This is a genomic window from Litchfieldia sinesaloumensis, assembly GCF_900156865.1.
GTDB lineage: Bacteria > Bacillota > Bacilli > Bacillales > Bacillaceae_L > Ferdinandcohnia > Ferdinandcohnia sinesaloumensis.
In genome coordinates, this window is sequence record NZ_LT732529.1 from 1444532 (window position 1) to 1675217 (window position 230686).

General features: G+C 37.0%; 242 protein-coding genes, 4 pseudogenes and 6 riboswitches. Of the genes and pseudogenes, 39 read left to right on the forward strand and 207 right to left on the reverse strand.

From position 1 onward, the window contains the following. The 8 genes and pseudogenes from CZ490_RS07120 to CZ490_RS07160 form a co-directional block, all read right to left on the reverse strand. Positions 1-259, reverse strand: a pseudogene (locus tag CZ490_RS07120) (hypothetical protein); the annotation flags it as partial. Between the two features lie 61 nt (positions 260-320). Beyond that, positions 321-689 carry a hypothetical protein gene (locus CZ490_RS07125; RefSeq protein WP_077618247.1) on the reverse strand — a complete coding sequence of 123 codons (369 nt, stop codon included), beginning with the start codon at positions 687-689 and terminating at the stop codon, positions 321-323. A 682-nt stretch (positions 690-1371) separates the two neighbouring features. Beyond that, the gene (locus CZ490_RS07135) at positions 1372-1725 is read right to left on the reverse strand and encodes a glyoxalase superfamily protein (protein WP_077618249.1); all 354 of its coding nucleotides are present in this window, start codon (positions 1723-1725) and stop codon (positions 1372-1374) included. Between the two features lie 176 nt (positions 1726-1901). Beyond that, entirely contained in the window at positions 1902-2105 is a 204-nt protein-coding gene (locus tag CZ490_RS07140) for a hypothetical protein (protein WP_077618250.1), read from the reverse strand. A 137-nt stretch (positions 2106-2242) separates the two neighbouring features. Next, positions 2243-2641, reverse strand: coding sequence for a DUF4304 domain-containing protein (locus CZ490_RS07145; protein WP_077618251.1), 399 nt, complete (start codon positions 2639-2641; stop codon positions 2243-2245). Between the two features lie 150 nt (positions 2642-2791). After that, a complete protein-coding gene (locus CZ490_RS07150; protein ID WP_077618252.1) occupies positions 2792-3079 on the reverse strand; it encodes a hypothetical protein in 288 nt (95 codons plus the stop codon). Between the two features lie 56 nt (positions 3080-3135). After that, positions 3136-3663, reverse strand: a complete 528-nt coding sequence (locus CZ490_RS07155) for a hypothetical protein (protein WP_077618253.1) — start codon at positions 3661-3663, stop codon at positions 3136-3138. Positions 3664-3676: 13 nt separating this feature from the next. After that, complete coding sequence (locus tag CZ490_RS07160; protein ID WP_077618254.1) at positions 3677-4129, reverse strand: LytTR family DNA-binding domain-containing protein; 453 nt, start codon at positions 4127-4129, stop codon at positions 3677-3679. A gap of 438 nt (positions 4130-4567) precedes the next feature. Here CZ490_RS07160 and CZ490_RS07165 point away from each other — a divergent pair, with 438 nt between their 5' ends. Next, entirely contained in the window at positions 4568-5131 is a 564-nt protein-coding gene (locus tag CZ490_RS07165; protein WP_077618255.1) for a cysteine hydrolase family protein, read from the forward strand. Positions 5132-5296: 165 nt separating this feature from the next. Here CZ490_RS07165 and CZ490_RS07170 read toward each other — a convergent pair whose 3' ends face one another. The 6 genes from CZ490_RS07170 to CZ490_RS07195 all read right to left on the reverse strand — a co-directional run bounded on the left by CZ490_RS07170 (position 5297) and on the right by CZ490_RS07195 (position 12144). Further along, a complete protein-coding gene (locus CZ490_RS07170) occupies positions 5297-6769 on the reverse strand; it encodes a glycoside hydrolase family 1 protein (protein WP_077618256.1) in 1473 nt (490 codons plus the stop codon). A 24-nt stretch (positions 6770-6793) separates the two neighbouring features. After that, positions 6794-7711 carry an ROK family protein gene (locus CZ490_RS07175; RefSeq protein ID WP_077618257.1) on the reverse strand — a complete coding sequence of 306 codons (918 nt, stop codon included), beginning with the start codon at positions 7709-7711 and terminating at the stop codon, positions 6794-6796. Positions 7712-7786: 75 nt separating this feature from the next. Continuing rightward, entirely contained in the window at positions 7787-8812 is a 1026-nt protein-coding gene (locus CZ490_RS07180; RefSeq protein WP_077618258.1) for a LacI family DNA-binding transcriptional regulator, read from the reverse strand. 92 nt (positions 8813-8904) lie between these two features. After that, positions 8905-9753, reverse strand: coding sequence for a carbohydrate ABC transporter permease (locus CZ490_RS07185; protein ID WP_077618259.1), 849 nt, complete (start codon positions 9751-9753; stop codon positions 8905-8907). After that, positions 9750-10703 (reverse strand): carbohydrate ABC transporter permease, encoded by a 954-nt coding sequence (locus CZ490_RS07190; RefSeq protein WP_077618260.1) that lies wholly within the window; start codon positions 10701-10703, stop codon positions 9750-9752. The genes CZ490_RS07185 and CZ490_RS07190 overlap by 4 nt, the downstream gene beginning before the upstream one ends. 148 nt (positions 10704-10851) lie before the next feature. After that, complete coding sequence (locus CZ490_RS07195) at positions 10852-12144, reverse strand: ABC transporter substrate-binding protein (RefSeq protein WP_077620972.1); 1293 nt, start codon at positions 12142-12144, stop codon at positions 10852-10854. Between the two features lie 486 nt (positions 12145-12630). On the opposite strand from CZ490_RS07195, the gene CZ490_RS07200 reads away from it, so the two are divergent. Continuing rightward, positions 12631-13068: a PH domain-containing protein gene (locus CZ490_RS07200; RefSeq protein ID WP_077618261.1), complete on the forward strand. Its 438-nt coding sequence runs from the start codon at positions 12631-12633 to the stop codon at positions 13066-13068. A gap of 54 nt (positions 13069-13122) precedes the next feature. On the opposite strand, the gene CZ490_RS07205 is transcribed toward CZ490_RS07200, so the two are convergent. The 6 genes from CZ490_RS07205 to CZ490_RS07230 all read right to left on the reverse strand — a co-directional run bounded on the left by CZ490_RS07205 (position 13123) and on the right by CZ490_RS07230 (position 20195). Then, positions 13123-13443 (reverse strand): AtuA-related protein, encoded by a 321-nt coding sequence (locus tag CZ490_RS07205; protein ID WP_077618262.1) that lies wholly within the window; start codon positions 13441-13443, stop codon positions 13123-13125. Between the two features lie 7 nt (positions 13444-13450). Next, on the reverse strand, positions 13451-14755 hold the full coding sequence (locus tag CZ490_RS07210) for an acyclic terpene utilization AtuA family protein (RefSeq protein WP_327078404.1): 1305 nt from the start codon (positions 14753-14755) through the stop codon (positions 13451-13453). A gap of 19 nt (positions 14756-14774) precedes the next feature. Further along, positions 14775-16070, reverse strand: a complete 1296-nt coding sequence (locus CZ490_RS07215) for a CitMHS family transporter (protein ID WP_077618264.1) — start codon at positions 16068-16070, stop codon at positions 14775-14777. Between the two features lie 238 nt (positions 16071-16308). Then, positions 16309-17421, reverse strand: coding sequence for a chitobiase/beta-hexosaminidase C-terminal domain-containing protein (locus CZ490_RS07220; RefSeq protein ID WP_077618265.1), 1113 nt, complete (start codon positions 17419-17421; stop codon positions 16309-16311). Between the two features lie 413 nt (positions 17422-17834). Beyond that, entirely contained in the window at positions 17835-19205 is a 1371-nt protein-coding gene (locus CZ490_RS07225) for a sigma-54 interaction domain-containing protein (protein WP_077618266.1), read from the reverse strand. 234 nt (positions 19206-19439) lie between these two features. Further along, a complete protein-coding gene (locus CZ490_RS07230) occupies positions 19440-20195 on the reverse strand; it encodes an SDR family oxidoreductase (RefSeq protein ID WP_077618267.1) in 756 nt (251 codons plus the stop codon). 361 nt (positions 20196-20556) lie between these two features. On the opposite strand from CZ490_RS07230, the gene CZ490_RS07235 reads away from it, so the two are divergent. Together CZ490_RS07235 and CZ490_RS22810 are read left to right on the forward strand one after the other, a co-directional pair. Then, positions 20557-21213: a hypothetical protein gene (locus CZ490_RS07235; RefSeq protein WP_234987183.1), complete on the forward strand. Its 657-nt coding sequence runs from the start codon at positions 20557-20559 to the stop codon at positions 21211-21213. Positions 21214-21234: 21 nt separating this feature from the next. Further along, the gene (locus tag CZ490_RS22810) at positions 21235-21363 is read left to right on the forward strand and encodes a hypothetical protein (RefSeq protein WP_268762048.1); all 129 of its coding nucleotides are present in this window, start codon (positions 21235-21237) and stop codon (positions 21361-21363) included. A gap of 1 nt (position 21364) precedes the next feature. Here CZ490_RS22810 and CZ490_RS07240 read toward each other — a convergent pair whose 3' ends face one another. From CZ490_RS07240 to CZ490_RS07295, 13 genes are all read right to left on the reverse strand, one after another. Beyond that, positions 21365-21850 (reverse strand): hypothetical protein, encoded by a 486-nt coding sequence (locus CZ490_RS07240; RefSeq protein WP_077618268.1) that lies wholly within the window; start codon positions 21848-21850, stop codon positions 21365-21367. A gap of 57 nt (positions 21851-21907) precedes the next feature. Next, complete coding sequence (locus CZ490_RS07245) at positions 21908-22378, reverse strand: SRPBCC family protein (protein WP_077618269.1); 471 nt, start codon at positions 22376-22378, stop codon at positions 21908-21910. A 211-nt stretch (positions 22379-22589) separates the two neighbouring features. Continuing rightward, positions 22590-22934 carry an HIT family protein gene (locus CZ490_RS07250; RefSeq protein WP_077618270.1) on the reverse strand — a complete coding sequence of 115 codons (345 nt, stop codon included), beginning with the start codon at positions 22932-22934 and terminating at the stop codon, positions 22590-22592. A 513-nt stretch (positions 22935-23447) separates the two neighbouring features. Continuing rightward, the gene (locus CZ490_RS22615) at positions 23448-23723 is read right to left on the reverse strand and encodes a hypothetical protein (protein WP_234987184.1); all 276 of its coding nucleotides are present in this window, start codon (positions 23721-23723) and stop codon (positions 23448-23450) included. Positions 23724-23759: 36 nt separating this feature from the next. After that, a complete protein-coding gene (locus tag CZ490_RS22620; RefSeq protein ID WP_234987185.1) occupies positions 23760-23903 on the reverse strand; it encodes a hypothetical protein in 144 nt (47 codons plus the stop codon). A gap of 391 nt (positions 23904-24294) precedes the next feature. Continuing rightward, positions 24295-24624, reverse strand: a complete 330-nt coding sequence (locus CZ490_RS07260; protein ID WP_077618271.1) for a hypothetical protein — start codon at positions 24622-24624, stop codon at positions 24295-24297. 14 nt (positions 24625-24638) lie between these two features. Next, complete coding sequence (locus CZ490_RS07265; RefSeq protein ID WP_077618272.1) at positions 24639-25946, reverse strand: pre-toxin TG domain-containing protein; 1308 nt, start codon at positions 25944-25946, stop codon at positions 24639-24641. After that, the gene (locus CZ490_RS07270; protein WP_077618273.1) at positions 25943-26254 is read right to left on the reverse strand and encodes a hypothetical protein; all 312 of its coding nucleotides are present in this window, start codon (positions 26252-26254) and stop codon (positions 25943-25945) included. The genes CZ490_RS07265 and CZ490_RS07270 overlap by 4 nt, the downstream gene beginning before the upstream one ends. Positions 26255-26440: 186 nt before the next feature. Then, complete coding sequence (locus CZ490_RS07275) at positions 26441-27397, reverse strand: DnaD domain-containing protein (protein ID WP_077618274.1); 957 nt, start codon at positions 27395-27397, stop codon at positions 26441-26443. A 39-nt stretch (positions 27398-27436) separates the two neighbouring features. Beyond that, positions 27437-27940, reverse strand: a complete 504-nt coding sequence (locus tag CZ490_RS07280) for a competence protein ComK (protein ID WP_077618275.1) — start codon at positions 27938-27940, stop codon at positions 27437-27439. A 412-nt stretch (positions 27941-28352) separates the two neighbouring features. Then, entirely contained in the window at positions 28353-28988 is a 636-nt protein-coding gene (locus tag CZ490_RS07285; protein WP_077620974.1) for a YesK family protein, read from the reverse strand. 30 nt (positions 28989-29018) lie between these two features. Continuing rightward, on the reverse strand, positions 29019-29504 hold the full coding sequence (locus tag CZ490_RS07290) for a hypothetical protein (protein ID WP_077618276.1): 486 nt from the start codon (positions 29502-29504) through the stop codon (positions 29019-29021). 5 nt (positions 29505-29509) lie between these two features. Beyond that, positions 29510-30001, reverse strand: coding sequence for an RNA polymerase sigma factor (locus CZ490_RS07295; RefSeq protein WP_077618277.1), 492 nt, complete (start codon positions 29999-30001; stop codon positions 29510-29512). 684 nt (positions 30002-30685) lie between these two features. Here CZ490_RS07295 and CZ490_RS07305 point away from each other — a divergent pair. The 3 genes from CZ490_RS07305 (at position 30686) to CZ490_RS07315 (ending at position 31402) form a co-directional block, all read left to right on the forward strand. Beyond that, on the forward strand, positions 30686-30913 hold the full coding sequence (locus tag CZ490_RS07305; RefSeq protein ID WP_077618279.1) for a DUF1659 domain-containing protein: 228 nt from the start codon (positions 30686-30688) through the stop codon (positions 30911-30913). Between the two features lie 37 nt (positions 30914-30950). Beyond that, positions 30951-31166 carry a DUF2922 domain-containing protein gene (locus CZ490_RS07310; protein WP_077618280.1) on the forward strand — a complete coding sequence of 72 codons (216 nt, stop codon included), beginning with the start codon at positions 30951-30953 and terminating at the stop codon, positions 31164-31166. A gap of 62 nt (positions 31167-31228) precedes the next feature. Continuing rightward, complete coding sequence (locus tag CZ490_RS07315; RefSeq protein WP_077618281.1) at positions 31229-31402, forward strand: YvrJ family protein; 174 nt, start codon at positions 31229-31231, stop codon at positions 31400-31402. A gap of 71 nt (positions 31403-31473) precedes the next feature. Here the strand turns inward: CZ490_RS07315 and CZ490_RS07320 are convergent, their stop codons facing one another. From CZ490_RS07320 to CZ490_RS07400, 17 genes are all read right to left on the reverse strand, one after another. After that, positions 31474-31992, reverse strand: coding sequence for a nucleotidyltransferase family protein (locus CZ490_RS07320; RefSeq protein WP_077620975.1), 519 nt, complete (start codon positions 31990-31992; stop codon positions 31474-31476). 421 nt (positions 31993-32413) lie between these two features. Beyond that, positions 32414-33172, reverse strand: coding sequence for a 2-dehydro-3-deoxy-D-gluconate 5-dehydrogenase KduD (gene kduD, locus CZ490_RS07325; protein ID WP_077618282.1), 759 nt, complete (start codon positions 33170-33172; stop codon positions 32414-32416). A 19-nt stretch (positions 33173-33191) separates the two neighbouring features. Further along, complete coding sequence (locus CZ490_RS07330; RefSeq protein WP_077620976.1) at positions 33192-34202, reverse strand: zinc-dependent alcohol dehydrogenase; 1011 nt, start codon at positions 34200-34202, stop codon at positions 33192-33194. Between the two features lie 69 nt (positions 34203-34271). Then, the gene (locus CZ490_RS07335; protein ID WP_077618283.1) at positions 34272-35249 is read right to left on the reverse strand and encodes a 2-hydroxyacid dehydrogenase; all 978 of its coding nucleotides are present in this window, start codon (positions 35247-35249) and stop codon (positions 34272-34274) included. Then, positions 35242-35940, reverse strand: coding sequence for a GntR family transcriptional regulator (locus CZ490_RS07340; protein WP_077618284.1), 699 nt, complete (start codon positions 35938-35940; stop codon positions 35242-35244). Before CZ490_RS07340 ends, CZ490_RS07335 begins: the two co-directional genes overlap by 8 nt. A gap of 81 nt (positions 35941-36021) precedes the next feature. Beyond that, on the reverse strand, positions 36022-36723 hold the full coding sequence (gene alsE / locus CZ490_RS07345) for a D-allulose 6-phosphate 3-epimerase (protein ID WP_077618285.1): 702 nt from the start codon (positions 36721-36723) through the stop codon (positions 36022-36024). Between the two features lie 188 nt (positions 36724-36911). Further along, positions 36912-37994, reverse strand: coding sequence for a zinc-binding dehydrogenase (locus CZ490_RS07350; RefSeq protein ID WP_077618286.1), 1083 nt, complete (start codon positions 37992-37994; stop codon positions 36912-36914). Positions 37995-38057: 63 nt separating this feature from the next. Beyond that, complete coding sequence (locus CZ490_RS07355; RefSeq protein ID WP_077618287.1) at positions 38058-38270, reverse strand: acetyl-CoA carboxylase biotin carboxyl carrier protein subunit; 213 nt, start codon at positions 38268-38270, stop codon at positions 38058-38060. 2 nt (positions 38271-38272) lie between these two features. Then, a complete protein-coding gene (locus CZ490_RS07360) occupies positions 38273-39634 on the reverse strand; it encodes an acetyl-CoA carboxylase biotin carboxylase subunit (RefSeq protein WP_077618288.1) in 1362 nt (453 codons plus the stop codon). A 35-nt stretch (positions 39635-39669) separates the two neighbouring features. Further along, positions 39670-40584: a 5-oxoprolinase subunit C family protein gene (locus tag CZ490_RS07365; protein ID WP_077618289.1), complete on the reverse strand. Its 915-nt coding sequence runs from the start codon at positions 40582-40584 to the stop codon at positions 39670-39672. Then, positions 40577-41272, reverse strand: a complete 696-nt coding sequence (locus tag CZ490_RS07370) for a 5-oxoprolinase subunit B family protein (protein WP_077618290.1) — start codon at positions 41270-41272, stop codon at positions 40577-40579. Before CZ490_RS07370 ends, CZ490_RS07365 begins: the two co-directional genes overlap by 8 nt. A gap of 20 nt (positions 41273-41292) precedes the next feature. Continuing rightward, positions 41293-42078 (reverse strand): LamB/YcsF family protein, encoded by a 786-nt coding sequence (locus CZ490_RS07375; protein WP_077618291.1) that lies wholly within the window; start codon positions 42076-42078, stop codon positions 41293-41295. Between the two features lie 53 nt (positions 42079-42131). Beyond that, on the reverse strand, positions 42132-43640 hold the full coding sequence (locus tag CZ490_RS07380) for a tripartite tricarboxylate transporter permease (protein ID WP_159439920.1): 1509 nt from the start codon (positions 43638-43640) through the stop codon (positions 42132-42134). Between the two features lie 141 nt (positions 43641-43781). Further along, positions 43782-44249 (reverse strand): tripartite tricarboxylate transporter TctB family protein, encoded by a 468-nt coding sequence (locus CZ490_RS07385; protein ID WP_077618293.1) that lies wholly within the window; start codon positions 44247-44249, stop codon positions 43782-43784. Between the two features lie 9 nt (positions 44250-44258). Further along, complete coding sequence (locus tag CZ490_RS07390; RefSeq protein WP_159439921.1) at positions 44259-45239, reverse strand: Bug family tripartite tricarboxylate transporter substrate binding protein; 981 nt, start codon at positions 45237-45239, stop codon at positions 44259-44261. 56 nt (positions 45240-45295) lie between these two features. Next, complete coding sequence (locus tag CZ490_RS07395; RefSeq protein WP_077618295.1) at positions 45296-46465, reverse strand: pyridoxal phosphate-dependent aminotransferase; 1170 nt, start codon at positions 46463-46465, stop codon at positions 45296-45298. A 118-nt stretch (positions 46466-46583) separates the two neighbouring features. Then, positions 46584-47258: an RraA family protein gene (locus tag CZ490_RS07400; protein ID WP_077618296.1), complete on the reverse strand. Its 675-nt coding sequence runs from the start codon at positions 47256-47258 to the stop codon at positions 46584-46586. Positions 47259-47588: 330 nt separating this feature from the next. Between CZ490_RS07400 and CZ490_RS07405 the strand changes: the two genes are divergently transcribed. Together CZ490_RS07405 and CZ490_RS07410 are read left to right on the forward strand one after the other, a co-directional pair. Further along, entirely contained in the window at positions 47589-47651 is a 63-nt protein-coding gene (locus CZ490_RS07405) for a hypothetical protein (RefSeq protein ID WP_407639807.1), read from the forward strand. A gap of 230 nt (positions 47652-47881) precedes the next feature. Next, positions 47882-48226 (forward strand): helix-turn-helix domain-containing protein, encoded by a 345-nt coding sequence (locus tag CZ490_RS07410; protein ID WP_077618297.1) that lies wholly within the window; start codon positions 47882-47884, stop codon positions 48224-48226. A gap of 142 nt (positions 48227-48368) precedes the next feature. Here the strand turns inward: CZ490_RS07410 and CZ490_RS07415 are convergent, their stop codons facing one another. The 4 genes and pseudogenes from CZ490_RS07415 to istA all read right to left on the reverse strand — a co-directional run. Beyond that, a complete protein-coding gene (locus CZ490_RS07415; protein WP_077618298.1) occupies positions 48369-48746 on the reverse strand; it encodes an iron chaperone in 378 nt (125 codons plus the stop codon). Positions 48747-49497: 751 nt separating this feature from the next. Further along, complete coding sequence (locus CZ490_RS07420; RefSeq protein WP_077618299.1) at positions 49498-50127, reverse strand: hypothetical protein; 630 nt, start codon at positions 50125-50127, stop codon at positions 49498-49500. Further along, positions 50051-51112, reverse strand: a complete 1062-nt coding sequence (locus CZ490_RS07425; protein ID WP_077618300.1) for a hypothetical protein — start codon at positions 51110-51112, stop codon at positions 50051-50053. The genes CZ490_RS07420 and CZ490_RS07425 overlap by 77 nt, the downstream gene beginning before the upstream one ends. 194 nt (positions 51113-51306) lie before the next feature. Continuing rightward, positions 51307-52403: pseudogene (gene istA / locus CZ490_RS22625) on the reverse strand (IS21 family transposase); the annotation flags it as partial. Positions 52404-52537: 134 nt separating this feature from the next. Here istA and CZ490_RS07440 point away from each other — a divergent pair. Beyond that, a complete protein-coding gene (locus CZ490_RS07440) occupies positions 52538-52807 on the forward strand; it encodes a helix-turn-helix domain-containing protein (protein ID WP_142255347.1) in 270 nt (89 codons plus the stop codon). A gap of 151 nt (positions 52808-52958) precedes the next feature. On the opposite strand, the gene CZ490_RS07445 is transcribed toward CZ490_RS07440, so the two are convergent. The 4 genes from CZ490_RS07445 to CZ490_RS07460 form a co-directional block, all read right to left on the reverse strand. Beyond that, positions 52959-53336 carry an iron chaperone gene (locus tag CZ490_RS07445; protein ID WP_077618304.1) on the reverse strand — a complete coding sequence of 126 codons (378 nt, stop codon included), beginning with the start codon at positions 53334-53336 and terminating at the stop codon, positions 52959-52961. 65 nt (positions 53337-53401) lie between these two features. Then, positions 53402-55333, reverse strand: coding sequence for a DUF2075 domain-containing protein (locus tag CZ490_RS07450; RefSeq protein WP_077618305.1), 1932 nt, complete (start codon positions 55331-55333; stop codon positions 53402-53404). 281 nt (positions 55334-55614) lie between these two features. Beyond that, a complete protein-coding gene (locus tag CZ490_RS07455) occupies positions 55615-60369 on the reverse strand; it encodes a DEAD/DEAH box helicase (RefSeq protein ID WP_077618306.1) in 4755 nt (1584 codons plus the stop codon). A 135-nt stretch (positions 60370-60504) separates the two neighbouring features. Next, positions 60505-60891: a hypothetical protein gene (locus CZ490_RS07460; RefSeq protein ID WP_077618307.1), complete on the reverse strand. Its 387-nt coding sequence runs from the start codon at positions 60889-60891 to the stop codon at positions 60505-60507. Between the two features lie 439 nt (positions 60892-61330). Between CZ490_RS07460 and CZ490_RS07465 the strand changes: the two genes are divergently transcribed. Further along, a complete protein-coding gene (locus CZ490_RS07465; RefSeq protein WP_077618308.1) occupies positions 61331-61564 on the forward strand; it encodes a hypothetical protein in 234 nt (77 codons plus the stop codon). Positions 61565-61821: 257 nt separating this feature from the next. Here CZ490_RS07465 and CZ490_RS07470 read toward each other — a convergent pair whose 3' ends face one another. The 7 genes from CZ490_RS07470 to CZ490_RS07500 all read right to left on the reverse strand — a co-directional run bounded on the left by CZ490_RS07470 (position 61822) and on the right by CZ490_RS07500 (position 72909). Then, positions 61822-62409: a DEAD/DEAH box helicase gene (locus tag CZ490_RS07470; protein ID WP_077618309.1), complete on the reverse strand. Its 588-nt coding sequence runs from the start codon at positions 62407-62409 to the stop codon at positions 61822-61824. 190 nt (positions 62410-62599) lie between these two features. Further along, positions 62600-65614: a hypothetical protein gene (locus tag CZ490_RS07475; protein ID WP_077618310.1), complete on the reverse strand. Its 3015-nt coding sequence runs from the start codon at positions 65612-65614 to the stop codon at positions 62600-62602. Continuing rightward, on the reverse strand, positions 65611-68757 hold the full coding sequence (locus CZ490_RS07480; protein WP_159439922.1) for a UvrD-helicase domain-containing protein: 3147 nt from the start codon (positions 68755-68757) through the stop codon (positions 65611-65613). The genes CZ490_RS07475 and CZ490_RS07480 overlap by 4 nt, the downstream gene beginning before the upstream one ends. Positions 68758-69162: 405 nt before the next feature. Then, positions 69163-69936, reverse strand: coding sequence for a DUF6339 family protein (locus CZ490_RS07485; protein WP_077618312.1), 774 nt, complete (start codon positions 69934-69936; stop codon positions 69163-69165). 20 nt (positions 69937-69956) lie between these two features. Next, positions 69957-70823, reverse strand: a complete 867-nt coding sequence (locus tag CZ490_RS07490) for a hypothetical protein (protein WP_077618313.1) — start codon at positions 70821-70823, stop codon at positions 69957-69959. Further along, entirely contained in the window at positions 70820-72655 is a 1836-nt protein-coding gene (locus CZ490_RS07495; protein WP_077618314.1) for a hypothetical protein, read from the reverse strand. The genes CZ490_RS07490 and CZ490_RS07495 overlap by 4 nt, the downstream gene beginning before the upstream one ends. 20 nt (positions 72656-72675) lie before the next feature. Then, positions 72676-72909 carry a hypothetical protein gene (locus CZ490_RS07500; RefSeq protein ID WP_077618315.1) on the reverse strand — a complete coding sequence of 78 codons (234 nt, stop codon included), beginning with the start codon at positions 72907-72909 and terminating at the stop codon, positions 72676-72678. 352 nt (positions 72910-73261) lie between these two features. Here CZ490_RS07500 and CZ490_RS07505 point away from each other — a divergent pair, with 352 nt between their 5' ends. Together CZ490_RS07505 and dcm (CZ490_RS07510) are read left to right on the forward strand one after the other, a co-directional pair. Beyond that, positions 73262-73474: a hypothetical protein gene (locus CZ490_RS07505; RefSeq protein ID WP_077618316.1), complete on the forward strand. Its 213-nt coding sequence runs from the start codon at positions 73262-73264 to the stop codon at positions 73472-73474. A 48-nt stretch (positions 73475-73522) separates the two neighbouring features. Continuing rightward, entirely contained in the window at positions 73523-74719 is a 1197-nt protein-coding gene (gene dcm, locus CZ490_RS07510; RefSeq protein ID WP_234987187.1) for a DNA (cytosine-5-)-methyltransferase, read from the forward strand. Positions 74720-74752: 33 nt separating this feature from the next. On the opposite strand, the gene CZ490_RS07515 is transcribed toward dcm (CZ490_RS07510), so the two are convergent. From CZ490_RS07515 to CZ490_RS07550, 8 genes are all read right to left on the reverse strand, one after another. Continuing rightward, complete coding sequence (locus tag CZ490_RS07515) at positions 74753-75895, reverse strand: phospholipase D-like domain-containing protein (protein ID WP_077618318.1); 1143 nt, start codon at positions 75893-75895, stop codon at positions 74753-74755. A gap of 303 nt (positions 75896-76198) precedes the next feature. Then, positions 76199-77185 (reverse strand): HNH endonuclease, encoded by a 987-nt coding sequence (locus tag CZ490_RS07520; protein WP_077618319.1) that lies wholly within the window; start codon positions 77183-77185, stop codon positions 76199-76201. A 27-nt stretch (positions 77186-77212) separates the two neighbouring features. Continuing rightward, complete coding sequence (locus CZ490_RS07525; protein ID WP_077618320.1) at positions 77213-77539, reverse strand: nucleoside triphosphate pyrophosphohydrolase; 327 nt, start codon at positions 77537-77539, stop codon at positions 77213-77215. A 298-nt stretch (positions 77540-77837) separates the two neighbouring features. Further along, entirely contained in the window at positions 77838-79124 is a 1287-nt protein-coding gene (locus tag CZ490_RS07530) for an McrC family protein (protein WP_077618321.1), read from the reverse strand. Positions 79125-79126: 2 nt separating this feature from the next. Continuing rightward, the gene (locus tag CZ490_RS07535) at positions 79127-81373 is read right to left on the reverse strand and encodes an McrB family protein (RefSeq protein WP_077618322.1); all 2247 of its coding nucleotides are present in this window, start codon (positions 81371-81373) and stop codon (positions 79127-79129) included. Between the two features lie 336 nt (positions 81374-81709). Further along, complete coding sequence (locus CZ490_RS07540; RefSeq protein WP_077618323.1) at positions 81710-82948, reverse strand: GTPase family protein; 1239 nt, start codon at positions 82946-82948, stop codon at positions 81710-81712. Between the two features lie 258 nt (positions 82949-83206). Next, complete coding sequence (locus CZ490_RS22310) at positions 83207-83380, reverse strand: hypothetical protein (protein WP_159439924.1); 174 nt, start codon at positions 83378-83380, stop codon at positions 83207-83209. Positions 83381-83728: 348 nt separating this feature from the next. After that, positions 83729-83977, reverse strand: a complete 249-nt coding sequence (locus CZ490_RS07550; protein WP_077618325.1) for an ATP-binding protein — start codon at positions 83975-83977, stop codon at positions 83729-83731. Between the two features lie 261 nt (positions 83978-84238). Here CZ490_RS07550 and CZ490_RS07555 point away from each other — a divergent pair, with 261 nt between their 5' ends. Continuing rightward, positions 84239-84814 carry a GNAT family N-acetyltransferase gene (locus CZ490_RS07555; protein WP_077618326.1) on the forward strand — a complete coding sequence of 192 codons (576 nt, stop codon included), beginning with the start codon at positions 84239-84241 and terminating at the stop codon, positions 84812-84814. Between the two features lie 679 nt (positions 84815-85493). Here the strand turns inward: CZ490_RS07555 and CZ490_RS07565 are convergent. The 5 genes from CZ490_RS07565 to CZ490_RS07585 form a co-directional block, all read right to left on the reverse strand. After that, on the reverse strand, positions 85494-85868 hold the full coding sequence (locus CZ490_RS07565) for a type II toxin-antitoxin system VapC family toxin (RefSeq protein ID WP_327078417.1): 375 nt from the start codon (positions 85866-85868) through the stop codon (positions 85494-85496). A gap of 80 nt (positions 85869-85948) precedes the next feature. Next, entirely contained in the window at positions 85949-86242 is a 294-nt protein-coding gene (locus CZ490_RS22630) for a hypothetical protein (protein ID WP_234987188.1), read from the reverse strand. 367 nt (positions 86243-86609) lie between these two features. After that, complete coding sequence (locus CZ490_RS07575; RefSeq protein ID WP_077618328.1) at positions 86610-87944, reverse strand: hypothetical protein; 1335 nt, start codon at positions 87942-87944, stop codon at positions 86610-86612. 11 nt (positions 87945-87955) lie between these two features. Further along, entirely contained in the window at positions 87956-90793 is a 2838-nt protein-coding gene (locus CZ490_RS07580; RefSeq protein WP_077618329.1) for an AAA family ATPase, read from the reverse strand. A gap of 104 nt (positions 90794-90897) precedes the next feature. Further along, on the reverse strand, positions 90898-91815 hold the full coding sequence (locus tag CZ490_RS07585) for a restriction endonuclease (protein WP_077618330.1): 918 nt from the start codon (positions 91813-91815) through the stop codon (positions 90898-90900). A gap of 297 nt (positions 91816-92112) precedes the next feature. Here CZ490_RS07585 and CZ490_RS07590 point away from each other — a divergent pair, with 297 nt between their 5' ends. Continuing rightward, positions 92113-92373 carry a hypothetical protein gene (locus CZ490_RS07590; RefSeq protein ID WP_077618331.1) on the forward strand — a complete coding sequence of 87 codons (261 nt, stop codon included), beginning with the start codon at positions 92113-92115 and terminating at the stop codon, positions 92371-92373. Between the two features lie 135 nt (positions 92374-92508). On the opposite strand, the gene CZ490_RS07595 is transcribed toward CZ490_RS07590, so the two are convergent. From CZ490_RS07595 to CZ490_RS07605, 3 genes are read right to left on the reverse strand one after another with little or no spacing between them, the layout of a single operon-like run. Continuing rightward, positions 92509-92928: a hypothetical protein gene (locus CZ490_RS07595; RefSeq protein WP_077618332.1), complete on the reverse strand. Its 420-nt coding sequence runs from the start codon at positions 92926-92928 to the stop codon at positions 92509-92511. A gap of 39 nt (positions 92929-92967) precedes the next feature. Then, complete coding sequence (locus tag CZ490_RS07600; RefSeq protein ID WP_077618333.1) at positions 92968-94200, reverse strand: DnaB-like helicase C-terminal domain-containing protein; 1233 nt, start codon at positions 94198-94200, stop codon at positions 92968-92970. Beyond that, on the reverse strand, positions 94197-95111 hold the full coding sequence (locus tag CZ490_RS07605) for a DnaD domain-containing protein (RefSeq protein ID WP_234987189.1): 915 nt from the start codon (positions 95109-95111) through the stop codon (positions 94197-94199). Before CZ490_RS07605 ends, CZ490_RS07600 begins: the two co-directional genes overlap by 4 nt. A 327-nt stretch (positions 95112-95438) precedes the next feature. Here CZ490_RS07605 and CZ490_RS22315 point away from each other — a divergent pair, with 327 nt between their 5' ends. After that, positions 95439-95627 carry a hypothetical protein gene (locus CZ490_RS22315; protein ID WP_234987190.1) on the forward strand — a complete coding sequence of 63 codons (189 nt, stop codon included), beginning with the start codon at positions 95439-95441 and terminating at the stop codon, positions 95625-95627. A 194-nt stretch (positions 95628-95821) separates the two neighbouring features. On the opposite strand, the gene CZ490_RS07610 is transcribed toward CZ490_RS22315, so the two are convergent. Genes CZ490_RS07610 through nirB form a run of 7 tightly spaced genes read right to left on the reverse strand, consistent with a single transcriptional unit; the run spans position 95822 to position 102515 of the window. Further along, the gene (locus tag CZ490_RS07610) at positions 95822-96649 is read right to left on the reverse strand and encodes a uroporphyrinogen-III synthase (RefSeq protein WP_077618334.1); all 828 of its coding nucleotides are present in this window, start codon (positions 96647-96649) and stop codon (positions 95822-95824) included. After that, positions 96630-97274, reverse strand: coding sequence for an NAD(P)-binding protein (locus CZ490_RS07615; RefSeq protein WP_077618335.1), 645 nt, complete (start codon positions 97272-97274; stop codon positions 96630-96632). Before CZ490_RS07615 ends, CZ490_RS07610 begins: the two co-directional genes overlap by 20 nt. A gap of 35 nt (positions 97275-97309) precedes the next feature. Further along, complete coding sequence (locus CZ490_RS07620) at positions 97310-98044, reverse strand: sirohydrochlorin chelatase (protein ID WP_077618336.1); 735 nt, start codon at positions 98042-98044, stop codon at positions 97310-97312. 16 nt (positions 98045-98060) lie between these two features. Further along, positions 98061-98888: a uroporphyrinogen-III C-methyltransferase gene (cobA, locus tag CZ490_RS07625; protein ID WP_077618337.1), complete on the reverse strand. Its 828-nt coding sequence runs from the start codon at positions 98886-98888 to the stop codon at positions 98061-98063. Positions 98889-98906: 18 nt separating this feature from the next. Then, the gene (locus tag CZ490_RS07630; RefSeq protein ID WP_077618338.1) at positions 98907-99746 is read right to left on the reverse strand and encodes a formate/nitrite transporter family protein; all 840 of its coding nucleotides are present in this window, start codon (positions 99744-99746) and stop codon (positions 98907-98909) included. A gap of 21 nt (positions 99747-99767) precedes the next feature. After that, positions 99768-100088, reverse strand: a complete 321-nt coding sequence (nirD, locus tag CZ490_RS07635; protein WP_077618339.1) for a nitrite reductase small subunit NirD — start codon at positions 100086-100088, stop codon at positions 99768-99770. A 15-nt stretch (positions 100089-100103) separates the two neighbouring features. Beyond that, positions 100104-102515, reverse strand: a complete 2412-nt coding sequence (gene nirB, locus CZ490_RS07640; RefSeq protein WP_077618340.1) for a nitrite reductase large subunit NirB — start codon at positions 102513-102515, stop codon at positions 100104-100106. Between the two features lie 371 nt (positions 102516-102886). On the opposite strand from nirB, the gene CZ490_RS07645 reads away from it, so the two are divergent. Continuing rightward, complete coding sequence (locus CZ490_RS07645) at positions 102887-103192, forward strand: MerR family transcriptional regulator (RefSeq protein WP_077618341.1); 306 nt, start codon at positions 102887-102889, stop codon at positions 103190-103192. An 87-nt stretch (positions 103193-103279) separates the two neighbouring features. Here CZ490_RS07645 and CZ490_RS07650 read toward each other — a convergent pair whose 3' ends face one another. The 18 genes and pseudogenes from CZ490_RS07650 to CZ490_RS23095 form a co-directional block, all read right to left on the reverse strand. Next, positions 103280-104191 (reverse strand): DnaD domain-containing protein, encoded by a 912-nt coding sequence (locus tag CZ490_RS07650; RefSeq protein ID WP_234987191.1) that lies wholly within the window; start codon positions 104189-104191, stop codon positions 103280-103282. Between the two features lie 265 nt (positions 104192-104456). Next, positions 104457-104921, reverse strand: coding sequence for a YaiI/YqxD family protein (locus CZ490_RS07655; RefSeq protein ID WP_077618342.1), 465 nt, complete (start codon positions 104919-104921; stop codon positions 104457-104459). Positions 104922-105223: 302 nt separating this feature from the next. After that, complete coding sequence (gene dcm, locus CZ490_RS07660) at positions 105224-106471, reverse strand: DNA (cytosine-5-)-methyltransferase (RefSeq protein WP_077618343.1); 1248 nt, start codon at positions 106469-106471, stop codon at positions 105224-105226. Between the two features lie 274 nt (positions 106472-106745). Then, positions 106746-108194 carry a Sau3AI family type II restriction endonuclease gene (locus CZ490_RS07665; protein WP_077618344.1) on the reverse strand — a complete coding sequence of 483 codons (1449 nt, stop codon included), beginning with the start codon at positions 108192-108194 and terminating at the stop codon, positions 106746-106748. A gap of 401 nt (positions 108195-108595) precedes the next feature. Next, positions 108596-108913 (reverse strand): Panacea domain-containing protein, encoded by a 318-nt coding sequence (locus CZ490_RS07670; protein WP_159439926.1) that lies wholly within the window; start codon positions 108911-108913, stop codon positions 108596-108598. 233 nt (positions 108914-109146) lie between these two features. Next, positions 109147-109842 (reverse strand): ECF transporter S component, encoded by a 696-nt coding sequence (locus CZ490_RS07675; RefSeq protein ID WP_077618346.1) that lies wholly within the window; start codon positions 109840-109842, stop codon positions 109147-109149. Next, on the reverse strand, positions 109827-111479 hold the full coding sequence (locus tag CZ490_RS07680; protein ID WP_234987192.1) for an ABC transporter ATP-binding protein: 1653 nt from the start codon (positions 111477-111479) through the stop codon (positions 109827-109829). The genes CZ490_RS07675 and CZ490_RS07680 overlap by 16 nt, the downstream gene beginning before the upstream one ends. Positions 111480-111484: 5 nt before the next feature. Continuing rightward, positions 111485-112357 (reverse strand): energy-coupling factor transporter transmembrane component T, encoded by an 873-nt coding sequence (locus CZ490_RS07685; RefSeq protein WP_159439927.1) that lies wholly within the window; start codon positions 112355-112357, stop codon positions 111485-111487. A 231-nt stretch (positions 112358-112588) separates the two neighbouring features. Then, the gene (locus CZ490_RS07690) at positions 112589-113455 is read right to left on the reverse strand and encodes a DUF4430 domain-containing protein (protein WP_077618349.1); all 867 of its coding nucleotides are present in this window, start codon (positions 113453-113455) and stop codon (positions 112589-112591) included. A 40-nt stretch (positions 113456-113495) separates the two neighbouring features. Further along, positions 113496-115493, reverse strand: a complete 1998-nt coding sequence (locus tag CZ490_RS07695; RefSeq protein ID WP_159439928.1) for an LPXTG cell wall anchor domain-containing protein — start codon at positions 115491-115493, stop codon at positions 113496-113498. Between the two features lie 152 nt (positions 115494-115645). Beyond that, a riboswitch (cobalamin riboswitch) is annotated at positions 115646-115836 on the reverse strand. A gap of 282 nt (positions 115837-116118) precedes the next feature. After that, a pseudogene (locus tag CZ490_RS07700) lies at positions 116119-116322 on the reverse strand (PadR family transcriptional regulator); the annotation flags it as partial. A 444-nt stretch (positions 116323-116766) separates the two neighbouring features. Further along, positions 116767-117756: a biotin synthase BioB gene (gene bioB, locus CZ490_RS07705; protein ID WP_077618352.1), complete on the reverse strand. Its 990-nt coding sequence runs from the start codon at positions 117754-117756 to the stop codon at positions 116767-116769. Between the two features lie 48 nt (positions 117757-117804). Then, positions 117805-118401 (reverse strand): biotin transporter BioY, encoded by a 597-nt coding sequence (locus tag CZ490_RS07710; RefSeq protein WP_077618353.1) that lies wholly within the window; start codon positions 118399-118401, stop codon positions 117805-117807. A 257-nt stretch (positions 118402-118658) separates the two neighbouring features. Continuing rightward, positions 118659-119375: a sulfite exporter TauE/SafE family protein gene (locus tag CZ490_RS07715; RefSeq protein ID WP_077618354.1), complete on the reverse strand. Its 717-nt coding sequence runs from the start codon at positions 119373-119375 to the stop codon at positions 118659-118661. A 157-nt stretch (positions 119376-119532) separates the two neighbouring features. Continuing rightward, entirely contained in the window at positions 119533-119733 is a 201-nt protein-coding gene (locus tag CZ490_RS07720; protein WP_077618355.1) for a hypothetical protein, read from the reverse strand. A 569-nt stretch (positions 119734-120302) separates the two neighbouring features. Then, positions 120303-121874, reverse strand: coding sequence for a plasmid pRiA4b ORF-3 family protein (locus CZ490_RS07725; RefSeq protein ID WP_077618356.1), 1572 nt, complete (start codon positions 121872-121874; stop codon positions 120303-120305). Positions 121875-122067: 193 nt separating this feature from the next. Next, a complete protein-coding gene (locus tag CZ490_RS23090) occupies positions 122068-122205 on the reverse strand; it encodes a DnaB-like helicase C-terminal domain-containing protein (protein ID WP_407639781.1) in 138 nt (45 codons plus the stop codon). A gap of 43 nt (positions 122206-122248) precedes the next feature. After that, positions 122249-122332 carry a hypothetical protein gene (locus CZ490_RS23095; protein ID WP_407639808.1) on the reverse strand — a complete coding sequence of 28 codons (84 nt, stop codon included), beginning with the start codon at positions 122330-122332 and terminating at the stop codon, positions 122249-122251. Between the two features lie 282 nt (positions 122333-122614). Here CZ490_RS23095 and CZ490_RS07735 point away from each other — a divergent pair, with 282 nt between their 5' ends. After that, positions 122615-123478, forward strand: coding sequence for a hypothetical protein (locus CZ490_RS07735; protein ID WP_077618357.1), 864 nt, complete (start codon positions 122615-122617; stop codon positions 123476-123478). Between the two features lie 92 nt (positions 123479-123570). On the opposite strand, the gene CZ490_RS07740 is transcribed toward CZ490_RS07735, so the two are convergent. From CZ490_RS07740 to CZ490_RS07780, 9 genes are all read right to left on the reverse strand, one after another. Further along, positions 123571-124071, reverse strand: coding sequence for an SRPBCC family protein (locus CZ490_RS07740; protein WP_077618358.1), 501 nt, complete (start codon positions 124069-124071; stop codon positions 123571-123573). Between the two features lie 242 nt (positions 124072-124313). Then, complete coding sequence (locus CZ490_RS07745; RefSeq protein WP_077618359.1) at positions 124314-124796, reverse strand: hypothetical protein; 483 nt, start codon at positions 124794-124796, stop codon at positions 124314-124316. Between the two features lie 537 nt (positions 124797-125333). Continuing rightward, positions 125334-125615: an NUMOD4 domain-containing protein gene (locus CZ490_RS07750; RefSeq protein ID WP_077618360.1), complete on the reverse strand. Its 282-nt coding sequence runs from the start codon at positions 125613-125615 to the stop codon at positions 125334-125336. Positions 125616-125725: 110 nt separating this feature from the next. Further along, positions 125726-126565, reverse strand: a complete 840-nt coding sequence (locus CZ490_RS07755) for a hypothetical protein (RefSeq protein ID WP_234987193.1) — start codon at positions 126563-126565, stop codon at positions 125726-125728. A gap of 144 nt (positions 126566-126709) precedes the next feature. Then, positions 126710-127330, reverse strand: a complete 621-nt coding sequence (locus tag CZ490_RS07760; protein ID WP_077618361.1) for a hypothetical protein — start codon at positions 127328-127330, stop codon at positions 126710-126712. An 82-nt stretch (positions 127331-127412) separates the two neighbouring features. Further along, positions 127413-127802 (reverse strand): hypothetical protein, encoded by a 390-nt coding sequence (locus tag CZ490_RS07765; RefSeq protein ID WP_077618362.1) that lies wholly within the window; start codon positions 127800-127802, stop codon positions 127413-127415. A 15-nt stretch (positions 127803-127817) separates the two neighbouring features. Next, complete coding sequence (locus tag CZ490_RS07770; protein ID WP_077618363.1) at positions 127818-128144, reverse strand: hypothetical protein; 327 nt, start codon at positions 128142-128144, stop codon at positions 127818-127820. 111 nt (positions 128145-128255) lie between these two features. Then, the gene (locus tag CZ490_RS07775) at positions 128256-128714 is read right to left on the reverse strand and encodes a hypothetical protein (protein WP_077618364.1); all 459 of its coding nucleotides are present in this window, start codon (positions 128712-128714) and stop codon (positions 128256-128258) included. Positions 128715-129529: 815 nt separating this feature from the next. Further along, positions 129530-130690 carry an acyl-CoA dehydrogenase family protein gene (locus CZ490_RS07780; protein ID WP_142255348.1) on the reverse strand — a complete coding sequence of 387 codons (1161 nt, stop codon included), beginning with the start codon at positions 130688-130690 and terminating at the stop codon, positions 129530-129532. A 78-nt stretch (positions 130691-130768) separates the two neighbouring features. After that, positions 130769-130878, reverse strand: a riboswitch (SAM riboswitch). A 159-nt stretch (positions 130879-131037) separates the two neighbouring features. Beyond that, a riboswitch (SAM riboswitch) is annotated at positions 131038-131139 on the forward strand. 91 nt (positions 131140-131230) lie between these two features. On the opposite strand from CZ490_RS07780, the gene CZ490_RS07785 reads away from it, so the two are divergent. The 4 genes from CZ490_RS07785 to CZ490_RS07800 are packed head-to-tail and all read left to right on the forward strand — an operon-like array spanning position 131231 to position 135172. Continuing rightward, on the forward strand, positions 131231-132625 hold the full coding sequence (locus CZ490_RS07785; RefSeq protein WP_268762053.1) for an LLM class flavin-dependent oxidoreductase: 1395 nt from the start codon (positions 131231-131233) through the stop codon (positions 132623-132625). 38 nt (positions 132626-132663) lie between these two features. Further along, positions 132664-133674, forward strand: a complete 1011-nt coding sequence (locus CZ490_RS07790) for a methionine ABC transporter ATP-binding protein (protein WP_077620984.1) — start codon at positions 132664-132666, stop codon at positions 133672-133674. Further along, positions 133667-134326 (forward strand): methionine ABC transporter permease, encoded by a 660-nt coding sequence (locus tag CZ490_RS07795; protein ID WP_407639782.1) that lies wholly within the window; start codon positions 133667-133669, stop codon positions 134324-134326. Before CZ490_RS07790 ends, CZ490_RS07795 begins: the two co-directional genes overlap by 8 nt. Positions 134327-134353: 27 nt before the next feature. After that, positions 134354-135172, forward strand: coding sequence for a MetQ/NlpA family ABC transporter substrate-binding protein (locus CZ490_RS07800; RefSeq protein WP_077618366.1), 819 nt, complete (start codon positions 134354-134356; stop codon positions 135170-135172). 50 nt (positions 135173-135222) lie between these two features. Here the strand turns inward: CZ490_RS07800 and CZ490_RS07805 are convergent, their stop codons facing one another. Both CZ490_RS07805 and CZ490_RS07810 read right to left on the reverse strand, forming a co-directional pair. Beyond that, entirely contained in the window at positions 135223-135663 is a 441-nt protein-coding gene (locus CZ490_RS07805) for a GNAT family N-acetyltransferase (protein WP_234987194.1), read from the reverse strand. A 167-nt stretch (positions 135664-135830) separates the two neighbouring features. Beyond that, positions 135831-136076, reverse strand: coding sequence for a hypothetical protein (locus CZ490_RS07810; RefSeq protein ID WP_077618367.1), 246 nt, complete (start codon positions 136074-136076; stop codon positions 135831-135833). 413 nt (positions 136077-136489) lie between these two features. Here CZ490_RS07810 and CZ490_RS22320 point away from each other — a divergent pair, with 413 nt between their 5' ends. After that, complete coding sequence (locus CZ490_RS22320) at positions 136490-136627, forward strand: hypothetical protein (protein WP_159439929.1); 138 nt, start codon at positions 136490-136492, stop codon at positions 136625-136627. Between the two features lie 222 nt (positions 136628-136849). Here the strand turns inward: CZ490_RS22320 and CZ490_RS22635 are convergent, their stop codons facing one another. The 3 genes from CZ490_RS22635 to CZ490_RS07825 form a co-directional block, all read right to left on the reverse strand. Next, positions 136850-137233: a hypothetical protein gene (locus tag CZ490_RS22635; protein ID WP_234987195.1), complete on the reverse strand. Its 384-nt coding sequence runs from the start codon at positions 137231-137233 to the stop codon at positions 136850-136852. A gap of 646 nt (positions 137234-137879) precedes the next feature. Further along, positions 137880-138611, reverse strand: coding sequence for an alpha/beta fold hydrolase (locus CZ490_RS07820; RefSeq protein WP_077618368.1), 732 nt, complete (start codon positions 138609-138611; stop codon positions 137880-137882). Between the two features lie 99 nt (positions 138612-138710). Beyond that, the gene (locus CZ490_RS07825; protein ID WP_077618369.1) at positions 138711-139331 is read right to left on the reverse strand and encodes a MerR family transcriptional regulator; all 621 of its coding nucleotides are present in this window, start codon (positions 139329-139331) and stop codon (positions 138711-138713) included. A gap of 384 nt (positions 139332-139715) precedes the next feature. Here CZ490_RS07825 and CZ490_RS07830 point away from each other — a divergent pair, with 384 nt between their 5' ends. Further along, the gene (locus CZ490_RS07830; RefSeq protein WP_142255349.1) at positions 139716-140450 is read left to right on the forward strand and encodes a hypothetical protein; all 735 of its coding nucleotides are present in this window, start codon (positions 139716-139718) and stop codon (positions 140448-140450) included. Between the two features lie 83 nt (positions 140451-140533). Here CZ490_RS07830 and folE read toward each other — a convergent pair whose 3' ends face one another. The 28 genes from folE to CZ490_RS07975 all read right to left on the reverse strand — a co-directional run bounded on the left by folE (position 140534) and on the right by CZ490_RS07975 (position 159524). Continuing rightward, positions 140534-141103, reverse strand: coding sequence for a GTP cyclohydrolase I FolE (gene folE / locus CZ490_RS07835; RefSeq protein ID WP_077618371.1), 570 nt, complete (start codon positions 141101-141103; stop codon positions 140534-140536). A 43-nt stretch (positions 141104-141146) separates the two neighbouring features. Then, positions 141147-141875 (reverse strand): 7-carboxy-7-deazaguanine synthase QueE, encoded by a 729-nt coding sequence (gene queE, locus CZ490_RS07840; RefSeq protein WP_077618372.1) that lies wholly within the window; start codon positions 141873-141875, stop codon positions 141147-141149. Continuing rightward, positions 141868-142362 carry a 6-carboxytetrahydropterin synthase QueD gene (gene queD / locus CZ490_RS07845; RefSeq protein WP_077618373.1) on the reverse strand — a complete coding sequence of 165 codons (495 nt, stop codon included), beginning with the start codon at positions 142360-142362 and terminating at the stop codon, positions 141868-141870. The genes queE and queD overlap by 8 nt, the downstream gene beginning before the upstream one ends. Continuing rightward, positions 142362-143027, reverse strand: a complete 666-nt coding sequence (gene queC, locus CZ490_RS07850) for a 7-cyano-7-deazaguanine synthase QueC (protein ID WP_077620986.1) — start codon at positions 143025-143027, stop codon at positions 142362-142364. The genes queD and queC overlap by 1 nt, the downstream gene beginning before the upstream one ends. 460 nt (positions 143028-143487) lie before the next feature. Further along, positions 143488-144738 (reverse strand): acyl-CoA dehydrogenase family protein, encoded by a 1251-nt coding sequence (locus CZ490_RS07855; RefSeq protein ID WP_077618374.1) that lies wholly within the window; start codon positions 144736-144738, stop codon positions 143488-143490. Positions 144739-144773: 35 nt separating this feature from the next. Then, entirely contained in the window at positions 144774-145142 is a 369-nt protein-coding gene (locus CZ490_RS07860) for a hypothetical protein (RefSeq protein ID WP_077618375.1), read from the reverse strand. A gap of 59 nt (positions 145143-145201) precedes the next feature. Next, positions 145202-145966: a cysteine hydrolase family protein gene (locus CZ490_RS07865; RefSeq protein ID WP_200801559.1), complete on the reverse strand. Its 765-nt coding sequence runs from the start codon at positions 145964-145966 to the stop codon at positions 145202-145204. 193 nt (positions 145967-146159) lie between these two features. Further along, positions 146160-146263: riboswitch (SAM riboswitch) on the reverse strand. A gap of 268 nt (positions 146264-146531) precedes the next feature. Beyond that, positions 146532-147467, reverse strand: a complete 936-nt coding sequence (locus CZ490_RS07870) for an NADP-dependent oxidoreductase (protein ID WP_077618377.1) — start codon at positions 147465-147467, stop codon at positions 146532-146534. A 310-nt stretch (positions 147468-147777) separates the two neighbouring features. After that, complete coding sequence (locus CZ490_RS07880; protein ID WP_077618379.1) at positions 147778-148074, reverse strand: hypothetical protein; 297 nt, start codon at positions 148072-148074, stop codon at positions 147778-147780. Between the two features lie 102 nt (positions 148075-148176). Continuing rightward, entirely contained in the window at positions 148177-148359 is a 183-nt protein-coding gene (locus CZ490_RS22145) for a hypothetical protein (RefSeq protein ID WP_142255350.1), read from the reverse strand. Between the two features lie 1078 nt (positions 148360-149437). Beyond that, positions 149438-149992: a hypothetical protein gene (locus tag CZ490_RS07895; protein WP_077618382.1), complete on the reverse strand. Its 555-nt coding sequence runs from the start codon at positions 149990-149992 to the stop codon at positions 149438-149440. A 184-nt stretch (positions 149993-150176) separates the two neighbouring features. Further along, positions 150177-150470 carry a hypothetical protein gene (locus CZ490_RS07900; protein ID WP_077618383.1) on the reverse strand — a complete coding sequence of 98 codons (294 nt, stop codon included), beginning with the start codon at positions 150468-150470 and terminating at the stop codon, positions 150177-150179. 54 nt (positions 150471-150524) lie between these two features. Beyond that, complete coding sequence (locus CZ490_RS07905; RefSeq protein WP_077618384.1) at positions 150525-151193, reverse strand: DNA alkylation repair protein; 669 nt, start codon at positions 151191-151193, stop codon at positions 150525-150527. A gap of 279 nt (positions 151194-151472) precedes the next feature. After that, positions 151473-151925, reverse strand: coding sequence for a hypothetical protein (locus CZ490_RS07910; RefSeq protein WP_077618385.1), 453 nt, complete (start codon positions 151923-151925; stop codon positions 151473-151475). A gap of 90 nt (positions 151926-152015) precedes the next feature. Continuing rightward, positions 152016-152249: a hypothetical protein gene (locus tag CZ490_RS22150; protein WP_234987196.1), complete on the reverse strand. Its 234-nt coding sequence runs from the start codon at positions 152247-152249 to the stop codon at positions 152016-152018. A 22-nt stretch (positions 152250-152271) separates the two neighbouring features. Next, positions 152272-152667: a nucleoside 2-deoxyribosyltransferase gene (locus tag CZ490_RS07915; RefSeq protein ID WP_077618386.1), complete on the reverse strand. Its 396-nt coding sequence runs from the start codon at positions 152665-152667 to the stop codon at positions 152272-152274. Between the two features lie 104 nt (positions 152668-152771). Continuing rightward, positions 152772-153542: a hypothetical protein gene (locus tag CZ490_RS07920; protein WP_077618387.1), complete on the reverse strand. Its 771-nt coding sequence runs from the start codon at positions 153540-153542 to the stop codon at positions 152772-152774. A gap of 250 nt (positions 153543-153792) precedes the next feature. Beyond that, complete coding sequence (locus tag CZ490_RS07925) at positions 153793-154323, reverse strand: chloramphenicol phosphotransferase CPT family protein (protein WP_077618388.1); 531 nt, start codon at positions 154321-154323, stop codon at positions 153793-153795. Between the two features lie 149 nt (positions 154324-154472). Next, positions 154473-154658: a hypothetical protein gene (locus CZ490_RS07930; RefSeq protein WP_077618389.1), complete on the reverse strand. Its 186-nt coding sequence runs from the start codon at positions 154656-154658 to the stop codon at positions 154473-154475. A gap of 201 nt (positions 154659-154859) precedes the next feature. Further along, on the reverse strand, positions 154860-155111 hold the full coding sequence (locus CZ490_RS07935; protein WP_142255353.1) for a hypothetical protein: 252 nt from the start codon (positions 155109-155111) through the stop codon (positions 154860-154862). 105 nt (positions 155112-155216) lie between these two features. Further along, the gene (locus CZ490_RS07940; RefSeq protein ID WP_077618391.1) at positions 155217-156197 is read right to left on the reverse strand and encodes an NAD(P)-dependent alcohol dehydrogenase; all 981 of its coding nucleotides are present in this window, start codon (positions 156195-156197) and stop codon (positions 155217-155219) included. 185 nt (positions 156198-156382) lie between these two features. After that, on the reverse strand, positions 156383-156580 hold the full coding sequence (locus CZ490_RS07945) for a hypothetical protein (protein WP_077618392.1): 198 nt from the start codon (positions 156578-156580) through the stop codon (positions 156383-156385). Positions 156581-156755: 175 nt separating this feature from the next. Next, a complete protein-coding gene (locus tag CZ490_RS07950; protein WP_077618393.1) occupies positions 156756-157001 on the reverse strand; it encodes a hypothetical protein in 246 nt (81 codons plus the stop codon). A 186-nt stretch (positions 157002-157187) separates the two neighbouring features. Beyond that, a complete protein-coding gene (locus CZ490_RS07955) occupies positions 157188-157586 on the reverse strand; it encodes a VOC family protein (protein ID WP_077618394.1) in 399 nt (132 codons plus the stop codon). Between the two features lie 174 nt (positions 157587-157760). After that, positions 157761-158213: a hypothetical protein gene (locus tag CZ490_RS07960; RefSeq protein ID WP_077618395.1), complete on the reverse strand. Its 453-nt coding sequence runs from the start codon at positions 158211-158213 to the stop codon at positions 157761-157763. Positions 158214-158349: 136 nt separating this feature from the next. Then, positions 158350-158739, reverse strand: coding sequence for a DUF2178 domain-containing protein (locus tag CZ490_RS07965; protein WP_234987197.1), 390 nt, complete (start codon positions 158737-158739; stop codon positions 158350-158352). Beyond that, on the reverse strand, positions 158736-158945 hold the full coding sequence (locus CZ490_RS07970; RefSeq protein WP_077618397.1) for a helix-turn-helix transcriptional regulator: 210 nt from the start codon (positions 158943-158945) through the stop codon (positions 158736-158738). Before CZ490_RS07970 ends, CZ490_RS07965 begins: the two co-directional genes overlap by 4 nt. A gap of 135 nt (positions 158946-159080) precedes the next feature. Beyond that, positions 159081-159524, reverse strand: a complete 444-nt coding sequence (locus CZ490_RS07975) for a YrvL family regulatory protein (protein WP_077620987.1) — start codon at positions 159522-159524, stop codon at positions 159081-159083. A gap of 342 nt (positions 159525-159866) precedes the next feature. On the opposite strand from CZ490_RS07975, the gene CZ490_RS22485 reads away from it, so the two are divergent. From CZ490_RS22485 to CZ490_RS07990, 3 genes are all read left to right on the forward strand, one after another. Continuing rightward, on the forward strand, positions 159867-160265 hold the full coding sequence (locus CZ490_RS22485) for a hypothetical protein (RefSeq protein WP_200801560.1): 399 nt from the start codon (positions 159867-159869) through the stop codon (positions 160263-160265). Between the two features lie 149 nt (positions 160266-160414). Next, on the forward strand, positions 160415-160687 hold the full coding sequence (locus CZ490_RS07985) for a hypothetical protein (RefSeq protein WP_077618398.1): 273 nt from the start codon (positions 160415-160417) through the stop codon (positions 160685-160687). 153 nt (positions 160688-160840) lie between these two features. Next, positions 160841-161134, forward strand: coding sequence for a hypothetical protein (locus CZ490_RS07990; RefSeq protein WP_077618399.1), 294 nt, complete (start codon positions 160841-160843; stop codon positions 161132-161134). A gap of 140 nt (positions 161135-161274) precedes the next feature. Here CZ490_RS07990 and nadR read toward each other — a convergent pair whose 3' ends face one another. The 6 genes from nadR to CZ490_RS08020 form a co-directional block, all read right to left on the reverse strand. Further along, on the reverse strand, positions 161275-162300 hold the full coding sequence (nadR, locus tag CZ490_RS07995) for a multifunctional transcriptional regulator/nicotinamide-nucleotide adenylyltransferase/ribosylnicotinamide kinase NadR (RefSeq protein WP_077618400.1): 1026 nt from the start codon (positions 162298-162300) through the stop codon (positions 161275-161277). After that, positions 162297-162995 carry a nicotinamide riboside transporter PnuC gene (gene pnuC, locus CZ490_RS08000; protein ID WP_077618401.1) on the reverse strand — a complete coding sequence of 233 codons (699 nt, stop codon included), beginning with the start codon at positions 162993-162995 and terminating at the stop codon, positions 162297-162299. The genes nadR and pnuC overlap by 4 nt, the downstream gene beginning before the upstream one ends. Before the next feature lie 59 nt (positions 162996-163054). Then, on the reverse strand, positions 163055-163837 hold the full coding sequence (locus tag CZ490_RS08005; RefSeq protein WP_200801561.1) for an NUDIX domain-containing protein: 783 nt from the start codon (positions 163835-163837) through the stop codon (positions 163055-163057). 194 nt (positions 163838-164031) lie between these two features. After that, complete coding sequence (locus CZ490_RS08010) at positions 164032-165513, reverse strand: amidase family protein (RefSeq protein ID WP_327078405.1); 1482 nt, start codon at positions 165511-165513, stop codon at positions 164032-164034. Between the two features lie 178 nt (positions 165514-165691). Next, positions 165692-166954 carry an McrC family protein gene (locus CZ490_RS08015; RefSeq protein WP_159439931.1) on the reverse strand — a complete coding sequence of 421 codons (1263 nt, stop codon included), beginning with the start codon at positions 166952-166954 and terminating at the stop codon, positions 165692-165694. Between the two features lies 1 nt (position 166955). Further along, positions 166956-169220: an AAA family ATPase gene (locus tag CZ490_RS08020; protein ID WP_200801562.1), complete on the reverse strand. Its 2265-nt coding sequence runs from the start codon at positions 169218-169220 to the stop codon at positions 166956-166958. A 180-nt stretch (positions 169221-169400) separates the two neighbouring features. Between CZ490_RS08020 and CZ490_RS08025 the strand changes: the two genes are divergently transcribed. Next, on the forward strand, positions 169401-170549 hold the full coding sequence (locus CZ490_RS08025; protein ID WP_077618403.1) for an ArgE/DapE family deacylase: 1149 nt from the start codon (positions 169401-169403) through the stop codon (positions 170547-170549). A 240-nt stretch (positions 170550-170789) separates the two neighbouring features. Here CZ490_RS08025 and CZ490_RS08030 read toward each other — a convergent pair whose 3' ends face one another. The 11 genes from CZ490_RS08030 to CZ490_RS08075 all read right to left on the reverse strand — a co-directional run bounded on the left by CZ490_RS08030 (position 170790) and on the right by CZ490_RS08075 (position 185209). Next, positions 170790-175250 carry a coiled-coil domain-containing protein gene (locus CZ490_RS08030; RefSeq protein ID WP_077618404.1) on the reverse strand — a complete coding sequence of 1487 codons (4461 nt, stop codon included), beginning with the start codon at positions 175248-175250 and terminating at the stop codon, positions 170790-170792. Continuing rightward, the gene (locus tag CZ490_RS08035; protein ID WP_077618405.1) at positions 175228-175974 is read right to left on the reverse strand and encodes a DUF6063 family protein; all 747 of its coding nucleotides are present in this window, start codon (positions 175972-175974) and stop codon (positions 175228-175230) included. The genes CZ490_RS08030 and CZ490_RS08035 overlap by 23 nt, the downstream gene beginning before the upstream one ends. Further along, complete coding sequence (locus tag CZ490_RS08040) at positions 175971-177485, reverse strand: hypothetical protein (protein WP_234987299.1); 1515 nt, start codon at positions 177483-177485, stop codon at positions 175971-175973. Before CZ490_RS08040 ends, CZ490_RS08035 begins: the two co-directional genes overlap by 4 nt. Beyond that, complete coding sequence (locus CZ490_RS08045) at positions 177476-178519, reverse strand: Wadjet anti-phage system protein JetD domain-containing protein (protein WP_234987198.1); 1044 nt, start codon at positions 178517-178519, stop codon at positions 177476-177478. Before CZ490_RS08045 ends, CZ490_RS08040 begins: the two co-directional genes overlap by 10 nt. A gap of 213 nt (positions 178520-178732) precedes the next feature. Continuing rightward, on the reverse strand, positions 178733-179488 hold the full coding sequence (locus CZ490_RS08050; RefSeq protein WP_077618408.1) for an HAAS domain-containing protein: 756 nt from the start codon (positions 179486-179488) through the stop codon (positions 178733-178735). 13 nt (positions 179489-179501) lie between these two features. Next, a complete protein-coding gene (locus tag CZ490_RS08055) occupies positions 179502-180176 on the reverse strand; it encodes a DUF1129 family protein (RefSeq protein WP_077618409.1) in 675 nt (224 codons plus the stop codon). After that, entirely contained in the window at positions 180173-180505 is a 333-nt protein-coding gene (locus tag CZ490_RS08060) for a PadR family transcriptional regulator (RefSeq protein ID WP_077618410.1), read from the reverse strand. The genes CZ490_RS08055 and CZ490_RS08060 overlap by 4 nt, the downstream gene beginning before the upstream one ends. Positions 180506-180947: 442 nt before the next feature. Beyond that, positions 180948-182333 carry a PAS domain-containing sensor histidine kinase gene (locus CZ490_RS08065; RefSeq protein WP_077618411.1) on the reverse strand — a complete coding sequence of 462 codons (1386 nt, stop codon included), beginning with the start codon at positions 182331-182333 and terminating at the stop codon, positions 180948-180950. A gap of 314 nt (positions 182334-182647) precedes the next feature. After that, the gene (locus CZ490_RS22815; protein ID WP_268762055.1) at positions 182648-182770 is read right to left on the reverse strand and encodes a hypothetical protein; all 123 of its coding nucleotides are present in this window, start codon (positions 182768-182770) and stop codon (positions 182648-182650) included. A 153-nt stretch (positions 182771-182923) separates the two neighbouring features. Then, complete coding sequence (locus tag CZ490_RS08070) at positions 182924-183886, reverse strand: alpha/beta hydrolase (RefSeq protein ID WP_077618412.1); 963 nt, start codon at positions 183884-183886, stop codon at positions 182924-182926. Between the two features lie 156 nt (positions 183887-184042). Then, positions 184043-185209, reverse strand: a complete 1167-nt coding sequence (locus tag CZ490_RS08075) for an MFS transporter (RefSeq protein ID WP_234987199.1) — start codon at positions 185207-185209, stop codon at positions 184043-184045. Between the two features lie 252 nt (positions 185210-185461). Between CZ490_RS08075 and CZ490_RS08080 the strand changes: the two genes are divergently transcribed. From CZ490_RS08080 to CZ490_RS08095, 4 genes are all read left to right on the forward strand, one after another. Then, positions 185462-186538 carry a C40 family peptidase gene (locus tag CZ490_RS08080; protein WP_142255355.1) on the forward strand — a complete coding sequence of 359 codons (1077 nt, stop codon included), beginning with the start codon at positions 185462-185464 and terminating at the stop codon, positions 186536-186538. A 191-nt stretch (positions 186539-186729) separates the two neighbouring features. Next, positions 186730-187068 (forward strand): PadR family transcriptional regulator, encoded by a 339-nt coding sequence (locus CZ490_RS08085; RefSeq protein ID WP_077618414.1) that lies wholly within the window; start codon positions 186730-186732, stop codon positions 187066-187068. Then, positions 187068-187580 (forward strand): hypothetical protein, encoded by a 513-nt coding sequence (locus CZ490_RS08090; RefSeq protein WP_077618415.1) that lies wholly within the window; start codon positions 187068-187070, stop codon positions 187578-187580. The genes CZ490_RS08085 and CZ490_RS08090 overlap by 1 nt, the downstream gene beginning before the upstream one ends. 14 nt (positions 187581-187594) lie before the next feature. Then, positions 187595-189055 (forward strand): serine hydrolase domain-containing protein, encoded by a 1461-nt coding sequence (locus CZ490_RS08095; RefSeq protein ID WP_077620992.1) that lies wholly within the window; start codon positions 187595-187597, stop codon positions 189053-189055. Positions 189056-189081: 26 nt separating this feature from the next. Here the strand turns inward: CZ490_RS08095 and CZ490_RS08100 are convergent, their stop codons facing one another. The 8 genes from CZ490_RS08100 to CZ490_RS08135 all read right to left on the reverse strand — a co-directional run bounded on the left by CZ490_RS08100 (position 189082) and on the right by CZ490_RS08135 (position 199804). After that, positions 189082-190254: a macrolide family glycosyltransferase gene (locus CZ490_RS08100; RefSeq protein WP_077618416.1), complete on the reverse strand. Its 1173-nt coding sequence runs from the start codon at positions 190252-190254 to the stop codon at positions 189082-189084. Further along, the gene (locus tag CZ490_RS08105) at positions 190251-190688 is read right to left on the reverse strand and encodes a helix-turn-helix transcriptional regulator (protein ID WP_077618417.1); all 438 of its coding nucleotides are present in this window, start codon (positions 190686-190688) and stop codon (positions 190251-190253) included. Before CZ490_RS08105 ends, CZ490_RS08100 begins: the two co-directional genes overlap by 4 nt. A gap of 285 nt (positions 190689-190973) precedes the next feature. Beyond that, a complete protein-coding gene (locus CZ490_RS22490; protein WP_077618418.1) occupies positions 190974-191675 on the reverse strand; it encodes a hypothetical protein in 702 nt (233 codons plus the stop codon). Between the two features lie 2 nt (positions 191676-191677). Next, entirely contained in the window at positions 191678-192115 is a 438-nt protein-coding gene (locus CZ490_RS08115) for a hypothetical protein (RefSeq protein ID WP_077618419.1), read from the reverse strand. A gap of 4 nt (positions 192116-192119) precedes the next feature. Beyond that, positions 192120-195734, reverse strand: a complete 3615-nt coding sequence (locus tag CZ490_RS08120; RefSeq protein WP_077618420.1) for an AAA family ATPase — start codon at positions 195732-195734, stop codon at positions 192120-192122. Positions 195735-195747: 13 nt separating this feature from the next. After that, on the reverse strand, positions 195748-196803 hold the full coding sequence (locus tag CZ490_RS08125) for a DUF4236 domain-containing protein (RefSeq protein WP_077618421.1): 1056 nt from the start codon (positions 196801-196803) through the stop codon (positions 195748-195750). 486 nt (positions 196804-197289) lie between these two features. Further along, positions 197290-199338 (reverse strand): catalase, encoded by a 2049-nt coding sequence (locus tag CZ490_RS08130; RefSeq protein WP_077618422.1) that lies wholly within the window; start codon positions 199336-199338, stop codon positions 197290-197292. Between the two features lie 127 nt (positions 199339-199465). After that, positions 199466-199804 carry a DUF4363 family protein gene (locus CZ490_RS08135; protein WP_077618423.1) on the reverse strand — a complete coding sequence of 113 codons (339 nt, stop codon included), beginning with the start codon at positions 199802-199804 and terminating at the stop codon, positions 199466-199468. Positions 199805-199898: 94 nt separating this feature from the next. On the opposite strand from CZ490_RS08135, the gene CZ490_RS08140 reads away from it, so the two are divergent. Next, positions 199899-200759: a DUF421 domain-containing protein gene (locus CZ490_RS08140; RefSeq protein ID WP_077618424.1), complete on the forward strand. Its 861-nt coding sequence runs from the start codon at positions 199899-199901 to the stop codon at positions 200757-200759. Positions 200760-201014: 255 nt separating this feature from the next. On the opposite strand, the pseudogene CZ490_RS08145 reads toward CZ490_RS08140, so the two are convergent. From CZ490_RS08145 to CZ490_RS08210, 14 genes and pseudogenes are all read right to left on the reverse strand, one after another. After that, a pseudogene (locus CZ490_RS08145) lies at positions 201015-202421 on the reverse strand (ATP-binding cassette domain-containing protein); the annotation flags it as partial. Positions 202422-202443: 22 nt separating this feature from the next. Next, positions 202444-202767: an ArsR/SmtB family transcription factor gene (locus CZ490_RS08150; RefSeq protein WP_077618425.1), complete on the reverse strand. Its 324-nt coding sequence runs from the start codon at positions 202765-202767 to the stop codon at positions 202444-202446. A 99-nt stretch (positions 202768-202866) separates the two neighbouring features. Further along, on the reverse strand, positions 202867-203451 hold the full coding sequence (locus CZ490_RS08155) for a C40 family peptidase (RefSeq protein ID WP_234987201.1): 585 nt from the start codon (positions 203449-203451) through the stop codon (positions 202867-202869). A 332-nt stretch (positions 203452-203783) separates the two neighbouring features. After that, a complete protein-coding gene (locus tag CZ490_RS08160) occupies positions 203784-205865 on the reverse strand; it encodes a HAMP domain-containing sensor histidine kinase (RefSeq protein ID WP_077618426.1) in 2082 nt (693 codons plus the stop codon). After that, entirely contained in the window at positions 205840-206526 is a 687-nt protein-coding gene (locus tag CZ490_RS08165; RefSeq protein ID WP_077618427.1) for a response regulator transcription factor, read from the reverse strand. Before CZ490_RS08165 ends, CZ490_RS08160 begins: the two co-directional genes overlap by 26 nt. Before the next feature lie 213 nt (positions 206527-206739). Beyond that, complete coding sequence (gene ehuA / locus CZ490_RS08170) at positions 206740-207510, reverse strand: ectoine/hydroxyectoine ABC transporter ATP-binding protein EhuA (RefSeq protein ID WP_077618428.1); 771 nt, start codon at positions 207508-207510, stop codon at positions 206740-206742. Next, positions 207503-208207, reverse strand: a complete 705-nt coding sequence (ehuD, locus tag CZ490_RS08175; RefSeq protein WP_234987202.1) for an ectoine/hydroxyectoine ABC transporter permease subunit EhuD — start codon at positions 208205-208207, stop codon at positions 207503-207505. Before ehuD ends, ehuA begins: the two co-directional genes overlap by 8 nt. A 14-nt stretch (positions 208208-208221) precedes the next feature. Then, complete coding sequence (locus tag CZ490_RS08180) at positions 208222-208884, reverse strand: amino acid ABC transporter permease (protein WP_077620994.1); 663 nt, start codon at positions 208882-208884, stop codon at positions 208222-208224. Positions 208885-208954: 70 nt separating this feature from the next. Further along, positions 208955-209872 carry an ectoine/hydroxyectoine ABC transporter substrate-binding protein EhuB gene (ehuB, locus tag CZ490_RS08185; protein ID WP_077618430.1) on the reverse strand — a complete coding sequence of 306 codons (918 nt, stop codon included), beginning with the start codon at positions 209870-209872 and terminating at the stop codon, positions 208955-208957. A gap of 361 nt (positions 209873-210233) precedes the next feature. Continuing rightward, complete coding sequence (locus CZ490_RS08190) at positions 210234-211499, reverse strand: erythromycin esterase family protein (RefSeq protein WP_077618431.1); 1266 nt, start codon at positions 211497-211499, stop codon at positions 210234-210236. Positions 211500-211510: 11 nt separating this feature from the next. Further along, positions 211511-211888, reverse strand: a complete 378-nt coding sequence (locus CZ490_RS08195) for a hypothetical protein (RefSeq protein WP_077618432.1) — start codon at positions 211886-211888, stop codon at positions 211511-211513. A gap of 7 nt (positions 211889-211895) precedes the next feature. Further along, complete coding sequence (locus CZ490_RS08200; RefSeq protein WP_077618433.1) at positions 211896-212156, reverse strand: DUF1292 domain-containing protein; 261 nt, start codon at positions 212154-212156, stop codon at positions 211896-211898. A gap of 109 nt (positions 212157-212265) precedes the next feature. Further along, complete coding sequence (locus CZ490_RS08205; protein ID WP_077618434.1) at positions 212266-212934, reverse strand: carboxymuconolactone decarboxylase family protein; 669 nt, start codon at positions 212932-212934, stop codon at positions 212266-212268. 102 nt (positions 212935-213036) lie between these two features. Continuing rightward, positions 213037-213142: riboswitch (SAM riboswitch) on the reverse strand. Positions 213143-213240: 98 nt separating this feature from the next. Continuing rightward, on the reverse strand, positions 213241-214827 hold the full coding sequence (locus CZ490_RS08210) for a M3 family metallopeptidase (RefSeq protein ID WP_077618435.1): 1587 nt from the start codon (positions 214825-214827) through the stop codon (positions 213241-213243). Between the two features lie 223 nt (positions 214828-215050). Here CZ490_RS08210 and CZ490_RS08215 point away from each other — a divergent pair, with 223 nt between their 5' ends. From CZ490_RS08215 to CZ490_RS08225, 3 genes are read left to right on the forward strand one after another with little or no spacing between them, the layout of a single operon-like run. After that, the gene (locus CZ490_RS08215; protein WP_077618436.1) at positions 215051-216151 is read left to right on the forward strand and encodes an endospore germination permease; all 1101 of its coding nucleotides are present in this window, start codon (positions 215051-215053) and stop codon (positions 216149-216151) included. Beyond that, positions 216123-217586: a spore germination protein gene (locus CZ490_RS08220; RefSeq protein WP_077618437.1), complete on the forward strand. Its 1464-nt coding sequence runs from the start codon at positions 216123-216125 to the stop codon at positions 217584-217586. The genes CZ490_RS08215 and CZ490_RS08220 overlap by 29 nt, the downstream gene beginning before the upstream one ends. A 3-nt stretch (positions 217587-217589) precedes the next feature. Then, positions 217590-218705, forward strand: a complete 1116-nt coding sequence (locus CZ490_RS08225; RefSeq protein WP_077618438.1) for a Ger(x)C family spore germination protein — start codon at positions 217590-217592, stop codon at positions 218703-218705. A 368-nt stretch (positions 218706-219073) separates the two neighbouring features. Here CZ490_RS08225 and CZ490_RS08230 read toward each other — a convergent pair whose 3' ends face one another. The 4 genes from CZ490_RS08230 to CZ490_RS08245 all read right to left on the reverse strand — a co-directional run bounded on the left by CZ490_RS08230 (position 219074) and on the right by CZ490_RS08245 (position 221890). Next, positions 219074-219664, reverse strand: a complete 591-nt coding sequence (locus CZ490_RS08230; RefSeq protein ID WP_142255356.1) for a hypothetical protein — start codon at positions 219662-219664, stop codon at positions 219074-219076. Positions 219665-219824: 160 nt separating this feature from the next. Then, positions 219825-220511, reverse strand: a complete 687-nt coding sequence (gene tenA / locus CZ490_RS08235) for a thiaminase II (RefSeq protein ID WP_077618440.1) — start codon at positions 220509-220511, stop codon at positions 219825-219827. Positions 220512-220605: 94 nt separating this feature from the next. Further along, positions 220606-220706: riboswitch (TPP riboswitch) on the reverse strand. A 90-nt stretch (positions 220707-220796) separates the two neighbouring features. Further along, positions 220797-221258, reverse strand: coding sequence for a glycine zipper domain-containing protein (locus CZ490_RS22640; RefSeq protein WP_234987203.1), 462 nt, complete (start codon positions 221256-221258; stop codon positions 220797-220799). A 155-nt stretch (positions 221259-221413) separates the two neighbouring features. Further along, entirely contained in the window at positions 221414-221890 is a 477-nt protein-coding gene (locus tag CZ490_RS08245; RefSeq protein ID WP_077618441.1) for a CBO0543 family protein, read from the reverse strand. A gap of 509 nt (positions 221891-222399) precedes the next feature. Here CZ490_RS08245 and CZ490_RS08250 point away from each other — a divergent pair. Continuing rightward, complete coding sequence (locus CZ490_RS08250) at positions 222400-223542, forward strand: NADH-dependent flavin oxidoreductase (protein ID WP_077618442.1); 1143 nt, start codon at positions 222400-222402, stop codon at positions 223540-223542. A gap of 258 nt (positions 223543-223800) precedes the next feature. Here the strand turns inward: CZ490_RS08250 and CZ490_RS08255 are convergent, their stop codons facing one another. From CZ490_RS08255 to CZ490_RS08265, 3 genes are read right to left on the reverse strand one after another with little or no spacing between them, the layout of a single operon-like run. After that, on the reverse strand, positions 223801-224130 hold the full coding sequence (locus tag CZ490_RS08255) for a hypothetical protein (protein ID WP_077618443.1): 330 nt from the start codon (positions 224128-224130) through the stop codon (positions 223801-223803). Then, the gene (locus CZ490_RS08260; protein WP_077618444.1) at positions 224123-224650 is read right to left on the reverse strand and encodes a hypothetical protein; all 528 of its coding nucleotides are present in this window, start codon (positions 224648-224650) and stop codon (positions 224123-224125) included. Before CZ490_RS08260 ends, CZ490_RS08255 begins: the two co-directional genes overlap by 8 nt. A 4-nt stretch (positions 224651-224654) precedes the next feature. Next, a complete protein-coding gene (locus CZ490_RS08265) occupies positions 224655-224855 on the reverse strand; it encodes a helix-turn-helix transcriptional regulator (protein ID WP_077618445.1) in 201 nt (66 codons plus the stop codon). A 186-nt stretch (positions 224856-225041) separates the two neighbouring features. Here CZ490_RS08265 and CZ490_RS08270 point away from each other — a divergent pair, with 186 nt between their 5' ends. Both CZ490_RS08270 and CZ490_RS08280 read left to right on the forward strand, forming a co-directional pair. Beyond that, positions 225042-225779, forward strand: coding sequence for an AAC(3) family N-acetyltransferase (locus CZ490_RS08270; protein ID WP_077618446.1), 738 nt, complete (start codon positions 225042-225044; stop codon positions 225777-225779). Positions 225780-226418: 639 nt separating this feature from the next. Continuing rightward, complete coding sequence (locus tag CZ490_RS08280; RefSeq protein WP_077618448.1) at positions 226419-226871, forward strand: WapI family immunity protein; 453 nt, start codon at positions 226419-226421, stop codon at positions 226869-226871. Between the two features lie 88 nt (positions 226872-226959). On the opposite strand, the gene CZ490_RS22820 is transcribed toward CZ490_RS08280, so the two are convergent. From CZ490_RS22820 to CZ490_RS22880, 13 genes are all read right to left on the reverse strand, one after another. Further along, positions 226960-227091 (reverse strand): hypothetical protein, encoded by a 132-nt coding sequence (locus CZ490_RS22820; RefSeq protein ID WP_268762057.1) that lies wholly within the window; start codon positions 227089-227091, stop codon positions 226960-226962. Between the two features lie 162 nt (positions 227092-227253). Continuing rightward, the gene (locus CZ490_RS22825; protein WP_268762058.1) at positions 227254-227385 is read right to left on the reverse strand and encodes a hypothetical protein; all 132 of its coding nucleotides are present in this window, start codon (positions 227383-227385) and stop codon (positions 227254-227256) included. A gap of 162 nt (positions 227386-227547) precedes the next feature. Further along, positions 227548-227679, reverse strand: coding sequence for a hypothetical protein (locus CZ490_RS22830; RefSeq protein WP_268762058.1), 132 nt, complete (start codon positions 227677-227679; stop codon positions 227548-227550). Between the two features lie 162 nt (positions 227680-227841). Continuing rightward, positions 227842-227973, reverse strand: a complete 132-nt coding sequence (locus tag CZ490_RS22835) for a hypothetical protein (RefSeq protein WP_268762058.1) — start codon at positions 227971-227973, stop codon at positions 227842-227844. A 162-nt stretch (positions 227974-228135) separates the two neighbouring features. Beyond that, positions 228136-228267: a hypothetical protein gene (locus CZ490_RS22840; RefSeq protein WP_268762058.1), complete on the reverse strand. Its 132-nt coding sequence runs from the start codon at positions 228265-228267 to the stop codon at positions 228136-228138. A gap of 162 nt (positions 228268-228429) precedes the next feature. Then, complete coding sequence (locus CZ490_RS22845; RefSeq protein WP_268762058.1) at positions 228430-228561, reverse strand: hypothetical protein; 132 nt, start codon at positions 228559-228561, stop codon at positions 228430-228432. A 162-nt stretch (positions 228562-228723) separates the two neighbouring features. After that, positions 228724-228855 carry a hypothetical protein gene (locus CZ490_RS22850; protein WP_268762058.1) on the reverse strand — a complete coding sequence of 44 codons (132 nt, stop codon included), beginning with the start codon at positions 228853-228855 and terminating at the stop codon, positions 228724-228726. 162 nt (positions 228856-229017) lie between these two features. After that, positions 229018-229149, reverse strand: coding sequence for a hypothetical protein (locus CZ490_RS22855; protein ID WP_268762058.1), 132 nt, complete (start codon positions 229147-229149; stop codon positions 229018-229020). A 162-nt stretch (positions 229150-229311) separates the two neighbouring features. Continuing rightward, positions 229312-229443 (reverse strand): hypothetical protein, encoded by a 132-nt coding sequence (locus CZ490_RS22860; protein WP_268762058.1) that lies wholly within the window; start codon positions 229441-229443, stop codon positions 229312-229314. Positions 229444-229605: 162 nt separating this feature from the next. Beyond that, positions 229606-229737 (reverse strand): hypothetical protein, encoded by a 132-nt coding sequence (locus tag CZ490_RS22865; RefSeq protein ID WP_268762058.1) that lies wholly within the window; start codon positions 229735-229737, stop codon positions 229606-229608. Between the two features lie 162 nt (positions 229738-229899). Further along, positions 229900-230031 carry a hypothetical protein gene (locus CZ490_RS22870; protein ID WP_268762058.1) on the reverse strand — a complete coding sequence of 44 codons (132 nt, stop codon included), beginning with the start codon at positions 230029-230031 and terminating at the stop codon, positions 229900-229902. Positions 230032-230193: 162 nt separating this feature from the next. After that, on the reverse strand, positions 230194-230325 hold the full coding sequence (locus tag CZ490_RS22875) for a hypothetical protein (RefSeq protein WP_268762058.1): 132 nt from the start codon (positions 230323-230325) through the stop codon (positions 230194-230196). A gap of 162 nt (positions 230326-230487) precedes the next feature. Beyond that, on the reverse strand, positions 230488-230619 hold the full coding sequence (locus CZ490_RS22880; RefSeq protein WP_268762058.1) for a hypothetical protein: 132 nt from the start codon (positions 230617-230619) through the stop codon (positions 230488-230490). Positions 230620-230686: the final 67 nt, after the last annotated feature.

A 230686-nucleotide genomic window follows, 5' to 3' on the forward strand; every position in this document is an offset into this window, starting at 1 on the left:
TTCGTAAATAATTGCCTTCCTTATCATAAAAGTCCTCAATGGCTTTGATATCCGTTTCCACATGATTTTTACTTGCTTCTGTACTGGTAATTGCATTTACTTTCTTGAAACCAGTTGTTTCGAAAAAACCTTCATCGTTTTTTTCTGATGTTTCTGTAACAAATACCTCAATATGTTGAACTTTTTCCACATTGCCGCACGCACTTAAAAGGGATATACTTACAAAAAATAAACATATTGTTAGAAAATTCCCCTTCAAATCTACTCCCCCTTGTTAAGTAATTTCAAATCGGATAAGCGAATAGAGGAATTTTAACCTATTAATTTAAGATCCATTCGTCCAACGCCTCTTCAATAATGTTATCGGTAGTGGTAAATGGGAGCGTGTGATATTCCCAATCAAGGAAACCGTTTTTAAATGCTTTAGTAAAAAAAATCATCTCAAGTCTGTCTTCTACATAAACTTGTGTTAGATAAATATGGTTTCCTGCATATTTCGTATCAGTGGTAATGTCCGTTTTTTCTAACAGACTTTGACCGTTTCTTTCTCTTTCAGCATTGACTTCAAAGATATAGTAATCTGAATGATTCCTATTATTTTCTTGTAACTTCAAGTAAACTGAATCTGAGTTCACCAATATGATAACAACTGAGATTATAAGGACACAAGGTATAATAATTTTCTTCATAGACTACCCTCTTCATTCATTTTTGAATTCTTGTACTCTAGTGCTTCGTTACCATGATAATAGTAGAACGTTTACATAAAACTGAAATCAATATCATGACAAGTTTAACTTTTGATTTCATACATCGATCACCCTTTAGATTAATAGCAACTACAAAACCCAAGTTAGAAGAACTGAAATTATAAAACTTTGAATGAAAACATTGTATATCCTTTTTTCTTATCTGCTTTTCCTTTTGATAAGTATCTATTTACTATAAAGCTGATTATAGAGACTACAAGGAATGTGAATATAAAGGTTAGTACAAATTCGTAACCCATTTACCATTCTCCATTTATTTCATTTAACAGTATTCATTTACATTTACCTTAAATGAGTTATCGAACTAACCTGAACCGAAGTTTAATAGATTCGAACGTTAAAATTTCTAGAATCAGGTTTTTCATTTATTCCTTCTATGGTCAAATAGTTCCAGCAAAGCAGTACATTAGTGCAAAGATAAAAATAAATGTTAAGACTGCTCCTAATATATTTTGGTTATGAGTGCTTTTTCCATTCTTTAAGTTCTTCAAAAAAGTAGTAAGATTTAAAAACCATAAAACTCCTAATATCGGTACGACAAGTAAAAGTATTATTAACATATATTAGTCCTCTCCTTCCTCCCTATAAAAGATTGCCTATTTTACTCAATTTCTTCATAAAATGTAATTCTGTTTGAAAAAGGATCAACAACTGTTAATTCAATAGTATCCCAAGGTGTTTTTTCTATAGCTGGATTAGAGTAGGGATACTCTTTTTTTGATAAAGAAGAATGAAAATTTACCAAATCCTTTATTTTAATTCGAATAGCACTACCTGGAGAAGAGTCGCCATGATGTTCGGATAGATGTAAAACAGCATCATTTAAAGAAACCTGAAAATACAAAGGCATATTTTTTTCAAATTGATGTTTCCAATCAATTTTAAAGCCTAAGTATTTAATGTAAAACGAAAGTGTTTTCTCCATATCAAAAATTCGAAAGATGGGTGTAATCATTTAAACAGCACTCCTGTACACATTTGGATTAGAGGATCCCATTATTAACTACCCTTATGTCAACAAATCCTTTTGTTCTATTTGTATATTTGATATCTAATTAGCAAATTACAAAAAATATAAGACGTTTCGATATCATCCAAGATAATATTGTAAATAAAGATTATTGTCTCACCTCAATTATTTTCTTGTAGTGTCTTTATCAGTTCTTCAAAATTCTCATTAAATCTGTTTAATTCATATTCATAAGTTCCGTTACCTGAATTGTTTCTTGTTGAATCCCTTATAGCACTTGATATAATAAACGCAGAAAATAGTATGCATATACTTAAAATAACCATTGCACCTGTCAAAGATAACCTTGGTTTCATCTCATTCAACACTTTCCCCCCTAATAAATAGACTAATTTACTATTAGTGCACTTTAAGTGTAGCACTCAAACCCTTTTATTTGGGATTTATTTTCCATTTCTTATTCAACTAACCTGCACCTTTAATTGAATAGGGACAAATTTATTTACCCATTATTTTTCCAATATTCTTCAGCCTCATAAAGATGGTTCAATACCTCTTTTGCAATCTCTTTATATATATTTTCAGATTCAACTTCTGCATCGTACCTAAACCATTGACCATCATTTTCTTTCAACCTCAACCTATTATTTAAGTCGTGTACTGTCACTTTGTTAGGTGGTACTTTCTCACCCCAAGAGTGAGTAACCCCATCGGGTGGACATACCCCAACTTCAACAACAAATCCTCCACCATACCTGTCGTATTGAAAAGTCATCAAGTCTATTTTGTCTACACTCATTCTTCGAAAATGGGGGAAAGATCCTTTAAATCCTCTATTCCTGAGTTCAGGAACAACTATCTTCTTTAATTCTGAAATCATTTTGCCTCTCTCGGATGACATCTTACCACCTCTTATAGTTTTTCACCATGTAATTTCTCAATATTGTTGAACGAACTGCTCTGTTCGTTTAATAACTCGTTAATATTTTTCGCTGAGCTTTTTGAAAGAGTAAAGATCGTATGAGTATCATTTACATATAATGATAATAATTTAGGATTTCTTACTTCTACGTTCTAAAAGGATAGGTGAGATATTTAGTAAAATCGAAACAATCGTCAAAAACCATAATGCCTTTTCCATAGTAGGTACTACATCCATTAGAGCTGCCCAATCTTCAACTTCGACCCAATCAGAAACCATACTGTATTCTGCACAAAGTGTTAATGCTGTGAATGATAATCCTAACGCCATAGCAAGCCTATAATCCTTCCCTGCGTTATACATATAAAGATTTATGAACGTTATTATGATTGCAATAACCCCTAATATTACCCACATAACGATACCCCCGTTTTTTTATTTATCTGAATCAATGCACCATCCCAATCACAAGGTTACTTCTTGTCTGCTAACAGCTGAATTTTGAAGATATTTGTAATGCCTGTGCGGTCGGTGACTAGTGTGATTGAAACCACATTACCTTCTGACAAATCAGATAGCTGGATAAGAGTATCCTGCTGATAAATACTCACTTCTCCCCATACATCATATTGAAACTCACCTCGATAATTCTCATCATTGAGGGAAATCCCTTCAACTACTAAAGAGTGATCGCCAACTTCTTTTACTTCTGCATAAAATGTCTGAATATCAGAATGTGACATTTCCCAGGCATCTTCTTCATAATTTTTATAAGCATTCGCATATCCTACAAAATAGCTAATCAATATGCCAATGAGTAAAACGATGATGGTCATTACAATAGCGACTCTATATGGAGGAACCATTGAATTTCGTTTGCCATCCGTTGCTTCTAATGCCCTATTGATATGCCGTTTATAGACTTGAAAATAGACAATTACGGTAGCAACTAAAATAACTAAAATGAAAATCAGTGCGAGAAAATAAATAGGAAAAACCATGTAATCGCCTCCTCTATATTCCGAAATATTCTTTGAAGATGTAGTAATAGCTTCTTGTTACATCAACACGTTTACCATTCGTCATTGTAAGGATAAACTTCGACGAAAGAGTAGGTGTAATTCGTTTAACCTTATTTCTTGAAATGACAACAGAGTTACTTATACGCAAAAATTTCGTTGGGTCAAGCAAACTGACAATGCGATATAATCGGTCGGTAGCTAGATATTCCGCTTCTTGCGTTTGTACCTCAATTGCATGACCGAACGATTCAATACAAACAATATCCTCTACCGATAAAAGGATTCGCTCATTTGTTCCTTTTTCTCTCACGGTCAGATTATCAATGTAGCTGTTGGTTTCACTTAGTACCAAGTCGGCAGCATCATCTATTTCAATTCCTCGTTCTTCGAGTGCAGATTTGATTTCATCATAACGGTCATGACTAATGTCAAGTTTGATTTTCAAAATGCAACCTCCTTTCGTTCATCGTGATACAGAGCCTTGTTTCGAAAGTAGTTTAACAATCGGGATATCGTAATTCAATATAAATGGAATACTTTACAAATATAGCCACATAGATTGCACAACAAGGCTGTAAAATAAAAAAACTGAACCTCCAAATATGGAAGTTCAAGTTTCATATCATACTCTTCCAAATTACTTGCTCCGATAGCTTAATACCTTCAACAAAGAATACAATAATCCTCCTTGGATCGATGGTCCTTCAGTTAAGGTATCGAGGTTAACTAAACCATTTGTAACAGCTAAAATATGCTATTGTTAGTATTATCTAATAATTATCTTTAATATATTATTAGAGTTGGATGGTTTAATTATAGAATTTGGGTTTACGAATATCTCTCATACTTTTTAGACGTCCCCACATTCGAAAGGAGCATGTATTTGAATCAAACATTGGTTGTCATTGATGCACAACAAGAATTAATGGATGGAAATCAAGAAAGAGGTCCCATTTTCAATAAAAGTCAACTCATCGGTACTATCAATAAAGTAATTAACAAAGCAAGTGAATTAGGTGTTCCAGTTGTGTTTGTAAGGGATCTTGATGTTGCTGAAGGTATAGGTAAAGGATTTCAAATTCACAATAAAATTAACGTACCCACTGAAGCAAAGATTTTCGACAAATCCGCAACAAATTCTTTCTATGGGACAGGACTGTTAGAATATTTAAAATCACAACAGACTAACCATATTGTGATTATGGGCTGTGAAACACAGCACTGTATAGATAGTGCAGTCAGAACAGCAACGATAAGTGGTTTCGATGTCACATTAGTTGGTGATGGTCATTCAACGTTGGGCAATGATGTTTTAAATCCTGAACAAATCATTAAGCATCACAATGCGACACTTCACGGTCATTATAATGTTGATCACTTTTCTATTGTCAGAAATTCTGATGAGGAATTATTTCGACCAACACATGATTCATATCGAGAAAGCTAAAAAATAGTACCCACTCAAGCAGGGAGAAATCCCTGTTTTTTTATTTTCATGTTCACCGTTAGTAGAAAAGCTATGAACACTCATAAGACGTCAACAAAAAGAAGCAGTCGAAATCCAATACGTTTTCGACTGCGATTGAACTTGAAAGCAGATGTGTTTCCCATTCTAATGGGATTCTCTCTCACCCGACATTTCTGCAGATTCTAGTATACTACCATTTGTCTCAATGACTTCTTTGTACCAGTAATAGCTTTTCTTTTTGATACGGCGAAGGTCATGTGTTCCTTCTTCGTGTTGATTGACATAGACAAATCCGTAGCGCTTCTGGAAGCCGTTGAGCCAGCTAAGAAGGTCGGTAAACGACCAGGTGCAGTACCCTAACATGTCCACACCATCGCTAATCGCTTCTTGTATGGTTTGTAGATGTGCTTCTAGATATTGGATGCGGTATTCATCATTTACGATATCGCCTTCTTCGAGAACATCATATTCACCCAAGCCATTTTCACTGATTAAGATTGGTAACTGGTAGCGATTCGTGATGCGACGAAGAGCAATTCGCAGTCCAGTTGGATCAATATTCCAATCCCAATTGGTGCGTTCGAGATTTTCATTTTTGATTGTTTTATAGAGACCAGGTACGCCTGTATCTTGTGAACTTCCTTTTTTTCCGGATGTATTCATTTTTCCTGAAGAGACACCATCTAATGTGTTCTTTTCAAAGGTTGTCGTTTGGTAATAGTTCAATCCCATAAAATCAGGGGTACCTTCTTTTAATAAGTCAAGGTCACCACTCTCGAGTCTTGGAGCCACACCTTTTCGTTCTAAGTAATCCCATGCAGCCTTAGGGTATGTTCCCCAGGCATAGATATCCATCCACCAATGCGCATTAAACTCTTCTGCATTTTCAGCAGCTAGTATGTCGTTAGGGTGAGAGGTCGCAGGATAAGCTGGTGAGTATGCGAAACTCGGGCCGATCTTCCCATCTGGTACATAATGACGAAATTCTTTAATCGTACTTGCATTTGCAAGGTTTGCGTGATGATTCACTTGATAAAAGAGTTTCTCATCCTTTACACCTGGAGGGTGAAGCGCTGTTCGATATCCAAAACTTGTAAAAATATTTTGTTCATTTAAACTCACCCAATACTTCACACGGTCACCGAAATGCTTAAATAAGGTAACGGAATAGTTGGTGAAATCTTCGACAATCTGACGAGATTCCCATCCACCGTACTCATCTTGAAGCGCCTGTGGTAAATCCCAGTGATAGATGGTTAGAATCGGTTCGATGTTATGAGCAAGTAGTTCATCAATTAAATCACTATAGAACTGGATGCCTTTTTCATTGACTTCTCCTTTTCCGTTTGGAAAAATACGGGTCCATGCAACAGAGAATCGGTAGGCTTTCAAGCCCATTTCCGCCATCAGACGTACATCTTCTTTATAACGATGGTAATGGTCAACTGCAACATCACCGTTCGTACCTTTAAACGTTTTACCTGGAATTCGGACAAACTGGTCCCAGTTAGATGGTCCTTTTCCATCTTCATCCCATGCCCCTTCTACTTGATATGCTGCAGAGGCAGATCCCCATAAAAATGTACTAGGAAATGGCTTTAATTTCTCATGTATCAATGTATTCCCTCCTCATCATGTGAACTAGAAACTAGTTATGGAGCGTGCTGATTCTCTTTGTAAAAAATGACAAAGCGCGCCAATTAAATTTGAGTCATTCCCAAATTGGCATGGATAGATTTGAATGTCGATACATTCCTCATTTGGCTTCATCGCCTTAAGCTTTTCATTAATACGATCAATGAACCCTTCACGTTTACTAATGGCACCACCAATTAGTATTTTTTCAGGATCAATGATGTATTGTAGATTATAAATTCCTACTGCCAAGCGTTTGATAAATTTATCAATTTCATCTTGTACCTCTAGGTCGCCCTCATCCGCCATTTCAAACACTTTTAATCCGTCAAGTGTATATGGGTCTAGGTTTTTACGTTTTGCGACCTGCATAACCAAGCCCCACGTAGCGGCAAGTCCGCTCCAGGTTTCCCCGATTGGCTGATTCAAATAGTCTTCGAGAATCATATACCCAAATTCTCCGCCGAAAAGATTGCTACCACGGCGAACCTTTTTATCAAGAACAAGCGCTCCTCCAATGCCAGTACCAATCACAATACAAATGTAATCATTGACACCTTTCGCAGCACCAGTCCACCCTTCGGCTAACCCTGCACAATTGGCATCGTTCTCAAGCTCAACCGGAAGTTTCGTTCGTTCTTGGATTAATTCCTTTATATTTGGACCATGTATATATGGTAGTGCCGTGAATCCTTTAATATATCCAGACTCCACATCGACAGCCCCTGGCATACTTAGACTGACGCCACGTAGTACATAACTTTTTTGAAATTCCTTCACCACTGAATCAATCGCATCTAAAAAAGAATCAATGCCATCTTTCGGTGTTGGAAGAAACGACTTTTTCAAAAAAACACTGCTTTCATCCATAAGGGAATATTTGATTGTGGAACCACCAACATCAAATACTGCATAATAGTTCACCGTAACCCCCCTAACACCTCATCATTCTTGTTGTTCTTCTTTTTCTGAGAAATTCAAAGGCGTAATCATCTGAATTTACCAGAAGGTTTTCTTTGTGCCACACGAATCCCTGACGATGACTTCAGAATCTGTAAACACAGGTTTTAATTTTGATTTTCCCTCTATTAAATCATTTAACATATATGCAGAAAGCTTTCCGATTTTCTCCTTCTCCTGTTTCACTGTAGTCAAAGCAGGATCACTGTATCGGCACGCCGCAATGTCGTCACATCCAACAACTCGTATATCGCGTGGAACTTGTAATCCAGCTTCTTTAATTGCCCTAATTGCACCGAGTGCCATTAAGTCGGATGCAGCGAAAATCGCTTCAGGATACTCCTTCAACTTAAGTATTTCCTTCATGCACCGATAACCACTTTCCTCATTATAGTCACCGTACCGGATCCACTCTTCTCTTTTATCAAGTCCAAACTGCGTCATTGCATTGTTAAATCCTTTTAACCGGTAATTCGAAATGACAGAATCACGCATACCACCGATGTATCCAATTTTTCGAACTGAATTCAGATAGAAATGCTCGACTACTTTACGTGATAGATTCTCGTTGTCGGTTGTTACAAAGCTCGCGCTAGGCCCTGATAATTCAATATCAATTCCAATACAAGGGAAACCGCTTTCCGCAAGTTCATAGGTCGCATCCTCTACTTTTTCACCTGCAATTATCAAACAGCCGTCCACGTTAAAATGCTTACATCGGGCTAAGTAACTGCCTTGATCCTGTAGAAAATGTTCGTTCGAAAACAATAAGATATCATACCCTAGCAAACCAATATTTTTCTTAAAGGTTGAAATAACCTCATTGAAATACGGGTGCGTCATATCAACATTGATTTTACCAGCATAGATTAGGCCGATAAGATTCGATTTTTTCGTTGCGAGAGAGCGAGCAGAAAAATTAGGTGCGTATCCCATATCATTAATAACTGACAGGACTTTATTTTTTGTTTTCTCGCTTATTCCACCATAATTATTAATAACCTTCGAAACGGTCGCTTGTGAAACTCCTGCCATTTGTGCAATGTCTTTTATCGTTAAACTCATCGTATTATCCCTTCTACTTTCGTCTAAATATCTTCCTACTGCTAGATTACTAAGAGTTACAGAGTGAAACAATAGCTAGGCAGGAAAATTCATTATTTTACGGACCCTTCCGTAATACTTGAAATAAACAAGCGGTTAAATAATAAGAAAATGATTAATAATGGAACAGTCGCCCAGAATACACCTGATAAAATCATTCCGAAATCAATATTATGGGTATTGCTCAATTGTGCCAATGCAACTTGAATCGTGTACATTTCTGGATCACGTAATACCGTAAACTGCCATAGGAATTCTCCCCAAACAGCTGTAAAAACAATGATTCCAAGTGTCGCAAATGCCGGTAAAATAATCGGTAAGACGATTCCCCGATAAATTCGGAAGTTTGAACATCCATCTAATTTCGCCGCTTCTATTAATTCATCCGGAACGGCTTCCGTAATATACTGTCGCATTAGAAAAATCCCTAATGGATTTAAAAAGAACAAAATCATAACCCCTGGTAAGGTATCAAGTAATCCTGCTTTTGAAATTAAAAAATATTGAGGAATCAACCCTAACTGTGGCGGTATGATCATCGTTACTAAAATCGCGACAAAGAAAATGTTTTTGCCTGGAAACTTAAACTTCGCAAACGCAAAGCCTGCTAATGAACTTATAAAGAGAACCACAATTGTAACGACTGCACACAGCACAAACGAATTCCACATGCCACCAAAGAAGTCTATTTGACTGGTTACCTTTTTAAAGTTTTCAACGAGCATCGTTCCTGGTGTAAGAGTTGGAGGAATACTGTTATACGCAGCACTCGGTCGCGTCGCCATGACAAACATCCAATAAAAAGGAAACAAAGAAAGGAGTGCTGCAATGAGTAAAAACAAGTATACGAGTGTTCTGCTGAGTGAAAACTTTTTTCGATTTTTCTTTGCTTGATTACTCATCCATTGACACCTCTCTTCTTCTTTCCAAAGCCTTGCGTTAATTTAATATTCAGGACAGCAAATACAGATATGATGACTAACAGAATAATCGCTGTTGCTGAAGCTGTTCCAAATGACTGCAATCGGAATGCATCTCGGTACAAGTACATCACGATCGTCATCGCCTCGTCCCTTGTAAAAGCATCTGCCCCTAAGAAGACAGTCGGCTCAGAGAATAATTGCATTGCTCCAACCGTTGATGTGAAGACAGTCAGGATGATAAATGGCTTCATCATTGGGATGGTAATATACAAAAGCTGGTGAAACTTATTGGCACCATCGACAGTGGCAGCCTCATATAAATCATTCGGTATACTCTGTATCCCTGCCAAATAAATGATGGTATTGTACCCTACCCATCGCCAGAACACCATGATTGAAATGGCAATTTTCGTTCCCCATTCAGATGCGGCCCAAGCGACTGGATCCAGTCCAAAGAAATGAGTTAACACATAATTAGCAAGTGAGGATTCATGATTACTAAATAACACACTAAAGATAAGAGCTACCGCAACCATTGACGTTAAATACGGCATAAAGATTGTGACTCGGAAAAATCCTTTAAACTTTAGAAATGCCATATTGAGTAAGTAGGCTAGAATAAGGCCGACAACTAATTGTGGTGCAGTACCCATTATCCCGATTACGATTGTGTTATACACCGACTTCCAGAACAATGGGTCGGTTAACACGAGTTCGAAATTAGCTAATCCGTTAAACGTCATTGGGCTTAACCCATTCCATTTTTGGAAGGCTAGGTAAAAACTAAACAGGGCTGGATAGAGGCCAATAACGGCAAATATGATAAAGAAAGGCGCTATGTATAAATATCCTGAGATCATGTCTTTCTTTTCTTCAGACCTGAATTTCCTTTTTCGAACGATTGGTTCTTTCTTACTGATTGAATTCACTTCATTACGCCTCTTTTCTGTTTCAGGTAGAATAGGGCTTCAACTCCTTTCGTCTTGACCATTCACACGTTGTTATGTGAGGATGGTCGGCCTACTTTCGTAAGCCGACCAGATCAATATACTTGTTCTTATTTGCGAGTTTATTAGATTAGCGCTTCATTAAATCTTCTGCACGCTTTACAGCAGCTTCCCATTCTTTTTCTGGGTCTGCACCTTTGTTTTGAATATTTTTAAGGGCATTCAAGATTTCACTATGAATTTGGTTGTACTTTTCCCCTTTATAGCCTATACCAGTGATGTCTTGAGCAGCTTCGGCGAATACTGGAGCTGACGCTTGCCCACCGAAGAACTCATCTTGATTGGACTTGAATTCTTCCATGTCATAGACAGCATGTGCAGAAGGGAATAACCCATGGCTTTGGAATGATTTCAATTGATTTTCTGGTGATACGAGCCATTCAACAAAGTCGTACGCTTCTTGTGCATGCTTTGTTTCGTTTGGCACTGCGATGTATGAACCACCCCAGTTTGAAGCAAAGTCTGTTGGCAATGTTGCTACTTTCCATTTACCTACAGCATCCGGAGCATTTCCTTCCATCCAGCCTTTTAACCAACCTGCACCTAACTCAGCAGCAAACTCGCCCTTGTTAACTGCGTTCGCCCACTCTGGACTCCACATTTCATATTTACCAACGATTCCAATCTCATTTAGGTGGACCGCATAGTCATACGCTTTTTTCACTTCACTATCTGACCCAAGATTTAATTCATTATCAGGAGTCAAATACGCCGTTTTTGCAGCATCTAAGTACGCACGGTAGGCCATTTCGATACTATCTACAAAAGGCATTCCTGTTTCTTCTTTTATTTTTAATCCAGTTTCTTCAAATGCCTTCGGTGAATTAACAAGAGCTGCCACCTCATCTGGATCTGATGGAAGACCTGCTTGCTCAAATAAATCGGTACGGTAGTACAACGCTTTAGGACCGATATCTGTTGGTAGACCAAATAAGAAATCGCCATCCGCATTTTCCCCAACTTCCCATTTCCAATCTAAGTACTGCTCCTTCACATCATTTGCACCAAGATCATACAGGTTCGCAAATCGATCTTGAGCTACTTTGAAACGGTCGAATTGATCAATTTCAAGCATCGCGATATCAGGTGCACCACTTCCAGCAGATAAAGAAGTAAAGAGTGCATCATGGTGATCAGCTGTTTCCGATGCTTTCACTTTAATTTTAATGTTTGGATTTTGTTTTTCGTATTCCTTCGTTAAATCTTCATACCCAGTTGCACCAAACGTCCAGAAGTCTAACGTAATTTGTTCCTTTTTCCCACCATCATTTGTGTTACTAGACTTTTCAGCATTATCTCCACTACAAGCCGCTAAAGAAAGTGCAAGCATCGATGATAAACCAAGAGCAGCAAATTTTTTCATACGTTTCACGTTCATGCCCCCTAAAATAATTAGTATTTAACTAGATTTTCAATAACCGTTAGATGTAGCTCTAGAAGTGAACACCTCCTTCTCGTATTAAGACAAGTTTAGGAAACCGGTTTCGTAATTAAGTAAAAAAATAATATGTATCCGTTTTCAATTTCATATTAATCTCTCAAAAAGGAAAAATCAAGACATTTTTTTAGAATTTTTTAAATTTATTTACTAAAATATGGATTGAAATTATGTGTTTTCTTGAAGAATCATAGGTTTATCAAGAGTTTTCATAGGATTGATAGAAACCGATTTCTATAATAAAAACAAGATTACCTCATAAAATGTTCATGTTGATCTTGAATCTATTGATTAAGATGGAATTACTCTGGGAAGTTTTTTTCTCCATGTAAAATGCTGTAAAAAATTGGTTTTACATGAATCCTTTCAACAATTCAATCGTATAGACCTATTAAGGGAGGTTTGATTCCGATGGTTTTTCGCTCAAAAGTTGATTGGTTTTTTCTGAGGTTTATTTTGATAGTGTTACTCGTAGTTGCGTTAGTTTGTTTTTTACCACTGTTTCTAGACGATGTCCCCTTCTTAGCGGTCATCATCCTTACGTCAATCTTCGTTATTATGACTAGTTTTATGTTGGTGTCGGTTTTTTCAATAAGGTATATTTTCCATGAAGAATATCTATTGATTAAAGGGTGGCCAATTAGAAGTCGAATTCCATATGAGCATATCACGAAGGTTTCACCTACAACTAAAATTTTTACGGGGCATAATATGTTGTCATCACGGGATGCGCTTGAAATCTTTAATAGAAAAACTTATTCAGGTAGTGTTAAAGTTTCACCAGAAAATAAAACAGAATTTCTTGCTGAGCTAAAAAAACGATGTCCTAACCTTGAGGTACATGACTAAACAAGGGATAGACACATCACTACCCTTCCGTAATGATGTATCTATCCCTTAAAGTTATCTGTTCCTCTCAATCTCCATTTCTAATAATGCTGAGCTTATACTCTTGCCATGTGTATCAATTGCGAGCGACGTGGTTACCCCACCCATTAAACTATCTTCACATACGAAATTGAATGCTTTTATATTAGGTAGTTCATACCTCGTTACCTTTCCTTTTACGATGTGGTTAAGGTGATTTTTCACTTTGTCCGCTGTGACAGTTGACGAAAGCCATTCGTAATCTTCCTCATGATATGGAATTAATGAGATATTCAGTGTGTTCCCTTTGTCGCCTGAACGGCTATGGGCGATATCGATTAATTTTACTGTATTCATTTTTGCTTCACTCCAAGACCTGTGTTTTAACGGTGATTTCTTCTCGTTTGATAAAGGTGGAAACAATCCCAATCACTTCTTCTACCCTTTTTCGAGCGCCCCCTCCACCTGCGGGACCGTTCGTATACAAGGATTCTACCTCATGCCCAATCCTGCTAGCTTCATCTTCCGTCTCACATAGTGCAGCGACTCGAACTCGAACCTCATACGGTTGAAATCCCGCAAACTGGCCATGGTGCAACGAACTAACCCCAATCAAGTCTGACTTTAACTCTGGATAATTTGGGAGAAGTCGCTTTTCTAGAATCTGTTGGGCTAATTCCCCTCGTTGGAAGGCAGATGAACCTGCGTATGAAATTTCTCCTTCGCCTAAAAACCCGGCGTGATAACCAACTGAGACCTTTAACGAATCTGGTTTTCTTTTACCTGTTGCCCCGTAAACGAGAACTTTGTCCTTTCCGATTTCTTTAAGTTGGGCTGTAGAAAAATCAGCAATGCAATCTGGTGTGAAATAGTGTGTCGGGTCATGAATTTCATAGAGCAATTGTTCTTTTACCGTTTGTAAATTCACAACGCCACCTGTATTGGCTAATTTTGTGATAGTCGCAGTGCCATTCGGTTCAATAATCGCATATGGAAATCCAAGGTGATCAAGTCCCTCGACATCTTTGCGACCAGGATCAGCAAAATAGCCACCGGTAATTTGACCAGCACATTCTAATAGATGACCGATCAATGTACCTTGGCCCATCAAGTCGTAATGTTCAAGATCCCATTTATAATGATGAACGATGGGAGCAAGAACTAATGAAGGGTCAGCGACACGACCTGTCACAATAATATTCGCATCTGTTTCTAAAGCTGGGAGCAACGCCTCAATGCCCAGATAAGCATTCGCAGAAATAATAGGTTCGTATTCTTTGAGACGTTTACCTGTTTCCCACACTTCATATTCTCCATTTACCTTGTCTACTACATCGTCACCGGTTACTGCCGCAACTTTACACGGTAGCCCCATTTCCTTTGCGATTTCCATTATTTTATTCGCAGCACTAACAGGATTTGCTGCTCCCATATTCGTAATCAAACGAACGTTCTTTTTTAGTAAAACTGGTAAGAGAACTCGGATACGTTCTTCAAGATAGATATTGTATCCATGTGTCTGATTTGTTTTTTTATGTTTTTGAGCTAGAGCAATGGTTCGCTCTGCTAATCCTTCTAAAATAAGATAATCTAGATTTCCTTGTTCGACTAGTGCTATTGCCGGTTCAATACGGTCCCCTGCAAAGCCTGCTCCAGATCCAATTCGCAACAAAATGAACACTCCTCAATTAAAGAATCGAAATTGCGCCAGTTAGTAATGCGACAATCGTCATAACAATCGTTGTACCAAACGCCCATTTAAAAATGAAGCGCTGATGATCTCCAAGCTCTACACCGGCCAATCCAATTAATAGGAATGTTGAGGCTGTAAGTGGGCTTAATGGAAACCCAGTTGTCATTTGCCCTAAAATTGCAGCGCGTCCAATCTCAGCTGGAGCAACTCCAAAGGCACTAGCTGTTTCACTTAAAATCGGTAGTACTCCAAAATAATAAGCATCTGGTGTAAACACCAAGCTAAGCGGCATACCGGTAACCGCAACAATTAATGCCATAAAAGAACCTGTACTATCAGGGATTACACTTACCATTGCATTTGCCATTGCTTCAATCATGCCTGTTCCAGATAGGACACCTGTGAAAATACCAGCAGCAAAAATAATGGTTACAACGGTCACCATACCTGTGGCTTGTTCAGTAATTCGGTCCTGCTGATCCTTCGGTTTTGGATAGTTCACAATAAGTGCAAGTGCAAACGCAACCATAAACACGATTGGCAATGGTAACCAAACTTCTACAAGTGCAACAATTGTTAAAATGGTTAACAAAAGATTAAACCAATATAATTTTGGTCGTTTTAAGCTTAGTTCCTTTTCAGTTAATTCCTGGTTAAAATCGTACTGCAATTCTTTCACACCTAAGCGTGCTCTCTCTTTTTTTCCTAATAGATAGCTAACAAACAAGACCCAAATAAGTCCTGCAATCATAGCGGGAACAACCGGTGTAAATAACGCATTCGCATCGAGCCCGAGTGCACTTGCAGCACGAGCTGTTGGACCGCCCCATGGAACGAGATTCATTGTTCCAGCACTTAGTGCAACAACCCCAGCAAGCACAAGGCGACTCATCCCCAACCGGTCATAGAGCGGAAGCAAGGCAGGAATGGTAATTAAAAATGTGGATGCTCCGGAACCATCGAGATGGGTTACCATTCCAATGACCGCAGTCCCTACTACAATTTTTAAGGGATCGCCTTTAACCATTTTTAAGACTTTGGAAATGATCGGGTCAAAGAGGCCAACACTGTTCATTAATCCAAAGAACAAAATCGCAAATGCTAACATAATCCCTGTCGGAGCAACTCCAGAAACCCCGTCTAAAATCATCGTACCTAGATTTGCTCGTTCACTCGTAAATAAACCAAACAAAATCGGCACCAAAATCAAAGCAACAATGACAGAAACTCGTTTCGATAGAATAAGATACAAAAAGATTGCAATCGTTAAGAAACCAAGTAACGCTAACATAAAATCCCCCTCTCATATTTAAAACGCTTACAAAACATAGTTGCAAGTTACGTGCCAACTTTGAAACCCGCTCATAGAGGACTTTTCTAGTGGTTTCGGTAGTAAATATTTCTAACAAATTAGAAAGGATTGTACAAAAAAACGGTGTAGACCTCTACATAAAAGCGTTTCTAAAACTTTAGAAGTCTTTCTATCTATTTCTAAAGTTTTAGAAACTTGTACAGATTATAATGAATGATTAGTTCGGATTGACTTGGTTAAAGACCCATTCAACCATTTCGTTCGTATCATATGCTGGCACCCATGAAGCATGATTGTAGCCTAATGCTGTAGGATATTCTGTATAAATAGGTTTTCCACCAGCTTCTCTGATTGCTGCAATGATATCTCTTGTGTGCTTAACTGGTATAACACCATCGTCTTCAGCATGAAACGCCCAAATCGGTTTGTCGACTAGCTTATGCGCTTCACTAGGATCTCCACCTCCTGCTATTGGAACCATAGCAGCAAATAAATCCGGGTATTTAATATTTAAATTAAATGTACCATATCCACCCTGTGATAAACCGGTTGAATAGAGGCGACTCTCATCAATATTATATTCGTTCAATACGTGTTGAAGAATTTCATAGGCTTTCCCCAGATCCGTAGAAAACTCGAAAACCTTGCTTAAATCTACGATATTATCAGAATTACGAGTTACCGTGAACCCACCGTCATGGACATTCCGAGCTTGAGGCGCCAATACGAACGCTGGGTTTTTCGCTTGATTTTCTGGAGCAGCCCAAATGATAGCACCATCATTTGCTAGAAGTTGTTTTTGATTATCAGTTCCTCGCTCTCCCCCACCATGCAAGAACAATACGAGCGGATAAGACTTAGAAGAGTCATAGTTAGCAGGGACATACAGACGGTAAGGCATTCCGTCATAGGTAAAGCTTAAGAATTGTTCAGCAATCGATTCTCTTGTTTCAAATTCGTAAGAAAATACAGCAACTTCACTATGGGTATTTCCTTTGCCCTTTTCCAAAGCTCTTCCATTAACGTTTCCACGAACGGCTACTGCTTTAATCTCCGTGTCTTCATCAACAAGGATTGGTTCGGTATAAACCTGACCATGCTTTATTGGGCTACTGCCATCTGTTGTATAAAGAATCTTGACATTGGGTGTTGGTGAAGTTAATTCAACGAATTGTGCTTTGTAATATGATCCTGGCGCGACTGAAGATTCAGGAGCAGCAACCTTGCCATGATTTCCTTTAGCAAACGTATGTAAGTTAAACATAGGCAATAAAAGTAGTGTGAATAAGACTGTTACAATCACCTTTTTCAACATGCTTTTCTTCAACATTACAATACCTCCCATTTTAATAGATTCTACCTTAAAATTTTGTTAACCTTTGTTGTCGATTTACGCTTCAGGCGGACGTGTTCAGTGGGTATGGTCTCCTCAACAAGCAAGCTTGTCTGCGGGGTCTTCACCTCATCACTAGATACACCGCCTTACGCTAAAACCATCATTTTAATTTTAATATTGTACGTTAACATTAAGCCTCCTTTCTTTTTCAATGCCCTCACATACAAGTGTTGCAAGTTTTGTGCCAAAAAAAAGAAGCCCTATGTAAAAGGCTCTAACGGTAAGGTTGCTTGTTATTTTTCTTATAAGTTAGAAAACCAAATGCTAGAATATGTGTTGTATCCGCTTACTTATAAGGCTTTCTAAAAAGCTAGAAGGATTCCACAGTTATTCCAAGAAACTAGAAATCACAAATCAATCTGGAGTTTTGACATTTTATTATAGAGGGACGCTAATGAAATGCCCAACTTTTTGGCCGCCGCTTTTTTACCTTTAACTGTAACCCCTGTTTCTTGAAGCACGGCTACTATGGCCTTCTTCTCCGTTTCTCGTATCAGTTCCTCAAGAGAGTGGTGATGATGTGGCGTTCTTTTATGATGTTGAAAGGCGAGTTTAATGGTTTCTGGAAGATTATCAAACGTGATTACATCATGGTCAGCCATATTCATCGCATAATGAATCGTGTTTTTTAATTCGCGAATATTACCGGGCCACTCATATTGAATGAGCGTATTCATAACATCCTCTTCCACTTGAAATTGTGTGGAATTACCTTGGTTGTCCATAAAGGAAGAAACAAATTTCGGTATATCATCCTTCCTTGCACGAAGAGGCGGAATGGCAAGGTGGACGGTGTTAATCCTGTAATACAGATCCTCACGAAACCGTTCTTTTTTTACCATATTTACTAAATCCTTATTCGTTGCCGCAATGATTCGAACATCGATATGTTGCTCTTTCAATCCACCTATTTTTCGAAACGTCCCCTCTTGTAGGACACGAAGTAGCTTCGCCTGAAGGTCCATCGGCATGTCCCCTATTTCGTCAAGAAAAAGAGTCCCTTTGTTTGCTAGCTCAAACAGACCAACCTTGCCGTCCTTTTTCGAATTCGTGAACGCACCTTCTTCATAACCAAATAATTCACTCTCAAGTAGAGCACTCGGAATCGCTGCACAATTCACAGGGACGAACGGATACGCCTTTCGGGGACTGGCATGATGAATGGCCTGCGAGAAAAGCTCTTTTCCAGTACCGGATTCGCCAGTAATTAAAACATTTAAGTCCGTTGGCGCAATTTTCTTTGCTTGGTGAATCACTTTTTTGAAACGTTGATTAGTACCAATCATATTAGAAAACGTATATTTTACTTGATGAATACGTCCGATTGCGTTCACCAGCTGATTGACCCGTTGTTTGTTTTTCTTTAATTCTACCGATAATTGATACACCTCGGGGATGCTTTTACAAACAGAGACTCCTCCAATGATTTCGTTATTATCATAGATTGGAGCCATATCGACGACATATTCCAGACCCTTTTCTTTTCGGAACACTCCTTCTTGGGGGCGCCCTGTTCGAACTACTGTAGGAAGTTGAGCACCAGGACGAACATCTGTCAGTGGTTTTCCAATGATTTGTTCCTTATCGACACCCGTAATATTCGTATATTCCTCATTCACTAGCTGAACGATCCCATCTCTGTCAATCACAAGTATCCCGTCATGAACTGCCTCGATAATCCCCTCAAGCCATCCGATCCTATCACTTACTTTCAGCATTTGAACAGCTCCTTTATATCCATTAAGCCCTTATAAATTAAAATTGAACGAATTATCAAAATTATATGCTAAGTAGTTGTGATTTAATAGGGGAAATTGGGAATTGTAGGATTAAATTCTGAATAAGGACTTAATGTCTTGCTAAATAGTCTCTTACATTTCAATAACTTATTTGCTAAAACTGAAGCTGTACAAGTTCTACATTACTATTTTCGTTGCTTCGCACTGGTTATTCTAGCCTCGAATAAACCCACCTTCTGAATTTATAATTTGACCAGTTATCCATTTTGCTTCATCACTAGTAAGAAAAGCAATCAGATGTGCGACATCTTCCGGTAACCCAATACGGCCCATCGGAAATTTAGGCAAGAGTTCCTCTCTTATTTTGTCATTCATCCAAGTTGAATCTGTTGGCCCTGGGTTTATAGCATTAACCGTAATTCCTAATGGTGCAAGTTCTTGAGATAAGGATCTAGTAAAAGCTGAAATAGCACCCTTCGTTGCTGCATAAGCTAACTCCCCTGGCATCGGCCCTAAATCCTGTCCTGATGTCATATTAATGATTCTACCTGCATCTATAGGAAAGTTTTCAAAACGGCGAGCAAATTCTACACAGAGTAAAAAAGTAGATCTCATATTAACTGCATAATGTTCATCAAGCGATTTAGCATCCAACACAGTATACCCATCACGCTTCGAATGAGCTGCGTTATTAATCAATATTGATGGAAAACCTAGTTTACCTTCCACTGTATCGAGTATTTTGAAAGCTGCATTAGCGTCTGATAAATCGATTTCCAAGCTATCGCAAAGGACATCCATAGTTGTAATCTCTTGTTTGAATTTTTCTATCCAATCATTTTCCGAATTCCAATGGGTAAAGAAAATATGTATCCCCCGTGAAGCTAATTTGCGACAAATTGCCGTACCTATATCGTTTTGACTACTTGCTCCTGTGATAATTGCGATTTTATTTTTGATGTAACCCATCCATACTCCCCCCAACAAAAAAACATTTTTCTGAGAATCTTACAAATTGATTCGATTTTTTTATTACACTGCCTCTTAACTCAGGTACATTTTTTAACAAGTTCATGTCATCCCAACACTAATATCCATTTGGGTTTAGAATTCATATCCACTCCTCATTTATATAATTCTATTAGGTTAATATAACTTCCTTTTCTTGCGCATAACTTCCTTACAGAAGTAGAAAATAAGATGAGGTGAATAAAGTATGTTGAAAATAAAAAGTGGTTATATTATTTGCTTTTCCATAATTTTAAACTTAATTTTTTACAGTAAACCCACAGATGCAATATCATCTATAATGAAGTTTTCACCTTCCCAGTTGAGTATTGTAAAAGGTGAACATAAACAAATTCAGGAATTGGAGCAACGTTTAGGAAACCTCGAACCACCTGAACCTACCACAATCCTTGATTCACCCTTTCCTTTTGAGACTGGTACAGAAGTTCATTTTCCTACCGATGTTATCCCTATTCCAGAAGTGATAACACAAGGAACAAAAATTCCTTTCACAATAATAAAAAGCGAACCTAACTATGTTAGACCCATATACGAAGAACACTGGCATAGCACATATTGGGGTGGGAGATGGAGCTATGTACCATCTCGAATACACTATGCTCTCCACCGTATCTTCCCTTTCTATGCAATTGGGATTGCAGCTGAATTAAATTTTCAAGGGGATATGGGTATTAGTTTTCCTACCACAACAAATGAAACAGACCTTGACTTATATATAGTTGTGTTTCAAACAAGCATCACAGAGGTTTATACGAAAGGAAATCAAGTTGTTGTTGTCGGAACTCCTAAACGAACTGGAGTAGAAGTTTTAAGTATTAAAACAGCTGATATACATCCTAGTAACAAGGATAAGTTTTTATTAGTTCAGTTAGCAACGAATGGTGCTGAACTCGATTATGCTCTAATCAGTTATCAACCACCAGATTTTTGGCTAAAGGCAAAAACAAAAAACCAATGAACATGAATTGTGTAAAAAAGAATGAACCTATATAAAAAAGCCAACAGCTTCTATAACAAGTTGATACAGGCTTTATTTATATTGGCAATCTTCTTCAACTCAGATGCGACTGTACTTATTGAGCAATCGCTACCCTTTGTTGATCAATAACTTACTCTATATAGTGGATTAACTTTGCTGGAACTTGTTCAAAAATATAAAGCTCAGGGTTTTTATAAGGTTTGTTTTTCATGTACTCATCAAGAGTATTCATGCTTTCCCAATACTGTTTCATTAAATCTTCCTTTGATGGTAATCCTTCAACAAAATGCCCTCTACCACCATCATACATATCTTCAATATAAGCGAATAAATCACTTGATATATCAAAGTTAAAAACCAACATCTTATCACTAAATACAGGGAAACGATAGTAAGGTTTTTCAAACGGTTCCAGATCTGCACCAAAAGCAACTTTAAAATCAATCCATTTTGGTAAATTTACCGGTCTCAAACGTTCTGTTAGTTCTGGAAAAAAATTAGCACCCCTTGAATACCATCTTGTTGCTGTTCTACGATTTAACCCTTCTTTTAAAACCCTCTGCGGACTTATATTTTCCTCAAGCTCATTTTGAATGACCTTATGATATATAAACAAACGAGTACCTTCCTTCCTTAGATAAATCAGTATAAAAATCCTTTAAACTAACGTGCCCTAGAGGTGAATATGTTCTTTTCTATTCTCTGCAAATTTTTTTAGTTCTTTAGCACGCGTAATAATAAAGCCTGTCATATACTTTTCCAAAAATAATTTATCTGCAATGATTCCAAGTGGACCAAAAGGTGATTTATACTCAAATGTATCAATCATAAGAGTCCCACCGTTTTCTTCTGTGAATTGATGAGTATGTGTAAAAGAACTAAAAACGCCTTTCACCATACTATCAACGAACACATAGGGCTTTTCCATATGAGTTATTTTTGCTGTTAGCCTTTGTTTAATACCAAAGTGAGTAGCTTCCCAAGTAACCGTATCGCCAATTTCTAAAAGCCCTTGGGTAACCCCATCAACAGCTTTTTCCTTTGTCTTAGCAGTAGTTTCGATATGTATATCTACGCTTCTTGCAAGATCAAAACATACCTCCACAGGTGCTTGAATAAATTGCTTATGCGTAATAATGGGCATTTGCTTTCTCCTTCGAGGGGAAAATATTTTAATACTTATTCAACTTGCGTCTCTAGTCAATTTAGAAAAATGAGACACCACTTCTTTGAAGCATTGCTAACCATCAGTTAAAGGGCAATCATTCACAAAGTATCAAAAAAGGAGTGTCATTGAGCAAATCTTTAGTTCAAGCATCAGATAGCAAATAAATAATGATGAAATTATTTTATTTTTAATCCCTAATTCGGTTGCCAAAGTGTACGTGCCAGTGCATATGTTTAGTGCTTTGATATTCACCAACGTTTGTAGAAACTGTGCAAGCACCAAACATTTCGTTCATTTCGGTAGCAACTTCTTTAATAACACTAAAAATTTCCTTCAATATATCCATTTCATCTTGTTTAACTGAAATAATTGATAGGATATGTTTTTTTGGTATTACTACAATATGTTTGTCATAAAAAGGTCGAGTGTGATAAAAAGCAAGAACATTATCGGTTTCTATAACTTTTTTAACAGGTGTTCGTCCACTTAGTACTTCATAACAATAAAAGTCTTCATATTCATTTGCCGCCATTCTAATCCCCCCAAAAAATTTACTCAATAATTCATTCTATAATAACTAAGATAATCCCTTTTTCTAAGCCAAACCTAATGCCCCTCTTTCTTTGTTCTAACTTTAAAATAGTCTGTTTCGTAAACTTCGTTGTTTTTCACACAGTTGATTTGGCAGTAGCTTTCCGCGGGCGTGGATTGAGCCTCCTCTTTGAAAGGTGGAAGCGGCTTTCTCAGAAACGAGATAATTAGATATTCCGACAAAAGAGGCGTTTTTTGCCTCTGAAGGAGGAGTAGAAATTTCTCGAGTTTCTTAGCCGCTGCAACTAGACAAGTCGCTGTCGCTCATGTGGGGTCTCAAGTCTCACGCTTTTCCCGCAGGACTTTGAGTAACTTCCTTGAGTATTCCCACGCACGCAGAAAATACTTGCATTTTCAAGGAGTCACCACCTTCCGCTACAATCTACTTGGGTTAACTGCTTTACCAGGTGCATTTTTACTATAACTTCCACCATGCCAACCTCTAAGATGTTCCCTACTTAGTTACAGGATAAATTAACTCTCCTCTGTTACTTATATGTGGGTAATTCATAGCATTGTAAGTATGATGACCAATTATTGATTGCTCATTATATTTAGGTTTTTTTCCTTTTAGAATCTCTTGAATCTGCTCACTAGTCCAATTCCTTGTTGTAGGCTCTTCATTTAGAATCCTTTTCTTTTCTTGTTTCCAAAATTCATTAACCCCTGTTGCCCTTCTTTTTGTAAATCTTTTATCCCACTGATATCTTTTATATTCTTCTTTTGTCACTGATCGTTTTTCAAACTTTTCCTTTATTTTTTTCTGCTAATCCCTACTTAAGGATTTATAAGGTGTATACTTAGCTGTTAAATCAAGTTCTGCTTTTTGTACTCTTTGGGCAATTATTTCTTCTCCGACTGTTACTTTTTTATTACCTAGTTTCGTACCCTTAACATCCACTTCATCCACTTTCGAACTCTTGATTCGTTGGATAAAGTCCTTCGCATCGCCAAAGGCATCCCTAACGGTTTTGTTGACAACCCCTACTCCTGCTAGCGCCTCTTGTCTGAGTTTTGGAATGGGAATGTCTTCATTGGGTAAAGAAATTAAGAGTTTTTTACTTGGGATGAGAGTTAAAAAAGACCACCTTAAAAGGCGTGAACCGATTAAGGTGGCTATACTACATCATTGTTAGTACTTTATCGACAAAATTACCAAATAAATTTGGATCATGATTTTTTATATCATTTAATAAATATATAAAGGTATAGATCCCTTTTCAATATTGAGTAGTTCTCTGTTAGATACAAGCTTTATACTTTTTCTATATTGTTTTAAAAGTTGAAAAATAAAAGGTTTTTTAATCATCACTTAAAATTCTATCATGTAGCTTCTCTCTGTCTTCAGCAATTTGTTCATATGAACTAATAAGGTTACTAATATAATCAATCTGAACCTTTCTATCATCTTGAAACAAATGTACTGTTGCTCCCTTACTTATTAGTGCTTCCATTGTTTTCTTAAAATCTTTTAATTCATCTGTATCAAAATAATCACTTTCGAGTACTACTTTATTATCCTCTATATTTCTTTTTATATCTTGAATGCTAGCACCATTATTTTGCCTAATAATAGATACATACTTTAATTTATTGGAATCATTATCAATTTTCAATTTCATCTTCACCATAGAATTTTACCTCCCTAAAAGTCTTTAATTGGTATTATAGGTTCGCCTGGAATACTATTCCTCCAATTCCCACCATGCCATCCTTTTAAATGTTCATTAAAAGTTACTGGATAAATTATTTCTCCTCTATCAGCAAGATGTGGATATTTCGAAGCACTATAACTATGATGCCCTGCAATTGGTTTACCGTCATATTTAGGAGTTTTACCAGAAAGAATATCTTTTATCTGTTCTTGAGACCAATTTCGAGTGAGTGATTCATTATTTAATAAACGTTGTTGTTCTTGATACCAATATTCTTTAACTCCTTTATCCCTTCTTTTAGCAAATTTTTTGTTCCAAATATAGTCTGCATACTCTTGTTTTGTAATAGTTCTATTGTCAATTTTATCCTTTAACTCTTTCATTTTATTAGAACTCATTTGTTTTGTTGTAGTTGGATGCTCTTTTAGATCTAGTCCTTCTGTTCTCTCAGCTATTAAATCTTTTGCTTCTTTTACATGTGGGGAATCAGAAATTTTCTTACTAACTTCCCCTGTACCCTTAACATCCACTTTATCCACTTTCGAACTGTTGATTCGTTGGATAAAGTCCTTCGCATCGCCAAAAGCATCCCTAACGGTTTTGTTGACGACTCCGACTCCTGCTACTGCCTCTTGTCTGAGTTGTGGAATGGGAATGTCTCCAATGCCTTTCTTGATTTTATCAAACCAGGCCTTAGTAGCGGCAATTGGGCCTTTTACCACTTCATTATACACGGAGCGAAATGCTTGTTGCACTCTTTTTGGGTCTAGCACATTTCGTATTTTCATGAAAACTTCTGGTGATTTTGCCAGGGAAGGAAGACCGGCATCGACTCCTTTGATTACTGCTTTTCCTCCAACACCCGCAGCTTTGGCTGGTGGTACAAACGTGAGTGCAAGAAATCCTACAGCGAGTACTCGATCTCCTGCTGAAAGCTTCTCACCAGTCACAGGGTCGTACTCGCTAAATACACGCTGAATGTCATACCAGCCGACAAGCTCAAGCAAAAACTCGCCAACTTTCCCAGACATTTTTTGCTCATCATTTTTCATATTGGCAGCAGTGAGCTTCACAATTCGTTGGGCATCGTCAAGCTTGCTTTTGTATTTCTTGATTGAATATTTTAAATCAGCCTCTAAGTTATGGATCGAACCTGGAACCACTCCTGGGAAATTGGCCAGCAAGGACGAGAAGTGCCAATTAATCGCATCCAAGGCATCATTACATTCCCGCTCCGCCTTACCAATTTGATCCGCAAACTCCTCCAACTCATCCGCTTTGATCTTAATATCACTCATCTCAAGCCTTCCGCTTTGGCTAGCAATCTGCGAATCTCTTTATTGATTTCACTTATTAATTGCTCACCCTGAACGTTTACTTTGTTCCCGGTATGATGTAACTCAGCTCCAATTTCATCATAGGCGTCTCTTGTTTGCCCTTTCCAGTTGTACGCATATCTACTATGTGCAGATTGATAAATTTGCTTACTATTCCCCATTCTGCTTAATGCCTGGTTAATGTTTGAGCGATATCCTTCTAAAAGGTCGACCATTAGTAAATATTTTCGACGTTGTACTTTCCTTTCTATCTCATCTATTAACTCCATATTCGTCTCCTCTTAGGTAAATGTTTATATTGTAAATTTTACCAGTTAGGAACAACCTTTTTATGAATCAAAAGACACAAATACACTTTTAAAACGGAGGTCAAAAGGGCTATTTTTATTCTCTGCTTCGTTATTGGTCAAAAGAATAATGGCTCATACTTTAGTTTACTAACATGAAGATTGTCGTTAACAATATGCCTTTTTTCTCTCTTCCCATAGCCTTTTCTTTGCTTCAAAATCCAAATTAGATACGGGTTTCTCCTCGTAATCCTCATGTTTCACCCAATCCGGTAAAAGTTCTGTTCGGACTGGTTTTCTACTGCCATTTTGCTGTTTTCGGTCGTTGTAACTACGGCGTGCCTCCAGCATTTCGTCCACGGTTTGGATACCTTTGTTACTCCAATCTTTTAGCACAGCCTCTACATAATTCCAGCGGGTTGAACCGTTTTCTAGCGCGAGTTTCATAGCTTCAATCACTAGTTCATTAGATAATTCCGTACACCACGTCTTTATCTTCCTGGCATAATAGTTTCCGATTTTTCCAAAGCCATTTTGTTCAAAAAATGGATAGGGATCATTCTCTTGTTTTGAAGAAGATGAAGTCTCTGAAGTATTCTTTGTAGTATTCTCTGAAGTACTCTCTGGTATTGCTGTGTTCAAACTGATCGCATCCTCTGTCCAACTTGAACAACTGGACTGTTCATTTTGAACACATGGGCTGCTCACTTTGGACAACTCGTCTGTTGAATCTGAACAAATCGGTTCTAGCACTGGCTCAAGCGCGTCAACATCATTTTGGAGGTTATCCTCTTCATGCTTCAACTCTTCCACATGCTCGTAATGGATCGTATACCATTTCGTTTGGTCCATTTTCATTTTGTTGAAATTTTTTGTGCTCACAAAGCCATGTTTCACTAAATTCGAAATCGCTCTTCGAATCGTACTGATCGAGAAGAACGGGAATTGCTGCCCTAGTTCATCATAGGTAAAATAGACCCATTTACGGTCTTCACGAATATTTTTGCTGCGTAACATCCAATAGTGAAACTGCTGGAGGACAATACTTTCATTCAGTCCTATCATTGCTGCAAGTGTGGGGCTAATCAGTAAAGGTCTGTCGTTTAGTATAAGATTTCCGGTCATAGTAGAAGCCATCCTTTGTAGGTTATTTTTGCGAGGTTTTTATACTTCGATTAATGAAGGCGTTTGCAATTGTTCTGTTGTTGAAAATTGTAAGATGCACATGGCCGTACGCTGGTATTGTTTTTGCAAGACATAGCATGATTCATTCATGGAAAGCGTTTGGTTATTTTTAAAATGAATGATGGATTGGACGTAAGGATTTGAAGATTTGGAAATGGATATTGATTTAATATGATGGTAGAAAATCCAGTTGCACTCAAACGTGGTTGGTGATTGAGTCGGAAAAGCGAAGATCTTTCTACAAGGATTAATCGGGATTGGTACTTTCTGCATGGCGCCCGTTAAATGAGTGACAGCCTTTCGTCTCCCTTCATAGGAAGCACCGCCTTCTAAACAAGCTGCTTTAATGATTTGTAAGGGCGTCTGCCTGACAAGAATCGTTCGATCCTCTTCAAGAACAATCGCGGAATAATCAATTTCTGCTACGGCTAAAATGGCCCTTGTTTGTGGGGTAATTTCATAGAAATCAAGAATCTGAGTCATAAGGTACTCTCCTTTGGCGGTGGTATGGGGGATTTTAAGTTTTATGTAGGTAAAATAGTAGGTTGATGTAGTATGTGTAAAATAAAAAAGTGAGGAAAAGCATGTCCTAGCTATTTGGTAACCGTATAGGTTCTAGGTCAAATGGCTCAACGTAAAATCACCTATTATTAGTAAATACTAAAAACAGCGAACCGTAAACAAAACTATAGTTGGTATTTATGTATGAATGTCAACTGGTGGTTGGTATTTTGTGAACAAAATATGAATTATTGTGTTTTTATTGATTTCTACTCATTAAATGTCACAGTTTCAGATTAGAAGTTGCCATGTTATTTGTGGTCCCTGCCCATTAATTTTAAATTTAAAAAACCTAATCCCTCTATGCAGTTACGAGGAATTAGGAATATGAACGTTAATATGAATCTATGATTTCTCCATCAGTTGTTTTTACGACTAACGGATCGACTATTTTATCTAAGCCAATTGTGATAAATGGAAGTTCGTTTGCTTTTCCTTTATCGACAGCCTTCACTGTGATTTCAGTGTTTCCAATGGTCTTTACATGTTTTACTTCCACTTGCTTTCCTTTATATTCCTCGCCAAATTGGATTGTAATTTGTTTCGCACCTTCTGAAATGGTAGTCACCTCGTAGTAGGAGGAAGTGTTTTTACCAGCCGCGATATAACCTTCTCCATTGATCCAATAGCCTTCATCTGAAATAATACTCCACCCAATAAAAGCAAATAGAAGGATTGGGAGGATAACTAAGATTGATTTATCCACTTTGTTAAACTCAGATTTTTTTATCCTTTTCATAAAAGGAAGGAACAACGTCCCGACGACGGCTGCTGCCAAAATACCTGCCCCCAGGATTCCATAGGCCATCCCTTCAAAGCCCCCCACCTTAAACAATCCGTATAGAACGATAAACATAGCCATTAGAAAAGTCACAATCGGGGCCAAATAGAACTTCCCCGTTTTTTTCGAAGCAATAAGAGTAAATAAGAAAATACCAGCTCCGATTAATAAACCAACTACACCCAACATTTCCAAGTTGTTCACCTCATTATCAATAGATTAAATAAAAATCGATATAATCGTATCTAAAAATAATACAATTCCCAAATCAAATAGAATCGAGAATACCATCCATCTTTTTGTAAAAAAGGTCATGGTAAAGACTAATAGAAAAATAGCTGCTGGAAAATAGAACATGAACGTACTACCACCGATATATTCAATGGCTGCATCAGCAGAAAGATCCATGTCGTAAAATTGGAAAGCAGAAAAGGTAATATAAAACAAAATCAAAGCTCGAATCGAAACAAACAGCCATTTCAGGCCACGGTTAAACTGGACTAATTTCTTTAACGGCTTTATGCCTACTTCCTCACTTTGTTCGACCACCGGATAATTCTCCTCAGTTACCTCATTCAATAAGTGCTGACATTCACTACACGTTTGAGTATGACTTAGGACCACATCCTTTGTTTCCTGTTCGAGTTCATCAAAAACCGGGATTAATTCCTTCACAAGAATATGAATCTTTTGGGATTCTTCCATCTTCTTCACCTCTTTTTTGCCATCTGTTTTCTCATCCGAAAGATCTTGGACTTTAATGTAGGGATAGGGATATCCAAAAGTGTACTTATTTCTTGATAATCATAGCCATAATGAAACTTAGCTAAAAATATGGCCTTGTCACTCGTCGATAAAGAACCCAAGGACGTTTTTATTTGGGAGTTGATGATCGCCTTTGATTCAGGTGTTTGATTATCAATTAATAGGGTTTCGATTACACTTTCATCATGAAACAGGGCTGGTTTCTTTTTTTTATAATGATCAAGGAGTGTATTTTTGGCTGCTGTTACTAACCAGCTTTTCATATGAGTAACCTGTTGAACTCTAGATGGATCTGTTAAGATTTTTGCAAATAACTCTTGAATGATGTCATCCGCAAGGTCGTTGCTTTTGGTTAATCCAATTAAAAAGTTCCGCAAATAGGAGTAATGTTCCTCATATATCTCCTTAATCACCTCAAATGGGTTTGGATTTATCATTTTTTTCCTCCGTAAAATGTCACGCACTAATGAGACGATTGGTAATGAAAAAGGTTTTGTTTTATTTTTAAAAAATGGTAAATTTTTAGTTTTAGTGAAGTCGTATCTAAAAAAGCCATTAGATTTACAAATAAAAAAAGGCCAACATATGCAAGTTCTGCTTGAAAACTCACATATTTTAGCCCTTAGATTTCATGTTTACAGATTCTATTTGATGGCCTTTTTTTCTTTCTGATTTTTATATTTCTTTCGATTTGACTCTGTTCTTTGAGCGAAAGGGATTACCTTGGAGTTACTCCTTTTGTATTCAACATGATGGTCTTGGTCGTGAGTGTACCTGTCGGTCGATGTCCTCTCGTAGGCATCAACGTATAGATTATAATTGGCCTTGATGTTGGCCTTTATTTCCTCAAATAATCGTTTCATGAAGAACCCCTCTCTCTATAAATTTAGTAAGCTATATACACTATGTAGTATTTATATACCGTTGATGTACGCTGCAGGCGGAAGCTTTCCTCGTTAGTCTATTCTTCCTAGAACCATATTATTATATTCTTCTACATCCGAAGTATTAATTCCTATCACTCTCACAATTTTTTGTTCCCACCTAAAAACATTTCAATGTTAGATGCCCCTTTTCCCCCTTCTCCCCTCTATAACAGTAGTGAAAAGGAGGTGATAGACATGGCAGCCATTCAAGACATCCAACGTTCACAGTTACGTTTAGTGTTTGATGCCGGTGTTAACGAGAAGGGTAAACCAATCTTCAAGAACAAAAACTACAACAATATTAACCCTGCTGCAACAGCTGATCAGCTTTATTCAGTAGCCGTTGCAATTGTTGGCCTACAAGACCAACAGCTTTACAACATCGAGCGAAATGATAGCTTTATGTTATCTGAAGAGATTTAATCGTTTGATGAAAATCTAGAGAAAGGAGGAATACCAAATGGCGAAGACACTCGAAATGCTATTTACAAATGAAGATGGTAAGACAGCTACCGTTTCAATTGAAAATCCGAAGGAACCTGTTGATTCAGTAGCACTTTCAGCGGCAATGGACGCAATCGTTGCATCCAATGCATTTTTAACACCAAGCGGAGCAATCGTCGCGAAAAAAGGCGCACGTGTTGTGGAACGCAATGTTGAAGACGTTGAATTATAAGTCGATTAGGGCCGACTCTCTACTAGGGAGTTGGCTTTACTTTTAGAAAGGAGGAAATCTAGGTGGAACATCTAATGCCTTTTATCCAGGAGGTTGGCTTTCCTATCGTTGTGACATTGTATCTACTGCAGCGTATTGAAACGAAGCTAGATAGTGTCATAGACTCGATTCAAATGCTGCCACATAGCATGAAGGCCACTCCGCCGCAGTATGAAACAAAGAAAGGTATATCGTAGGGAATGAACATCTAACGTGTTTGGCGTTAGGTGTTTTTTATTTTCAAGAATGAAACGGCGTAGGCTCCTATTCACTCGATATGGTGAACCTTAATTCTAGGCCAAATAGACTTCCAATTCTTTTCTATAATCCGTTTCTCGTAAACTGCAGCAAGTTCTTTTGTTTCAGTAAAAAAAGGAGTTGGCTTTACCTCTAAATTGATAGCGTCATCTACTCCCCAAGGAGCTGTAAGTATTAAATTATTGTCCTTGTCGAGCTTCACTCCCAGAGCTGTCGCAGTTTCCGGGAACTTTGAAATAGCATCTTCTGAAGAAGTATAGGGCGAAAGATTGTTAATGATGTGCATCCTTGCTTCATTTTTAACGGACCAAGGTATATTTGGCATACTATTTTTCAACTTGATTTCTAGTTCCTTCTCAACATTCTCATCGCAATTTTGTTCATCAAAGAAAATGACATCGACATCTGGAGTCTCAGTTCTTTTAGTAAAACCATGTAAAGTGTCCCAAATTTTAGATCGCACAAATCCCGCACATATCCACCAGTCAGGCAGATTTAGTGTGCTTGCAGTCTTTATGATCTCCATCATGTTTTCATCACTTTGGATTAATTTTATCACATCTTCACCGTTTTTTAACACCTTATCTTACACCTCCAAAAGAACATATATTCCCATCTTAACAGATTTGGGGTTACAAAGGACATAAAAATTATCTAACAACTATTTAAAATCATTTTTCATACCGTTTTGAAAAAATGCTCACAAAAGAGCACTTGTGCATGAAGTCCTGCCAAGTGCTTTTTAAGTATTAATTTAAATTTACTATACATATTAATTTAAGATTATCTTACTCATAATAATTAAGTAGCATTGTCACCCTCGCAATTATAAATGAATAAGTTTAGTATTTTTGGTTATTAAAAGGAAATAGGACCGACCAATCCAATAATAGACACTAAAAAACTCCCAGCTCATTGCGGGGATGTTTTTTTAGAATAATAATTAAAATTTATCTTCCCATCCAGCCACCATCAACAGCTAATAAATGACCATGCACATAATTTGACGCTCCTGAAGCTAAATATACTACAGTGCCTTTGAAATCTTCAGGTTTTCCCCAACGTCCTGCAGGGATTCGCTCTAAAATTTGCCTACTTCTTGTTTCATCTTGAATAAGTGCTTCATTCATATCTGTTGCAATATAGCCAGGGACAATTGCATTTACATTGACATGGTGCTGAGCCCATTCATTCGCGAGTGCCTTAGTTAACTGAGCCACCCCACCTTTTGCGGATGCATAGGCAGGAATATTGATTCCACCTTGGAATGAATTTAAAGATGCTACATTGATAATTTTTCCACTCTTCTGTTGAACCATGTACTTTCCCGCCTGTTGTGCTAAAAGCCAAACCGACTTTAAGTTTACATTCATAACATCGTCCCAATCAGATTCTGAAAAATCGACAGCAGGAGAACGGCGCTGAATACCAGCATTATTCACAAGGATATCGATTTTACCGAAATGATCCACTACAGACGGGATTGCCTGTTTAACCTGTTCATGATTATCTAGGTCACATGCTATAATAACGCATCTTCTTCCTAAGTTCTCTATTTGCTTTTTCGTCTCTTCTTGCTCCATATTTCGTTGCAGGAGGGCTATATCAGCTCCTGCTTCAGCTAGTGCCAATGCCATTTCTTGTCCGATACCTCTTGTTGCACCAGTAACTACCGCTACATTTCCTTCTAAAGAAAAAGATTTCAACATAAATTGAGTTACCTCCTGTTTATGGTTCTATCAATATTTTTAAGGATTTATCCGGCTCACCCATAAGCGAAAAACCTTTTTCAATCTCTTCAATTTTAAGTTGATGTGAGATTACTGAGGTTATATCTATTTTTCCATCAGCCATAATATCAATTGCTGTTTTAAAATCCTCTCTACTGTAACAACGAGTAGTTGTTAAAGATATTTCATTAAAGTGCATTGAGGCCAAATCAATCATTGGTTTATTCTTGTATACACTAACAACTACAATTTCCCCTTGTGTTTTTATGAGTTTTACCGTTTGTTCTAAAGTTGTTTGGTTGCCCGCAACCTCAAAAACTGTATCTATCAATTTACCATTAGTATAGGATAAAATTTCGTCGACAACATTTTTTTCCGCTGCATTTATTGGATGTAACCCTAATTCTTTTGCCTTTTCTAAACGGTAAGAACTGATATCCGAAATAAAAACATGTTTTGCCCCGCTTAATTTAGCAACCATTCCTATCAATAATCCAATTGGACCAGCCCCTAAAATTGCAACGTTTTCCCCAATCTTAAGACTTGATCTTCGAACGGTATGAACTGCTACTGCAAGTGGCTCGGCTAATGCAGCGGTAGATAAGGAAATCTCATTCGGTACTTTATGCAAACGATTAATTGGTACGGTAACATACTCTGCAAAGCCACCATCCATATCGATCCCTATTAACTTCAATTCTTGGCATACATGCGTTTGTCCTATCTCGCATGCCGGACATTTTCCACAACTAATAGTTGGTTCAATAACTACACGATCCCCAACAGAAAACTCAGAAGTTCCATTGATTGACTCAATTATCCCGCTAAACTCATGCCCCATTGTTAATGGCGCTTTCGCTCTTGGGTGTTTGCCGAGATAAATCATCATATCAGTTCCACAAATCCCTGCTGAAGCTACTTTAATCAAAGCTTCATTTTGTTTTGGTATAGGTTTTTGTACTTGTTTTATCCTTACATCTTTTCCGGAGAAAAATTGTCCAGCTTTCATATTTGTCAAAATAAATCCTCCCTATATTTCTTACGACAATTATAGTTATATTAAACTATTACATTAATATCATGATTTATAATTAACATCGTTGTTAACACAACTTAATAGACTTTTTCTATTTAAGCCGGCTAATAAATTATCGATTGTCAATTCCGCCATTCTCATTCTTGTTTCATGAGTTGCGCTACCGATATGAGGTGTAATTAATACATTCTTAAGACTCATTATTGGATGGTCCTTGTTTATAGGTTCAGGGTCAGTAACATCTAATGCAGCATAAGCAATTTCTTTATTTACTAAGGCTTCATAAAGTGCTTCCGTGTCAACAACTGCCCCTCTTGATGCATTGACAAAATAACTGGTTGACTTCATCCGAGAAAATTCTTCCTTACCAAATAAGTGAAGGCTATGCTCAGAGAGAGGAACAAGTACAATTACAAAGTCTGACTCCTCAAGTAAACCTTCAAAGGAAGCATATTTTGCACCGATTTTTTCGTTTTCTTCCCGTGGACTGCGATTGTGATAAATAATATTCATCCCACTTGCCTGTGCTCTTTTCGCAACAGACAATCCAATATTACCCATCCCTACAATTCCTAATGTTTTCCCGTACAAATCAACACCTAACGGAATATTAAATGGACTGTCCCAATTTCCAGCTTTAACATATTCCCAGCCCTCATGAATTCTCCTTGCAGATGAAAGCATTAATCCAAATGTCAAATCGGCGGTTGCTTCAACTAGAACTCCCGGAGTATTTCCAAATGGAATAGATCGTTTCGTACAGGCAGCAATATTGACATTATCAAATCCAACCGATGATTGAGCAATTACACGTAAAGCTGGTGCGTTGGATAATAAATCATCATCTATCTTAATATCTCCTCTGCTAATCAGGCCTTCTGCATCCTTAAGCCAATCCAATAATAACTCCTGCGGAATGCGGCTTGGTTTATCCCATATATTTAAATCACATTGCTCCTGAAGTTTATCTACAAGAGCATTATCCATTTTTCCAATAACAATTGCTTTGAATTTACTCATAGGTTACTCCTTTTTTTTCATTAAAATATGCTTCTCCAACTGTTCTTTTCGTATCAACTAAATGCTCATTTATAAGGTTGTATAAGCGTTCATTATCCTGAGAGTGAAGTACGTCAATTAACTGCTCGTGGTTTTGTATTAATTTATAGATTTGATCTTTCTCTTCTGCAAACCTTTTTTTAGTGGCAACGATTAATAAACAAAGTAAAAGATGTTTAATATTATTCCAAGTGTATAGGATTCTTTTATGATTTGTTTCTAGAATAATGCTTTCATGAAAGAGTAAATCATAATATGAGAATTCCAGATAATCATCAAGTTCTGCGGAAAGTTCCATCATCTTTACTATTTTTGTGAATTTCCTAACTTTTACTTCATCAAAATCCTTCATTACTCGTTGGCAAGCAAAGTTCTCAAGAAGGAATCTCACATCATAAAGCTCATTAACGTCATTTTCGGTTAAACCCAAAACTTTTGCACCCATACGGCCAAGATCTATTAGACCTTCATTTGCTAAGACCTTAAGTGCTTCTCTTACTGGAGAACGGCTAGTTTGGAAGTTATCTGATATTTGTTTTTCAGTCAAAATCGTTCCCATTGGTATTTCCCCGCTGATAATATTTAATCGTAAATTATTTGTTATTTTTTCTCCAAGCATATCGTTCTTAAGCCATTTTTCTGGATAATTCATGTTATATAGCCCCTTGAAAATAATGATTTAAATATCCTTATTCACTCCTCTAATATTCAGGCATATTTTAATATCCTTACATTAGTGTATTGAATTTATGGATACTTCAAAGTGGTTTTTCATAATATTCCATGCCTCATTAATGCTCGTATCTTTATCAAACAATGCTGGTCCTCCAAGTACGATGATGTCAGTGCCAGCTTCATATAAATGCTTGTAAACTCTTTCGTCAATGGAACCATCAGCCTCAATTAAAAAATCCAAACCACTTTCCTTACGGATTTTAACCAATTCCTTAACTTTATCTATCATATGCATAATAAATGGTTGGCCAGCGTAACCAGGATCGACTGTCATTACTGTAACCTTGTCTATCAAGTGGAGGTAATGTCTAATTTCATTTAATGAAGCTGAAGGATTTATCGCAACGCCAACTTTACAACCAAGAGATTTTATCTTATTTATAGTACGGAATGCTTCTTTGGCAACAGTATCAGAATGAAAGGTTATATAATCAGCACCTGACCTAGCTATTTCCTCTAAATGTTCCCAAGGGTTTGTAACCATTAGATGTGCATCAATCGGAACCGTAGTTATTGATCTTATCTGTTCGATAAACATAGGTGTTGTTCCAAAACTTTTAACATAATTACCATCTTTAATATCTATATGAAAAAAATCCGAATGTTCATTTAAGAATTCTAGCTGTTGTTTTGCCTTAAAAATATCAATTAACATGACTGAGGGTGCAAAATATATTCCTTGTGTTTTTTGTTTAATCATAATTAAACCTCACCCCATTATTTATTTTCAATTAAGGTGTCATAATACCAATAATTAAAAAGCGATAATAAAACTGCTTTATGAAAAGATTCTAGATGGCGGCCACTGAAAATTGTGTTTTTCAGTAGCCTCTTAGTATCTTCGTCTAATAGAAAATAAAAATTAAATTATAGTAGACATCCGGGTTTTCAATTCTCGTCGTATGTTAAAATTACTTTTACTGCTTGCCTACTTAACATAAGTTCAAATCCTGTCTGCCACTCTGATAGTGGTAAGCGATGCGTGATCAGCGATTTTGCATCCAGCATGCCTTTTTCGAGTAACTTTAGTACGTTCTTTAATGAAGTTGTATCGTAAGCCATGTGACCTGTTAGTGTAATAGCATTCATCGATAGGTCATTAATCGAAAAATTAACTGGTTCAAAACTCATACCTACTCTTACAAATTGACCGTTAGTCCTAAGAATCTTTAAAGATTGTTTAAGTACTTCAGGTGGACCTGCACAATCGACAATCACTCCTACCTCATTTTCACCTGTAATTTCTTTTACCCTGCTCACTACATCTTCTTGATCGTTTACTATAAAGTGTGTGACTCCTAGTTTCTCTGCAATCTTAAAGCGTACAGCTTCATTCCTCTTTGATGCAACGAGTATAATATTAGCTGCGCCCATCAATTTTGCAATTTGTACAGAACATAAAGCTAATGGTCCAGCACCAAATATAACAACATTCTCACCTGGTAATAGTTTTGAACGCTGAGCTAAAGCCATGTACGCATTGCCCATAGGATCTAGTAATGCAGCTTCCTCAAAGGAAATATTATCAGGAATCTTAAAAATCGCATTCTTATAAATTTCCAATATTTTCCCAGGAATTCTAACATATTTAGTAAATCCACCGTCCATACCTACTGTAAGTCCTAACGATTTTTTATGCGGACATACCAGAAAATTACCTACAGAGCATGCATGGCATTTACCACAGGCACCTCCAGTATTTTCGGAAACAACTCGATCCCCGACCTTCCAATCAGTCACATTTTCTCCAACCTCAACAATTACACCAGAAAATTCATGGCCTGCTATTCTCCTGTTTTCGACAATTTCTTCTGCATCATTATCTACGTTATAATGTTTTAAATCAGCACCACATATTCCTGCTGCTTTAACTTCTATAAGTAGATCATCCTTACCAACTTCTGGGATCGGCAATCCGGTCTCAAATTTAAAATGTCCTATCTCCGTTCCATATCTAACTAATCCATGCATTGATTTTTCCCCTCCAAAGTAATTTCAATTTATTTCCCTTCTTATTACATGTGTAGTTGTTTATTAATCTAAAAGTATTAAAGTATCTCCCTCGTTAACAAAGTCTCCTTCATTAACCTTAACTTCTTTTACTTTACCTTCTACACTTGATAAAATAGGTAGTTCCATCTTCATAGATTCAAGAACAATAACCGTTTGATCTTTTATTAATCTATCGTTTTCTGATACATTTATTTTCCAAACCGTTCCTGCTATATTCGCATTTATCGTATTCATTTTTACCTCCCGCTACTTTTCATAGGTGAATTGAACTCTGTTTTCATGAAATTTGTTGTTATTTCTCCCTGTTCGAACTTAGGGTGACTACTAATTTCCATTAATGTAGGAATATTGGTTTTGATACCCTCAATACCATATTCTTCTAATGCTTCCTTTAATAGTGATATCGCTTCTGGCCTATCGGCTCCTTTAACAATCATTTTCCCTATCATCGGGTCATAAAAAGGTGTAATGATTGAGCCATTCTGTATAGCCAACTCATGCCTTATGTTCTCACCTTCTGGTAGTGTAATGTTAGAAATAGTACCTGGTGATGGGAAAAAAGTAACCGGATCTTCAGCATATATACGGACTTCAATCGCATGCCCTTTACATTGAATATCTTCTTGACGATACCTTAATTTTTGTCCCTTTGCTATTCTTATTTGTTCTTCTACTAAGTCAATTCCAGTTATCTCTTCTGTAATTGGGTGTTCTACCTGAAGTCTAGTATTCATTTCTAAGAAGTAAATTTCTTGGTTTTCACTGACTAAAAATTCAATAGTTCCAGCGTTGGTATACTCTAATGACTTAGCTGCTTTTATAGCTGTGTTAACTAACATATTTCTTGTTTCACTACTTAGAAAGGTAGCCGGGGCTTCTTCTATCACTTTTTGATGATGTCTTTGAGTGGAACAATCCCGTTCCCAAAGGTGTATTGTATTCCCATATTTATCAGCTAGGATTTGTACTTCAATATGACGTGGATTCTGAATATATTTTTCTAAATACATTTCTCCATTAGCGAAGTAGTTTTCTGACCGTCTTTGATTGCTAGCAAATTTTTGTTTGAGTTCGTCCTCGTTGTTGATAATTTCAATTCCGATACCACCACCACCAGCACTTGCTTTTAACATGATTGGATAACCCATTTTCTTTGCTACTTCCACGGCTTCGTCCGTATTTTTTATAGGACTCTTTGTACCTGGCACAATTGGTACGCCTGATTCGACCATTAATTTTCTTGCCTCAATTTTATTACCCATTTTTTGAATAACTTCAGGAGACGGACCAATAAATGTGATACCTGCTCTATTACACGCCTTTGCAAAATCAGCGTTTTCCGACAATAATCCATATCCAGGATGAATTGCGTCCGCATCTGCTTTTTTTGCAACTTCAATTATCCGTTCAATATTTAGGTAACTCTCACTTACCCTAGAACCGCCTATATAATAAGCTTCATCAGCTAACGTGACATGTAATGTCTCTTTGTCTGCCTCAGAATAGACTCCTATTGTTTTAATGCCTAATTCCCGACACGTTTTAATAATTCGAACTGCTATTTCTCCACGGTTTGCTATAAGAATTTTCCTGAACAAAAGAATCACCTCTCCTACAGTGCCAAAGATAGTAACTAAATTAAAAATCCTAATTGCTTTTTATACATACGCTCAGCTTCTTCTACGGAAATATATGTGAAGTTTATCTCATCTCCGGGCCTCGCTTGCCCTACTAGACCAAGGTCGGTCGAAGCAACAGTACCTACAACTGGATACCCAGCTGTCAAAGTTCTACCCCTATGAAGAATTATCGGCTGTCCACTAGGCACTACTTGAACAGCTCCAATTGCTACACCACGAGACAACACTTCCTTAAATGTCGGATGAGCAATAGGTGGACCATCAAGACGTACTCCAATATGATTCGACTGTGGAGAAACTCGATATTTTGATGTGAAAAATGTATTTAATTCATTTTCAAAAATATGTGTATCTGGTCCATCACTCACATGTATATTCCATGGAGCCCCATACTTAGGGATTTCAAAATTTTTAAGATCTGCATTTGTTTCATTTAAAGAAACGCTAGCTTTCTTAAGTTTTATTTTTTGATTATTATGTAATGGCTTACCAAACTTTGTAACTGTATCTAGTGAAACACTTTCAAGAATCTTTGGTGCATCTAGCCCTCCTGCAAACGCTATATAATTTTTCAACCCTTTTTTCATATTCTTGATACTTAGCGTACTTCCAGCGGGTAATTTCTGAACTTCCCATTGATTGACTAAACTACCATCAATAATTACATCTGCTGGACAACCCGTTACACAAAAGAGTACATCCACTTCACTCGTGATTGAAAAATCAAAAATCATCACTTCTATCGAGGGTTCATACAAATCATTGCCTAGGAGCTTGTTCCCCACCATGTATGCATACATATCTGTAGCACCATTAATGGTCACACCAAATTTTTCATAACCAAAACGACCAGCATCCTGTACAGTAGCTATTTTCACATCCTCGATAATTAAATGAGCGTTATTCATAATCTACATCCATTCTTTCGATTTGTTTTGATTTGTAAAAGTCAAATTCATCCTCTTCAATTGCAAAAAACTGCAAATAGTCACCTGGGTTTAATATGCCTGGTGGATCGGCTTTGTGATTGAATAGAGTCGTAGGTGATTGGCCTAACATTTTCCATCCACTTGGCGCATCCATTGATGATATAGATATCTGACCAAATGCAATACCTAACGTTCCGGCAGGTACAGAAGGACGAGGTGAACTAAGCCTTTTCACACTTTCTTTTATCGGGCTTTCCATCATAGGGCCCCTAGAAAAACACAGTATACGGCTTGGTTTAGAAGTTATTGCTTGAATTAGTTCTACTTTACTTTTGCTGACTTCTTCCGCGATTAAATCCAAGTCCGGTCCTCCAAATACTAGCGGAATTTTGTAATGTCTACTTTTTAATACGATATCTTTGTCATTTATTTCTTCTAGTATTCTATTAATCCGTTTTAATAAGTCAACTCTGTCAATTAGTAGTAAATCAAAATGGATAAATAATGAAGTTAGTGTAGGTATAATACTGAGTATTCCTTGAATATTATCTTTTCTTATTTCGTTCGTAAGAAAATGTGTCTTCTTCCAGTCATCTATACTAAACTGCTCTGAAAATTTTATTAATAAGCCTGAATCTCCATAATTGATTAAATCTGGTTTTATCATTTATCCATCACCTCTTGCCCTTACGTATGTGTTTTTGTAGAAAGTTGTTTATCTATCCCTTGAATCTCCACTCCAGCATCGATAAGACTAGTCTTTATTTTTTCAGCAAGTTCCAAGGAACCCTTATTGTCACCATGTATGAGTAATGAATTACCTTGGACTTCTATTTCTTTCCCAGTAATTGTAGTCACTTTCTGATTAATGACCATATCTAGACAACGTTGTACAATGACTTCAGGGTCATGTAAAACCGCATTCGGTTCTGAACGAGACACAATCTTTCCCTCATCATTATAAGCACGATCGGCAAATATGATAGCTGCCGTTTTAAGTCCTCGTTCTTTGGCTGCAAAGAACAACTCATCGGGTTGAGATAAGATGATAAGATTAGGATCAAATAACTCTACAGCATCCAACACTGCATTGGCGTAATTACTATCGATTGCAACTAGATTCCCAAGTGCACCGTGTGGTGTAACGTGTTGTATCTGCCCCCCATGGGCTTTTGTAAAAGCACTTAATGCGCCTAACTGATAAAGTACATCAGTAGTAACTTCCCAAGTCGAGGCATCCAATTTCCTTCTTCCAAATCCTACAAGGTCAGGGAAGGATGGGTGTGCCCCTATTCCTACTCCTTTTTCAATAGCCTGTTTAACGGTTTGACTCATAATTTGAGGGTCTCCCGCATGGAAACCACAAGCAATATTTGCGGAACTTACTAAATCTAACAGTTTCGTATCATCAGCTATTGAATATTTCCCAAATCCTTCACCCATGTCCGCTACTATGTCTATAACTGGTCTCATCAGAACCACCTCCGAAATGATTTTAAATCGAATAATGCATTAGCTTTATCGTTTTATTCGACAAGCTTTGAACGGCGTTTAAAACGAATGATAAGAAAAGTCATGCCAATTAAAACAAGAAGTAATATTACGAAAAGTGGTCTTTGAAATAAGAAAAGCACACTTCCCTCAGATTTTATTAACACGGCAGTCCGTCGAACTTGAGTTTCAAGCATTGGTCCAAGTATAAAAGCAATCATTAATGGAATTACAGAAATGTCCAGCTTCATCAGAATATAACCAATTAGACCAAAAGCCATCATTATTCCAACATCAAAGAAACTTCCACGAAATGCATATGTACCAGCGGCAGCTATCACAAATACACTCGGAAACAGAAATCCTTTTGGAACAGTTAATACCTTCGTGATTACTGGAATCATAATATGTCCAACCAACAAGTTTAATAGACTTGCAATCAGTAAACCTATAAATATCGCATATAAGACACCCGGAGATTCTTCAAACATCATTGGTCCAACAGTAATGCCGTGTACCAAAAATGCACCTGCAATCACTGCAATTGAAGTGTCACCTGGGATTCCAAGAGACAAATATGGGATTAAGTTAGAAGCACCCGCTGCACTGTTTGCACTCTCAGTAGCTGCTACTCCCTTTATTTCACCCTTTCCGTATTTTTCAGGGTTTTTAGAACTTAGTACTTCTTGATTGTAACTAACTATCCCAGCTACTTCTGCGCCCAACCCAGGGATTGACCCTATCATCATGCCGATTGTTGACGATCTAAACAAATTTTTAATCCCTTTGTCTTTTTTTATTTCCTTCCAATAAAGTTTATTATCCTCTTTATTATTAGAAGTTCTAATAGCACTTTCCCGCTTACTGGCTTCAGTACCTTCCATCTGTTTAATTATCTCGGGGATTGTAAGCAACCCTATTAGTAACGGTACAAGTTCAATTCCCGAGTAGAGTTGAGGATTATTAAAACTTAATCTACTCAGTCCTACTACTGGGTCAACTCCTACTGTTCCAAGTAATAAACCAATACCTGCGGATAACATCCCTGTTGCAAAAGATCTGCCCTGAAGGGTACCTAATATTAATAATGCACATAATATAACGATAGCGTATTCCGGTGCTCCAAACATAATTGCCACAGAGGCGATAATTCCCGAAAGAAATATTAAACAAATAGTTCCAAACGTATCCCCAATTGTAGAAGCAACCAACGCCATTTTAATTGCCTTTTTTCCTTTACCTTGTTGAGCCATTGGATACCCATCAAAAGTAGTTGCCAAAGCTGCTGGTGTTCCTGGAGTTTTAAGCATTACTGCAGAAACTGACCCACCAAATAATGCCCCTTTGAGTATACCAAGCAACATGGGAACTCCAACCCATATAGGCATCGCAAAGGTTAATGGCATTAATAAAGCCATTACCATTGTGCCTGTCATCCCAGGAATACCGCCTACAATTTGACCAACCGCTACACCTAGTAAAACCAATATAATTGTTTCTGGTTGTAAGACCTGGAGTGCGGAATCTATAATCTGATCTATCACATCAACCCTCCTCACTTCCTCATTAAGCCCAAGTTAAAAACTTAAGGGCCTAATTGATTCTCTTTAGGAAAAGGTGTATTTTCACACCCTTTCCTAACCTTGATACAACAAGTAAATAAAGATCCCATTACTAACTATATGCTAGAAAAAAATACTACTCGGGAAGTTTACTCCCAACTGCATGTTAAACAATAGATGGATGACACCTATAACCCCTACACTTATTAGTAGTGACAACCACCACCGCTTTTCCCCTAAATACCTTATTACACCAACTAGAAGTAGCAGACTCGCTAAGTAAAATCCAAGCAAATTTATAGCAATAAAAACATAAATAACAAATATTGCTATAATAATCGCTGCTTGTTTCGCTTTCCCTTTTTCCCAGAACTTTCTTTTCTCCGTCTTATCCTTTTTCTTCATTATCGAAAATGCCTCTGCAAGCGAACTAATAATAATGATGAATAATGCTAAAAACGGAAAAAATCCTGGTGTAATTAAAGCCTTACCTTGCACATCCGGTATATAGGAAGGGAAAATAAATATTCCGCAGATTATGCCTAGTAATCCAATTGATAGAAAAAATACAGCCTCTCGATTTCTTGTCATAAAATTCCCCTATTCATTACTATCAAGATATTTCGGTACGACTTCTCCTAATCTTTTATCTTCTTCAATCATGAGATTCTTATATTCTTCTGGAGTTCTATAAAAAGGTTGTACTCCTAATTTCTCCATTGCATTCTTATATTCATCAGAATTAATGACTTTCTCCATAGCTGAATTTAGTACTTCTACTATTTCATCAGGTATATCTTTGGGACCTACAATGCCATAAACTGTAGGTGGTCCCTCACCAGTTAAACCAAGTTCATGCAATGTTTTAACATCCGGGTAGCTTGGGTTTGCTTCAAGAGAACTTTCAGCCAATAACTTAATAGCACCTGATTCGAGAGATGATTTAAAATCTGCAATGATTCCGACGTCAATATCTCCTCCTAGTAAAGCGGATAAAACTTCAGCCCCTCCATTATATGGAACTTGCTCTGTCTCAACGCCGCTTGTAGCAAATAGTTCTCTTGCTGCCAGTACCACTGGATTAACAATGCCACCTGAGCCCCATTTAAGTGAACCAGGATTTTCTTCTGCATATTTAAGTAAGTCATCTATACTATCCCACTCACTATCAGATCGCACAATTACAGGATGATGAGCGTACGCCATTGACGAAACAAACGTAAAGTCATCAATGCCATAGTCGACATTTTCAAAATGCATATGAGATATATCTGTAGCTGCGGAAAGTGTATAACCATCCGGTTTCTGTTTAGAAATCTCTGTCATAGCTACAATACCTCCCCCCCCACTTCGATCTGATACATTGACGTTGACTCCTAATTCGTCTTCAAGTTGATCAGCCAATTGCCTAGTGATTATATCTACGTACCCCCCAGGAGAATATGGAGAATATATATTTATTGTATTATTTGGAAAATCCTCTTGAGCCTCCGAATTCGCTGCTGAACAAGCTGCCAACATAAATATAGTAAAGAGTGAGCCAAAACCTAATAATAGTAACCGACCGTAGTTTTTTTTCATTTGATCTCTCCTCATAAATTATTATTTTATAATTGAGAATGTTAAAAACTAGTAAACTACCTAATTAAAAGTTCCTTTAGACTTTCTACACCAGCCTCTAGCTCTTCCATAGAAGCCGCGAACGATAATCGAATACATCCATTATCATTATAGGCGGCTCCTGGAGTTACAAGAACTCCAGCATTTTCAAAAATATATTGACTAAATTCTTCAGAGTTCATTCCCTTGTAATTGACCTTCGCAAATACATAAAAAGTGCCTTCTGGATATCTACACTCGAAACCAGGCAATGAATTTAATTCAGAAACTAGATAATCTCTTCTTTTTTTATAATCTATCACCATTTGGTTCACTTCTTCCTCACAAGCAAACGCTTCCACAGCGGCGTACTGAGAAAAAGAGGTTGCACAGCTTACCAAATGCTGCTGCACTTTTGCCATTTCTTTCACTAAAAACTTGTTTGCAGCAATATATCCTAATCTCCATCCAGTCATCGCATAGCTTTTTGAAAATCCATTAATCGTAATAATATTTTCTTTTACTGAAGGGTCACTAGCTAAACTAATATTTTTGAGATTATCAAACACAATATGTTCGTAAATCTCATCTGATATGGCTAAAATATTATAATCTAAAATAAATTGATTAATTACTTTAACTTCCTCTTTAGTAAGCACCCTCCCTGTAGGATTGTTAGGAGAATTGATGATTATCATCTTGGTTTTGCTTGTTACATTCTTCTCAAGTTTTTCACGTGTTATTTTAAAATTATCATCAAAATATAGTGGAACTGAAACTGGTTTTGCTCCTGTTAATTGAACTAATGGCCCATAAGATACCCAAGATGGATCTAGTATTAAGACTTCATCGCCTTCTTCTAAAAACGTAGTGAGTGCTAAGTAAATAGCAAATTTAGCTCCTGGAGTGACAATTATTTCATCAGCAGGATTAACTTCTATATTATTTTCACTTTTTAACTTTTCTGCTATACTTTCTCTTAAAACACTAACTCCTAAAGCTGGGACATAGTGAGTAAATCCGGACTCAATACTTCTATATGCAGCTTCTTTTATGCGTTTAGGGGTATCAAAATTTGGTTCACCAATTGTCAAGTTAACTATTTTTTTCCCTGCTGCTCTCAGTTCATTTGCTATATCATTTAAGGAACTAGAAGCCGAGGGAGGAATACTTTGCACCTTGGAATTAACAAATTCATTCACTATCATCTTACCTGCCTCCTGTATTATGTTTAACAAAATTGAAGCGAGATACCTAACATAGTAAATCACAATTAATTAAAATTAGATTATGTTTAACAACAAACCTCTAAAGTCTTAGAAACTATTATTCTTCACTAAGATGAAGATCCGCAAACACTTTTTGGAAATTACTATCAAATGGGATGATTCCTTCCTCCCTAAACTTTTTGAGAGTAACCTCTTCTTGCGCTTCACGATTGTATGCCCTTTCATAAACTTCAGCCACTTGCTCCTTCGGTACAATTACAACAGCATCATCATCACCAAAAACAAGATCACCTGGATTAACGGTTACATTGCAAATATTGATTGAATTATTTATCTTCCCCCCTAAACTTTTAGTAGTACTTTTAATATTAATGCCCCCAGAATATACAGGGAACCTAATATCTTTAATAGCTTTTGTATCTCTAACTGAACCATCTGTGACAAGTCCCAAACATCCTTTTTCTTTGGCAATTGTGCTCAAGACTCCGCCAAACATCCCCCCGGCTTCAAGATATCCACCATACGATATTACAAGTACATCTCCTGGTTTAATAAGCTGTAGTGCTTTATGTATGATAAGGTTATCACCAGGAGTCGCTTGTACAGTAAATGCTGATCCACACAATCTTGATTCAGGTAAAATTGGCCTTATATTGTGACTAAGTGCACCATTTTTAGGTAAGCACTCATTAATTGATGCGCTTTCATTAATGTTCGAAAACTTATTAATCCACTCAGGCTCTAGTCTCGCAAATGATTTTACAATATCCATTTTTACAATCCTCCTAAAATTCAAACTATTTATATAAAATATTCTAGTCGACCGGTATACTGATGTCAACCATAAACTTATAATAAATTATTAAAATACACATAATTCCATTTACTGCGAAGATTCTGTTATATTTTTTATTGTAAGAATATTTTAAAATTCTGTTTGAATATTAGAAGTTGTCAGCATAAAAAAATAAAGAGTAGGCCTTACTAGAGAAGGATTTGAAACGGTTTTGCATATATTTATAGATTGTTAGAATTCATAGGAAAAACGAGCTTATGATTCATTTATAAATCTTTGGACTAACATTTTTGCTTTCCTATCGTCGTGACATTGTATCTACTGCAGCGTATCGAAACGAAGCTAGATAGTGTTATAGACTCGATTTAAATGCTGCCACATAGCATGAAGGCCCCCGCCATATAAAACAAAGAAAGGAATATCGTAGGAAATGGACATCTAACGTGGTTTGGGAAATCAGAAAATGTGTCACCTTCAATAGGTAAATATGAATAAAGTTTTCAAAATACCGACTATAGTTGGTATTTCTAAAAAAGTACCAACTATAGCGTGTTCAATTTTATGAACCTCTAGGATTTACTTATTTTAGGGGTGATTTTATGTCAGCTGCACTTGGTCAAAGAATTCGAACTCTACGAAAAAAGCGAAAGTGGACACAGCATGAGTTGGCAGAAAAAGTGGGCATTTCCTACACGTATATGGGTGAAATTGAAAGAGCAGAAACAAATGCAACTCACCATGTATTAGAAAAGATTGCACATGTCTTTGAAATTCCGGTAGCAGACCTTGTCCAATATACCGAAATACTTAACAAAATTGAGAATACGCAAATACTTGTTGAAATAATTGAAATGCTGTCTTCGAGATCATTAGAAGTTCAGAATGACGCAAAAAAATTTATTGAGATTTATTTAAACGGACTTGATCGTAATGCGAAACTGTAATAGGATTATAGTTTCATTAGTAAAATTCGGAACTATCAAATGTAAATAGCTAATTGCTGATACATAAAATAACACCCTTCTTTAAGAAAGGTGTTATTTTTTAGTGCATGACACATTCTATTGCTAAGTTGCAAAAACCAAATTAACAAGCAGTATCTTCACCTGCACGCCACATATCAATGGTTTTATGGATAAATTGTTCCAATCCCGTTTCTTCAATCTTTATTGATTTTTTGACACGAATACAGCCTTTTCCGTAATTATAACCCGCTAATAGAGTCTCTGCATTTTCTACCTTATCGATTGTACCAACATAGAGGCTGACATAATGCTTTTGTGCGTTTAGCGCAAAGACATAGATATCATCTTTCCCATAATTCAACATCTTATAGCGAATCACCTCTTCGAATTCAGGTGCATAAGTTAGAATCATTTGTCGTATTGTAAGTAGTTTTTCTTTGCGCCAGTCGTCTTCAAGTAGGTTTAAGTATTCTTCGGCGTTCTCTGCATCGTATTGCATGGTTAGGTGTCACTCCTGTATTTTACGATTTTATTGTTAGTTTACAGGAAATTTGCTGTTTATGCAGCTTCAGCGTCTATCAAAACAATTTTTAAAATTACTTACCCCCTTCACTTTATTCATATGCTTTTCTTTTCGATATTTAGATATAAGTATTTACCGGAACACATAGACGAGAACAACTTCTCCACACTTGTTGGATGTGTTCTCGGAATCCAGTTGCCCGGAATTCTGCCCTTATTGACGTTATTTAGGATACATTTGATAAGTGAGTATAATTAACCATTCGCAAGTATGCATGACCTGAAGTACTATCTAGTTTTGAGTAGTAGCGATATTCTACTTTCCTTGTTGTGGTTAAATTCCTAGCAAGCAAAATCTGAGAAAAGTGTAGGTGTGTGGCTTTACGACTTTTAGCGTAATATGAACGGACCCATCATTAAAGGGTGGAAGTATAGCCTAAGCGAGGATAGGGATAGGAAGCTTGGTGGGAAGGGTGCCAAAGAATTAACAATTACAGGTGTTCCCCGGTTAAGCATATACGCTAAAAACATAGAGCAAGTCCTAAAGTAAATAGAAAAAAAAGCATCACATAACAAGAGCTTTGAGTTATTCCAAGCTCTTGAGTATTTTTATTCGTTTTTTTAAAAAATACCATTCTTAGAATGTTTTTCCAATACAACATTAAAAAAAACGTTAAAACCCCTCTTTAAAAAACAGTTGAGAGTGTCAAACTTCTTAATCACATAATTCAATTTTTAAAGCTCACTAAGATAAATTTATAAACGAGTACAACGTTTCTTATTGATACCATGAAGCTATGAAAAATAATCCATATCCATATGGGGTAAAGACTAAAAACAATAGTGTTTTTTAATATTGTACTTAGTTTCTGAAGATACTCAAGCTTGTACAGGTCTTCTATGTTAATGTTATAAAAGAATCCAACAACAATAATTCCTGTTTGAATAAAAACACAATAAATGAATGAGGCAAGTAATTGTTTTAATACTTTTTCTTTTTTATTGATATCTTTAACTTTAGCGAACATGGATCTTAACTTATCTTTATTAAACGCACCTATCAATGCTAAAGATGTGATATTAAATCCTATTTGAATCGCAATAATTGTAAAAAACTCGGAGTTAGTTTCTTTAACCTTTGTTAAAATTTCCGTAACAGAAGTAAATGATAAAAAAGTAATTAGCCAACTTAATAAAGCTATAAGCCCTGGAACTACTAACTCAAGAAGTATTCTTTTTCTGTTAAAACCCTCTGAGTACGATTCCCAAATAAAAACAGAATCAGATTGTTTCTTCTTGTTGACCGGCCGTATCTTGGTTCCTGCTTCTGATTTTCCTGTTAATAGCCGCTTCCACATCCGTATCTTCACCTACCGGAATAATATTTGGTGTACCCGATTTGCCTTGTAGAGGGTTTTCATTATTAATAATAGCTGTCATTCTATTGAATATGTCTTCCATTGAAGCTTCACCATTAGCGTTGTATCTTACCTCAGCATAGAAGTCCCTTGTTATAGTATCTGGTGTGATTCTTTTAGTTTTGCCATTCTCTAATACACCTTCAATAGCATAGGAATCGTACTTCTGCTGTTCTATAATTGACTCGAAATACCTCTCGAATATTCTTATCATCGAACGTCCAGTTTTATTTTTAATTTTTATTTCCAAATCATAATCCTCTATATTATTTTCTTCTAACTCGGAATCAAGTACTTGGCTAACATCTATTTTATCCTTTTCGGTATTACTATCTAACGTAAGTATTGCACTTTTAACTTTTGTAAACTCTCTTAACTTGTCCATAAATTCAATAGGAGGAAGTGTTTGTAACCTATAGCAGGACCTCTTGTGTATTACAAAAGGGTGTTCGTTATTCTTTTCATTGAACCTTTCAACATATGGATAAATGATATCTTTATGCGTATGTAAAAATGATAACAGCAGTTTTCTTGAAAATACTTTATTATAATCATCTTGTACTAAAAGTAAACCTGTTCTACGATCAATCATAAAATAAACATTGTACTCAACACCATGATAGCTTTCTATAGTACCTACTTCTTCTTGAGTTTCAATATCAATTTGAGAACGCCTGACGCCATGGCGTGCTGTAATAAAATGACCTTCAACAATATTAGCATCATTAGACTGCCTAAAATCACCCAGATTTATCGAAACTGTATCATTTTTGAATTTCCTTTTTGCTTTATCAAGCCTTAAAATAGATGATAACAATAAATCTAATACTTCATTATCATAAGTATGCTCATATTGTCGATCTCCCGCAAATTTGGGCGTTGTAATTTCATAAGCTTTAATTGTAGTAGTTTTAACAGTCGTCAAAATATATCCCCCTGATCTTTTAGTTATCTTTCGACTATATACTACAAAAAGGGGCTTTTTTCCTGCTTTTTTAACAATATTTTTTATAATTTCAAAACCTCCTGTTACTTTTATCCCTGATTACCTTTATTATAATTCTACATTTTAAAATTCATCAAAGGACAAACGAAAATGGTATTTGTATATCCAAAGCAGTGCATGGCTATTTTTTCACCAGTAATCTCATTAAATATGGTCAATTCTTGATCACATATTTGTAATTGAACTTGTTCACATTGCGAATATATTCCGATTGGAACTGAATAACGATTAGACTCAAAACGGACTGTGTTGTCCTTATTCACATTCCTTGTTATAATTTTCTTATGGTAGCTTTCTGAAGTTGAAAGCGAAGAGGAGACTTTTCTTAGGTGTTGCTTTTCCAGGAGAAACACTTTGAAAGGTCTTTTTTTAGTTGTGTTATGAACTTTATAATTTCCTGTACGTTCTAACCATTGCCACGCTCGTTCATTCTAATCTTAGATTGTTGAAAAAATGCGGTACTTCGCAAAGTTTTGCTTAATGTACTTAACTACATTCTCAATTTTCCCCTTAGATTCTGGATCTGCTTTCCTACATAAGAAGACACTGAATTTCCTTTGTTTCACGTAACTTTGAAACTCTGTTGTTAGGATTATATCTCCTGCATTCTCACTTACGGCAATCAAATTATCCTGGTCATAGACAATTTCCTCAGCCATTCCACCGTAATATTGAAATGCAGCTTCATGGCAGCGAATAGTATCTGCAGTTGTAAAAGGACGATTTTGCCAAACCATGTATTTTGTCTCGAATGTGCTAGAACATAAGCGATGAAGTATAACTTAACATCCTTCTTCTGTTTAGTTTTTTGAACTGTTTGTCCCCAGTCTACCTGCATCTGTTTTCCTGGGGGTAGTTCATCTACGGCCCCATACTCTCTTGGTTCATCCATCTTTTCGATATTGTAGACATCTCTCATTTTTTTTACATAACGACGCACTGTACTTTCCCCAACATCTAAATCTGGGTATCTTTCTAGTAACCAATCATAAACTTGTGCTCCACTTAAACTAGGAAACTCTTGAAGCCAATTAACAATCAAGTCCCGGTAGGGATCTAACTTTTTCTTCCGATTTACTTCTCCAAATTCCTCTACGGCTTCCTCAAAAATCATATTCAAATATTTATATACAGTATTTCTTGCAATCTTCAGCTGCCTCGCAATTTGTGTTATATGTAGTTTTTTTGCATGCAACTGATGGATTTCTATGTAACATCAGCTTTTCCTCCATTACTACAGCCCCCTATAAACTGAATAATCTCAGTTTACTAAAAAAGGGCTTATTGGTGAAAAAGTGTTCATTCGAAATGAGCAAAATCTGTTTATTATATTTTAGCGTTTACATGGGCATTTCCGACACGTATATGGGTGAAATTGAAAGAGCAGAAACAAATGCAACTCACCATGTATTAGAAAAGATTGCGGATGTCTTTGAAATTCCGGTAGGAGACCTTCTCCAATATACCGACATACTTAACAAAATTAAGAATCCGGAAATACTTGTTGAAATAATTGAAATACTGTCTTCAAGATCATTAGAAGTTCAGAATGACGCAAAAAAGATGATTGAGATTCTTTTAAACGGGCTTGATCGTGAAGCGAAACTGAAATAGGATTGTAATTGCATTAGTAAAATACGGACCTATTAAATGTTAATAGTTAGTTGCTGATACATAAAATAACACCCTTCATTATGAAAGGTGTTATTTTTTATGGTAATTTTCAGTGCGTAACACATTCTATTGCTAACTAGCAAAAACCAAATCAACAAGCAGTATCTTCGCCGGCGCGCCACATATCAATGGTTTTATGGATAAACTGTTCCAGTCCCGTTTCTTCAAGCTTTATCGTTTTTTTGACGCGGATGCAGCCTTTTCCATAATTATAGCCCGCCAATAGAGTCTCTGCATTTTCTACCTTATCGATTGTACCGACATAGAGGCTGACATAATGCTTTTGTGCATTTAACGCAAAAACATAAATATCATCTTTACCATAATTCAACATCTTATAGCGAATCACCTCTTCCAATTCAGGTGCATACGCAAGGATCATTTGTCGTATTGTAAGTAGTTTTTCTTTGCGCCAATCGTTTTCAAGTAGATTTAAATATTCTTTGGCGGTCTTTGCATCGTATTGCATGGTTATCTCTCCCCCCAAATTCATATATTGTATGTAAAAGTGATACACTTTTGATGATTAATTAGTTAGTAGCTTTCCTTTTCCTCAGCTACCTTCATATTTCCAAAAGCTTGTTCTCTATACTTGCTTTCCCGCTTTAAGCGTGACCGTAGGTACTTTTCCAAATTTTTATCCGTACAGAAAACATAACATCCCTTTTGTCCTCTGGTCATCAATGTTCGATACGTATTCCTTATAATTTTGTCTGCAACTTCTTGAGCTTCTTCAGGTTTTTCTTTTAGCATTTTCTTTATCCCTTTAAGAGACTGATCCGTTTTAGCACGTTTTGTATAATCAGTTATAACTTGTCCATCGTCATAACGTAGATCATCGCCAATAATAACTCCTACAAAATCGAACTCTAAGCCCTGACAAGTATGAATACAACCTGCTTCATGTACTGAGTTTTCATCAATTGCCCATGTTGTCGAACTATCAAGGTTCCAGCTGATACCAAAATCATGTTCTTCAATTTTTATATCATGAAATTTTGAATTCGTGCGGTTATTCTTAGGCCATTCCCAACAATAACCGGAAACCATTCTAGATTTATTATTAATTTTATTTTTCTTTTCAATCTCTCTTTTCATTTCATTTGGATCAGAAAAAACCTTGAAATCATAGTCCATACCCATGTCATTTGCATTAGCTGTTTCTCGAATTTGTAAAACATCATCGAGCCAAGCAATATACCCATCAGAACCATCACATCTAAATTGTGAAGTTAGAACTCCCGACGTGACTTCTGCCCCATATTCTCTTGCATATTTTCTAATCATCTCAACACTACCGATGTCCTTCAAAGTCACCCGTTGATTTTCATCAATAAAGAATATCGCAGTCTTTGCAGTATGAATAATTTCTTTAACTTGATTTTCTCCTAAGTTTTGAAACATACCTGACTTTTCATTTAAGCGGTGCGCCTCATCAACAATTAACACATCTAGTTCATCACGTTCTGATTCGGTATAACTACCAGATCCTTTAAATAGGTTATCGATTCTAGTTTTCCTAAAATCACCTTTTAACTTAGTAGAATATACATTTCTTGGAGCAGAGTTTTTCGTTACGTATTGACATGTCATCGATTTATTTGTTAACGCCACTAGTAAATTGATTGCCAAGACCGATTTCCCAGTACCAGGTCCTCCTTCTATAATCATGACCTGTTTTGTATCTGTTTTGATGGCCCTCTTTGCTAACTGAATGGCAGTTTCATAAAAGACCTTTTGTTCATCGATCATGACAAACTCTTGGTTGCCCTTTAACATGTTTGATAATGAGTCTTGAAGTGATTTAGAAGGTCTAATTCTACCTCGCTCAATTTGATATAATATTTCCTTTTGATCACCGTATTTTATGTATTTCTTTATAAAGTCTCGAAGCTTCTCCACCTCACCTTTTGCATAAACCGGTGCAAGGTTCAGGTAATAGTCATAATGTTCATCAGTTAATGGATCATTTGGTCGAATTCGATAATTATGTAAATACGCACAAGGCTTTAGCTGTATAAATTGCTCTTGTACATTTTCATTATAGTCTTCAATTAACGCAGCATAAGACCACGCTTGATACGAAGGATGGGTGACTTCGTGCAACCCTCGGTTAAGTGCAGTCTTAACAATTGCCTCTTTTCCTTCAACTTTTTGTACTTCAGACCATTGTTTAAGTTCGACAATCACTACAGAATCCTTTTCACCATCATGTCCCGAAAGAAGAAAATCCACTCGCTTTGATGTATATGGAATTTTATATTCAATTGCTATACCTGCATCATCCGGGATTGATTGGTCATTTAATACACGATACATATGCAACATCGAATTATCCCAGGATCGAATTTCCGACTCACTTGTTCGACCTAGCTTTAATTCGAATTGGGTTAAAATATGAGAAACGAGAACATCTTTGTCAACATGATCAAGAAATTCTTGTTTGTTTGCTTCGTAAACAATCATTTGGGACCTCCTTCATTACCTATTTATAAGCATATTTTACCATATTTCTTATAGAGAAAAATTAAAATACCTCGCTGAGTGTTATTATTGACACTCTGCGAGGTTGTTTTTGTTTGATACCGGTGGTCGGGGTTGAGATAGGTTTATAGATATTGAGATTGTATGGTTTATTGCTGACGATGTGTAAAATTTGTGTAAAATGATTTGTATGTGTAAATTGCTAAAAGAGATTATCAGTGTAGAAGAGCCCCCCCCACATTTCTAGTTGTTTATATCCATAACTAATCATGTATCTGAACATCAACAGCATTGTCTTCGCTTCTAACTTCATATCGTTTTTCAGGCTTTCCATATACGTTTACCAATTGATGGCTTGTTGAAAACGAATTATCCTCTAGATAGGTGCTGCTACCGAACATTACTTCTTCGATATAATGGGATTCCTGCTCAATCCAGTTCGGCTGTTCCTTGCATAGACCTTCTACTCTCTTTATCATTGCAAGGTTTTCTACATTCTCCGTATCATCATTTGGCATAAGTATAAACAAATAATCCCTAGCTCTACTAATAGATACATTTACAATATTAAGTTTATTAAGAAACATATGCTTTGATGCCGATATAGACGGTGGCGGATTAAATAGGGCAATTATGATGTCACATTCATCACCTTGGAATCCATGGATTGTCCCTACTTGAACATCAATATTCTTAGGGAATATGAATGATGCCATTAACTTATCAATCAAGTCAGACTGAGCACGATATGGTGCAATTAAACCTATTCGAAATAACTCATCTCCATTAGCCTGTTCAATGAGTGTAGACATGTACTTTACGAACTCGAATGCAAAAAGTGCGGAATACACCTGATAATTACTTTTACTTTGTAGCCGTTTCGGTCGAAATACGCTCTCATACTTACTCACCGGAAATTTAATAATATTGATAGGTTTTATATCAATTGAATCTTCAATACCTAATGGTCGCCTGCTATCTTCGGTACGATTATGCTGCAATACACCTCCGTATGCAAACTGACTAAACACTTCTCCAATTTCAGGAGTACTTCTATATTGTGTGGTTAGAAGCTTGACAGGATACGGGTGAGGTATTGTTGTTGGTTTAGTAAATGAATCAAGCTCTACCAGAGTGTAAATGTTTTCATTTTTCCAAATATCGACAGTTGTAATTGGTTCAATCTGGAATGGATCACCCGCTATTATAAACTTCTCAGGTGTCTTTTTATACAGTGGATAAATGATGTTTACCAAAGGTATCATGGATGCTTCATCAATAATTATATAGTCCCACTTAAGCGCACTCAAATGAAGTCTCGTATCTCCTTCCGGAAGAAAATAATCATAAGGAAAACGAGCGATTGTCGTGACAGTTACATGTCTTGGAAAGGACCGAATATCGATAGTCTTATCACGAAAAACTCCGCTCTGCTCGATTTCACTGTCATTCGTCGCGCCAAATCGGACAAGCCAGTCCACGTAACTTTGATCTTTATCCATCTCCATTAGTCGACGCACAAGAACATCAGCCGCTTTATTTGTCGGAGTCAAAACAAGAATTTTCAAGTCTTTCTCTTTTTGCATAAGAGGAAGAATAACCTCTCCCGCTAAGTGCGTTGTTTTCCCTGTTCCAGGTGGCCCAAATACAAATTCTATATTTTCACAGAGATTGTTCTGCATATCATAGGAGTCATCGAAATCAAGTTTATTAAAGGATTTCCGTAGTTCCTCTAATAGAAACACAGGATTCTTTGCCTCGATTCTTGCCTCAGTGACTAATGATAAATCTATTCCGTCAATCTGTGCATTTGTCCTTAATTTTACCCTTAACGTGTATGATTTTACATTTACAACTTCAATTGCTACTTTGATTATCGATTGATCTGCAAAATGTAGTTCCAGAGGAATATCCGCAAGGTCTTCCATAGATTGTGGTAAATAGCGACTTGGGTGATTTAAAATTAGGGTTCGTGAAGTACCTTGCTCCCGTTCAACCTTTGAGAAAGTTATAGAAATTTCTCTACTATTGGTCTTGTTTTCTCCACTATTGAGCGATTCCAATTCAAGTAAAGCTTTAAACCATCCGAATGAGTATTTATCTGCCTTTAATGCTTTTTGAGTCAATTCATCAAGATAAGCAATTTCTGCTATTTCACTTGCACTACGTTGTTTTGCTTGCTCTATTTTCTGACTAAAATTGATAGACGGCTTCGTAAAGTCGTCCTCATCAGATTCAGTAGCTTCAGCTAAATCTGGAGTTGATGGAGCTCTATCTTTTGAGTCAGAAACAGCTCGTTTGCTAATCTCTTTTACAATACGAGAAACAGCTGAATCTTCTTGAATGTCATCTGTATCTTCATCTTCAACTATAGTTGAGGTGTCTTTTTTTGCACGATATTGTTCCGCAAACAACTTAAGTTCTTCGAGTGGAATATCGGATAGGGTTTCAGCCAGTTCAATTTTCGTACGCTGTTCATCAGTTAAACCATCATTGACATACTCACTATCTTTAATACGATCTACAATCTTCAAATAATTAATAAGCTCCACTGCCTCGTCTATTGACGTATTATATTGCTGAGATAGTGTTTGTACCGTTAGTTCCCCTGCTGCCACAAAATGCCCATCTCTATTAAGCAGCCATGGCGCTGTACGAAGTCGGATAGCTTCACTCGAATCAAACACCATTGACCTTGGGTTACGGTAAAAATACTTATATGCGCCATTAAATATACTTCTTATACCGTTATAAGAATAGCCATATTCAACATACTTTATTAACTGATTCCAAATCATGATAGATAATTCAACATTTTGCTCTTGAATTAGATATTCTATTATTTCTTTACTTCCATCTATATACTTTTCTTCCCATTTCCTATATCTAGTGTAATCAGGCCAATAATCACGAATTTGTTTAGCTTCTTCATAACTCAATTCACGTAATAAAACCCGCGGCTCATCCTTCACACCTAGGTCAGTAAAAAAACGGATTAACTCCTCTTTATTGCTTTCACCAACTAATTGTAAGTACTCACCAAATTCTATGAATTTTGTATCTAATTTAGCCTGAAACCATATCCTAAGATCATCGGTTGGTAAATAAAGATTACTTGCCTTGCCACGATAAATAGTATCATTATTGGCAGACCGGTATTTAATAAACGCACATTCTTTTATGAGTCTAATAAAATCATCGATTTCTGTTTTCGGACATTCTTTATAAAAGTCAAAGAATTTCAAAAAATGTTGAGTGGTGTTAATTCCCTCATGGTTATCTTTATAAAGAGGAAGAATATGATTATAGATTTCATCTCGCGATGATGGTAGATCAACGCCTAGTTGCTTAAGAAACTGGGCAGTGTCTTCATTTTCCAACAATTCAGGTAATACAGTATTAAATCCTTCCGTATCGGTTGGTAAAAATAACACAACTTGGTCATTTTCATCAAGAGCAGCTACTGCATTTCTTTCATGATTAAGAAAAATCGGTTTCCGTTTTATCAAATTAGTTCTTCCCCTTGTTTCAGAAACCCATCCATAGAACTTATGTAACCAAGAAACTTGCTGCGCCTCAATAAAATCACTATTAATACCACCAATAATGTCGTTATAACCATCAATAATATCATTTTCATCAATCCACACAGATGTAATTGACTCAATATAATCAGTAAGTGCCTTATTTTTCCGCAGCGTTTCCTGCCGGCCAAACGATGTGAAAACCCATTTGGCCTTCTGATTTCCCGTCAATGAAGCCAAATGAGTATCTTTAAATAATTCTGCAATATGAGGAATGTTTGCCCAAAAAGCATTTTCCATTGAAACGTAGCCATCCCAAGTTGGTAATAACTCATTATTACTCATTTTTTCTTGAATAGCAGTGTAAAATGGCTTGAATGAAATCTTCCTTTTGTCGTTTATATCACTAAATCTGCTTTCCTCATAAGGAATAATATCAAATATCTCATCAGTAATGAGGGGATGACCTTTTACTAGTCCAATATCCCTAAGATAAATTAGACTGTCTGCTGCCAAATCTGCTAACAATTCTATCAACTCTTGGTTATGTTGAACTCCTGCGCGGATTCCCTCGCGGCTATCAGTAAGCAAGAAAGGTGCATGAAGTATAAAGTTTAGACCAGTTACTTCTTTTGTAGGAAAGAAACAAAATGCGGTATGTTGTTTTGGACTCAGATTTTCTTCTTCATCGAGAAAAAAACCGACCGAATAATTATGTTCGTTCTTGTCTTTTCGTGTAAACAGCCACAGTTTATCTTCATAAACCTCTTCACCGTAATTTTGAGTTAGACAAATAAGCTCTGCGACCGTTTTACCGAATTGTAGCTTTTCCAATATAGATTTCTTATACGACCCTAAAACTCCAGCGATTTCAAGCGAAATAGATTCAAGACATGAAAGAAACAAAAGAGGGTAATCTAAAGTACAAAGTTTCTCTGAAATATCATCATACGCCTCGGCCGCACTTCTGTCTGGGTGATCAAACGGAAATAAAAATAGTGTTTCGTCTGTTTTCCTGCCAAAAAAATCTTCTCTAATCCTTATCGGAACAATAAAACGATCTATTTTAAAATAGATATCCGGGTCATAAATATGCGGTGTTGAGGTGTATTGAAACACTGACTTAAACCCCACACCAAATTTCCCTATGGAGGCCTCGTTTTTATTAGAGTTAGCAATGGAAGTAATTGCGTTAATATCACCTAACTTACCACTATCAGAATCTTCTTTTTCATTAGCTGGATCTGAAATAGTAAATCGCCTTGATCCGTTATGTGCAAAGATTAATTTATCCTTATGCAGCACAAAACGAGCAGATGTTGCTTTAGCATCATTTGCGTTTTGGAGTAACTCATAAATAAAGTGTGCTTGGTCAGAATACTTCTCGACAACACTTGTCTTCACGCCGCGCAAAGCAGGGACTTCAAGAATGTCAGCAATATGCTCTCTGTCCTTTGTTAATTGGTCAAAATATATATTCTCGTGAATAATCATTAATACTTCCCACCCTAAAATAATAATGAAAACTGTGCTTGCCCCCGAATGCCTTTATGCCCCACAGACAACTTTATTTTATCTGCAATTATTAATTAAGTATAAAAATCACCAAATATCTGGAAATAGGTAAAGCTAATTCTTAATCAACCAGAACTTTCTCTCCACACCAAAGGCTCCTTTTTCATTTGGAACAATACCTAAATCAATACAGTATTTTTTATAAGATTCTTCAAGTTTATTATTTGATTCAGGTTTAAATCCTAATATTTCATTTATTACTTCATTTGTAATTCTTCCATCTTTCCTGCTATTATTCTCATGCTTTTCCATTGTATTATTTTGATAACCAACAAACCTACTTGGGGCAAAAATCATATTCTTATCATTATCAAGTACTATGAAACAAGTCCCTCTTTTTATTAACCTTGTAAGATATTCTTTATATCTAGTAGAATTTTTATACTCTTCTAAGGTATTAATATTCGTTAATAGTTCTTGGTAGTTCGTAATTAAATTCATTGATAGATTGTCCTCCTTAAAACTAATTTTCACTTATCAAATATAATATAGTAATATTTTACCATATATATATTTAATTCTATTGAATATTCGAAAATATATTCATACTAATTAACTGTTATGGATAGTTCGAATAGCATTCTTCAAGTTATCCCCCACATTTAAATTAGTAATAAGAGGTTCTCATGGTAGTAAGGACTTTTTTAACACTTCAAGATTATATGTACAAAGCGCTCTCACAGTTGAGCGAATAATTTTGGAAACTTTTAATTCTTCCTTGAATATAAATTTTGTCAATTCGATATTTTCCTCTCAACTATCCTTTGATGAATAATTGAATAAGACTGTATAAGAAATTACTCGATAAAAATATAACAAAGGGTCGGCCTGTGGTTAATTAACAGTAACGCTAGCAAACCCTTGTAAAAAGGGGAATAAGATGCAATTAGATAATGATGTATTTAGTAGTTGTGGAAATTGTAATAATAAAATGAAAATAGCTAATGATAATTTTGAATGTGAAACTGATTCTTATGAAAGAAATATGGGATCTGAGATTAGTTATTCATTTTATTCAACCATCGAATGTCCAGAATGCTTTAATGAGATTGATTTAAAAATTAATGACGAACCCCTACCACTGGTATCTATAGGTGAAAATAAGTTAAATTAAGAAACGATAAAAAACCCACACGCAAGTTGATTTATCAATGTTTGTGGGTTTTTTTGAATTTGGAGAAAACGGGTGAATAAGCTGAGTTTGAAATTTAGCAAAATAAGCATATTGTTTTATATTACAAAGCTTCCTTGTAAAGAGTTCCTCACACATGAGAAATTTTCTTTCAAAGTACGGGCTGGGCACGTAATATAAATAAACTGTAGGTACTAACTCCATAAACACCCGTTCCATATAAAGTGATTAATGTATATTCATATATTCATCGTCTCCAGCAACATCTTTTCAATATTCAACTCCTGACTAGGTACGATTATGTTTGTAGACAATTGTTGTTTTTCTTCTAAAAGTTTATCAACAATCTCCTCAACCGTTCTGCCAAGTGATTGTTTTTCATCCGTAACAATTGGAAAATAGACTGTTACATTCTTCTCTTGGCCAATGCGATATACACGGTCTGTTGCCTGGTTTTCGACTGCGGGATTCCACCATCTTGTGTAATGAATAACATGATTTGCACTGGTTATCGTTAAACCTGTTCCAGCTGCTTTGTGTGATAGAATCATAACGTCAAAACCTGGTTTTGTATTAAATTCATCGACCACTTGTTGTCTTCGATCCGTCATTCCGTTGATTATAGGAGGTACAATCCCAAATTTATCAATGATTTGTCCTTTTAGTATATTTTGCATTTCTCGATACTCAGTGAAGATGAGGACTTTTTCATTTTTCCCTTTAATATTCGCTACTAGATCAGGTGTCTTTTGTATACTTTTACTTGGTAAATTACGCAAAGTTGGATCAAGTAAACCAGGATGAGATGAAAGCATTTTAAGTTTCATAACACCCTCAATTGGTTTAATCTCTTTTTCTTTGATTTGATTGATAATTACCTGATAATAGTTTTTGTTGTTCTTTAACTATTTCACAAATAATAGGTTTTAAAATACTTATCAGGTAACTGCCCCTTTAACTCTTTAGCTTACGTTCCTATTTTTATATATAAAAGCAGAACTGACTCTAGATATTGTTTCAATTTTGCTTTTTATCAACCAAAAACCACGACTCTCTCCTTTTCGTTGCTTTTCCACCATTTGGTGCAAACTGGAAATAGAAGTTTTTGGTTTCTAATTCTTTAAAAAACGGTGTAAGTTCTTTTCCTCCAATTACCCATAAACGGCCATTTTTAGGTCGTTTATCAATGAATTTAAGATTATTGGTAGTTAGATAGGTTTCAAGCGAAAAATCAGACTCTTTTTTACTAGGTTTTGAGAGTTTTGTTTTTTGTTGTTTTTTAGTTTTTTTTTTCTGAGCTGTATTTTGGTTTTTCGGTCTTGCTTTCGTTCCATTTTCTGTTTTCACCTTCGGTTCATCCTCAAAATCGTTTGCGTAGATTCCTTCATTGCAAATCGATAGAAACGGACAGTAGCGACAATGTCTACCAGGAATCGCCTTGTGTAAAACGACATTTTCATTTGCTACTTCATCTTTATTTCTATGGGCATAGCTTGTTGGAAGTAAATGCAAATAACTAATTGCCTGACTGTACTTTTGGTCATCCAACTCAATCTTCTTCAATGAAGCATATCGATTTGGAATTCTAGACTCATACAAAAAATTCCGATTCATATCACTCCATTGCGGAAACCAAGAATCAACTACATTACGTAGTTCTTTCTGTGCTATTACGTTACTATTCACAAGCATAGGGAGAGTTGCAATCAGGTTTTGATACAAAAAACGGTGATGAAAATCAGATTGAAAGCTGGTGTGCTCATTTAAAATAAAGCTAAACGAAGCTCTTTTCCCACATACTTTCGCTTCTCTTTCCATCGAAAGGGTCCAACCAGCATCTTTCACATCGATTTGCTCGTTGATTTCTTTTTTACCTGCTTCTACTTCTTTTGTGACTCTTTCCATTTGAATCGATTCACAGTTTAATAGTTTTAGATACAAAGCAAGCTCTAATCTCGATTCTTTTCCAACATGCTTCGCATAGGAGAACCGCACGTCATCAGATGAATGAAACAGCACATACAGCAAATACCGAGTAATCGAACTGCTTTGTTTCTTTCGTTCTTCAAACAAGTGTAGTTCAGGAGTGTTTTCTTGAAGCTGGACCAAGGTGTCACGAGAAATCGGCCATAGGGAGTAGCCTTGAGATATCGGCAATGCCTTATGATCAGCAAAAGCTAAATGAAACTTTCGGTTGATACGAAACGGTGCTCCATCTGCCTGATCAAAAGCAAATACTTTGTCAGAAACTGACTCCGTCTCACCTGTTTCGCTAAGCGAACCATCTAAGAAAAACAATAAGCCCTTTGAGATGTCCTTAAGGGAGAACAATAGTTCTTCGTCTTTTACATCTGCTATTTCTTCCACCAAATTCGTGATGATTTCCTTTTCATCGTCCTCAAAAAAGTCTTCTACATTTTTCAAAACCATTTCTTCTAACGTCTTGAAATGGGAGGTAATACTTCTTTTCGTATCCCACTCACCAAAAAGAGCATCATTCATCCCTTTTAATAGCTTAATCCCATCGATAAGTTTTTCCAGATTACTTGTTGACACTGAAAAATAGGAAAGCTGCCTTATTGGCATTGAATGAAAGAGATGAGCTCTATTAGACAACGCATGTTTGTTGGTTTGTTCTGTCTTTTTCTCCAATGACTTCTTTTCTTTAATTAAGTTCTCTATCATTTCAATCCACGAATTAAAGTTTGTAGCTTTATTACAGTAAGGAATGACTTTTTCCAATGATTTGACATACTTTCTCAAATCTTCACCGTTAAGGATAAGACATCCAGAAGAGAAGCTGTCCATAAGAGCTTCAGCAGTAACTAGCTCTTCAAAGGTTTCCGATCCATCTTCTAAACCTGTTTTGCGGTTTTTCATTTGATGGAGCCGATATAAAAATCGTCCAATTGGATAATCTGTTAACTTTTTCTTGGATGGCTCTACAAACTCATTGGCAATCAAATGTTTCTCGATATCACTGGCCCTTGGTGTAAGGATATGAAATGTCTCCTCCATCTCATTTCCATTACCAGCAGTCGAAACGTACCGCTCTTTCTCGGATTCGACGAAATGGGCTATATCATTGTAGACCTCTACCTTTTGGTCCACTTTTATCTGAGATCCACCCTCTAGGCTTTCAATCAGTCTTGCTGCAAGTGGATGTATTGCGACATAATCATCAACCACTCTATACGTTTCATTTATCCCGATTCCAAGGAAGGTTTTTACCGTCTCAAATGTATTTGGAAAACGGCTATCATAGGAATTCAGAAAGACTAACTCAAAATCATCTTCTAGTCGCTGTAATACCTTCTCCTGAATTGGTGTAATGAAGTAAAAACCATGCAAAATGAGTTTCTTTTTGGCGAGTGACTTCTGAATGGACAGTCTCCAATTATCCTCAAGGAGATTGCTTAGCCTTCTTTTATGAAGGAGCATTGTCCGTACTGGACCATTCTTTTTCTCAGTAAATAACTCTTTACCCCAGTTATTTAAAGCTACTGTCATCGTATTTGTGACATGCTTCGTCCCTTCTAGAAAATACCGTAAATCCTTCGAGTTGTTTTGCAACATGCTTTGCATTCTGTTCCATATTTCCAAAAAGATAGTCTCAGGTTCCGTTAATTGGCTCTTTCTCTTTAAAAGATTAGTTGGTGTTAGTCCTAGTTCGGTTACCATTCGTAACGATTTTAGGACTTGGAGCTGATTCCGCTCCATCGCTTGAACAACGAGTCGGTTTCCTCCTGGATTTTCTAACCAAAGCTCCGATTGAATATCCGAGAGGGTAAGAAATTGTTTCAACTGCGCTTTCGAGCTTGACCAGCTGACTCCGGCAAGCTCTGTATAAAGCTCAGAAAAGGTGATGATAGGAGCTTCTATCCACCGTCCCATTTTAATTGATTCGCCTAAGCCCGTCTTCAAGCTATTGGTTGCGACGATATGAAGACAATCAGCATACTCACGATAAAAAAGTGAATCAGAACGATAAAGCTGTGCCGGAGCCTGATACGTTAGTACTTTTCTTGTCATCGTTTCTCCTCTTCCTTTAATCGAATTAATTCTGACCAATTATACAAGTTGTTTTTATCATACTTAGGTTTCACACACTTAACCACTAATCGATGTTTTGCACGAGTTAAAGCAACATACAATAAACGGGCTTCTTCACGAATGCTTTCGTTATCCTCGACTGTCTTTAAATCATCGTAATTAGTTGACTTTATTTCGTTAATTTCTGTTCCTACGTTCGACTTCCAGCCAGCTTTGATTTCTTCATTTTCTCTTACAACAATCATGTTCTGAGCTGATTTTTTGACCAAAGCTTGATTCGTATATGGAAGGAAGACAGTATCAAATTCTAGCCCTTTTGCTTTATGAACAGTCATGACACGTATGAGCTTCTCTACATTGTATATTTCTACTTCCATCTCATCTTCATCACGATTCGTTGCGACCTGTATTTTGAGCCAATCACGTAGTTGAAGAATCCCAAGCATGGAAGGTTCCAATGTTTCACCAGCAATTTCAAGGATTCTGTATAAATTCAAACGGTATCTTTGTATCTCATGGTCTTGCATATTCATTGCCTTTAAAACTTCCTGATATGGGTTATTCATAAGAATTCGATAAATCGCATGTAGTGTTGGCTTTATTCGTAAATCTTTTAACGCTTCGGAGTACCCCTTTACCTCATCATGTGATAGCTGATTCATAACTTCATCACGATTGCCTTCATAAGAAATGAACTCTGCTGGGTTAAATGACTTAGTAGAAAAAGCGGTTTGACGAAGTGCATAAAAGCTTTCAGGTTCGTCCATATAGCAAAGGGCATTAATTAAAATAAGCAAGTCTTTTGCAGCTTTAGATTTAAACAGACTTCCACCTGTTGTTACTTCAAACACAATCTCTGGATGATTCTTACGAAGATTTTCTAGCAACTTTCGCATTTCCTGTGCTTGATAATTGGTTCGCACTAAGATTGCCAATTCAACCGGTTTGTCTTGCTTTTCATCGTCTTTTTCCCTTATTAGTTCACGATACAGGTCAAGCGTAGCCTTAAAAATATCAGTTGTTTCAGTATCAACCTTATAAGGTTCCGCGTATTTCGTTTCTGACAATGTCGGCACAAGACGCCTTCCTTCTGTGTCATCAGACTTAGGTAATACTTGGAGCAAATGGTTGCGCCACACATCAAAGATGTCCTCAAGCGGATTAAGAATCGCTGCATCAGTTCGGTAGTTTTTTTTCAATTTATATTCCTGATTGATTGTATGCTCCCCTAGTTTTTTGGTAAGTAAAGCAAACGCTGTATAGTTTGCCCCTCTAAATCGATAGATTGATTGTTTAATATCCCCGACAACAAAAAGTTGTGCTTCCGTTATTGTCGTGAGCATATAAACCAAATCAATTTGAACATCATCTGTATCTTGAAATTCATCAACAAATAAGAAACGAAACGGCTTACTCATTTGTTGTTTATTTAAGTGTGGTTTAAATTCACTAATTTTTTGAGTCAAGTCATTTACCGTAAGCACGTCTTTATTCAATTTTTCCTGTTTAAACTTCATTTCACATTTTCTAATCACATCTTTTAATAAGTGGTAATAGGTTTTCTCTAGTTCGTTAGATGGAACTGTACCCCACTGGATTTCATGATGATCCTCAAAAATAATTCCTTTTTGTTCAAGCTGATTCCAGAAGTGATCAATCAAATCGATAATTTCATAGTCTTTCAACTTTCCTAAATCATGATAGGTCAAGCTGTGTTCTGAAACATACTCATCAAGAACCCCAGCAATCAATTCCTCTCGTTCCCTTTTTAGAGTATGCACAGAAAAATTCCTACCCATACCTAGCTCCGAGCTGAAATCTTGAATCAAAGTTTTTGAATATGAAGGAATCGTCAAAATACTCATTGCAGTAACTTCTTCACTCCAATTGATATATTGAATTTTTTTCGTGATTTCAAAAAGCTTTAATAGTCGTTTTGCAAGTTTTGACTTCATATTATCAGCTGCTTCGTTCGTAAAGGTAATCATTACAACCTCTGATAAGCTATCGACTTTATCTGTGTGAAGTAAATAGATAATTCTGGAAATCATTGTTTCCGTTTTTCCACTTCCTGCACCTGCTTCAACCATTAAGTGTTTATCAAGTGATGCATGTTCGACCGCATATTGTTCAAAGTTAAATGTAGATGAATCTCCGATTTGCTGAAGGAGCTTTTTTTGTTCTTTATTAAACATACCGTCCTGGATGTAAAAATTATAGTTCTCCGCAATGGTCGATTCGTGAATACGTAGGTTGTCTTTTCCTTTACCCTTATAGGGTGAAATCCATTCAACCCTTACACCATTGCTCAAGAGCTTATCAATTTCTACGTTATAGTCCTTAGGATTATTATTTCCTACATAGATAAGTGAATGCTTTGGTTGTTTTGATGGCTCGTTCACATTCGTTTGTGAACCCGCAGAAGGAAGAACATATTTCTCAAGTTCGTCAATTGAATTGGAAGTATCCGATTGAATGGTCAGCTCTTTATAAATCAACTCAACATCATTGTCACTGTAGGCATAGAAAGGATGTTGCTCGGTTCCAATATTTTGTGGATTTGTCTTCGAACCATGTAGTGGAAGAAAGTAATCTCTATATCCTGGGTTAATCCGTCGTCTCGCCGTTTGCATCTTTTTATTTGGGATATGAGTATCATTTCCTTTAAATAGTTGTAATCCTAGCTTTTTTTCACCTATGGTGACGACCAAATCCTGTTTAGCTTCAATATCGTAAACATAGTTCAATTGCACATCATCAAACTTATAGTTTTTACTTTCTGTGAGCTTAAAATAAAAATGCAAGTCACGCACCAAAGAGTCATACGCTTGATCAATCCGGTACAGATAAGCAAAATAAATTAACTCATCTTCTCTGATATGTGAATAGTAATCATTCATATACAAATCACGAAACTCTTTATTCGAAGGCAATTTTTTCAAATCTATTATCTTATCATATAAGAATGATACAAATATAGGCATTTGTTCGTTTCTAACATTCGGATGTCGCTCGATTTGTTCGTGGAATTTTTGATAAGAGCGCTTAATTGTTTGTTCAATATAGGTTGAGGACTGAAGAATTCTAATTACTTGTTTCTCAGGTCTTAGTTTTAATTTCATAATTGACCACCCTTTCCACATAGGTGAGGCTTGTGAGTTAGTTTTTAAATTTGCACATAGGACTATTATACCAAGAAAACATAGTACTGTAGGAAACATATTTTAACAATTAGTAAAATAATTGGAAAATATGTGCTGTTTACAATATAAAAAACTGATCCTTGATTTTTATGATTCGAATGATTTGTAACCATATACATGCAATTCTCTAGTTGGAAGGATTATTGTATCATGATAGCAATACAAAAGTTATTTTTGGACAGAAAAGAACATCAGCCCATACTGGTATGAGCTCTTGTCACTCTAGCTCTAGTTCATTGTTTTCGAAATTAAGAAAAGCTGGGGTATCACTACCCCAGCCTAAATATTATAATAAAATGGATTTAGTCAATCTATAAGTTGTAGCTAATAAGACATAGTTAAGAGTGAATCATATGCCCCAATTTTTTTCAAGTATAAATGTACCCATTGTGTAAGCTTATCAAAAGCCTCAGTTGGTGATAATATATCCCACATTTCAACAGCTCCCGATAGATTAAAGTATTTAGCTATATCTCGAACGAGATTACGTCGCTGCTTACCAGTTAATATATGAATAGTCCCCTCTTCTTGTAGTTTTTCTACGTATTCAAGCATTTCAAATAGTGCTCTCATAGCCACTTTATTCCTGGACAGAAATTTATTTTCTATTGTTTGCCCAGCTAAATCTTGATCTTCCAATAGTAGTTTAGTATATTTATAGGGGTCATCTAGTTCTTTATCATATGTTAATTCTACATACCACCACAACCGAGATAAACCATTCCGATACATTCCTTTTTGTCCGAAGAAATAACGAGTTTTGATGAATTCTACAGGGTCTCCCTGTGCTTCTTCAATAGGCCATCGCTCTCTCATGAACTGCCAATACTCTGTATGAGTTAACAAAGTCCAATAGTTTTGATCTGAAGCCAAAGTATATGGCAAATCTTTGTAAGCTGAGTATAGTCGTATTGCATTGTCTAAATCATCTGCGCTTCTATTTTTAGTATTCGTAACTTTTAACTGTAGCAAATTAGACGCTGTGATATTTAATTCCTTTCCCAACCAAGATTCTTTAGATGTATACAGTTCTAAATTTTCTTGAATGGTTCCCTTCAACTCTAGTAATTTTGTATTTTCTAAATATAATTTTTTCAATTCTATCCTCCATCTACTATTTATTCCATAACGAGATAATCGCTTAGTGAATTAAGGGCCTCTTTTACAACATCTTTCAAAATAATATGAGCTATTACTGATGCTCCTATTTCATTGATTTTTTTAGGGTCAATTTGAAGTTGATCTAATTGAAATAATATAGATTTATACCATTCATTATCTTGCGCTGGATCTGTATTATTCCCTTCTTCAACTTCCCAAATATAGGTTAAAGCATCTATTAATGCTGGTAAGTAATACATTGTTATTAATAATGGATTAATATGCTCGTAACGCTGAATATTTGAGATTTGTTCATACACTTTTGGTGGTAATTTTATATCAATTACATCTTCGTTTCCAAAATAAACATCATACGGTTCTGGATTCTCTTCGTCAGATTCACGTAAATTAAAAATTGACTTTGCTGGTACAAATGGGTCTTTTTCTATAGGTAATGTTACACCAGGTGCCACGGCCAAGTACTTCCCTTTATCGAAAGTTAGTACCTGACCATCATAATCTTCATGTAACAACTCATTCTCGTAATCAACGATTGTAGTATTTGCAATTACTACAAAACTAACTTCTACTTGCTTCGTTAGTTTCTTTTGATTGATAAGGAAAGTCAATTCTCTATTTGTTGTTGTGAAAACTTCGCGGTACATACTTGATGAACAATCTATAAGTGTAGCGAATACAGCTTCATGATTATTTACCAATTCCTCTAGTCGAGAATTTTCAAGTTCAAACTTAACACTAAACTGACAAAACCCATCATTCATTGGGGTTACTTCAATGAGTTCGGCATTAAACTTACTTTTTTTATAATCGTCATTAAATTCTGCTAACACAGGGTGCGGAAAAGCTGTTCTTTGTATCTTCATACTGTTTGAACCTCCAGTGAAAAAGGTGTCAATTCGTTTACTGTTACATATAATTCACAACGTTCATCTTTTGCAAGTTCTATTGGACCAATCACATTTTCCGCCAAGGTAACCGTTTGCATGTTGTTATCTTTTTTTACTTTTACATCTTTCACTGATATATCTACTAATCTCCCATTTTCACCCTTCGCTTGAATTTGTAACCTCACATTACCAGAAACCTTTGGTGTAATTACTATCTTATAATTATCATTTATTCCATCATAGATTGAACGAATCCGAGAAATACTCCCTTTTTGCTCTCTAGGTTTAGGATTTGGGCTTGGTGGAGTTGGATTTGGTTTTGGATTTGGATTTTTCTTTCTCTTTCTTTTTTTATTTTTTAATTGTTCACGTTGAGAAAATGAATGAGGTATAATTTTAATAGACTTAATGTTCTCTCTTAAAGCATCCTCACTAATCTCAGCTAATGGTTCTGATTTGTCGCTTTTTTTAGGTAAAATTTGTTCTAAGCCTATTAGATCAATTGACTCCTTTTTGATTTTTGGTGCAAGACCATGAACACTATTAGAAATCCATTTATCAATTTTTGCTATGACTTTTTTAATTTCCTTGGCTTTTTGAACTTCTTCATCTTCCAAGTATTCATTCACATTCACATGCCAACCTTTATGTGTAGCTGTTTCAGTCTCTGATAACCTTTCATTTAATTCTTCTCCTTTTATTGTTAAGAAACCAGCAAAGCGAACAGGAGGTTTTCTAAAGTTGTCTTTGTTAAATATTTTCATACCCGATAATCTATTCATTGAAATCGTATTACTAAAACCTTCATTTTTTGCTAAATGCAAAAGTACAGGTTGTAACTCAACAACATCATTAAGCTTTATATCAAGACTAATTACCTGCCCCTCAGTTAAAGCAGTGTAAAATTCTTTTATGATGTGGTGACCAGAGGATTCTGATTGACAAATTTCTTCAATAATACCAGGCAAAGTTTCTTTTGAAATTACCTTACCATCTACATTGACAATTAGCTTTTCTTCATAAAGTGCTAGAAGGAAATTTTCTGTAATTACCTTAACAAAGTGATTTTTCCAATTTTCATCAAATTTGAAACCAAAAATAAACTTATCCGTACCAACTTCATTCCGTTTGAATTGTTCAGGTAATAAAGATAAATCAGTAATTGGTCTATAACCATTCTTTACGCCATAATAAATATTCTCTCGATACTTTCTGCCACCCATTTTATAAGTAGCAAGCTTTGCTACACCTTGAAATCCCGATTCCATTTGCTTGTTTAAGGTTCCATACAAAACCATACTATATTTAGAGGCTAAAAATGGAGCGTGCTTTCCTAATCCTCGTGAACCATTAGATCCAGCTTTTTTATCAGAATGTCCACTACTTTTGACTAATGAAATCCACTTACCTTCTTCGTCACTCGTAACATCACTTAAACCAATTGTTTTATAATCGCGAGCTGCTAAAATGACAATTTTCTCTTCATTTTTAATCGTATTATACATTTTATCGAAATATCTATAAGTTTTAGGATCGTTTATCCAAGAGTCCCGAACTGCTTGAACTATTCCAATAAATTCATCTATATCAAACAAGGTCTTATCTTTTTTTAATGAAAATTTTTTAAACTCTAATATAACTGGACCATCTACTTCATGATCTTTTGCATCAAGTGCATCCTGAGTCAATTCTCGTGGAACATGATATATTGGGTCGTCTTTAAAATTTTCAATGCCTGCATGATTTAAACCGCTTCTTGAATTGTCTGTATTCTCTGCTGAATTCCAACCTACTAGATTTTCTACCATTTTATATCACTCACCTCTACTCATTTTCGAAATTTAAATGTTGCTACCTTTTCTTTTTCTCCATCATTGAATTTAGCTTTTAGTAAACGAAACTCTTCTTCTAATTTCGAAAGAATTTGTTTAACATGTTCATCAGTATAATCATAGTTGTTACGATTTGCTAGATTCCCAATTAATCGTATTTTTTTTATAGTTTCAGTTACTCGCTTTTCAGCTAACTCTTCAAACTTATCTCGCTTTTTATTCTCAACCACATTACACCACCCCTATTAAATATAATTAAAATACAGAATATAAAATTTATATATTATTAGTATAATATCATTTTTATAATAATTCAATAATATAAGAATAAAATACTAGATAATAAAAATGTAGTTCATATTTTTCGTATGTAGTTTACCTCTTCTGTAACAAAGTTAATGTACGAAGCATGTAATAACCTAACATTTATTTATACAAACTAACCAAGATTTTAAATCCTACAAATTTTGTATTTTACACCACTTATCTTTCCCTATTTCCTATTTCTTTCTAGCTAGCACTTTCTTATCTTTTATGAAAAATGGTATAATAGATTGTTATTAAGACTGAAGGGTGATTTACATGCATAGCAATTGGGGAGGCGCAAGAGCTGGTTCTGGAAGAAAAGAAATCCCTGATGAATTGAAGAAAAAAGGGTATACTTTTCAATTGGTAGAAGAAGACATACAATTTATTGAATCATTCAATGGCAAAAATAGAAGTGAAGCGTTACGAAATCTAATTGATGAATATAAAAACTTGAAAAAACAAATTGTTTTTCCAAGTTCTGATTGATAGAATAATTATATAATATACTAAGGAGCAAAACATATGACATATACTGTGGGAAGTTTATTTGCTGGTGTAGGTGGGATTGATTTAGGGCTCCAACTCGCAGAGTACAACAATGACACATTCGAAATCTTATGGGCAAATGAAATTGATGAATATGCAGTTGCAACTTATTGCCACAATTTTAAACACCACCCTGTTATTCCTGGTGATATAGAACAAATACTAAACCCTTCTCCGGAATTGGACGAGAAAAAAAAAGCAGAATACATTCAAAAGAGAGAAGAAATCCTTCAACATGAAATAGATGTTTTAGTCGGTGGCTTCCCTTGCCAAGCATTTAGTATTGCTGGCTATAGAAAAGGGTTTGAAGATGAAAGAGGAAATTTATTTTGGAGTATTGTTAATTTAATCAAATTATTAAATGAAAGACATGCTAAAAAGCCTAGTGTGCTTCTCTTAGAAAATGTAAAAAACCTAAAAAACCATGATAATGGAAATACGTATATGGTTATCAAAAATGAATTACAAAAACTGGGATATACCGTTAAAGAACAAGTAATAAATACGAAGGATGTTACTCATTTACCTCAAAATCGTGAAAGAATTTATATCGTGGCTTTTCTTGACAGTAAAGTTGCTGATCAATTTACGATGTTTGACAATGATAATATAAGTAATTACAAAATAGAAAAGACAGAAGCAGAAAGAATTGAAAATATTAAAAATGTATTAGAGTTACATTTAACAAAGTCTGATAGTGAAAAGTATTATTATACTAAGGAAAAATATCCTTCATATTTCATTACGGAAGAGGAGTATTTTTCAATAAACCAAGAAGATAGAAAAGAACATAGAGTTAATATTGATGAAGAAATTACTGAAGAATATGAATTCTTTCAAGTTAGGCGCGGAATGTATGTAAGGAAAAATCAAAATGGAGTTTGTCCTACACTAACAGCTAATATGGGTACTGGGGGCCACAACGTCCCTTTAATTAAGGTACATGACGGTGTTCGAAAACTAACTCCTAATGAAACATTTAAATTACAAGGCTTTCCTATAGGAAAAGAATATGAATTACCAACTGAATATAAAGGGAGACCTTTTTCTGATGGAAGGCTATATAAACAAGCTGGCAATGCAGTATCTGTTGATGTTATTACATTAATTGGAGTTGAAATACTGAAAGCATTAGCAAGCACCAATAAAGTTGAGGAAGATAAATTGGTAGTACAAACTCCTTAGTAGAATGCCGGATGACAAAACAACGAGGAAGAATTATTTTTTATATTCTTCCTCGAAATCTGCATATGAGCCTGTACTCGCAAAATTTATTTTAAATTTGTATTCATCCAATTTCGTGACCAGTACAGAATCTATACCTACTCGATCTAAATCCTCATATGTAACTAACTGTCCTACTGGCACCTGTAAAACAGTTCTTAATATCCAGTGCCCTAATAAACGATTAGGATTACTCATGAACCCTTTTCCTCCTGACTGGCAAACTTTTGCATTAATTTCTTTACCATCCGGAAGAACTAAAGTAAATGATTCTTTTTCATCGGTTATTACATCATAAGGGAAAAAGCCTTCAAACTGTTTGTGAATCCAACTAGGAATGGGGATATACACTTCATCCTGATCTCTAACCCTTCCACCAGCATTCCACTGATTTAAACCACTCTTTTCTTCCACTTTACCAGATCTAGCTGAATAGAGAGGAAGAAAAACTGAATCAAACTGCTCTTCTCGTTCGTTAATAATATAGTTTGCCCCTTCGCTTCGCAGAAGAAAATTATAAGGGTCATCTAAAATTTCCACATTAAAAACAGCAATTGGATTATTACATATAAACTGTTTATATAAGGTACTTTTTGCAATATAGAATTTGTAACTTCCATATTTGTCTTTAAAGAAAATATTTTTATCTGTCGTTTTCTTCTTATCGAGTTTAAGGGTTTCTATATCCATGTAATGCATTTCCTCTTCATGGATTTCAAATATACCATCCTTCCTTGTCACAAGATGGTATATCATTTTATTTGTACCGTGCGCACGCTCCGTTGCTGCTATACGGTTATTCCTTAGTTCAGCAATTTTCAACATAGTACCTTCTTCGTCTAAGTATCTAAACTTTTCAATGTCTTTATTGAATTCTGCAATTTTTTCGTATTTCTTTCCGTTTCCGTGTGTAAACGTTTTCAACCCTATACCCGTATCTCCCTTGAAGGCATCAAATGAGATATCGCCCCTAGAAAGATTATGTGCACGAAGAGCCTTACAAAAAATATTTTCCGCAGCACGATAATATAAATAAGGTGTTTTACTTTCACTAAATAATTTAGAAAGTGAGCCTACCACTTTTAATAATAGAACATAATCCTCTTTTTCTTTTATCGTTTGCTGATCAAAAAACACAATCCTACCTCCTAGCTTGATATTACCAAATACGTACTTTTTTAATGCATGCAGAAAAACCCAATATCCACCGTTTAAATCATTCTCTAGATCTTTTAGCTGATACCTTTTTGTGGCTTCAATTATAGAATACGAGAAACAAATCCATTGTTTCCAATCAATTTTTTAGATAATCTCGCAGTCGACTCTTATTTGTTGGGCTCTCTTAAATAAATAAGAATATTTCTTTCTAAACTTCTAATAACGATAAACACCTGCGTTAATAGGAAACAATTATCTCGCTTCTTAATACAAAAGCAAATACTAAGGACACCAGATTCTATCATATCCATTCTTAATTGAATAATCATAAAGCATAATAATTTTCTTTTCTCTATAATTCATCATTAGGTTATTGATATCTGCCGATTCTTTTCTTTCGTGTAATTCCTCGTTACGATCAATTAAGCTTTCTAGGAAGTACTTTTCAGGTAGCTTATCACTTTTTGAACTGTTACATCTATTACATGATAATACAAGGTTCCATAAATGATCTGCTTGTACGAATGACCAAGGTATAAAATGGTCAACGTGGGTTTCTCTCTTTTTTCCGGAAAGTGGCCTATTACAATAAAAACAAGTGGCTTCAAAATGATTAAGTAAAATCTTTTCAAAGGGTCGGAGCGACGATCGTTTTGCGATGCTTTCGACCTTTCCAAGTAGATAATTGATGCTTGGCACCTCATTAAGTTCTTCAATCATAGCTGCCATATGATAGTTTGTTAGGTACACAATAAGCCTTTGATAATTCAACATAAAACTATGAACTACTGGATTAAGTTTTAAAATTTCTGTTTTATGTTCGAAGGCATAAAATGATCCTCTCGTATCACCATACAACGCACCGTATACATTCTCCTTCATAGTTGTCTTTACTTTTTTAACAATACCCACTTGTATGGGATTTGGGACTTTATCAAAAATCATTTCAGAGGGGATTGCATGTTTTTTCTGTTCATCCTTAATGATAGTAACTACTCTCGCCGTTTTCCCTCTGTTTTGGTTGATCAAATTATGGTGAACAATTAAATTCCAGTAAATCTTTGTAAAGGAATAAGCCAGTTGATCATACGTTAATTCAAATTCATCATTAACCTGATATAAGTTCTCAATAAGCGATTTGATTAGTGCATACTTATAGGTAGAGGATTTAACCGATTTGCTCGATAACACAATGGTAAAGATCCTCCAGATATCTTCATCGGTTATATAGGCTTCCCTCAGCTCCCCGACCTTTAGATCATGACTCATGAGTCACCTCCCTGATTTTTAAAACAATTACTCATCACTAACATCAATTAAAAATACCTTCTCCCTGAAGCCTCCCCGTTCTACATACTTCATTTCACGAATCCTTTCTATTTCATCTATGCTCGACCCGTGGAATTCGGCAAGGCTTTTAATCACTTCCATTACATCTGCTAACTCTTCTAATGCTTGTTCATCTGTTCCTGCTTCTTCATATTCAGCTATCTCTTCTAATAATTTCCTTCGTAACTCAATTATGTATTCTTGTTCGCTTAATTTTCTTGTACGGAATCTCTTTCCTGTGGTTTTTATGATTCCAGGTATTTTATCACGAACGAGTTTGTTATAGGTTGGCATACAGAATCTCCCTTTTATGTATATATATTCAGTTTAGCATATGGTGACCTGTTCTTCGCAAGGTATCCTTCACCTTTATTACCAGTTATTTTTTATAGATAAAGGGAGATTGACCTGTGTAAGTAATAGTCTTATTGCTGAGAACAAAGACAACAAAGGAATTTGCCTACTTATAGACAAAGACAAACAGCTCGTAGATTTCACTATCGAAACAAAAAACACCCACAAACATTATCTATCAACATTTATGAGTGTTCTATCGTCTTTATCCAAAGAAACTTAGGATGTAGGGGTTTAACTAAATCTTTAACTGGCCTTTAGAAAATATGACTTTTCCAAGATCAGCAACAGTATTCTCAACCTGATCTAACCGAATCAATGTAAGTTCAATGTATTTTTCGGGAATTACCTCAGGTACTTTCCATTTTGGTAATTGAGACCTTTCTAATACGTTTGGATATAAGATTATACAACGCTTTGCTGTTTGATACGCTGTAATATATGCATACATTTGATAGATATCTGCTTGATTATAATTTATATTGGTGCCACTAAAAATACTTTTCCATTTTGTATCCAAAATTAATATCGGAATAGCTTCGTTATCTTCTATTTTGGATACGACAAAATCAGGCTTTAATGCTATGTTCTCTCTTCCAGAGCGAATATTAATTAATAATCTTTTTTCCTTATGTTGTAAGTCTAATTTGTATGAAGTAGTAGGTGCTAACAACATGCTTAAACATTCTCCTACATATGCCTCATATAAATCATTCATTTTAAACAAGAAGGAAAAAGCAATTTGATTATTATTTTCAGTGTTCATTGATTTTGATTTAAGAATAGCCTCTGCAAGAGCTAAGACATTTTTAAAGTGCTGATTTTGCCTGTTGATAGCTATATTACGCAACATGTTAGTATCGACATATACATCATCAACCTCTTCATATAGTTCAAAAATCATCATTGATTGAATCCTAAGATTACTATTTTGAATAAATGGAAATATAACCCTTAAAGCTGCTTTCAATACTTGGTTCAAGTGAACATTAACTGATAACTCGTCATACTCACAAAAAGCATGAATGGATTGATTGGCATTTTTCTGAATATGTTGTGTTACCAACAATCTACCCTTTAAATGTTTCAAATTCTCCCTTTTTTGTTTATAGTCACGATATATACCTCGTTTAATTGCTTTATACAATTCAGTTACAAATAAATAGGCGAGTAAATGTGACAAATCGATTTTCTCGTACTGACTTATTGTTTGATTATTTAATTGAACCGGTAGCTGTTTTGTTATACTCAGCATATTTAATAACGCCCGACGATCTACCACTGATTCTTCATGACTTAAGTTAATTTTAGGTAGAATTTCAATACGTACCGTATTTAGCTGTATGACACCCACAAGATTAATAAAACGGAGTCTTCTATTCCCAACTTCTACGACGTTTTCCCCATTATACTTTTCTTCCAAGAAATATAAGAGGTTATCCCACTCCATATACGTTAGTCCGATGGGAGATTGCTCGTCCACATAGAGCCAGTCGTAAGCTTCCCTAACTGTTAGAGTTTTCATGTTTATTCATAAATTCCTTTGATATCTTCAATTGTAATGTTTTCCTTTACCCGATATTTTGTTGGAAGGTCCCGTGTTGTGAAATTTGTTGCTCGTTTAAATAATGCATGTACATCAATTTGTTCCTGGTAAACAATATAGGAATCTTGTTCATTCCTACCAATTCCTCCAAGTACAAGTCCAATCTTTTCCCAGTCATCGTAAAAATACTCTTTTAACAATGGAATAATCTTATTTTGTATTGTTGATATTAATTCATCTTCTGTTCCGATATTCATAAAATATGCATGGCCAATCATGTGATCACGGCTATAAAGAACTTCAATCCGTTGATTCATACGGTGTAACAAAGCTGGTAAATCAATATCATTAATGGGTGATAGTAAAGAAGGCTGCGGTTCAACTTCTTCAAACATAAACCTTCTTCTTAAGGCAGTATCAAGTAATGCAATTGACCGATCCGCTGTATTCATCGTGCCAATTACATACAAATTCGGTGGTAGTACAAACGTATCACCAGAATAAGGAAGATTCACGCGTATTTCATTGTCTGTATTTAATCGCTTATCTTCTTCAAGCAATGTAATTAATTCACCAAACACTTTAGAGATATTAGCACGATTAATTTCATCAATGATTAGGACGAAGCGATCAGCATAACGGAATTGGAAACGCTCATTTTGATTGATTGCTTTCATCACTCTTTCTTTTCTTCCCTCGTAATCTAATTGACTAGGAGGTTCCGGTAGCCCTTGATAAAGGGCATCAATAGTCATTTTTTTAAGAATTCCATCTTTCGGAACAAATGCACTTCCATTCGATCTCAGACCTTCGATAAAATCTTCATAAGCATAAGATTGATGAAACGTGACAAAACGGATTTGTCCATTCTGCTGAAACTGATTATATTTTTCTTTTATATTCGTTCCTTTCAATTCTTCAGCGCTCTTATTATATAAAATTTCAAGCGACCTTGTTGCCACTTGATATGTTTTCCCGGTTCCTGGTGGTCCAAATAAAATAGTATTTAGATTAAGAAATAATTCATCATTTTGAAAAGTAGGTCCTATCTCTTCTGTTATCAATTCAGATTGGCTATTCTCTCGGTTGACAATATCCTGGTCAGTGAACACTAAATGAACACCTTGTTGAGTCAATTTTGATGTTTTTGTTTCATGTACTGGCTTAACTTGATCGAGCATACGCCGTTGTGATAGTTTTATTAATTTGGTTATTTTGAGCCAAACTAGCTCTCCTTTGGATTCTACATCTTGAAGATTTAGAATCTCCGAATGGGAGGGCACATCCTCTTCCCTTAAGTATATTTGTTCAACATAAGCGAGCCACTCAATCTCCTTTTTCGAACGATCACAGATATATAAGTTCGCTTTATTCATGTAGGTTAATGTTTTAAAATTGATAGGTGCCGTCGTAATCCGACCTAGTACAAAAGAATCTTGATTAAGTTTATTTTCTATTGTAGTAATAGATGCAGATGTTTGAAACGTTAATAATGAACAATCAAGTTTCAATGATTCACTTCTAATCCCAAATTGAAAGATCAACTTATTTAAATACTTTAATTCCTTATGTTTGATAGCAGGGGTTAATTTATTCACATCGTCAACAATTAACCGTAAGATTACACCTGTATATACATAAAAGTGTAAATCATCATTTTCTCCAGTCTTATCAAAACTTTGATAAGTCTCGAGTAAATCAAGATAATCATCATCAGACCTCTGTCCAAATATCAATTGATTAATGCTTCTCTCAAATTTATATGCCACCACATACATACTCGGTTTCTCTATATTTTTTACTATAGAAAAAAGGTGAACGAAATGTCCCCTAAGATTTTCTGGCATATTAAAATGATCACGGATTACACGAAAATCCGCCTCCTGTTTCATCTCATTAAATAATGATACTATGTCTAATCTATTCGACTTGAAGTTATTTATCATATTATTCGTCTTAACAATCGTGTCAATTGCTCCAGTGAACGTGTCCAGATCCGAAACATCCTCTTCAGTGAACATAACATCACCACGAATCCGATCAATGACTCTCAAAAAGGTATTTTTTCGATCCTCATCCCAATTAGCATCAGCCACCCGCTGCTCAAACGCCCTATGCCACCTACTTGTTTTCTCAAGTTGTTGGCTGTAAATATCATTATACTTGCTTATTACCTGTTCTAGGGTTATCCCTTTATATCTGTTGATAATCTCTTGGATACGTTCCATATGTAAGTCCCTCTTTCAAATATATTTCTGTATACATTGGTCAAGACATAACCTATACTCTAATATGTATTACATACCATCAAATTTCTTTTGATGTACATATTTCCCCTTTTTATCTAAATATCTTCACTTTTTTTCATTATGCTCATCTCTACGATTATCTTCTTGAAAAAGTTTCAGTTGCCGTATCATATAGAAAATGGAATTTTTTTATAGTTCTATTAACTATATAGACATAAACCAATTCTTTTTAAGAATAGCTAGATAATACACCGAAAAAATCACTAGCTGTTCATTTACAGCTAGTGATTTCATTTAATTCTTCTATTTATAGATCTACTTTTCAATATTTTCAGGTTTAACCATTTTATTATAGAAAAAATATGTCTCCGCAGATTTTCCAATTGCGTATGTTCCAAAAGCTGCAACACCTGCTGATACCCCAAGACCAACTCCAGGAATTAACTTAGTTAATTGTCGAGCACCTTCTCTTAACCCATATCCTACTCCAACATTAACACCAGCAGCTGCTAAAAATTCCATTATTGTGTCCTTTGAAACCTCTCTTCCAGATAAAGCTGCAATAATTCCTACCATTAACATTTGGAGAGGGGTAAGAATAAAAACATCAGCTGGAACAGGAGAAGCTCCAATCCCACCGGCAATAGTTGAAAACCTTTTTATTATTGCAGAAGATATCTTTCTTAGTTGTTCTTTATTTCTTGTTGCTTGTAAAAAATCTAATTTTGCTTCCTCTGCTAGGTTATCAGCAACAAAGTTAGATAACGTATTAATATTCCATGGTTCTTCTTCTAAACCACTAACTGGGATTATACCAATATAAGTATTGTTATTATGAATTCTATAACCTAAATAAGGAAAGTTACTATTAATACTACTCTTCTCACCCTTAAAAACTTCTTCCACCATATAATCAAGTACTTCCGTTAGTTGTCCTGCTTTTCTAGGATAGTCCATAGGGGGCCATTCTCTAGGGTTTTTAAAGGTATCAGCCTTAGTTAGCACAATTAGTGTCTTCAATTCAGTTCCATTTATACTTTTTATCTCTTCACTGAGTTTCTTATATAAGTCTAAATCGTTTGATAAATTTCGAGTTTCTGGAGTACTAATTACATGTAAAATAACATCAGGGCTATTTTTAATAATGCTTGTCTTTAAAACTTCTACAGCGTCGTCTTCTACGCTTCCTTCAGGTTTAGTCGTTTCGAATATGCCTCTCGTATCAACGACTTTCCAGGTTGCTTTTTCCTCACCAAAAGTTATAACATATGGTTCAGATTGTGGGGTTTGTGGGCGAAAATCATTTACCTCAGCAACATTTTTGTTAGCTAATACATTTATTAGTGAAGACTTACCATGTCCACTTCTTCCCATAAATAAAATAACTGGCGGCCTACTTTCATAAACTAGTTTTTCTACTTCCGCAATAGCAGGGCCAAGTACCAACTTTTTTAATATATCTTTATGTTCTTTTTTCATGTCAAAAGTAATCGCATCAAACAGTTCATCAATGTTTTCTAATAATTTTTTAACTTTCTCCCTATCAAATGTCATTTTTAACCTCTTCTTTTAATTTTTTTATTAAACTTTTCTAGATAATATAGGTTTTAGATATTAAATTGTAACGGCCTTTTACGAATATAATTATATAGGAAAATAATTCCGTTTCACACTATCTTTCTCTTTATTTGAAAAATATTCACCATTTTTAAAAGATTAAATGTAAGGCTACTTTTTATGGATTCCCTTATTTTTTCCTTTTCTTGAACAGTTATTGCACAGTAATTTTCAAATACTAAAAGTAATCAGTACTTAAAATGAATAACCAACAATCCGCACCTTTTCATTGTTCCAAATCTGCCCTAACCTTAAATCCTCTACCTTCCTACCATCCCCAACATCCACTTCAGTAAACAACATCCCCTGTACCTCAATATGACTCTCTTCCTCTAAATAATTCTCTTCTTCATCCTTCACAAATTTCATATAATCAATTAGCTCCCGCAATCCCGTAATCGCATATTCCACTCTCGATGTATGTTTTACCTCTCCAATAACAACCTTTTTGAGTTCCTTTGAGCTACTATTATAGACCTCAACAATAATATCTGGCCTTCCACTCCAAAAGGTAGTCCTGTCGATTCCTTGCCCAAAGATCTCTCGTGCAAGTGTGTCTACTTCAGTAGCGGAGGCAAGTTTTTTAACGATATAGGGGTGCTGAGTTCGCGCAACCTCTTCTGTTGTGATTTGAAACTTGATTTTCTCGGAACCTGATGAGTGTAACCGTCAACCCAAAATGAACATTTTTTGCTCATTTACATTGAACACTTCTTGCTACTCAAAAATCTTTTGTTGATGTTTTAACCTGTAACTTTCGTTATCCATATGAATGATTTCTACACGGTGTAACAGTCTATCTAATATCGCTGTCATCATCCCCTGATTTCCTACTAATTCTGTCCATTCCTCGGGACTTCTTTTTGAAGTTAGAATGATCAAACTTTGTTCATATAGCTGATGGATTAATTGAAAGATGGTTTTATTAGGGTGTTTTTCTTTATATTCATAAATGCGTAATAACAGTCTTTTCTACTCTGATGGATAGTAAATTTGAAACAAAATCCTAAAGTTGTTCCACGTATGGAGGATATTCTTCTCATATTCATCATTGACTTGAGATTTGTATCTATCAAGGTCTTCAACATGTAGTTATTCTTCCTCGATATATTGATTGAAAGCGGATTTTATTGACCTTTTCAAAATTACGATAAAACTCCCGACGCTCTACTAACTTTTCTTTTAGTTCAATGAGGGACAGGCCCTCTGACCGTGGAGGTGTAGACAATGAAAATCATATCTGAAAACAAGGGAATACCAAGGATTGATACTGAAAAATATATTTTAAGAGGCATGACGGTCCAAGATGCTCCAGCGTTATTTACGTTTATGAGCGATTCTGTGACAATGAGATATATTACTCCCCATCCTGTTCAATCCCTAGAAGAAATGGAAGAGAAAATAACCGGGTATCTTGAAAACTTTCAAAAAGCAAAAGAAATTCCGTGGGTTATTGTCGAAAGGAAAAGTGGGAACGTGATAGGCATGTTTCGATTCCACAAACTACATATGTGGCACAGGAAAGCAGAATTGGGAGCTGCTATACACACTGAATATCAACAAACCGGGGTCATGACTGAAGTTTTAAAGAGGATGTTAATGTTTGGATTTCAGGACCTTGGATTAAATCGAATTGTTGGAGATCTTTTTGCAGAAAACAAGGGTTCTAAGAAGTTAATGGAAAAATTCGGTTTCCATAAAGACGGAAAACTACGGCAAACAGATTTTGACGGTATAAGATACCACGACACAATCGTATATTCCATGTTAAAAGAAGAATTCGACCAGCTAAATCAGAGCTAACCAGAAAGGTGCCTGACACCGCTGCGGTAATACTTTACAGCACTGGGGGTCCGCATTGAGGGTCAGGCACCAAAATTCACCAAATTAAAGTAATCACCATTACCGACTTCACGAAAAGCTAGTTTGTTATGCCAGACAACATCGTATTCATCTTCAGGGTTTGGAAAAACATTTTCAATCAACCCTTACGCTCTACTTCAAATTGAAAAAGTAGTTCTAAGCTTCATTGTGGTGTTCCGCAGAAGATTTCTCTAAATTCATGCGGCTATTCCATATTATCAGGTAGAAACCAACGTAATCTGAAAGTTTCTGAAGACTCTATAAAAGCTCTCTTGAATTTCTGGTATCATAACCCCAAGTTGTTCTTCTGTTTGGATTATTTATACAGGAGTAGCTGGTTCATCAATAATAACTTCTTGAACCTCTCCATCTAAATCTCTAATCCTAGAATAATATATAAAAACTTGTATGTTTTTGGCTTTAAGTAGACCTTGATTATGGAAGGATCGCTCACGTTATTTGAATAGGCTGCTTATTATTTTTATAACTCATGCTATGAGTGAACACCTTTTAGAAGAAGTTTCATTAAAGACCAAACCGACTTACCACCACTTAGAAGGAAAGTAATGTAAAAAAGCGAGTGCATTTAGCTCCCGCTTTTTTCATATTTTCATAGAATTTATTTTAAACCTTTGCTTTTCTTATATGTCTCTTGAAACACTTTATAAACAACATTATCCTTAATAGGATTAGTTAATTTGAATCCGAATTGACTACTCGCCCAAACAAAATCTCCATCATTGTTACTCACTAATTCAAGGTTATGTATAATAGCAGTTGCAGCAATTAATGCATCTGGACCTTTTGGAACCTTTCGACCTGCTAACTTAGCTTTTCTTCGAATTTCGCCAGCTTTCATTGCAATTCTTTCATCAATTTGGATGATTTCATCTGTCATTAAATTTATGTATTCTTCTCTGCCTTCTTTGATTTCAGGGTCAGTATCAATTTCAAAGTGAGACATAAGTTCCATTTGGACAACTGTATTAATGATTAATGTATCTTCATTTTAAACAGCATCTGGGTAGTTCATTTCATGAGCTGCCCAGATATTGTTATCAATCAACTTTCGACTCACGCTTCTTCCTCCTGATCATATTCTCTATTTGCGATACGAATAGTTTCTTCAACACCTTCAAGAGAAAAGCGATCAGCACTTCCGGCTAACTTTTTAGATAAAGCTAATTTTTCTTCTTTAGATAATCGTTTCTTTTCTGGCTTAATCACTATTTCATTCTCCTCTTCAACAAGAACCCTAATTGCTGGTTCAACTTCAAAGACCATACCGGGTCGTCTTCGCGAACGTGCAAACTCTTTTAAGTCATTAAAATCACTTTTAGTAATTTTAAATTCATCTTTAAGCGGCATAGTATTTCCCTCGTTTCAAAGTGGTTTATTCATTATTATAACATTACATACTATTCCCTTCATCTGGAAAATGTAATCTAATATTGCCTTTTTATAAAAGTCACTTTCTAATTTGTATTTAATGGTGGATGTATACCATCTCTTACCGGATTTATTGGTACCTTTTCATCGTTTAATATTCTGCCAATCTTAATAAGGGTTGTAGGGCAGGCGCCTGCCACACACCCCCCCCCCGCCAGTTAATTTTACTATTTGTTAACTCAATTTTGTCCATAAAAAACACCAACAAACATTGATGCATCAACATTCGTTGGTGTTATACTAAAAGTTGCTCGGTTATTACAGAATGTATGGAGAACCAACTTTCTTATCCCTCCCCTAGCACACTATCCCTATAATTAACAACCCACACCCTATCTTCGTTCCAAATCTCCCCTAATCTTAAATCATCCCCTACCTTCCTTCCATCTCCAACGTCCACTTCAGTAAACAATATCCCCTGAACCTCAACATGACTCTGTTCCTCTAAATAATTCCCATCTTCATCCTTCACAAATTTCATATAATCAATTAGCTCCCGCAATCCCGTAATCGCATATTCTATTCGCGATGTATGCTTTACCTCTCCAATAAAAACTTTTTTGAGCTGCTCTGAACGTTTATCATAGATCTCAACAATAATATCTGGCCTTCCGCTCCAAAAGGTAGACTTGTCAATTCCTTGTCCGAAAATCTCTCGCGCTAGTGCGTCTACTTCAGCGGTGGATGCAAGTTTCCTAGCGATGTACGGATGATAAATTTGCTCGACCTCATCCGTTGTGATTTGAAACTTGATTTTCTCGGAACCTGATGAGTCATGATAAATCTTGAATGCATATTGCTCATTTTTCCACTCTGCGACAAGATTGTGTTTGTTTCGCCCGTCCATTATTTGAAGCTGTGCATGTTCTGTGTTTGCCTGGATGATTTTAATCACCCAATAGAGTTCAAATAACACATCTTCCTTTTCTGGCATGATAAAGGTTTCCTTTAACAGCTCCACTATATCCTCTTTATCAAGATTACCTTCCATAATGGAATGGTACTTGTATAAGATCTGACCCGCTTGTTTATATAATGGATTGCGATGTTTCATCGTATCGACAATCATCCGTGATGTTACTTTTTCCTCGTGCATTTGGATTCGTGATAAATAGACATTTTTGTTTATCATATGACCAATAATGTCCTTTAACGTCATCCATTCATCAAACCAGGCGTACTTTTTATAATGCTCCGTATCAATTTTTACAAATAAGATTGCATGTAGTACGTTAAGGACCTCTAGTAGAACAAGATTCTCTTTTATCGCGTATTCACGGCTTCGTTCACCTACAGAGTATATCGTTCTATCTGTAGCATTGATTCGAAGGCGTTCCTTCATTGTATTATGCCAGTTGATTTGCCCTCTAACATTCCCATAAGCGGTATCCTGCTGCACCTTCGTAGATGTTTTCAGTCTCCTAATGAGCATTGGCAGCTCTCTGACAAATTGTTTGACCTCTTCTTTTAATAGAAAATGCAGGTCCAATAGCTGTTCCACTTGCTCAATTTGCAAATCCGTCTTTTTTATAAATGAATTTAAGCCCACCTTGCCTGATTTTAAATAAATGACAAGGAAGTCGCTAATTTCTTCGATTAGTTGTTCTGCCTTTCGTTTCATGATTCACACACCTATAAATGGAAAAAGTCTTCAGCAAAATGTAGTAGATGTTCTGTGTTAATTTCTTGAATTGGCGTAAGCATTTCGATAAATCCACGTATTTCAGTCTCCATTAAGCCCTCAAATTGAGGTAAAACATAAAGTATAATCGCTGAGGTAAAATCCCCATCTTCAGTGGTGTATTTTGCGATATCTTCTATAATTGCTGGACCTATTTTTCGATAGTGATTGATTTGTTTCCATATGAAAGTAAGTGTTTCCGAGAAATCGTAGTCGACAATGCTCCACTTTTCTAAGTAATCATTCACAAGTTTCACACTGATATCCCTAGGTACTCCGATTGGAATAAAAGCAAACCGCCTCATAAAGGCATAACTCATTTCGTAAAGTGACGCTTTATCCATCGTATTCATTGTCCCAATTAAGCGCCAATCGTTTGGAAGGATGTATTCATAATCATTTGGAACAGCTGTCTCATCTTCCCCTTGTGGACGGAGCAACACAGAATTGCCACTTGCTGCTTGAAAGTTGAGTGTTACTGGATCACCAGTTAGCGCAGAGAATAAGGCTCCAAATGCTTTATCGATATCCGCTCTATTCATTTCATCAATGATTAACCATTTATTAAGGGGTGCTTTGGTTTCCTCTTCTTTAAAACAATCAAGGAAAATTCCCGGGTGAAAAGTCAGCGTTCCATCGCTGTTTGGTCGATATCCCCCGATTGTTTCGTACGTTGACCATTCTGAAGTCGCGGTTGTCAGTTTATAAGGCACTTCTAGTGACTTACAAATTTCTTTTGCTAGTTTTGATTTCCCGGTTCCAGGTGGTCCGGTAAAAACAATATGTTTGCCATTTTTTAGTGCGGTTTGGACTTGTTTTAAGATTAACTGTTTATCTTCAAAATGTAGATGTTGAACCTCGATTTCTCGTTCGAATTCGACTGTTGGTATATCTACATATTCTTGATTATCGGTCGGTATTGTTAGAGTATGGTGAACTCCATTTGTAAGGACTTCACTACGGGCACCTTTATCAAATAACGCCTTCTCCAAGGAGGAAATATTGTATTTCCGATATGGGGAGCGCACATGAGTTGCAAATCTTTCTTTCATATAATTTGCTGTTCGACTATAAACAGCTTGAAAATGCTCACTTTTAATAAACTCGTCAAACGGGATATATGTTAGTGCTATTTGTGTTTCATGTTCTTTTTGAGTAAATAATTGTTTCTTGTAGGGTGTATCGATTACATCCTCTTCAATCAGAGTTACCACCATGATGAGATTTCTATCACTATCCCGATAAAAGCCTAGCAATAGCCAATTGCAAAAATCGATATGCAATTTTCGTTTTGATGGTAAAGTGACCGCAACCCTTTCATCACCAGCTTTGTATATGCCCAATTTTCCGACAAGTTTATGAGCCACTTCAAATACTTGCTCTGCCTGCTGTACAGAATCAAAGATTTGGGTAAACGAAGGATGAAGTTCATTTTGACCTTGATTGGTGTTTCCTATTGTAAGTCGATTCTCTTCAATAAATTCACCGGCTACTTCAACGAATTTTTCTATCATTTTCTCATAGGTGAATTGTTCCTCGATGTTAGAGGCTGCTTCAAGATTTTCCTGTCCTCGTTTTGGGTGTGAGGAGCCAAAATGGAGTCCATACTCTACCCCATTTTCGTCGATTTCTAAAAACAATTGAGCTGCCGCCTTGTGATTTTCCATACTCTTAGGATAGATTGCCATCCAACAACCTGTACCACCTAAATTCCGGCTACCGTTAAAATCAAAAATAACCTTATCTTCCATACATTCGATGTCTTTTAACGCATCAATGTTCCGAATCGCTCGATGAATGGTCAGTAGTTGGTACGTCACAGTATCCTTAATGGTTGGATAGTATATTTGGAACATTATGCTAAAGTTGTTCCACGTATGGAGGATATTCTTCTCATATTCATCATTGACTTGAGATTTGTATCTCTCAAGGTCTTCAACATGAAGATGTTCTTCCTCGATATATTGATTAAGTAACAGAAAGCGGATCTTATTGACCTTTTCAAAATTACGATAAAACTCACGGCGCTCTACTAACTTTTCTTTTGGTAGAGCTTTAATCTGTTCCAAGAAGAGCTCGTCGTCTTCTGAGAAAGCGTGTAGTTTCTTTGCGATTGAATGAAGATAAGAAATTCCACTCTCTACCTTAAGCTTGTTGTACTTCGTCAGGCAGAAGAAAAAATCTTGTACGTCTAGCATATGTAGCTGTGGGTCCGAGTTCGCTAAAACTTGTCTAGTAGTTGAACAAATATCAAAGTAGAACGAGTAATTGTCGCTTATTGAACCCAACTTCTTATTAATTCCAAATATCTGTTTGATTTCTTTAAAGATTTCTTCCTTATATAAAGGATATTTTCTATAATCATAAGCAGCTAAAAGATACCCAAACAGTGGAGCACCCAACTTAAGCTGCGGATTATACATTTTTCCTTTTTCATAGAATGTTTTAATTCTATCAGTAAGTGGTGCGTCCTCATTCACGTACAATTGGTTTAATAGATCAGCGACCTCTTTCGGAAGATTCGTTGCATAATCAACTAAATCCGCCGTATTGTTCCAATGAACAAAGCTCCCTGATGTTGGATTACTCGATTGAAGCTTTTTCGTGATCTCAACAACCGTATCTTCAGTAATTGATATTTCTCCGAAATACGAGTTTAATTCAGATAATACTTTAATTTTATAGCTTTCATCATAGTTATCTGAGCGCTTAAATCGCTGAAACCGGTTATAAGCGATGGCTATGTATTCAGCGTTCTCAAGTACCTGTCTCACTTCGTGGAATTGCATAGTTATCCTCCCTGGGACATAGGGACAGGTCCCGTGTCCCAAAGAAGGTCACAGAACCTGTCGCCTTGTCGTATTTATCTCTTTCTATTTACCAATCGTTTTCCTCATATTTCTTCGTCATTAAAATAATCCGTATCAATACGTTTCACGATAAACTTCTCATATTCTGAAACACCAATGTCATAATCAATCATAAGTTGAGTAAGCCGCTCGCCATCAATGAGCACAATCTTTTTTTCAATCACTTTTACGTACTCTTTTGCTTCATTTGAAAATCTGGACGTTGTAATAAACACGCCTTTCTTAGCTCTTTGACCTTCTAAGCTACCTGCAAAGGCTTGTACATCTGGCCTACCAACTGTGTTATTCCACCTTTTTGCTTGGATATAAATGACATCTAGTCCCAATTTATCTTCCTTTATAATGCCGTCAATTCCCTCATCTCCACTTTTCCCAATCGCTTGACCAGCATCACTTTTTGAACCACCATATCCCATCGCAACTAATAAATCGACGACTAGTTTTTCAAAAAATGATGGTGAACATTGCTTCACCGTATTTAATATTTCAGTCGACAACTCATCCCGCAAGCGTTTGTAACTCTTTTCTAAAATTTCTTCTGGTGTATCATTATCGTGAACTTCAGTCGAAGCTTGAACTTCTGTATCTTCAGCGCTTGAAAGGGAACGAAATTCCATAAATTCTTCAAATTGGGTTAAATATTTGATATTGATGTACTGGGGATTGCTTGCTAGCACCTCTAATCCACGTGATGTGATCACAAACCTCCCCCGTGAAACTGTTCGAAGTAATCCTGCTTTTTGTAAATAAGTCTTCGCCCAGCCCACACGATTATGAAACGTTTTTTGCGATCCACTTGGTAATACTTCATTTAAATCCTCTTCCGTTAATTGAAATTCCGCAGCAAGTTGCTTGTAAATATCCTTTAACAAATGTTCATTTCCGTCTTGTAGTGCCTTTAGTAATGGCAACATAATCGTTTGATAATCGGGAACAGCCATAAATCATACCTCCAAAAGCTAATATATCTTGTATTGTAACCAGAACATTGATTTTCAAATGGATTGATTTGTTTTGATTTGAAAAGCTGCATATTAACAGTTGAATTCGCACATATTTTAGTAAATTGTGTAGCTAAGTATTCAAGTTGTTTAAAAAGTATAATTTACTTTACAATTTTCTCATTATTGCCTTTTGTTGTTGGGAATTTCTGCTAAAATTAAGAAAGATGCTCTACAACTAACGAAGCAAAACAGTAAAAAAAGAGATAAAATAAAGTTTAATTAGGGAGTGGGAAATTGATCAGGAAAATACTAACAGTTACTTGGAATTTGGTTTCAGGAGTTTTTGTTTTGTTTTTCTCACTGTGGATGAGCGGACCAGGCATAGCAGAAGATGACACACCAACTTACAGATGGTATTTTATGTTGTTATTTGTTCTGTGGGGAATTGGTGTTATATTGCAGTTTAAAAAACGAACCAGGGTTATTGGAATTATAATAACATTCATTCCCACATTGTTTTTCTTGATACTACTAGTGATGGCAGCCAGTCATTAATATTTGTTACCACTTAAGGGTGGTTTCGTTAAGTGAAAATCACCCAAGATACACCTTACTTATCGAAGGCATAGGTTATTAGACTTTGAAATAAATAAGCTATGTGACTCCGTTATGTCACATAGCCCCCGTCCTTCATTTCACAAAATACCCCGCTATCGCCGGAAACACTAAATGCTCCTTCCGCATCTCCCAGAAAGTCGTCAGTTTATGTTCTCGTAGGAGCTGTGTATTAAGAGAATACGGGTGACAATTGAGTGGTGTTTGGTGATAGGTTTTGACAAACAATTCAATGGCCTCTTGTTCGTAGTGTGCAAAGATAAAAACGAATTCTCGTTTATTCTTCTTTAGTGAATACACCCCGACTTTATGGAATCCTAATACATTGTTTTCAATCATTTCCCTTACTTTCTCATGATCAGCCAGATTAAGATCCAAGTGAGAGGCATCGTCTTCTAATGAAGCTTTGCCCTCTTGGAGTAAATGATGAATATAATGTGCTAGACTGACTTCTTCATAGCAAATCGCGTCTATGTATAAATCTCTTACCTTCATGTCGTTCTCCCCTTTTGGTACGAGGGCCCTCCCCCGCCACTATTCTAACAGCCCTGTATATTCGTTGTATTTGACTTGAATGGTTCCGACTGGACCGTTTCGATTTTTTGAGACGATGATTTCTAAGAAAGGATTGTCTGTTTCTTTGTCATAATACTTTTCGCGGTAAAGGAATAGGATCATATCGGCATCTTGTTCAACGCTTCCTGATTCTCGGATATCAGACATCATTGGTCGTTTTTCTGCTCTAGTTTCCACCGAACGATTTAACTGTGCCAAACAAATCACAGGACAATTAAAATCCTTTGCCATTGTTTTTAGATTCCGGGATATTTCGCTTACCTGTAGATGAGCATTGCCACCGTAAACATCCGTTGAGCGGATTAGGGTTAGGTAATCGATAAATATAATCGGTTTTAATATTGGATATTGATGCATCATTTTTCGTGTCTTTGCTCGCATTTCAGAAACGGTTTGACCTGCACCATCGAAAATTTGAATATTGGTTTCATTGAGATAGCCAATGATATCTGCCCAGCGGTCCTTTTGACTTTGGCTTAGCATTTTCTTAGGGTCCCGCATTTTTAACCGATTGTAGCCGCCTGTTGAGGCGATTAATCGTGTGGTGATGAGTTTTTCAGGCATTTCTAGTGAAAAGACAATCGGCAAATAACCTGCCCATCCCACTTGCTTGGCAAAATGCAGCATCACATCGGTTTTTCCCATCGATGGCCTTGCTGCTAGAATCGTAACCTCACCATCCTGGAACCCACCTGTCATCTCATCGAGCTGGTGAATACCGGTAGTGGCCGTTTTTGTAACAGCCTTTTCCTCCCAAGGTGCTTCATACATGTGGACCAATGCCTGGTTCAAAGATGTATGATCACTCATCCGCACCTCATTGATATTATCCAATTCGCTAATGACTCTTGTAATCTCCCAATTTCCCATGGTAGCGAGTGCCAAGATATTCTTCTTTTCCCGCTCTTTCCAAAGTTCAAGAATAAGAGCCTCAAACTCTTCAAATTTCTCAACATCTGCATGTGCAAGTAGACTCGACATATAGGACATGCCACCAAAGTTCTCGAGGTCTGACATCGTGGTTAAGGAAATCAGATCAATGCTTTTCCCAGCATTGCTAAAGTCAACCATCCTCCGCATGAGTTCTTGATGTGTGGTTCCCTCTAGCTGCTCAGGCTTAATAACCGTATCTTTGATTAAATAATTGGCCTTAATCAGGCATCCTAAATAGGCAGTCTCTGCAAAATTCATTGATCCTCACCTGCCGTTGGGTCAAATTGATAATTACGAGGAATCGCTCTACCTGTCTGTGTAGTTTTAGCAACTGGTTGCTTGTTTTCCTGATACAAATCAATCTCTTCTACTGTCAGCAATGATTGATTTTCCCAGTTGTTTAGAATACCAACCACATAGTTTAGCCTCCGCTTATTATTGGCACAGGCAATGTCCATCGCTTTTAGAATGACATCTTTCGGATTCAAAAAGCTCGAATCATCTAACCACGATAACAATTGCTCCTTCGCATTCAAATTGTTTAAACCAAACCCATTTTGATCCCAACATGCCACAACCTCTTGAATCGCCTCTGTCTTAGACTCATTATCTATATCTGGGTAAAGAACTTTTTGTTGTTGTTTTTCTTTTTGTTTTTCTTTTTCTTTTTGCCCACGAGTCGTCCACGTATCGTCTGAACATGCGTTCTGGGACAAAGGGACAGGTTCCTTGTCCCAGTCCGATTTAGTTTCAAAGAAAGATTCATAGAGGTTATAAATTTCATGTCGATCAATGTTTTCAGCTACATATTCAATCAGCGAAGCATCCTCCACTTCCTCTAGTTCTGACAACACACAATCCATAACCGGCTTTCCGCCTTTATGTAGATTGTATTTACCCCAGTTTTTGATTGCGATTTCCCTCGTTTTCGGATTGTAACGGATAATCTGATGGTGGTTGATGAAGCGATCCATTAACGCATGAAGAGTCTCAATGGAGTAACCCATATCAAAAGCCATTTCTTTTTTCGTGATGCGATAGATTCCGATTTGGGTTGTATGGGGATTGGTCAGGAGATACAAGAAGAAATATTTATCCTCTGGTGTCATTTCCTCTGAAACGACGGGGTTTTTCCAAAAATCAGTTCGTACAATTCGATACTTTGCCATTCTATTCACTATCCTTCCTTTGGGGCGGAGACTCCTCGCACCAGTCCAGGCGTCATTCAGTGGGATAGCATGCCTGGAGCTATATCGTATATTTGAACTACCCCTCAATTCAGTTATAGTAAGGGGTGTACGAAAAAGGGGCATCTGGAAATGTGAAAGGTTTGTGACGAGGAAATTTTGGAAGGATTAACCCTACCATCAGTTATTCTGTTATTGGTGAAGAAATCGATATTGAAAAAGAAGTAGAATCTGATTATCTCATTGCAAAAGAAGTAAATGAAATCGTAAAAAAACATTATGATATGGGTTTAAACATGATTACAAGCTATGGTCATTTACATAAACCGCACTGTGTATGGTGTGAAAAATGTGTCAGCTCCAAAAAGAGTGTTTGAATTTGGAGTTAGTACTTTTGAAGAAGCGAATTATCGCTTGCAATCAGATAGTCTTGAACCATTTAAAATAGAAGCAAAGAGAAATTATAACGAGCAGTATAAAAAGACCGATACAAAATAAAGTGTATCGGTCTATATTATCGTTGATATAATTAGGCAAAGTCCTCAGAACTTGTACTTTTGAGTCATTTGGGACACATGTTGCTTCTAGTCTATCAAACTGCTATGCATCTCACCCTCCGTAAATCATGGGACCGTGACGCCATTTCAAGCCGAAACGCGGAATCATGCACGTACACTGTGAATCCCCTTAATTTAATGTAATGGCTCACGTAACCTAACCCTCTGTTCCAGAAAGTATTCCCTAAGTTCAACGATCATTACACCCATTTTCTGAATGGATGGTTGAAATACATACGTAATCCCTTGTTTTTCAAGTTCGTTTGCGGTTACTTTTCCAACTGCAACTGCCAGGACTTCCTTGTTAAATGCATTAACCACTGCATCGGTACTTGTAGAATCAACAAAGAGATTTTGAACTTGTGTTTTACTTGTAAAGATGACGGCATCCAGTGTTTGATTGAGAATTTCTTGTTTGAGGTTCCTTATCGTAGAAAGGGAAGGCTCAATAAAATGATAGGGTTTGGAAAGATATACATCATATCCTTGCTTTTGTAGCTCTAGCTGAAGGATTTCGTCGTCTTGGTTATAGGCTTGTAAGAAAATTCGTTTCCCGTATTTTTCCTCCTTGTTATCCATACTCAGTAGCAGATTATCCATTGTTCCGTCTTCAGAAACGAATTCTACCGGCAAGGAATGTTTTTTTGTCCAACTATGTGTCTTGCGGCCACGGACTGCTAAGCTAGTATTCTTTACTTTATGAATAAATTCGGTGTGGAGAGTAAGCTTTAGCGCAGATCTTTCAAGAGTTTCGATGCCAATTCCGGTAGTTAGCAGCACCATATCAAATGGTTGACTTACTAAATCTCTCACATTTTGTTCACTACACTGTTCATTTACTTGTTGTTCACCTTGAATTGAGAATACAAATGGGATACCCCCGTTTTTTTGGATAAGTGTCGAAATCGTATCCGCTTGACGGGCAGCGGCAACACCGATCCTCTTACCCTCCAATCCTTTCATTCTTCCACCCCTCCCGCGAATAACTCTTCAGTAAATTCAAAGCTTGTTCCTGCTTCATCTTATTTTGATAATCATCTGACAGTAAATCCTTTAATATGCATTTTTGTTCATATTCATCGAACATTGAGTGCTTGATTATTTGCCGACATTCATATAAAAAATCAACATACTCCCCATAATTCTTGTCATACATGATTTGAAGCTGCCGTTTGATTTTACCCGAAAGAAGAGGACTTGCTCCATTTGTCGCTATACTTATTGACAATCTCCCTTGTTTAAAATGAGCTGGAAATTGGACATTTCCTTCAGAAGCTTCCGACGCAACATTTACTAACGTATTGGAAGCACAGCTTTGTACAACTGTTTTATTTACCATCGAATCATTTGTGGCTACGATGACCAGGAATGCTTCTTTACTATCTTCAGGCTCGAAATGCTTATTCTGCCAAATGAATAGGCCTTTCCCACAAAGGGAACGCAATCCATCCGTAAGAGTCGGAGTAATGACATGTAGGTTTGCACCACTTCCTAGCAATTTTTGAATCCTTCGTTCCGCAATACGACCACCACCAACAATTACAACATTCTTCCCTGCTAATTGAACCATGAGAGGTGTAAGCTCCATTTTCCATCATCCTTTTTTACACTAGATACGAGCTTTTACGTGTTTATCGTTTCTAACACTCTAGCTTTTAACAATTCACACACATTACGATGACTTCCGAGTTGATTACAAATCACTACTTGTTGATTTGGATGTAGTCGTTGCCGCTGGACAAATTTTTCAATTCCGTTCATTAATAGTCCTGTAAATAACAAATATGGAAGAATGACAATTTGCCTCGAACCCGATACAATCTTATTCTCTAGTACCGTTTCAAACCTAGGGGTTGCTGCAGTCAAAAAGCATTTGCTAACAGAAGACACTTGTATTTTTTGTTGCAGAAGCTCTGCAATGCGTTGTGTATCATTCACCGCATCCATATCGCTACTGCCTCGACCAACGAGAAGGATTTCCATCTCCGCCTTAATCTGACTATTCTCTTCGATTCTTTCTACTAAAATATCAACTAATTTTTCTTGTACACCAAGTGGTTTGCCATAACGAAATTCAATTGTTTCGTATCTTTCCTTTGCTTGTTCTAGAATTTCGGGAATGTCCATTTTGGCGTGGACTGCCGTTAAAAGAAGGACGGGTACAACTGCAATCGTAGTAGCTCCCAATTTTACACATTGATCAATACCCTCTAGGATAGTAGGTTTCGCAAGCTCTAAAAAACAGTATCGTTGAATTGGTGCATCCACAAGTTTAATCGTCTTTTGAACAAAACCAATCGCTTCCTCCACACCAGACTTCTTTCTCGTACCATGACAAACATAAAGAACAGCCTGCATAATCATCACTCCCTATTTAGTGGGACAGAGGGACAGGTTCCCTGTCCCTGTAAAATAATGGTGGGACAAGGGACCTGTCCCCCTGACCCGGAACAAGGCCCTGACCCATTCCGTGACCTAATAGTTTTTCTCTGAATCGTACGACTTCTCCGATTACGATTATGGCGGGGTTTTTTATGTTCGATGTTGAGGCGATGTTGACGATTGTTTTGATTGTACCAGTTACGGTTTTTTGGCCATAGGTGGTACCTTCTTGAATGATTGCGACTGGTGTATCTTCGCTCTTCCCATGTTTACGTAATTGCTCACAAATGTGTGGTAAGTTTCCAACCCCCATATAGATCGCTAAGGTATCGACCCCTTTAGCAAGACTGTCCCACTTAATATCTGTTGGCTCTCCCGTTTTGCAGTGGCCGGTGATGATGGCGAATGAATTCCCAAGCTCCCGATGTGTAATTGGAATCCCCGCATATGCTGGAGCAGCTATCCCAGCTGTTATACCAGGTACGACCTCATAGGGAATATGATGCTTCACCAATTCCTCTATCTCTTCTGCTCCCCGTCCAAATACAAAGGGATCTCCTCCCTTAAGTCTCGTCACCACTTTTCCTCCACGAGCATATTTCACTAATTGTTGATTAATGATTTCTTGTGGCATCGAATGAAATTTTGGTTGTTTTCCACAATATATTAATTCTGCACCTGCTTTTGCTTCCCGTAACAATTCTGTATTGACTAACCGATCGTATAAAATAACATCTGCCTGCTGGATACATTTCAAGCCTTTTAGCGTAATCAAATCAGGATCACCAGGACCCGCTCCCACAATATATACCTTCCCCATCTCAATTCCTCCCCCTCATTATGTACCTGCTATCACATCTTCCTTCTTTGACACAAGCACGACATTTTGCTTTTTCACATTCCGATGAGTCACGTATAAGGCTAGACCGGTACAGACAACTCCACTGACGAGATTCCCAAATAAGACAGGAAGCTGATTCCATAGCCACCAATCGGCTACTGTAACATCTGCACCTAACATCATCCCTGCTGGAATCACAAACATATTGACGACGGCGTGCTCAAACCCTTGCGCAAAAAAGATCAAAATCGGAAGCCACATGGCAACAATTTTTCCAAGTGTTGCTGTCGATGTCATCGCCATTACGGCACCTAACGTTACCATCCAATTACATAGCATTGCTTTCACAAAGACGACGACCAAACCGTCGTTTCCTAGATTCTGGTACCCTATTGTCTTTGCTTCTGCAACTGCCATGATTTTTGTTATCATGGCATGATCTGTGACATGGCCTAGTTGTGTGATGGCAATCACGTATAAAAAGGCATAGAATCCTGCACCTATTAAATGCCCAACGATGACCCAAAACCAGTTTGATAGCATTTGAGAAATGGTAGCCTTTTTTTCTAAAACCCCTAGGGGAATTAACGCAAAATTCCCTGTTACTAATTCGAGACCGAGGAGTATGACCAATACGAAACAGGCAGGAAAAAGCAAGGCACCAAAAACGCCTAATCCCGATTGAATTTCAGCAGTGAAAGCGAGTGTTGTACCAAACCCGAGAAGTGCTCCTGCAAGCATCCCTCGAATGACCAGATCCTTCACTGATAATTTTGCTTTTGCTTCTCCAGCTTCAATCATGTTAGCAATAACCTGATTTGTGTTTACAAATGACATGGAAATCCTCCTCCGAGATTATTAGATGATAATATAGACAAGATCCTCTTCCACTTCCACTTGATACGTTCGCACACACCCATGATCCGGAGCTTGAACTTGACCATCACAGACATTTATTTTCCAATCGTGCATCGGACAAAAAACATGGTCTCCGCTCACCATTCCTTCAGCAAGTACTCCACCTTTATGGGGGCACCGATTTTCGATTGCACGGACATCCCCATTTACTAGCTTAAACAACGCAATTTCCTCGTCCCTTACGAAAAATGTTTTCCCTAGACGATCTGGAAGTTCTGAATACTTCCCGATCAATACTCTACCTAGTGTTTTCTCCACGATTACTCCCCCTATCTATTAGTTAGAAGCTGCCGGAACATTGACTGTTTCATATAGCTCTTTTAGTAGATTCTCATCCTTAAGTGCTTCACTCCAAGGTTCTTGAATAGCAGATAAAGCTGTATTCATTCGCTCATTCAATTCATCACGGAATGCTTTGTTTTCAAGCATTTCTTTTATATGATCAATCCCTATTCGTTCAACCCATACAGACGTTCTTTCTAAGTACGTTGCGGTTTCGCGATAATATTGTAAAAAAGCACCCGCCCATTCAAGTACTTCATCACCTGTTTTCACTTTGCAAAGTAAATCTGCTACCCTAAGATCTGTACCCGCATTTCCACCTACATACATTTCCCATACTCCATCCAATCCGACAATTCCAATATCCTTAATGGCTCCTTCCGCACAATTTCGTGGGCAAGCCGAGACACCCATTTTTATTTTGTGTGGACCATGTAACCCCTCAAATTTTTTCTCTAGCGCAATCCCCATCCCAATCGAATCCTGTGTACCAAACCGGCAGAAGTCAGATCCAACACATGTTTTCACGGTCCGTAGCCCTTTCGAGTATGCATGCCCTGATGGCATCCCAAGCTCTGCCCAAATACTTGGTAGGTCCTGCTTTTTCACACCGAGTAAATTAATTCGCTGGCCACCGGTTATCTTAATCATTTTTACCTGGTATTTATCTGCTACATCTGCAATCTTTCTAAGGTCCTCCGCATGTGTAACACCGCCATACATTCTTGGAACAACACCAAAGGTGCCATCATTTTGAATGTTTGCATGTAATCGTTCGTTCACGTAACGAGACTCTTTTTCATCCTTATATTCGGTTGGGTTAATCATTCCCAAATAATAATTTAAGGCTGGTCGGCATTTCGAACATCCTTCATTGGTACTCCAGCCCAACACATTCATGACTTCTCGTACATGGGTAAGCCCTTTTTCCTTGATTTCATGTACCACTTCATCTCTAGTTAATGGTGTACAAGTGCAAATGGACACCTTTTGATCCTCACTGTACTCATCACCGAGAGTAAGCTCTAATAGGTCAGAAACCAATGACTTACAAGTTCCACAAGAACGGGATGCATTGGTACAGCCCTTCACCTGGTCAATTGTTGTGAGACCTTGCGTTTCAATTGCCGAGACAATCGTTCCCTTTGTTACACCGTTACATCCACATATGATTTCATCTTCAGCCATTTGAGCAACTAAGCTAACTCCTGACTCTTCAGTCTGATTGGCTTCTATATATTCCTCTACAGTCGCTCCTTTTTTAATAAGACTTAGCAGTCGATTACCTTCCCTCGTGTCTCCAAATAAGACAGCACCGGCTATTTTTCCTTGCTCTACAATAATTTTTTTATAGATTCCATTCCAATCATCCTGCATTTTTATTGCTTTTGTATTCTCGTCTTCGATGATTTTACCTGTTGAGAAGACATCAACACCAGACACCTTTAATTGAGTTGAAAGCACGGACCCTTTGTACCCCCCCGTATGTACACCGCAGATCCGTTTCGCTAAAGCTTCTCCCTGTTGATAAAGGGGAGCGACTAATCCATACACCATTCCTTTATGCTCTGCACACTCACCGACTGCAAATACATTTGGGACATCCGTTTCCATAAAATCATTTACAACGATTCCTCGATTTACTGAAATCCCAGATTTTTGAGCTAGTTCAACATTAGGCTTTATTCCCACTGCCATCACAATTAGGTCTGCTTTGATTTTTTCTCCATTTTTAAAACGTAGTCCTGTTACCTGCTTTTTACCGAGAATTTCGACCGTCTGTTTATTTAACAGGAAGTTCATCCCTTGACCTTCTAACTCCTTTTGCAGTAATTTTCCCGCTGCTCTATCTAATTGGCGCTCCATTAGGTACTCGTTAATGTGAATAACATCTACTTCCATCCCAAGATTAAGTAAACCCCTTGCAGCTTCAAGTCCTAGTAGGCCACCACCAATAACCGCTGCTTTTTTATATGTTTTTGAGTATTGGATCATCGTTTCACAATCCTTGATATCACGAAAAGCAGTCACTCCTATTTTGTTTGCACCAGGCAAAGGTAACATAAACGGATTCGAGCCAGTCGCAATAATCAACTTATCATAGGGTTCTGCGCGATCCTTATCTGTATATACAATCTGCTTTTTTGTATCAATATGTAGCACGCTTTCTCCTGGATATAAGCGTATATTGTTGTTTTCATACCAATGCCAATCATTTAATGTAATATCAGCTACCGTTGTATCTCCCTGCAATACCTTTGATAACTGGATTCGATTGTAGTTCGGGTGTGGTTCCTTACCAAACACTGTGATATCAAATTCATCAGGTTCAAGCTTCAGTATTTCTTCTATGGCCCTTATTCCAGCCATTCCATTTCCAATCAATACTAACTTTTGCTTTAGCATAATCGTTTAGCCCCCTAAAGTAATTTAACAGTTCAAACAACTAATCTACGTTCAGTCTACTTAGCACATTTCTCCCTTACAAGTAGTTTGTAAGATTTTCTGACATATGTTCATTTACAGCATCAATAATTGGAAACGCTTCATTAAATCGAGTGTTTATAACGTTTTTCTTAATTACAATCGCACTGTAAACGGATTCAGTAATGAAGAATGATATGGTATGTATTACTATGAAAAATAATCCAAAAGACCTATTAGGATCATTAACATAATCTCTATAAAAGCATGTTAGATTTTCTTACATAAATTTTGACAAAAAATAGATTTTGGATTAATCTGAAAATAATAAAGATTGTGGAGAGGAGTTTACCATGATCCCCTATAAGGAGAAAAAAGTTATTTCAATTGGTACTGTTACTGAGTTAACTGGACTTACTGAACGGAAAATACGTTATTATGAGGAGCGTGGATTAATTTCCCCCAAAAGAACGGAACGGGGCACGAGAAAATATTCTTTTTCAGATATCGAGACCTTAATGAATATTGCTGATAAACGAGAAGAAGGAGTCCAAACAAAAGAAATCAAAAAAGACATGGACAACGAAAAGAAAATGGCCAACATTCGTGATGACCTACTTCGAGGACAACTAAACGCCCATTTCAACCTGCGGAGATAATTTGAAAAGAAAAAATAAAAAGACATTAGGGAAGAAATCCCAAATGTCTTCTTTACATTACATGGTAGGCAGTCTCTGCAAAATTCATCAATCCTCACCTGCCGTTGGATCAAATTGATAATTACGAGGAATCGCTCTACCTGTCTGTGTAGTCTTAGCAACTGGCTGCTTGTTTTCCTGATACAAGTCGATTTCTTCAACCGTCAGTAATGATTGATTTTCCCAGTTTTTTAGAATACCAACAACATAGTTTAGTCTCCGCTTATGATTGGCACAAGCAATGTCCATCGCTTTTAGAATCACATCTTTCGGATTCAAAAAGCTTGAATCATCTAACCATGCTAGTAATTGCTCCTTCGCATTCACATTGTTCAAACCAAATCCATTCTGATCCCAACACTCCACAACCTCCTGAATCGCCTCTGTCTTAGATTCATTATCTATATCTGGGTAAAGAACTTTTTGTTGTTGTTTTTCTTTTTGTTTTTCTTTTTCTTTTTGCCCACGAGTCGTCCACGTATCGTCTGAACATGTGTTCTGGGACAGAGGGACAGGTTCATTGTCCCAGTCCGGTTTATCTTCAAAGAAAGATTCATAGAGGTTATAAATATCATGTCGATCAATGTTTTCGGCTACATATTCAATCAGCGAAGCATCCTCCACTTCCTCTAACTCTGACAACACACAATCCATAACTGGCTTTCCGCCTTTATGTAAATTGTATTTGCCCCAGTTTTTAATCGCGATTTCCCTTGTTTTCGGATTGTAACGGATAATCTGATGGTGGTTGATGAAGCGATCCATTAACGCATGAAGAGTCTCAATGGAGTAACCCATATCAAAAGCCATTTCTTTTTTCGTGATTCGATAGATTCCAATTTGAGTTGTATGGGGATTTGTTAGGAGATACAAGAAGAAATATTTATCCTCAGGTGTCATTTCCTCTGAAACTACTGGATTCTTCCAGAAGTCAGTTCGTACAATTCGATACTTTGCCATTCTTTTCACTATCCTTCCTTTGGAGCAGAGACTCCTCGCCCTAGTCCAGGCATCATTCAGTGGGATAGCATGCCTGGAGCTTTATCGTATATTTGAACTACCCCTCGACTTTGTTATAGAAGGGGGTTCACGAAAAAGGGGCATCTGGAGATGTGAAAGATTTGTGAAGGTTACTCTTTTATTCTACAAAATAGAAAAAGACCTTAACCAGTTACAGTTAAAGTCATTTTATTTCATCTATTTTTACCGAGGAATCTGGCTTATGTTAACCATCCGTAATAGCCCCAGAAAGTCGAGAAATAACCTGTTTAAAAAGATTCCTAAATTGCTCCCGGTCTTCTGCTGTAAAAGGCTTTGGTCCCTTTGTTCGCTGTCCGCCTTTTCTTGCCATTGCACTTAAATAACGTGTTTGTAATAGTTGGTCAATATTTTCATTTGTATACCTAAATCCTTTATGGTGGAGGACGATAATTCCTTTTGCTAATCCTAGTGACGCAAGACCATAATCTTGCGTCACGATAACATCTCCTTTTTCCACTAATTTCACAATCCGATAATCTGCAGCATCTGCTCCAGAATCAACATAAATGGTTTTCACACCTGATGGCTGTTCTGCATTAGAAAAATGAGAAAAGCTAGTAACAAGGATAACCGGAATTTCAAAAGCTCTAGCTTCTGCAATAATAATATCTTTCACCGGACAAGCATCTGCATCCACATAAATTTTCATCTTTCCCCTCCTGTTAAGAAGTTGACTTATTTATTTAACTTAATCTTTTCAATTATAAAAGGACTAGTGACTTTTGTTTTAAAAATAATCAAGAGTTCTTCCTTTTGCTGTATTTGTCTATCCTCATATTATACTTTATAGAATTTTGTTGGCAAATGGTTGTTCAAGTGCCTACAAAATAGGTTGCTAGGTCATCTGCTTTTTTACCTATTGCTTTGATACGAACGAAGTAATTGACATTGAAAATAAAATAGCCCTTAACTTTATACAGTTAAGGACCTCTTGACATTTTATATTCTAATTTAAAACAAACTCAATTGCTGTGGTTCCTCTTGGACAGCTTTTGACACTTCCTCTTCAATTTCAAGGATTCTCATGCCCATACGTTCAATTAATCCAACCACAAGTGCGTTCCCCATACAAAAATATCTCATCCGTTCAGACATTCCTGCAGTCCAGTTATCAGGGAAACCGTTAAGTCTTTCACATTCAACTGGTGTTAGCACTCGAATTCTTTTTGTTTCAGGATCTTCAATGACATGGCTACTTCGGTTAGTTGTAGCTTCACTTGTTAACATCGTTCTGCCTGGCTTGTCCAATGGCTCTGGGAAGGCCATGCCACCTTCTGAAAAGATGTACTTATGCCCAGTTGCCGATGTACGTTCAATCCTTTTAGGACCTTTTAAATAGCGAAACTTCTCAATTGCATCCTCAGATAAATAATATTTTTCATCAACATTTGATTCTATAATTTGCTGAAGAGTGATTGGTGGTTCTTCCAGTGGAGTTAATTCCTCGGTATAAACAACACCGTCCCTCATAATACCGGCATTTAGGTATTTTGCAGAAAAGTGATTAGAAATAAATAGTAAATCAGAAGATAACTCAAATTCACTAGGCTTATGTTTCGATGTATCATCCGTGACCGGAAAGGCCTTTGCAAAAAAGCCTTCTTTTCGTACCATTTCATTATTAGCATACTTTTTCCGTGCGTCTACAAATGGACTATCGTTTCGAATGGCGAAGATAAATACCCGACGTCGTCTCTGAGCAAACCCATATTCAGCAGCGTTAATAACACGCCATTCTACTGAGTATCCAATCTCATTTAAGCTAGCTAGCATTACAGAAAAGTCTCTTCCCCGCTGTTTAGATGGAGATTTTAACAAACGGTCAACATTTTCAAGTAACAGGTATTTCGGTCTAAGCTTGGTAGCTAATCTCATAATCTCCCAAAAGAGAACTCCCTTTTTACCTTGTATCCCCTTTTCCCCAGAAAGGCTTCGGGCAACGGAATAGTCCTGGCATGGAAAACCTCCAACAATAATGTCAGGGTCTAGATCGACTAATTGTGAGACATTAACAGTCGCAATATCTTGATTTGAATGGATTCCTTTTCCTTCAAAATTTCTTGCATAGCAATCAAAGGCATCTTGGGCTTTTTTTGATGGTTCCCATTGGTTACCCCAAACTGTCTCAAAGCCTTTTGTTGCTTCGAGGCCAAGCCTAAATCCGCCAACACCTGCGAATAACTCAATTACTTTCAACATAAACGTACATCCTTTCGGTATGGAATATACTTAAGTAATAGTATATTGAAAAAGTTTAATAGGATCAAGAATAATCTTGAGTTTTTATCAAATTTACTAGTATATCAACATACCAATAGAAATAGATTACATAATCTTATCACAAATCCTCAATAATTTCAGTTACAAAATATATGGTAAACATCAATACAGCCATTGTTATCAGCAAGACGTTTTCTTACTTTTAAGTATACATCAATAGAAACGTTTGTTCTACATATTTGTTCCGATATCTTTATTCAGAATCGAACAGATCCGCTATCTGATTATAAATATATATTTTGTTTAACCACCATGCTTGTCTAGTCATGTAGTAATCAGAAAACAAATCTATTTGATCATCTGGACGATTAATCCATTTGATTTTTGCGGGTAATTTGTCAGAGTACGGGCTATTTTCATGGTATGCTGTTTGGCTTGCCGACAATTTACTGAACAACTTATTCTCTAAAGAAGAATTGATAAAGTTCGTTGTCCTTTTGGTTGGAGTCCAGGTAATCTCAACTCCTGTTTTTATCTTATGAATGGTATCTTCCCAAACCATATGAGCTGACGTTTCAATATCTTCTTCAGGCATTTCCCAAAATTTCGCACCTTTTAGCCAGAAATCATCTCCATCTTTTTCAAAGACCACAATTAAAAATTTGGTATCTTGAAGAAACTCTCTTAGTTCTGATTCTTCCCATGTTTCTTCGATAACTTCTGCAAATTTGTATTCTAGAATTTTAAATTCTTCTTTTAGTTCCTTCTTCCCTTTATTGACAACCACAGTCTTAGGTTTAATGTTAGCCTTCGTCATTTCTTGGCCGAAATCATCTTCTTTTGCACCTTTAATCCCCAGCATATGCTTTAAAATTTCTGGGTTCGTTGATTTCGTATTATCTTTCACATTAAATTTCCTAGCTAAATCAGCACGTTTTTTACCGATAAATGGTCTTATTTTATCGAGGATAATATCCAATAGCGATTTAGTTTCCAATTCTAATGGATCAGTAACAATAGAAGGTGATGGCTCTCCACCTAATACATAGGTCCTGTATAAATAGGTCATATACCCGCCTTTTAACGAATAGGCCCTTTGCTTTGCACGGATTTTGGAAAACGGTTGGTCACGAAGAGATTCAGCAGCCGTTTTTCCTTTCGTGCACGGAGATAGATACGTAGTGAGACGCTCAGACAATTCATGTGCTCGTCCTTGTTTAATATAATCATCGATGATATGCCAATCTTGTTTGATAATGGCGAAGTCAACAGGGTTTTTCATCATTTCATACAAAGCAACATCTGTAATAACGAAGTCATCCTTCTTTGTATCAGGCTTCCATCTATAAAAAGCAAGTTCCATTGCTTTGTTTTTGTGCAGGAAGTGGCTTGTTTCAAATGATTCTTTGACTACTTCCATATAATTAATAATATTTAGCACTAATCGCTCTTTTGCGCTTAATGTACCATTTTTATTCTCTTTGATTGGCGTCGCTTTTAACTCAACACCGGCTTCCCGCATATCTGGTTCGCTATCGCTATCCTTTACTTTACCAAACCAAGTCTCCCACGCATCACCAGCACCAGATTTGTGCGCCCCAGTAAGCGGTTGATTATTATTAATTTCCCTAAGGGTCTTTCCAATAGCTTCTAGCCCACGATTATGGACTTCAGCTTTTGTTTTATATAGTTCTTCTGTCATTTTTTCATCACCTATTGTAAATTGCTTACCCTAGATTAAGGGCAACACAAATTTTTTAATATTAAGCACTCTTTGTTATCTTCATCTATTATCTGCATTAACAATAACTGAGTTTTTGATTCTTTCATCTTCCCCACTACTATTACCTTCAATATATGTTAAGTCTATAGTCTCCGAATGAAATTAACTTTAACAAAAGACAAAAACACTGGGTCGGGAACATTTCCTGTAGCTTTTATTATTCTAGGTATTTTTACACACGAGTATGTTATAGGTTGGCATACAGAACCTCCCATTTATGTATATATATTCAGTGTAGCATATGGAGACCGCTAGTTCACATGCTGTATTGAAAAATGGTGCCTGACCCTCATTACAGTAAAGCATTACCGCAATGGGGGTCAGGCACCAGAATTCGCAATCCAGCATTTCTCCTCATGGGAAAAATCTTTAATTTCACTCGAATACATATTCTTAAATTTCTCATATACAAAATTTAATGTTTCTAATTCTTGCTCATTAAATAACTCTTCTTCAGATTTATCGATTATTGAACTTGTATAGGATCCATGTTCATTTTCTATTATTTCTATCTCCTTTATGTTGTCGTATAGAGTTTGAAACTTTTCAGGTACTGGCCCATAATAATCTCGAATATACTTTGCACCACTTAAGGACACTGCATGATTTTTGAAAAAGTAATAATCTGCATAAAACATTAGTTTATTTAATTTGGTTAAATACGGTCTATCTTTTTTCGAAAAAAACCAAACCATATTTGAAAACTTTCTATAATCAAACGATTTATAGCCACTATATACATCTGGTTGATAGTATTCGGGGCCTGACCCTCAACACGGTAAAACATTACCGCACTAAGGGTCAGGCCCCAATAAAAAATGCCCCTTTTGACAGCATAGGGGCGAATAATAAGAGTAGGGTAATTTTTGGGTCAGCGAACCTGTCCCCCTGACCCAATTAATAAGCCGTATTTCCGCTTGAATCTTTCGATAATTTTGATCCAGCTAGCGCTAAATATGGCAAGGAAAAAGACATTGGATAGGGCGTGGGCAAGGTCAAACTTGATACTTGAGGCATAAATACCAATGATAAATTCCCATGATATGTTATTGACATTACTTACAATAATCCAAAGGTTCATAATCCAATCAAATAACCAACCCCATATGAAACCAAATATGCATAGACCCCAAACTCGTTTCATCCACCAGAAATTTTGAAGTAGTCCAGCACACATTCCCATCATTCCCCAGGCATACATTTGCCATGGAGTCCATGGACCTTGTCCAAGGAAAATATTCGATACAATGGCAGCAACGGCTCCGATGATAAAACCTGATTCTGCACCAAATACAAGTCCGGAAATGATGATCACAAAGGAAGTTGGTTGTACATTTGGGAGTCCTGCAAAAGGTACACGGCCAACGGCTGCAATTGCAGCCAATACAGCGAGGATCACAACCTCTCTTCCTGTAAGCTTACGAATCTCAAAACGAATAAAGAATGGAACCATGATACAGCCAATAATGAAAAGACTTAGTAATAAATAAGCATGATAATTAAACAGGAGAACAGCAAGGATCAGCATGGCAAAAATCATAATGGAACTAATCAACAAACGGGCCATTTAATGAATGCCTCCTCCAGGGTTAGTACATCGGGCATATGACTCTCTCTTGTTACTCGGTTAATTGCTGTTGTATAAAAGTAATTTCCTTTGAATAATTCTCCTGGAGTCCCGTCAACCGTTATCCTACCATCGAACATCATAGCACATCGATCAGCATATTTAGCTGCAAATTCAATGTCATGCGTAACTAGCACAATCGTTAACCCTTCCTTATGTAAGGTACGTAGCAGTTCTCCAAATTTTTGCTTTGATATGGGGTCAAGTCCTTTTGTCGGTTCGTCTATAAATAAAAGTTCCGGTCCCCCAAGTAGCATACAAGCAAGTGCGATCTTTTGGATTTCTCCACCTGAACAATCATAAGGATGCTTTCGCAATAAATGAGAGATTTCAAAAACCTCCACGATTTCAGCCATTTTCTCCGAGCCATTTTCAACGTTTTTACGTTCTATGACATCAAGGAGCTCCTTTTCGATCTGGTCAAACATAAAAAATGAACGTGGATTTTGTGGCAAATAGGCGATTTTTTCATGTATTCTTATTTTCTTACGTTGATTTGTTTTTTCACCAAAAAGACGAATATTTCCACGTTGAAGCTTTAGCAATCCGATACATGCTTTAAGCACAGTTGTCTTTCCTGAACCATTCCCTCCAACTAACGTAAAAAATTCACCTTTTCTAACATCTACTGAAAAATCCTTTAAGATTAGAGGTGATTTTTTATCATACTGAAAAAAGACGTTCTCTGCGGAAAGGATAGGCTCAGGTAGCTGTTTTTCGTTTTGATCCGCTTCATCTAGTTTGTTATACAAATCAGTAGACAATGTACGTAACCAACTTCGACCATCCTTCACTGTTAAAGGAATAGTTGTATTCGTAAAAGGGTGTTCGGTTTCCATATATAAACGTGCAATCGATGGAGTATAGGGAATAAATTGTTCTTCTTTGGCCAAATAAAGGGATTGGATCAATCCTTGACTCATTCCCTCATGCCTAATCCTACCTTCCTTCATCAGTAAAACTCTGTCAGCGATCGCAAATAATTCTTCAAGTCGATGCTCCACCAATATAATCGTAATACCCATTTCCTTATTTAATCGTTCAAGCATACGAATTAGGTCTCTTGCAGCAATTGGGTCAAGCTGTGAGGTTGGCTCATCTAGTAAAAGCACCTTAGGCTTTAATAAGAGGACGGATACTAAATTTAAGAGTTGTTTTTGGCCACCTGACAGTTGTGAAGCCTTTTCCGTTAATACGTTCTCTATTCCGAAAAAATGGACCATTTCTGCGACTCGCTTACGCATTTCATTAGTTGAATAACCGAGGTTCTCAAGCCCAAATACAAGTTCCTGCATGACATCATCCATCACAATTTGATTATCTGGATCTTGGAAAACAAAGCCAATCTCTTCAAGTAGCGCACGCTCATCCCATTTTTCCAATGGTTTTCCCTTATAAAGAATCTCCCCTTTACATGTACCAACTGGTGCTAGCTCTTTTTTTAATAGCCGTAGTAAAGTCGTTTTCCCACATCCACTAGGACCACCTATAACTAGAAATTCTCCTTCAATGACATCAAGTGATATTTCTGATAGCACTTCTTTATTCATATCTGGGAATTGAAATGAAAGATTCATTATTTTTAAAATTTCCATCTTAGCTGTTCTCTCCCTTCAACAAGTAACGGAAATGAATAGATGAAAGCCATACAGAAAAGCACGAGCCAATCTAGAAAAAAGAAATGGAAGGTACCAAGTTTCGGGTAAATCAATATCTTCCCATACCCTAGGTAGCCACCAATAAGACAAATGAGGAACATGAATGCAAGTGTGATAAGCCATCCCCAATCACGTTTATTCAATTGATATGGGATATAGGATGATCGTTTACCTGTTCCATATCCTCTAGCCTTCATTGAATCTGCGGTTTGAATGGCCTCTTCAAGTGACCATGTTAACAAAATTTGCATCTGTAACATTCCATTTTTCGCTCTTTCTCGAACGCTGCCGGTGTGAATTGCCAGCCCGCGAATTTGACTAACACTTGATATTTCGTCTAACCGTCTCTTTAAAAGTGGTACAAACCGAATCGTCAACATTGATAAAAATGCAGTACGAGGAAGAAACCTTGCGAAAACAAATAGAAATTTCGTTCCATTTACGATTAGGTTGAAGGAGACAAACATGATAATAATAGCAACAATTTCTAAAGACATTACAACTCCATAAACAATTGCTTCTAAGGTGACTTGTTTTCCACGAAAATAGAAGAGAATATTGGTTCCTCTGGAATTTAAAAATGGGTTTAATACAATGATAAGTGTGCTCATGAGAAGAAATGCTGGTACCCATTTTCTCAATGCTTTCCCTCTATCATGTGTGATGTTGACAAGGATTAACAGCATACAAGCTGTGACCAAAAATACTGGATGTGAAAAATACAAGGCAAGTGTGCCCACACATACATAATAGAAACATAATACATAGGGATGATATCCACGAAATCCATGATCCAAAAGGATACACCAACTTTCTATCTATCTATCGAATCAATTGCGCCATGACGTAGTGCGCTCGATTTTCTTTTTGCTTGAAAATTAATACTTCTGCAACGTCTTTACTTGTATCAGTCGGGGTAACAACTCAATTGATACATTCTTCGATGAATGAAGTAGTAGCGTTTTTTAATATATCCACCTAATGTGACAAAACAAGAGTTCCACATTAGGTGGATGATTTATCTCTTTCTATCGACGAAATGGCTTGAGATCAGCACCTAGGTCTTTTCCAAGATCAGTGGTATATAACCATTCAACAACATCTCCTGGTAGTAGGGGTACTACACCTGCGCCACGGTCTGGGAAGATTCCATTCACACGATACATCCAACCGCTTCCCTGTCCCCGATCGAATTCGTACACATTATCAATCCCTTCTACATAGGCAGTTGCTCCTTGGCCACCACGATAATCCATTTGGATTGCTTTTGCTTTTGTAATAGAAATAAGGGCTTGGAGTACAGTATCACCCTCCTTTATTTCCATTTCTGTTGCAGGCAACGGAACCTCTGTCGAAGAAATAACGATGGAATATGTGATTGTATTATCAACCGACTTTTCCTCTTTAGGGTGCTCTTCTTTGTTAGAAGGAGGAACACTAGCTGGTGGTGTCGTCGGCTTTGCTACTTCAGTCTTACCCTCATTCTTTTTATCAGATGATGTTGTTGGCTTAGTTTGCGTATTTGTTTTTGAACTAGGCAGTGACTGCGGATCTGCTGCCTGTTTACTGGTCTGACCAACATTTTTAGTGGCATTATGCTGATTTACCTGAGAAGTCGGTTCCTTCAGTTTTTGTTCATCTATTTTAGTAGAAGTAACTGCTTCAGTTCCTGAATCATCTTCTACTTGATTCTCTTCTTGTTCTTCATTTCCATCCCTATTTTCCTTCGTAGTAGGCTGAGCCTTTGTTTCATCCGATTGTTCATCAGACACTTTTGGTGCATCATCTTCTACCGGTGCAGCCATATCCTTTTCTAATGAACATCCAGTGATAGCAAAAGCAAGAGTTAAGACCGTTACCAAATGGATAAGCTTATAGGTCATTTTTCTAATCAAGAATTATCCAACCTCCGTTCATTAGGTAACCAAACCGATTTTATGAATATCTCTTTCTTTTAATTGCGAAATAAGAAAAATAACCAACTATCATCAAGAAAATACCTATTAGTAGTGAGTTATACGTTGATGTAGCTGTTTTTGGTAATGTGTTCCCATCCTTTTCATTGGATTGCTTGTCACGATCAGTTGGACTAACTTTGTTCCCATTCTCACTCTGATCTTCGTCTTTGGGTGCAGGTGTTTCAATTTCATCTTCTGTCACTTCATCAGTTTCTTCATTTTGATCAGATGAATCGCCCACTTCTTCTTCATCATTCACTCCGGTGTTCACTTCTTTTTCAGTTGTACTATTTATAGTTTCCTCTACGGACTCGTTTCCTAGGCGATCTACTGCTATGATTGTATATTCATAGGTTTGCTCCGCACCTAAACGAGTATCAGTAAATTCAACATGACTACTGTCAACACTTGCAATGATAGTGCCATCTCGATAAATCTTATATTCTTTTATACCTGATGGATCTGTAGCGGAAATACCTAGAGTGACACTATTTGGAGTCGTTTCTTTCTCTGTCAATGTAACATCGGTTGGTCCTTGTGTATCTGTAAATATACCAACAGTCGATAGATGATTGATTTCAAATGAAACATAACCATCTTTCGCTTCATTCCAACCGTTGACGTACTCCCAGTCTCCGTTTTGTTCATTAAAGGAGTAAACTCCGGTCTTTTGAAGAGTAACACCTTCATTGACTTTCAACTTCAGGCGGAAATTTTCAGTTGTTGTTCCTTCAGCGAACTGAAAATCAAATGAATACCAACTGCCTGTTAAATCAAGGCCATTATATGGGAAGGTTTCCTCATCTGGAATACCTACCTTTACAGTGGTTCCTTCGGGAAGGTTACTAGGTAATTCAACAGAATCACTTGAATCAGCAATAAAGATTGTTTCACCTTTTGTAACGCTTACTCTTTCATTTAGAGGAATCATATTTTCTTCTGGTTGTGGATTGCTCGTTTCACTACCAAACTGATACAATGGCCCTTCCCCATTCAGGAATCGTATGTATGCCACTAGTCCTTGAAGTGCCTGTTCTGTTGCCATTGCGTCAGAGTACGAGTAATCATGCGTATGTCTAAAACCACCATCACTATTTTTATAGCTTAATAAGTGATCAAGTAAGCTAATGCCGTTTTTTGTAAATGCCTCACTTGTTGGGTCTGTTCCTATTGCAGTTAGTCCGATAATCACCTGAGAAGTGGCTTCACTTGAAATTCCTCCAACGAATGGTTCATTGTATCCACCAGTTGGTCCTTGTTCCTGCGATAAAAATGTGACTGTTTTCTCTATTGCTGACTTTACCCCTGGCTGATCCTTATATGGAGCTAATCCAATAAGTGCCATTGCCGTGATGTCATAGCTTGTTGGTGCCGTTGGTGATGTTGTTAAACTCCATCCGCCATCTTCGCGTTGATTTTTAAGTAATTCGGCAACAAGCTTTTCTCTTGTCCATTTTGCATCTGTCGGCACGTCAAAATGTAAGGTATCTAGTGCGACCAAGGCAAAAATGATTCCGTTATTGCCTTGGAAGGTCATCGTATCATAACCGCCACGACGCTCAGGGCTGTTGTAAATGTTTTCAATCAAGTTTATCCCATCAATGTTTTGTGGATCCTTATTAATTGCAACTGCTGCCATTGCGAGTCGTTCAATGTCCGTAATTTTTACTCGCCCACTCTCAAGACTTTTTATAACTTGGTTTTGAATATTCGCATGGAATACTTCCTCATAATCAGCAGGAACCTCCTTGCCGGCCTGAGCAAAGCCAATTGCTTCCCATTCGCTGTCAACCTTGTTCGTTGCAATATAGACTGCAGCTTCATCTATTGCTTGTTGTACAATCGCTGCTTTCTCCACAGTGGACTGACTCTCAATCGTTCCCTGTTCCTCCGCTAAAACAGCTATAGCAGGTTGAATACACATAAAAACAACCATTACACATAGCAACAGTGACCATTTCATTACTCGTTTCATTATAAATCGCTCCCTTTTCAAACTTACAAACCAGAAAAAAACTTCATAAACACAAAAAAACATCTCTAAATAGAGATGTCGGTTTAATCGCTTACTAACATGCAAATTCCATGCATAAAAAGCACTAATCACCTCCCTATCCGCGTAGGTTTGTTGGTGTCAAAAAACAGGCAGGTCTCCTGACTTATGATCATAACTCTCTAACACCTTCCCATCATTCCGACAGTGGCATTCATTAGAAAGCTCCCATTTACAGTGGCGGGACCGTCCCGGATTTTCACCGGGTTCCCTTTTAATAATGAGCACCATCTTGTGCCCATCAACCTATTTTTTCAACTATTAAACTTGTAAAATGTAACAAATCAATCATAATCTAGCAAGCTTTCTAAATCAAGAGCAATTCCATGATTCTTTTTTGGTCAAAGGTGGGGTTATCCGCAGGAGTCATCTTCTCTGAAACGACGGAATCTTCCCGAAATCAGTTGTTACAATTCGATACTATGACATTCTTTTCACTACTTAAAATCATTAACATGCCAACCCTTCAATGAATATCGGTGTAATTTTTCCATATCCTTATCTTCAGAAAAAGCTAACCCACCTGACATAAAATACTTTGTTTTTCTCATTCTACCTCCTCCTTTAATCCTATTTCTGCTAAATGAATCATCATTTTTCTTATCTTCACATCTTCTTCTAAAATTTCCTTGCCCTTGCTAGTAAGTAGATAAGTGTTACGCCTTGAATCCGACCCATCATGCAAATAAATCCATTCCTGTTTTAATAGCTTTTTAATAATTGTGTACATTGAAGCGGGCCCTATAGTAATTAATGAACGATAATCTATACTGTAAATATAATCTGCTACTGATGCTGCAAATGAGTTAAATAAATTAATCACTCAATTTATTAGAATACAACAAAAGAGACTAATATGGATATTTATGAAAAATAGCTTTATTGTTCATATTTACATACGTTCAAGGTGGGTGGAGCAACCGCCTACGACAAAAGATAAAGAGCAATTTACCAAGAAAAAAGATTCTAAAGATAATTTATAAACCTGCTGAATCCATTTCATAGTTGCCAAAACCTTTTTCAGATAATTGATAAGTGGTGTCATGAAACTTTATTTCATTTTTTCTACCGAGCAAGTGGGCCTGACTCACAGTGAATTAACGCTTTACGTAACCTAGGATCAGGCCCGAATTGCCATCAAACTTCTAATTATTAGGAGAACACACGAACCGTCCCAGTGTTTCTAGTGTTTAGTTTAGCTGTTAGACGGAACACCATACTCGATTTCAAATCCAAGGTCTTCAAGCATTTTGTGATCGGCTGTGCCTTCTTGACCGGCAGTTGTGAGATAATCCCCTACAAAGATAGAGTTTGCTGCATAGAGGCCAAGTGGTTGAAGACTTCGAAGGTTAACTTCCCTTCCACCTGAAATACGAATTTCCTTAGTAGGGTTTATGTAACGCATTAAGCACAACACCTTAAGACAATATCTAGGATTTAGCTCATCTGTTCCTTCAAGTGGTGTTCCATCTATCGCATGTAGGAAATTGACTGGAATGGAATCGGCATCTAAGACTCGTAAGCTTTTTGCCATGTCCACAACGTCTTGCTTGGATTCTCTCATCCCTACTATAACCCCTGAGCATGGTGAAATCCCCTGCTCTTTTACTTTTTCCACCGTATTGACCCGATCTTGATATGTATGGGAGGTTGTTATACACTCATGATGATTTTCAGATGTGTTAATATTGTGGTTATACCGATCAACACCAGCGTCTTTTAGTTTTTTTACTTGGTCAGATTTTAAGATTCCTAGACAGGCGCAAACCTTTAAATCATATTTTTCTTTAATTTCCTTTACAGCCGAAACAACATGGTCCACTTCCTTGTTACTAGGTCCACGTCCGCTCGCTACGACACAATAGGTCCCGACTTTTAATTGATGGGCTTTTTCAGCCCCCTTCAGAATCTCTTCCTTATCCATCATTCGATATTTTTCAATCGGTGCAGTTGAAATACTAGATTGTGAGCAATACCCGCAATTTTCCGGACATAGCCCAGACTTTGTATTAATAATCATATTTAGCTTCACTTTATTCCCATAGTAATGATGACGAATAAAGTAGGCACCCTGAAGTAGTTCCAATATCTCGTCATCTGAAGAGTTTAGGACATCTAGTGCCTCTTCATTATTTAATTCATAGCCATCAATAACTTCTAGCGCTAATTCCTTCCATTTACTCATCATATCTCCTCCGTTATTTTTTTTCAGTATGTTTTATTACTTGTCCAGTTAAACTGTTTTACTTAAACTCTTAAAATACCCCCGACTAACAAGTGTCCGATTAAAGCGATATGCAAATACGGCAGCTGCAATCGACAGGATTATATCTTTTGGTAATGGCACAATCATCCATAACCAAGCCAATGAATAAGTAAATCCTTCTGGGGCTGCCGCCCATAGTTTATAAGCATAATACATCCAATTGGTTCCAAAAATATAATTTATGGACATCCCAATAAGTGATGCAAGGACATATGCATGGAGTGTTCTCTTCTTTTCGATTATTTTTCCTGTCACATATGCCGTAAAAATAAATGAAACAATAAAACCAAATGTTGGACTAAATAAGTGAGTAAATCCTCCACTGAACTTAGCAAAAACGGGGACTCCTACTAAACATACAAATGCATAGACACACATGCTAATTGCACCAATACGACTACCTAAAATCGCACCTGCCAAAATTGCGAAAAAGGTTTGCATTGTGATTGGCACCCCGCCAATAACCATAAATGGAGCTATCGATGTAATGTTGGCTCCGATTGCCATTAAAGCAACAAACATTCCTACTAAACTAATATCAATTGTTGATAACTTCCGCTTCAAATCCTTCAGCCTCCTTTTTTAAACCATAGAATAAGAATAATAAGAGTTCGGTTTATATGTCAACTACTTTTCATTATTAGTTAACATAAAAATTAAAAAAATAAAAATAGTGCCTGACCCCCGGCGCTGTAACGCTTTAACACACTGGGGGTCAGGCACTAGATCTGAGAATTTTAGCGTTATTATATAATTAATGACAGTAAGACAAATCAATAAATTTATTACTTCTTCACTATTGCACTCGACATTATTTTGTCTTAAAGGCTGGTTAGCAGTAAATATCCCCCCGTAAAGATCAAAATGACATATGTAATCATTCGAAACGTTTTTTGACTTATCCATTTAAAAAACAATTGTCCCAGTAAAATCCCTGCAAATAATGGGGGTATGGCTAGAAGAGAGGAAATCCATGTTTCTTTAGTCGTTCCTCCAAACGAGATTTGCATCACCAAACTAGCAAAATAAACAAACAGATAATAGGCCAATGTTGTACTGCGGAGGGTTGTTTTGTCTATTCTCGCTCCAGAAAAATATAATAATAAAGGGGGACCTGGTACACCAATACTTGTAGTTAATAAACCAGAAATTCCTCCTGTTAGGAGATCCCTATTACTCGTTCGGTTTATTGTCCATTTTAAAATAAGAAGGATTGTTAAAATAAGGATAAGCGCTCCAACAATGATTTTTAATAATTGTATATCTAAAAAGAGATAAATGAAAATACCAACAATCAGTCCCGCAATACTACCTTTAATCAATCTAATTAATAAGGATGTATCTATTTCCTTTCTTATTTTAAAAATCATAAAGGTGGACAAACAAATGGAAAGGATAATATTAACTTGAATGGCTGTGTGAGCAGGGTAAAGTAGCAATAAAAAAGGAGTACCAATAATGGAGAAACCATAACCAGTACTTGTTTGTAGAAACGATGCGATTAATACAATTAAAATAAGGATAATCCAAACTTCCATCAGTAAATCCACCAACTTTGATAAATTTGACATGTACTTATGCGAATGTAAAAGCGAGAGCCTATAGATTCTACTTTATTTGGCCAAAAACGGACTTTCCCTGATTATCAAATCACTTATCCCCAGGTTGAAATTAACAAGTCAGGAATGGTCCCCTTTAATTGAAAAAACGATCTATATAATTTCCATTAAAAAATAAAATTAAGTCACCAATGGCACCAATACAAAAAAAGACAAAATAATAACTTGCTATCGTGATTTCTTTGTTAAACAACTCTTTGAATGATTGAATAAACATTTTTTCGAATGTAAACCAACTTAATATCCAACCAATTAAAATAAAACTTATAATCATCATTTCTTTTTCGTTGTCCCCTTTTTGAACGAAGTATCATCTTGCTCTTTATCTCGCATGTTTGTTGAGATAGCATGATACAATTTTAACATAGAAACCCATAGACCAAAAAGGTGCCCAAAAAGGTGCCTGACCCCCGATACGGTAAAGCATTAGCGCATTGTAGTCCAACCTTAGAAGTAATTATGTTTCTTTTACTCTTCGTTAATGCCTGTTGCGAAAGTCGGGCCTGACCCCCACTGCGGTAGTGCTTTAGTGCAATTGGGGTCAGGCCCTATTGTTCTATTGTTGTGCTGCACACAATTTGAGAAAGTGGGAAACAACAATAAGAAAGTTCAAAAACAGTGGAATGATAGGGGTTAATTGGCCCAGATTCCATGATAATCGGAAGTTTTATACTAAATTAGCCAAATAAAAAAAGGGCTAACCCTTAAAAGGGTCGTTCAATATGATCCTTTTGGGTCAGCCTCGTACTTTTTTAATAAGAGTACTATTCTTTCTTCTATACACTATTGGTTTTTTCTAGTCACTGGTTCTTTCAAATGAATAGTAATAAACACCCTATTATCAAATTAACGAGGAAACATCATTTCCATTTCCTTACGGACATGATCCAATATTGGTAATGTTTGAACGATAAGAAGCTTGATTTGTAATTTTCTTGCGATTGGTTTGATGTATGGAGCCATTTCTTCTTTTACCCATATTTCTCTTGGGATTCGATTTAATTGCTTGATTAATCCTAAGAATGCATTCTGACTTGCTTCAGCTGTACCACCATTCTTCAACATTTCATTATAGACAATTGTTCCATTTTTTCTCTCTGCACAAAGAACTAGAGTAGGAAAATATGGTCTTTCATTTTGATTTTCTTGTATTGGTGCTAACATATACTCACTATCAAACTCTAGTGGAACATTATAAAACTTTAGTGAATTTTTAAGCTCCTGAAGTTCCAATTCATTTACCAATAATGAACTATCTTCAACTTTATTCTTGTTATCTTGGTCATGAATTAGAATAGTATTCCACTTATTCGATTTTTCATCAAGCACTCTTGCAACCATATGAGAATTAAAGGCAGAAAGCAGCTTAGGATCCTTCTTCGCTACCATACTGACCTCGATTACTTGTTCGATAACTAATGATAACAAGCTAACTTCTTGAGAATCTAAAATCCAGGGATAATAACCTGGTTGATAGCTACGGAAAAGTGGCCACTGATTTTTTCCACGGTCCGATCTACCATTTTCCTTTAATATTTGATAGTCTTCATCGCTTAATTCTTCTCTATTTGAAAAACTCATAAGTAAACTTCTTTGCTTTAAATACATTTTCTCATCAATTGATGTTTGTATTAGTAAATCATTTAGAAATTGCAACCCCTTTTCACCTACATAGGCAGCAAGTCCATATTCAATACCAGCCCCTCCCATGATGGAACAGTAAACATATTCCTTCGTTACTGGATCTTCTACTGCAATAATTTGATCATCATCTAACCATTGCCAAGGCTGCAATTGCTTGTATTGTTCAGTAATCTCCAATAACTTATGCCAATTTGGATTAGTTGTTGGCCCTTCTCCTCCAAAAGATTGGTTTTCAAAATTCTCTGGGGATACCTCACCGAAAATATCCAGGAATTCGTCATTTATATCAGCTATTTCTTCTTTTGAATCAATATCTTCTGTTACGATACCAGTTTCCAAATATTCAAACCTACTATCCTCTTCAGGTGCTGCACGCATCGCTTTTGTACATTGTGGGTAAAATGTACCTGTTTCTTCTTGGAACATTTTCTCTAGAACAATCTCATGCTCCCAATCATCCCCAAAATCATATGTATAGACCACTCGGTCTTTCTCCTGTTTAAAAACATCCTTTAATAAAACATCTTCTTCATCAAAATCATTATCTGAAAATCCATACTCTGAATCATCCATAGGGCCTATGTAGACAGCATTTTTCATTTGAACAGAATTTAATCTCCTAATCTCAAATCCATGCAAATGATAATTCCACCATTCAAAAGCAATTTGAATCACTTTATGAAGGTCAGAAAAGGTCATCGAATCCCTAATTTCGATTCTACGCCAGATAGGTGGTTTCGATCCTTTTAATGTAATTTTTAATTGAAGTATCATATTTTCACAACACCTTCTTTATTTAAATGGTTCTTGATTGAACTGGTATTTCCTTCTACCAATTATACTATAGTATATCAATTGATGAATGGACAATATAACTTCTAGATGCTGCCTGCGTTTCTTTAGTATTTCTAAATTTTCTAACGTCCAAACCCCTGTTCCCGTGTCCCAACCCCGTTGCCCCACTAGTCTAGCGTTCGTTAAATTCGTTGTATTTGACTTGAATGGTTCCGACTGGGCCGATTCGATTTTTTGAGACGATGATTTCTAGGAACGGATTATCTGTTTCTTTGTCATAATACTTTTCGCGGTATAAAAACAGAATCATATCGGCATCTTGTTCGACGCTGCTGATTCTCGAATGTCAGACATCATTGGTCGTTTTTCTGCTCTGTTTCGACTGAACGATTTAACTTTGCCAAACAAATCACGGGACAACTAAAGTCCTTTGCCATTGTTTTTAGATTCCGAGATATTTCGCTTACCTGTAGATGAGCATTGCCACCATAATGTGATAGATTGTGTCGAGGAAATTAGTTATTTATGCTCAGTGATATCGATAACTAGTTTTGTTAATATAGAATCCGACACGTTTAGTTACACTATTTAAAGCTGCTATAAAGGCGGGCATCCATCATAATTTGCTATATTAAAATAACTAATCTCAGGAGTAAGAGTTATGTAGAAAATAAATATGTTTTTACTCGGAGAATTAAAAAAGAAGAGAAGTGATTTTTTTGAAATACAAAGCTTTATTTATTTTTATAGCAGCCTTACTAGTAGTAGGTGCTGTATGGAAAATTATGAGTAACACGCAAGAAGAAGAATACCCAGAAGTCAAAGAACAATTTGTCGATTATTTAACAAAAACACACGATTTAATGATTTCTAGTGGTTTTGTTTATAAATCTGGTCGATCTACCAATGGAGTGAAGGAAGGAGATTTCATTGGAGTGTTTTACGACGAGAGAGATCCTAGCTTTATGATTCAACTTTCTATTGACCAACAAGACAATTCTGTTAGGGATACGTTCGATAGTAAAACATTTCGGATACGACAAGAAATATTTGATGTTATGAATACATACAGAAAAGATAATGAATTTAACGGTTATCTTAGCTTTTCACCAGAAGGTATACGAGGACCTAATTTAACTTCTGTATCTTATGGAAGGATTAACCCTACCATCAGTTATTCCGTTATTCGTGAAGAAATCGATATTGAAAAAGAACTAGAATCTGATTATCTCATTGCAAAAGAAGTAAACGAAATTGTAAATAAACATTATGATATGGATTTAAATAGAGTAGGTGTCACATACTTTGAGAAAAACGGTTTTAATTTCGAAAGTTATTTAGAACAATTCAAGAAAAATTACGGTGAAGATATTTACGGTAGTTCTATTACAAACTATGGTCATTTACATAAACCGCATGTGTATGGTGTGAAAAATGTGTCAGTTCCAAAAAGAGTGTTTGAATTTGGAGTTAGTACTTTTGAAGAAGCGAATTATCGCTTGCGATTAGATAGTCTTGAACAATTTAAAATGGAAGCGAAAAGAAATTATACCGAGCAATACAAGAAGACCGATACAAAATAGTTATCGGTCTTTTTGATCACTGGGATAATCTGTAGTTATCATTTAGAATGGTTTCATAATTTCTAGTGCTGGGGCTCTGTTTTCCAAACTCACTAGAAGTTTGGATATTCAATTTTACCGGTTTCTAATAACTGTTTTAACCCTAAGAACATATAATGCCAACCTTGTTCTGTTTCTCGTTTCCAATCCTCATGCGCTTTTTCAATATCCTCTGCTGTCCAATCTTCTTCATGGATTACCGTAATTTCCTGAGTAAACGTCATTTCTGTTCCATCTTCAGCCGAATTTAATTCCACAGTTAAGATATCATGTAAATCACTAAATTGCGGCATCTGAAAAGTAAACACGATTTTATGGGGCGACTCCATTTCTATATATTCACCAATCGCTCGATAGTCTTTCCCCTCTCGGTGATCTACAACTTCCCAACTCCCACCAACTCTAGGATCATTCTTTGTCACTTTATTGGTATGCTCCATTGTAAAAAACCATTTCTTCATTAATTCAGAATTCGTCCACGCTTCAAATACCTTTTCAACAGGAACGTTGAAAGAGCGTTTCATGATTAGCGTTGTTTTTGATGTATCAGCCATCTACTATTCATCCTTTTTACTTGAAGTGATGCCACTATCTTACTATCAATATTACTCAAAAACAAACGTAACACAACACTTCTTAAACCAGGAAGTATAGCTATTCTTAGAATCAACATAAGTCAAAAGGAAGTTACTCATTTACTCTTCCCCTTTACTTGTCATTAAAACTTAAATCTTTTTGTTCATGACATAGATTGTTAATTGCTATCTAAATCATTTTTCATTTTTGTGAATTCAGATTAGTTATTAGGGATTTCAATTATTTCTCCAGTGGCTCTTAATATAAGTAAATCTATAAAAATTAAGAATGTAGAAGAATTGAAATTGTATGCTGCGATATCTTCTTCATATAACTTGATGTCAATTGTGTCAAAAACACTACCATCCCATTTAGCTCTATGTATTTTTAAGCAAGTAAAATTAGTCCTTTGTTTTCGAGGAATAACCTTCCTAAACATAGTTGAATTCATAAGAAATTCATCTGAAAATTCATCTTTTGGAAGATCTAATCTAATAGTCATATGTTTTTTATCTAAATTATCGTTTATTTTACCAATTCTAAACTTACCCTCTCCTCTCGTTTTAAAAGTAACTTGTTTGAAAGTTTTAATATGGCAACTATTTCCTATACTTCCTGTATCTTTTAAGCCGCGATTCCTATATTTTGACAATATATTTCTTAATTCCTGTGATTTACTTTCTATTTCTTTACTAAAGTCCACTATAAACTGGCCACCTTTCTATTAGATATACAAGAGTCAAAAGTTATAACCGTTTTATCAACGTAATAAATACTATTTCTATTAATATAGGTTTATATATACAGTACTTACAACGTATTTTTTTGAATAGACTCGTCAACAACTTCATAGGATTATATTTTCTATTTGTTTAATTCATTTTTGAAAAAAACGTCATCAAATGCCTTTTAATTTGGATGCAAATTTATACAACGGTGATCCCCCTAGATTTCTATTATATAGGAGGTTCATTAATAATTTCCTTGATACTTCAAATATTAACAAATAACTACATTTATTACCTGAATTTTTTATGAATTGTCACTTAGTGCGCTTACCTAGGAAATTATTAAATTAAAAAGAGTGGAAATCATAGAAACAACCTCAAAATGTATTATAATATTTATTACTTTAAAAAGTGACGGATAGCTAAATCGTAAATTAGTATAATGACTAGATTTTTATTTATAACTGTAAATAATTCTATTAAATTTGAATGTATCTTTACTAATAATTAACTTAATATATAACTTTCTTTGCTCCCCTATATTCACTTTCACTAATATCAGGAAAGTGTTTCTGCCACAGTTCAAAAACATTGTGGTTAGTTGCTTTACCTTCTTTCGAGAGCTTAACTACATGAAATCCATATTCGTCTCCACGCCTTTTCATTGTTCTTTTACGTTTAACTGAAAATATTTTTCCGGATCTGGTTATCTCATAAAGATTTTCATAACCTATTATTGGTTTTCTCTCTTCTTGCACACTATCACCGCTTTCTAATCCAAGAAATTTTATCATAACATGCCTAATGGAATTGATTATTTTGATAAGGAAAGTTATTGGAACTCACATAAAAGATCCACTTCGTAATGTCATGTTATAATGTAAGGACATCTTAATATTATTCATTATTTTAAATAAGAACCAAGTCTCCATTGATTCCAAGAATTCTTATGTTCAGCTCTTCCAGGAGCTATACAATAATCCGTTATTAAAGTCTTTTCATTATGAAATTCCAATGGAAGATGCTCATGATTCTCTTTTACATACCTTGCAATAAATCTTCGTGCGTTTTGTATTCCATCTATGTTAGTATTTAGAATGGTTCTTTCCTCTTGATACACCTTTTCTACTTTATAAGGCTTTGCTATCCTACTTCCAGTAATGATAAAATGTAATTCATCTTTCTTTGATTTCCCACCAACAATTTCCTTTGGCATACCTGATGATTGTCTCTTGGATTTAAACCTGGAATTAAGTTCGAGAAAATTATGAATTAGGTACTTTAATATTTCATCATGTGTTTGTATTTCTTTTAATGCTTTAAAAATCATATTCCAGTTAAGACGTAATACCTCTTCTCCGTTAGTCAAGAGACGCTTGTGCGCATTTAATTGGCCTTCATCTAGTGTTCCTCTGATTTTAAATTCAAAAAGTAGATTAAAATTCTTTCCACATATCCAAGCATCGGGAATCGATCCACTATTATCTTGTAGTGGAGAATGAGACAATGCACTAGTATAGGGAGCAATACCGATTATGTATTCATGTTTTTTAGATGTTTGAGGACATGATTTTTTTCGTGTGATGACTATTATTTCAGAGAAATCCATCATCTCAGATTGTTTGGGAATAATTGTTCTTAGAAACTGAGGAACTATCATTGAATTTTTATAGGCAAGAATTGACATTAAAATATGAGTATAATGATCCTCTTCTTGACCTTGATATTGAAAAATATTCAACATTATTAATTCGTCCTTTTAGTTTAATATCTGTTTAAAAATGTGCACATTCGTAAGTGTTCTATTGTTTCTGAGTTTAACCGCTTTTACCTAAACAACCAGTGGTCGGGGTCGAACCGTTATCTATCTATCTAACCTTTCACCTGCTCAACCAAAAATCAAACTAAAAACACGTTCATGCGCACCATATATTTTATCTGCCTCTTCTAGTTGTTTAAATTCATCTCGATATTGGGCGACAAACAAATCCAACTCACTAAGATCAATAAGAATAGTAACCAATACTTTCGGAATGTCCTCCCAGGAGTAAATAACGTCGATACTATCGTTTAATTCCTGATAGATTCGTTCAAACTGTTGTTCATCCAACCCTTTTCCTTTTTGCAGTTTCTCGAAAAAATTTCCGTTTTCGTTAATTTTCTCAATCAGTCTGGCAATCACTTTAGCTTTTTCGGGCTCAATTTCACCCGCTTCTCTTGTACACTTTTGAATCAGCTTTTTACTTTCTTCGGCTGCGTTCCTAATACGAACTGATACTTCACCGCCATATACGAGTGAAAAGTTGTATAGTTCATCATATAGTCCGACTAAAATATGGAGAACATCTACAGGTATACTCGCTCGATTTTCCCATTCGTCAGCGCAGACAGTTAGAGCATTAACTACCTTTTCATACTCCTTTTCATCAAACGCATTTCCCATTCGCAGTTCTACAAGTAAATTTGCTTCTGACTGTTCAAGAGCGTCAATTAGTTCTTTGTCTTTCACTCCTTCACCCTCCTATTGAAAGGGACTTACACTAAACTTGCATCTATTCTCTACAAGTTGCCACGCAACTTACACTATGCCACTATTTGTATAGTAACTTCCCTTGCTTCATTTTTTCCCCTGTCCAAACAAATCTCACGAAAACATCCGCAACTTTGGACTTACGGTCTAACCAACCATGCACTATAATAGTATAAATTTCATACTTCATAGCATCTTCCCATGATTGTGCAGTGAATTGTTTGTTATATAAGAAAATATTTTCATTAAACTTTCGAAAAAATAGTAAATCCTCACCACTTATGTGATGCTCAAATGGATATTTACTATCACCTTCCTTTATTTTAAATGGTTCTGAGTTTATATCTAGACGTTTTGACTTCGTTTCCCAGAATACAAAATATCCGCACTTTGGTGTTGCAATTTTATAGATTTCTACAATTATTTCGGGAAGCATATCATTGTTTTTCACTATATCCCGACCTTTTTAATAGTTTTCTAAAGCTTCCTCTACTAACTTATATACTTGATCCAAACTATTTCCTTTATAAACCCAACGACAAGTTCCCATATGTTTCTCTCTAGCTTCACTTTCGGAAAAAATGATCAAACCCTCAGATGGAGGGACAGCCACATTAAATTCAAAGTATATCCACCGACTATTGTTAACCATTTTTAGTATTCTTCCTTTTGGACCGAAAAAAGTCACACCTGTTTGGTTATAGGTTGGCAAAAACTGCTGGCCTATTTTACGTTGAATACTATCAATCAATTCATTTCCGTGATTCAGGAATCTATACTTTTTATCTAACATGGACTACTCCACCCCTATATTTTTTCTACAAAATCTACTAAAGCAAGGGACATCCTGTCTCCTACCAACATAATACTGCTCTAAATGTAAAAGAAACTAGACAACTGTTATTTAATCTACCATTTCTAATGACTTCGTAAATAATTTGTCTGGAAAAGAATTATGTCGAAGTGTTCTTTCAAGAGACCCTGCTGTTCCTATTACATGCATGGAACCTCCAGTTGGGACTTCTACATTTATGTATTGGTTTTCCGATGAAGTTAGATCAATTAAATTGGAGAATTCTTGAATGTTCAACGCACAAATAGTTTGCTGACCACATACTAAACATAAGAATACATTTTTCGTTACATCCATATCACTTTGAATAGATTGCATCTCGGAAACACTGATTTTGAAACTCCATGGTGAAGTTTCTTTGGATAAATATTTCACAAATATCCTAGTATCATGGTTTACCTGATAATGGCCGTACAATGAATCTGGTTTATTCAAAGCTGTAAAAGAAGGATGTTCTGTAATTTGTGTAAGAACTGCTCCGTGATATAAGTCTTGCATCTGTATTTTCATTGTTATCACTCCAGGGAATTTTAGTGTTTATAGACTAATTATATCAAAGGGACTAGGAAAATATATCCAATTTTATATGTTTTTATTTTACAATTCGTCATATCAAAGTCATTATTAAGTCATTCTTTTCTAAATTTCTATGTAACTACCAACTCCACAAAAACCACAGTATAATCAATTGGTACTAATTTAAAGTCATCATCTACTCTAGTTGGTATCTTTAAGGTGTTTTTTCCTTGATGTAGGTAAAGTAACATGTTTACTATGGAAGGTTTTTCTCCATGAAAGTGGCTCTTTATGGATTGTAATAATGAACATAAATTATAAGCTAAGACCGTACTATCTGCGGGAACTCTCTTACTCCCACGAGGTACTGTAATAACTTCACCAACATGTTGAGTGAATTCTTCCCAACTTGTAAAATCTTGTTCAAACCACTTGTGTAGATAAGCTGTAAAAATTTGATGTCTAAGTAATTGTATATTTCTTAGATTCAGTTTTTCACCTTTTACCTCCGAGGAGGCATCCCATTTACTTTCACCAAGATAAATTGTGCTTTCACTCAGTAAAATTCGAGTGTTCGGAATGGAAGTCTGGTTGGATAGTTTGGTGCCTTTTCTTTATTTTTATGATAGTTTTCTATTTCATCTAGTAAGGTAGTAAGGTTTTTTAGTAAAAAGAAAATCTTCAGATGCCAATAAAAATCTCTCCTAAGTACTTTTTATATAGACTATGTCTATCTTGTTCACGAACCTCTCTTACCATCTCTGGGCAGACCAAATACACACTTTCCTTAGAATATAGGTAATATACTCTTAATCATCTAACACTGATTTTGCAAGGCTATAAACGATTGTATCATCTGTTGGAGGGTTATGAAGCCCTGCACGAACATCACGGAAATACCGTTGGAGAGGATTTTGTGCGGAAAGACTTCGAGCTCCAACAATTCTCATTGCCAAATCCACTATTTTGTTTGCGCTGTTTGTTGCGATATGTTTTACAGCTGCTAGTTCTGCCCCCATATTACCTCGCTGTTCAGGTTGTTCAACCCATTTTCTTGCGACAGAGTAGAGGACTTCGCGAGCATTAAATAATTCTAATTCTATCTCTCCAATTTTTCTTCGTACTTCTGGTACATCTTTGATCGGACCTGGTAGGGTGGTAGGGCTATATTCAGAAGCAAATTTTATTGCATAATCTCTAGCGGAAGTAGCTATCCCAATGTACACAGCAGGGATTTGCAAATACCAGCCTTTTGGTGAAGGTTTTTTGATATCCTCTTCTACCAATAATGCATCCTCAGGGACAAGGACTTGGTCTAGAATGAGGTCATCACTCTTAGTACCCCTCATGGAAACACTATCCCAGGTTTCTTTTATCTGAACCCCGTCAAGTTTATGATCAATTAAAATATACCCTTTTGTACCAGTTTGATTGACATCAACTGAAACAATGGAATAATCGAGTGCAATGGCCATGGAAGTGAATGCTTTAGCTCCATTTACGCGCCATCCGTCTTTTTCTTTAATCGCGGTAGTCGTAGGCACGCCACCTCTAGAAGGACTTCCTGTCGCACGTTCTGATTGAGCAAGATTAATGAGTGCTTTCTGATTTACGATTAAATCGCATATCTTGGCGAAGCTTTCTTCGTTCCAGTTTCTACTTTCAGCTGCTTCGAGAATCACGCCGAGTTGCCAGCCGAGAGACAGGGCAGTTGGTCCGTCCCCATTCGCAATAATTTCTTGAATCTTGAGATATTCATATAGGTTAATACCATGGCCCCCATACTCAATTGGTACAGTAAGTGCTAAGAACCCCTTTTGCTTCAAGTCCTCAAAATTTTCAAAAGGGAATTTTCCCTGTGCGTCAATTTCGGCAGACCTTTCTCTAAAAGTTTCAGCTAACTCTTCGGCTTGTTTTAGTAAATTTTGTTGGATCTTACTTTCTGTTGATTGAACAAATGCAATTGTCATACTCATTCCTCCATCCATTTTTAACATAAAAAAGTCCACTTTCTTGGCGATGAAAGAGGACTTCGGATAATCTATCCTTTCTCATCTGTCAGACATCTTATGTCTGCTGGAATTAGCACCTTTCTTAATAAATAAGAGGTTGCTGCAGGATCGTAGGACCAGATTCCTCCCCTGACTCTTGATAAGTTTTGAAACTATGTAATTTTAGAATACACATTATACGATAATTTTATGGTTGTCAAGATTTAAAAAATAAATTCAAATATGAATCATAAAAATATTAAAAATACTTGTTGACAGTATTTTCATTCTCATGTATATTTTGGATTAAATTTAATAAACTGATTTCTTTATCAAGAGAGGTGGAGGGACTGGCCCTTTGATACCTCGGCAACAGGCTTACTAGCACTGTGCCAATTCCAGCAAGCGATAAGCTTGATAGATAAGGAAGGATTGTGCTTTTGTGTGTAAAAGCCTCTTCTTTTCTTAGAAGAGGTTTTTTTATTTGTAAAAATATTTTATCAATTGGAGGAATGAAAGTTGAGTAACCAAAAACAAATAATCTTAAATGCCTTTGAAATGAATAGTTCCATGCATAATTCACATGGGTTTTGGAAGCATCCGAAAAATCAAAGACATCGTCGATATAAGGATTTAGATTATTGGGTAGAGTTGGCGAAACTTCTAGAAAGAGGAAAGTTTGATGCGGTATTTTTCGCGGATGTCCTTGGAATCTATGATGTGTATCAAAAGAGTAAAGCGCCGTCCATTCGAGATGGATTGCAGGTACCATTAAATGATCCTGCGTTGCTCATTTCTGCAATGGCTCATGTCACTGAAAATTTGTCCTTTGCAATTACAGTAAGTACTACATATGAAGCACCTTTTGGTAATGCTAGACGTTTCTCTACCTTAGACCATTTAACAAAAGGAAGAATTGCATGGAATGTGGTAACTTCATATCTACCAAATGCTGCAAGAAACTTCGGTCTGCAAGATATGATTAAGCATGATGAGCGCTATGATATTGCAGATGAATTCCTCGATGTTTCGTATAAATTGTGGGAGCAAAGCTGGGAAGATGATGCAGTTGTTGAAGATGTTAAAAATAAAACGCTTGTTGACCCAGATAAGGTACATGAAATTAATCATGAAGGCCTTTATTTCAAAGTCGAAGGGCCGCATTTAAGTGAACCTTCATTACAACGAACACCTGTTATTTATCAAGCGGGTACATCTGAAAAAGGGCGTGAATTTGCTGCAAAGCATGCGGAATGTATCTTCGTTGGAGGTCCGACGCCTGAAAGAATTCGATATTATGCAGACGATATTAGAAAGAGAGCGGAAAAACACGGCCGTAATCCAGAACATCTCAAAATCATTTCTTTCTTAAGTGTGATTGTCGCAGAAACGACGGAGGAAGCAGAACAGAAATTTCAGGAATACAACAAGATGTGGAGCCCAGATGCTGCAAAAGCACAGTATGGGGCAAGTGGATATGACATTGCCGAATATGAAGATGTAGATCCAGATGAGCCATTTGGATATAAAAAGAAGACAGAAGGCGGGCACTATAAAGCCGCTCTGCTTACCAAGGATGCACCAAAACAATTAACAGTAGGTGAAGTATTGAACCGTTTTGAGTCATTGGACCGTAACAGTATCATTGTCGGAAACCCTATAGAGGTGGCTGATGCGATTCAGTACCAGTTTGAAGAATCAGGGGTAGACGGCTTTAACTTAAACCATTTAGTCACACCTGGTGATTTGGAAGACTTTGTTGATTTAGTTATACCTATTTTACAGGAACGTGGCTTATACAAAACTGAATATAAGCAAGGTACGTTACGAGAAAAGTTGTTTCCACAGGGTAAAAGTATATTGCCAGAAGATCACCCTGGTAGTAAATATAGACGTGTCCCTGCTAAACAGTAGAAATATGTCTGGAGATGGAAGTGAGGGAAACAGCTCTTATGATTGAGTTGAAGAATATAACAAAAGAATATGTCAGCAAAAAGAATAGAATTATCGGTGTCGATAATGTCTCGCTTACAATTAATAGGGGTGAAATATTTGGTATTGTCGGCTACAGTGGTGCCGGAAAGAGTACGCTGCTACGGTGTATGAATATTTTGGAGAGACCCACGTCTGGTATCGTTAAAGTTGATGGTGTTGATCTCTTGCAGTTATCGAGCAAAGAACTCCGTAAAGCAAGGCAATCAATTGGCATGATTTTTCAAGGGTTCCATTTGGTTGCTTCCAAAACAGTGTATGAGAATGTTGCTTTTGCCCTAAAGGCTGCAGGGGTGGAAAATAGCATTATAAAAGAAAGTGTGGAGGAATTGTTAACCATAGTTGGGCTTGAAGACAGAATCAATCAGTATCCTGCCCAGCTCAGTGGTGGTCAGAAGCAACGAGTGAGTATAGCCCGTGCGCTCGCAAATAATCCAAAGGTTCTTTTATGTGATGAGGCGACTTCAGCGTTAGACCCAAATACGACTCAATCCATATTAGCGTTATTAAAAAGGATAAATAAGGAGCTTGGGCTAACCATTGTGATTATCACGCATGAGATGGAAGTTGTGAAAGAAATCTGCCATCGATGTGCCGTCATGCAAGACGGAAGAATAGTCGAACAAGGTCCAACTTATCAGATTTTCTCTAACCCAATTGACCCATTAACAAAAAGATTTATTGACACAGTACTTAGCTTCAAACTACCTAGAAAACTAGTAGAGGGTATCAAAGGCAAATTAGTTAGACTTCAATTTCGGGGAGAGATAGCGGCAGAAGCGGTTGTATCCGATATGCTGCAGACATTTTTAGTAAAGGGGAATATTCTTCATGGCAAGGTAGAATATATTCAAGATCTTCCTTTAGGTATTTTCATCATGGAGCTAAATGGAGACGAACAAGAGGTTGAAAAGGCTATCGATTATCTTCGCGGTCGTGTCAGTGTCGTGGAGGTGGTTGAAAATGAGTAGTGTGATAGAACTTTTACCTGAGTTAAATCTAGCCTTTTTACAAACGTTACTGATGGTCGGAATTGCTTTAGTGGTCGCGGTTTTATTGGGTTTGCCATTAGGAATTACTTTGTTTGTTACCGATCGGGGGCTATTTTTAGAAAAGAAATGGGTAAAAACGTTAGTAGGAGTCGTCATCAACTTAATTCGGTCGATCCCGTTTATTATCCTGCTTGTCTTCTTATTGCCTTTTACTAACCTGCTAGTAGGAACAACGATAGGACCATTAGCTGCCTCTGTTTCTCTGTCTGTAGCAGCAATCCCTTTTTATGCAAGAATTGTAGAATCGTCCGCAAGGGAAATTGATAAAGGTGTCATTGAAGCGGCGGTTGCTGTTGGCGCTTCACCATGGATGATAATTAGGCACATCATCCTCCCAGAAGCAAAACCTGGTCTCATTACAGGGTTAACCATTACTGCTATTAGTCTTATTGGTTATTCCGCAATGGCCGGTACAATCGGCGGTGGAGGAATTGGCGATCTAGCCATTCGATATGGGTACTATCGCTATGATAATACGGTGATGTTCACTACGGTTATTTTGTTAATTGTGTTAGTACAATTCGTTCAGTATTTTGGAGACTTTATAGCAAAGGCTGTTAACAAGCGATAAAAAATAAATTCAGGGTGGTAATGAAAAATGAAAAAAATGATCTTTTTACTTCTATCATTTCTAGTGGTTAGTGTACTTTCTGCTTGTGGCTCTAATGACAGTTCGGCATCTGGTGCAGAAAAGAAAGAGTTAGTGTTGGGTGCAACCATTCCATATAGTGACATGCTTGAAGAAGCAGTAAAGCCTTACCTTGAGGAAAAAGGATATAAAGTCACAGTGGAAGAATTCAATGATTATGTACAACCAAATATTGCTCTTAACAACGGGGCTTTGGATGCAAATTTGTTTCAACACAAAGTGTATATGGATGGATTTGCTAAGGAAAATAACATGGAATTAACCAGCGTGATTACGGTACCAACGGCACCTATTGGCATTTATTCCAATAAGTATGATTCATTGGATGAAATCGAAAAGGGCAGTACAGTTGCAATAGCCAATGATCCTGCGAATCTAGCAAGAGGGCTTACCGTATTAAAAGAAAATGGAGTAATCGACTTTGATAGTAATATCGATCCCCTCCGAGCTACCGAGAAAGACATCACGAGCAATCCTAAAGAGTTAGTATTTAAGCCAGTTGAAGCAGCCCAATTACCACGAACCTTAGAATCAGTAGACCTTGCTGCAATTAATGGTAACTTTGCGATATCAGCTGGACTAGACTTAACTTCTGCTCTTGTTCGAGATAAACTGCCTGAAAACATCATCAACCGAGTCGTTGTAAAAACGGAAAATATTGATAAGCAATATGTAAAAGACATTAAAGAAGCAGTAGAATCAGATGCATTCAAGAAAGTAATAGATCAACAGTTTCAAGGCTTCCATAGACCTGATTGGATGAAGTAAATCGAAAAAATGAAGAATAAAAAATGGCTGGATTCAATTTCCCCAGCCATTTATAATTTCTTTTCAAGAATGATTTTATGTAATCCTTTTTCGTCAGTATAGGTATCAATAACATCAAATCCATTTTTAATATTCAAAACTAGCATATTACGCCATTTATTCATTGTTTTTGTCTGGACAACACTATACCCATTTATCTTTAAATATTGATGTTGTTTTTTCATTAACTCAGAAGCTATACCGTGTTTTCTGTAATTAGGATCTACACCGCCTAACCAACTATAAAATTTATTATTATCAATTTGATATCCAATCTTATATCCAATAACTTTCATACCATCCATCGCAGTAATAACCAATAATTTAGGTTTATTTGCCATTTTGCTAATCAAATCATCAGTAGTACCAAAAATAAGTTTATTTAATTCTATAATTCCATCTAAAACATCATCATCAGGGATTGAATTAAAAATGAAATAATTCAAGTTCAAATGTTTTCCTCCTTCCTATAGAGCCACTCATAATAAATATTTGGTTAACTAATTAAGACAGTCCTTCTTTAACAAAACTGCCCTCTTTAGTACAATTACTTCCACAAAAAAGGCACTTCTCCTCCTGTAAGGAAAGCACCATTAAGAAGAATATATAAATCGAAAACCTAGCCAGCGATTCCTCTTGCTAACACTAGGAAAAATACAAAAACCAAGACTCCACCATTTAATAGACCACCCACTATTCCTGACAACCACTTCTTTGATAGCACTGCAAATACAATACCCAATAGCGAAAGTGTCCCTAGAATGATAATACCCATCAATAAATTCGCATTAGGTCCTCTTAAAATTAAAAATGAAATAATACTGGCAATAACCATTAGAAAAGAAAAAAATCCTAACTTATTCATCTCATCCCCCCCTATAACTTACTTTCAATTGTTACTTAATAGAAATTGTATAGCCTTTCTTATTCAACAATCCTACTTCATTAGTTAAATAACTTCAACAAAATAGGCGTTAATCCTTCTTGGATCATCGCACCCGTTACTTCAATAATGAAGGTTTGATACCTTTCAATACTTATAACATCCTCGGATGAAATCCTTTTCCCCTATTGAAAAGTCAGACCCTTGGGGTTTCACTTTGTTTCGTTTTAGTGAATAGACCTACAATGATTGTGACTATTCCACCTATCAATACAATAAAGTAAAAAAGCATTAAAGTGGCTGTTCCGTCTAATCCTTGAAGCACCTTGGTTTCATGTAATAAAGGTAACAATAGCGGATAAGTTAAAACCGATTAGGTCAAATAATACAGACTCATGAGTTGTAAGTGGTTTATTTGCTATACTCAACAACCATTTCCAGCACTTGCTAGTTTTATCAATCTAACAAATTTAATGGAGCAGCTAATTTTAATAACTGGTTACTCCATTAAACTAATTGCAGCCGTTCGTTGAAAATGGACTCATTAATCAGAAATAATGAGTCCATCTTCTGCAATTTAAGCCTGGACAGTAGAATTTGGGTTTTCAACCCATTCATAGGATACTTTTTGGCCCTGTTTTTATAGATCTGAATCCATCAGGAAACCTTTTAAGAAAAAAATCGCTGATTAGTGAGTCTATTATAAAAACAAGAACTATTATAAAGTACTTTTCGGCTTCTTGGTTGATATTTTTTTAATATGTTCTTCCAGCTAACAACGCAACATATAAAGAAATTGTGACTAGTAATATTGCAAAAAAATCTCGTCTCGCAAGGTAAGTTGTAGAGTGAAGACCTTTTATAGTTAAGTGAGCAAACAGGTAAGAGATAGGCATTAGAATAATCTTTTCTAGTCCATTTTTTATTTTTTCATTCTTACGGAATATGGCCAATCCAATTCCACAAATTAGTAAAAATCTAGCAATCTTTGCTTTTTCAATTTCTGTTTGAGTTGGGGTGAATAGTTCCTCAATTTTATCCCTAACAATTGAACTAGAGTAATTAACTTCATCTAATTCAAGCAAATAATCTTCTAACTGTTCGGATTCACAAACCATTTTCATAATAATATCATCCATCCCCCTAAAAACAGCTTTGGATAAATATACATCAGTCAGTATTAATACACAATAAAATAAGATGGGTTTTTTTAGTTTTTTCTTACACTAAACTGCACCTTTAGTTCAACAGGGACAGTGTTCCCTTCATTATTTAGTCGAAATGTGACATCAACTTTTTATTTTATCTCGATAATCCGCAGTTGCTGTTCCCGCACTATCCAAAGTATAATTATATAACTAGCCGATTGGAGGTGGAAAAATGGATCTCATTTTATGGATGACTGTTTTGTCGGGTACACTTATCGCAATATTCGCTGATAATAAAAAATGCAAAAAGAAAAAATGTTAAATTTTTTCATATCTACTCAAATTACTGGTGGCTTTAGGAACTGGACCCTGTGTTATAGATTTATTTTTTAGACGTACATCTTGTTCCTCTCCCCCTTCATCCTTAATTAGGGGGCTTTTTCATGTGCATAATCATCGAATTACGTAGTAACTAAAAACTCTAATTCTCATTTAAATGCTGCATATGCTAACTCCTTTGTAAGAACAATTTTTTCATATCTATTCAACTCTTCTGCTTCGATAGCTTAATGACATCAACAAAAAAATGCATGAATCCCTCTTTGATCAACGCACCTATTAGGTTAAGTACATTACTTCACAATCTAATCTTATCAGTTAGCTTTTTTATCGCACTGACTACCACTTCGGGTTCATCATTTTGTATGTAATGAGCACTGTTTTCAGCTATAACCAATTCACCATCAGAGGATATTTCAAGAATTGCTCTCTGCATTTCATTCCATAACTCTTGTGATTCCTTTGAATAATGAGCCTTTTTACCAGCTGAAAGAACAATAAGTGGGACATTTAATTTATGTTTAGTTTCTTTTAACTGCTTTAGGCTTTCCATAAATTCATCATAATTACCTTCATAAACGAATTGCTTGTTGTATGCTTGTTGAAACTCTTTTGACATCGTTGGAAGAAATTTTTCTCTGTAATCTTCAGGTGTAGAGTCAACCAAGACAAGTCCACAAACTTCATTTTCATATTCAGTTGCAAACATTCGCATATTAACTCCACCAAATGAATGACCTACTAATATGTAGGGAGGTTTAATCTTGGCTTCAATAAGAAGTTCCTTCAATTCTCTTACCATCTCACGACTAGTTCTGGGATTCGAACTTTTTTCACTTTTCCCAAGTCCAGCCCTATCATAAATTAAAACGGTAGTGAGCATTGAAATATCCTCAATTACTGAATCCCAAGCCTTGGAGTAATCTCCATATCCAGCGTCCATTACAATTGTTGGTTTTCCGGAATTATCTCCCACTAATTTAGCATATAAATTACAATGACTTAATTGCACAAACATTTCTTTCGTCATTTAGTCCAATCCTCTCATTTTGCCAACTAATTAACAGTCAATATCTTCTTGAATTAACCTGCTTCTTTAGTTTAATATCCATAATGTTACATTTGGATTTTAACATAAAACCCCAACTGCAGGCTTCATAAACGACACCATGGCTTCGGTATGTTCTACCACTTCAGGATCATTCGGAGTTCTTCCTTCTTGAATGAATTGCTTCATTTTGCTAGACCATCTGGCCATTTCCTGATCCAAATCAAGCTGCGCCGTGTACGAGTGCAATTTATTATATACCGAATTAGCACCGTGCTCATTTAACCAGCGAGTTCGTGCCTCTTCATTTTTCAAGGCATGAATGAGTACAAGCAGTGAATCATGGTCGACAGTCTCAGGTCCTGAAACGGTTTCTTGAGCACGGGCAATGGTTTGTAAAACCGTATCAATTTGTTTCCGTTTTTCTTCCAGCATCCTTGCCTGAGTGGTGAGCGTCATTGCAATATCCTGCTGGGGTTGCTTAAGGTACTCTGAAATATCCTCCAGTGACATATCTAAAAATTTTAGCACTAGTATTTTTTGAAGCTGCTCAATGGATGTATTGTTATACTTCCGATGTCCACGTTCTGTGTATTCCGAAGGTTTCAAGAGCCCAATCTGATCATAGTGTCTTAGTGTGCGTTCTGTGATTCCTGTAAGTTTCGCAAATTCTCCAATCGAGTATGTTTTCTCCATTGTCATTTGTCTTCACTCCCTTTCCATTTGAACTATATCACTTGACGTAATGTCAATAGCAAAGGCTTTTTCATTTTTTGTATTGGGTAGAGCTGAGCTTCCCCTTTTTAGTTGGTTCATACGAGATGAACTTACTCCTAATTTAATAATGTGAATTTATTAAAATTTCTTATATAATAGCAAATATATGGAAAAACCAATCCTTACAAGGGGGGATACAAAATAGGAGTATTAATCATATGTCTGATTGTTTTGTTTAGGATCATGTTATGGATATGCCATGATTGGCTAGGGTTCAGTGTGTTGACCACGATATTTATAACTCTTTCTTTATTATCCATCCCTATTATTTACAAAGAATTGAAAGATACTAAAAAAGCAAAAGAACGGTTGAGAAAGGCTAAAACCTATCAAGCACTTGTTGTAGCTAAAGAAGTGATTCAGGGATATCGCGGAAGAACAACGTTCACTTTTGAATTAACCGTTGAAGACGAAACCGTTCAAATCAGCAAAGATAACGTACATATCGATTTAGAAGTCAATCAAATAGTAGACGTCTATCCGGCTTACGATGAACAGAAAAACGTAGCTGATTTTGAATTTGTAGAGTATGTAAAGGTGGAATCAAAAGTCTATAAGCCCTTTATTTTTTTCGGTATCGGTTCCATTTTAACAACCATTTTATTTATTCTAATCGACAAGGCACCTTTCATGACGACGATATCGAATATCATTGGGTTATCCTTTTTCATGATTCTATTCTTGTTTACTGGTATTTATAGTATTAAAAGAGCGTTCATCAGTAAAAAGGCGTTAACCCCTGTTGAAGCAATCATTCATGAGGTACGAATTGTCACATTTTATCATTTTCACCATGAGGTTGTAACTCCGCCACGGACTCACATCAGTCCTATCTATCGGGTAGAGGTTGATGGTCAAACGTATCAATTTTTAGGAGATAAATCGATAAAAGAAGAAGATAAAGGAAAGAAAGAGATTGTCTACTATGATAAAGAAACGATGGAATTCTTTGATTTGCCTAAAAGTAAAGGGGATTGGCTTGTAGGGATTACATTGATTGTACTTTGTATACTGATTGGAAATAATATTTTACAAGAATTTTGATAATCAGCAAGTGGGCCAGACCCCCGGTGAATTAACGCCTTGGTTCACTCGGAGGTCTGGCCCTAATTGTGATATTCTACTGCTTACTGCTTATTTATATAACTTAGTATTTCTGAACGTGTATGAGTATCGTTGACTAATACTCCTCGAACTGCTGAAGTTACCGTCTTAGCCCCAGGTTTCTTTACTCCACGCATCGTCATACACATATGCTCGGCTTCAACTACAACCATAACACCATGTGGATCTAATGTTTCCATTAAAGTATCTGCCACGGTTGAAGTAATTCGTTCTTGAAGTTGAGGTCTACGAGAAACTGCATCAACTGCTCTAGCAAGCTTACTTAAACCCGCTACTCTTCCATTCCTTGGAATATAAGCCACATGAGCAACTCCGTAAAAAGGAACAAGATGATGCTCACACATTGAGTGAAACTGGATATCCTTCACTAATACAAGTTCTTCATGATTTTCGCTAAAAATAGTTTCAAAGAATTCCTTTGGATCCGTCGTTAGTCCTGAAAACACTTCTTCATACATCTTTGCAACACGCTTAGGTGTATCTAGAAGTCCCTCCCGACTAGGATCTTCACCAACAGCCTCTAATAGTAAACGTACGGCCTCTTCAATCTGTGCGTGATTGATGTTTGACATTTTGTTTCCTCCTACTGGTAAACTATTAATATATTTCACTTACCTACACACCACGTTTATTTCCCCAAATAAAGGTATGGAGTTGTGGCAGTACTTTTATATTCTTGAATTCATTGTCTACCATCGTTTTATCGATGAGCCATTCATATTTTAGTAATAACTGCTGAATTAGATGTTTATCATCCGTTGTTTTGTTATCTTCATTTCCTACTTGTAGAAAGAATGGAACTTCTGGATAACGAAGGTGTACATTCTTTGCGTATTTATAATCCTCATCATCGAAGACTACAACTTTCAAACTTATATTATTAGTTGATGTTTGAGCATACATTCTATTAATGATCATATCTAATACATCAAAATCTGTTTTCATTCCAGAACTTGGTGGTTTAGGAGAAATGGTTAATTCATCAATTTCTAAAAACCAATCCTGCCATCTACTTCCCTGTGTTTCAAGCCCAATTTTAATATTTTTCTCTTTTAAAAGGGAAACGAAGTATTTTAAATTTTTTAATAGGGCTGGATTACCACCCGATATTGTGACAAAAGAAAAGCCGTCCCCACCGAGGGAAACAAGTTCCTGCCAAATTTCTTCTGCATCCATTTGCCTGATTAAATCTTTGCCAGAACCATCCCAAGTAAACGCCGAATCACACCACAAACAAGAATAATCACAACCCGCTGTTCTGACAAACATCGTCTTCTGACCAATGACCATTCCTTCTCCTTGGATGGTTGGGCCAAAAATCTCCAACACTGGTACTTTAGTCAAGCTCCATCCACTCCCGTCTTGCCTCAGCGAAACTTGTAGGTGTTTCGTATAAACGAACAAACTCTACTCTCGCCCCATTGTATTGTTTCCTATTCTTCTCAGAATCTAGTGATTCTTTCATTTTTTCATAGATCCAAACAACCATATTTTCTGCTGTCGTATTCATTTTGGGTAAAGTTTCATTCAGATATCGATGATCGAGATGAATTTCAATCTCATTTTTCCAAATTTCTTTTATATCCCCAAAATCAATTACAAGACCGATTTCATCTACATACCCACTAATACCAAATATCACTTTGTACGTATGCCCGTGAAGATTTTTGCATTTCCCTTCATAACAGTGAAGGTGATGTGCTGCATCAAAAGTAAATTCCTTGCTCACAAGTACTCTCTTTTTATGATACTTAAGTTCATTTTTAGTTATATCTTGATCTATTTTTTGTAGATTTTCTACTATTCTAAAACCGAAGAAGTCTAATCCCATTATGCCTCAGCTCCTTCTAGTGATTTAAGATACTTCTCCAATCCCTGTTTTCTTAATTTACATGCAGGGCACTCTCCACAACCATCCCCAATTACTCCCTCATAACAAGTTAGGGTTTTTTCACGGACATAATCTAGTACATTTAATTCAGCAGCCAATTTCCATGTGTCTGCCTTATCTAACCACATTAGTGGAGTATGAATAACAAATGGTTTATCCATTGATAGATTAATTGTCACATTTAGAGATTTAATAAATGCATCCCTACAATCTGGGTATCCACTAAAGTCCGTTTCACATACACCAGTAATGATGTGTTTTGCACCCACTTGGCTTGCTAATACCGCAGCAAATGATAAAAAGATTAAGTTACGACCTGGAACAAATGTCGATGGTAAATCACCATTTTCTCCGTCTTTTATTTCAATGTCATTCCGAGTTAACGCATTAGGAGCAAGTTGGTTTAATAATTGCATATCTAGAAGATGATGTGTAACATTTAATTCCTGTGCAATTTCTTTTGCACACTCAATCTCTTGCTTATGTCGCTGATTATAATTAAATGTAACTACCTCTACCTCTTTAAACGTTTGTAGTGCCCAAAATAGACAAGTAGTACTGTCTTGTCCACCACTAAATACCACAATTGCCTTTTCATCTTTTATCATAAAAAATTCTCCTTCCAAAAGAAAAAACAGTACTCCCAAGATAGAAGTACTGCTTCTTCTTAGTTTTTTTAGAGAGGGGTGCTAGAACCTCTACCGCAATTTCGCGGATTTATATGAAATTAATATAAATATAGTATCACAAATTCATCCATAGTGTACAAGTTTTACCTTTGTAATCTTATGTAAATGCTATCAACATTGAAAACGTCATGAAGTTTGGTCAACCACAGGGTTATTATTTATATACTCTTCTCATGCCAAAAGAATTGATGTTCCACCTGAACTTTTCGGCTAAATTGGTTTTTGTGTAAGAAAGGTGAGATTCCATACGACATGCAAGTTTGAACTTAAGGGTACACCACATTCTTCAAAAGAACCCTATTGTGCCTTTTTGCGTGCAAAACTTCCGATTGTCCCCTTTAAGAACCGTCCCCAGTGTTTTCAGTGTTTCTTGATATTAAGAGGATATATTACTCTTCCCCACATGCCATACATAAGGTGGGCGCGTTTTATTAACAGCATAATCACCTACTACTCTCTCTTTATAAATAAGAGGATTATGAGAGGCAATGGTTCGTGCATTACGCCAATAGCGATCAAAGCTCTTGGTTGGTAATGTGGCCGAAGCTCCTAATGCGTCGAACAATAATGCTGTTGCATCAAGTGTTAAGCTACTGACCACAACTTGCGCTTGTGACACTTCTATTTCTACTTCATCATTTACCAATTCTTTATTTTCACCGTTTCCAGCCAGATGCAGCTCATAGGCATTTTGTAAAGATTCAGCTGCTTTTAGGACAATGGCTCCAGAGGAATATGCTAAGCTATGAATTTTTCCGACCACTTGCAGAACTTGCGGGTCTTCACTTGAACGAGCACCCGCTGAATGTGTATAGGTTCTTTTTCGTTCTGCTACTGCTTTTGAAACGTCATTTGCAGCTGCACGGGCAATCCCAGCTAAAGTCGCTAAATGCATCATTTGAAAAAAGGCAGCTTGATATGTAGCATTAAACTCCTCTGTTAGAATTTCACTTTCCTGTAATTGCACATCAGTAAACGTTGTTGTTCCGCTACCCGTCAATTTTTGACCAAAGCCATCCCAATCATCAATTACGTTCACGCCTTTTGCATATCTTGAAATAACAGCAAAGACTTTATTTTCTTCCTCTTTGGTTGCCAAAACAAGAATCCAATCGGCATAAATGGTGCCCGTCGAATAATATTTTGTTCCGTTCAAATACAGCTGGTCTCCTTCTCCTTTTGTCACTTTCGTTAAGAACGTGCCAGCCTTTGCACCAGCAACTTCAGACCATGCATTGCCAACAATATCTCCCTCTAAAATGCGCTTTATCCACGTACTTCTAAGTTCACCCTCTGGTGAATTCAACACCATCTCCACAAAAGCAAAATGTGCTCGTAATGCTTGTGGTAGATTCGAATCCGCCTCTCCTAATTCAATAAGAAGATTAAATAACTCTGGGATCGTTGCACCCAATCCGCCCTCTTCACGTGGAATCCGAATCGCACCGAAACCCGCTTCCTTTAACAAGTTGATTTCCTCAAAAAGTAGTTTTCTCTCATTCTCTCGGTGAACCGCACCTTCACGTATTCGTTGAAAAATATCTCTATACCTTGTTGCTAATTGTTCATAGTTCGTACTAGGAGCACTGCCCCATACACCTCTTGCTTTTTCTATCGTTACTGTCATCTCTCATTCCTCCAGCCATGTATTTTTAAAAAGTATCATGCCTCACTTACGGTTTTCTGTTTATTTCTGGAAACTCGTTTTCTCGGTCTATAAAACTTCTGAAGTTCTCTTGTTAGTCCTCCATTTCCAAACCGGATAAATTTATCTTGTTCCTGCTTTATACCTTCTTCTATCGTGTAATCTAGAAAAGCCAAAAGATAGATACGACGGTAATGGATATTGATCATTCCATTTTCATAAAACCAGTTATCGATCGTATTAAAGACACCCCTATTTACCCCGTATTGACTATTACACCATTGATAAAATTGTAAATCAGGTAGATTAAGATGTTCACTCTGCTTAAATGAATACACTTCTCTAGTTTCATTACGAATCTTAGTAGATTCTACACTTTTTTTCATGATGATTGCCCTCCTATGGTTGTTTCCTTTCATTTATTGTCAATCTACTGAACACAACTTCACGTCAAACTAACACTAGAATCGTCCCGTTGTTTCCTTGTTTCCTTTGTTTCCACAGGCTGTTCCAAAAGAGTGACGAATGTTTCTGCAGAAATGACGGGTGCAAAATAATTATTGATTCGCTGTAGTGCAGCTGCCTCCTCCTCAGGGTAGCGACATCCAGTTGCATCCCCAATTACAATTGGTAAGTAACCATTGTCACGTGCTAGGCGAACATTACCTTCTACGCACCAATCCAGATGAATTCCTGTAAACACAATCACTTCAACATTCTTACGCGCTAATTCAAGCGGAAGCGGTGTCCCAAAAAAGGCGGATTGTAATGCCAGTTCATTGAATTGCAAATCTCCTGGTCTTACAAGTTCCTGTAACTCATCAACCAGTTCATTATCTTTCTCCTTCTCTTCCTTTGAAAAGCTAAGGTTTTCGATCCAAGTCTCGTATTGAACCTTATCGAAAATGGTCTGTGGGTAATCTTCACGAAACACGCTGTACCCAACCCAACTAAAAGATACAAAATTTCGTGCCTTTCTTGCAGCTTCCACAACCTTAATAGTTGCTGGTAAACTTCCTCTTTCCCGGTGATTCTCTTGGCCTTGGGCCCCCCATGATTCATAAAGGGATTTATTCTGGCTTACAGAAACAAAGGCTGCCTTTCTCTTTAAAATCTCTGCAAGATCTAACTTTTTCCATTGTGGCGCAAGCTCTGGAATGGCATGAATTCCTCCCAATTTTTCTTGATTCCATTTAGTTGTTTGTGACACAAAAATCTCCTCCTATTGTGTTTTTATTACAAAAAAAGACATCATGCTATCCATAATGAATAACATGATGCCTTTAGTTGACTAATCGGCATTCCTATTTGATTTTTTCTAAAAAAAATTCTATAGGGCTCAAAAATGAAAAAAACCTCTTCTCATGACAAGAAGAGGTTAAATATCCGAACGCATTTATCTCTTCTTATCTTTTCAAGCATGTTAGCTTGATGGAATTGGCACAGTGCAATTAAGCCTGTTGCCGAGGTGTCATCGGGCCATTCCCTAAACCTCTCTGGATAAGAATTTTTTTATTAAATTAAATAGAATATATAACACATGCATTTGGAAGTCAATACCATTTTACTAATTATGAAAACATTTTGTTTCAGAAGGAAAATCAAGTGTCACCTTCCATATCCGTGCAAATAGTCAGCTTCTTATGTTTTATTAATGGGTTCAGGTGATGTTGAGATTTATTCAACTAAAGCTATCGTAAATTAAATAAGAAAAAGACGCTCAATCGACAAACGGGCACGATAGTTAAGTTCACTAAACGTTAATCCTTCTACCGTTATTTAACTTTAATTACAATTTTCCCTTTGGCATGATTTGTTTCACTTAATTCATGTGCTTTTTGTAACTCTTCCGCTGAAAAACCAAATACACTACCAACCTGAGGCTTAAGTATTCCTTTCTCAAGCAAATCGCCAATTTCACCTAGCTGTTTACCACTTGGCGTTAACCAATAGGAGCTTGCCGTTATTTGATGCTTTTCTATTAATTCCGGATCAGGTTGTCCGGCAATAGATACTAGTCTGCCACCAGGTTTTATTATCTTGAAGCTTTTATTTAAAATATCGCCACCCATTGTATCAATGACCACATCATAATCACTTAATTCTTCTTCGAATTGTTGTGTACGGTAATTAATAAACACATCTGCACCCAGACTTTTTACATATGCTTCATTTTTTCCACTCGCTGTTGTAGCTACATAAGCACCTAAATGTTTTGCCATTTGAATAGCCAAACTTCCTACACCACCAGCTCCAGCGTGTATGAGTACTTTATCTCCTTGCTTGACTTTTGTGTTATCCACTAAACACTGCCAAGCAGTTAGGCCAGCTAATGGAATAGATGCAGCTTCTTCAAATGTTAAGTTACTAGGCTTTTTGGCAAGCAATTCTTCATCCACAGTAGTAAATTCCGCATATGTACCTTTTGGGGTCGTATCAGGTCGCGCAAAAACTTCATCCCCGACCTGAAAGGACTTCACCTCATCACCAACTTCAACAATCTTACCAGCAACATCCCAGCCAAGGATTATAGGGAATGTCCAATCAAGCATTTTCTTCAAATAACCCGCTCGAAGCTTCCAATCAATTGGATTAATGGAAGTTGCATAAACCTCAACAAGTACTTGGTTTGCTTTTATTTCTGGTTTCGGTAGCTCCTGCTCTACTAACACATTTTTACTACCATATTCATTTATAACAACTGCACGCATCAATAGCACTCCCTACAAAATGTAATTAAGCTAAGTATTTGCTTCTTTCTGAGTAGTCATCCATTCCCGTCAGAGTATGGCGCACTGGTTCCTACTATTAATATATAATTACAAGTTTTTGCACCATCTTCACCGTTTAGTTTTTAAATAACTAAGGTGATTTATTCAACTATCGTGATCCGTTAGTTCAGTATAGAAATTATCCCTTTGTCTATTCTTTACAAGCATCTACAAATTTTTTTGCCTGTATTAAAGACATACCTGTTTGTTCTCTCACAAACTTTACCGTTTTAACTTCCATATTATCTTATCATTCTTCTATTTCGAAAACCTGCCAGCCATGCGCTTGGAGCTTTTCAACATACTCCTCGATTGATATTTCCTCTAATTCCACCGCAAGCGGAGCTAATGAAACCCAACATTCTTCCGTCGCATAATTAACTGTCACTTTAACCACTTCATAGCCGTTGTGAAACTGAGGAGAGAAACCTGGGTCATCGATGATATCTCCTTCTACAGGCCGAAAATCAGATTGAAAGGTCTTTTTCATCGTTACTACCTGCTCTTCGTTCATCGAAGCAACAAAAATTATTAAATGTATATTCATCGACACTCTCCCTTTTTATTTGTAAAATTTATTTATTCTTAATTGTAACCTGCTATAAATAGGAAACAAGCAAAATAATTGTTCAGATTTAGTAAACAACAATTATCGCTCGATTTGCTTTTGTTTTTCATTCCCAATATAGTTCCAAATCCACAACACAACCCAAAAAACAAGCGGTACGATTGTAGCAAGTCCTTTATAAGGGTTTGGTATAATATAAAACAATAATAACATCACAAGAAGAAAAGGTGGCATTAATATCCAATAACGCTTCCTCCTGTTCATATAATCACTTCCTTAATATAATATCACATTACCCTACCTCGTTAGTTAAAAGGTGTTGTTCTTTCCATTTAATCGTCTTATTTCGTTTTCTAAGTTCGTCAAGAAAAGATAGCCGGAAAGGCAACTGGATCTTAAATTAACGCGCCGTTAGTAAAAATACTTTCCTCCTTGTTGAGGAAACGCACCCCTTAGAAAATTTTATTCATCGCTGTTTTCCTTCCGCTTATAGGGTGTTTTTGCCCAATTATAAAATAGGAAAATCAAAAACATTATAAAACAGACCCCTACATTATCAATCCAATTAACCTCTTCTTTAACTATTAACTGCCAAATGGTTGTTACTAGAAAAAAAAGTAAAGGGTATCTAATGCTATCCTTAAACAAATTGGCACCTACCTTTACATTATCTCTATTTGAATAATCCTTCCTTGCACTAACCTGCTCCGTTTGTTCAATAAGAAATTCAACAAAAAAGGTGGTCAATCCTTCTCAGAACAACGCACCGGTTCCTTTTTTACAAATTATTGAAGTATCATAAAACAGAAATCTATTTTATATTAAACTTTATTAATATTATGAACCTTTTTTGCTAATATCATTGCTATGTACTGAGGAATTAAATTCAGTAGACTTACTACTACTATTAGTTGAGAAGAAGAAAAGGGTTTAAAATAACCGCCATCCCACATTTCTGTATCCGACATACTACCATTAAAATAAAATGAAATTATCATAGAAAAAATATTTCCGATAATAAATGGAATGAAATTGCAAAAATATCTCGATAGGAATGCAAGAATAGAAGTTGATACAATCATTATCAGATACCCAATTAAAGAATGGTTAGTAAAGTCTTGTTTCATTGAAAAATATACAAATGGAAAACAGTATAAAATAACAAATAAGATACCAATGCATATTTTTTTCATAGTAGCTCTCCTATGTTCCAAAAGTATAATTGTGTAATTTTACACTAATCGTAACATAACGTTCACTTTTCGTATATAAAATATTACCAAATTATTATTCAACTTAGCTGCCCCTTGTGAAAGCTCTAATCCTTCAAACCTCGCACCCGTTAGTTGAAGTAAGGGATTAATTCAATTTCATTATTGTTTCCATCTAATAATATAAATTCATCAGGAAGAGGGTTCTCAAAATGATCAGGTACTTTTTCGTATATAAGTAATGTTTCGTCATCAGGCATGTTCAATTTAAGATCATGTATCTTATTTCTTGAATTAATTAACATAGTGTTAATTTTCAAATTAGGGTTTTTCCCATATAAAACTATGTAATTACCTTCACTTGTTTCTATTAACCGATTATTAATTAAACTCCCGCCATGACTACTCGTAACTATTTTCAACTTACCATTTATTCCTTCAACAAGGTGAGCGTATCCATACCCTTCATGGAATTGAAATAATGATACATAGGATTTTGAATCATCAAGTTGTACCACTTTTAGTATATTAGGGTCATAAACTTCCATACTATACCCTCTATTTAGCCAAACTTTTAAACTTGATTGAATAGCTTCTTTATCATTTTCAATTTTATATTCATTAAAATAGTAAAATGAAAATCCAATGCCAAACACTAAAAGAAAAAATAATATTTTCTTTTTCATTCTGACTTTACCCCCCTCCAAATTCGCTTATTATTTTCAACAACCTGCTTCTTTAGTTTAATAACTTCAACAAACACATTTTTTTATCCTTTTTTTAGAAAAAAAAGAACGAATTCCACCATTGAGAATTCGTTCTTTATCACATTTCATACTTTTAAATGAAGCCTCACCTATTTTTTAACTACTACTTACTTTCTTCGATAACCTTACCCGTTTTCTTATCTTTGACTACAACCATCGACATATAAATACTAAATAACAAAATGATTGCCGTTGTTATTGGTAACCCATATGAGGCATTCAATTCAAATACGGTATTACCAAAAAAATGAAAGAGGCTAAGAGTTAGTAAGAATCCTACATAAATACGTTTCCTCTTTGAATCTCCAGTACCACCATTACTATTTCTAATATATGATAGTGATAGCCAAGTGAAAAATGATAAATAAAATACTGCTAATACAATATAGATTTCCAAGACTTTTCCCCTCTGTTTCTTTTATCTACTGTTCATCATATTTTTCAGTGGTAACTACTTATTAAATCGTTTGTTAACTTCAATTGTAATGAACTCTGGCAAATAGTTTGGAGTACATCCTCTTGATACCATTTCATCTTTGTAAAGACCCGTTCTCTCTCCAATTTTAATACAACGTGCACGGTTCTTTTCATCATAAACGCCTATCCAGCCTGCAGTGAAATTCATAGCCCATTGAACTTCCGGCTCTTCCTGCGCAATCGTAGCTTCTATTGCAGATAGCAAATATTCGGTGTTATCAGGCGGTGTTTGTCCAGTCCATCTCAATCGCCCTTGATAATACCAGAATACTCGCCTTTGAAGAGCAGAAGGGCTATTTTCCCATGACTCCATCAGTGCAATTGTCTTCTTGTCTTTGGTGAGCTGATTAGCCATTAACCAATCTATTAAGTTAGTTCGCTCTTTAAAAGTGTGAGTCTGCATATCCTTATCAAGCTTATCTAGCACCTCTTGTGAAAGAAGTTTTTTATCCATAATTAAGATAGCTAATTGTCTGGGCATAAACTCTTCAGTTGACCAAAGTTCCATAGCTAGTTCGTGATCTTTTTTAATCTCCTTCGCAATCTTTCGTAAATCACCTAACTTCGTTTTACTCTCAATTTGAGATAGAATGTTCTCTGCTTTTGAAGTACGTTTTATTTCTGTACCTTTAGTTTCATTCATTTTATACAACTCCTTTATTAAAACACTGTTTCAGTATATGTACTTGAAGGGATTTATCAAGAACTTAATTTTTCTTATAAGTCTAATTGCATTGATTTGCCTCCAAAGTTTACCCTTTTCATATTGTAGCATATATTATATAAGAGCTTTCTCAACTGAAAAAAGACTAGCCTTATTATTTACGTATTGAGGCTAGTCTTTTATATTAGCAAAACCTGTTTTTAGATTGAAGCTATTATAAAAATCGAAATCAATGTTCTTTTACTAACTAAGAATTCATCAACTGCCGTTGTTATCTGATAATAGATATTCATGAGGTATGATTCCCATAGGCTTGGATTGAATAAATCCATCAATTTGTTTTATCTTTTCTAATTCTTCAGCTCTTATTTGTATTGAAAATTCAAAAGGATAGTTGTTTAGATTGTTTATATTAAGATAATGAAATTCCCCGTCTCGCGATACAAATTCAATGTTCGGATTCGGTGATAATATTTCGATCACCCTTGCTTCCTGTGCAAACGGGATAACCAAAGCTAATTGATTATTAGCAAACTTCGGTAATGAACCATCAATCTTTCCTTCTATTAAAATTCCATCACTTGTTGACTTATCAGTTTCTAAATTAAGTTGGACTTCAGCGAGTGTAGTTTCGACATTTTTTTGATTTATATAGTCCAACAATATATATATAATAAAGATACTAATAAAAGCCAACAAGAATTTCTTCAATGTTCATCTCATCCTTTTAGTTTGTAATATTGACTACCCAATCACTACTATTACTAGTTCGTTTTGTTAAGTAAAAAAACCCTCCGCTTGTTAATGTAAGTGCTTTGGTTCGATATGTTTCAACGGAGCTTGCGCGGTGTCTCCAGTCCCAGGTAAGATAATAACTACGTTATCTGTCTCTTCTTTTTGTTCAATCAATCTATATGGTATAGTTTTAGATTCTGTAATTTCGTTACTAATCGCCATTTTCTCATTCCCTAAGATCTGCTGCCTCAAAAAGCCCAGTATTGGATAGGTATAATAAAATGTATTATTTATTCTCACTACTTCCTTTGTGGCCGTTTTTTTATAACGCCTTTGTACTTGTGACTATTTCAATTAACTCCTCAATAGTACCAATGCATTTTTGAACCTCTGATACATGATAAAACGTACTGGTAGTCTCGGGATTGTTTATCTCATGATTTGGTGAATAGAGGTAAATTCTTTTGCCTTGTCCAAGAGCAATGCCTAATTCAATGTGACTTCCTTTTCCTGCGGGTAATAAAACGATGATAAAATCTGCATCCTTTACAGCGTTTATTTCTTGTAAGCCTATCTCCCTTAAATCCTCAATTGTTGTTGCCCTCTCATTTCTAGTCCAATCATATGTATGAATATAGCCTTTGCCTTTTAATTGATTACTAACGTTACGAACTGTTTCAATGTTGTTAAAACTCGATGCCACATAAAACCTATTCATTTTTTATTTCTCCCTTCGTAAACAAATAAGGACCACTTAGGTTCTTTTCAGTTTCTAAAACTAAGGAGATCTGTAGTTGAATCAGAAACCGACTTCATTAGCTGCTAGTTTTCTCCTTTTAATCCTAGTGCGGATTTGATAGTCGCCCAGAATCCTGACTTCTTAGGCTTACTTGGTGCATGTGTTGACCTTATTGGGTTTGGAGATGGTTTAGACGCAGATTTCAATTCCCGGAATGAGCTTGCTGTGCCACCTGAATAAATATGTTCATAATACTCTTTTCTGCCTTTTTCACAATCGATACACCAATCAGCGTAACCATCCTTGAAGCGATTATCTTTTCTAAAAGCGGAAAAAGGTTTAATTCTATCAAAATCATTATAAATTCCCTCTACACAAAATCCGCCTCTGCAAAATTTTCCATGTTTCAGAGCTTCAGCAAGTTCTGCCTCATACTTTATCCTAGCCTCTTCTGCTCTTTTTTCATCTTTTTCCTTGCATTCGTTACATTTTCTAGCTGAAGGGCTTGAATATAATTCAATATTCTTAACCACTTTACATGTCATACATTTCTTTATTTTCTGTTTAGATTGCCTTGGTTCTGGTGCTAGCTTCAATACTTCGATGTCTTGATCAGCCTGCTCTGTAAGAACATTCATAAGAACTTGATGTTCCATATCCGTTAAATCAAGGACGCTTTCCTTTTCAGCACCATTATTTATATACTTTACTCTCACATGATTGCCTTTGTCTTTAATAACGTTAATAATAGTACGCTTGTTCAACAGACTAGCTGATATGTATTCGATTTTTAAGCTCTTTTTGTTTGCTCTTACGGAACATCCGCTGTAATCCCCAGATAATACTTTACCCACGTTGCACTACACCTCTTTGATTAAGAAACTTTAATGGATATGAATTATAAAATAATTACCTAGGGCTAATAGCATAAATTTCAAGTGATTTTATATTTTCCCGGATTCTATTTTATTATCTTCCAACCGGGAAAAACATAATACAAAAAGGATCATTTAGGTTCTTATCGCTTTGTTCAACGAAAGCAGCCTATAGTTTAAGTGGATTTCTTCACAATCACAAAGAAAATCGACTTTTAAACAAGATCATTTAACAATTATTACTATATTCTATTTCATGAAAATCAAATTTCAATCGGTCCACAATTTCTTTTGCACATTCCATCATCGATTGAGTGTATGTATTAATCTCGACATCGTAAATTTCCTGCCGATGTACAAAATTGAGCTGAGAAATTGCTTGCCCAATTTGCCGGTCTCCTCTGAAATGTTCTCTACGTTTTAGCTCTTCGACAGGGCAATGAACCCCAACAAGAAGGATTGGGTAATTGTTAAGTGTTTTATAAAAATGTTGTAATGTTAAGGGGTTATGGAGAATTTGGTCAAGTATTAAATTAATGCCTCGTTCTGAGAACATCGCCACATTTCTATAATAAAAATATTCTGTTCCAACGGGTATTAGCCGCTGGTTATCTCTATCTTCCATCTTTTCTACGACTAAATCATAATCATCTACGCTAAAAGCAAAAAAGTCAGGAAGTAACTTTGTTATTTCCTTTGCTAAAGTTGATTTCCCTGAACTTGATACACCATTTAGAACGATAATCATTCCTTTTTCCATAAATACACACTCCAATAAGCTCAGATATTACAATTAATTATAAAATTCAATTTCAATGTATAGATTTCCTGCTTATGGAAGTAAACTTACCCAATAGTTGAAGAAGCGGCAGGACTGTTCTGCTATCGCCACCAGTAAGCTTAAAAGCATTACTTTTTCCTTAGTCTTTGTGCAATATAAATGAGCAAAGTAATTATTGTTATATTTTGAATGCAAAGGACTATTAGAGCTACCATTTCTACTTCATTTGTTGTTGCACCAGTTACCAGTGCTACTAAATTAAAGACAATGAATGACAGAACAAAAAGGCCAATAAAGATACCGATATATTTCAATTAAATTCCCCCTTACTCTTTAATTGTTATTGAACATTCCTGCCCCGTTACTTGAAAAAGAAAAAGGCTTCACTCCAAATTGAAGTAAAGCACCCCGTTTGTTGAATAAGTTCATCAAAGAAAATACTCAAGGAATAAATCCTTAATCGTTCATTTGTTTGTTTTAAGTAAGGATTATTTTCTTAAATTTTTAGATGCAAGTTATATCTTACTCTTATTTAATACTGTAATGGGAATATCGTTTTTTGTAATACGTTCTATATAGCCAATAAGTTCAGAGTCTTTAACAACTTGTTGATAGATGGTTGTTTCATTTAGAATAAATTCTATATCATAAGATTCCACTTCAACCGAAATCATTGAATTGGCAAATTCGGATGTGTATCTTTCTATATGTTTTTTGTCCTTGGCTTTATCTTTAATAGAATAGATTAAGTTTCGTAGTTGCTTCAATTCATGATTTTTATGTATTACCAAATATCCAACTGATTCATGTCCTCTTTCATCCAATGCTCATCAATATACTCTTCAAAGAAGTGTGCATTTAGTCTTCTTATATTAGTTGTTATGTTCTACATTTATAACTACATTTCCCTTCTTGTGTCCTTTCTCGACATATCTATGAGCTTCCACAATCTCATCAAACGAATAATATCTGTCAATAACAACTGTTAACTTTCCCATCTCAACAAGTTCTTTAAGGAAGTTTAATGCTTCTGAAGTTTCAGGTGGATTTCGGCTCAATAATAGTTTCTTGCTACTTGTCAACTTAGTCCATAGCATTTGAACACTTGGTAGCGGTTCAGTAACATTTATATAGGTACCGTTGTTCTTTAACCATTTCATACAAGCTGAAAAGGAACTCTTGTTTACCGCTTCAAAGATGACATCATATGATTCGTCTGTACTAGAAAAATCCCTTGCTGTATAATCAATTACTTTGTCAGCTCCCAGAGATTTTACTAATTCTAAATTCGCGGTACTACATACCCCTGTAACGTTTGCTCCGAGATATTTAGCAATCTGAACCGCATAACTTCCTACACTTCCTGAAGCACCATAGACTAAAACTGATTGACCGCTCTTTATACCTGCTTTCTTAAGAAAATACAATGCTGTACGAGCTCCAATAGGAATGGCAGCAGCTTCTCCATAAGTTATAGTGGAAGGCTTAATTGCTACAGGACCATCTTCCTCCAAACACTTATATTCGGCATAAGCACCAAACCCTGCCAAGGTTGCTGCAAAAACTTGGTCTCCTTGCCTAAACCTTTTTACATTTTTTCCAACTAACTCAACTTCTCCAGCTAACTCCATTCCTAATATTTCTTTTTTTGGTTGTTTTAAACCAAGTGTTATACGTGCAGGTAGCCAAAAAGCAAAAGGAACTGTAAAACTCCGTGACCGAATATCTGCTACTGTTACGGTTGTGGCTTTTACCTTAACTAAGATTTCATTTTCTTTGGGAATAGGTTTTTCTACCTGTTTAAGTTCAAGAACATCGGGGGGGCCGTACATTGTGTACACAATGGCTTTCATTTATCCACCTCAAATTCGTTTTATTCCTTAACATAATACGAATAATTAGAATAAATAGACCGATAGTCCAATAATTATTCTTAAACTATCATGCCCCGTTAGCTCAATAATTTTTCGCTCTAAGAGAGCCTTAGCTCAATTGGCGTATTTAGCCTAAATGAAGCTACCAAATCTGTTACTTAAACCTAATGCCTAATAATATTGTCTAAGATAGGAAGTAAAATTAAGACAACTACACTTTGTATTAATGTTAGTACGATGTCCCTTTTCCAATTATTTTCAGGATATCGATTAACTAACCTTCGCCAAATAAAGAAGACTGTCCACCAAAACAGTAACGTATAAATGGCTGAAATAATACTATCGTAAAAACCATAATACATAATATCTCCTCCCTTATTCATGAACCATAAACTTACATTAATAAAAAGGAAATTATACTTTCTTACGTATACCACTTAAAAATATTTCGTTATTGAAGTATTCTGCTTCTTTAGCTTAATAACTTCAACGAAAATAGGCGATAATCCTTCTTGGATCATCGCACCCGTTAGTTCTTTATGCTTCACCCATTCCACTAAGCAAAAGCAAATATCCTATTGTGATAAATGCAAGAACATTAAGTATTATTAATATCCCATTTTTCCCTTTTATCCCCAAAAATGCTCCTAATAACGGAAATAAACACATTGAGATTATTGCCATTCTACCTAATGAACCAAAAGATACACCATTAAACATTAATGAAAATAAAATAATAAATATCCCTATACAGACAGTTGAAAAAATATTGTATTTTTTCAATTTGCCACCCCCTTAATTTATTACAGGTTACCACATATCCCCAATTGATTGTTGCACTATCCTGCCTCGTTAGCTTAATAACTTCAACGAAAATAAGCGATAATCCTTCTTGGATCATCGCTATCCGTTAGTTTAACAATATATGCTTTTTAGTATCGGTATGAACAGGATATTAAGTTCTTCATATTATTTAGGTAGATTCAGTTGCCACGAAACTCCAAAACGGTCATTTAGCCAGCCAAATTTCTTACTGAATCCATAATCTCCTAGTGGCATCAGTGCTTGTCCACCTTCGTTCAGTTTCTGATAAAGATTGTCAAGTTCTTCTTCAGTATTACAAGTAACAAATAATGAGAATGAAGGTGTGAAGGAAAACTGATGTTTAATATTGCTGTCTATGCACATAAATTCTTGACCTTTTAAGGTGAAAGTAGCCTGCATAACAGTTCCTTCATCCCCACTTTCATTTGCACCATATCGAACAATATTTGTAATTGCTGAATCCTCAATCAGAGATGTGTAAAAATTCATTGCCTCTTCTGCTTTGCCCTCTTGAAACATTAAAAATGGTGTGACCTTTTCCATTATAAATCTACCCCTTTTAGAATCTATTTTCTAAAATATAATTCAACCTATATTACAACCTATATTATTATATCCATTCATTTACTAAACTGCTTCGTTGCTAAATAACTTCAACAAAAAAAGTGCATTTATCCTTCTTGAATCAACGCACCCTTTAGGTTAAAGTATAATCAATTACTTAATAAAAACATTGCCAACATATTGAGCCTTCCCTCTATCCGTTTGAAGATTTACCTCAATTACATAGTCACCTGTCTCTTTCGGTAAATAAAAGGAAATACCAGTCACTTCTAAATCTAGCTTTTTATCATTTTGCCAAACCGAAACACGTAACGCTTCGGTCTTGAAATCTGCGTGATTAGAAAGCAAATCAACTTTTTCTCCCGCAATAAAATGCATCTGCTGTTGCTGTTTGGCTAACGCTATACTATCTTCTGTTTCTTTATCAATCGGGTTGTTACCTTCTCCACGCCAATCGATATTGGCCTCTACTAATTCTTCTGATGACATGTTGCTGTTACTTGAAAGTGTAATGGTGGGAGGTGAAAAATCATAACTTTCACCAATACACCCTGATAATATAAGAATAAAAACCAATCCGATAGATAATTTTAAAAATACTTTCATTTCGCACCTCATTAATTAGTCTCATTTAATTATATATTTTCTGTAACTATCCTGTCTCGTTTGTTGTAAAAGATAACAGACAATAAAACTAGCGCAGTGGGATTAGCCAACTTCTGCGCTTTGAGTTTTAACCGTATTATTTAAACTTCTTCGCATAGATAAATTCGGTAATCGGGACTGTAACAAAAGTAAGCCCTACCACTATAACAAGTGGATAATTTTCTATTTCATTGAAGTTGCCTGTTCCTTCAGAGATAAATAAGATTAATCCAGATAACACCATCAGGACATAATAACCTATTTTGGCACTTTGGGTTTCAATATGGCGATCTAATTCATCCTTCTCGCCACCACCTTCATGATGACCCCAATTCAGCGAATTAAAAAAATAGCTCAGAGCTAGAAAGCTAAAAAATATACCAGCTGCATCTATCGTTCCATACCTAATCCATTTGTATAAGGTAAAACCTGCAATTAATAGAAAAACAATAAAGACTAAAATAGCAATCGTATTTTTGCTTTTCACGCCTTTTTCCCCCATTCTCGTACAATAAATAAATCTTCCATAGCGACTCCTAAAGTCCTTGCGATATCAAATGCTAACTGCAAACTTGGGTCATATTTGTTATTCTCGATAGCGTTAATGGTTTGCCTACTCACATTACATAATTCTGCTAATTTCCCTTGTGAAAGACTTTTTATTTCTCTGAATTCCTTAATTCTGTTTTCCATTTCATTGCCTCCACATAATAAGGTGTAAAAAACCTTTTACACTAATATCATAAAATAAGACAATGGATGTGTCAAATATATTTGACAACCATTGCCTTGAGATTCAAACTATTATTTGAAGAAGCGATTGCTTTTTCAGTTTTCGTTTTCTTCAAATATCAATTCAATTAAAGTTATTACTACCGCAACCATCAACCCTGTTATCAAGGTGAATGTAATACCGTCCATAAACCCATCCACTATCGAAAGACATAACCAATTTGACAGACCTTGAATACAAAACTGAATCAACAACTTTTCAAACTTCCCTGTCAATTTTTCCGTAAATAGAGCAGATATCGGTTTAGAAAACAGTTCAACAATTGTAGCTAGAATAAAAAAACTGACAACAAAAATAACCAATGACCAAATGGAATTGTACTGAATACCAAGCAACTCGAAAATACCCGCTATCCCAAAGAGGTAAATCCCGATAATAAAACCTAACACCACGGCTACAAAAAGTGTTACTCCCACAACTGTTCCTATTTTTTGTTTTACATTTTTTTCACGAAATGATTGATCATTGTGCTCAGACATATACATCCAACTCTCTTTTTAAATACTGTCCAGGAACATAATCAATACCTTTATGTTGTCATGCTACTAAACATACGAAATGGATGGAACAAAGTTTCACTATTGTACGATTTTGGTAGTGCGGGGTATTCGCGAGCTGCACACTCTAAAGTGAATGTGTAGAGAGAATTAGACTATAAATGCAATCAACTCTTATTCACTACCGTTCATACAACACATTAATATGATATTTACTGAATATCGGTTTTCAATTAAGTATTTATGCCAGACAATATTTATAGTAAAATCTAAAAGACTACCAACATTTGGTACAGTTAATTTAAATTAGGGAGCAGCAAGCCCATGTCAATTATAATCAGAAGAAAAATTTTAACGGCCATCATAAGTAGCTTAGTAGTTGTATTGATTTTTATGGTTCCTGGTGAATCTAACCTGAATGGATTTGCGAACTTGTTTTATTTAAACGTAATGATTGTTATTACATATGGGGTTATCGCATCCATCACTAGTGATTGGATGAGTAAAAAGATGTTCACGACGACCAAGTCTCAAGAGATTACTTCCTTTCTCTTTCATTGTTTGTTCGGATCCGTGTTTCTCGTTCTTAGTCTGGTTTCTGCGATATCCTTTTTTATCGTTGACCGTTTACTTACAAGAGTGAAACTTAAATGGTGGAACGTTATTTTGGCAGTAATACTTGTGATACTTGTGTTTTTTATCCTTATTCTTATTGGGGATTAAGGTTAATTTAACCCCTAAATTTAAATAAACTTCCTAGATAAAAACCAGTCCTACTAGGCAATCATCTATACTTCCTCCCGTATGGACACATACACTAGGTTGAATGCTCAGGTATGAGTTTCGTAATGCTCATGAGGAGGAATGAACCGATGTATAATGAATATCAACCTGTTCCATCGTATGGAAATGATGAAAGGATTTTCGGAAGACCATTTGGATTTGGTAGACCATGGGGTTTTGGTTTTGGTCGTCCTTGGGGATTTGGAAGACCTTGGGGGTTTGGTTTCGGTAGACCATGGGGATGGGGATTTAGTCCATTTTTAGGAGGGCTTGCAGGCGGCTTATTAGGCAGCGCATTGTTTGCCCCATTTTATGGCTATGGCTATCCTGGCTATGGATTTGGGTATCCGTACTACTGGTAATGATTATTAAATGTCATATAAATAGCTCAGTGTTCATGTACTGAGCTATTTTTCATTATAAGTGTACTTACCATCCTTTTAAATGAACCTCGGAAATCACCTTCCATAATTCAGTACTATCATTTATAGTATTTTTTAGAGGTGGTGAGTTTGATGGAACAAGAAACAATGCTTAAAGAAATATTACACGCATTTAAACTATATTCTGATAAAGTTGATAATAAGTTGAATGTGTTGAAGAATGATTTGGAATCCAAGATGGACCGAATGGAGATGAAAATGGATACAGGTTTTGCACGTATAGATGAGCGATTAGAAAGATTTGAAAAGAAATATGATGGAATGCGTGTTGAGATGACAGAAAGCAAAGAAACAATTGATTTTATTTTAAACAAAACTGCTCAACATGAGCGAAAACTACAGCAACTTATTAATCAGCAACTTTAACTTCCTCACAAATTGCTATTTTCCCAATACATTGAATCACATTCTTTTAGATGTTATCACTGTGATAGCATAGTCAGTTATTAGAAGTAAAATGATTATTGTCCCCCAGCACGTCATACCCTACTGGGGGATAGACAAACCTAAATCTCAAACCTCTCCCGTATCAATTCAATCGCCTTTTCTAACCGCTCTTGATAGGTCCCGCTTATGCTCACGTACTCAATCCCACATTGATTCAAGATCATTTTTAAGCGTTGATTATTTTCTTCTCGCACCTGTTGTTCCCCGTGCACCCTTAAGCCATCATCAACCCATTTCACATCAGGCTCTAAAAAAAGGCAAAGGTCGTATTGTTGGATCTTAGCCACTTCATCTAGTACCCGCTGCGTTTTCTGGTTGTATAGCTCAGAGTAAAATTGCGTGACAGCTGCTTCCGTGTCGATAAAGACAAGCTTATTTGCCTGTTTAATAGCCTCGTATTCTTTTACTTTGTGACCGTATGCAATGAGTGGGTAATCCTCGTCTAGCATAATGCCATCACAGCCACCCAACTCTTCACATAATTCCCTGCCATATTCACTTACAAAGGTTGTGTTATACATGAGTGCTAGGTTTTTAGTTAATGTTGATTTCCCACAGCTTTCCGTACCTAGAATGACGACCTTTTTAACGAAAAAGGGTCTCGCCACCTCGGGAATGTACTGCCAGTTTTGGAACACACCTTTTTCTCGTATCTCCGTTGCCGAGATTGGTACCAGGTCCCTGTTTTTATCAATTAACATGTGGGTTGCTTTAGGGTAGAGGTCTTTGAAAATTGAGTCGTAATTCACTTCGGAGCTAAATACGACATCAATGTTTTTCCCAATCGCAGCCTTTATTTGTGAGGCCCCTTTACTCCAATCGTAATCTTCATCCCCATCATGATCTTCCACTTCGATAACCTTGACGTGTTTCATATCCTTTGTCAATTGCGAAAGCCAGCGTAGCCGAATTCGGCTCGGAATATAAGGGAACTTGCTTGCTTCACACAACTCCCGGTCCCTTTTTGCACTATGAGACAACACGACATACAATTCATCAACCCTTGTTGAAGCTTTGATAATGGCGTACACATGACCTTGATGCAATGGTAAAAACTTTCCACCGAAAAATCCAACCTTTTTCATAAAACATCTTCCCCTTTCTGGAGTTTATATACTTTCGACCAGTTATAATATCCGTAGATACTATTGATCAGAAACGCCGACCACATGACCAGCATGGATAGATCGTTTCCTCCTTGTAAGAGTAGCGCTTTGACCCAAAGTGAGATGGAAAGTACATTCACCGCAATCCAAAATAACCACTGTTCAGTGAATCGCTTGAGCATTAAAAGCTGAGCAATCACCGATAATGTCGTCGTTGCCGAGTCAATCCAGACAACACTGCCACCGATTCTTTCAAGTAGGAATGCATAGAGGACAAAGATGACTACGAATGAAGATAGAGTAAGGGTCCAGCCCTTCTTCGTTAAGACACTGACTTTTATCTCTTCCCCTTGAATGGTTTGCTTTGCTTTATGTTTACTCCATAAATATATCCCTACAAATTGGAGTGGAAAATAAAACAAGGCATTCAACATAACCTCGCCATATAAGCCATATCCGTAAGCAATATACGCATATGTTCCAGTTTGAATAATCCCAAAATAGTAATTACTAATCTTCCCTTTCGCCACCAGCACCACACAAAGCATTCCGGAAATCGAGGTAATAAAACCTAGAAGCGTATCATCCCAGACAAAGAATAAATACACATTCACCAGTGTAAACGTCACAAGCCATAGCTTTTCAAACAAGGTCCAGTCTTTTAAAACTTTCATTTTTCCCACCCCTTATTGACTATCAATTAACAAATTGTTAATTATAACAAAGAAAAAAATTAATACTTGGCATTATAAATAGATACATATGGATCAAAATCATTAAATCGATAGAGCTGTGCTTTATTCTTCGACCAGCGATTTGTTTTTTGAGGCTCTCCATCCTTCACGACTTTTTCAAGAAACGGAAGCGTTGGTGCTTTTCTGAAAAATTGTGAATCAAGTTTTAGCCACGGTTCATCCATCACCGTTAGCAACACCCCTTGCAGCTCAGACAGAACAAATTCCTTTGGTAAGAAGTTTTTCGCAAGCGTTGTTAATGACATATCTTTTTTAATGAACCATAACGCATCCTCAATAATTTGCTTGTGATCAAAAGCTAGGTCCAGCTTAAACACTTCATCCATCGTGAATAGCTCAACATCGGCTGCATCCTCTGCTGCCCTTCTTTTCACTAGCTTATTTTCTGGCACGATTGCATAATGAGCATTTGAAATAATCCAGCCCCGATTGTCTCGACCAAACTTGTCGTAGACGCCAAAGTGCTTAACCTTTAATCCATCAATACCCGTTTCTTCCTTTAGCTCGCGAACAGCCGCATCATAAGCCGTCTCTTCAGGCTTGATAAACCCACCAGGCAATGCCCATTTCCCTCTTTCGATATTAGGCTCACCTTCTTTGGTCTTCTCTGCTCGTTTAATCAGCATTATTTTTAATGTTTTCTCTGGCGGTGTATATGGAGCAACCTCTGTTGAAATGATTGTAAAAACAGCAATATCACTCGTATAGCCATCTGGAGTCCGATAATTCCTCACATCATATTGTAACGATTCCTCGCTCATCCTTGGCTCACCTCTATTTTAAAAGGAATTTATAATTAACATTTCGTTAATTGTTAATAACAGTATATCAGAAATATGGAAGAAATGTTACAAGATATTTTCGACAAAAAGTGATTATTTTTAGTCAGTCCCAAATATTGGGTCAGACCTCCAGTATATAAGACGTTTAAACTAGTGGCCTGGCCCAACCCAAATTAGTAAAACGGATTCTCTCTCACATCCACCCACCTATCAGTCTGTTCCATTTGTCCTGCCAGCTGTAATAGTAAATCTTCACGACCTCGTCTTGCCATTACTTGTACACCACATGGCAGTCCATCCTTTGTTAGATGTAGTGGTAGTGTCATGGCTGGTTGTCCTGTTAAGTTAGCGAGTTGGGTAAAAGGCGTTCGCTCGAGACTTTTGTTGGCAAGTTGATCGACAAAGTCTGTCTTTTTCAAGATACCACCTAACCCTAGACCACCTACTGCTCGGATTAACATTTTCTCCATTGAAGTAGGATCAAGTTCTCCAATCTTTGATGGTGGGAATGCGGTTGTAGGTGTGATGTATAGGTCATAGTCGTCATGAAACTCTTCCATTTGGATAGCAACTTTATCCCAATATTTTAAACTCGTTAAGAATTCCCCTGCAGAGACCGCTTTTCCAAGTAGCCCGAGAATCCAGGTGGTGGGTTCGACATCCTTTGAAGTAACTTTTCGTCCAATTACTTCTTCAATAGCTGTAAAAGTTGCAGCAACCTCGGCAAAATAAAGCATGAAATAACTATTGGCAAGCTTTTTACCATCGATAGGTGCTTCTTTTTCTACCACGTGATGTCCCATACTTTCTAGAAGTTTTATAGATTGATCTACGGCGTCCTTGCATTCTTGATGAACACTCGTGCCTAAAGGTGAATCTGTTGTAAATGCTATTTTTAGCGGACGCGTAATAGGTGTTTGTGATGCGCTCAAATATGAGCCGTTAAATGGCGGTGCTATAAAGGCCGATGCACGGTCGAACTCGTAGTGGTCAAGCATCGCTGCACTGTCTCGAACCGAACGACTTAATATATGATCGACTGACGCGCCCTGCCAAGAGCGCCCACGATTAGGTCCAATTGGCGTTCGACCACGAGTAGGCTTAAGGCCAAATAGTCCACAAAACGCACCCGGTATCCGAATCGACCCGCCGCCATCATTTGCTCCAGCAATAGGAACCATTCCTGATGCAACAGCTGCTGCAGAGCCACCACTGGAACCACCTGGTGTATACTCAGGATTCCACGGATTTCGTGAAGGCCCGTTATGAGCTGGTTCCGTTACACCCATTAACGCAAACTCAGGAACATTGGTTTGTCCCAAGATTGTGATACCACTTGCCTTGATTTGACGGACGAACTCACTATCTTCGTCGGCAATGAAATTAGCTAGCACCTTCGAACCTTCTGTCATCGGCTGTCCTTTTATTTCTTGCAGCATGTTTTTCGTTAACACTGGAACGCCGGCAAATATACCGGTAGCTTGATTGTCTTCTTGCGGATGATCATATATTTTATGAATGACCGCATTAAGTACCCCGTTCTTTTGCTCAATTTCACGGATTGCCATCTCTCGGACTTCTTCTGCACTAACCTCTTTCTTTTGAATTAACTGTGCTAAACCTAGGCCATCATATTGCTTATAATCAAACACCACTCATCGCCCCCCGTTTAATTCGTCTCTTTTCTTATCTATTAATTTATGAATATAGTTAGATATTAGCATACATATTTAAATAGTACGATTTCGATTGGTATTTGTCTTAGGGTGAAGTTACGAAAAAAAGACGCCGGTTTCATAAACCAACGTCTTGATGTAATATCACTCTTAAAACTTAAACAAATGAACTCATGTACTTCACTAATTCTTTCCGATTTCTTGATTTGTCTTCTAAACATTTGGCTACATAATTTACATGTAGTGGGAGCAGAATAACCGAGCCCAAATGATGAGACGACGTCGGGTTCGAGATATTGATTTTTTGTGTACTTGCCATTTCATTCAGTGAAGGATAGATGATGGTTGCCGTTTTGTTCCCCTCACTGCTTAGTGCATAGATCGCCAGTTGATAGAGCATGTCACGTGGTAGTGCATGTTCCCACAGGTCTTTGTATTTTGCATCCATCAGCTTCACTACCTTGTTGTTTTTCATGATAGCAATGTCTGGTCTTGGCGTCGGAGATCTCCTATGTTTCGGATTCTGATTTGCTTCATATGTAAACATACCACGTAGACGATGCTGATCCATTAGGGTATAGTCTGGCACAAATTCCCGAATTAACTTACTGACTAACATCTCAAAAAAACGATTCATATCAAAGAAGAAACCGTGTAAGGACATAACCTGATTTTCACCATCAAGCTGAATCCCTTGATTCTCTTGAAGTAACGTAATGATTTCAAGTAGAGGCCGATATCTTTCTGATAAACGGTTGAGCGTACGTTGTGCTTTCTGAATGATTTGTCTTGTTAGCACAATGGATGAAATATACTCATCTAGGTACGTTACAAGTCGACGTAAATGAATTCGAAGATTTTGGTCATTTACTAACGTAACACATCGTTTTAATCCCGCTAGCAGCACTTGATTTAATAGATTATCTTCATTGCGCTCATAATACCGACTTGGTAATGTAGCTTTTTTCAAGGCTTGGTTTCTGGCGATCTTCGTAAAATCCAGTCTACCTTTAGGAGATGCCAAATCCTCTTCCCTTCTGATATACCCTCTGTGGACTCCTTTACTCAATAAATCCTCGGTATGGATATATAATTGATAGATGATGATATCTAAAAAGGAGTAAGACTCAAGATTGAAATCTGACTGATGCATGATCTTAATATCATGTAAGTAATAGGCATAATTCAGTAAAGTTAGTAGCTCCATTCCCTGTATTTTCGGCATAATACTAAGCTGTATATCCCCTAATTGGATGGAACCGACAAATGAATTCGTACTAATGCTCAGGCCCTCTTTTAATTCGATTATCTTAACGATTTCACTCTCCGTTAACATTCTCGCAAGCTCTTGCTCTTGTTTGGTCTTAAGTTCGACTTCTTGCAGAACCTCACTTTGCCATTCTCTTAGTGTTATTTTCATGTTACTCAGCCGTACTTTCCTCGATGTCATCTTCATCGTTCTCATCCTCATCATTCGCGATGATAGTACTTAGCTCTGGAGTTGGATCAAGTAATGCATTTAATAGGGTTTCGATATGTTCTTCGTCAAATAGCTCTTGTTTCACCTTTTTGTGTTTCAAATCGATAATTCCATTTCCAACAATCTTAGAAATGACCGTATAATCTCCGTAACAATATTCTTCAATCAATGGAAGGATATCCTCTTCGATAATCTGCTTGAATCTGATGTGATTTATAATTGGCTTTTCTCCTTCTAAAAAGTAGGAATGACCAATTTGTAAGTTTCTCGCATCCTGACCTAAGTACTCAACAATCCGGCCATTAAATGCCTGCAACCATTCCCCTAATGGTAAATGTTTGATAGCAACTCCTTCTAATAAGTGATAATCAGGGAGAAGTTCGATAAAGCCAAAACGTCTTCGTAACGCAACATCCAATAATGCAATCGATCGATCAGCTGTGTTCATCGTCCCGATAATATATACATTTTCTGGAACTGAGAATAATTCATTCGATAATGGTAAAATGACTTCTTTTCCTCGTTTATTCGACTCAATACTCGTAATCAATTCACCGAATATCCTTGAAATATCGCCTCTGTTAATTTCATCGATAATTAAATAATAGTTTTGTTCTGGATTGTTTCTAGCATCGCTACAAATCGTCTTGAAAATCCCATCCTTTAATTCAAATAGAGTATTTTCATTGACGATTTTCGGTTTAATTCCTTCCAAGAAATCTTCATATCCATACGAAGGATGGAAAGTACACATTCGAACTGTTCCTCGCTCTGTTGCAGTTCCAGTAATCGTCCGTTTTTCCTGTTCAGTGAGCTGGTGAAAGCTTTTGTGGAACAACTGTCGAGCGGATAATTCATGACTTGTTTTTTCCGCATGATACGTTTTCCCCGTTCCAGGTGGTCCGTACAGTATTACTTGTTTCTTCCGTCTTAAAATTCCTTCTATCCTACTAGCAATTCCTGTTAAGTTCTCTAGCTGTCCGGTTGGTTTCGGTTCAGCTGGGCTTGTCCCATTTTGTGATAGAATACTTTCAATTTCTAAAAGATTATCTACGTTTTTCAGAGTGTGAACCGTCGTTAGGATTCCCTCTCTTGGAAACGGTAATTTCTGATTGACCTTGTGTAACCATTGAGTTTCAATCGTATGTGGGAACTCTTTGTCTTCTCGAAATGTATATGTACCTGTTGTTTTACCAATCCCAAGAATCGTTTCACCATCTGCTGCAACGACGATTGTCCCTTTTTTCAAACGAGTTAAAAAGGCTGCAACCTGTGACGTCCATCTTCCAATCACTTGGGGTGTTTGTGTTGGGTAATGTTCTTCAAAGATTTTCTTCATTTCTGCCTTCATCGGGTTGATTTTCATCGTATCAAAGCGGCTCAAATCCCCTAATTCAGGCCAACCAATCGCCACATATCCATTCGTATACATGTCATCCCAATAACTGTTGGAGCCATCCGTTGTGCCAACACGAATATAGTTATGAGGACCCCCGTGAAGCTCATTAATGACCATTGTAAAATGATTGATGTGAACCCCAAATTGTTTAGCGAGTACCATGAGCTGTCCTGACAATGTATACAGTCGCTCAGGTGTTGCCGGTTTGACTTGCATCTTGATTAACGCATTTTTTTGCCAATCTTTATTATGAAAATCATCGATTTTGTCAGGGTAAATTAAGTGATAATATTTATGTACCCATCCCAAATTATTCATATTGAAACCGAGACGACTGTCTAACTCTGCCTGTAGTGTTAGATAATCCGATTCGGTTACGGTATCATTTCCTACTATCTTCTGGATGATTTCAGCACCTACGAGTAGATCATTCCTAACTTGAACCGCTGTATCTAAGGCTTCGTCTTCGGTTAACTCAACTGGGTTTTGGCCGCTTCCTGTCATCCACACCCCGTCACTACTTCGCGGAAATAATATATATTTATAGGCACTTCCACCCGAGATACTTCCATAGGTCGTCGTTTGGAAATCATCATCATTCTTAAATTCCAACCAATATACTAAACTATCACGATTTCCTAGATTAAACATCGTATCTAATAGCTCTTTGCCATTCAATGCTCGTAACTGATCAGGATGGAATTTCTCTTGAAACACACGATATCCAGCTTTCAATTCCTCTTCTGTCTGCATTTTCTTTTGTTGCAATAGACTTTTCCTAGTTTCTACGATTTTATCTTTTAGCACTTTTTAGCCCCCGTTTCTATCTTTCATGATGTTTTTCCTTATTTTAACATACATGAATGATAGGTTGGTAGGAAGACAACTCCTGCGAAAAGAACGTTAAGATGTGTATTATTCTACTTTTGGATAAAATACAAATAGATTATATTAAGGATAACAAGAAGGATTTTGGAGGAATTGCATTTGAAACAGTTTACTGAGGAAGAAAAAATAAAGATTTTATCAGACATCATCGCGATTAAATCCGTTAATGAAAACGAAATCGAAGTGGCCAATTACTTGAGGGATCTATTTTCACAATACGGCATTGAATCTACGATTGTTCCCGTTACAGACACTCGTGTGAATTTGGTGGCTGAAATTGGCAGTGGCAGTCCAGTCATCGGCATTTCTGGTCATATGGACGTCGTTTCTCCTGGTGATGAAAGCGACTGGTCTTCGGATCCGTTCACATTAACAGAAAGAGACGGAAAATTATACGGACGTGGAACAAATGATATGAAAGCAGGTTTGGTAAACCTTGCTCTAGTGATGATTGAACTCAAAGAAAATAATGAACTAAGAAATGGTACAGTCCGTTTTATGGCTACAACTGGTGAAGAAGTTGGTGGCGCAGGTTCTAAGAAATTATATGAAGAAGGCTATATGGATGATGTCGATTATCTATGGGTCGCTGAGCCTTCTCATGACACCATTATTTACTCACACAAAGGTTCGCTTAACTTACGTGTATCGTCGGTCGGTGAAGCAGCGCATAGTTCGATGCCTGACCAAGGCTATAACGCGATTAATCCATTGATGAAATATCTATTAGAACTAGACGCTAAGTTAAATGGTGATGAGCGTAAAAATGAAGTACTAGATAAATTGGTGATGAGTACTACTATTTTCACTGCGGGAAACCAGGTCAACTCGGTTCCGGAGAAAGCAGTCGCTGAAATAAACGTCCGTACAATTCCAGAATTTGATAACGATGAAGTCATTGATTTATTCAAGACAACAGCTAAAGAGTACAATGAAAAAGGTGCTACTATTGAAGTTGAAGTGACAATGTCATTACCAAGCGTGTTCACTTCAGGAAAGTCTGAAATGGTTGAGCTTGCTAAAGAACTCGGTAAAAAACATTTGAATCTAGACATTTCGGTTAAAGGCTCGCCTGGAGTGACCGATGCATCAAACCTATTACGAGATAAAGATGAAAACTTCCCATTCATGATGTTCGGCCCAGGTGAAACAAAAATGGCACACAAAACAGATGAATACGTCTACAAAGACTATTACTTTGCATTTTTCGATATTTATAAGGAATTAATTTTAGGACTAACGAAATAAAAGAGAGAGATGGCTACATTTCATGGTGGCCGTCTCTATGTGTTTGATTAGTAAGTAAGAGTATCTATAGTCATATCAAGGATATCGCTTTAAAACGGTCTATATTTCTATCATTATTATGAGCATGAATCTCATCAAGTACTGAGTAGCATGCCATCAAACATCCTAATTACCGCAATTAATCACCCCAAAAGTTAGAGGCAAATCTAACCTTTGGGTGTAGTATATTTATTCTGCTCATTACACATTCCCCATATCCTGATAGATCCGAAATGCCGGAACAATCGTATCGGAGACGATTTCTTTTCCTTTTTCACGAATGAAGTCCAATTTGTAATAGGCATCAAATCGCTGGCTGATTTCGGTTTTGACCAGTTCTGGTGGCGTAACAACGATAAATTGGAATTTCAGCTTTTCTGCCACTGCGAAGATCGGATCAAGAACATGGGCGGAGGCTGCTTGTCCGAACGGATTATCACAGACTAACGGAACCCAGCTTTGATCGGTTTCGCTCTTCACAGACAATAGCATCATCATCATCACCATTCGTGCCGACAGCTTCTGGCCACCACTACCATCCGACTTCGTCTTTGAGCCTTGGTTAATCGTCTGCCATGTTGAATAATGCTCTCTTTGCGGTTTCCCGTACATAAAGGCATTATCGGTTCGCATGTTATAGACGAGTAGCTCTGGGTACTGATTTCGAAGTGATACAAACAGGATCTGCTCATCACTAATCAATTGTTTGATTTCCTGGTCTAATGCTAGATTGTTATCATCAATCATCTCAAATTGCTTCGTGATTTTATTGATTGCTGCGACAAAATGCTGCTTTAATAGTGGCTCAATGTCTTCTGCCTTTTTAGGTAAAATATCATTCTTTAGCTGGACAAGTGGGAAGGATCCACGCTCGTTTTTCAGCTTCATTTTTGCAATCATTGAGCGGATGGCTTCTGAAATGCTCATCACCTTCATACTGGCACGGCTCGCCCAGAAGTTTTGTGCCTTCTCTGCCCTTTCTTTGTCACGCTCAAGTTGTTCTAATCCACTGAGTGAAAAACGTTTCATGTTCTTCACGATCGTTTGAATATGGTGATAATGTCTCGTATCCATATGATCAAGTGTCGTTAGCACTTCATTCTTGAAACGAATCTCCCAATCTTTTCCCTCAATTGCTAGCTTTAGATTGCGCAATGCTTGTTCGATTTTCGCATGCTTTTCTTGACCTTTATCTTGAATCGTTTGATGATCCTCACACCATGCTAGAATACAGGCTTTACCTTGACTCTTGATTTTCTCAATATCCTCGTCCGTGAAGGCTGCGGCGTCTTCCTTTAAAACCACAGATAACGTCAATAAATCTCCTTCATAGCCAGTGATATTCGCATCTGTTTCTTTCTGTTTTTTCTCAGCCTCTTTGATTTCGGCGTTCGTGATTTTCGATTGGTCATTGATTTCAACCGCTTTTACATCAAGGTCTAGGTCTTCCCATTCTTCAGGCTGTTTTTCATGCTTCGCTACTTTTTTCTTCAACTTATTACGCTGTTCAGAAGCGTGTTTGGCTGAGGTTTCGGCCACCGTAACAGCCGTTCCTTGTTTGCGCTCTTCCTTTTCCGCCGCTTTCAATTCCTTTTGAGCACTTTGTAGCATATTTTCAACGATACTAATCGGTTCCTCGGGTACCGGTACCTCACTCCATTCCTCATTATGAACTTGGAGTTTTTTCACTAACTTCACTTGCTGCTTTTGTTCAGAATCCTTTTTCGCTTGGATAATGAGTAATTCTTGAGCTTGTTCTTCTTTTGATTTTTGCAGCTGTTTTAACTCATCAATGCTTCCCGTGATTTCAGCTAGTACGTGTGGAGATAGCTGAGGGACTTCCTCACTTTGATCTGCATTGCCTTCAGCAGGAAAAGCTGCACCTTCAATAAAGAAAGCAATCTCCTTAATAGTTTGCTCTGTCGTAAGCTTCCATTCAAAATAGGTTTGGCTCCACTTATTTTGTAGCTCAACGATTGTTTCGTGTTCGTTGCCGATTTCATTCAGTTCAACAGTAAGAGATTCCTTTTGTTTCTCTTTCTCTAACTTCACTCGTTTATTTTCTAGATGTGGAGCTTTTTCATCCTCGAACTCCTCTAGCTTTTCAACATCGTTTGAAAGCTTTTCAATTTTCACCTTGTTTTTCTCAAGCTGTTCGGTGAGTTGGGTTTGATATTCTTTTTCCTTATCTTGTTGTAGGATGACTTCCTGTAAGTTTGCTTTCTTCGAGACAAGCGCATTCTGTTCGTGGTGAATCGCTTTTTCGAAATCACTTGAAAGCTCATTGGAAGCAAAACGATCGATTTCTTTTAAAATGCTTCGTAATGTGTTTTCCGTTAACTCAGTTTCAGAAAGTGCTTCTTTCTTTTCTTCTATTTGTTTACCAATCTCTCTTTTCCAGCTCGTAAAATAATTCTTATCGGTTAAAAGGTCTCGTTCCGTACCATTTAGCATCACAAAAGATGATTCTTGAGGTTCGTTGTTCATTTCCTCACGTAAGAAAATCGGTACAGGGCTTTTGAACATTCTTCCTGAAAGAGCCTGCTGATTAATTTTCTCCCATTGATGCCCGTTCACGACCAATCCATATGGAAGCAGTGGATAGGTTACTAGATACTTCGCCATTTCTTCTGCAGACAATGATTGAAGAAATTGGCTTCCGTAAAAGACATCAATGCCCGTCTTCTCATCAATCCATTCTTTTAATTCCTTCACATCACGATTTGCGACCCAAAAGTGTTCATCATTTAATGAATGATCGAGCTGGGTTTCCCACAGTTCTTTCTTAAGCTGTTCGCCTTGTTGCAGGATTTGACTCAGTAGCTCTTCAATCTGCATTCCGTATTTTGAGAGTAAAGAATGGGTGAACGGTACCGTGACATCATCTAGTAAACCATGAATCTTATCATAAAGTTTTCCTTCCTTTAGCTTTTGCACGTCATTCTTTGCTGTTAATTCTTTAATCTTTTGCTCAGAAAACTCAATCGATTGGGAAAGTGTACCGTGTGAAGCAGCAAGTTGATTTTGCTTTTCACTTGATTCTTTCATCTTACTATTCAGTTCTTCTATTGCTCTATTTTTGTCTTCGATTTGTTTTGATAGACTCTCGATAAATCCTTTTAAGTCATAGGTTAACCGGTCACCATATTCCTCAATTAGTGCTGCTTCCTTCGTTTCAAACGCATGTATTTGTGTATAGAGTAGATCAATCTCACTCGTTAGCTTTGCAATATCCTTTGTCTTTTGTTTTTCCTGGCGTGACAGTTCTTTTTCTTTTTGCTTTAAAAATTTCTGATAGCCCACATACTGAGTAATCGCCTCTTGTAATGATTGATGTGCTTCCTCCCATTTTGTTGCGGCCTCTTGTTTGATTTCATCCATTCGCTGATTGACTTGCTCTAGGCCACTATTTTGTTCCAATTTGGCAATTTGCTGTGAAAGAGATCCAATGACTTGCTCGTTTTCGTGCCATTCCTTTAATAACACGTGAAAAGCCAGCTCTTCTTTACGTTCTTGTTTCTCTTGAACAAGAGCCTCCAATTCTGCATGCTTCTCCTTCTCTTCGACCACTTTCTTTTCCCACTCTAGTACTTCCTGGTGCGCTTTTGCGTACTCTAGGTTGTCTTTTTGAAAGCGTAAATCGGCTTGCTTTTCGGTTAGTTTCTCGATTTCCTTTTCTAATGTAACCAAGGTTTCTTCCTCGGTTTGCTTCACATGTTGCAGTGCTCCAAGCAATTGTCTTCCTACTTTGATACTTTCATCGACAATTTCTTTGTGCTGGATTCCCTTTTCAATATGCTCCTCAAATGGAACAATGTCTTCAAGGAACTCTTTATGAGCTTGCTCTCGTTTTAAAAGAACAGGAAGGTCCTTCGCAATACTTGCTTGACTCTTAAAAATCTCGACAAGGTCATTCTTTTGATGCTCGGTTCGATGGAGAACGGCGCTAATCGTCGGAATGATTCGTTTTTGGAACAGCGAATGATCATCCTCAGCTCCTTCAAAGTATTTCCCAACTCCACCTTCATCCTTGTTAATATCCTTCATGATGTCCCAGTCTTTACGGTTAATCCCATATGTATCAAGGATGCGGTAATGCTTCTTCGTATCTCGGTACACGTCATACCCGTTCCATTTTAAATAGTCCTTCAGGCTTTCCGTTTCAGCCACTTCACCATTTTCAAAGAGTGGGATATGTTCGAGCGCCGCTTCTTCATTCTTTTCAAAATCTCTTGTATAAAAGGTAATATTCGGTAGTATTTTTGCTTCTTGTTCAAGAGTTTTCCGGTCATTCTCCGCTTCTTCACTCATCGAAATCCGCTGTTCAGCTGAGAACATACCACCTGTAATTAGATGTCTACCGTCTGCCCCGTCCAATTCCCATTGAATGACAACATGGAAGGTGTAGGGAATAAATTGCTCTTTATTGTTGAAGAAGAACTGCTGGTAGTACCGATTGTTCTGCTTTCCCCATGATGTCCCAGGTTTAAGGATTTGAAAAATCGTTTGTAGGAATACACCTTTCCCACCACCGTTCATCATCGCAATGAGGCCGTTTGTCGAGGTCTCCTCATTATGAAAATTAAATGTCGTATCTTTATATTGCTTTTGCATGCCATCATATTTCAGGCCAACAATTCTAATCCGATGGATCTTCGGCATGCCCATCCTCCTCTGTTGTCATCAATTTTTTTACCATTTCATAGCGATCATAGTCGTGATACAGGTATTCAATTCGCTCAAATAATTCTTGTTTTGGAATTACCTTCGGAATGTCATCACGGTCTAGGATGACAATTAACCCTTCTGTCTCAAGTAGCCGCATGCTGCTCGCAATTAAACCGATTCTCGTACGTCGATTTCCTTTTTTTACTCCAAAATCATCCGAGTCAACCTCCATGTATTTCCAGGTCGTCACCACTTCTTTCATATCAATCCGTTCTTCTTCCCCGAAATGAGGTGTTGTTTTAAGAACATTGTCCCAATTAATGATTAGGTTATTGACTTCTCGTTCAAGGGCGTAATAGCTAATTCCTTCACGCTTTGTGCGAATTTTTGCTGCTTGGTTCCGGTCAATTAATGCTAAAAAAGACATCATGATTACACTCATCAGATGAAAGTGTTTTTTCGTTTCGATTTGTCGATGCTTTTCTTTCATATGAGTAAAATTGGTCGCAAAAACGGAGCCAGTTGGCTGAACCACTAATTGAATTCGTTTCGGTGCTTCAATAATATACGTACCTGACTCATCCGCTAAGAGAAGTACCGTCTGCCTCACTTCTGGATCAAAATACGTTTGAAAGTGTTCACTATTTTCATCAATGACCTTGTCTTTTAAGAGTGTAAAATAGACAGCTGATGCTTGTTTAATGGTTTCTGCATTCATCCCTTCTCCTCCTGTACACATATTTTAAACGGTGTAATTTTCATTCGATGCCAAGTAAAGGGCTCCGCTTGAGGATCAAATTCGGTAAAAATCTTTGCGCCTTCAAATATTTCAAATTGCGGATATTCGTTCATTAATTTATAAAGAAGAATTTCCCGCTCATCACTTAACGTTTCTTCTTTTCGATACAAGACTTGAACCTTTAATGGCTTCTTATCGAACATCATCCATAAATCAATCGTCTCAGATTCCTCAAACCATAAATCCTGCACCTCTAATGGAAGGTCTGCTAAATTTGTTAACGAAAAAGAGCCGTATGTTTGTAGATATTGAAACACATAACTCCATGCTTTTATGACAGAATCCCAGTCTGTTACCCTGACTTGAGTCTTATCTTCGTCGCCTTCTTCATCCACAATCAAATCCGGTCCTTGCTTTTCATCAAATTCTTGTTCACCCCAAATCCAATCGAGCGGCAAGATAAATTCATTCTTCGGTGAGAATAACGGAGAAAGAACACGTTCCACTGTACTAAAACGACGGACGCCTTCCTTCATCAACCAGTTTTCATAATAATGCTCGCGAAATGAAACAAGGCTGTTTTCCCAAAACAAGGATGGGTTTTCTGCTTTTAACTTCATTTCATAGGAGATATTTTGAATGACGAGCTTCGCAAAACGATCATGAAGCTGCCTTGAATGTCCGATTTTTTCTTGAAGAAGAATCAGTTCCTTTTGAATCGAGTCATCCTCTTCATTTCGTCGCTTTGTTTTTTCTAACATACTTGTGATGGTCCGGAAGTGGTTTTTCTCTTCCTCAAATTGCTTTTCGATTTCGACACGATTGTCGGCCCTTTGCCATTCTTCTTCAATCAAGAGGATTTTGGGATTATTGATCATTTCCTTTTGAAAGGTAAATTCATTTGCCATTAAGCGGTTCACGCGTGAAATGAGGTGATCGAGGTTTCGTGTAGCTTTTCTAAAATTACCGTTTTTAATCAACTGCATGCTATAGAGTTGTTCTATTGTAATCGAAAATTCTTCCGCCATTTCCCTACTCATAAAAATCATTTCCTGAGCGACATCTGTGAGCTTATAACAAATCGAGCCACCAAACTCTAAATTTGTATATAATTCATCCATTTCGACATATCGAAATACCTGAGTCTCCCAGGATTGTCTGATTTCATCATAATACAATGCTTCAAACGGCTTACTTAATTCCTCTTTTCCCTGATAAAGGAGACCAGTCGTAATCCGTTCAATTTGCTTTTCGTCTGCCAAAAGCTTCATTTGCTTAACAGCATCTTCCACCATGTATTTAATGTCCGATTTCCGGCGCTGATCGTCATCGTTTAACTCTCGATAAAAAATCGTCAGGAGTACTTGCATGAGGATCGTTTGGAGGTGAGGTTTCAGTTCCCCGACTTCCATCCCTCTCCCAAGCTCAAACAGGGGATTTAATCGTTGCATTCTCTGGGCGAATCCTTCCCATGATTCGTTCACATCCATCGCCTCCATGTCTCAATTGTCAGTACTTCTTGAGGGATTCGCTTATTTTCCTCCCATAATTGCATCAGGAGTTCTTGCTCATCATCGGTAAACCATTGCAAGAACGAATCACGATAGCTTGTGTTTTGAGTTTGACCTCTTTTTTGCACATTCTTTTGTTCTGCACATTGGAGCATCTTACGGTAAATCTTTAAAGCTGGCTGAATGCTACAATTCTGGTATTTTTCAATCAGCCTGACCATGATGCCATAACCAGCTGCATCTAGATCCCCTGCGTAATAAAAGAGATAGTTTTTCTCCGGAAACATCCGAAAGAAGAACGAAAAACTCCGCTCGATTTTCGTTCCTTCACCATAAATGATGAGCTCAGGTTCATAATCAAGAAGATCTTGTTCCAACAACTTAATCGCCGTATGAAAGAATGATAGATTTTCAACGATAAGGACACGTTGAATCTCACTTATTTCTCTCCCTTGTTTCATCCAGAATACAAATGGCTCCCCGTAGTGAACCATTTTCAGTTGCTCTTCTGACACGCCAATTCGGGTTAAAAAGCCGCTTCCCTCAGGGAATTCAGTAGAGTCTAGTAAAAATTTTTCATGGCCAAAGAGCTCAAGACATCTTTCTTCAACAGAGACGATTTCCCGCTCCTGACTCGATTGAAGAAACTGGTATACATTCTGAATCCGACTCCATTCGTCCTGCGTCTGCCATTCAGGATGACGTTCATAATAAGAAAAATCAAACCGATCGCTTAGCTTCATCATCTCAAGACGATCCCATTTCTCTTCCTGAACCTTCGTATGTACCCAATAATAGAGTGGTAGAGACGGTGTTCTACCGTTATATTGTTTATTTTGAATCGGTGACAACTGTCCTTCCGCCTGTAAGGTTTCAATTGCCTGATAAAATAGCGAGTACCCATCCATCTCGTAATAATCATCCATTAGATTCCGTAGCTGAAATTCTAAATCATTTATATTAATCTTCTTTTTTTGTCGAGGGTGTCCGATATCTTCAATAAAACCTCTCACCCGTACCTCAACACTATTCATCCTACTCACCTACTTTTGTGGGGCCGACCACGCGCCCCAAACCTGATAAGAAATATGTAACCCCCAGTATGGTAATACGAGATTACACTGGGGGTCACCTTATAGTTACACTATGATAGATTCCATTAAAATCATATAATCTCTACTACTATTTAACCATAATAATTCAAATTCATCTAATGTTTAATAACACTAAGCGAGCTTTTTTTTCCCTTTTTCGATGATCCAGATATTTACTAACAACGCGACGAACATTAATACGAAGGAAGCAATTTGGATGATTAGTATTTTTTCTATATCCCAATTCGTAAACCTTGAGAATACATCAGGAATAATCAGGATAGCCGGTAACCAAAGCGAGAGCCATGATTTACTCCAAATCGCGGCTACGACAAAAATACTACAGCAGATTGCAATCACAATCATATCCGTTATCACATTATCAATAAAAAACGGTTCTACAACTAAATTACTTACAACCAATATGAGAATTGCAATGAGGGTAACGATTGAGCTCGAAACGACTCCCCCAAGAAAAAACTTCTTCATCGAAAATTGCTTTCTGCCAGCCTGTTGTAAAAAATACGTGTAAATGAGCAGTCCAATCACAGCAAATATCGGTAAGCCGATAACCTGGATGATGTTTAGTTGAAACTCCCCTCTTACCGCTGGGCCTAATAGAAAATAGGCAAAGATTCCAAGAAAATAAATAGGGAGAAATTTGGTTAAACGTTTATAATCCGTCTTCATCTCCTGCTTGAGAGAAGCCATGTATTGCTCAGGTGTTTGGTCAATAATATCATCGATGCTTTTACCACTTTTCTCTGCTTCAATCAGATGATCTTTTAACTCCTCAGTTAACTCAGAAATTTCTTGTTCGTTTTTACCTGACATCATTAAATACATTCGTAGATTATCAATAAATGTATTACTTTTTGTAGACAGCATTCTATTCCCTCCTTTACGCACTTTTTCGTTTCTTTCTCACAAACAAAATCCCCAATAGGACCGCACCGATAAGGAATGACGCCCACCATGAAAACTCAAAAGACGGACCTAAATCTGGTGTGAATTTGGCCCCAACTAGTACAACCGCCATTCCAATTGCTGCCATAATACCCGCTTTTATCGAGTCCTTTCGAAGACTCCGGTTTTCATTGAACAGGGACCTTTCTATAAGCTTTAAGATATAAACTATAACGAGGTAGACAAATCCAGCAATAACTAGTGCAACCATTAAAACGGATAATGGGTAAACATCCGTTTTGACTTCAATGAATTGCGATAAACCAAGAAATAGAGCGCCTCGAATGACCAAAAACCAACCCACAATAATGGCAATGATTCCTCCTATAAACGGGATAAGTTCCCGTTTCTTTTCTCGTGGAAGTTGTTCAATCAGTTCATCCGCAAATGCCCTTGGGTCATCACCAAATATGTCTTTTGCCGTTTTCCCTTCTTGTTGTCCTTCCAGTAAATGATCAAGCATTTCCATTAATACCTCTTCTGATTGTTGCTCTGAGAGGGTAAATTTTAGTCGAATGTAAATCAGTAGATCACCGTAATATCGTTCATTTTCAGCTGTTAATAATTCTCGTTTTTGATTGTTTTCTTCTATTAATTTTTGGACATTCATCCTTCTCGCCTCCCCACCAGTAATTCATTGACTGGTTTTGAAATTTCCTGCCATTCTTCTGTGATCCTCTCTAATGCCTCTTGCCCAGCGTCTGTTAAAAAATAATATTTGCGATTGGGTCCAGATTCTGAGGGTCGCATTTCGCCCCGAATGAGTTTGTTTTTTTGGAGTCTTAAAAGAATTGGATAGATGGTGCCTTCACTGACATCGGCTAAGCCAATCTTCAACAGTTTTTGTGAGAGCTCATAGCCATAGACAGGCTCTTTTTCAATGACAGCTAATACACATCCGTCTAAAATCCCTTTTAACAATTGGCTTCTAATTGTCATTTCAACATTAATTCCTCCTCTACTTGGCTAAACAAGGTAGTGAACGATAAAAAAAATACTCTTTTTAGCTATTAGGTAATGCAAGTTAGCTTGGTAAAAAAAAGCTGGTTATACGTATTAGTTGAATCTAATATCGTTGCTTTCCGCTACAGGCGGATGCTTTCCGCGGGCGTGGCTTGAGCCTCCTCGTCGCTGCGCTCCTGTGGGGTCTCAATGCTCACGCTTTTCCCGCTGGAGTCACCGCCTTACGCTTCAATCAACTAGATTTGCAAGTTATTATCATTTCAACAATCCTTTAAAACGAAAAAATTTAAGAAGGGTAGTTGGTATTACAAGATAGTCGTTTTAAAAACAACTACCTTGTTAAACAAAATAGTTGTTTTTAGTGTATGTTTATTTCATATTTTTGTCAATAGGCATATTTGATTCAGCTCTAATTTTTTTATATGGAAGAATCAATCGGTAAGTAAATAGTAACGGTCGTTCCCCTTCCTACTTCACTGGAAAAATCCATTGTGCCATTATGTGCCTCAATAATTTTCAGACTAGTCATCGTGCCTAACCCTGTCCCTCTTTGTTTCGTCGTATAAAAAGGAATACCAATATTTTCAATTACATCCTCCGGGATTCCGCATCCTTGATCAGCAATTTGAATCCATACTGTATTTTTATCTTTTTTCTTAAGATTTACAGTGATTTCTCCACCATTTGGCATGGATTCTATCGCATTTTTTATAAGATTAATAAAAACCTGCTTTAATTGATTTCCAATACAACGCACTGGTGGTAAATCTTCATACATTACTTTTATATCAACGTTATTCATCAATGCTTGAGACCCAAGAAGTGTAGTTACATCTTCAAAAATTTCTTTTACATTTTCACTTTTAAAATGATGGGCTTGTGGTTTAGCTAGTAATAATAGTTCTCCTGTTATCATTTCGATTCTTTCGATTTCTTTTTCCATAATCTCAAGATAACTATCTTTAACATTTTCATTTGATGAACTCATTAATTGTAGAAATCCCTTTAGCGCTGTGAGGGGGTTTCGTATTTCATGAGCGATTGATGCTGAGAGTTGTCCAACTGCTGAAAGCTTTTCAGATTTCACTAGTTTTTGTTCGGTTAGTTTTTTATCTGTAATGTCTTTTGCAATCCCATATACTCCAACGACTTCATTATCAACAATGATTGGCATATTGGTAACACTTAAATGAACAACATGACCATTCTTGTGCAATGCTTTTGTTTCATAATGTTGGGTTGTGCCCATGACTGCCTTTTCATAAAACTCGGAAGTCATCTCTAACACATCTTCGGAAACTAGATGTACATATGTTAAATGTAAAAATTCCTCTGCACTATAACCTAATAGCTCTTCCATAGCCGAATTTACACTGAGATATCTTCCATTTAGATCAAAGGAAAATACAGCATCAGGATTATATTCAAAAAGGGATTTATACTGTTGTGCATCATGTGACAATGACTTTTTTTCTTTTGTGACATCTTGGAAATAAACAGTTAGCCCATTTTTTGATGGATAGGCCGTCACATCATACCATGTTTTTAATGGTGGAAAATACGCATCAAACTTAACGGAAACTTGTTCAGAAACAGCTTTGTGATATTGTTCATAAAAGAGTAAACTCACTGCCTCGGGGAATTCATCCCATACATTTCGGCCTACAAGGTCCTCTCGACTACGAAATAAGAGACGGGTTGCTTCTTTATTCACATAGGTGAAATTCCAGCTGTTATCTAATGCAAAAAAACCATCTGTAATTCTGTCCAATATCTCCCGCGTGTCTATTTCGATACTATTCATAACTAAACTACCTCACTAATTCCGACTATTTAAATAATTTCATATCTAGTATAAAATTCTAGCATAATTACTAAAATCCTGCTTAGTCTTTAAATAGTTTTTGACCTGTGCCTAGCCACGGATGAGAAGTTGGATATGATGAAGAGTGATTTGGAGTCGAAGATGGAGAGTTTAAAGATAGAATTAAATTCGGGGGAAAACTTGGCATTTGAAAAACAAGAGGAACAAATGCTTATTCATCTTTTCAAAAACTAATAACATTATTGTTGAGATGATTAGAAGAGCAAAAAAAGACCTCAACTTGTGAGGTATTTCTATGAATCAGATTCTTTTTTTAGTTTATTGGATTGCTTTTCTAACCATTTTGCCCTAGCTACCAGACCCCAAGTCCCAAATCCTATCATAATGATTACAAAACCTAGATAAATCCAGTGCATTTGATAGCTCCTTTCCTTTGTGATTAAAAACAATCAATCTTAGATTATAATCTTAAATTCGTTCGCACTATATATTACTAATTATACTATATAAGTAAACTTTTAAAAATGGTGCCTTTCCCACGAATAACTGAGGGAATGGCACCATTTATATTATTTATTTTCTATCGGTTGTTTACGCTGTAGAACATGTTTCACTGCACCAATATACTCACCCAGTGCACGCTGACTGATGCTTGCTTGTGGTACAACACTTTCGAATCCGTGGTAGCATCCAGGATATAAGTGAAATTCAACATCTACTCCTGCTTGACAAAGTTTTTGGACATAGGTGAGTGTCTCATCACGAAACGGGTCCAATTGGCCAACACACGTATACGTATAGGGAAGTCCAGAATAATCTATAGCTCGAGCAGGTGCAGCATAGGCTGGAATATTCTCTGTTCCATTCGCCCCATTCAAATACATCGCCCAACCTTTTTGGTTCAAATCATGATTCCATATCATATTGCCTGTAATTTCAAGACTTGACGGGGTATTATTTCGATCGTCAATCATTGGATACAACGGCATTTGGAAACATAATTCAGGTCCCTTACGATCTCTAGCAAGTAATGATAAGGCAGCTGTTAACCCTCCACCAGCACTAGCACCTGCCACACCAATTCGTGAAGAATCTACACCCAAATCAGCCGCATTTTCTGAAAACCATTTAAGCGCAGAATAACAATCCTCTAATCCCGCTGGATAAGGATCCTCTGGGGCTAGTCTATAATCAACTGAGACAACCACACATTCCCCTTCTGTAACAAATCTTTGGCACAATACATCGTCACCTTCAGGAACACCAAGTACATAGCCACCACCATGTATCCATAATAATCCTGGTAAAGCCGCGTTTTTTTCTTTTGGCTCGTAAATACGTACCCGAACAGAAGGGTTATCTGCTGGTCCTTGTATCATTCGATTTGATATTGATACAGACTCATCAACGGGTATTTCGATAGTTTGTGAGATTTCAATCATACCCTGTCTAGCTGCTTCAAGATTTTCTAAATCTAGCGGTGGAAAAAGCTCCAGGACTTCTCTTAATTCAGGATCAATTCGATTTTTCATTTTAATTCTCCTCTATTAATAATTTTACCTATTTTTAATGTATGCGGTTACATCTATTTTTATATTAAATTTATTATTAAAACCACCATCTACAGGTAAAATAGAAAAAACCGACATGTACTTACACATGTCGATTGGTTATAAACTCTATCTTTCTTAAAGACTATCAACCACTCTCCGTTTTTCAATTGCCAGTGTTGCTCCAAGTAGAACAACCGTGAACACAATTAAAAAGATTGGAAATAGATTCATAGTAAATCCTTGAAGTAAGAATCCCACTAGTGGCGGCAAGATGATGATTCCAACATAGCCACAAGCAACTTGCAATCCCATAATCGTACTGGAATCCTTGACTCCAAACCTTCTCGGTGTTTCGTGCATCATGGTCGGGAAAATGGCAGCACACCCAAGACCTAGGAGAATAAATCCACCGTATAAAACACTTCCCCTACCGAAGGCAACCGTCAATATACCAAAAATCAGCAAAATCTCACTAATCAACAGCAGTTTCTGATTCGAAAGCCAAAACGAGATAAATCCGGAAAGAATCCTTCCCACTGTTAAACTAACAAAAAAAGCGGAAATGATAAAACTAGCAGTTGCTATTGATAACGTTTTTTCCTCAATCAAATAACTACTGCCCCATAAAAAAATAGTCCCTTCAAGTCCAACGTAAAACAGGAACGAAACTAAAGAAAAGAGAACTCCTGATTGTTTCACTACCGTCTTAAATGAGCTTGTAGCCTCATCAGATGTATCAGCCATTTTATTCTCATTCATCTTCCAAAGAGGGAGAGTGAAGAAAAGAATCAATACCAGCACCACTTGAATACCGCCAATGATCATGTAACCGTTTCTCCAGGAAAACTGATTACTTAAGACAACCCCCATAATTACCGGACCTAACGTTGCCCCCACTCCCCAGAATGCATGTAGCCAATTCATATGATGTGCTTTGAAATGAACAGCTACATAGTCATTCAATGAAGTGTCAATTGCACCCGCTCCTAAACCTAACGGAACTGCTGCTACAATTAAAAAATAGAAATTTTGTGTAAATGCAAATCCAAATAATCCAATCGCTGTAAGCATTACACTACCTAAAACTAGCTTACCTGTTCCAAATTTTTTCGTGATTCGCATCGTTTGTAAACTAGATATGACCGTACAAATGGCTATGGTCATCGAAATAATCCCCGCCATACTGAGTGCCACATGAAAGTCCCCCACCATAATAGGCCATGTCACACCTAAAATGGAATCGGGCAATCCTAAACTGATAAAGGTTGCATAGATGATGAATAAAAAAAGTAGCTTTCGCACAGTAACTTCCCCCACTATTTCCATATGTACAACATTCAGATGACAATTTGCAGTCACCTTCCATTAAAATACAGCAAATTCAATTATAACAAAAAGGCTTAAGTGTTCCTATTAATATATCTGTTTTTACGCACTTCGTCTTTTTTAGCCTAAATTGGTCAACCTTTCCTTAATTTCCACATTAATCTACAAACCTTGACAATCATGTAGTATAATTTATGAGATTACTAGATTAGCGAGGAGGTACAAAACTTGGCTACCAAGAAAGTGAAAATGTCCGTGACGACGACTGCCATCATTGCCGCTGCCTTATTTGCTGCAGAAGAGGCAGAGGCTAGCACGTACAAGGTACAGAGTGGCGATTCACTGTGGAAAATTGCTGTAAAGCATAATATTTCGGTTCCACAATTGAAGTCGTTAAACAACTTAACGAGTGATTTGATTTTCCCAAATCAAGTCCTCAAAACAGAAGTACAATCAAGCAACGACACATCAGGTAACACCACGCAACCTGTGAAGGAAAAAGAACCTGAAAAACCAAGTTCATCAGTAGCATCTACATACACCGTAAAATCTGGTGATACACTCAGTGGTATTGCAGTCAAACATAAGATTTCTTTGAATGATTTAATGAAGTGGAATAACTTGAATTCAACGATTATTTTTCCTGGCAATGTGTTTGTTGTAAGTAGTCCGACAACTACGGCGCCACCAACTAACACAGCTCCATCGAAACCGGTGACCCCACCAACCACACCGGCTCCGGCTCCAACAGCTACTGTTTATATAGTAAAATCAGGTGATACCTTATCAAGAATCGCCTTAGATTATAAAGTAACTGTTGCTAACCTTAAGAAATGGAATAACTTGAATTCAGATATGATCTATATCGGCCAAAAGCTAACAATTGGTGATGGCGCTAAAGTGGAAACACCGAAAGAAGAAACGCCACCAAGTAATGTTGGATACAATGTCGATCAATTGATTCAAGTAGCAAAAAGCCAATTGGGAACAAAATATGCGTGGGGTGGTTCGACACCAAATGGGTTTGACTGCAGTGGATTCATTTACTATGCATATAAGGCAGCAGGTTTAAATACCAATCGTTATTCAAGCGAAGGCTACCATATGCGCTCCTATTATGTAATTAATCCAACTCTCGGAGACTTAGTATTCTTTGAAGGTACGTACAAAGCTGGTATCTCACATGTTGGGATTTATATTGGAAACAACGAATTCATCCACGCTTCCAATGATGGCGTAATGATTTCAAATCTAAATGAGTCCTATTGGAAAAAGCATTTCGAAGGATTTAAGAGGTTTTATTAAAAAGATTGTTAAAAGGTAAGGAAGTTCGTTCTTAGGAATGGACTTCCTTTTTGTTGTTCCATCAAAGTTACTATATATTGGTGTCCAAACACAGTCTCCTATCCCCTCTCCCTTCAATGATGACCAATCATAATGTATTTTATTTTCACCATATACTTGATTGAAGTATATATTTTTGTTAAATTTAACCTATGGATAGAACTAGTTTGATTAAAGGTCATTTAGAAATGTGTGTATTATCTATTTTGTCTAAGAAAAAAAGCTATGGGTATGAAATTATGAAGGAGCTTGAAGTACACAATTTAAAACTGAAAGGAGTGGGAAGCATTTACCCTATTCTGACGAAGCTCAAAGATCAAGAATGGGTTGATACTTACCGTGAAATGACAGATAACGGGAAGGTCAGAGTGTATTATGAAATTAATGAAAATGGGATAAAGCATCTTCAGATTAAAATCAATGAGTGGTTAGAGTTACAGCAGGACATAAAATCCCTACTTCAAAGTGATTTGATGGGAGATGATTTGTAATGAACGTTAAATTAAATATGGAAGAAAAAAAGTTTTTAAATGATGTGATGAGTGAGTTAAAGCACTATCAAATAAGTGTAAAGGATAGAAAGAATATTGAACAGCAGCTTATAGAGCATATCGAAGAATCTCGTGAACATGGTCGGGACAGTATAGACGAACTTGGGGATACCGCGACATTTGTCAAAGATTTCTTGGAGATTAATGGAATCGATCTTCATGCTGAAATAAAACAGATTCGAAATTCCAAAAGCAGAACCGGCTTTTTATTTGGGATAGGATTTCTTACTTTATTTCTTACATATCTTGGTTCTCAACTGCTCCTCTCCATGTTTTTAACTGAATCCTTTAATCCCTTGGTAACTAGTAGTGCCTTTGATTACAATATCTTTTACCGAATTTCAGATAATGTATGGTGGAATTCTTTACTAATGATGATTAGCATTTCCATTGCTTGTTTACTATCGGTGCTTGTAGTAATGCTTACTAAACAAAAATTGAGAATTTGGTGATAGTTACCGTGAAAATAAAAACGACGATATCAAAAGTTGTCTTTGTGTGTTTATTATTTCTTACGTTTTCTCCATTTCTACCAGTCTCACAAATCCTTGCAAAACAAGACATAAAGAGCACGCTAAATACTTATGTCGAAGCATTTTTAGAAGAGCATAGAATTCCTGGAGCATCTATTGCTATTGTTCATGAAGGCGACCTCTACTACTCTCATGCCTGGGGTGTAACAGGAGAATCCGAAGAAAAAGTGACGACTGAAACTCCCTTTACAATAGGGTCAATAAGTAAATCATTAACAGGCTTAGCGATAATGAAGTTAATTGAAGACGGTACCGTGGGTTTAGATGATCCGGTCCAAAAATACTTGTCATGGTTTACCCTGCACGATAAACAAGCAGCATCCCAAATTACCATTGAACATCTGCTTACCCAAACAAGTGGGTTAAGTACGTATTCTGGATTATCTATTTCAGACAAAGAATCTAAAGATTTAGATGCTATTAAAAAGAATGTAGAACGTTTATCAAACGATAAATTGACTGCAGAACCTGGAGAAAAGCATCAGTATAGCAATGCTAATTTCGCAATCCTTGCTGCACTAATCGAAGAAGTCACAAATCAAACCTATTCTGAGTACATGGATAGACAAATTTTTTCACCCTTAGGAATGAATCATGCAGCAGCTGATACTAAAATGGCATATGAAAAAGGATATCTAACTGGTTATCAGTCATGGTTCGGGATCCCCCGTAAAAGTGCTGTCACATATGATAATGGTGGCGCACCATATGGGTACATTACGGCAAGTGCAACAGACATGGTTCAATACCTTACATTACTTAGCCAGCACGGTACTAACTTCTTGAGTGAAAATACGATGAACCTTTATCTAACGCCGTATGTCCAAACAGGTGAAAACCGCTTTTATGGACTCGGTGTAAGAATCTCACATCCAAATTCGAATAAAAAAATGATATGGCATTCAGGCTCAACTCCTGATTCCCGTTCAGAAGTATTCTATCTACCAGAATCGGATTGGGGCGGCGTTATCCTTACGAATAAAAGTCATATTTTAGAGGAAGAAGCACTACACTACCTGAAACAAGGGATTATAGATATTTTACATGGGAATGAACCTATAGATGTACCAACAAACACCCCTACCACTCAACTAATCTTATTAGGAATTGTCTTTTTACTTTTCATCCTGCTCATTTGGCTCTTAGTAAAGGTTAAATCCGCAAACATTCGTAAACGAAACACATGGCGTATCACCGGTATCGTTCTATTGATAGTATCGATTGCTATCATTCCAACACTCATCTATAGCGTGGGAACTCCCTGGCATACAATATCAGTATTTGCTGCCGATATCGCATTGCTCACTAAGATATTGGTTGTGTTATTGGCATTAACCGGTTTACTATCCATCTATCTTTCACTTACTAATAAAAAAGGCAATTCCTTCAGTTAAGTAGGAATTGCTTTTTTCGCTTATCTTCAATCATTTATTTTAGCCAAAATCACATTCGCTGCCCTCTCTGCTCCACCCGCCTTTTTAAAGCTTTCTGACAGAGCCTGCGCATGTTTCTGATAGGACGGATTTCCAAGTAAGTCAGCTACTGCAGTCGCCAAGTCATTCGGCTTACTTCCTTTAAGCATGACGCCTGCACCTAGCTCGGCCACTCGATCAGCGACCATTCGTTGCTCGCTATGCTGTGGAAATAGCACCATCGGAACGCCAAAATACAAACTTTCATTCGCACTATTCATCCCACAATGGGTAATAAATACATCAGCTTCTTGTAAGACCGCTATCTGATCGACAGTATTTTTCACTGTAAAATGTTCAGGTATGTTTCCTAAAGATGTGATATCCGTTTTTTCACCGACTGACATCACGACATCATAGTCCGCATCGGCAAAGGCTTTTATACAGTTTTCGTAAAAGTCTTGATTCTGATTAAGTACTGTTCCAAGCGAAATATAGACAATTTTCCTGTTCTCTTTATGTTGTGTCGGGACCGACTCCCTTATGGATGGGCCAACAAAAGCATAACGTTCAGAAAAGGTTTCGGCCATTGGCTGGAATTCTTTTGACGTATAGACAATCGTGTCTGTGTCATTATTGTTTTCAACTAACGAGACAAAATTCTCGACTTTAAATCCATGCTCGTTTAACTGTTTGATTTTTGCCTGAATCCTTCGCATCCCAACAATCATTCTCCAGATTTCCTTGAAACCTCGCTTCATTGTCTTCGCGGTATACCGATTAAACGCAAAAGAGGTCGTCGAACTGATATATGGAATGTCCAGTTTCTTTGCAAATAATTTTCCCCAAATGCTTAAGGAGTCTGATACGATGCAATCAGGCTGTAATTCCTGCAGTTCTTCACATACCATTTTATCCAAAGCAATCGTTGTATCAGCAACCATTTCGATTAATGCAGCAAAATCTTTTCCAACTTTACGCTCAACCTCTGCCTCAGATACTCTCGGCAAATAGTCGTCACAACCGATAAAAGTAGCACCAGCATCTTCTATCTTCTGCTTAAATTCACTAAAAGAATAATACCAAACCTCGTGACCTTTCTTTACAAGCTCAGTTACAACCGGAATTGTAGGATTCGTATGACCATGTGCGGGTAGTGAAAAGAAAACAATTTTACTCATTCATTCTCACCTTCCACTTGTGCATGACGTATCATATCCGCTAATTCAAGAAAGCCATCACTTTTTAAAATAGCAATCCCTTTAGTCGCATCTTCCCCTAATACAACCAACTTATCACCCGCTTGAATCTGGTACATTTCACGTGCCTGTTTCGGGATCACAATCTGACCACGCTCTCCTACTTTCACAACCCCGAAGAACTGTTTTCCCTTAGGTTTTAGCTGGTTTACTTCATCTTCTTTCATCTGACGTGATAATTGGTCCAAACTCACTTCAAAAATTTCACTAAGGATTTTGCATTTATATATATCAGGCAGCGCCTCATCGTTTTCCCATTTCGCCACAGTCTGACGTGATACATTCACCTTCTCCGCCAATTGCTCCTGACTCAATTTATGCTTCTTACGCAACACACGAATATTCATACCAATCATATTTTTCATCTCCTTATATTATCAATATACAGAGATTTCAAAGGAATTTCTAGCAATGGAAACTAACATATTTTGTTAAGGATTGTGGCGTTCTTCACTCAATCGCATCCAACACTAATCAATAAAAGATTCACGTTTCTAGTCAAGATTTGCCGTTTCGACTTGTTAATCTAACAAATCCTGTTTTGAATCAAGAAAACTTCATACAAAAAGCACCGTAATTAGAAACGGTGTTTTTTGCGTTTAGCCTAATTTTCACTTCTCTCGCGATCTACCCTCTCCCCCTCACCTCACCAACTCATATGTGTTAAACTCCCCTTCAGGTGCGGTGTTGAAATAACTCGTTCCGTTAATGTCATATCGGACTGCATAGGTAATTCCACCACCACCATCTCGGATTCCTTTTATCTGGACAGATCCTGTCGATGGAACCGTTAATTCCTTTGGTTTATGCTGAATCATAAAAGACTCCGAAACGGGGGTGCCATCAACCAACACTTGGACATAGTCGCCATCCTCTGCGGCATAATCCCAAACCCAGATTTTTGTCTCATCCACATCAGAGGCATGTGTTATTGTGTAGTCCTGTGCCCCTAGATTTTCATCATCTTCGAGGAGTACGACACCTGCGGATATTGCGGTTGAAACTTGATTTTCAAGTGCATTTCTCGCAGACTCTGATGTATCCACAGTTGTTGTGTCTGTTAGGAACATTGCAATAATTCCAACCGCTAACGCCATATATCCTAAACGTTTCATCCCTTTTAACTTTTTACCGTGGAATACGTTGCCTTTATTTAAAGGCACAGCAGCTTCCGGGCTTTTTTCTTGTTCTACAGGCTGTCCATCATAATCCTGCTGCACAATTTCATCTCTTACATCAATTTCACTAGGTTCGTCGCCAAAGGACTTTGGTTGTCCAGCATTCTTTGATTTTTCTTTAGCACGTTGGATTCGTTCTCGTAAATCCTTTTTATTCTGGCTCACTGTTACTCACCTTCTTCATGGACAGGATTTCGATGAAAATAGAAACTCATCCCGAGACGTCCTATTACAACAAAAACAATCATTAAGATAAAAAATAGCGTATGTCTCGTATCACTTCCTGTTTGATAACCAAAGTTCAGAATGGAAAGGGCTATATTAATAATGACCATGCCAACAAAAAAGATCTTCACAAAAGGATACAACCACGGAAAAACCGCGTAAATTCTCCGAAAGACTGGCACCAGTAATGAAATCCCAATTACAAGTCCACTTACCCCAATCATCGATAGTGCAGTATCAGGCCCTGCAAAACCAGACGTTCGAATCGCACTCACATCTGAAAAGAACATCAAAGGGGTAACCAGCAAAATAAGCAGGATAAAGCTCATCGGAAAGATTAAATATACAAACGCCATCGTACTCCCAAGTATTTTCCGCATCGCATTACACCTCTTTAATATCTTCCAGAGTAATAGTCGTGAGCATTTCTTCGGTTAATTCCTTCTCTTGGCTTAGACGACTAGCCTGATGATTCAATGATTTTTCATATACATTTCGGACATAACGGCCATTTCCGAAGTTGTCCATCGAGTCCACACGTTGGAATATGTCCATTAGCTTGTCCTTTGCATCTTCCGTCAGTACAAAGCCTTTTTCTTCATAAAACTTCTCCGCAATCTCCATTAACTCATGTGGAGAGTAATCCTTGAAATCAATAATAGTTGGAAATCTGGAACGCAAACCAGGATTCAAGCTTAAAAAATGCTCCATATCGTCTTCATATCCTGCTAAAATGACGACAAGCCGATCCCGATGGTCATCCATCATTTTCACTAGCGTATCAATGGCTTCTTTACCAAAATCATTTGGACCACCTTGAGCAAGTGCATACGCTTCATCGATAAATAGTACACCATCTAATGCTTCCATGATCACTTCTTTTGTCTTAATTGCCGTTTGCCCAACATAGCCAGCAACCAAGTTGGCGCGATCGGTTTCCACTAATGTGTTCGTTTGAATAACACCCAGATTATATAAAACATTCGCCACAATTCTTGCCATCATCGTCTTCCCTGTACCTGGATTTCCTTTGAAAATCATGTGCAACGTTTGTGTTTCATCCACTGGCAAGCCAAATTTCTTCCGCTCTTTTTCCAAACGTAATCGAGCCTGTAAGCTGCGGATATAATCCTTCACTTCATCAAGACCAATAATGCTAGCAAGTTCGGTTTCTAAGTCAAAATTCTTCAAGACCCGCTCGGTTGGCTTAATATCTGTTGGTAAAATAACATTTAGCTCCTCAACAGGTACATCATTCATCGCAATTCGAACCGATTGATTACGTGTAATCTCTTCAATAAAATTTCGAATCATCCGTCCATTACCAGATTCACCAATAGTTTTTCGATGTTTCTTTGTAATTTCCTCCATTAATACCGATTCAGCCGCTTTGGCAAGGGTAAATCCTTTAAAAGAAATTTGTATTTTCGCAATCTCAAACAATTCTCTTGCTGAATAATCAGGAAAATGGATGCGATGCGGGAAGCGAGATTCAAGCCCTGTATTGACGTTGAGAAATTCATCCATCTCTTTTTCATACCCAGCTAAAATGACAACAATATCTTCACGGAAATCCTCCATCAGCTTGACTAACGTATTAATTGCTTCTAATCCAAAACTTCCACCACTTGTCGCCAGTGCATATGCTTCATCAATAAACAACACGCCACCGAGAGCTGAACGAAACACTTCCTCGGTTTTCTTCGCTGTATGTCCTGCGTATTGCCCTGTCAATCCACCACTATCGACTTCTACAAGATGTCCGGATTTTAACAGTCCCATCTCCTTAAACATCATTGCGATAATTCGCGCAATCGTTGTTTTTCCCGTCCCGGGATTCCCGCTAAAAATCATGTGTAACGTTTGAGACGTATCGACCTTCAATCCTGCGTTCCTTCGCTTTTCCTGTGCAATTAACATATGAAATTGATTCCGAACAAAATCCTTCACATGATTCAGCCCTACTATCGGAGCCAAACTAGCTTCCAGATCAAAGCTTGATGTATCGTCAAATTTAAAATCTTCATACGTCAACTCATTGATGTTAGCATTCTGCTCTCGAATTAACCGCTGTGATTGATTCAAAATAGCTGCCTCGATTGTGTTTCGAACAAGCCTTCCGTTTCCACTGTCGTTTTTCCCTTTAATTTGGCTCTTATCATATAAGTCAATCAGTGGTTTCTGACAAGAGGCGGCAATCGTGTAGCCTTTTTGATTTGCAATAATTTCTGTAATCTCCCACATCTCATCTGATGTATAATCAGGGAAATGAACAATATTGGGGAAACGTGATTTCAAGCCGGGGTTAGCTTTTAAAAATGTCTCCATCTCTTCACTATACCCTGCTAGAATGACAACCAAATCATCCCGATAATCTTCCATTCCTTTTACCAATGTATCAATTGCCTCTACACCGAATGTGTCATGTTCATTTCGAAAAAGAGCGTACGCTTCGTCAATAAACAGAACACCCCCAAGTGCTGACTTAATCACATCATTCGTAAGTCTGGCAGTCTGGCCCACATATTCTCCAACCAAGTCCGCTCGACTAACTTCCCTTAACTGACCCGTAGATAACACACCAATCGCTTTCAAATACTTCGCAACAATCCGAGCAATCGACGTTTTACCTGTACCAGGATTTCCGGTAAAAACGATATGCATAGAGATTCTCGAATTCTTCATTCCTTGACTTTGTCGAAGTTTTTGGATTTTGACATGATCCTCCAATTGCAACACATAGTCCTTCACTTCTGTTAATCCAACAATCAAATCCAGTTCTTTTTTAATATCTTCTAATCCTGCCCGATTGGTATCACGAACGAAGGTATGTAATGGAATACGTTCCTGATTGATCTGTGCTGCTATCCTGCCATTGATTACCATTAAATTGACCGGAACATTCACCATTTCCGTATTTCTCAACTTAAATTCCGCCAATGGTTTAAAAATTTCTTGTTCTGCTACATTTTCTAATCCTTTTATGCCCGTTGATTCAGAGAAGTACTCTGCAATATATGAAACAACATCATCTGACCATGCCAGAACCATCGATAATTGACTGCCCACTTTTTCCCGTATACCCATAAGAGCACGTTCTGCCAACTGCTTCTTTTCTTCTTCGGAATACGGCTCTATATGAATAAAATCACCAACGGCATCCATAAAATTGGAACCTACTAAATCCATCAAGCTTTGCTCCGTCTTATCATAAAGAAAAGCAAAGTATTTCCCATTCGCATATATCTCACTAATCGACTGCTGTAGTAACGCCCCTGTTGCCTCAACCAGATTATTTTTGTCCATGATATAGCGTGCTGGTAATGAATATTTTCCAGTTGTAGTTAGTTGTGTGATAGAATCGAGCACTCTGGATGGTGCTTTATCAATATGTTCAAAGAGAACGATATCCGACTTCGCATATAAACATTTATATAAGTCCGTTAAAAATAACTGAAATTCAGAATCGGTTGTATATGATGCTAAATCCAGGATGGAAATGGTATCGTACTTCACTAGTTTATGATTTTCTAATAACTTGCCCATTGCCGTTATACTTTGTTTTCTACCTGAACCTGGATGACCAAATAAAACGATGGAATTCTTCGGTTTATCCTTTGTCATACCTGTCACAAATGGTCGTTTAATCGCCAAAGATAGCTCGTCTAAATATCGATTCTGTCCAACCATTTTCTGACCCATTTCACTTCGTATCGTGTAAAAAATGATGTCCAATTGGTCGCTTTTCACAATAGGCTGCTTTTCTTTTCGGGTGATAGGATGATTCGTACTTGGTTTATGAGCAGCTGGGATCCCACCTTTCCCTGTAGGTCGTGACATGGACGTAGGAACTTGGTTTTGTCGCACTTGTTGTGCAGAATGGGTTTGAGTTGTGGATGTAATCCCATCCCTTCTAATCCAGCCATATTTTTTTATGCTACGAACGACTTGCCACTCAGGAAATAAAAACGTTGCGATTTCTTTTATAGTCCATCTCATAGTATGTTATCACCTACCAATCTGTAATTCGTTCCACTGGTCGAAAGCCCTTTGTCTTCAGATGGTCGATATGATGCTGGAAATTTTCCATTGCGTCAGAAGGGTCAAGTCTTGCAAAGTTTAGTCTATCCAAAACCGTCCGATTGAATAAAATCGATAACAGAACTTGGTTTTCCATATTTCCGGTTACAGTGTTCAACGCATGTTCGGTCACATGGACCAAACACCGCTCAATTGGCAAAAAAGCAAACAAATGACGAGCGACCCAAATGGCTTGAGTACAAACATAATCCTTCTTAATTTCATGATATCTAGATACGCCCATTTGACGCCTGGAGACTTTACCAGTTTTCGTTAAGGACAATTGCTCGGTGGGAACTACATTTCCATTCACCTGGAACTCCAATTCTACAGTATGGGCATCATGGACCTTGAAAACATATGATAATTCTTGAAACTCACTACTTTCCGCGATTACTTCTTGATAGGCTCGCGCCTGACCAGCTAATACAGCATTTGCCAAAGTGGTTAATTCGTGCCACTCCTGATAATCTGATTGATCCTGTAGCTTGGCCTGCTGGATTGCTTGATTTAATCTTTCCTTCTTACGTTGTGCTAATTTCTTGATGATCCGTTCAAAAAAGTTTGGTGTGTATGTCTGATACTTATGTACCGCTTCTTGCTGTAATGGACCCATTTCCCCTGGTGTATATGGGGCTGGTATTGCTTGAATTTCCCTCCAATCAATTGGTTCTGGGGAAATTTGATGCAAGGATGTGATTGCTTGGATTTGACGATTATATTCTTCGACGAGAGCTTGGTTGTCTGCAGGATGAGTTGTAGAAGTGGAGGATACTGTTCCTTGAGTATTTTTCTTTTTCTTACCAGTAGTGCTCTTCACATAAGAGATGCCTGTTCCCGGAATTCCAACAGACCTCGTTCGTCTTCCAGATGAATGGATCGAATAACGCATTCCTCTTGTACCGAAACTAACCCCCACCCCCTTTTTACCAAAATTCAACCGAACACCTTTTGCTATTTTGATACTCTTTCTAAAGCGAAAAGCCATTGTTCTCCACCTCTTGCTAGGTAATATGATAGTAAAAAAAGCAGTCGTTCCTATTGAAAACTAAACTGCTTTATTCAGTGATAATACAAGTATTGTTTAGTATGAACGATATATAGGCTCTTATGAATTTTTATAGGAAACTTTTAGGGGAACTTAAATCCAAAAAAAAAGCCATATACAACTTGGCCTTTAAAAATAATTTTATCCTATTTTGAGAGATTTTTTTGTTTGACTTAGTATTCGTGATCCTATTAGTAACAGTCTAACGGCAATGATTGACCTGAAGATTACGTTAAAATGTTCATTAATACTCGTTAATTAACTAATGTTTGATATTGTTCATATAATACGAGTCGTACCTCGTGCCAATATGATTCGTCATCTTAATCAAAAATATAATGTGAAAGAAAATGTATATTAAAATTCAGTACCCTTCTATCCCCTAATTAGAAACTACAGTGCTCTTGTTTGCAGATGAAATCTAATTCAAACTAACTTTCTCTCCCAGAAACGATGGGCACCAATCGCCTCCACAAATTTTGATACAAATTCTACGGGGGCAGTTCCCGTAACTACTCCCGGCTTTCCCTCTAACTTATTTACTTCCAGCCATTTGATTCCAACACCGGTCGCTCCAATCGGTTTATAGTGTGAAAATGCCTCATCAATGAAGTAGGCTGCATCCTTGTTGAACTTATTGTTTTTGTTGCTTCCTCTTATCATATAGACGGCATCAAACAACACCGACTTCGCAGTTAGGAAGGTATGTTCCGCTTTTACTTTAACTCCATTTGTACCGTGCACAGTCCCAATATTTTCACTGATAATTTCCGGGATAAGTCCTTCCATCATCAGTCTGTCCAGCACATATTTAATCTCCGGTCCATTAAAACCATCTGTCAGTATTACAGCTACCTTACGTGTTTTTGCTGATTTTGGTGTATTTTCTTGGCTGAGGGCAGGGGAAGATTTTGTGATGGTCGAACCGTTCCCTTTAGGAGGACTTGCCCCGATTTTTATCGCAAATGCGGTTGCTAACTCAATACTCACATTAGCAAACATATCCACCACCTGCTGTTTTACCGATTCACTTTTTACTTTCCCCAGTTCGAAACTGAACGCTTCAATGATATGCTTTTTTTCAGGTTCGCTCATGCTGTTCCAAAAAAGGGTAGCCTGAGAAAAATGATCTGTAAAACTCTTACTTCGAGCGCGGATTTTTCGCCCTTCCACTTTTTCCTGATAGGTGGCATATCCCCCCTCCTCCTCACTTGCAGGCGCCGGGGTGTCACCAGCCAAAGAGTTTCGGTGATAACTCACTTTCCCGAGATTGATGGTCTGGCGATGGTAACCTTCACGTTGATTATTATGGAACGGTACAACGGGTCTGTTTATAGGTATTTCATGAAAATTAGGACCGCCCAGACGGATTAATTGAGTATCTAAGTACGAAAACAGGCGCCCCTGCAATAACGGATCATTGGTAAAGTCAATTCCAGGTACAACATTCGCCACATGAAACGCAGCCTGTTCCGTTTCTGCAAAGAAATTGTCTACATTCCGATTCAGGGTCATCTTTCCAATGATCGTTACTGGAATGACTTCTTCCGGCCAAAGCTTTGTCGCGTCTAGTATGTCAAACTCGAAACTAAATTCGTCCTCTTCGGCAAGGATCTGAACTCCCAATTCATATTCTGGATAAAACCCTTTTTCGATGGCACCCCATAAGTCATTACGGTGAAAATCAGGATCGATGCCTGCCAATTTATGTGCCTCATCCCATACAAGGGAATGCGTTCCTAATGCAGGCTTCCAATGGAATTTCACAAAATGGGCTTTCCCCTGATTATTTACAAGGCGAAACGTATGGACGCCAAATCCTTCCATCATTCGGAAGCTACGTGGAATGGCACGGTCTGACATAATCCACATGATCATATGTGCAGATTCCTGGTTATTCGCGACAAAATCCCAAAAGGTGTCGTGGGCAGTGGAGGCTTGCGGAATATCATTATCAGGCTCCGGTTTGAAGGCATGCACAACATCAGGAAATTTAATGGCATCTTGGATGAAAAAGACCGGGATATTATTTGCGACTAAATCATAGTTCCCTTCCTCCGTATAGAATTTAGTCGCGAATCCTCTGGCATCCCGAACCGTATCCGCAGAACCGCGCGCTCCATTTACAGTAGAAAATCGGACAAATACGGGAGTCTTTTTGGAAGTATCTTGCAGGAATTTTGCTCTTGTATACTTTTCCATATTTTTGTATAACTGAAATTCTCCATGTACGCCAAAACCGCGGGCATGAACGACCCGTTCTGGAATTCGCTCATGGTCAAAGTGCGTTACTTTTTCTCGAAAATGAAAATCCTCCAGTAGGGTCGGACCACGAACACCTGCCTTTAAAGAAAATTCATCTTCTGACACTTTTAACCCTTGATTGGTTGTAAGTGTCTTGCCTTTGTCATCAACCCTAAATGCTTCTAATTGCTCTTCTTTACTGTTCTTCCTACCATTATGCTCATCATTCATATGAAGTCCCCCCCATCGTTAAAAGATATGATTCACCCTCGGGAAATATCTCAAAAATTTCCACTTAATAGAGACAATCGGTATTTTTTATCACCCGATGGAGACCTACCTTTTATGTGATGAAAACCTATAATGAATAGATATCTGCTACAAGGGATCTAGCTGTTGCTAATTCCATTCTCACATTTGTGGTATCCTCTTCTTTTACGGCAGCAATTATTTTTTGTATACTTTCATTTAATTGTTCATATTCCCCTTCATCGCCAAGTAATTGTAATTTCCATTTGCTATCTATATAAATGTCATTTAGTTCTTCAGCTTGCAATTTAATTTGCTCCCAATCCGGTTGGTCCAATGCCTCTTCAAGCTGATCAATGTGGTTGTAGAAGAGATCCCCACCGATTGTATTAGCACATCCAGCAAGCAGGACGAATAGCAACAGACAGATACTATTTTTTTTAATCAATGATACTTCCTCCTTACAGAGTGAATATTATTACCTATATTACCCAATAATGGGTATATTAAATAAACAAAAAAAGCTGAAGGAGAAATATGTCATGCCTGAACTGGTGTTGATTCTGATTCGTTCGATTGTAGCTTTTGTTTTGTTGTTGCTGATGGCCCGAATAATGGGAAAGAAGCAAATTTCCCAACTTACTTTTTTCGATTATTGTGTAGGAATCACAATCGGCTCAATTGCTGCAACCATGTCTGTCGATCAGAATGTCAAAGCTATAAACGGAATGCTTGCATTGCTTGTTTGGGGGCTTTTTCCGATTATCTTAGCATATGTTAGTTTGAAGTCTATGTGGTTTACAAAAATGATAGATGGTAGCCCAACAATTCTAATTCAGAACGGTGAAATTCTTGAAAAGAATTTGAAAAAAAATTTGGTAACCGCTGATGAATTGATGCTATTACTTAGGGAGAAAGGAGTTTTTAAGGTTTCAGACGTAGAAATGGCGGTCTTAGAGACAAACGGACAGCTTAGTGTCATGCTAAACTCTAATCAACAGCCACTTACGCCTCATAAAATAGGAATCTCTTTGGAAAAGGAACATGGACCAACTATTCTAATTATGGATGGTATTTTGTTAGATAGAGGATTAAAAGAACGTGGTCATACAAAGGAATGGTTACTAAGTGAGATACAGAAACAAGGAGCGAAAGACTTCAAAGAAGTATTCCTTGCCCAGATAGACTCCCAAGGGAATATATATGTAGATTTATATAAAGATCAAGCAAAACGGTATATAACTGAAGAAAGGCAGCCACTCGGAGAGACCCTGAAAAAGATACAGGCTGATTTGGAACATTTTTCACTACAGACGGATAATCCAGAAGCCAAAAAGGTATATGAAAAGGAGGCAACTAACCTTCAAAAGACAATTGATTCGATATTCCCATATTTGAAATAACGATAATCTCGATAACTACACCGTCCACTTTAGCATCATTACACCAGAAGGATTTATGTGCCTCTATAGATTTTTAGTACAAAGGTAATAGAATTAAGTCAGTAGTAAGGAAATAATCCGATATATTTGCACAAGAAATGTCGGGCAAATAAATCCTTTTAATCTTAACAAAAAGAAGCAGCCGAAACCCTATACAATTTCGACTGCTATTGAATGTGTTATTTAATGTTTTGTACTTAAAATTCCCCTTTTTTCTTAGATATACTTCGCCGTAACCGAACGCTCGCATTCTAAAAGTCCTGCTGGTGGGCCTTCGTAAATGATTTCTCCCCCACCAGTACCACCATCTGGACCTAAATCAATGATCCAATCGCTGTTTCGAATCACGTCCAGATTATGTTCGATGACGATGACTGTGTTCCCTTTTTCCACTAATTTATCAATAATCAGTAGGATATTGGCAACATCGGAAAGATGCAATCCTGTGGTTGGTTCATCTAAAATATAGATATTGCCCTTTTTGTTTAATTCTTTGGCTAGTTTCAGTCTCTGACTCTCTCCACCAGATAAAGTGCTTAGTGGTTGACCTAGAGACAGATACCCCAATCCTACTGTTTCCATGCTTGTCAGCTGACGCTTAATGTCTTTTGCTTCGAAAAAGTCCACTGCTTCAGCAACCGACATTTCCATGATATCGACAATATTCTTTCCTTTATAAAGGTATTGGAGAACTTCCTGTTTGTAACGGTCGCCATGACATTCGCTACATTCCATTTCCATCTTGTCCATAAACGACATATTCAGCTCAACTGTTCCGGTTCCACCACATGTTTCGCAGCCACCCTTTGAGTTATAGCTGAATAATCCACTTTCCACATTGTTTGCTTCTGAAAATGCTTTTCGAATCGAATTCATAATTCCTGAAAAGGTCGCAGGATTTGAACGAATGTTTCCGTGAACTTGACTTTGGTCAATTCGAACTGCCTCTGGAAAATCTTTTGCAAACACTTCGTTCACAAGTGTACTTTTACCAGATCCCGCTACTCCTGTAACTGCGGTAAAGACACCAATTGGTACACGCATGCTCACATTTTTCAAATTATGGAGGCTACTTTTTCGACTTTCTAAAAATTTGTTGACAGGTCTCGGATTTGTCTTCAGTTCCATCTTCTTATTCAAATATTGAGCAGTTAGTGTATCTGAAGACAATAGTCCCTGATAGCTGCCACTGTACATGATGTTCCCTCCACGAGAACCTGCATGTGGACCAACATCAATAATATGGTCGGCAATCTGGATAACATCAGGATCATGTTCCACAACTAGAACCGTATTTCCCTTATCACGCAACTTAGCCAGTAGTTCATTTAGCCGGTAAACATCACGTGGATGTAGCCCTGTACTTGGTTCATCAAAGATGTACATTAATCCCGTTAGGTTACTAGATAAGTATTTCACCATCTTAACCCTTTGAGACTCACCACCAGATAAGGTCGGCGTCTCCCTTGTTAATGTCAAATACCCCAATCCAATCTCACACAGACTTTTCACACGGTCTAATATTCCAGCTAAAATCTGCTTAGCGCCTGGGTCATTAAATTGTTGAAGAACGATCATTAGCTTATCTAACTGCATATCTGTCAGGTCAAAAATCGAATATCCTTCATGAAATCTCTGCCATTCTTTATTCCTCCTCAAGCAAGTTTTTTAAAATTGCCATGTTATTAGTCCAAAACTTTTCATAAAACGAAACCCAATCTTTAATTTCTCTTAATGGAGTTGCATTTATTCGATATCTTGTTTCTCGACCGACTTTTCGGTCAAGAACTAATCCAGCTTCTTTTAGGATTGTCAGATGCTTCGAAACCGCAGTGCGTCCCATCTGAAAATGAGGAGTTATTTTATAAAGAGGTAACTCTTCCTCTTCTGCTAACAAATGTAGCATTTCACGTCTTGTAGGGTCAGCAATGGCTGCAAAAACATCACGTTCTTGTTCTTTTTCGTTCAAATTCCTCCTCCCCCTTTTTAATACGACACCAAATGGTGTCCTAATTATATGACACCGATTAGTGTCCAGTCAACTTTTTTATAAGAGTTTATCGTCTGCTTACTTTGAATGATCCAATTGAAATCTATTTACTTGTAATTGATTCAGTAACGGATACTCATATAATTTCCCCTCATAAACGACTTCAAATCGCGGATGCTCTAAAAAGTCATTTGGTGTTACGAGAGCAGAAGGGAGATTCCATAAAGGTATGTCGCTATTTTCAAAAACTTGCGCAACAAATTGAGAGCAAAAATATTTATTTCTCTGAATGATTGGACGCTGAACAGCTACACCCAGGAGACCTAGTAAATTATAAGAATACATATCTTTATTTCTAGTAAAATTCTGAATCACATTTCTGATACAAGAATATTCCTTTGCAGAAACATCAATCTTTAATAAAAGACATCTAGTGTTATGAAAATAGCGGTATGTACCGAAGTAGACATCTTCTCGTATAAAGCCAGCAATTAGTGGATTCCTCGGGTATTTTCGACCAAAGCTATACATTTCATCGAGTTCTTCGTCAAAAACGATGGAAACATGATTGTAAGGTGCATTTGTAAAGCATTTGATCATCTTCGTGAATAATGTACCTGTATCCGTTAATAAAACATATATTGTTTTTATATTTTTCTCCACTGCTTCTATTACATTCCTTTCCCCTTCCTAACTTTGCTATTTTTTGGATTTCAACTTTTAAGCAAGAAAGGTTTGCTATTTTCCTAGAATTGATTGTAAACTACCATTTATTGAATATCAATAAATATTTTATTTATTTTAATAAAAACCATTTAACTTTTACGTTCCGTATCCAAAAAAGAATAGGACATCCCTTGATATCCTATTCCCTGTTTTTATAACACTGTTGATTTCAACTGCAGGCGGAAGCCTTCCGCTTCAATCAACTCATTTGAACTAAGTCATCTATAACAACATAATGTTTTAAAAAATACTTTCAAGAGACAACGTCATTACTCATTCTCAGGTGGAAACTTAGGCAGATGAATAATCGCCTTGAATAGATCGCCATCAATGTGAATGTTGAATTTTCCTTTTTGGAGTTCAATTAAATTCTTCGCAATTGATAGTCCCAAGCCACTTCCTTGGCTATTTCTAGATTCATCGCCCCTTTTAAAGCGCTCCATTAGTTCGTCTGCTGAGATATTTAGTTCATATGCTGAGATGTTTTTAAAACTAATACGAATTTCGTTGCCCACATCTTCAATATCGATATACACTCTTGAGCGTTCAAGTGCATATTTAAAGATATTTGAGAGTACATTCTCAATCGATCTCCATAGTAATCTCCCGTCGGCCGTTACATACACCTTTTCATCCGGGTGATTCAGTTTCATGTCTAATCCCATCTCTTCGATTTTGTCATTCACTTCGCCTAATCCCTGGGTAATTAATGACACAATATCAATTTTCACTAGATCTACAGGGATATTTCCACTAGAAGCTTTTGAGGCTTCAAATAAATCATCCGTTAACAGCTTGAGTCTTTGTGCTTTTTGTTCCAGAACTTCGATGTATTCAGCGTTTTTTGTTGGGTCCTTTTCCTGCTTCAACAAGTCCACATACGTGATAATGGAAGTTAATGGATTTCGAATATCATGGGATACATTGGTGATAAGCTCTGTTTTTAGGCGCTCACTTTTCAACTCACTGTCCACTGCTTTTTTCAAGCCATCCGTTATGCTATTCACATTCGAAGATAATTTCGCGAATTCTCCTTTTCCGTTTATTTCAATCCGGTGATGGAGATTTCCTTCTTTAATCATTTCGACTCCTTCTTGGATGGTTTGAAAACTCTTGACCTTTTTATAGGCAAACCATGCTGCTACCCCAATTGTAATCGGGAACATGAAGAAGGTTAAAGCAATCAAAATTGGGTATCCAATTACTAGCAATACCGTTTTTATACCAACGCTACCGCTCTTATACACATCTCCAATGAATGTCACTACTTTAGAGATTAATGTATAAATCAAGGTATGCTTGATAAGGGTTCTATTTTTCACATGCTTTACAAGTATTAGAATCAATAATAATGTTACTGAGGCAATCGGTATCGATATGATTGGAAACATGTTTAGCATATTTTCAAACACATCATCCACTAATACAATCCAAAGCGGAAATAAAAGAATACAAATGACTATATTTACGTCATTATACAATTTTTCTACAGGACGGAAGCGTAGCTCTTTATCGCTAAATGACGTTCGTCCAACTACTAGTACAAGATAACTAAATGAAAGTATAAATCCAGCTAAAAATCCAACTAATCGATATAAATTTGTTTTAGCAATGGCTTTTCCTTCTTGCCATTTTAAGGCTTTTTGTTGTAAAAATGGTTCCGAAAACGCGACGTATAGAACGGTGTTAGTAGCGTCTAAACGATCTATTTGTCTTGTAATCCTTGATAAATGTTCATTGTTTTTCGTTTCCTTTGGATAAAACTCTTGTTTATATTCCTCAATCATCATAGATGCAGGGAAGGCTTCAAACTGTTCTTTTGTTGTTCGAGAGCTATTTGCAAATACATTGGTACCGTCGCTTGCATAAAAATAGAGCTCATACTCTTCAAGATTTTGGACGATTTTATGAAATTCTCGTAAATCCTCCTTGATCAGATTATCTTTCTCTTCCTTGAGCTTGTCAGCAAATTCAGATTTAAATGTATCGTAGTTTTTCTCTTCCCCTAACTTCGGATTATAGCTTCTGGAATGTTGAAACTCCGAGTAGTATAAATTATCTTCTATCCTTTTCCATTCATCCTCGTCAATGGTATTTCCGCTTAAGATATGTTCCTCATTTTTATACTTCCCGACTAGACTAGTGAGGTCCCTGATTAATGCTTCACTTTCTTCTACATACGCTTTACTCTCAAAATAATGATCTTCCGTTACACTACTAAAATTTCCGTCATTCACAATCTCTACTTCAATAACTGCCTGAGCAATACCCAAGAAGCAGAGGATTGCAATGATAAACACAATGATTTTCGTTATGATAGAATGGCTATAATTTTTCCACTTTATATCCAACTCCCCACACCACCTTCAAATATTTTGGTTCCTTTGGATTTATTTCGATTTTCTCTCTGATTTTACGAATATGAACGGTAACTGTATTCTCGGGATTAAAGGATGGTTCATTCCATACCTTTTCATAAATCTCCTCGATGGTGAATACTTTACCAGCATTTGCCGTCAGAAGTCTGACAATCTTATACTGAACTGGTGTCAGATGTACGTCCTGACCATCAACGGTTACTATTTTGCTTTCATCATCGATGATGAGTCCACCCGACTGATAGACATGGCTCTTTGTCTCAAGGCCACCTAAGCTTGTATATCTTCTTAGCTGGGATTTTACCCTCGCAATTAGCTCTAATGGATTAAAAGGCTTTGTCATATAGTCATCCGCCCCCATATTTAAGCCGACGATTTTGTCATAATCCTCCGATTTGGCAGAAAGCATGATCAATGGAATATTATTTTCTTTTCTAATTTCCATCGTTGCTTGTATGCCATCCATCTTCGGCATCATAATATCCATGATAATGAGATGAACCTCATGTTCTCTAATTGTTTCGATTGCCTCAAGACCATTGAAGGCTTTAAAAATGGCATAGCCCTCATTCTCTAGATAGATCCCAATCGCATCAACAATCGCTTTGTCATCATCGCAAACCAATATATTCATAAAAATCCACTCCTACCTGTGGTGTTAAACATTCTATCAACTCCTTAGAATTTACTATAAAGGAATGATAGCAATCAAATCTTAATAAACACTCAATGAAATTCTTAAGATTTTCTTAGTTTTTAGAATGAGGATTGACGTGGAAAATGAAAAAAGGGACCACATACCTTAAATAAAGGATGTAGTCCCTATTAAAATAAAAACAATTAAGAATTAAGACCGAAAACGACTAAGAAACTGCTGAAGACGTTCACTTTCGGTGTTTTCTAGTACCTCTTCCGGTGTTCCCTGCTCCGATATCACACCATTTTCTAGGAAAATAATCCGGTCAGCGACATCTCGTGCGAAGTCCATTTCATGAGTCACAAGAACCATCGCCATTTCGCCTTCTTCGGCAATTTCACGGATGACTTCTAGAACTTCTCCCACTAGCTCGGGGTCAAGGGCAGATGTTACTTCATCAAATAGCATCACTTTCGGACGCATGACGAGCGCACGTGCCATCGCCACCCGCTGCTTTTGTCCTCCTGAAAGCTGATTTGGATAGTTTTCTAATTTATCACCTAAGCCTACTTTTTCTAACATTTCTATAGAAAGTTTACGTGCTTCTTCTTTCGATTGGCCTTTTACATGAATTGGACCCGTCATGCAATTTTCTAAGATGGTCATGTGAGGAAACAAATTAAAGTGCTGAAATACCATCCCGATATCGCCTCTGATTTGTCTTAAATGCTTTTCATTGGCCCTCACTAATTCACCTTTTCTCTCCATTTGCCAAAGGTTTTGACCACTCACTTCAATGACTCCGGAAGTCGGCTCCTCCAACGTCATTAATAACCGAATGATTGTTGTTTTACCAGACCCACTCGGTCCAATTAATGCGATTTTCTCAGCTGGTGCGATGTCTAAGTTAATCCCCTTTAAGACATCCACCTCACCAAAGGATTTTGTTACATCTTTATAGGTTACAATCGGATCAGCCATCGACTACCACTCCCTTTTTTACATTGTTAGCTCCTGTTGGATTTTTCTTATCAAATCGACGATTCAATTTATTTTCTAATTTTTTGATTAAGACTGCTGATGGGTAACTTAATAATAGGAAGAAAATCGCCACTAATGTATAAGGTTCTAAGTAAGCCCAGTGTTTCGCACCGAATCGATCCGCCATGAAGAGCATTCCCGCAACACCCACGGTCGATGTCAAAGGAACTTCCTTAAACATGATAATTAAATAGTTTCCTAACATAGGGATGGTCGGTGGAATCGCTTGTGGTAGAATTACTTTTGTCCACCTATCTTTCACCGACATATTTAGCGCAATCGAAGCTTCCCATTGCCCTTTATCTACGGATTCAATTCCAGAACGATAGATTTCAGAAATATATGTACTAAAATGAACACCAAGACCTAGTACAGCAACTGTAATCGGGCTTAAACTCACTCCCACATAGGGAACCATTGGTAACCCAAAAAACAAGAAAAATAATTGCACGAGCGGTGGTGTCGAACGAATAAATTCAAGCACAAATGACACGAGCCACTGAAAGGGTTTAAATGGAACGCGTTTTAAAAATACCCAAACAAATCCGAACACCATCGCAAATAGATAACAGGCTAGCGTCACCCCAAGGGTCACCCACATCCCTTTGAAAATCCCAGGGAGTGATCCAAAAAACATATTCCAATCCCACATTATTCACTTGCCACTCCCTTCGCTGATTGTTTTTCCGCCCACTTCGTTAAACCGATTAATGGCAACGCAATAACAAAATAAAAGACAAGAATGGCTAAGTAAACGGTCGGAGTTGTAGAAAGGTTGGTATTCGTATAAAGCTGACCTCGATAGACAATATCAGCTAAGCCTACAAGTGAGATAAGTGAAGTCGCCTTTAACATTTGAATAAGATAATTCCCGAATTCCGGCAGCATCATCCGAATCGCTTGTGGTAAAATGACAAGTCTCATCCGTTGAAAGCGCGACATATTTAGCGCAATAGCCGCTTCAGTTTGTCCATGTGAAACTGAGAGAATCGAGCCGCGAACGGTTTCTGACATATAAGCTCCGTAGTTCATCGAGATCGCAATTACACACGCCCAAAATTCAGAACCTAAATCAATCCCAAACAAAATCGGAAGTGCATAAAAGAACCAAAACAACTGAATGATAAGAGAGGTGCCGCGAAAAATCTCGACGAAAAACCCTGTCCCCTTTCGTATAATGACATTCTTTGATAATCGACCAAACCCCGCTAAAAATGCGACAATAAAGGAAAAGAATGCAGAAGCACCTAAAATTAAAATCGTAATATTTAAACCTTGAAGTAATATCGAAAAAATCTCTCCTAATTGACTAATTGGACTCACCTCATTTATATGGAAAAAAACAGACCTCCTCACCTAGGAGATCTGTCCATCTTTCCCCGTGTTATTTTAAACTGTCGATCACTTGCTCCGTCGTTAAATCATTCGGTACAAGGTTCCCTTCACCAAAACCAGATGGGGTAATGAGATCAAGAATCTCTCCACTTTCCTTTAACTTCTTAAGTTCTGCATTGTAAGCTTCTACAAGTTCATCATTACCTTGAGCAAATGCAGCAGCACCATAGCTTGGTACGCCTTTGATCGCTGGTTGCTCAAAGTCTTCAACAAATTCTAGCGCATCCTGGTCTGAAGACTCCAATGCCATTTTCACTGTCATTTCTGTTCCTGTAGTTGCTTGAGCACGACCAGATTGAACAGCAGAGAATGTGGCTGGAATGTCAGCTACTTCAAGGATTTGATCTTCGCTAACACCCATTTCTTTTAAGAACTCAACCTCTGTTGCACCGGACATGACTGCTACAATCACATCAGGATTGTCGGCAATATCTGTATAGCTATGTAAATCTAATGGATTACCTTTTTCAACAATTAAGCCTTCTCCATATTGGATTTCTGGTTCCCCAAATGTCACTTGTTCAGCACGCTCCGGTAAAATCGCCATACCCGCTGTAATTACATCGAATTTGCCTGCCTTTACACCAGGAATCAGTTGATTCCATTCTGCGATTTGCCCTTTTACATTCTCTATTCCCATATTATGAAAAACCTTCGTCGCAACCTCAACAGCTGCTCCTTTTAATTCACCGGTTTTTGCATCTTGATAGGCATATGGTGCCTCGTTCGAAAAACCAATTGTAACCGTTCCTTTTTCTTTCAATTCATCTAGTAAACTAGTAGACTCACTACCCGCGTTTCCAGAAGAACCTTTATTCTCCGTTCCACCCGCTTCTTGACCTGTTCCACAGGCTGTCATGATTCCCATAACTAGTACTAAAAATAAAATCGATAGTCGTTTCTTCATCTACCTAATTACCCCCTACATTTTTTTAACATAGCAAAAAATGCTATTGTCATGCTTGTTTCAACACGTTTTTTGAAACATAAGTACTAGAAAATCTTTCGTCCTTAAAATTGTATATCTTTTGCGACGCCTTGCTCAAACCTCATATTTTTGAATTTTCAGTGATATTAAAGGATTATTCACGCTGTGGTATGGCTGACTCCGAGGATATGGAAACATACTCCCTTAGATGGGAATATACTCCATATACGAGCGTATTTGATATATTTACTATTTTAGGAGAATGGTTGGATATCTGGTTTTAATTAAAAAAGTAAGAGTTTAGTAACACTGAACTCTTACCTTTGAATATTTATACAACTTAAATTAATACTTCTGTGATTTCAAGTGGTGTTAGCGCATTTGTCTGATTGACAAAAATAAACGCATCATATCGTTGTGAAATCACGGACGGGACATAGTTGCCATAATGCTCATACTGGGGGTTATAGACAACGCCAATTGCACGATGTCTTAGTGTATTCGAAAAGTGATGTTTGTTTTGATCTGTAAAAATGAGAAGTTTATCGTAAGCCCCCGCTTTATAGAGGAGATGTTCCCAACTACCAGCAACTGCGGGAGGAGTATTCATGATCTCAAAGTTTACACCCCATTCACTGGCCGCAACTACTGTACCTTGATGTGTACCGAAGCCAACAATAAACACATTTTCAAAACCAGCCTGTTCCCGTATCAACTGTCCAACATTGACCAGACCTTCACTTTCCATATCCGTCGCTCTTGCATCCCCAACATGAGTGTTGTGTTCCCAAATTATCCCTTTCGATTGATGGTTATAGAAGGAATCAATCTTGTGTATGACCTCAACCATGTGACGGTCTCGTATGTTCCATGATTCATTATCATTTGTAACCATCGTTGTATAATAGTTTTCGGCATTTGCCGTGATCAGTGCATTGACCTCGAGGTTCAAACTACTTTCATCAGTCTCATAAGCATATTTGTTTCGAATGATTTCCGATAGCAGTTTAGTCACTTCTTCATGACAGCCCTCCGAATAAAAGGCAGAAGATAATGCATATTTTTCCGAATCACGATGAAATGGTTCGAAACAAGCAAATGCCTTTCTAGCAATTTCAAAATCAGGGGAATTTCGTTTTTCCAAATACTTTAGAATTTCATCCATTGATTCCCATAAACTATAGATATCTATCCCGTAAAAGCCAACCCTCTTCTCACTCGGACGTTCGGAATTATAGTCTTTTAACCATTCAATTAAGTCAATGATTTCTTCATTTGCCCACATCCACGTTGGCCAACGTTTAAAGGACATCAAAACATCACGAGCATGATTAAATTCTGTGGAGTACCCTTTAATATAGGCATTCACCTTTTGGCATGCTGGCCAATCCCCTTCTACTGCAATAAAAGTAAAACCTCTTTCAACAATTAATCTTTTGGTGATGTCCGCTCGGATTTTATAAAACTCCGACGTCCCATGTGAAGATTCACCCAGTAGTAAGTATTTCTGATTTGTAATCGCGTGTACAAGTGAATCAAAGTCATTTTTCGAATCAGTTAGTGGAATTGAATATTGTTGAATATTTTGTATGATTTTTTCTACCATCGTAAACCCCTCTAGTTTTGGTATTCTGCGTTATAGGAGTTTTCACCAGCATGAACGGAGAGCAATGTATCTGCGTAACCAACCAATCGGTTTACAAGCTCATCCGAAATGGCATAAACAAGCTGATGTAGTGATTCCTTATGTAAGGCAGGATCATCATAGATAATCGTGGTATTGATAAAAATCTCCTTGGTATCATAGAGGTTATAGTGAATAATGACCTTGCCAGCCGCTCCTCCGGTTACCGGATCTTTGTAGCTCGGTAAAAAAACATACCACTCCTCTGCCGAAGGAGACCGAAAGTTCTTTGTAAACGTCAAACCATTGATCTCTCTATCGATTTGTTCAATTAGCTCGGGATCAATGACATCTATTATCTTTTTATCCATGGAATCCTCAGTCCGCCGGATTCGCATCTACAGCTATCTCATATGCATCTAGTACCATATCACGTTCAGAAGGATCATTTATTCCCTTCAAATATTGGCCATTATCAGTATTCTCCACTTGCATGACAAAGGTGTTATTTTGGTCCTGTTCTGAGCGTAACAAGGCAAACGTTTTGTCCTTCATATCAAATAAGGCCTCAATTGAAAACTCTTTTTCATCCCCATTTTCATCTAAGACGACGATTTTATCTCGATATACATCACTCATGTCATACACCTCCTGTAATTTGCATTAGTATCTTTTCCTAAACCACAAAAAATAGCATAAAAAAAAGACAAAATCATTGATGACTTTGTCTCATTTTTACATCTATTATTTAGTTCTCATCATAAGCATTTAATGCATTCACACTATGTGCCAAGGCAGAACCTGCTTTTAAGGCAACCGCTACGAAAATCGCTTCTGAAATTTCTTCTAAATCAGCACCCGCTTTTTTCGCATTTTTCGTATGTAAGTCAATACAATATGCACATCCTGTTGTGTGCGCACAAGCAACAGCAATCAACTCTTTATCTTTTTCAGTTAGGTTTTGTGCCTTTAAAGACTTTCCGTCAAAATCAATAAATGCTTTAAAAGCCTCTCCATTCAAATCCGCAAATTCCTTCAGTCTTGCAAAATAAGCCGCTTTATATAGCTCTTCATCATTATTTCCATCATAAGCATTCAGTGCATTGACACCATGAGCTAAAGCAGAACCGGCCTTCAATGCTGTCGCAACAAAAATTGCCTCTGTCACTTCTTCTTTCGTTGAATCATTCTTTTTTGCGTTTCCAACATGTAGCTCGATGCAATAAGGGCAACCTGTAATATGAGCTACCGCCACAGCAATAAGTTCCTTCTGCTTTACAGATAGCTTTCCAGGTGCTAATGCTTGACTATCAAACTTAATGAAAGCTTGAAATGCCTCCGGTGCATATTTTTTTAATTCTGGAAGTCTCCCGAAATATTCCTTTTTGTACAAACTGTCTGTTTTTATTACTGTCATTTTTCATCTCTCCCTTTGCTATTTTTCTACCAAATAAAATCTTCACTACAGGTGAAAATCAAAAAGCCCCTTCCAATGAGGAAGAGGCAATATGTACGTCTACACTCATCTTTCAAGCTATCGCTTGCTGGAATTAGCACCTTGTTATCAATATAACGGTTGCTGCGGGATCAACGGACCAGGTTCCTCCCCCGACTCTCGATAAGAGATAATCGTATTCATTTAGTAATATTTAACAACTTAATCTTACTGAATTAGCAAGAGCTCGTCAACAGAAAAATTCGATTATTTTGATAAAACAAGTTCCTATCCTTTTAAAAATTGCCTAACAAAATAGACTGGATTTAAGTATTCACCTGTTGCACTCTTTATTTTTTCATTCGACTGTAAGGTAGCTCCTGAATTAAAAAATTCATTCTTTAAGTAATCACCCACTTTAGGATGATATAAATCATTCGATACATACTTATCGATAAAATGATGCAACTGTGAGGCCATTAATTCTCCTAAAAGATAATTTTGATATGATACTGGAGCTAACGAAAAGTGCATTTTCGATGCCCAATCAGGATGACTAGTATCTTCTGGGGGATTCATACATTGTATTTTTTTAACTAAATCCCACCATAATTTATTTAAATCTTGATGTGGATTCTCATATAATTCTCTTTCGAAAAACGCAAACGTAATGATCCACCTAGCTGCAACTACCATTTGGCGTGTGAGCATTTTATCCATAGCTGGTTTCAGTTCGCTAACTTGTTTTTCATTTAAACCTAAAAATCGTTGTTGCCACTCTACCATCTTTGTTTGTCTTCCAAAAAATAAAGCAATCGCTTCTGTCGTGATGGTGTGTGACTGAAACCGTAGGATAAATGGTAATTCCTTATCAATATATTTGTAATAGACGGCATGTCCGAGTTCATGTAATAAGGCCGTTGCCCAATATGTACTAGAGTTAAGGTTAACTAGAATCCTGATGTTCCCTTTACGGTCAATATTTGTACAGAAACCGAAGGGATTTTTGTTTTCTCGCGGATACAAATCACTGTTTCGAAGTATATCTTCAACATCTAATCCTATTGTTTCGAACGTGTTCTTTGCGATATCTTCTAGATCCTTGCCTTCATAGAATGTGTCCAAATCAAGACCACTAACCGGAGGGGCCTCTTGAAAAAACGGATCAACATAATGCCACGGCCGCAAATCTTCCACTTTTATTCCACAGAATTCTGCACGTTCTTCGTCAATTTCATTTTTCACCTTAAGATAGGATTCATCAGACAAGTCAACTAGCTCTTGAAATGTGCGAAATACGGTATCAATATCTAACTCTTGTGTTTTAAAGCTCATTTCATAAAAATTGGAAAATCCTAGTGCTCTTGCATCCTCATTCCGTTTAATAACTAGCTTCAGGAGTGTTTCCTCGATTTTCTTACCTACCTGCTTAGTTGCAAGCCAAGCCTCTTTTTGTTCACTATCATCCTTACTTTTCTGAAGAATTTGTAACAAGTCGTTATTTGAAACCTCTTCTCCTTTTAACATAGGTCGATACGTAGTAAAAGTTTGGGAGATTTCATTTTCAAGTTGTAGCGTTTGCTGTCTTATATTACGATCAAGCTGGTTTGTGATCATTTTATTATACAAATCGTCAATTTGTCGTTTCTCGGTAGCTGACAAAGTATTGTCTTCTTTCAATGATACTACCTTTTGAAAGGTGTTAGTATCTGAGAAATTCTCAAAGTATTGATTTAGAGCAACTTCATGCTTTTCACTCCACACTTTTTCCCCAGTAGTTGCAGCCATCCAGTGGTTCAACAGGACTGGCTTATATAATGCTTCCATATTTCTATTTTGTTCATGTAAAAATTCATCTATATTTGGTTGATTCACCTCTAGTACTCCTCCCTAAAAGCTTAGAACCCAACGTCTTACATACGACATCGAAGTCTATGTTCATCTAGATTTTAAGACATTATTCTATTATTCGGTACCTGAGAGAGATATCCTTTTTATATGAACATACTTGGATTAACTTGTCCTTTCTCTTTCCTGCATAAAATCAATCCCCAAGACAAAACCTAGTAAATAAAATACAGTTGTTAAGGTGGCTCCTATGAATGGAAAGCTAATTAGCGCAGTTCATATCTATGTGCTATTGATTATGTCCACTGGTTTTATGGTACATGTCCTGATTATACCGGTATTATTAACCACCTCGAACAGAGATTCATGGTTGAGTGTTATTTTTAGTGCAGTTCCTTTTATAATTTGGATTCTACTGCTCTTCTATCTGTATAAAAAAGGAACAAAACACGAAGACATACTTTCGTTACTCCATAAAAAGTGTAAATATAAGGCGTTTCGTTTCCTTCTTAAAGTGATACTCGGGGCCTATTTTTTACTAGTCGCCTTGATTACCTTAAAGTTCACCTATATTTGGGCAAAAGGCAATTACGCACTCGAAACACCCGATTTTGTGATAATCATCATGTTCGCAGTGGTTTGTTATTTTGCAACGTCGAAAGGGTTACTAGCAATTTGTACAATTTCACTGCTATCTTTACCTATTGTTTCAATTTTTGGATTTATAGTTGGAATCGGAAATACTCCAAACAAGAACTATGAATTACTATTTCCAATCTTTGAAAATGGGTATAGCGAATTTTTCAAAGGAATTCTTTATTCGTGCTCTGGTTTATTTGATATCATTTTTCTACTGTTTTTAACCCCTTATATTAAAAATAAACTTAAGGCTAAATGGCTACTCGTAACTGGGATCATGCTTATCTTATTAATATTGGGACCCCTTACAGGAGCTATTTCAGAATTTGGACCACATGAAGCAGCAAAAATGAGAAACCCTGCGTATGAGGAGTGGCGGTTGTTAAAATTGGGCGAACACATGACACGCTTAGACTTCCTTTCCATTTTTCAATGGCTGTCAGGTTCCTTTGTTCGAATCAGCTTGTCTATGTTTATTGTTAACAGGCTGTTTACATATCGCAAACGGTCTGCATGGGTACTACCCACCTTTTATTCGTTTGTAATTATAGGTGTCTATATTCCATGGGATGCGCATTCCTTTTTTTTATTTTTGAAGAATTATTATTTCCCTATTAGCCTTGGAGTTGAGATTGGTATCTTTCTATTATTTTTATTATTGATTCGTTCGGCGGGTGAACAACATGGAGAAACTACAAACGAACAAGGTTGAGGCAATCCTTAACCAGCTGGAGAGTTGGTTTAAAGGTTCTTCAGATATTGTGGTAAAAGAACAAAAGTATGAAGATTTCACTGTACAATTTATGTATTGCCCTCATTTAATCGATATGAATGCGATGAATGAAGTCATCCTCCCTACCTTTTACCATGTGTGGGAAATCAATGGATTGCTAACCTATGAATGCATAAGCAATGTACTTGAAACAAGTAAACCAAAGGATGCAAGCCAGGCAAAAAAAGAGATTGAAGAAAAACTATTTTCAGGTGAAATACTTGTCTTTAGTCACGATATGAGAGATTTATTTTTTATCCCCGTATCAAAATTTCCGAAGAGAAGTCCTGAAGAAACCAACCTAGAATCATCTGTTCGGGGTCCTAGAGACGGATTTGTAGAAAATATATCAGATAATATGGCGTTGATTCGTCAAAGACTAAAGACCTCTTCCCTAAAATGTATTGAATACTCAATTGGAGAACGGAGTCGAACAAAAGTTGTTCTACACTATATAGACGATATTATCCATCCTTCTTTGTTAGAAGAAGTTAAAAAAAGAATCGAGTCCATTCACGTAGATATTCTCGTTAGCAGCTACCTACTCGAGGAACGTCTATTTGATAATACGTTTTCTCTCTTTCCCTTAATGGATCATTCTGGCAGACCTGATTTTGCAGTGAGAGCGTTAACTCAAGGGAGATTTGTCATTTTAGTCGATGGGAATCCATCGTGTTTGATAGGTCCCACAAGTTTTAACCAAACGCTTTTCTCACCCGAAGATATGCACGAGAGTTTCTATTACATCAGTGTTGTTCGTTTATTTCGGTTCTTCGCGCTTTTGATTACCATTTTTTTACCTGGGTTTTATATTTCTCTGATTACCTTTCAAATCGACCAGATACCTTACTCACTTGTAGCAACCATATCGGCATCCCGATTAGGTCTTCCTTTATCCGCTCCGATGGAGACTTTTTTGATGCTTGCATTATTTGAATTATTTAAAGAGGCTGGGGTACGTCTCCCAAAACCAGTTGGACAAACCGTTGCTGTTCTAGGAGGTTTATTTATTGGGGACGCAGCAATTCGAGCTGGACTAACCTCACCGTCTTGTCTTGTCGTCATCTCAATTACAGTGATTTCTGGTTACATCCTTATTAATCAGACCATTTCAAACAATATCATGATATTACGATTTATTGTTCTATTCATGTCTTCATTTTTAGGTTTATATGGTTTTTTTATTGCATTTTTCTTTATTATAACTGCACTCGCTTCAACAGAGAGCTTTGGTTATCCTTATTTAACAGCCCTATCACGACCGAACCTACCGGATATTATTAAGAGTGTTATCAGGGTTCCCTTTCCATTTATGAGGAAACGAAACCAAGCATTTCAGCCTGTCGATTCTGATCGCGAGAAACAAAAGGAGTAATCTATGAAAAAGGCTCTTTTCGTTAATATTGTATGTTTTTTACTTGTGTCTCTTGTGGGATGTGGTGCTAAGGAAATTCAAAGTCAAGCCTATATTACCGCAATCGGAATCGATTTTGTTGATGGTGAATTTGTTGTCTATACGCAAGCACAAAACTTTGCGAACATCGCAAAACAAGATGGTACTACTTCCCTTCAACAGTCAGTCCCAAGCTTAATTGGAGAGGCCAAGGCGAAGAGCATCCAAGCAGCACTTAACACGTTAGAACAAAATGCCGCTCTACCTTTTTATTACGGGCATGTTAGTTCAATTATTTTAAGTGAAAATGTGATAAAAAATGAACTTGATTCCATCATTGAATATATTGGTCAAAACCCTTTCCTTCGTTATAATATCTGGTTTTTGGGTACAAGAGAAGATATCAAAGAAATCCTATTAGGAGAAAGTTTCTTTAATTTTCCTTCTCTATATACAATTATTCACAATCCAGAATCACTTATAAAAAATACCATGACGATTCCGATTAAAGAGTATAATAAATTCATTTCTTCCTACAACCAGCCAGCTGGGTCATTTATCATCCCTTCACTCTCGTTAAATGATGCGAGCTTCTCAGAAGATGATAAGAAGAATAAGGTCCCTGTTGTATCGGGTGGATTTGCAGTGTCACAACAACGCTATAAAGGATGGGTACCCAATGAAGACCTTGTAGGAATAAAATGGTTGTCCAAAGAAGCAAACAAGATTCCATATAACCTTTTTGAAGATAAGGTTAGTTTGATTATGGAAAAACCCACTTATACCATTAAAGTCCTAGATGGCCAAACACCTAGTTATCACTTAACGTTGAAAATGAATGCCCAAATCTCACAAAATCTAGATAATATAGGATATAGTAAAATCGTGAAGGAAGCTGAAAAGAAAATAAAAGAGGATCTTGAAAAGAGTTTGCAAAAAAGCGAGGAACTGCAAGTTGATTTACTCAATCTTAGCGAAAAGGCCTATCGGTATCATTTAAAGGATTGGGATCTCCAGACGATTAATTCAATTAGTAAAGAGTCTATTAAAAAGATAGATGTTAGCGTGAAAATTATTAAAACTGTTCATTATAAGCGCTAGTCTCACCTAGAAACGTTGAAAGGCTTTGCGCATGGTTTTATATAGGTTGGGTGTAAGAAAACACGCGCAACTTCCAATAAAAGGTGAAAATACCCCTATAAGCTCTCCTTATTGGAATATATATCCACATGCGCATCAATTCTTCATAAATTAACAATCAAACCATGCGGAAATATGAATTGCGCATGGTTTGATCTAGGTTGGGTGTAAGAAAACATGCGCAACTTCCATTAAATGGTAAAATCACCCCTATTAGCGCTCACAACTGGAATAATTATCCACATGCACATCATTTCTTCATATTATCACAATCAAATCATGCGTAAATATAAACTGCGCTTGATTTTATCGAAATCTTATTTTCAAGTCTAATTCAAATCCGCAAACCCAATAATCTTAAAACCCATTCCCTCTTTAGCGAAAGTATATTGCAAGGTTCGCGTGGTTTCTTGCTCAGGATGATTACCCTCAATAACCAATTCATATTGATTGAACCTCCGACTGAAATCAATTACTCTCACATTTTCTAACAGGTCGAAACGAGGATAATAGCCAGTAATGCTAAAGGACACAGCCATTTCCTTGACGACGGCCTCTTTTGATAGTTTTTCACGTTCCTGAGTTGTTAAATCAGAATTAGTGAGTTGATTATACTTTTCAATTTTTTCAAGACCGACTTTACTTAAATAGTCTTCCTGGTAAAAGTATGGTGTAAATAGCTCGTGCAAAAAGAAAACGAGAAGCAGCAAGCTTATAACGGTTTCAATAACAGGCTTATAGCGAAGTGACGCCATCCACTTACTTAGCTTACTCGCAAACAAAACAATAAGAACGATAGCTAAAAGAAGAACAATAAACTCAATCGTCCAATGGAAATAAAGGAGATTCAAGTGATATTCAAATTTCAAAAATAGGGCAAACAGGAAAATAGCCACTAATGACAAAAAGATGTTTTTCACAAATTCGCGCATACGATCTCCCTTCTATCTGCTTGATACTCATTAATTCGACATCGTAAAAGGATAACCTCCTAAATTAGATCAATTAAAATTGAAGATACAAAAAAGAAACAGAGAATTATTGAATCTCTGTTTCTTCGAACACACTGCGTAATCCGGCTCACTCTTTAATCGGCCACTCCTCGAGGTTCTCCGCCATCTCCCAGAACATGTATTCATACATACTTGTTTTCACAACAATTTCTTCAAGCGCAGCTAGATCACGTTCAGGTTTTCCACTCGCCATCTCATTGATTAGATTTTTACAATCCTCAGCTAGCTCGGTAAATTCATTGGATGAATACATTTTGACCCAATCACCATAAAATTCATGTTCTGTTGATCCTGGCCATTTCATTAGCTCTTGACCGATAAAACTATAACTCCATGCACAGGCAAGAACGGCAGCCACCACATTTTCGACACCGCCAAGCTGCGAAACGTTTAACATGTAGCTTGTATAAGAGGTTGTGGTTGATGCGGGCTTTGTTGCCTCTAGCTCTTCTGGAGAGATATCAAATCTAGCCGCATATTGACGATGAAGATCCATTTCAACCTCTAACGTGCCATGAAGGAGATTAGCAAAAATGGTCATCGTCTTTAAATCAGGGGCCTTGGCACTCCCTAATGCAAATAGACGGCTATACTCAATCAGGTACACATAATCCTGCTTCATATAATGCTTAAATTTTTCCTTATCTAACCAACCCTCACCAATCCCCTTCACAAAAGGATGCTCCAAATACGAATTCCAAATTGGTTCGACTCGTTTCCATAAACGATCTGTAAATAACTGACTCACTACCATTTCCCCTCTCTACGTTCGACATCAGGGAGGAACAACAAAAAAACCCATCACTAGTAAATAGAAATGGGTTCGGCAATAGCAATTCGTGTACACGAAAATACCAACTCCACTTCCCTACGCTAGTGTTACCTAGATCAGGTTCAAAGGGTCGATATTCCTATCTCTCAGCACAAACATGCTCCCCTAGTCGAATTGTTAGAATATTAACTTACTAGATACTAGTTAAACATAGAGACTAGCAAAAGGCAAGGGGAACAAAGAACCAGGTCTACTCGAGACTAAAGTCTATATTGTCATACCTTTCTTCTTAGCATCTGCATCCAAACCAGCACCAATCCCGATACCTAAGCACATACCAATCGGCATTCCTAACGCAATATTATCAAAAATCGTTAATCCAAACACCATGCCCAAGCTAATACCGATGGACATATATAATGTTAGATACATATTCTCAGGAACCAGCTTATGTTTCTTTTGAAGATGAGATACAATAGCGTGGAACATTTTTTTATGTTGTTTGATTACTTCCATATCAAATCCATCTACTTTGTCTTCGAGTTGGATAAAGTGATCCTTTAATGCAAGCAATTCCTGTTGACATACTTCACAGTTTTCTGAAAATGAAGCCAGCCTATGAACAACGCGTTCGTTTTTATCTAAATCAAGTTTTTTAGAACTTTCTTTACTGAGAGTACTCTTTAACTTTCTAATAATCATTAAAATGTCCTCTACATGATTTTCCAACATAGCACCTCCTTTTAGTAACGTTCATCTTAACTAATCTTATTTACGAATGAACAATTAATTAGTTTCATTAATTTACATTTATTGAGAATTTGGGCTCGTTTCAAAAACTAAAAAGGTCTCAGCTTGTGCATTGCTGAAACCATTTATAAGAACTATGAGGCTATATCTTTCACTTTAAAGAACCAACGGTAAAACATTCTCGATAAATAATAGGTAATCCCCATCGTACTGTAACTCAAATACCACTGCCACTTTCGGTATTTAATTAAATTCGTGTATTTTTTTATAAATACTTCAAGGATAGTGGGGATACCTGAAAATATATTAAGATAAGCAAACTTCAAAAGGCGACTACCTTTTCCAGGATAATATAAATTAAATAAGGTACATAGGACAGGATAAAGGAAATACTCAAAAGAAAAACTACCTTTATATGCCTTCTTAAATTCCCGAACAGGGTACTTAATAAGCCCTTTTTCCACGACAATTAACCCAAACAACCAAGTGATTACTTGCTTAAACATGAATGGAACGACTGCGTGCCTTAGTTTATTTTTCGGAACAAATTTAATTAAGAGTACAATGCCGATGATCCAACAACAAAATAAAACAAATTTATCCTTCTTCATAAACTCCCTCCATCCTACCTATTACAGTTTCCATTTATAGGTCTTTAATACACTTACGTAGGAAAGATAATTTTACGATTAATTAAATAGAAACTAGACCTCATTAGACCTATCATTCAATTGTATTCAAAGAAAATGGTAAAATATAGATTGGCTTTGTGGCCAATTCTACTTCAAGAAGGAAATGACATGAATAAAAAGTTCAACTAGAGGAAAACAGATCTATACATAAATCTTCTCAGTAAATAAGGAAAACCCCTAATTACATCATATTTATGGTAAAATAAAGGTCCTTGGCAGGGGCATTACGTAAGCGAGTTGGCTATTATTATGGCTAGCTCGCTTTTTGTTTACTGTAGAGCTTTATACAAAAGCAAAATATTTCCTATCATTTCTTTTTAAGGGTATCATTATTTTACATGCAATAAAGTGCAGGTTATTAGCTACGTATAATGTGGTAATATACCTTTACTTTCTTGCAGGTGCAACGACTTTAAGGAGGTTTTACAATGAATCAAGACACACAAGCAATGCTGTCTTCTTATACACTCCCGAATGGGGTTGAATTAAAAAACAGGCTCGTTATGGCACCAATGACACATTGGTCTTCTAACCAAGATGGAACGGTTTCAGACGCTGAATTAGACTACTATGCGCGCCGTTCCAGCGGAGTTAGTATGGTGATCACGGCTTGTACATATGTTACACCGAACGGAAAAGGATTCCACGGTCAGTTTAGTGGCGACAAAGATGAAATGATTCCAAGCTTGACTAAATTAGCCAATGCAATCAAAAATCAAGGTGCGAAAGCCATTTTACAAATTTTTCACGGTGGGAGAATGTGCCCTCCTGAATTGGTTCCAAACCGAGAACTCGTAAGTGCAAGTGATGTACCTGCAGTAAGACCTGGAGTATCAACAGACGATCCGGATATAAAACCTAGATCGTTAACCGATCAAGAAGTCGAAGAGATTATTAAAGCATTCGGAAAAACAACTCGACTTGCAATTGAAGCTGGCTATGATGGCGTTGAAATCCATGGTGCCAATGGCTATCTCATTCAGCAATTCTTCTCTCCGCATTCAAATCGTCGTGAAGATAAATATGGTGGAAGTGTTGAGAAACGAATGACATTCCCTCTTGCAATCGTGGATGAAGTACAAAGGGTTGTAAAAGAACATGCGACTCCTGAGTTTATTGTGGGGTACCGTTTTTCACCTGAAGAACCAGAAGAACCTGGAATCACAATGGGTGATACACTTAAACTCGTCGATACTTTGGCTACTAAAGGCTTAACGTATCTACACGTCTCATTAGCTGATTTCTTCTCAACAGCAAGAAGAGGTGTCGAGGATACCAGTAAAACTCGTATCGATTACTTACTTGAAACCATCGATAATCGCGTTCCATTGATCGGAGTTGGATCAATCTACTCAGCTGATGAAGCTCGCAACGCCTTTAAAACAGGCATTCCCCTACTCGCACTAGGAAGAGAGCTAATCATCGATCCTGATTGGGTTCAAAAAGTAGCCGAAAATAAGGAACATGAAATCGTAACAAAATTAGACAAAACAAAACAACAAGAATTAGTGATCCCAGACCCATTATGGAATATTATCACAAACAGTCCTGGCTGGTTTCCAGGCGTATAATCAGTAAAGGACACCATTACCGGTGTCCTTTTTTTCGTTGAATAGCAAAAGAATAAAGTCATATTTCTTTGGAAAAATATAAATAAGATATTGGAGGTGCGAATTGTGCTAAGAGATTCAAAAGTAGATGCAAAAGGACATATTAAGAATAAAGAAAATAACAAAAAACAATCAAAAAACAAAACGGAAACGAAATAGGACTAGAGGGACAGGTGTATTGTAAACCTGGGACAATGTACCTGTCCCCTTGTCCCAAGGTTATTGGATTTTACGATAAAGTTTGTATTTATAGCCGTCGAATAGAAAATGTTTTTTCCCGGATGAGATTTGGACAGAACTTGTTACATCCAGGTTTGCACTTGTTAAATCATTTTGGAGCGTGACCAACTCTGCATTGTTTTCATTCATGACAAGATAAAAAGCTTCCCTTGTGTCCAATTGTTTAACCGCATCGCCAAATGATAGCAACCCTTCAAGTAAAAAATTTATTATTTCCCCTTTTGATCCCCTTGTTTTTTTTCGTAAAAGTTCATAGATCACAGCATTTTTGGGTGCTACCTGAAGCACCTTTTCATCATATTTATTCATCAAGATCCTCCAACTCTTGTAGTTTATGATTGTATCTTTTTATAGTGAACTCATCCCACATATACGAAATCGCATAAAATACCAAGATTGAGATAAGGAATTCAATCAATAGCAAGATGACCATGCTCATGGTATCGCTCAATCCCGTAAAGAAGTGAAAGCTGCCCCAGTCCTTTTCTAATAAAAATGTAGTGAGAATGTTTAAGACCAAAACAACCAGGGCAAAACCTAACGAATCCCAAAAATAATGACGCTTTCTTGCTTTTTTTGAAGGAACATCAGTACCTGTAGGAACTGTCTCTCCTGACATCATCCTAGGTATAGTAAGACTTTCATCTTTGCGTGCAAACCAAGCAATCGATGCTGGAATCATAACAATTAAGATAATCTCCAACGTACTGTTTGTAATATCCTTGGTACTTACATATTTCCAAATCGCTGAAACAAACAGAGCAACATACAAGAGTGCTAATGTGATTGCAATTCCTTTTGATATAAGCTGTTGACTCCTTTCATCCATAGCTTCATTCCTCCTCATATTGAAAAATCTCTTCAATCGGTACTTTAAAAACCTTCGCAATATCCCACGCTAATTTAAGCGAAGGACTATATGCCCCACGTTCTAAGTGACCGATTGTTTCCCTTCTCACCCCGACCAAATCTGCCAATGTTTTCTGATTCATATCATGTTTTACGCGAAACTCCTTTAACCTTGTTTTTAGCAATAGACATAACCACCTTATAAAATGTTATATATTTCTAACATAATGTTATAAATATATAACATTATATTTATCAAGTCAACGATCATTCTGTTTAAAATTTCCAATAAACTCTCCTGACCAATACTCTTAAGTAGAACTATGGTATTCTATAGCTATAATGCAGATTAGATAGAAAGGTAGAAGATAATGTATACAAAACAAGATTTACTAGACCATCTAAAAGAACTTGGTATTGATGAAAACGGAACGTTACTTGTTCATTCGTCGATGAAAAGCATTGGAGAAGTCGAAGGCGGTGCAGATACAGTCCTCGATGCTCTAATCGAATATATGAAAAATGGCCTACTGGTTTTCCCAACACATACTTGGTCATATATAAAAAGTGAAAATCCTCGATTTGATGTAATGGATTCTCCTTCGTGTGTAGGCTTATTAACTGAGCTTTTCCGGAAACGGCCAGGGGTAATTCGTTCATGGCACCCTACTCATTCTGTTGCTGCCTTGGGAAAAGGAGCAAGTGACTTTGTTGCGGGAAATGAGCAATTTGATACACCTTGTGCAAGAGGTTCTAGCTGGGGGAAATTGTTGGATCATAAAGCTAGTATTCTATTAATTGGAGTCGATTTACGTAGATGCACATATATTCATGGAGTTGAAGAATGGCTCGACATACCAGGTCGTCTAACGGACGAACACGAAATGCTATATACCATCCTCCCGGATAATACAGAGATATCGGTCCCGCAACGACGACATATTGGTCATACTTCAGAGAAATATGGACGAGTAGAAGATGTTTTTCTACATAATGATGCAATGTATAAGGGGCACTTTGGTGATGCAACTGTAAGAGTCTGCGATACGGAAAAAATGACAGATTTGTTAACCCACTTACTAAAAGAAGACCCAGAATTATTTTCCTAACTCTGAGGATCTCATTGGTAGGTATCTAATAATCTCCTAAAAACCCCATCCATATATTATTATGATATAATAAACTTTGAAAAGGAGATGTCTAATTATGGTTAAAAACCTACCGTTATTGATTGCTATGTTATTAATAGGTTGTAGTACTCTACTAATAGCATTAACTACGACATTACCACAATTAATTCAAATACTTTTATTAACAGGTAGTGTCGTCTTGAATGTATTTTCTATGATGGGATTAATCTTATACATAGGTACACGAAGACTCAACAAAAGTTTATAGTAGAATAGTTTTCAAAAGGATAATAGATAGTTTTTGAATACTATGAAGGGGATTTAGATACGATTCTAAATCCTTTTTCCTCTTCATTGACTTCATGAAGGAGATTTGGATAAAATGCTTAGCCCCTTCTCCTCTTCATTAGCTTTATGAAGGGGATTTTAATCAGATTCTAGGGTTTCCTTTCCCCTTCATTCGCTTCTTGAAGAGGATTTGATATAAATTCTAGAGCCCTTATCCTTTTCATTCAACATAGGTAAAGTAAATGGTTATTGATTGCTGCATGTTATTCACTAATACTAATTTAAGAGAGATTATCGACATTAAAGTCTAGTTGAAAAGAGTTGTATAAAATGAATGAGTTCATTATTAAGGGTAAGCAAGGATTCATACGAATTGGATTAAATGAAATATATGGTTTTCCAAATGAAACAAGTTATTTAGGCGGTTATGATGTGAAAGGCATAGTAGAGATTAAGAGTGGGAGTTACTTCGTTAAAAATGCCGAAATATGGTTTTCAACTGGTCAGGTATACGAGTTTTTCACTCAGTTACAAAAGTGCTATAACAATTTAAAAGGTTTTGTAACCTTTTCGGAATCAGAAAATAATCTTAAAATTAACCTTAGCTTTAATAAATTTGGCCAGATAAACATTCAAGGGTATTTTCAAGAAGTAGCACATCACGAGAATATTCTCCAATTTGAGTTTGAAAGCGAACAAAGTTATTTTGTATCAACATTACATCAGCTCAAAGACATTGTAGACCAATATGGTGATTTAAAAGGTATAAAATCCGGACTTTGATTTCTTTCTGTACCTATCATAAAGATTTCTAAAACCTTCGGTTTTCCCGAATAAAAAAAGACCAACCCTAAGGTTGATCCTTTATTGCCTAGCGACGTCCTACTCTCATAGGGACAAAGTCCCAACTACCATCGGCGCTGAAGCTTAACTTCCGTGTTCGGTCGGTGGCTTCCGATGAGCGGCAGATTTCTGCGTCAGCTGCACTCCCTCCAATCCTCATGTACATTGTACATTCCGGTTGTCGCTCACTTGCTTCCTTGAACTCTTTGCTCCTCGAAACCCACCGTATTTGGATTTCTTTCTGTACCTATTTTAAAGATTTTTAAAACCTTCGGTTTTTCTCACAAAAAAAGACCAACCCTATGGTTGATCCTTTACTTGCCTAGCGACGTCCTACTCTCACAGGGACAAAGTCCCAACTACCATCGGCGCTGAAGCTTAACTTCCGTGTTCGGTCGGTGGCTTCCGATGAGCGGCAGATTTCTGCGTCAGCTGCACTCCCTCCAATCCTCATGTACATTGTACATTCCGGTTGTCGCTCACTTGCTTCCTTGAACTCTTTGCTCCTCGAAACCCACCGTATTTGGATTTCTTTCTGTACCTATTTTAAAGATTTTTAAAACCTTCGGTTTTTCTCACAAAAAAAGACCAACCCTATGGTTGATCCTTTACTTGCCTAGCGACGTCCTACTCTCACAGGGACAAAGTCCCAACTACCATCGGCGCTGAAGCTTAACTTCCGTGTTCGGTCGGTGGCTTCCGATGAGCGGCAGATTTCTGCGTCAGCTGCACTCCCTCCAATCCTCATGTACATTGTACATTCCGGTTGTCGCTCACTTGCTTCCTTGAACTCTTTGCTCCTCGAAACCCACCGTATTTGGATTTCTTTCTGTACCTATTTTAAAGATTTTTAAAACCTTCGGTTTTTCTCACAAAAAAAGACCAACCCTATGGTTGATCCTTTACTTGCCTAGCGACGTCCTACTCTCACAGGGACAAAGTCCCAACTACCATCGGCGCTGAAGCTTAACTTCCGTGTTCGGTCGGTGGCTTCCGATGAGCGGCAGATTTCTGCGTCAGCTGCACTCCCTCCAATCCTCATGTACATTGTACATTCCGGTTGTCGCTCACTTGCTTCCTTGAACTCTTTGCTCCTCGAAACCCACCGTATTTGGATTTCTTTCTGTACCTATTTTAAAGATTTTTAAAACCTTCGGTTTTTCTCACAAAAAAAGACCAACCCTATGGTTGATCCTTTACTTGCCTAGCGACGTCCTACTCTCACAGGGACAAAGTCCCAACTACCATCGGCGCTGAAGCTTAACTTCCGTGTTCGGTCGGTGGCTTCCGATGAGCGGCAGATTTCTGCGTCAGCTGCACTCCCTCCAATCCTCATGTACATTGTACATTCCGGTTGTCGCTCACTTGCTTCCTTGAACTCTTTGCTCCTCGAAACCCACCGTATTTGGATTTCTTTCTGTACCTATTTTAAAGATTTTTAAAACCTTCGGTTTTTCTCACAAAAAAAGACCAACCCTATGGTTGATCCTTTACTTGCCTAGCGACGTCCTACTCTCACAGGGACAAAGTCCCAACTACCATCGGCGCTGAAGCTTAACTTCCGTGTTCGGTCGGTGGCTTCCGATGAGCGGCAGATTTCTGCGTCAGCTGCACTCCCTCCAATCCTCATGTACATTGTACATTCCGGTTGTCGCTCACTTGCTTCCTTGAACTCTTTGCTCCTCGAAACCCACCGTATTTGGATTTCTTTCTGTACCTATTTTAAAGATTTTTAAAACCTTCGGTTTTTCTCACAAAAAAAGACCAACCCTATGGTTGATCCTTTACTTGCCTAGCGACGTCCTACTCTCACAGGGACAAAGTCCCAACTACCATCGGCGCTGAAGCTTAACTTCCGTGTTCGGTCGGTGGCTTCCGATGAGCGGCAGATTTCTGCGTCAGCTGCACTCCCTCCAATCCTCATGTACATTGTACATTCCGGTTGTCGCTCACTTGCTTCCTTGAACTCTTTGCTCCTCGAAACCCACCGTATTTGGATTTCTTTCTGTACCTATTTTAAAGATTTTTAAAACCTTCGGTTTTTCTCACAAAAAAAGACCAACCCTATGGTTGATCCTTTACTTGCCTAGCGACGTCCTACTCTCACAGGGACAAAGTCCCAACTACCATCGGCGCTGAAGCTTAACTTCCGTGTTCGGTCGGTGGCTTCCGATGAGCGGCAGATTTCTGCGTCAGCTGCACTCCCTCCAATCCTCATGTACATTGTACATTCCGGTTGTCGCTCACTTGCTTCCTTGAACTCTTTGCTCCTCGAAACCCACCGTATTTGGATTTCTTTCTGTACCTATTTTAAAGATTTTTAAAACCTTCGGTTTTTCTCACAAAAAAAGACCAACCCTATGGTTGATCCTTTACTTGCCTAGCGACGTCCTACTCTCACAGGGACAAAGTCCCAACTACCATCGGCGCTGAAGCTTAACTTCCGTGTTCGGTCGGTGGCTTCCGATGAGCGGCAGATTTCTGCGTCAGCTGCACTCCCTCCAATCCTCATGTACATTGTACATTCCGGTTGTCGCTCACTTGCTTCCTTGAACTCTTTGCTCCTCGAAACCCACCGTATTTGGATTTCTTTCTGTACCTATTTTAAAGATTTTTAAAACCTTCGGTTTTTCTCACAAAAAAAGACCAACCCTATGGTTGATCCTTTACTTGCCTAGCGACGTCCTACTCTCACAGGGACAAAGTCCCAACTACCATCGGCGCTGAAGCTTAACTTCCGTGTTCGGTCGGTGGCTTCCGATGAGCGGCAGATTTCTGCGTCAGCTGCACTCCCTCCAATCCTCATGTACATTGTACATTCCGGTTGTCGCTCACTTGCTTCCTTGAACTCTTTGCTCCTCGAAACCCACCGTATTTGGATTTCTTTCTGTACCTATTTTAAAGATTTTTAAAACCTTCGGTTTTTCTCACAAAAAAAGACCAACCCTATGGTTGATCCTTTACTTGCCTAGCGACGTCCTACTCTCACAGGGACAAAGTCCCAACTACCATCGGCGCTGAAGCTTAACTTCCGTGTTCGGTCGGTGGCTTCCGATGAGCGGCAGATTTCTGCGTCAGCTGCACTCCCTCCAATCCTCATGTACATTGTACATTCCGGTTGTCGCTCACTTGCTTCCTTGAACTCTTTGCTCCTCGAAACCCACCGTATTTGGATTTCTTTCTGTACCTATTTTAAAGATTTTTAAAACCTTCGGTTTTTCTCACAAAAAAAGACCAACCCTATGGTTGATCCTTTACTTGCCTAGCGACGTCCTACTCTCACAGGGACAAAGTCCCAACTACCATCGGCGCTGAAGCTTAACTTCCGTGTTCGGTCGGTGGCTTCCGATGAGCGGCAGATTTCTGCGTCAGCTGCACTCCCTCCAATCCTCATGTACATTGTACATTCCGGTTGTCGCTCACTTGCTTCCTTGAACTCTTTGCTCCTCGAAACCCACCGTATTTGGATTTCTTTCTGTACCTATTTTAAAGATTTTTAAAACCTTCGGTTTTTCTCACAAAAAAAGACCAACCCTATGGTTGATCCTTTACTTGCCTAGCGACGTCCTACTCTCACAGGGACAAAGTCCCAACTACCATCGGCGCTGAAGCTTAACTTCCGTGTTCGGTCGGTGGCTTCCGATGAGCGGCAGATTTCTGCGTCAGCTGCACTCCCTCCAATCCTCATGTACATTGTACATTCCGGTTGTCGCTCACTTGCTTCCTTGAACTCTTTGCTCCTCGAAACCCACCGT

What these genes read in the sequence shown, in the direction of transcription:
- CZ490_RS07125 (WP_077618247.1), bottom strand. Translation starts at nt 689, where the DNA reads ATGAAGAAAATTATTATACCTTGTGTCCTTATAATCTCAGTTGTTATC.
- CZ490_RS07135 (WP_077618249.1), bottom strand. Translation starts at nt 1,725, where the DNA reads ATGATTACACCCATCTTTCGAATTTTTGATATGGAGAAAACACTTTCG.
- CZ490_RS07145 (WP_077618251.1), bottom strand. Translation starts at nt 2,641, where the DNA reads ATGTCATCCGAGAGAGGCAAAATGATTTCAGAATTAAAGAAGATAGTT.
- CZ490_RS07150 (WP_077618252.1), bottom strand. Translation starts at nt 3,079, where the DNA reads ATGTGGGTAATATTAGGGGTTATTGCAATCATAATAACGTTCATAAAT.
- CZ490_RS07155 (WP_077618253.1), bottom strand. Translation starts at nt 3,663, where the DNA reads ATGGTTTTTCCTATTTATTTTCTCGCACTGATTTTCATTTTAGTTATT.
- CZ490_RS07180 (WP_077618258.1), bottom strand. Translation starts at nt 8,812, where the DNA reads ATGAGTTTAACGATAAAAGACATTGCACAAATGGCAGGAGTTTCACAA.
- CZ490_RS07185 (WP_077618259.1), bottom strand. Translation starts at nt 9,753, where the DNA reads ATGAGTAATCAAGCAAAGAAAAATCGAAAAAAGTTTTCACTCAGCAGA.
- CZ490_RS07195 (WP_077620972.1), bottom strand. Translation starts at nt 12,144, where the DNA reads ATGAAAAAATTTGCTGCTCTTGGTTTATCATCGATGCTTGCACTTTCT.
- CZ490_RS07200 (WP_077618261.1), top strand. Translation starts at nt 12,631, where the DNA reads ATGGTTTTTCGCTCAAAAGTTGATTGGTTTTTTCTGAGGTTTATTTTG.
- CZ490_RS07205 (WP_077618262.1), bottom strand. Translation starts at nt 13,443, where the DNA reads ATGAATACAGTAAAATTAATCGATATCGCCCATAGCCGTTCAGGCGAC.
- CZ490_RS07215 (WP_077618264.1), bottom strand. Translation starts at nt 16,070, where the DNA reads ATGTTAGCGTTACTTGGTTTCTTAACGATTGCAATCTTTTTGTATCTT.
- CZ490_RS07220 (WP_077618265.1), bottom strand. Translation starts at nt 17,421, where the DNA reads ATGTTGAAGAAAAGCATGTTGAAAAAGGTGATTGTAACAGTCTTATTC.
- CZ490_RS07225 (WP_077618266.1), bottom strand. Translation starts at nt 19,205, where the DNA reads ATGCTGAAAGTAAGTGATAGGATCGGATGGCTTGAGGGGATTATCGAG.
- CZ490_RS07230 (WP_077618267.1), bottom strand. Translation starts at nt 20,195, where the DNA reads ATGGGTTACATCAAAAATAAAATCGCAATTATCACAGGAGCAAGTAGT.
- CZ490_RS22810 (WP_268762048.1), top strand. Translation starts at nt 21,235, where the DNA reads ATGAACCTATATAAAAAAGCCAACAGCTTCTATAACAAGTTGATACAG.
- CZ490_RS07245 (WP_077618269.1), bottom strand. Translation starts at nt 22,378, where the DNA reads ATGCCCATTATTACGCATAAGCAATTTATTCAAGCACCTGTGGAGGTA.
- CZ490_RS07250 (WP_077618270.1), bottom strand. Translation starts at nt 22,934, where the DNA reads ATGGCGGCAAATGAATATGAAGACTTTTATTGTTATGAAGTACTAAGT.
- CZ490_RS07260 (WP_077618271.1), bottom strand. Translation starts at nt 24,624, where the DNA reads ATGGTGAAGATGAAATTGAAAATTGATAATGATTCCAATAAATTAAAG.
- CZ490_RS07265 (WP_077618272.1), bottom strand. Translation starts at nt 25,946, where the DNA reads ATGAGTGATATTAAGATCAAAGCGGATGAGTTGGAGGAGTTTGCGGAT.
- CZ490_RS07270 (WP_077618273.1), bottom strand. Translation starts at nt 26,254, where the DNA reads ATGGAGTTAATAGATGAGATAGAAAGGAAAGTACAACGTCGAAAATAT.
- CZ490_RS07275 (WP_077618274.1), bottom strand. Translation starts at nt 27,397, where the DNA reads ATGACCGGAAATCTTATACTAAACGACAGACCTTTACTGATTAGCCCC.
- CZ490_RS07280 (WP_077618275.1), bottom strand. Translation starts at nt 27,940, where the DNA reads ATGACTCAGATTCTTGATTTCTATGAAATTACCCCACAAACAAGGGCC.
- CZ490_RS07285 (WP_077620974.1), bottom strand. Translation starts at nt 28,988, where the DNA reads ATGTTGGGTGTAGTTGGTTTATTAATCGGAGCTGGTATTTTCTTATTT.
- CZ490_RS07290 (WP_077618276.1), bottom strand. Translation starts at nt 29,504, where the DNA reads ATGGAAGAATCCCAAAAGATTCATATTCTTGTGAAGGAATTAATCCCG.
- CZ490_RS07295 (WP_077618277.1), bottom strand. Translation starts at nt 30,001, where the DNA reads ATGATAAATCCAAACCCATTTGAGGTGATTAAGGAGATATATGAGGAA.
- CZ490_RS07305 (WP_077618279.1), top strand. Translation starts at nt 30,686, where the DNA reads ATGGCAGCCATTCAAGACATCCAACGTTCACAGTTACGTTTAGTGTTT.
- CZ490_RS07310 (WP_077618280.1), top strand. Translation starts at nt 30,951, where the DNA reads ATGGCGAAGACACTCGAAATGCTATTTACAAATGAAGATGGTAAGACA.
- CZ490_RS07320 (WP_077620975.1), bottom strand. Translation starts at nt 31,992, where the DNA reads ATGATGGAGATCATAAAGACTGCAAGCACACTAAATCTGCCTGACTGG.
- kduD (WP_077618282.1), bottom strand. Translation starts at nt 33,172, where the DNA reads ATGTTGAAATCTTTTTCTTTAGAAGGAAATGTAGCGGTAGTTACTGGT.
- CZ490_RS07330 (WP_077620976.1), bottom strand. Translation starts at nt 34,202, where the DNA reads ATGAAAGCTGGACAATTTTTCTCCGGAAAAGATGTAAGGATAAAACAA.
- CZ490_RS07335 (WP_077618283.1), bottom strand. Translation starts at nt 35,249, where the DNA reads ATGAGTAAATTCAAAGCAATTGTTATTGGAAAAATGGATAATGCTCTT.
- CZ490_RS07340 (WP_077618284.1), bottom strand. Translation starts at nt 35,940, where the DNA reads ATGAATTATCCAGAAAAATGGCTTAAGAACGATATGCTTGGAGAAAAA.
- alsE (WP_077618285.1), bottom strand. Translation starts at nt 36,723, where the DNA reads ATGATTAAACAAAAAACACAAGGAATATATTTTGCACCCTCAGTCATG.
- CZ490_RS07350 (WP_077618286.1), bottom strand. Translation starts at nt 37,994, where the DNA reads ATGCATGGATTAGTTAGATATGGAACGGAGATAGGACATTTTAAATTT.
- CZ490_RS07355 (WP_077618287.1), bottom strand. Translation starts at nt 38,270, where the DNA reads ATGAATACGATAAATGCGAATATAGCAGGAACGGTTTGGAAAATAAAT.
- CZ490_RS07365 (WP_077618289.1), bottom strand. Translation starts at nt 40,584, where the DNA reads ATGAATAACGCTCATTTAATTATCGAGGATGTGAAAATAGCTACTGTA.
- CZ490_RS07370 (WP_077618290.1), bottom strand. Translation starts at nt 41,272, where the DNA reads ATGATAAAACCAGATTTAATCAATTATGGAGATTCAGGCTTATTAATA.
- CZ490_RS07375 (WP_077618291.1), bottom strand. Translation starts at nt 42,078, where the DNA reads ATGAGACCAGTTATAGACATAGTAGCGGACATGGGTGAAGGATTTGGG.
- CZ490_RS07385 (WP_077618293.1), bottom strand. Translation starts at nt 44,249, where the DNA reads ATGACAAGAAATCGAGAGGCTGTATTTTTTCTATCAATTGGATTACTA.
- CZ490_RS07390 (WP_159439921.1), bottom strand. Translation starts at nt 45,239, where the DNA reads ATGAAAAAAAACTACGGTCGGTTACTATTATTAGGTTTTGGCTCACTC.
- CZ490_RS07395 (WP_077618295.1), bottom strand. Translation starts at nt 46,465, where the DNA reads ATGATAGTGAATGAATTTGTTAATTCCAAGGTGCAAAGTATTCCTCCC.
- CZ490_RS07400 (WP_077618296.1), bottom strand. Translation starts at nt 47,258, where the DNA reads ATGGATATTGTAAAATCATTTGCGAGACTAGAGCCTGAGTGGATTAAT.
- CZ490_RS07410 (WP_077618297.1), top strand. Translation starts at nt 47,882, where the DNA reads ATGTCAGCTGCACTTGGTCAAAGAATTCGAACTCTACGAAAAAAGCGA.
- CZ490_RS07415 (WP_077618298.1), bottom strand. Translation starts at nt 48,746, where the DNA reads ATGCAATACGATGCAGAGAACGCCGAAGAATACTTAAACCTACTTGAA.
- CZ490_RS07420 (WP_077618299.1), bottom strand. Translation starts at nt 50,127, where the DNA reads ATGTGGAAGCGGCTATTAACAGGAAAATCAGAAGCAGGAACCAAGATA.
- CZ490_RS07440 (WP_142255347.1), top strand. Translation starts at nt 52,538, where the DNA reads ATGGGCATTTCCGACACGTATATGGGTGAAATTGAAAGAGCAGAAACA.
- CZ490_RS07445 (WP_077618304.1), bottom strand. Translation starts at nt 53,336, where the DNA reads ATGCAATACGATGCAAAGACCGCCAAAGAATATTTAAATCTACTTGAA.
- CZ490_RS07450 (WP_077618305.1), bottom strand. Translation starts at nt 55,333, where the DNA reads ATGATTGTTTACGAAGCAAACAAACAAGAATTTCTTGATCATGTTGAC.
- CZ490_RS07455 (WP_077618306.1), bottom strand. Translation starts at nt 60,369, where the DNA reads ATGATTATTCACGAGAATATATATTTTGACCAATTAACAAAGGACAGA.
- CZ490_RS07460 (WP_077618307.1), bottom strand. Translation starts at nt 60,891, where the DNA reads ATGAATTTAATTACGAACTACCAAGAACTATTAACGAATATTAATACC.
- CZ490_RS07465 (WP_077618308.1), top strand. Translation starts at nt 61,331, where the DNA reads ATGCAATTAGATAATGATGTATTTAGTAGTTGTGGAAATTGTAATAAT.
- CZ490_RS07470 (WP_077618309.1), bottom strand. Translation starts at nt 62,409, where the DNA reads ATGAAACTTAAAATGCTTTCATCTCATCCTGGTTTACTTGATCCAACT.
- CZ490_RS07475 (WP_077618310.1), bottom strand. Translation starts at nt 65,614, where the DNA reads ATGACAAGAAAAGTACTAACGTATCAGGCTCCGGCACAGCTTTATCGT.
- CZ490_RS07480 (WP_159439922.1), bottom strand. Translation starts at nt 68,757, where the DNA reads ATGAAATTAAAACTAAGACCTGAGAAACAAGTAATTAGAATTCTTCAG.
- CZ490_RS07490 (WP_077618313.1), bottom strand. Translation starts at nt 70,823, where the DNA reads ATGAAGATACAAAGAACAGCTTTTCCGCACCCTGTGTTAGCAGAATTT.
- CZ490_RS07495 (WP_077618314.1), bottom strand. Translation starts at nt 72,655, where the DNA reads ATGGTAGAAAATCTAGTAGGTTGGAATTCAGCAGAGAATACAGACAAT.
- CZ490_RS07505 (WP_077618316.1), top strand. Translation starts at nt 73,262, where the DNA reads ATGCATAGCAATTGGGGAGGCGCAAGAGCTGGTTCTGGAAGAAAAGAA.
- CZ490_RS07520 (WP_077618319.1), bottom strand. Translation starts at nt 77,185, where the DNA reads ATGAGTCATGATCTAAAGGTCGGGGAGCTGAGGGAAGCCTATATAACC.
- CZ490_RS07525 (WP_077618320.1), bottom strand. Translation starts at nt 77,539, where the DNA reads ATGCCAACCTATAACAAACTCGTTCGTGATAAAATACCTGGAATCATA.
- CZ490_RS07530 (WP_077618321.1), bottom strand. Translation starts at nt 79,124, where the DNA reads ATGAAAACTCTAACAGTTAGGGAAGCTTACGACTGGCTCTATGTGGAC.
- CZ490_RS07535 (WP_077618322.1), bottom strand. Translation starts at nt 81,373, where the DNA reads ATGGAACGTATCCAAGAGATTATCAACAGATATAAAGGGATAACCCTA.
- CZ490_RS07540 (WP_077618323.1), bottom strand. Translation starts at nt 82,948, where the DNA reads ATGACATTTGATAGGGAGAAAGTTAAAAAATTATTAGAAAACATTGAT.
- CZ490_RS22310 (WP_159439924.1), bottom strand. Translation starts at nt 83,380, where the DNA reads ATGAAATTTGTGAAGGATGAAGAAGAGAATTATTTAGAGGAAGAGAGT.
- CZ490_RS07555 (WP_077618326.1), top strand. Translation starts at nt 84,239, where the DNA reads ATGAAAATCATATCTGAAAACAAGGGAATACCAAGGATTGATACTGAA.
- CZ490_RS22630 (WP_234987188.1), bottom strand. Translation starts at nt 86,242, where the DNA reads ATGCCGCTTAAAGATGAATTTAAAATTACTAAAAGTGATTTTAATGAC.
- CZ490_RS07575 (WP_077618328.1), bottom strand. Translation starts at nt 87,944, where the DNA reads ATGAAACGAAAGGCAGAACAACTAATCGAAGAAATTAGCGACTTCCTT.
- CZ490_RS07580 (WP_077618329.1), bottom strand. Translation starts at nt 90,793, where the DNA reads ATGCAATTCCACGAAGTGAGACAGGTACTTGAGAACGCTGAATACATA.
- CZ490_RS07585 (WP_077618330.1), bottom strand. Translation starts at nt 91,815, where the DNA reads ATGGCTGTTCCCGATTATCAAACGATTATGTTGCCATTACTAAAGGCA.
- CZ490_RS07595 (WP_077618332.1), bottom strand. Translation starts at nt 92,928, where the DNA reads ATGAAGGTAAGAGATTTATACATAGACGCGATTTGCTATGAAGAAGTC.
- CZ490_RS07600 (WP_077618333.1), bottom strand. Translation starts at nt 94,200, where the DNA reads ATGAATTTTGCAGAGACTGCCTATTTAGGATGCCTGATTAAGGCCAAT.
- CZ490_RS07605 (WP_234987189.1), bottom strand. Translation starts at nt 95,111, where the DNA reads ATGGCAAAGTATCGAATTGTACGAACTGATTTTTGGAAAAACCCCGTC.
- CZ490_RS22315 (WP_234987190.1), top strand. Translation starts at nt 95,439, where the DNA reads ATGGTCATTTACATAAACCGCACTGTGTATGGTGTGAAAAATGTGTCA.
- CZ490_RS07610 (WP_077618334.1), bottom strand. Translation starts at nt 96,649, where the DNA reads ATGAAAGGATTGGAGGGTAAGAGGATCGGTGTTGCCGCTGCCCGTCAA.
- CZ490_RS07615 (WP_077618335.1), bottom strand. Translation starts at nt 97,274, where the DNA reads ATGGAGCTTACACCTCTCATGGTTCAATTAGCAGGGAAGAATGTTGTA.
- CZ490_RS07620 (WP_077618336.1), bottom strand. Translation starts at nt 98,044, where the DNA reads ATGCAGGCTGTTCTTTATGTTTGTCATGGTACGAGAAAGAAGTCTGGT.
- cobA (WP_077618337.1), bottom strand. Translation starts at nt 98,888, where the DNA reads ATGGGGAAGGTATATATTGTGGGAGCGGGTCCTGGTGATCCTGATTTG.
- CZ490_RS07630 (WP_077618338.1), bottom strand. Translation starts at nt 99,746, where the DNA reads ATGTCATTTGTAAACACAAATCAGGTTATTGCTAACATGATTGAAGCT.
- nirB (WP_077618340.1), bottom strand. Translation starts at nt 102,515, where the DNA reads ATGCTAAAGCAAAAGTTAGTATTGATTGGAAATGGAATGGCTGGAATA.
- CZ490_RS07645 (WP_077618341.1), top strand. Translation starts at nt 102,887, where the DNA reads ATGATCCCCTATAAGGAGAAAAAAGTTATTTCAATTGGTACTGTTACT.
- CZ490_RS07650 (WP_234987191.1), bottom strand. Translation starts at nt 104,191, where the DNA reads ATGGCAAAGTATCGAATTGTACGAACTGACTTCTGGAAGAATCCAGTA.
- CZ490_RS07655 (WP_077618342.1), bottom strand. Translation starts at nt 104,921, where the DNA reads ATGAAAATTTATGTGGATGCAGATGCTTGTCCGGTGAAAGATATTATT.
- dcm (WP_077618343.1), bottom strand. Translation starts at nt 106,471, where the DNA reads ATGTTGAAAGTAATTGAGTTATTCGCAGGTGTTGGCGGATTTAGGCTT.
- CZ490_RS07665 (WP_077618344.1), bottom strand. Translation starts at nt 108,194, where the DNA reads ATGACAGAAGAACTATATAAAACAAAAGCTGAAGTCCATAATCGTGGG.
- CZ490_RS07670 (WP_159439926.1), bottom strand. Translation starts at nt 108,913, where the DNA reads ATGTTTTATGCAGATTATTACTTTTTCAAAAATCATGCAGTGTCCTTA.
- CZ490_RS07675 (WP_077618346.1), bottom strand. Translation starts at nt 109,842, where the DNA reads ATGGCCCGTTTGTTGATTAGTTCCATTATGATTTTTGCCATGCTGATC.
- CZ490_RS07680 (WP_234987192.1), bottom strand. Translation starts at nt 111,479, where the DNA reads ATGAATCTTTCATTTCAATTCCCAGATATGAATAAAGAAGTGCTATCA.
- CZ490_RS07695 (WP_159439928.1), bottom strand. Translation starts at nt 115,493, where the DNA reads ATGAAACGAGTAATGAAATGGTCACTGTTGCTATGTGTAATGGTTGTT.
- bioB (WP_077618352.1), bottom strand. Translation starts at nt 117,756, where the DNA reads ATGAGTAAATGGAAGGAATTAGCGCTAGAAGTTATTGATGGCTATGAA.
- CZ490_RS07715 (WP_077618354.1), bottom strand. Translation starts at nt 119,375, where the DNA reads ATGGAAGTTTGGATTATCCTTATTTTAATTGTATTAATCGCATCGTTT.
- CZ490_RS07720 (WP_077618355.1), bottom strand. Translation starts at nt 119,733, where the DNA reads ATGATGATTATAAGTTTTATTTTAATTGGTTGGATATTAAGTTGGTTT.
- CZ490_RS07725 (WP_077618356.1), bottom strand. Translation starts at nt 121,874, where the DNA reads ATGATACTTCAATTAAAAATTACATTAAAAGGATCGAAACCACCTATC.
- CZ490_RS23090 (WP_407639781.1), bottom strand. Translation starts at nt 122,205, where the DNA reads ATGATTCTGTTTTTATACCGCGAAAAGTATTATGACAAAGAAACAGAT.
- CZ490_RS23095 (WP_407639808.1), bottom strand. Translation starts at nt 122,332, where the DNA reads ATGGCAAAGGACTTTAGTTGTCCCGTGATTTGTTTGGCAAAGTTAAAT.
- CZ490_RS07740 (WP_077618358.1), bottom strand. Translation starts at nt 124,071, where the DNA reads ATGGCTGATACATCAAAAACAACGCTAATCATGAAACGCTCTTTCAAC.
- CZ490_RS07750 (WP_077618360.1), bottom strand. Translation starts at nt 125,615, where the DNA reads ATGATAAAATTTCTTGGATTAGAAAGCGGTGATAGTGTGCAAGAAGAG.
- CZ490_RS07755 (WP_234987193.1), bottom strand. Translation starts at nt 126,565, where the DNA reads ATGTTGAATATTTTTCAATATCAAGGTCAAGAAGAGGATCATTATACT.
- CZ490_RS07770 (WP_077618363.1), bottom strand. Translation starts at nt 128,144, where the DNA reads ATGTTAGATAAAAAGTATAGATTCCTGAATCACGGAAATGAATTGATT.
- CZ490_RS07775 (WP_077618364.1), bottom strand. Translation starts at nt 128,714, where the DNA reads ATGAAAATACAGATGCAAGACTTATATCACGGAGCAGTTCTTACACAA.
- CZ490_RS07780 (WP_142255348.1), bottom strand. Translation starts at nt 130,690, where the DNA reads ATGACAATTGCATTTGTTCAATCAACAGAAAGTAAGATCCAACAAAAT.
- CZ490_RS07790 (WP_077620984.1), top strand. Translation starts at nt 132,664, where the DNA reads ATGATTGAGTTGAAGAATATAACAAAAGAATATGTCAGCAAAAAGAAT.
- CZ490_RS07795 (WP_407639782.1), top strand. Translation starts at nt 133,667, where the DNA reads ATGAGTAGTGTGATAGAACTTTTACCTGAGTTAAATCTAGCCTTTTTA.
- CZ490_RS07800 (WP_077618366.1), top strand. Translation starts at nt 134,354, where the DNA reads ATGAAAAAAATGATCTTTTTACTTCTATCATTTCTAGTGGTTAGTGTA.
- CZ490_RS07810 (WP_077618367.1), bottom strand. Translation starts at nt 136,076, where the DNA reads ATGAATAAGTTAGGATTTTTTTCTTTTCTAATGGTTATTGCCAGTATT.
- CZ490_RS22320 (WP_159439929.1), top strand. Translation starts at nt 136,490, where the DNA reads ATGAGTTGTAAGTGGTTTATTTGCTATACTCAACAACCATTTCCAGCA.
- CZ490_RS22635 (WP_234987195.1), bottom strand. Translation starts at nt 137,233, where the DNA reads ATGGATGATATTATTATGAAAATGGTTTGTGAATCCGAACAGTTAGAA.
- CZ490_RS07820 (WP_077618368.1), bottom strand. Translation starts at nt 138,611, where the DNA reads ATGACGAAAGAAATGTTTGTGCAATTAAGTCATTGTAATTTATATGCT.
- CZ490_RS07825 (WP_077618369.1), bottom strand. Translation starts at nt 139,331, where the DNA reads ATGACAATGGAGAAAACATACTCGATTGGAGAATTTGCGAAACTTACA.
- folE (WP_077618371.1), bottom strand. Translation starts at nt 141,103, where the DNA reads ATGTCAAACATCAATCACGCACAGATTGAAGAGGCCGTACGTTTACTA.
- queD (WP_077618373.1), bottom strand. Translation starts at nt 142,362, where the DNA reads ATGGGATTAGACTTCTTCGGTTTTAGAATAGTAGAAAATCTACAAAAA.
- CZ490_RS07855 (WP_077618374.1), bottom strand. Translation starts at nt 144,738, where the DNA reads ATGACAGTAACGATAGAAAAAGCAAGAGGTGTATGGGGCAGTGCTCCT.
- CZ490_RS07860 (WP_077618375.1), bottom strand. Translation starts at nt 145,142, where the DNA reads ATGAAAAAAAGTGTAGAATCTACTAAGATTCGTAATGAAACTAGAGAA.
- CZ490_RS07870 (WP_077618377.1), bottom strand. Translation starts at nt 147,467, where the DNA reads ATGCGTGCAGTTGTTATAAATGAATATGGTAGTAAAAATGTGTTAGTA.
- CZ490_RS07880 (WP_077618379.1), bottom strand. Translation starts at nt 148,074, where the DNA reads ATGAATATACATTTAATAATTTTTGTTGCTTCGATGAACGAAGAGCAG.
- CZ490_RS22145 (WP_142255350.1), bottom strand. Translation starts at nt 148,359, where the DNA reads ATGAACAGGAGGAAGCGTTATTGGATATTAATGCCACCTTTTCTTCTT.
- CZ490_RS07895 (WP_077618382.1), bottom strand. Translation starts at nt 149,992, where the DNA reads ATGAAAAAGAAAATATTATTTTTTCTTTTAGTGTTTGGCATTGGATTT.
- CZ490_RS07905 (WP_077618384.1), bottom strand. Translation starts at nt 151,193, where the DNA reads ATGAATGAAACTAAAGGTACAGAAATAAAACGTACTTCAAAAGCAGAG.
- CZ490_RS07915 (WP_077618386.1), bottom strand. Translation starts at nt 152,667, where the DNA reads ATGAATAGGTTTTATGTGGCATCGAGTTTTAACAACATTGAAACAGTT.
- CZ490_RS07925 (WP_077618388.1), bottom strand. Translation starts at nt 154,323, where the DNA reads ATGGAAAAAGGAATGATTATCGTTCTAAATGGTGTATCAAGTTCAGGG.
- CZ490_RS07940 (WP_077618391.1), bottom strand. Translation starts at nt 156,197, where the DNA reads ATGAAAGCCATTGTGTACACAATGTACGGCCCCCCCGATGTTCTTGAA.
- CZ490_RS07945 (WP_077618392.1), bottom strand. Translation starts at nt 156,580, where the DNA reads ATGTATTATGGTTTTTACGATAGTATTATTTCAGCCATTTATACGTTA.
- CZ490_RS07955 (WP_077618394.1), bottom strand. Translation starts at nt 157,586, where the DNA reads ATGGAAAAGGTCACACCATTTTTAATGTTTCAAGAGGGCAAAGCAGAA.
- CZ490_RS07960 (WP_077618395.1), bottom strand. Translation starts at nt 158,213, where the DNA reads ATGAAAGTATTTTTAAAATTATCTATCGGATTGGTTTTTATTCTTATA.
- CZ490_RS07970 (WP_077618397.1), bottom strand. Translation starts at nt 158,945, where the DNA reads ATGGAAAACAGAATTAAGGAATTCAGAGAAATAAAAAGTCTTTCACAA.
- CZ490_RS07975 (WP_077620987.1), bottom strand. Translation starts at nt 159,524, where the DNA reads ATGTCTGAGCACAATGATCAATCATTTCGTGAAAAAAATGTAAAACAA.
- CZ490_RS22485 (WP_200801560.1), top strand. Translation starts at nt 159,867, where the DNA reads ATGTCAATTATAATCAGAAGAAAAATTTTAACGGCCATCATAAGTAGC.
- CZ490_RS07985 (WP_077618398.1), top strand. Translation starts at nt 160,415, where the DNA reads ATGTATAATGAATATCAACCTGTTCCATCGTATGGAAATGATGAAAGG.
- CZ490_RS07990 (WP_077618399.1), top strand. Translation starts at nt 160,841, where the DNA reads ATGGAACAAGAAACAATGCTTAAAGAAATATTACACGCATTTAAACTA.
- nadR (WP_077618400.1), bottom strand. Translation starts at nt 162,300, where the DNA reads ATGAAAAAGGTTGGATTTTTCGGTGGAAAGTTTTTACCATTGCATCAA.
- pnuC (WP_077618401.1), bottom strand. Translation starts at nt 162,995, where the DNA reads ATGAAAGTTTTAAAAGACTGGACCTTGTTTGAAAAGCTATGGCTTGTG.
- CZ490_RS08005 (WP_200801561.1), bottom strand. Translation starts at nt 163,837, where the DNA reads ATGAGCGAGGAATCGTTACAATATGATGTGAGGAATTATCGGACTCCA.
- CZ490_RS08015 (WP_159439931.1), bottom strand. Translation starts at nt 166,954, where the DNA reads ATGAAAATAACACTAAGAGAATGGCAAAGTGAGGTTCTGCAAGAAGTC.
- CZ490_RS08030 (WP_077618404.1), bottom strand. Translation starts at nt 175,250, where the DNA reads ATGCCGAAGATCCATCGGATTAGAATTGTTGGCCTGAAATATGATGGC.
- CZ490_RS08035 (WP_077618405.1), bottom strand. Translation starts at nt 175,974, where the DNA reads ATGAATGCAGAAACCATTAAACAAGCATCAGCTGTCTATTTTACACTC.
- CZ490_RS08040 (WP_234987299.1), bottom strand. Translation starts at nt 177,485, where the DNA reads ATGGATGTGAACGAATCATGGGAAGGATTCGCCCAGAGAATGCAACGA.
- CZ490_RS08050 (WP_077618408.1), bottom strand. Translation starts at nt 179,488, where the DNA reads ATGCTGTCTACAAAAAGTAATACATTTATTGATAATCTACGAATGTAT.
- CZ490_RS08055 (WP_077618409.1), bottom strand. Translation starts at nt 180,176, where the DNA reads ATGAATGTCCAAAAATTAATAGAAGAAAACAATCAAAAACGAGAATTA.
- CZ490_RS08060 (WP_077618410.1), bottom strand. Translation starts at nt 180,505, where the DNA reads ATGACAATTAGAAGCCAATTGTTAAAAGGGATTTTAGACGGATGTGTA.
- CZ490_RS08065 (WP_077618411.1), bottom strand. Translation starts at nt 182,333, where the DNA reads ATGAATAGTATCGAAATAGACACGCGGGAGATATTGGACAGAATTACA.
- CZ490_RS22815 (WP_268762055.1), bottom strand. Translation starts at nt 182,770, where the DNA reads ATGCACTGGATTTATCTAGGTTTTGTAATCATTATGATAGGATTTGGG.
- CZ490_RS08070 (WP_077618412.1), bottom strand. Translation starts at nt 183,886, where the DNA reads ATGAAAAATCGAATTGATCCTGAATTAAGAGAAGTCCTGGAGCTTTTT.
- CZ490_RS08085 (WP_077618414.1), top strand. Translation starts at nt 186,730, where the DNA reads ATGGATAGAACTAGTTTGATTAAAGGTCATTTAGAAATGTGTGTATTA.
- CZ490_RS08090 (WP_077618415.1), top strand. Translation starts at nt 187,068, where the DNA reads ATGAACGTTAAATTAAATATGGAAGAAAAAAAGTTTTTAAATGATGTG.
- CZ490_RS08100 (WP_077618416.1), bottom strand. Translation starts at nt 190,254, where the DNA reads ATGAGTAAAATTGTTTTCTTTTCACTACCCGCACATGGTCATACGAAT.
- CZ490_RS08105 (WP_077618417.1), bottom strand. Translation starts at nt 190,688, where the DNA reads ATGATTGGTATGAATATTCGTGTGTTGCGTAAGAAGCATAAATTGAGT.
- CZ490_RS08115 (WP_077618419.1), bottom strand. Translation starts at nt 192,115, where the DNA reads ATGCGGAAAATACTTGGGAGTACGATGGCGTTTGTATATTTAATCTTT.
- CZ490_RS08120 (WP_077618420.1), bottom strand. Translation starts at nt 195,734, where the DNA reads ATGAGATGGACTATAAAAGAAATCGCAACGTTTTTATTTCCTGAGTGG.
- CZ490_RS08125 (WP_077618421.1), bottom strand. Translation starts at nt 196,803, where the DNA reads ATGGCTTTTCGCTTTAGAAAGAGTATCAAAATAGCAAAAGGTGTTCGG.
- CZ490_RS08130 (WP_077618422.1), bottom strand. Translation starts at nt 199,338, where the DNA reads ATGAATGATGAGCATAATGGTAGGAAGAACAGTAAAGAAGAGCAATTA.
- CZ490_RS08140 (WP_077618424.1), top strand. Translation starts at nt 199,899, where the DNA reads ATGCCTGAACTGGTGTTGATTCTGATTCGTTCGATTGTAGCTTTTGTT.
- CZ490_RS08165 (WP_077618427.1), bottom strand. Translation starts at nt 206,526, where the DNA reads ATGAATATATTGGTTTGCGATGATGACAAAGCGATTGTTGATGCGATT.
- ehuA (WP_077618428.1), bottom strand. Translation starts at nt 207,510, where the DNA reads ATGGCTGATCCGATTGTAACCTATAAAGATGTAACAAAATCCTTTGGT.
- ehuD (WP_234987202.1), bottom strand. Translation starts at nt 208,207, where the DNA reads ATGTTTTTTGGATCACTCCCTGGGATTTTCAAAGGGATGTGGGTGACC.
- ehuB (WP_077618430.1), bottom strand. Translation starts at nt 209,872, where the DNA reads ATGAAGAAACGACTATCGATTTTATTTTTAGTACTAGTTATGGGAATC.
- CZ490_RS08190 (WP_077618431.1), bottom strand. Translation starts at nt 211,499, where the DNA reads ATGGTAGAAAAAATCATACAAAATATTCAACAATATTCAATTCCACTA.
- CZ490_RS08195 (WP_077618432.1), bottom strand. Translation starts at nt 211,888, where the DNA reads ATGGATAAAAAGATAATAGATGTCATTGATCCCGAGCTAATTGAACAA.
- CZ490_RS08200 (WP_077618433.1), bottom strand. Translation starts at nt 212,156, where the DNA reads ATGAGTGATGTATATCGAGATAAAATCGTCGTCTTAGATGAAAATGGG.
- CZ490_RS08205 (WP_077618434.1), bottom strand. Translation starts at nt 212,934, where the DNA reads ATGACAGTAATAAAAACAGACAGTTTGTACAAAAAGGAATATTTCGGG.
- CZ490_RS08215 (WP_077618436.1), top strand. Translation starts at nt 215,051, where the DNA reads ATGAATGGAAAGCTAATTAGCGCAGTTCATATCTATGTGCTATTGATT.
- CZ490_RS08220 (WP_077618437.1), top strand. Translation starts at nt 216,123, where the DNA reads ATGGAGAAACTACAAACGAACAAGGTTGAGGCAATCCTTAACCAGCTG.
- CZ490_RS08225 (WP_077618438.1), top strand. Translation starts at nt 217,590, where the DNA reads ATGAAAAAGGCTCTTTTCGTTAATATTGTATGTTTTTTACTTGTGTCT.
- tenA (WP_077618440.1), bottom strand. Translation starts at nt 220,511, where the DNA reads ATGGTAGTGAGTCAGTTATTTACAGATCGTTTATGGAAACGAGTCGAA.
- CZ490_RS08245 (WP_077618441.1), bottom strand. Translation starts at nt 221,890, where the DNA reads ATGAAGAAGGATAAATTTGTTTTATTTTGTTGTTGGATCATCGGCATT.
- CZ490_RS08250 (WP_077618442.1), top strand. Translation starts at nt 222,400, where the DNA reads ATGAATCAAGACACACAAGCAATGCTGTCTTCTTATACACTCCCGAAT.
- CZ490_RS08255 (WP_077618443.1), bottom strand. Translation starts at nt 224,130, where the DNA reads ATGAATAAATATGATGAAAAGGTGCTTCAGGTAGCACCCAAAAATGCT.
- CZ490_RS08260 (WP_077618444.1), bottom strand. Translation starts at nt 224,650, where the DNA reads ATGGATGAAAGGAGTCAACAGCTTATATCAAAAGGAATTGCAATCACA.
- CZ490_RS08270 (WP_077618446.1), top strand. Translation starts at nt 225,042, where the DNA reads ATGTATACAAAACAAGATTTACTAGACCATCTAAAAGAACTTGGTATT.
- CZ490_RS08280 (WP_077618448.1), top strand. Translation starts at nt 226,419, where the DNA reads ATGAATGAGTTCATTATTAAGGGTAAGCAAGGATTCATACGAATTGGA.
- CZ490_RS22820 (WP_268762057.1), bottom strand. Translation starts at nt 227,091, where the DNA reads ATGAGGATTGGAGGGAGTGCAGCTGACGCAGAAATCTGCCGCTCATCG.
- CZ490_RS22825 (WP_268762058.1), bottom strand. Translation starts at nt 227,385, where the DNA reads ATGAGGATTGGAGGGAGTGCAGCTGACGCAGAAATCTGCCGCTCATCG.
- CZ490_RS22830 (WP_268762058.1), bottom strand. Translation starts at nt 227,679, where the DNA reads ATGAGGATTGGAGGGAGTGCAGCTGACGCAGAAATCTGCCGCTCATCG.
- CZ490_RS22835 (WP_268762058.1), bottom strand. Translation starts at nt 227,973, where the DNA reads ATGAGGATTGGAGGGAGTGCAGCTGACGCAGAAATCTGCCGCTCATCG.
- CZ490_RS22840 (WP_268762058.1), bottom strand. Translation starts at nt 228,267, where the DNA reads ATGAGGATTGGAGGGAGTGCAGCTGACGCAGAAATCTGCCGCTCATCG.
- CZ490_RS22845 (WP_268762058.1), bottom strand. Translation starts at nt 228,561, where the DNA reads ATGAGGATTGGAGGGAGTGCAGCTGACGCAGAAATCTGCCGCTCATCG.
- CZ490_RS22850 (WP_268762058.1), bottom strand. Translation starts at nt 228,855, where the DNA reads ATGAGGATTGGAGGGAGTGCAGCTGACGCAGAAATCTGCCGCTCATCG.
- CZ490_RS22855 (WP_268762058.1), bottom strand. Translation starts at nt 229,149, where the DNA reads ATGAGGATTGGAGGGAGTGCAGCTGACGCAGAAATCTGCCGCTCATCG.
- CZ490_RS22860 (WP_268762058.1), bottom strand. Translation starts at nt 229,443, where the DNA reads ATGAGGATTGGAGGGAGTGCAGCTGACGCAGAAATCTGCCGCTCATCG.
- CZ490_RS22865 (WP_268762058.1), bottom strand. Translation starts at nt 229,737, where the DNA reads ATGAGGATTGGAGGGAGTGCAGCTGACGCAGAAATCTGCCGCTCATCG.
- CZ490_RS22870 (WP_268762058.1), bottom strand. Translation starts at nt 230,031, where the DNA reads ATGAGGATTGGAGGGAGTGCAGCTGACGCAGAAATCTGCCGCTCATCG.
- CZ490_RS22875 (WP_268762058.1), bottom strand. Translation starts at nt 230,325, where the DNA reads ATGAGGATTGGAGGGAGTGCAGCTGACGCAGAAATCTGCCGCTCATCG.
- CZ490_RS22880 (WP_268762058.1), bottom strand. Translation starts at nt 230,619, where the DNA reads ATGAGGATTGGAGGGAGTGCAGCTGACGCAGAAATCTGCCGCTCATCG.